Genomic DNA, 230,686 nt, shown 5'->3' on the forward strand with positions numbered 1-230,686 from the left:
ATTGCCCTAAAATCCTTTTGATTTGATGTTTCAACTACGAGCGCCCTTTAAACCCACAGGAGACCAACCCACCGCCATCAAATCCATCATCGAAGCCTTGGAAAATGGCGATCGCTTCCATACCCTTTTAGGGGCAACGGGTACAGGCAAAACTTATACGGTGGCAAATGCGATCGCCCATCACCAAAAACCCACCTTAGTTTTAGCCCATAATAAAACCCTCGCTGCCCAATTATGTGAAGAATTAAGGCAGTTTTTCCCCCACAATGCCGTGGAATATTTCGTTAGTTATTACGACTATTATCAACCAGAAGCCTACATCCCCGTTACCGATACCTACATCGAAAAAACCTCATCCATCAATGATGAAATCGATATGTTGCGCCACTCCGCTACCCGTTCATTATTTGAGCGTCAAGATGTAATTGTGGTGGCTTCTATCAGTTGCATTTATGGTTTGGGTATCCCCTCAGAATATTTAAAAGCCTCGGTGAAACTGACCGTTGGGCAAGAATATGACACCCGCCAACTATTACGAGATTTAGTAACCATTCAATATACCCGTAATGACATCGAACTAGCACGGGGTAGTTTTCGACTCAAAGGGGATGTTTTAGAAATCGTTCCCGCCTACGAAGATCGAGTAATTCGCCTTGATTTTTTTGGAGATGAAATCGACTCAATTTCCCTTTTAGACCCCGTAGATGGCTCATTTATCCAGCAATTAGAAAGGATTAATATCTACCCCGCAAGACACTTTGTTACCCCCCAAGATCAGTTAGAAAGTGCGATCGCCTCTATCAAAACAGAATTAGAAATTAGACTAATAGAACTAGAAAAACAAGGAAAATTAGTAGAAGCCCAACGACTAAAACAAAAAACTCGCTACGACTTAGAAATGTTGCAAGAAGTCGGCTACTGCAACGGCGTAGAAAACTATTCTCGTCACCTAGCAGGAAGACAACCGGGAGAATCTCCCGAATGCTTAGTAGATTATTTCCCCAAAGACTGGTTATTAGTGGTAGATGAATCCCATGTTACCGTACCACAAATTAGGGGAATGTATAACGGAGATCAAGCTAGAAAAAGAGTCTTAATTGATCACGGTTTTCGACTCCCTAGCGCGGCAGATAATCGCCCCCTCAAAGCAGAGGAATTTTGGCATAAAGTTCATCAATGTATTTTTGTTTCGGCTACCCCTAGCCAGTGGGAAATTGAACAATCAGAAAGTAATATTTCCCAACAAATAATTCGTCCTACAGGTATTTTAGACCCAGAAATATTTATTAGACCTACCGAAAATCAAATTGATGATTTATTAGGAGAAGTCAAGAAAAGAATAGCTAAAAAAGAGCGGGTATTGATTACTACCCTTACTAAAAGAATGGCAGAAGATTTAACCAATTATCTTCAAGAAAGAGATATAAAAGTTCGATATTTACACTCCGAAATCCAGTCTATTGAAAGAATAGAAATCATACAAGGTTTGAGGGCAGGAGAATTTGATATTCTCATCGGGGTGAACCTACTCAGAGAAGGTTTAGACTTGCCTGAAGTATCTTTAGTAGTCATTATGGATGCTGATAAGGAAGGTTTTTTACGATCAGAAAAATCTTTAATTCAAACCATCGGACGTGCCGCCCGTCATGTTAATGGGGAAGCCATTTTGTATGCAGATAACTTAACCGATAGCATGGAAAGAGCTTTAAATGAGACAGAAAGAAGAAGAAAATTACAGTTAGCTTATAATAAAAACAATAATATTATTCCTCGGTCAATTAGTAAAAAATCTAGTAGTTCTATTTTAGAATTTTTAGATATAACCCGTCGTTTGAATAGTGAACAATTAGAAACGGTTTATAATCATATTGAAGAAGTAACCCTAGATAAAATTCCCGATTTAATTAAACAATTTGAAGAGCAAATGAAAACTTATGCTAAGGAATTAGAATTTGAAAAAGCGGCAGAAATGAGAGATAAAATTAAAAATTTAAGGGCAAAATTAAGAACTAATTAACTGGAGTGAGGGATAACATTTATATTGTTTTTAAAGTCCGAAATTTAAAAGGGCTAGAAAACTAGCCCTTTATTTTTGATAAAAAATCGAGTGACGTTCCAATCATCAAAGATGAAGGATTTTTGGGCTGAACTGGCTCCTTTCACTAACGCTACTCACGAGTCTTACGGGTTCATGGCTAGGCTTTGCAACCTACTCCTCAAGCGTTAAATTCCCGTCCGCCCGACGGTATGTATCTAAGATAACATATTGGATCTTGCATAAACAAGGAGAGTTTTTTGTTGAGTTTTTTAAGTTCAACTTGCCTCGTAAATCAGTCTCTCTATTCTTCTAAATATAATTAGAAATATCTTCGTTGCAATCATCGGCAAGATAGGAAAGGGAGCGAAATCTTAAGCCCACCAATTGTTCGTAGAGGGGATTTAGCTTACACATGGGGGGAATATGGACTATTTTCTTGCCAAATAGTTTAATATCTCTTTCAAAGGGGCATTGGGGAGGGATCATTTTACAAAGGAAACGAGCTACTCTAGGATCATCTATATCCATGCCATCCAGCCATTTTTTGACGGGATTGAGAACATCGATCGCACCTTCGCCTTTTCCTTGGGCAATGGTGTTATCATCTTTGTTTGTGGGATTCCAAAGGGTGGCTTCTAAGGACTTAAGGGCTTCTATGTCCAAGTCTAGGGCTTTGTGAAAACTATGGACAGCATCGGCTTCGGCTTGGGAATATACCCCATTGGCGATCGCCATCATTACCGCTGTACGCAAAAAGTTTTCTCTGATATCTGTATCTTCTCCCAATTCTGTAGCTAAATCTTGGGGAGAAATAGGTTCTAAATCACCTAGATTGGTGTTGGGCATCAATTCATATTGGGTTAAACTAGCTATTAAATCCTGCTCTTCGGGGTCAAAATGACCATCTGCATAGGCAACCGTTAACAACCCCCTTAGCCAAGCGGTTATGGTGCGATCGTCTAATTTTTGTATCTCACTAGTGACAACCGCCGAACTATTGTTATTTGTATTCATGATGACAGATAGAAAATCTAAACTACCTCTAATTCTATACAATGAATCCTAATTTCAAAATACGGAAATCAGTAACAATTGGGGTGGACTTTATAACGTGTTGTAATTAGGGAAGGATAGTTTTTTTTATTTTTTTTATATCGATTCGTTAGAGTCTCATCCGTCATGAGATGAATTTTAGTCAAGAACAAGTTAGAAATAAAAAATTAAAGATAAAATCCAAAGAGAATAAAACCTCATAGTTATCAATTTTGAACGTCCCTAGGGTATAATATTCAATCACATTCGATCTGTAAATATTAGGTGATGTCTGAGAAATTTTCCCGCCGTACTAAAATTGTAGCAACCGTCGGTCCTGGTTGTGCGAATCCCGAAACATTGCGCAAAATGATCCTTGCTGGCGCCAATACTTTTCGTCTCAACTTTTCCCATGGTACCCACGAAGTCCATCAAAGTAGTATTCGGATGATTCGCCAAGTGGAAAATGAGCTTAATCGTCCCATTGGTATTTTACAAGATTTACAAGGCCCTAAAATTCGGTTAGGTAAATATGAATGTGGTTCTATTGAATTACATGAGGGCGATCGCTATGTACTCACCAGTAGGGATGTAAAATGTGATGATAAAATTGCCTGTATTAGTTACGAACATCTAGCAGAAGAAGTTCCCCTCAATGCCAGAATCCTTCTTGATGATGGTAGGGTGGAAATGGTAGTAAAAGAAATTGATAAAGAAAATAGAGATCTTCATTGTCAGGTAGTGGTAGGGGGTGTACTCTCCAGCAACAAAGGAGTTAACTTCCCCAACGTTTATTTATCCGTCAAAGCCCTAACGGAAAAAGATAAAAAAGATTTAATGTTTGGGTTAGATCAAAGGGTGGACTGGGTAGCCCTTAGTTTCGTGAGAAATCCCCAAGATGTCTTAGAAATCAAAGATTTAATTGCCAGTGCCGGAAAATCTACCCCCGTCATTGCCAAAATAGAAAAACACGAAGCCATTGAACAAATGGAGGAAATTCTTTCTCTGTGTGATGGGGTTATGGTCGCAAGGGGAGATTTAGGGGTTGAATTACCCGCTGAGGACGTTCCCATTTTACAAAAACGCTTGATTCGTACCGCTAATCGTTTGGGTATTCCCATCATTACCGCCACTCAAATGTTAGACAGTATGGCAAATAGTCCTAGCCCCACTAGGGCAGAGGTTTCTGATGTTGCTAATGCCATTTTGGATGGTACCGATGCAGTAATGCTTTCCAATGAAACGGCGGTGGGTAAATATCCTGTTCAAGCGGTGGCTACCATGGCAAAAATTGCTAGACGCACCGAGGAAGAAAGGGATTCCATTGCCCCCCATATGCTCACCCAAATGGATAGTCAAAATATTCCCAATGCCATTTCTGGGGCAGTCGGGCAAATTGCTAAACAGCTTAAGGCTAGTGCCATCATGACTCTTACAAAAACGGGTGCAACGGCTCGTAACGTGTCCAAATTTCGCCCGAAAACACCAATTTTGGCGATCACCCCCCACGTGAGCATTTCCCGTCAACTACAGCTTGTCTGGGGAGTAAAACCTTTATTATTGTTGGATATGCCAGGTTTAAAACAGGTTTTCAGTTCGGCTATTGAGTTGGCAAGGGAAGAGGAGTTGTTAGAAGATGGTAATTTGGTGGTAATGACCGCAGGGACTTTACAGGGGGTAGCAGGTTCCACGGATTTGATTAAGGTGGAGATTGTAAAGGGTTTACTTAGCGAGGGCCTTGGTATCGGGCAAGGGGTCATTACTGGGCGCACCAAGGTAATCCATGATGTTAATAACCTTACTAATTTTAATCAGGGGGATATTTTGGTGGCGAAAGGCACGGATAATAATTATGTAGATGCCATGCGTTTGGCTAGTGGTATTATTACCGAGGAGGGTGGAGTGCGATCGCACGCTGCCCAGATAGGAATGCGCCTTGGTATTCCCGTTATTGTAGGAGTTAAAGATGCAACTACTGTTATCCGTGATGCTAGTTTTGTAACCATGAAAATTGAACAGGGCTTAGTTTATCTTGGTACTGATGGCAGTCAAGATGGGGTAGATTAATGGATAATTGAGAATGGATAATAAATAAAAACTCAAGTAAGTTGATTATCTATTCTCACTTGATAATCTTCTGAGCTTAAAAATGTCTCAATAACCTCAAAGTTATCTGACTCATGATCAACCATGAGAATAGAACAGTTTTTCATGGATGTCAGAAGACTAAATCAATTTTACTTTAATCCATAAATTACTTTTGATAATATAATAATATAATCAGCATTTCAAATTAATTACCAAGGTAAAATAGAACCATCCCAAGAGAAAAACTTTCCGTGATCATCCTTGTTTAAAGCATTAATTATTGATAGTAATTGGGAAGTGCAACGCTCCACAGAAAATAACTTTTCAGGGACAACATTTCCTTGAAACGGTTTTGATAATTTTGTATCAGTCGTTCCGGGATGCAAAGCCACCACAATAGTTTTTTTACTCACTCTATTGTATTCGATCGCAATATTTTTGAGAAACATATTAAGAGCAGATTTGGAAGCACGATAACCATACCAGCCCCCCAAATAATTGTCCTCTATGCTTCCCACTTTCGCCGATATGGTGGTAAAAATGCTAATTTCTGAATGTTTTAACAAAATCAATAAATGTTTAGCTAACAAGACAGTGGGAATAGAGTTGACCTGAAAATAACGTAATAAGTTGTCGTTATTGATATGTTTTAAACTTTTTTCTGGTTCAATTTCTTCTTCATGGAGGATGCCGACACAGTTTATAACTAGGTGTAGTTTATTAGCTGTCGATTTTATTTTTTCTACTATGTTAACAATGTCTTTTTCTTGGGTAATATCTCCTTGTAAACAGACAATATTATGAGGATACTCTTTTTGTAAATTAAATAATTCTTGTGCAGTATTTTGATTTCGATATACCGTATATATTGTTGTGTAATTTTGTTCTTTAATTAATTGTTTTACAAAGCCTAAACCGATACCCTGACTCGCTCCTAGTATTAAACAATATTTATCAGACATACTATTGTCAAATTATTTTTATGGCTATGATAGCATTTACTTTTGTAAAGTGATCAGCAACTTTAGTTGATAAAACAATAAAAAAAGGTGAACAGTTGTCCACCCATAATAAATGTCATTGTCGGCGGTTTACAATACAGTATTATTGGAATTTAAACTAACCTTGACAACTTTATTTTTTACTTCTTCTACTTTAGGTAAATTTAAGGTTAAAATACCATCATTATAATCCGCTGTAACCTCATTATTTTTGATGGCTATAGGTAAGGTTATTGTGCGTTCAAACTTACCATAATTAAATTCAGAAATATAATAATTGTTTTCTTTTTCTTCGGCTTTTTGATTAAATTCTCCCATAATTTTTATGCTCTGACGAGTAGCACTGATATCAATATCGTCTTTGTTTATGCCAGGAATCACTGCTTTTAAGGTAAGATTATCGCCATTATCAAATAATTCTAAAGGAATATTACCAATGGTTGGCACTTGCTCCCAATTATTACTTAACTCATCAAATAAGCGGTTCATTTGACGGTGTAAAATATTTACATCTGAAAGGGGATAAAAACGAACTAAAGACATGAACTTAATCCTCCAGCAATCGTTATTTATAAATTATTCTTTACTTTATATATTGCCAGTTATTATGTAAAAGTAGGGTAGTGAAAACCGATATTTGTTGAGGACAGTTTACCGAATATTTCTTGTTAGTTTATTGAGTAGGCATCGCTTAATTTTGTTATCAAATCTTATTAAATTACAATGAACATTCAATATTTTAAATATTATGACCATTACTCATTGCCCATTCCCTACTCTCATCTAAACTAAAAATAATATATAAATTCAGCAACGCCGAAATGAGAATGTAAGTAAAAATAGAAGCAAGATAAAGCTGGTTAATACTTCGTGGTAGGTTCATCGATTCATCATAGAAGGGCAGTCTTTTACTATCAAAAAATAAATTATGCTAATATCAAAGTATTCTAAATAGTTAATCATTAAAGATAGAAAAGTATAAAATGAATTATCTTTAACAAGGCTAAAAAAAAGAAAAACTTATTTTCATCACACTAACTCGACAATATGAATATCACTAAGAATGGACTAATTTTAGGGGCGGCTGCTTTAACTGCTGGTAGTGTAGCAATCACAGGCTTTGGACTCCATTATTCCCAAACTCAGGCTTTTGTGCAACAAAGCCCTAAAGAAATAGTCGATGAAGTATGGCAAGTAATCAATAGCCGTTATGTCGATGCAACTTTTAACGGTCAAGATTGGCGTAGCATCAGAAATGAGTACCTAGAAAGGGAATACGCTAATGAGGAAGAGGCCTATGAGGCGGTGAGAGAAATGTTGAAAACATTGGATGACCCTTATACTCGCTTTATGAACCCTGAAGAGTTTAGAAGTATGCAGATTGATACTTCTGGGGAGTTGACGGGGGTAGGTATTCAAATTACCAAGGAGGAGGAGACAGATAATATTGTGGTGGTGGCACCCATCGAAGACACCCCCGCTTCGGATGCTGGACTTATGGCAAAGGATATTATTACTAAAATTGATGGTCAAAGTACCGAAGGTATGGAGCTTAATGATGCGGTTAATTTAATTAGAGGTGTCCCTGGAAGTAATGTGGTGTTGACTATACAAAGGGACAGTCGGGAAATAGATTTTGATCTTACCCGTGCCAAAATTGAAATTAAGCCTGTTAGGGCAAGAATTGAGGAAGACCCTAATATTGGTAAGGTTGCTTATATTCGTTTGGTTCAATTTAGTAATAATGCTTCTGCAGAGATGCGCAATGCGATCGCACAGGCGGAATCAGAAAATGTTAATGGTTATATATTAGATCTACGTTCTAATCCTGGGGGTTTGTTATACTCTAGTGTAGAAATTTCTCGAATGTTTATTGATCAAGGGGGCATTGTCACCACCGTTGACAGGGTAGGGGAAGTGGATAGCCACCAAGCTAATGGTAGAGCTTTGACAGATAAGCCTCTGGTGGTATTAGTAGATGGTGGTTCCGCTAGTGCTAGTGAAATTGTGTCAGGGGCGCTACAGGACAACGAAAGAGCAACCATTGTGGGAACTCAAACTTTTGGAAAAGGTTTGGTGCAATCGGTGCGGGGCTTGAGCGATGGTTCTGGATTAGCGGTTACTATTTCTAAGTATCTTACCCCCGATGGTCGAGATATTAACAAGGAAGGTATTACCCCTGATATTGTATCGGAACTTAGCGAGGAAGAACAAGAACTTTTAGCGGGCGATCGCCAAAAAGTCGGAACCTTAGAAGATGGGCAATTCAAAAAAGCCTTTGAGACTCTTCGTAATCAAATTACCAAAACTGCCCAAAATTAATCATTATTTCCATAACAAGGGGTTTAAACCCCTTGGTTGCTATTACGATTTATAGTCAAAAAAAAGAGACGTAATCTATAACGCCCCCACAATAACGATTTAATTAAATGAGCAAACTTTAACCAAATTTACCAGTTACATAGTCTCTGGTTAATTCCTCAGCAGGATCATTAAATATCTTGTCGGTTTGATCAAACTCGACCAAATAACCCACCTTATTACCCTTATTACCCACCGCTTCAGCATTAAAAAAAGCAGTTTTATCCGCAACCCTCGTGGCCTGTTGCATATTATGGGTAACAATCACAATGGTATAGTTTTGTTTTAACTCGTGCATCAACTCCTCTATTTTGAGGGTAGAAATAGGATCTAATGCCGAACAAGGTTCATCCATTAACAACACTTCTGGCTCAGCGGCAATGGTTCTGGCGATACATAACCTTTGTTGTTGCCCCCCAGATAAAGAAAAACCACTTTCTTGCAACTTATCCTTGACTTCATCCCACAATACCGAGCGACGTAAACAAGTTTCGACCAATTCATCTAAATCTCCCTTATAACCGTTGATTCTCGCCCCATAGGCAACATTATCATAAATGGTTTTTGGGAAGGGGTTAGGGCGCTGGAATACCATGCCAATGTGTTTCCGTAGTCTTACGGGGTCAATATCTTTGGCATATAGGTTTTGTCCATGATAACTTATTCTGCCTGTGAGATGGAAGATTTTGATCAGATCGTTAAGACGGTTGAGGGATCTAAGAATGGTACTTTTACCGCATCCCGAAGGGCCAATAAAAGCAGTGATTTTATTTTGCTCAATATCTAAATTTACGCCCCTAACGGCTTTAAACTTACCATAATAAATATCAACGTTCTCTAATGCCATTACCCTTGAGCCACCGCTGTTTATGTTTGGAGAGTCCATGTAACTATTCTCGGAGTACATTGTTTTATGTGAGTTAGTGATAAATAATAAGTAATAGATTTACTTTGTAGATAAAACAATCCTGTTTTTGTGGCGATAATTGTTGATTTCACACTCCCCCATGGGGAAAAAGTTAAACCGAGTATCTTTTCACAATTTATTTAGGAATGTTATGGAACAATTCTGAATTAACTAAAAAAAATGAGATGTTATATCTGTAATAATTTTAAGGTTAAAAGTATTAATTTATTTTTGAATCTTTACTCAATTAATACACTTGTTTACGGGTAGCTAGACGAGCAAGAATGCTGGTTAATAATACTAATGATACCAAGATTAAAGCCCCTGCCCAAGCTAATTCGTTCTGGGCTGGAAAAGGTACGATCGCAAAGTTGTACACCAATACCGCTAAGGTGGCGATGGGTTCTAAGAAACCTTGAGCAGAAACATTGGGCCAGAAGTTGGAATATAAAGCCGTAAACAATAGGGGAGCAGTTTCCCCCGCTGCTCGGGCGATCGCCAAAGTAACCCCAGTGATGATACCGGGCAAGGCCGCAGGTAGAACGATTTTGATCACCGTTTGATAATTATAAGCACCAACCCCCAAAGCAGCCCAGCGAACATCTTGGGGAACAATTTTTAGAGCCTCATCAGTAGTACGAATGATCGTTGGTAGCATCAACACCGCCAAAGCAACGCCCCCAGCCACCGCAGAAAAGCCGATAATACCGCTAGATACCAATAAACCGTAAGCAAATACCCCCGCAATAATAGAAGGCACACCACTCAAAACGTTAGTGGCAAAGCGAATGGTCAGAGCTGTTTTATTGTTAGCGCTAAATTCTGATAAATAAATAGCCGCCATCACCCCAAAAGGCACAGCAATGACTGTGGCAATGCCTACCACCACCAAAGTCCCGATAATGGCATTAGCTAATCCCCCATCCGTTAAACCAGGAGGAGGGGGTAACTTGGTAAACAAATCTGTATTTAAACGACTAAAACCTTGGATCAAGACAAAGTAGATTACCGCCACCAAAGGAATGACGGTGATGATAACACACAAGGCAGAAATGGCTGTCATGATATTACCCAAAATAGTCCTTGGGCTACTACCTTGCTTTTTTAAATTTAAACCCTTAACGGTGGAGGAAGTCATAATAAAATTAGGATAAAACTATACTGAAACTAATAATTAGAGCGGCTAAATTGCTCATCAAAAATATTTTTTTAACAATCAAATTAGTCGTATTTTGCCTTAATCTTATTAACAATAATTTCCGCAAAAATATTCACAATAAAAGTTAAAATCATCAATACTAAACCAGCATACATCAGAGCCGAAACCTGTAAACCACTTGCCTCAGCGAACTGGTTAGCGATTAAAGAGGCGATCGTATTGGCAGGATCTAAAATGGAAATATTAAGACGGTTAGAGTTACCAATAATCATCGTGGCAGCCATGGTTTCTCCCATGGCACGACCTAAAGCCAACATAGTTCCCCCCACAATGCCAGAAATAGCTGCAGGAATTAACACACGAAAAATAGTTTCCCAACGGGTTGCCCCCAATCCCAAAGATGCTTGACGCAAATCAGGGGGTAAAGATGCCAAAGAATCACGGGAAATGGCAATAATAATTGGTAAAATCATAATGGATAAAATGATCCCGGCGGGTAGCATACCCGGACCAGGTGGCACAGTACTAAAAATGGGAATCCAGCCAAAGTTAGTATTCAACCAAGTACCAAAAACTTTTGTGATGGGGATTAATACGAAAATACCCCACAATCCATAAACCACACTGGGGATGGCTGCCAAAATTTCTACTAAAAAGACTAAGATTGTACGAATTTGCTCAGGAATAAAATCTTCACTCAAAAAGATCGCAGCACCAACTCCTAAAGGAACAGCTATTAATAAAGCAATAAAAGAACTTACCAAAGTTCCGTAAATTACCATCAAAGTTCCATAGTTATCAATAACAGGATTCCAATTGCTTCCCGCAAAGAAACTAAAATTGATCTCAACAATAGCTGGCCAAGCCCCAATAATAATAATCAGAGCAATACTTACTAAAATTAAACCAATGCCGATGGCAAAAGCATAAGTAAGCCAACGAAAACCCAGATCAATATTTTTTTCGGCCACAGACCTTGAATCGGTAACGGCACCAGATCGACTGGAATAACCAGAAGCACTCATTTTTTACACCAAATTAGATGAACTGTAAATATATCGGTTTGTACCATTTTCTCGTCATAATTAACGAGAAAATGGTGAAAAAAGTCCTAACGACTAAATTAAATCTTAGTCAACAGTGATGGTAAACTCATCAGTTAGCTGATCCGCAGCTTCTGCTACTCTGGCGGCTACATTAGGAGGTAAAGGAATATAACCTAATTCGGTGGCTACATTTTGACCTTCTGTCAAAGCGTATTGAATGGCCGCTTCTAAAGCTACAGCCTTTTGAGGATCATCATATTGTTGATAAGCCATAATCCAAGTGTAGGTAACTATAGGGTAAGAGTCAGCACCTTCAGGATCTAGGATAAACGCTCTGAGGTTGTCAGGTAGTTCCACGTTACCCAAGGTTGCGGAAGTAGTCTCTTCGGTAGGGAAGACAAATTCACCAGAAGCATTTTCTAAAGATGCCATGGGAATATTGTTATTAAGAGCATAACCATACTCAATATAACCAACGCCTCCTTCGGTTTGCATAATACTTGCAGTTACCCCTTCATTACCTCTACTACCAATAAAACTACCACCAGCAGATCCCCACTCCACAGTGGTTCCTGAGCCGACTTCATTGGCCCAGTCTTCGCTAATAGCTTCTAAATGTTTGGTGAATACCCCAGTGGTACCACTACCATCAGAACGATGTACGAAGGTAATGGCTAAATCTGGTAACTCAGCATCGGGGTTATCAGCGGCAATGCGAGGGTCATTCCAACGGGTAATTCTGCCCAAAGCCATATCCACATAAACTTCTCTACTGAGGTTTAATTCTTCGACTCCAGGGACGTTAAACGCAAATACAATACCACCAGCGGTTACAGGTAAAAGTAAAACTCCTCGATCAATTTCTGCAATTTGCTCGTCAGTCATGGCAACGTCACTAGCACCAAAATCCACAGTACCAGCAGTAAATTGTTCGATACCAGCACCACTACCTACGGACTGATAGTTAACTTGTAGTTGAGGTACTTGTTCATTCAAACTTACAAACCAGTTTTGATAAATAGCTGCGGGGAAACTAGCTCCCGCCCCTGTCAAAGCAACACTATCTTCAAAAGGAAGTTCAATACTGCTGGTTTGACCAGTGGTAGTTTCGCCTCCTCCTTCTCCTTCTGTGGGGGTAGTGGTGGTGGACTCACCGCCACAGGCTGCTAAAACAAAAGCTAAGGTAAGACTAGAAAACCCACCCAAAACTCTATTTTTTAAAGTTTTACTGTTTAATTTGGTCAACATATAATTGTGAATATAAAATTAATTACTTGTTCAGGTTCTAATGATAGAACAGGGATGCTTATTTGTTGGTAAAGGTTAGGTTAAGAAATTTATTTTTTATCTATCTTTTTTTTTTGTTGATTTTAAGCCTTAATTTTATTGACAAAAAAAGCCAATTAGCTCTACTTTTATTAACCTTTTTAAGTTAATTTATCTTTTTTGTTACAAAAGGTACAAAACAAGTTTTCTTGAAATAAAATCAAAAGTAATATGTCACTATTGCTTTTATTCAAGAGGTTAAGTATATGTTTACAAAATACTACCGTAGATCAATTCAAGTTATTTTATTATTTATGGGGTTAGGATTGTTAACTCAGGCCTGTGGAAATACCGTTGCCGAGGAAACGAAATCAATATCTATTGATGGTTCTAGTACGGTTTTTCCCATCACCGATTCCATCACCAAAAATTTCAATGCTGAAAATGAAGAAGGCATTAATGTTGATGTTGGTTTTTCTGGTTCGGTGGGTGGTTTCCGCAAGTTTTGTAATGGGGAAACAGATATAAACAACGCTTCTGTGCCTATTCCCCAGGAAGCGATGGCTGAATGCAAAAAAAATGGTGTTGCTTATATTGAATTACCTGTGGCTTTTGATGCCCTTACGGTGGTGGTTAATCCGAGTAATGATTGGATTGATTCTATTACGGTAGAGGAGTTAAAAACCATGTGGGAACCGAGTGCGGAAAATCAAATTCTTCGATGGAGTCAAGTTAATTCTAGTTGGGCTGATAATACTTTAAATTTATTTGGACCTGGGCGTGACTCTGGGACTTTTGAGTATTTTACAGGGGCAGTCATGGGGGAAACCCAAGCTAGTCGTAATGATTATGTATTTAGTGAGGATGACGAGGCTTTGGTTAATGGAGTAGCACAGGATACTAATGCCCTTGGTTATTTTGGCTATGCTTATTATGAGCAAAATCAGGATAAATTAAAGGCGATCGCCATTGATAATGGGGAAGGAGCAATTTCGCCTTCTGATGAAACCATTAGTAATAATACTTATCGCCCTCTAACTCGTCCTCTGTTCATTTATGTTAATGCTAAGAGCGCCCAAGATAACCCAGCCCTAAAAACTTTTGTGGAGTATTACCTACAGTCAGCTTCGGCGGTGGTAAGGGAAGTGGGTTATTTGCCTTTGCCTGATACGGCCTATGATGTGGGACTAATTCATTTTAATACCCATCAGGTGGGTACGGTGTTTAATGGTGAGGCAGTATTTAATGTCAGTATAAACGAGTTGTTAAGTAAAACCTATGCTCAAGATGGGGAGAGTGGCTATGTTTTTTAGGATAGGCTAGTTTAACGACCGTTGGTCTTTTTTCTCTAGGGTCGATGGGGGTTTAGAATAAAGGTAGATAAATGTTTTGTTTATAGCTTTATTTTAATTTAAACAGTTTTAACCTATGGATTTAGTTGCTTTACAGAGTACCTTAGATAATATATCGTTTGCTGTGCTATTTGCTACAATGCTTTTGTATTGGGTTGGTACAGCTTTTCCTACTTTTACTTGGTTGCCCAAATTAGGTACCACTGGCATGATTATCGCTAACTTGGCGATCGCCACTTTGCTGGGGGCAAGATGGATTGAGGGGGGATATTTCCCCTTGAGTAACCTTTATGAGTCTTTATTTTTCCTCACTTGGGGCATTACCGTAGTTCACCTCATCGCTGAAAAAATGAGCGATAGTAGATTGGTAGGGGTTTTTACTGCTCCCGTTGCCATGGGTATTACCGCCTTTGCTGCCCTTTCCTTACCTTCAGAGATGCAACATAGCGAACCCCTTGTACCTGCTCTCAAGTCTAATTGGTTGATGATGCACGTTAGCGTGATGATGTTTAGTTATTCTGCCCTCATGGTAGGTTCTTTAATTGCGATCGCCTTTTTGATTTTTACCCGAGGAAAAGAAATCCAATTAAGGGGAAGTTCCGTTGGCACAGGCGCTTATCGTAACGTCAAGAAATTTAACCTAAAATATAATACCGAGTCAGTACAACCCGACTTAACCCAGAATCAAGGTGGTACAGCAGTATTAACAAAACCCGTAGAAACGGCAATTACCCTTTCCCCCGAACGTTTGAGCCTAATAGATACCCTCGATAATATTAGTTATCGCATTATTGGTTTAGGATTTCCCCTCCTCACCATCGGCATTATATCAGGTGGTGTGTGGGCAAACGAAGCATGGGGATCTTACTGGAGTTGGGATCCCAAAGAAACATGGGCATTAATTACTTGGCTTGTATTTGCCGCCTATCTTCACGCTCGAATTACCAAAGGTTGGCAGGGTAGAAAACCAGCTATTTTGGCCGCTGGTGGCTTTTTTGTAGTGTGGATTTGCTACCTTGGAGTTAATATTCTTGGTAAAGGATTACATTCTTACGGTTGGTTTTTTTAGATATATCATTAAATCCCTCGCATTGACCAGGGGTGATTCATTCTCCAAAATCTTAACTTCTAAAATTCATTACCAGTATCAAACAAAGAGTTTTTTTAACTACTAATCAGTCAGTTAATAGTAAATAATTCTCCCCTCGCCTTTTGGGAGAGGGGTTGGGGGTGAGGGGAAATCAATTTTGATACCTACTTTGAATCACCCCTGCCTTAATAAGGGGGGAATGAATATATTTAATAAAAATAAATATTATCCTGCCAATTTAGCTTTAACTAACTCCTGAATTTTTTTCCCATCAGCCTTACCCTTCAAATCCTTCATCGCTACACCCATCACTTTACCCATATCCTTGGCACTAGAAGCCCCTACCGTCGCAATAATTTGATCCACAATCTGCCCTAACTCCTCATCGGAAATTTGTTCAGGTAAATAAGTCTCTATGATTGCTAACTCTGCTTGTTCTTTTTCAGCTAAATCAGGACGATTTGCACCGATATATTGCTCGATTGAATCCCGTCTTTGCTTTGCCTGTTGTACTAAAATTTGCACCTCATCATCAGGGCTAAGACTATCCTTACCCTTACCTCTCAAATCCACTTCCTTTTCTAATAATACTTTTTTAATGCTTCTGACGGTTTCTAGGCGAATCTTATCCTTTGCTCTCATGGCTGTTTTAATATCTTCGCCAATTTTATCTTTTAAACTCATTTTTTAATAACACTCAAAATAAACACAACTTTTATTGTAACCTGTGGGGTTTTGTGGTAGTCAAATTCCTATATAATAAAGAGTTTGAGAACTAAATAAGATAAATTGTAAACTAAATGATTCACGATATATTTATGCCCGCCCTCAGCTCTACTATGACCGAGGGAAAAATAGTTTCATGGGAAAAAGCTCCGGGAGATAAGGTTGAGAAGGGAGAAACCGTCGTTGTGGTCGAATCAGACAAGGCGGATATGGATGTAGAATCTTTTTATTCTGGTTATTTAGCCACTATTTTAGTGGATGCTGGAGAAGAAGCCCCCGTAGGTGCTGCCATTGCATACATTGCCGAAACTGAGGCGGAAATTGAGGAAGCGAAGAAAAAAGCAAGTAGCGCCCCTAGTTCATCCAATGGTGCATCGGCTCCGAAGGTAGAGGAAACGGTTGAACCTACAGCCCCTGAACCTGTAGCAACTACGACGATTAATGCACCTAGTGGCAGGTTAATTGCTTCTCCCCGTGCCAAAAAATTAGCTAAGGAATTTAAGGTTGATTTAACTACCGTTGCAGGTACTGGTTTAAATGGACGCATCACTGCTGAGGATGTGGAAAAAGTTGCAGGAAAAGCACCTAGTCGGCCCACTGCAGCCCCTGTTTCTGCGGTTACAACTCCCCCCGTTGCTCAGGCGATCGCCCCTGCTCCTGTAAACAACCATGCTGGGGAAACTGTTCCTCTCAATACTCTACAACAGGCGGTAGTCAGAAACATGATGGCGAGTTTACAAGTGCCTACCTTCCATGTGAGTTACGACATTACCACCGATGCCCTCGATGCCCTTTACCGTCAAATTAAGCCCAAGGGTGTCACCATGACTGCTTTACTCGCTAAGGCGGTGGCTGTTACTTTACAAAAACACTCCATCGTTAACTCTAGTTACACCGATGCTGGTATCAAATACAATGAAGGAATCAACATTGCGATCGCCGTTGCCATACCCGATGGCGGTTTGATTACCCCCGTGTTAAAAAATGCTGACCAAGTAGATATTTATTCCCTTGCCCGTAGCTGGAAAGATTTGGTATCCAGAGCCAGAGCAAAACAACTACAACCCGATGAGTATAGCACGGGTACTTTTACCATTTCCAACCTCGGTATGTTTGGTGTCAGTAGTTTTGACGCTATTTTACCTCCCGGACAGGGTTCTATCCTCGCAGTAGGGGGCGCTCGTCCTACGGTGGTATCCGATGGACAGGGTTTCTTTGGGGTAAAAAATCAGATGACTGTTAATATTACCTGTGATCATCGTAATATTTATGGAGCGGATGCGGCTTCTTTCCTCAAGGATTTAGCCCAGTTGATTGAGTCTGAAACCCATTCTTTAACTCTCTAATTTTTTAGGTGGTAGGGTTTAGGTGTTAGGTATTAGGTTATTAATTTGTGCTTGGGCATTACGGCGCCACATGGCAGGTTTTATCCTTCTGAGGGCGGAGGCGGTAAATCTTTTATCCCATTCTTCGTCCGATAGTTGGGCTAATTCGGTTAGTTTTGGGTTCAGGTTTTCGGGGTAAGGATTAAAGTCTTCGATGTCGGTGGGTTGAGCAAATCTTTGATTCCATGGACACACATCTTGGCATATATCACACCCTGCTACCCAATTATTTAGGTTAGGGGCGATCGCACTGGGCAAACTTTCCGCACGATTTTCGATGGTATGATAAGCTATGCACCGATTCGCATCCACCACAAAAGGCTCGGTAATGGCGTCGGTGGGACAAGCAGAAATACAACGGGTACAAGTACCACAATGATTAGTGTGGGGTTTATCCACATCCAAAGGAATATTAACCAAAACTTCCCCAAAAAAAACCCAACTTCCATAATTTCGGGTAATCACATTACCATTTTTGGCAATCCAACCAATACCAGCTTTTTGCGCCCATACCTTATCCTGAATCGGGCCCGTATCTACATAATACCTCGCCTCGATGCCCATATCATTAAACCATTGAGCAAAAACTTTTAACCTCTTTTGAATAATGCGATGATAATCCCTACCCCAACCATAACGGGAAATTTTAGCATCCTCTGGATTCCCCGAACGCTCATGGGGAGTATAATAATTTAAAGCAACGGAAATCACCGATTGCACCCCCTCCATACACTCATTTATATTCTGCCTTTTGGGGTTACCCATCCACTTCATGTCTGCCTGATAACCCTTATCTAACCATTTTTGTAAATTGTTAACCGCCCGTTGATGATAATCCCCTACCTCCTCCACCGAAGCAATGCCCACTTCATGGAAACCAATTTCCTTCGCCTTTTGTTTAACTTCTTGTGCTGTTAGCTTCATCATCAGTGGGTATTAGTAAACTGCTGAATTCTTACAAAAAATGATATTATAAGACAATTGTAAACAAATATTAAGGTAGAAAGGTTTATATTAATGTCTCTATATTACATTTTAGGTGCGATCGCCCTGCTAACAGTAGTAGGAATCGTTATTTATTTAGTAACCCCCCGCAGTTTTGAATCCCCCGACACCGTAGCCAACTCCTACGACGAATGGACTGATGACGGTATATTAGAATTTTATTGGGGAGAACATATTCACCTCGGACATTATGGCTCACCACCAAGAAAAAAAGACTTTTTAGAAGCAAAAGCCGACTTTGTCCATGAGATGGTTAAATGGGGTGGTTTAGACAAATTACCCGAAGGTACAAAAGTTTTGGACGTAGGTTGTGGCATTGGTGGCAGTACCCGCATTTTAGCAAAAAGCTATAATTTTGATGCCACAGGTATCACCATCAGCCCTAAACAGGTACAACGAGCCACCGAATTGACTCCCGAAGGCGTGAGTGCCAAATTTCAGGTAGATAATGCCCTTAACTTATCCTTTCCTGACAATAGCTTTGACGTAGTATGGTCCATCGAAGCAGGCCCCCACATGCCCGATAAAGCAAAATATGCCCAAGAAATGATGCGGGTGCTTAAGCCAGGTGGTACATTAGTAGTAGCCGACTGGAACCAAAGAGACGATCGCCAAATCCCCCTCAACGGATGGGAAAAAGTAGTAATGCGTCAATTATTAGATCAATGGTCCCACCCTTCCTTCTCTAGTATTGAAGGCTTTTCTGAGCAAATCGCCGAAACAGGCATGGTAGAAGGGGAAGTAGTTAATGCTGATTGGACACAGGAAACCCTACCCTCTTGGTTAGAGTCCATCTGGCAGGGGATTGTAAGACCTGAAGGTATCATCCGTTTTGGTGTTTCTGGTTTTATTAAATCCTTGCGCGAAGTACCTACCATGTTGCTAATGCGCGTCGGTTTTGGTGCCGGTTTATGTCGTTTTGGGATGTTCAAAGCCACAAAAGCTCAAACTGCCACCACCGCCCAAGCTGGTACTACTTCCGAAACCGTCAACGCTTAGATAAAATTTTCTTTTCCTCCCCTTTCCTTTTCACAGGAGATACCCTAGACAAAGGGTTTGAAGACTAGAAAAACGAAACAAAACAAAGACGGCAAGGGGCTTTAGCCCCTTGTTATTCCTTACCTACATCAATTTAATTATGCCTACTTACTCAAAGAAAATAGCCATCATTGGTGCTGGAATCGGAGGTTTAACCCTTGCCCTCGCTTTAGAAAAAAAAGGAATCGACTTTCATCTACACGAACAGGCAAATTCCTTTGAGGCTTTGGGTTATGGTTTGCAATTAAGCCCGAATGTGGTGAGGGTATTACAAGATTTAGGCATTGGTGAAGAATTAGAAGCTATATCCCATCGTTGTTTGGGTTTTGAATTAAAATCATTTAAAAGTAATAATACCTTAGCCCAGTGGAAGCTAAAAAGTGACACTCCCTACTATCAATGTCGCCGTGCAGACTTACATCAGTTATTATACAATTCCCTCAAAAATAAAGATAAAATCAGTTTCGCCCAGAAATTACAATCCTATGAAGTAGAAGGAGAGCAGATTTTTCTAAACTTTGAAAATAAAAATTCCATTACTACCCATGCCCTTGTGGGAGCCGATGGAGTGCGATCGCCCATTAGACAAAGCCTTTTCCCCACAGAGAAACCCCAATATGCAGGATATGCAGCCTATCGAGCCATATTACCCTTCACACCAGAATATAATTCCCTCATGGACAAAGCCACCGTATGGATGGGAGAAAATCATCATGTCGTCGCCTACCCCAACGGCAACCAAAATAAAACCCAACCATGGTTAAACCTGGTTTTAGTCGTCAAAGATGCCCAATGGCACGAGCAAGGGTGGACAATTCCCGCTGATAAACAAGAAATTGCCGAAAACTTCCAAAATCAATCCCCCCTCCTCAACACCATTTTAAAAGACTTGGTATCCAACCCCGAACCTTGTTTCAAATGGGGACTATTTGACCATAAACCCCTTCCTTTTTGGACTCAGGGCAAAATTACCCTTTTAGGAGACTCCGCCCACCCTCTGTTACCCTTCCAAGCCCAAGGGGCAGCCATGGCCATAGAGGATGCCTACATTTTAGCCCTATGTATTGACCAAGAAACTACCATCGAAAAAGCATTTATCAAGTATCAAGACTTAAGACTAAAACGCACCACCAAAGTCCAACAAACCTCCCGCAACAACGCCGATATTTTCCACGCTACGGGTATTAAAGCCATGGTAAGAGATACGGGCTTAAAACTAATATCCTCCATTAACGGAGAATTACTCAATCAAAAAACCGCTTGGATTTACAATTACGATCCCCTGACCCTTCCTTTATAATTATTAATATAACTTAACAAAACTAAATATAAAAAATGGAAGTTTTAAGCAAATCAATCCATGATGTACCCTCATTGCCCGGGGAATATTGGCAGTGGCGAGGAGAGCAGGTTTATTATGTCAAAGCAGGGGTAGAAAACCCGACTAAACCTCCCCTATTATTAGTCCATGGTTTTGGAGCATCCACCGATCATTGGCGTAAAAATATCCATATACTAAAAGAAAACTACCAAGTATGGGCGATCGATCTCATGGGTTTTGGACGCTCAGGAAAGCCCCCATGGGAATATAACGGTATCCTTTGGCGACAACAGTTAAACGACTTCATCCAAGAAAAAATAGGAAAACCCACCATCCTAGCAGGAAACTCCCTCGGTGGTTATGCCTCCCTTTGCACCGCTGCCGAGTATCTGGATAATGTTGCAGGATTAATCCTAATCAACAGTGCTGGCCCGTTTTCCGATACCAAGAAAAAAAACCCTACCATCGCTCAAAAAATAACAGGGCTAGTGTTGCGTCAATCATGGGTGACATATATCCTGTTTCAACGTCTCAGAAATAAAAAAAATATTCGCAAAACCCTCGAAAAAGTTTATTTAGATAATACCGCCATCAACGATCAACTAATCGAAGATATTTATCGTCCCTCTTGTGATGAGGGTGCATTGCAAGTATTTGCATCGGTGTTCAAAAATCCCGAAGGAGACAAAATTGATCAACTCCTAGAGCAACTAGAATGCCCTCTGATGACCATTTGGGGAGAAGCAGACCCCTGGATGAGAACCAAGGAAAGGGGAGCTAAATTTAAAGAATTTTGCCCAAGTCTAACGGAACACTACCTCAATGCAGGACATTGTCCCCATGACGAAGCCCCCGAACAGGTTAGTCAGATTATCAGTGATTGGATGGAAAAATGTCTGTAAAATGTAACAAATAAACAAAAACTAATTACAAGATACCCACAGGGGCTTTACAATAGAAAGGATAGAGATCATTGCCGATGAAATAAAAAAACTTATATGGTAGCTTCTAACTTTTCCCCTGTAAAACTGTCCCCCGATGTAGCTTCAGTAAAACAAACTGGAGCTTTCGCACTCATGGATAGCCTTTGCCGTCATGGTGTGGAACATATTTTCGGTTATCCGGGGGGAGCTATTTTACCTATCTATGATGAATTATATCGCTTTGAAGCCAGAGGACAATTAAAACATATCCTCGTACGCCATGAACAAGGGGCATCCCACGCTGCCGATGGTTATGCAAGGGCCACAGGAAAAGTGGGGGTATGTTTTGGTACTTCAGGGCCTGGGGCAACCAACCTTGTAACGGGCATCGCTACGGCCCACATGGACTCTATTCCCATGGTCATTATTACAGGTCAAGTACCCCGTGCGGCTATTGGTTCTGATGCTTTCCAAGAAACTGATATTTTTGGCATCACTTTACCCATTGTTAAACATTCCTATGTGGCTCGTCATGCCCGTGATATTGCTTGGATTATCGCTGAAGCTTTTCATATTGCTAGTACAGGGCGCCCCGGTCCTGTTTTGGTCGATATTCCTAAGGATGTAGGCTTAGAAGAATGTGATTATGTGCCTGTGAATCCAGGGGATGTAAAGTTAGCTAGTTATCGCCCCACAGTCAAGGGGAATCCTCGTCAGATTAATGCAGCCATTGAGTTGATGGGTGAGGCGAAAAAACCTTTGTTATATGTGGGTGGTGGTGCTATTTTGGCCAATGCCCATGAGGAAGTTAAGGCTTTAGCTCATCGTTTCCAAATCCCCGTGACCACTACTCTGATGGGATTGGGAGCTTTTGATGAACATGATCCTCTTTCTGTGAGTATGTTAGGGATGCACGGCACAGCCTATGCTAACTTTGCGGTAACGGGTTGTGATTTGTTGATTGCGGTGGGTGCAAGGTTTGATGATCGGGTAACGGGTAAATTGGATGAGTTTGCTTCCCGTGCAAAGGTTATCCACATTGACATTGATCCTGCGGAGGTGGGTAAAAATCGCCGTCCTGATGTGCCGATTGTGGGGGATGTGCGTCAAGTTTTAACTCAAATTTTGGATCGCCTGAAGGAGCTAAATTTACCAGAGCAAACTGTTACCCAAGATTGGTTGGCTCAAATTGATGAATGGAAAAGGGATTATCCTTTAGAAGTACCTCAGCCTGAAGGTAGTTTGTCTCCCCAAGAGGTAATTGTAGAAGTGAATCGTCAGGCTCCCCATGCTTGTTATACTACGGATGTAGGACAACATCAGATGTGGTCTGCTCAATTTCTTAAAACTGGCCCTCGTCGTTGGATTTCGAGTGCTGGTTTAGGTACGATGGGTTACGGACTGCCTGCGGCAATGGGTGCTAAGGTGGCACTGCCTGATGAGGACGTTATCTGCATCAGTGGGGATGCTAGTTTCCAAATGAATCTCCAAGAGTTGGCTACTTTGGCTCAATATAATATTAAGGCGAAAATTGTCATCATTAATAATGGTTGGCAAGGTATGGTGCGTCAGTGGCAGGAAACTTTTTATGGGGAGCGCTATTCTTCTTCTAATATGTCCACGGGGATGCCTAATTTTAAATTACTGGCTGAGGCTTTTGGAGTCAAAGGTATGGTGGTTAGTAGTCGTGATGAGTTATCAGGTGCGATCGCACAGATGCTTGACCATAATGGCCCTGTGTTAATGGATGTTCAGGTAACATCTAATGAAAACTGTTATCCCATGGTAGCCCCGGGTAAGTGTAATTCAGAAATGTTGGGCTTACCAAAAGAGCCTCCCATTTTTAAATAATTAGTTTTTGATTAAAAGTCCAAGTCTCCCTTTCATGGGGGACTTTTTTATTATCCATTCCCCTTGTGCCTTATCCTTAACAAAATGTTCAAATCAAGAGGATCATTGTTAAACTAAAAAGAAGGGCTAAAAACCAATACCTCTCCACGTCCGTTGTGCAAAATCAGTAACAATCATGAATCTACTTAACCAAGCATATCAATTTTTTATTGATGAAGTTCCCCAACTATTGCAAGAAATAGAAGAAGGCTTAAATAATCTAAACCAAAGTCATCGCAATACCGCTGAAGTTCACCAAATTATCAAAGCTGTCAATGCTCTGGAAACAGGGGCTTCAGGGGTAAGTTTACAGGTTATTAGTAATATTGCGAAGAAATTAGAATACTATCTAAAAACTTTATATCATCAAGACTTGACCGTTGATCAAGATTTAAAAAGCCTTTTTTTAGCAGGTTATGATTGTCTGGCACAACCCCTCACACAACAGATGGAAACAGGGAGTTTTGATACTCAACAAGCCCAAGAAAATGAAGTATGGCAACAATTAGAGGAAAAATTAGGGGATTATCTTCATGATATGGAGGATTATCAGCCCTCTTCTCAAGAGTCGGGTATTGATATTATTTCTTCTATTTTTGAGGTGGATATTGCCCAAGAAATTCGTCGCTTAAAGGGTTTGGTTGCTTCTCCTAGTAGTTTTAATCCCCTAGAAGAGTTGTCTGATTGTTTGGATGTGTTAATTGGTTTTAGTGAGTTATTAAATTTATCTGGTTTTTCTTCTTTGGTTACCACTACACAAAAAGCCCTAGAATTGCACCCTGATAAGGTCATTTTAATAGCTAATTTGTTACTTCAAGACTTAGAAACAAGTCGTGATTTAGTATTGCAAGGAGATAACAATGAGGGGGGAAATTCATGCCCAGAAATTGTTACTTTAGCCCAAGATATTAATGCTAAAATTGAACTAGAAAATGTTGAGATTAAGCCTGTATTAGAGGGCAATAACGTAGATATTAATGACTCTAGCTATCAATTTTTTGTGGCAGAAGTGCCTGATATTTTGGCAGAAATTGAAGCTAATTTATTAGTTTTGAAAGAAGATAAAACCGTAGGCAAAATAAATGACATTATGCGGGGTTTGCACACTCTAAAAGGTGGCTCCGCTAGTGTGGGTTTGAATACCATTAAAAACATTTCCCACAAAATGGAAGACTATATCAAAGCTCTTTTTGATGAAGAGGTAATAGTTGATACTGAATTAGAAGGTTATTTGTTAGATGGTTTTGATTGTCTTAAAGGTGCTTTAACGGAGCAAATAGACACAGGAAGCCATGGGGAACAATGGGAAGCGAAAAGCCATGGTATTTGGGTTAGTTTAGATGAAAAATTAGGACATATTGCCCCTAATGATTATTTACCTTCTTCTAGTGATTTGGGTGTGGATATGGTTGCCTCTATGTTTGAATCTGATGTGGGAGATGCCATTGAACATTTACAAGAAATTGTGGAAAGTTTGCCTGAAGAAAATCTTACGGAAGAGGTATTGTTACAGGCGGAAGTTTTCCTTGGTTTTAGCGAAATGTTTCAACTTTCAGGATTTCGTCAAATTGCTGAGGCTACCACTATGGCGATCGCCAATCATCCCGAAAATATAAAAGAAATTACCTATTTACTCATAGAAGATGTAACCCGTGCGCAAGAAGAAGTATTACGGGGCGATCGCACTTATGGCGGTAATCCTTCCATGGAGTTAAGAAAACTATCAGGACAACTAGATACTAATGATCCTGAATATAGTTTAGAGGAATCCCTCGCCATAAGTCAAAAATCTGACATTAACCATGGTTTACCCCTTGATGAAGTTGATTACCCTGAATTGGATACCGAAGAAGAAATTTTTGATTTCGCAGACTTTGCCGAGGAAGTAGTCCATCAGGAGGAAGAAGCCCTCGATTTTGCGTCTTTAGTAGAAGAAGGTGAAGCCGAAGAAGAGGAAACCATTGATTTTGCAAACTTTGCTGAGGAGGTAATCAATCAAGAGGAAATTATTGACTTTGAAAACTTTGAGGAAGATAACTTCAACTTCGCTAACTTGATGGAAAATTTAACAGAAATGGGAGAAGAAGAAACCCCTGCCTATCAACAAACTACCTCAGAGGAATTTGATAGCTTAGAAGATGCCTTTGCCCAGTATGCTGATGAAAATAATGATGAGTTAGCACAACAACGGGAGTTACAACAACAATCCTATCAATTTTTTATTGAGGAAGTTCCAGAATTAATCGGGCTTATCGATACAGGATTTGAACAAGTAGTTATTGAACCTGATAATATCAACGAAATTAACGAAATAGCAAGGGCTGCCCATTCCCTCAAAGGGGGTGCAAGAAGTGCTGGTTTAGAGGATATTGGTAATATTGCCCTACGGGTAGAGAAAAGTTTTAAAGCCCTTTTCAACGAGAATATCAACCTTGATGAGGAATTAACCGCCTATATGCGGGATATATACCAACTATTACGACAACCCCTCATGGCACGATTAGAAAATCAGGATTTTGATGAAAAATTTAATCTCGATTTGGCTAATGAAATGTGGGCAGGTTTTGAAGAAAAATATGGGGAGGAGTTAGCCAAGGCAGAGGAGTTTTTGCCTTCTTCTAGTGATTTGGGTATTGACATTGCTACTTCTATTTTTGAGGTGGATGTGGCAGAGGGCATTAGTGCGGTGGAAAGTGCAACCGAAGCCGATGATAGTACTCTCCAAGAAACCCTTAGCTTACAAACAGAAATATTTACAGGGTTTGGGGAGATGTTGAATTTACCCGGATTTGTGGAAATTTGTCAGATTACAGGGGATATACTACAACAAAAACCAGAAGAATTAAGGGCGATCGCCTCTATCTTTTTAGATAACATAAAAGAAGCCCATGAATTAGTCATGGCAGGGGATAGGGAAACAGGAGGAAGCCCCAGTGAGGAATTGTTAACCCTTGCAGGCATTAATCAAGAAGACACTACCCCCATAGAAGAATATCAAGAAGCTCCCATCGACATCAACGAGCCTAGTTATGGATTCTTCATCGAAGAAGCCCCCGAATTACTCGCCATGATGGAAGAAGGTTTATTAACCCTCAAACAAGAGCGCAGCACAGGAAAAATTCACGAAATTATGCGTGCCGCCCACTCCATCAAAGGAGGTGCCGCCAGTGTCGGCTTAGAAGCGGTGAAAACTATTTCCCACCGTCTCGAAGACATTATCAAAGTATTTTATGATGAAACCATCATCATTGACGACGAATTAGAAACCCTTTTACTCAATGGGTTTGACTGTCTCAAAGAAGCCTTAACCGAACAATTGGAAACAGGTACCTATCAACCCGCCGTAGCCCTTGCCAACGCCCAAGAGGTATGGAAAGCCCTCGAAAACAGGTTAGGGGATGCCCTCAACCGTCCTGATGACTTTATTCCCTCCTCCGAAGATTTAGGTGTGGACATAGTAGAATCGATGTTTGAGGTGGATGTGGCTCAAGAATTAGAGCGATTACGGGCGGTGTTATCTACCCCTACATCCCAACCCCTAGCAGGGGAATTACGGGCTACCTTAGAGGTATTTGCCGGGTTTGGGGAGATGTTAAATCTGAGCGGTTTTGCATCCATTGCCCACTTGGGTTTAACGGCGCTCGAAAATAACCCCCATGAAGTGGTTGCTATTATTGAAACCGTTATTCAAGATGCTGATCAAGCTCGTGATTTGGTGCTAGGGGGCGATCGCAGTACAGGAGGCTCTCCGAGTCAAAAATTGATTGATTTCGCCCATAACAGCCCCACAGCCACCTCTGTGAGAGAAAAAGATACCGACCATGAAGAAGAAATTTTCTATCTCGAAGAAGAAAACGAACAACCTCCCATCGAAGACGTATTAAGTGATGTTGTCACCGATGCTGATGAATTAATTAACTTTGCCCTCGAAGACAAGGAAACCCATACCAATTCCCCTTCCCTTGATGAAGTATTTGGCAATCAAGAAGATGAATTTGCCATGATAGAATCCTTGGATGACACCGAAGAAAATCAAGATGAGTCAGAAATTCCTTCCCTCGAAGACATTTTCACCAGCGAAATCAGCCAAGAAGAAATTAACCTTCTCTCCAAAGCCTCAGACATGGCCTTAGAAGAAGACAAAAATATCACCATACCTTCCCTCGAAGACGTATTTACCGCTCCCGAATTTGATAACATCGACATATCTCCCCAAGAAGAGGAAGAAGAATCCCCCAGTTTAGATGATGTTTTTGGGGAAAAAATTACTTTTAGCACCATCGAAAATGACAATTCCCCAGAAAATGAGGATACCTCATCCATTCCTACCATTGAGGAATTAATTGGTGATGTGGTAAAAGATTCTAAAAAAACTATTACCCCAGAATCCTTCATTCCTGTGGAGAGGGAAGAAAAAACCTCCGAAGATAATGAGGAAACTCCCGCCACAGGTGCAAATATTGAACAACAAATAGAGTCTTTACAAAACGTCTTTGATAAATTGCCAGGATTGAAAGAAGAAGCTGATATAAACCAGTTTGTCCGTGGTAAAAAATCTCAACCAAAGCAAAAAAAACAACCCATAACCCCTCAAGTTACTCCCTCTGTCCCTAAACCTAAAAGTAATCTTACCGTAAGGGTAGATTTAGAACGCCTTGAAAGGATGAATAACCTTATTGGGGAATTGTCCATTAACCGTAATGGTTTATCCTTGCAGAATGATAGACTACAAACCTCCGTAAAAGATCTTTTAGAGCGTTTTAGTCGTTTCCAATCCACCGCCAATGCCCTCAGGGAGTTGTCTGATAAAATGCTCACCTCCCCCGAAAAATTTAACGTGCCTCAGGGTAATTCTTCTTTCCCTCTCAGTATTTCTGAGGATGGGGGTATGGACTTAATTTCTGCTTTCGACTCGTTGGAAATGGATCGTTATGATAACCTTTACTATGTGGTACAGGGGTTAATTGAGCAGATGATTCAGTTAGAAGAATCTGTAGATGACATCGCCCTTTATGCCGCCCAGTCGGGACAAACCATGGAAAATCAACGTCAAATGCTCAATCGCATGCGAGATGAGTTGATGTGGGCAAGGATGTTACCGTTAGGGGAGGTGTTAAACCGTTTCCCCAGAGTGTTACGGGATTTGTCAGTTAAATACAGTAAGAAGGTTAACCTCAAATTAAGCGGTACAAACGTATTAGTAGATAAAGCAGCCTTAGAAAAATTGTATGATCCTCTGGTACACTTAATTCGTAATGGTTTTGACCATGGTATCGAGACACCTTCGGTGCGTCGTCAGAAAGGAAAGTCAGAGACGGGAATAATTGAAGTAAAAGCCTATCATCAGGGTAACCAAACCATTATTGAAGTGAAAGATGATGGGGGTGGTTTAAATCTTGATAAAATCGGCAATAAGGCCGTAGAGCGTGGTATTCTAACCCCTGAGCAGTTGGCGGTAGCTTCCAAGGATAATTTGCTCGATTTGATTTTTCAACCCGGTTTTTCCACCGCCGCTTCGGTGACGGAAATTTCAGGCCGTGGGGTGGGTTTGGATATTGTGCGATCGCAATTACGCTCTTTGAAAGGTTCTATCTCGGTGGACTCAAACCCAAGCCAGGGAACAACTTTCACCCTCAAATTACCTTTAACCCTTACCATCGATAAGCTATTAGTATTATCCGCCGAATCCCAATTTTATGCCCTACCTTCGGATAACATCGAAGAAATTGTCGTACCAGATGCGGGACAAATCAAAACCTCTGGCAACAAACGCTTCCTCCACTTTGAAAACCGTATTATTCCTATCTACGGCTTAGATAACTTACTCCATTATCGTTGTCATATGCCCGATATTAGCAATAGTACCACCCAAGCCCTAGAGGTATTACCCACCCCCAAAGATTGGGGCAAACCATTACTTTTAATCCGTCAGGGGCAAGAATTATTCGCCATCGAAGTGGATAACCTAGTCAGTGAGCAAGAATTGGTAATCAAGCCTTTTGGTGGTGCCTTAAGCGCCCCTAGTTATACCTATGGTTGTACTATCCTTGGGGATGGTACTTTGATTCCTGTGGTTAACAGCGCCATTCTCTTAGAAAACTATTTCCAAGCCACTCAGCCCGGTAGTAGTTTGAATACGACTCTATCAAGTACAGGGGAATCATCCCGTAAGTCCTCATCAGGGGTGTTTAAAGTTACTTCTGTCTTAGTGGTTGATGATAGCGCCGCCATGAGACGAACCCTTGCCTTATCCCTTGAAAAGTCTGGTTATCGGGTATTACAGGCAAAGGATGGTAAGGAAGCCCTTGATCAATTACAACAAACCTCTAATATTAATTTAGTAATCTGTGATATTGAGATGCCTAATATGAATGGGTTTGAATTTTTGGGGCAACGTCGTCGTTTCCCTGAAATTAGTAAAATTCCTGTGGCAATGCTGACTTCCCGTAGCAATGAAAAACACCAAAAATTGGCTACCCATCTGGGGGCAGATGCTTATTTTACTAAGCCTTATATTGAGCAAAAGTTCTTACAAGCTATTAAAAATTTGGTGGGAGAAAGTGTTTTAGTCAATGGATAATGGATAATTGAGAATGGATAATTATCGTCTCTTGCCTATTTATTCATGAAACCTTAAGTAAACTATTAATTTTTTATGACACAAGCCCCAGATTTAACCGTTGAAAGTGCGATTGTTAATTTAACCCAAACAGAAGATTTAGGACTCCGTTACTATGCTGCTTGGTGGTTGGGCAAATTTCGGGTAAATGATGCCCAAGCCGTAGAAGCCCTCATTAACGTCCTAGAAGATACCAAGGATATTGCCCCCGATGGGGGTTTTCCTCTCCGTCGTAATGCTGCTAAAGCCCTCGGTAAACTTGGGGACGAAAGTGCTGTTATGCCCTTGATAAAGTGCCTTGAATGTGAGGATTACTATGTTAGAGAGTCGGCGGCGCAGTCGTTGGAAATGTTGGGGGATAAAAGGGCGATCGCACCTTTACAAAATTTACTAAAAAAAGCAGTTTCCGAAGGTGCATTGACTGATTATGCCATAGATACAGTACCCGAAAAACCTCACCTCTATCAACCCTATGAAGCAATATTGGAGGCTTTAGGGGGTTTGGAGGCTAAAAATGACCTGAGTTTAGTTAAACCCTTCTTAAAACATCCTTTTCCTAAAGTGAAATATGCTGCCCAAAGAGCCATGTATCAACTGACGGGGGATAAGAGTTATGGAGAGATGTTAGTAGAAGCCCTCAAGGGTAAAGAGTTACAGTTAAGACGCTCGGCTTTGATGGATTTAGGAGCCATTGGTTATGTGGATTCGGCAAGTGCGATCGCCTCTGTCTATGCTGAAAATAGCCTCAAACTCATTGCTATGAAAGGATTACTGGAACATCAAGTAAAAATAGATCAACAAAATCAGCAGGAATTGTCTGATGATACTATGATGGTGATGAATCTCATGGATTCACTACTATAAATTGATCATAGTGCGACCTGATAAGTTGCATTCTTTGAGTCTTGAGAAAATCAAGCAGGGGAGTCATCCCCCTCGTTACCGCCCGAAGGTGCGTCCTGAGTAATTAGGAGGTATCACAGCTAGAGGGTTAAATGTCAAGATGGAGAAAAATCTAACAATCAAAATTTTGGCTAGGTAAAGATGGACATGAAGTCGAATAATGCGTTTGAAGCTCCGTTAATCTATACTTCTTCGTTAAGGTTAGGTTAGGAGAAGAACGAGGGTTTGATACACTATTTTTGTATTAGTGTATAAAAGTGATACATTTTATGAATATGAATCATAGATGACCATAAAGAGTGCTGACTTCTAACAGGTGTTTACCGCTCTATTTACAATCGGAGACAGTTTTGAATTATTATGGAAAAGATAGATAAAGGGCAACCTTATCAGTAAAACGGAATCGTGGACAGAGAAAACTGCCATCACCTACTAAGGAGCAACTTATTAAAGCCAAGTCCTTAAAAAGAAAAATCGGAAACCTTCAAAAGTTATTAACTCGTAGCCTCTCAAATATACTGGTATCAGTTAGAAAGGTTACTCAGATTAATAATGGCAAGAATACGGCAGGGGTAGATAGAATTCTAATCACGACTCCAAAAAATAGGGAGGAATTAATCAAAATAATTCAAGAAAACTTGAGAAAAGGTTACACCCCCAAAGCCATACTTCGTAAGTTTATACCCAAGAAGAATGGGAAGGTCAGACCACTAGGGATACCCACAGTATATGACCGCTGCATTCAAAACATGGTGAGAAACTCTTTAGAACCCTATTGGGAAGCTCACTTCGAGGGAATCAGTTACGGTTTTAGACCATGTAGGAGTACCCATGATGCTATTGCCAAGATTTATTCTTTAGCAAGACCCAACAAGACAAAAAAATGGATTGTTGATGCGGACATAGAGAAGTGTTTCGACAATATCACACACGAAGCACTACTAGAGATATTAGGTAATTTCCCTTACAGGAAATATATCGAACAATGGCTCAAATGCGGAGTTATGAATAATAACACGCTCGAAATGTCTCAATCAGGTACACCACAAGGGGGTGTTATTAGTCCCCTTTTGGCAAATATAGCACTACATGGTATGGAAGAAGCACTCGGTGTCAAATACACTTGCCGAGGTGAGATAACAGGCAAGAGGGCTTTAGTCCGATATGCCGATGACTTTGTAATCTTCTGCGAAAACAGGTTGGATGCCAAACAAGCTATTAAGGATTTAGAACCCTTTTTAAGTAAGAGAGGATTAAACTTGTCAGAAGCAAAGACAAAGATTGTTCACATAACAGAAGGATTTGATTTCTTAGGTTATAACATCAGACAACACAAAGTCAGTAACACGAAGACGGGTTACAAATGTCTCATAAAACCTTCCAAAGAGTCAATCAAAAACGTAAAATATAAAATCAAACAGATATTCAAAGAGTATCTAAGTAAACCATTAGACCTACTAATTGGTAAAATCAACGAGTTAGTGAGAGGTTGGGGAAACTATTACCGAAATGCAGTAAGTAAGAAAATCTTTTCACATCTTGATAATTATTTATTTAAAAGATGTGTCCGATATGTTAAAAGGATGCACCCCACCAAATCTAAGAAGTTTACGATACTTAAATACTGGGGGAGATTCTAACCCAGTAGGGATGATAAATAGGTCTTTGGTAATAAATCCAATGGTAACTACATAACTAAGTTCACATGGATTAAAATAAAACGCCATGAACTCATTGAGAAAACCAACTCACTAGATAACCCAGAATTAAGGGAGTATTTTTCCAAAAGGAAAAAGAAACTAGACAAACTGGAATCTGAAAAATTCAACGCAAGATGGAGAAACATTGCAAAGCAACAAAACTTCACTTGTCCACACTGTCAACAGTCGTTGTTTAACGGTGAGTCAACGGAAATACATCACATCATTCCAAGAGCTTTAGGAGGAAGTGACAACACTAAAAACCTAGTAATAAATACTGCATTATTACTGCCACAAAGCTCAACACAAAGTCGCTGTGAGAGCAACACAGAGACATGAAACGGACACACCAAAAGGACAATACTCTAAGGAGAACGTAACAGAGGAATTGTCAACCAACATTCAACTTAGTTTATTCTAATATCCATTAGAATATATAGTAGATGTGAATGCTTGAGCCGTATGCTTGGAAACTTGCACGTACGGTTCTTAGGGGAGAAAAGGGGAGTAATCCCCTCTACTTACCCGACAAATATATTCTTTGCCATATTAATAAAGCGTTCTTTAAATATATAGTATTTATTAGCTTCTTCTAAAGAGAGTAATAAATTATTAAGTAAGTTTTTTGATCCCAGTCCCGCTTTTACAGTTTTTCCATTATGTAAAATAAGATTTTTACCTTTTCTTTCACCTAAATAATCTTCAACACCTAATAAATAAAACAAAGCCGTTTTTTCAAATGAGCCTAGATTAATTTCTTTGTTTGATTGAATTAGTGTCTTGACCGATAATTCATAATTATTTTCAAAAATTATATTAGCTTTTTCTCGTCTATTAGATAATACAAAATTAGTAATAAACTGATTTTCAACAAAAATATTACTCGACTGTAAATTTTGATTGCTTCGACCTATTTCATCGGTTACTTTTCCATTAAATATAATAAATAGTCTTCAAAGTCTCTTGCCGTTGTTTTTCTTTTTGCAACTTCTTTATGAGAAATATTTTTGTAAAGATAGTTTAAAAGATATGCAGTATTATAGTCACTTTACTTAAGTATGAACCAATCAAGGGTAAAATAATGGATGAAGTAATTATTTTTATATTTAAGTATAATGCCCCATCATATAGAATTAAGACAAAAAGTAATTGACTATGTAGAAAATAGAGGTAACGTAACAAAAGCATCGAGAATATTTGGAATATCAAGAGCATCAATATATAGATGGTTGAATAGAAAAGATTTAAGACCAACAGTGGTCAAAACTCGTCAAAGAAAATTAGATAAATCAGCACTATATGAAGATGTAGTGAAAAATCCAGATGATAAATTAATAGATAGAGCGAAAAAATTTGGAGTAACAATGTCAGCAATATCTCATGCATTCAAAAAAATGAACATAACAAGAAAAAAAACAGTTACGTTATAGAGAAAGAAATAGAAAACAAAGAATAGAATACTTACAAAAATTAAGAGAATTAGTCAAAAAATACGGAAGTAAGAGTATGGTATTTATTGATGAGTAAGGATTTGAGGAAATAAGTACTTGCATTTATGGGTGGTCAAAAAAAGGAAAAAAAATTTATGATGAGAAACAAGGAAAACGAGGAAAAAGAGAAAATTTAGTAGCAGGAAGAAGAAAGAAAGAAAAAGATTTTATTGCTCCAATGATCTTTACAGGAAGTTTAAATGCAGAAAGTGTTGAATCATGGCTAAAAATGTATTTATTACCATCACTAAAACAATTTTCAATACTAATAATGGATAATGCACCAATCCACCGAAAAAATATGATAAAAGAATTAGTAGAAGAAGCAGGTCATCTAGTAATGTTTTTACCAACTTATTCACCAGATTTAAATGATATTGAACACGATTTTAGTGCTTTAAAAAGAGCAAAAATGTATAGCGATAGTACTAGCTAAATGTCTCAGTCTTATTTTGATTGACTATAAATCTATTGTTATGGCTCACTAAATAAGAAAAAAAAGACTGTATATCATCTAAATCAATGTTATTTAATTTAATTTCTGGTTGATTTTTTAAATATTCCCTAATAACTTCTATTATTTTATAATTATTCACCATTATTAATTTTCTAAGTATTGATTATTTATTGGAAACACTAACTCTAATAATACAATTAAAAAAGGTGGGCAATGCCCACCCTACAGTTAATTAATGATAATCAAAAATTTACTCAATACCTTCGATGCGATCTTCCGCTTCTTGGTAAAGTTGTTGTAACTTCTCAATATTCTCATCAGAAGTTTCCCAATAACCACGGCCGTTAACTTCCAATAAAGTGCTAACCATACGACGGAAAGAATTGGGGTTCAAATCCATCAACCGTTTACACATCTCCTCATCTTGGATAAAGGTAGTGTTAGTGTCCTCATATACCCAGTTGTCCACAGCGTCGGCGGTGGCACTCCAACCCATGGTATTTACAAGGCGTTTGGATAATTCCCTTACCCCTTCATAACCGTGGGATAACATACCTTCATACCATTTGGGGTTTAATAATTTGGTACGGGCATCTAGGCGCACAGTTTCCGAGAGGGTACGCACTTGAGCGTTAGCGGTGGTGGTGTCTGCGATGTATGCAGAGGGTTTTTTACCATCATCGCGCAAGGATGCTACTACCTTGGTAGGATCAGAGTCGAAGTAGTGGGATACATCGGTTAAGCTAATCTCGGAGGAGTCTAAGTTTTGGAAGGTGGCATCAGCAGTTTTCAAGGATTTCTCAAAAATGTCTCTGCCTTCATCCATTACCCCCGGATTGTCGGAGTTGAAAGCGAAGGATTTACGGTTTAAGTACATATCCCGCAATTCTTGCTCTTCTTCCCAGCTACTATTTTCTACGGCTAAGTTAACGTTGGAAGAATAGGAACCAGAGGCGTTAGAGAATACACGGGTTGCCGCCTGACGGAGGTTGATACCCATTTCTTCTGCTTGATCTAAGGCGTGTTTGCGCACAAAGTTCATCTCGATGGGTTCATCGGCTTCCGCTGCTTTTTTCACCGCTTGATCTAATAAGTTCATTTGGTTTATGAATAGATCACGGAATACCCCAGAACAGTTTACCACTACGTCAATGCGGGGTCTGCCTAATTCTTCTAGGGGAATTAATTCGAGTTTGTTAACCCTTCCCAAAGCATCAGGTACAGGTTTTACCCCAATCATCCACATGATTTGAGCGAGGGATTCACCGTAGGTTTTGATGTTGTCGGTTCCCCATAATACACAGGCGATGGTTTCGGGATATTTACCACCGTTGTCGATCTTTTGACGCTCTAGGAGTCTGTCCACCACGATTTTAGCTGATTGTACGGCGGCTAGGGTGGGGATTTTTTGAGGGTCTAGGGCGTGAATGTTTTTCCCTGTGGGTAATACATTGGGATTACGGATGGGATCTCCCCCAGGGCCGGGTAGTACATATTCCCCCTCAAGGGCTTTGAGTAAACCGCCTAATTCGTTATCGGCACAAACTTGCTCAAGGCAAAATTCGAGGAATTCAAATAGGGGTTTGATGGCTTTTTCATCCACGTTGGTATAACCAAATTCATGGAGTTTGGCAACCCAAGGTTCTTTTTTACCCATGTTGAAGAAGTTTAACTTGGAAACAAGGGAGACTCTTCCTTCGGCGTTAATTTGTTCTTCTACTAAGGCTCTGACGGCGGCTCTGGTGGCTTCGGTGATGTGTTGTAATAGTTCTACATCGGCGAGTACCCCTCTATCGGCGTTACGATAAATTTCTTCCATATTACGCCCGATACTTCTGGCGATGATGGTGGGTAAGCTCCAGATTCCGTCGTCTTCACGATCTAAGCTACCAATGTTGACTAAAGTTGCGATCGCCTCTTCAGCGGTAGGAGGTTTACCGATGACGTGTAACCCACAGGGTAAAAGACGAGATTCGATTTCCATCAACTTACGATATACCGCCCCAACGATAGTATCCCTTTGCTCTTCGGTGAGGGTGCTAGAGTCAAATAATTGAGGCTCTTGCCCTTCGGGGGTAGCAATTTCAGGAATATCTTTATCAAGGTTACAGATACGGGCTTGATCAACGATGGTATTAACGATTTGCACCGCACGACCACCTTCTTTTAACCCTTGGTAAGAACCGATTAACTCACTCAATTCTTCCAAACCTTTGTAGAGTCCAGCATTTTCAGCGGGGGGGGTAAGGTAAGAAATGGTATTGGCATAACTACGACGTTTGGCGATGGTTGCCTCACTGGGGTTGTTGGCAGCGTAGTAATAGATGTTAGGAATATTACCGATGAGACTATCGGGGTAACAATCTCCAGACATCCCCATCTGTTTACCAGGCATAAATTCGAGGGAGCCATGGGTTCCGAAATGGAGTACCGCATCCACGCCCCAAACTTTTTCAAGGTAGGTGTAGTAAGCGGCAAAACCATGATGAGGGGAAGCCGAGCGAGAAAATAACAATCTCATGGGATCTCCTTCATAACCGAAGGTAGGTTGTACCCCAATAAAGACGTTACCGAAGTGTTTACCGTAAATTAAGAGGTTTTGACCGTCACTGTTAAGATGTCCAGGTGGTGGTCCCCAGTTTTCTTCTAGTTTTTGGGAGTAAGGGGTTAAACGCTCATATTCTTCCACACTCATGCGGTAAGCCACGTTTAACTCAGGGCTAGAGTATTGTGCCTGAGCGTCATGGATGACCATTTCCATTAGTTCTTTGGGGGTTTCGGGTACGTCTTGGATGTCGTAGCCGTTGTGTTGCATTCCCTTCAAGACTTCATGGATAGAGCCGAATACGTCTAAATAAGCCGCTGTACCGACGTTTCCTTTATCGGGGGGGAAACTGAAGACGGTAATGGCAAGTTTTTTCTCTAATTTGGGTTTTTTGCGTAGGTTTGTCCATTTTAAAGCCCTGGAGGCGATCGCCTCTACCCTATCTTGTAAAGTAATAGAGCGTCCAGTATTACCATCTCTACCAGAGAGAATAATAGGCTCAATAGCACCGTCTAACTCAGGAATAGCAATTTGCAACGCTACTTGGATAGGGTGTAAACCAAGATCACTTTCTTCCCATTCTTCCGTGGTTTGGAATACCAAAGGTAAAGCCACCATGTAGGGACGATTGAGACGCTTGAGCGAATCTACCGCCTTGGGATGATCCTGTCTAGCAGGGCCACCCACGAGGGCAAAACCAGTCAAAGAAACCACCGCATCTACAATGGGTAAAGGCTCCACCCCTTGTACAGGCTTATCCCAGAAATACTCATTTACAGGCTTAGAAAAATCCAAACCACCCGCAAATACAGGAATTACCCTTGCACCACGATATTCAAACTCCTGTAACATCGCCACATAGTGGGCATCGTCTCCAGTTACTAAGTGAGTCCGTTGTAATACTAACCCAACGGTAGGAGCAAGAGGATCTTTTAAATCATCACTAATATCATCACGGCTGTTATACCAGTTGAGATACCCTTTGATGTCCTCAAACATAGTGGGGGCAAGGGGATGCCATATACCCATATCAGGATAAACGATAGGCTCAGCATACTTAGCGTTACGGTTAAGTAGAGATTTTTCCCCAGTGAAGACATATTTGTCAGCCAACATCAAGAAGAAGTTTTCGAGGTTGTCAGCAGAACCACCCAACCAATACTGGAAACTTAACATAAAGTTACGAGCATCTTGAGCTTTTTCCACAGGTAAATATTTCAATACCGTGGGAAGGGTGCGTAAAAGTTTGAGCATAGCATCTTCAAAACCAGCCCCCGACTTTTGCTTACGCTTCTTCATAAAGTCGCCGATGACGCTCTTACTTTGTCCGAGTTGTGCCATGCTGAAGCTACCCATTTTGTTGAGGCGCATTACTTCGGGCATGGAGGGGAAGACTACTGCCGCATCTAGGGTGTCACGGTGGGGAGTCACAGCTTCCACCACTTTTTGAGCCAATTCTTCGATGAAAATTAAAGATGCAATGAAAATATTTGCTTCTGAGACATCTTTTTTGAACTCTTCATAGTTTTCAGGGCTTCTCAATTCTTCGATGAGATAACCGCTAATTTCAATGGCGAGATTGGGGTTATGGGCGTTAATCGATTTGATGGCCGCAGAAATAGAACTTTGATACTGAGGTTCTAAAACAACATAAACCACCTTCATTAAAGCACGATCTCCTAGGTTTTCTGGTGCTATGTGTCTGATGGCGGATTTTACGTTTGTAAACATTAATGTTTTTTCTCCTATTTAGGTGAATTTAAACGGGATATGTTAAGAATTATTACAGAGCTTAATATACGCTCTTTATTGTTTGTACCACGAAAATAAGCTCTTTTACCTATATTTTTGGGAATCTTTACGGTAATCCGTAGTATTTTGTTACAAATTGTTACAAGTATGCGGTTTTTGAGAATGAAAATTAAGAAATCAAGGGAAAACCATGGTTTTTCCATAAAAATCAAGTTGTGAAGCAAGGATAATATTCTCGGTTTTTCGCCTTCCCTAGACCATTTTTTCGGTAACGTCTAATTGATGAGGTGATTCTGGGCAGAAGGCTAAAATATGGTACAGTCAATACAAATTTAAGAAAACGTTTTTATATTAATTTGCCTTTTTTGTTTATTAATGATTTAAATCATTGTCATGGAATTAGGTAATTTTTGATTGAGCTAAAGTTGCAGATAAGAAAAATTCAAGGTGATGACAGAATTTCTGGTTAGATATGTATGGTTAGTACCTTTTTATAGTTTACTTGGGGCATTATTTACCCTTCCTTGGGCTTTAGGGTTTGTGCGTCGTACAGGGCCACGGCCGGCGGCTTATATAAATATTTTGATGACTTTACTATCATTTATTCATGGTAGTGTGGCTTTTAGTTATGTTTTGAACCATGATTCTTTTAATTTAAATTTTCCCTGGTTTACCATCGCTGATTTAGATTTATCTTTTGCGGTGGAAGTCTCTCAGATTAGCATGACGGCCCTAAGTTTGGTTACATTAATCAGCTTATTGGCACAGGTATTTGCGATCGGTTATATGGAGAAAGATTGGTCTTTGGCTAGATTTTTCGGTATCATGAGTTTCTTTGAGGCAGCTATCGGCGGTATAGCCCTAAGTGATTCTTTACTCCTCAGCTATGGCTTATTAGAACTATTAACCCTTTCTACCTATTTATTAGTGGGTTTTTGGTATGCTCAACCCCTCGTCGTTACAGCGGCCAGAGATGCTTTTCTTACTAAAAGAGTGGGAGATATTATTCTTTTAATGGGCTTAGTGGCTCTTTCTAGCTATGGGGCAGGGTTGACTTTTTCTGAGTTAACCACTTGGGCGGCTGATCATCCTCTATCTGATTTTACCGCCGCTTTGTTGGGTTTATCCCTTATTGCTGGGCCTACTGGTAAGTGCGCTCAATTTCCCCTTAACCTATGGTTAGATGAAGGAATGGAAGGGCCTAGCCCTGCTAGTATTCTGCGAAATTCCGTGGTAGTTTCGGCGGGGGCTTATGTATTGATTAAATTAGAGCCTGTATTTACTCTCTCTCCTGTATCGGCGGATGCTTTAATTATTATTGGTGCTATTACTGCCATTGGTGGTTCATTAATTGCCTTGGCACAGGTCGATTTAAAGCGAACTTTATCCCATTCTACCAGTGCCTATTTAGGTTTAGCATTTATTGCAGTGGGTTTGGGTCATGTAGATATTGCTTTTCTGATTGTCTTAACCCATGGCATTGCCAAGGCTTTATTGTTCATGAGTGCGGCTTCGGTGATTCTTACTACCACAGCTCAAAATATTACCGAGTTGGGGGGATTATGGTCAAAAATGCCCGCAACAACGATCGCCTTTATGACTGGTAGTGCAGGAATTGTGGGCTTATTACCCCTAGGAATGTTTTTCACCCTTTCTCGTTGGTTTGACGGCAAATTAGATGTCCCTTGGTGGTTATTGGGGATTTTGTTAACGGTAAATCTAATTAATGCCCTTAACTTCACCCGTGTATTTCGTCTTGTTTTCCTAGGACAAACCCAACCGAAAACAAAAAGAGCGCCAGAGGTTATTTGGTCCATGGCTTTACCCATGGTGACATTAACAATTTTCACCTTACTAAGCCCTTTAATTCCTATTAAATACTCTCTATGGTTAAGCCCCATATCACCCCTAACTAATAATAATAGTCAGATATTGACTTTTGCCGTACCCGCATTAATTATTTCTGGGGCGGTGGGAGTCATTGTTGGTTTTACTTTACCACTACATCGATTATGGGATCGTCCTTTAAACAAGTTTGTCCGTTTTACCCAAGATTTACTGGCCTACGACTTCTATTTAGACAAAATTTATCAATATACCGTGGTGGCTTTTGTCACTGCCTTATCTCGTCTAACGACATGGTTTGATCGTTATGTGGTTGATGGGGCGGTAAACTTGGTGAGTTTATTCGCTATTTTTAGCGGTAACGCATTAAAGTACAACACTTCTGGACAATCTCAGTTTTATGTCCTTACCATCTTAGTGGGGGTAAGTCTTTTGATGTGGTCAATTGTGAGTGGTCAATGGGGTAATATTCTTAGTTATTGGAATTTTTAGTTGGTGAGCAATGCCCACCGTACTTGTTGATCTGGCGTTGGTTTTGGGCAAGGGGCTTAAGCTCCTTGTAAGAAAAAATTTATGATTATTTACTTTTAAAAAAATGCTGAGTTTGTTAATTTGGATTTCAGTATTAGGGGGCTTAGTGGTGGGCTTTTTACCCAAAAATAAAAACCCTAATATCTATCGTAATATCGCTTTAGTGTTTGCGATAATTACCCTTGTGGTTAATTTATATATTGCTTTTAATTTTAGAACTGATACTTTCAGTTTACAGTTTACAGAGCATTATCAGTGGTTGGATTGGCTAGGACTTAGCTATGATTTAGGTTTAGATGGTCTATCTTTTCCTCTTATTTGTCTGAATAGTTTTTTAACTTTAACAGCAATTTATATCACTCCCAAAGATTTACCACGTCCTAGACTTTATTATTCTTTAGTTTTATTGCTTAGTGCTGGGGTAATGGGTGCATTTCTCGCACAAAATTTACTACTATTCTTCCTTTTCTATGAGGTGGAAGTAGCTCCTCTGTATTTCTTAATTGCCATTTGGGGAGGACAAAGAAAGGGTTATGCGGCAATGAAGTTTTTACTTTACACCGTATTGTCTGGATTTTTAGTGTTAGTTTCTTTCCTTGGTTTAGTGTGGTTGAGTGGAGAATCAACTTTTGCTTTTGAGCCTTTAAAATCTCATTCTATTCCCGTGGCTAGTCAGGTATTACTTTTAATTCCTTTGTTGATTGGTTTATTTATCAAAATTCCTATTTTCCCTTTCCATACTTGGTTGCCCGATGCCCACGTGGAAGCTAGTACACCCGTATCAGTGTTGTTGGCAGGGGTATTGTTGAAGTTAGGAACATATGGTTTACTCAGGTTTGGGGTTGGTTTATTTCGTGATGGTTGGTTGGTATTAGCTCCCTATCTAGCCTTTTTGGCGGCCATTAGCGCCCTTTATGGGGCATCCTGTGCGATCGCCCAGAAGGACATGAAAAAGGTGGTTGCTTATTCATCTATCGCCCATATGGCATATATTTTACTGGGGGCGGCTGCCACTACCCGCCTAAGTTTGGAGGCTTGTATTTTACAGATGGTAAGCCATGGTTTAATTTCCGCCATGTTATTTATCTTGGTGGGTATTGTGTACAAAAAAACGGGTAGCCGTGATGTAAACTACCTCAGTGGTTTGTTAAATCCTGAAAGGGGATTGCCTGTAACGGGTAGTTTGATGATTTTGGCGGTGATGGCTAGTTCCGGAATTCCAGGAATGATTGGTTTTATCGCTGAATTTTTAGTATTTCGGGGTAGTTTTCCCATTTTTCCCATACCGACTCTATTATGTTTAGTGGGAACGGGTTTAACGGCTGTTTACTTCCTATTAATGGTTAATCGAGTCTTTTTTGGTCGTTTAACTGTTGAGTTGGCTAGTTTGCCTCGAGTAATGTGGTCTGAGCGAATACCTGCGATCGCCCTTGCCATACTTATCATCATCTTTGGCTTACAACCAGATTGGATGCTGAGATGGTGTAAAACCGAAGCCTCGGTGATTCTTTACGGTAATCAAATTGTTGTTGAGCAACAAATCAATAGTTAAAACCATTGATAATTAAGAATGGATAATTGAGAATGGATAATTGAAGTACCCCAATTCCTCATCAACAACATTAACAAAAACCCAAAATATGACGACTACAACCCACTGGACAAAAAAACATATTATTTCCCTAGAAGACTTTAGCAAAGAAGAGTACGACACCGTCTTAACCACCGCTGCTAGTTTTCGGGATGTCTTGAAAAGTAGAACTAAAAAAGTTCCAGCCTTGCAAGGGCAAGTGGTAGCGAATATGTTTTTTGAGCCTTCCACCCGTACCCGTAGCAGTTTTGAGTTGGCAGCCAAGAGGCTATCGGCGGATATTCTTAACTTCGCCCCTAGCTCATCATCCCTCACCAAAGGGGAAACCATCCTTGATACTGCCAAAACCTATTTGGCCATGGGAGCGAATATCATGGTAATTCGTCACAGTCAATCGGGAGTACCTTTAAACATTGCCCAAGAGATGGATCGACTAAAAACGGGGGTAAGTATTTTTAATGCGGGGGATGGCTTACACCAACATCCCTCCCAAGGGTTATTAGACTTATTTACTATCTCTAATTTATTAGATCCCAAAAATCCTCGCACCGCCCTGTTAGAAGGAAAAAAAATTGCCATTGTGGGGGATATAATCCATTCTCGTGTAGCTCGTTCCAATATTAACAGTCTGTTGGCTTCTGGGGTGCATTTGCATCTTTGCGCTCCTCCTACCCTTTTACCCCATCTATTTGCTCACACGGTTAAACCTGAATATAGGGACCGTTTATTTATCCATTGGCACATTAAACCAGCCCTTGAAAATGCTGATTTTGTGATGACTTTAAGGCTACAAAAAGAGCGTATGGCAGATTATTTATTACCTAGTTTAAGGGAATATCATCAATTATTTGGGATTACGCGCGATCGCCTCTTATGGTGCAATCCAGAAGTTAAAGTATTACACCCAGGCCCTGTAAACCGAGGGGTAGAAATAAGTTCAGACTTAATGGACGATGAAAGACTCAGTTTGATTTCTGACCAAGTTACTAGCGGAGTAGCCGTGAGAATGGCTTTACTATATCTCATTGGTAACTTAAAACAAGAAATTAGCCCCCAAATATTATCTACCAATTAAAGTTATCGAGAAAGTTCCTCGACAATTTTATCGCCACGTCGATTATTATATTTGCTATTATCCAAAACATCGGATTTTTCTTCGATAGATAAGGCGCTGGTGATAGATGTACGGAGATGATAACTTGTCTTACTCAACGGCTCAGGTAAAAATTGATCTCCAAAAGCGATAAAAACGATCAATAATAAAGGGCTAGTTCTGAGCAAAAAAAGCATATTTTGAAAACAAAAACTGGTTATATTACTAATAAATTTTTTCATTGCTTTTACTACGATGGGAACATTATAAAAAACTCTCTAACTATTATGATGCCCAAAACAACGCCTTAAGTTATCGGGTAGTGTCAATTACAAATTTCCCTCCATTAACCATTCGGGCGAATAGTGAGAAAAATGTTAAGATATTGTTACAATGACTAACAACCCCAGATACTAAATAATATAGTACGGATCTCATGACTCAAACTACTTCCCCCCAACCATTATCTAATCAAGAAGAAAAGATAATTGATGTCCCGTCAGAAATTGTTGCCACTCCTAAGACACATCAGGAAAATTTAGGCCCAATTCCAGACATCTCCCCCGAAGATTGGGAATATAATCCGGATACTATTATCAAGTATTATCGGGGCAAACCTTTACAAGTATTAGGTCGATTAATCAATATTTCTTTTCCCTTTGCATCATTCATGCTCACTAACTGGTGGCATTCCCTTTTAGGTACATCGAAAAAAAACCAGAAAAAACAGGCAGAAAAACTAAGAAAAATCTTAACCAGACTAGGCCCTGCTTATATCAAAATTGGTCAAGCCCTCTCCACTCGTCCTGATTTAGTTTCCCCTGCTTACTTAGAAGAATTAACCAGTTTACAAGATCAACTTCCCCCTTTTCCTAATGAAATCGCTTATCAATTTATAGAAGAAGAATTAGGCTCTAAACCAGAAGAAGTATATCAAGAAATAACTCCAAATCCCATTGCGGCAGCTTCCTTGGGGCAGGTATATCGTGGCAGATTGAAAACAGGGGAAGAAGTTGCCATAAAGGTACAGCGTCCTGATTTGGTTAGAAGAATTACCCTTGATATATACATCATGCGTAGCATTGCTACATGGGTAAAAGAAAATGTGAAGCGCATTCGCTCGGATTTAGTCGCTATTACTGACGAACTGGCGGCAAGAATTTTTGAAGAAATGAATTATATGAAGGAGGGGGAAAACGCCTCTAAATTTAAAGATTTATATGGTCATTTAGAGGAGATTTATGTGCCAAAAATCTATTGGGAATATACTGGCAGAAGGGTATTGACCATGGAATGGATTGAGGGTACTAAGTTAACGGATATTGAGAAAATCCAAGCTCAAGGTATTGATGCTACCCATTTGGTAGAGGTGGGAGTGCAATGCTCTTTGAGACAATTACTAGAACATGGGTTCTTCCATGCAGATCCTCACCCTGGTAACCTTTTGGCCATGGGGGATGGTAGATTGGCATATCTAGATTTTGGGATGATGAGTAATATTAAGCCTTACCAAAGATATGGGTTAATTGAAGCGGTGGTTCACCTTGTCAATCGTGATTTTGATGGGTTAGCCCAAGATTATGTTAATTTAGACTTTTTGACCCCAGAAACGGACTTAACGCCAATTATACCTGCCTTAGCGGAAGTTTTTAATAATGCTTTGGGGGCTAGTGTAGCGGAGTTGAATTTCAAAAAGATTACCGATGAAATGTCGGCGATGATGTATGAGTTTCCTTTTCGTGTTCCTGCCTATTATGCTTTGATTATTCGTTCTATGGTGACATTGGAAGGGATTGCTATTAATATTGACCCTGAGTTTAAGGTATTGAGTAAGGCTTATCCCTATGTGGCCAAAAGGTTGTTAACGGATCAATCTGAGCAATTACAGGCTAGTTTAAGGGATTTACTATTTAAAGATGGTAATTTCCGTTGGAATCGTTTAGAAAATTTGTTGCGTAATGCCAAAGATTCTCCTGATTATGACTTTGATAGGGTGATGAATCAGGGCATGGAATATTTACTTTCTGAAAGGGGTAAGTTTATCAGAGAAAGATTAGCCACTGAAATTGTTAATTATCTGGATAAGATGGGGCAAAAAACATGGTTTAATATTTCTAGCTCTGTGAGTCGGGTTGTGGGTTGGGATTCTCCTCAACGTCCTGCGGTAATGAATAATGGTTCGGTGGAGAGTCAATCTATGGAACATTTACAGAATATTATCGAAATTTTACAGGAAACCGATGGTTATGATCCTATGAAATTGGTACCGATTATCACGAAGATTTTACAGAATTCTGAGACTCAAAAGTTGGGTCAACAAATTGCTGGGGGTTTGGCTCAAAAGGCTACGGCAAGGTTGATTCGTAATTTATTATTAGATAATAATTCTAATAATAATGGTAATGGTAAAAGTCCTAGTAAAAAAGATCAGTTGTCTTTACCTGTGGCGGCGATGAGATAGTTGTTCGTTGCACTAATTTATATGATTATATGTGTTGGGGTGAGGAGGAATAGGGTATGGTTTTTATGATTGTAAATTAAGAATCTAAATGTTGTTTACTCTTTCTCTAACTAGAATTTAATGAAACGCTATATTCTTTATTGGACAAAGGTTATGGCGTTTTCATCTTTTTAGATTAAATACACCCTAGTTCATAAAGGGGAACTATTTTTTTATTTATACAAAATATTATTTTATGGCAATTTTACCTTCAAAGTTAATTTTAGAACCTTTGTTACGGGGTTGGTTATTAGAGGATATTGGTAGGGGCGATCGCACTACAAACGCAATTTTTACCGAGGAAAATAAATACCAAAAAGCCCATTGGCTATTGAAAGAAAATGGAGTAATTGCAGGTTTACCCATAGCCAAACAAGTATTTCAACTATTAGATGAAAAGGTTATTTTTTCCGAAAAAGTGAGGGAAGGGGAATATTATTCTTCTGGTACTATTTTGGTAGAAATGGAAGGAGAAATGGATGGTTTATTGACGGGAGAAAGGGTAGCATTAAATTTGGTAATGCACCTTAGCGGTGTTGCGACGATGACAAGGAAATATGTGGAGGCTATTGCCGATTTTCCTACTCAGTTGGTGGATACCCGTAAAACTACTCCGGGCTTAAGAATTTTGGAAAAATATGCCACTCAAGTGGGAGGGGCTTTAAATCATCGTATGGGTTTGGATGATGCGGTGATGATCAAAGATAATCACATTGAAGCGGCGGGGAGTATTGCTAAGGCGATCGCCCTTATTCGTGGTAATATACCTTATCCTCTGACCATTGAAGTGGAAACCAATACCCTAGAGCAAGTCCAAGAGGCGATCGATCATCAAGCAGATATTATCATGTTAGATAATATGGCTATTCCTGAAATGATAGAAGCAGTAAAAATTATCAGACAGGCTAATGAGAGAATAAAAATAGAAGCATCGGGTAACATTACCCTCGATACCATTGCCCAAGTGGCTCAGACAGGAATTGATTTTATCTCCACCAGTGCCACTATTACCAAAGCACCATGGCTAGATTTAAGCATGAAATTCTAAACATTCAATAAATATTTAAAATATTGTTATCACTCCTCACCCAAACTAAAAAACAGATCTAAACTTAACAATGCCCCTAGTAAAGATTTAGACCTTGTCACTATTTATTTTAATTCCCATGTTAAAATATCTTCATAAAAGTATTTTTTATATCAATTGAATTTTAAGGACGATGCTCTCAAGGCGAATGATCCCCAATATATTTTACATATAGAAAAAAAGTTAATCTTGACCTGATAAGGGTAAATTTTAATACACTATTTCAATTATTAATCTAGTCAAACTATGACGACAAAAACTGATAACAAAAACAATTTGTTTTCCTGGCAAATAATATCTGTCTTCTTGGTACTTTTTTTTGGAGGGGTAGGTTTTGCGGCTACCGCCATGTTACTAAGACTACCAACTAATAACAGTTGTAATAATTTGTCTTTGTTATTTAGTTCAGCGACTAATCGCTTGTATTGCGCTCAGCTACGAGCAGAAGAAGATACGGTGGAAGGTTTTTTGGCAGCCATTGATTTAATTTCTAACTTACCAGAAGATCATCCTCTCATTAGTGAGGTAGATCGCTACATTACCACCTGGTCCGATCGCATTTTAGCCATTGCACAGGAAAAATATCATCAAGGAGAGTTGGAAGAGGCGATCGCCATTGCTGAAAAAATCCCCACCCGTGAAGCCAACGAAGCATTAATCTCCCAGAAAATAGAAGAATGGCAAAGTGTTTGGGAAGAAGGAGAAAGTATCGTGGCGGACATCGAAGAAAAATTGCGCCGTGGGCAGTGGAATCAAGCCTTTTTAGCCACCGTCCAACTATTAGAACTAGACAACGCCTATTGGAGTAGCACCCAATATGATGAAATGGTACAAACCATTACCCTTGCCCAAGAAGAAAGTAGCGAGTTAGACGAAGCCTTTGCTTCTATCAATAGGGGGGGAATAGATAACTTGATCAAAACCATTGAAATTGCCTCTCGAATTTCTAAATCTAGTTTTTCCTATGATCGTGCCACCGAGTTAGCAAGGGATGCAGAAGGACAAATTATCGATATTGTTAAGGATTTGATCGATGATCGTAACTGGGCAGAAGTTAGCACTATCGCCCGTCAAATACCTCGGAGTAGCCCCATACGAGACAAAGCCGATGATTGGTCAAATTTAGCTAGTGCTGGAAGAAACGCCAACCTAAACACTGTATCAGGTCTAAATCTAGCCATCTCTCAACTAGATAAAATCTCCTCTAGCAGTGGGGTTTATGCCGAAACCAGAAAATTAAAAAATCGTTGGACTTTACAAAAAGAGGATCTGATTTACCTTACCGAAGCCAAAGATTTGGCAAAACCTGGTAATGTTGATAGTTTGCAACAGGCCATCGCCCGAGCCGAATTTATCAGTAATGAAAACCCCTTACACTCCGAAGCCCAACAGGAAATTAGAAAATGGAGAAGGGAAATTCAAGTTAAAGAAGATCAACCCTACCTCAATCGAGCAAGGGAATTGGCTTCTCGTAATACCGTCAGTGGGTGGCAAGAGGCGATCGCCCAAGCCCAGATGATTGAAGCCAACCGAGCCTTGCACAGTGAAGCCCGAAACCTCATAGCCCAGTGGAGAGGAAATATTCAAAGGGTAGAAGATCAACCCACCCTAGATCGAGCCATTTCCCTCGGTAGCCAAAATAGGTACCAAGAAGCCATTAACGTAGCCAGTGCCATCGGGAGCAATCGCTCCTTACACTCCGACGCTCAGTCAAGGATTCGCACATGGCGTCGAGAAATTACCGCCCGACAAAACTTTAACGAAGCCTCTCAAATCGCCCAAAATAGAGATGCTCAATCCCTCTCCCGTGCCATTACCATCGCCCGTCGCATACCCTCCTCCACCGATGTTTCTGCCCAAGGACGAAATGCGGTTAATAGTTGGTCTGAGCAACTTTTGGCCATCGCTAGACGCACTAACTCTTTACAAGAAGCTATCAATATCGCCGACATGATTCCTTCGGGCACCTCAGCCTACAATGCCGCCCGTCGAGATATTCAGCAGTGGCGCGCCCGTTTAGCCCCTCCTCCTGCCCCCCGTAGAACTCCCACCAATCCCCCTAATAATAATGTTGACCCCCGTAATATAACTCCCCCTAATAATGATTCTGACCAAGAATCAACGCCCATTACCCCAGATACAGAAATTTCTCCAGAGCCAACTTTAGAGCAAACAAGTTTTTAAGATGACAAGGGGGGAGAAAAATTTTATGATAATTTTGTCTCTTATTTCTTTTTTGTTATGAGTATTTCCATTAAAAAACCAATTTTAATTTCTGGTGTTGGGCTTTCTTTCCTTATTTTTTTCTGGCAAAAAATTTCTCTCTCTTTTCCCCATCTAGGGGAGTACAGTTTTTGGGGCTTAATTTTAGTTAGTGGTTTTTTTTGGTTATTCAATCCTCGGGGCGAAGAAGATAATCCTCCAGTGGTTTTTAATCCTGTTACCCCAGAAATTTTTGCTCGGAGTTTAGCTCAGGTAAAAAAATTAATTACTATTTTTGCTCAGGAATCGGAATCTTCTGAAACTCCTTTTGCTCAAAGGCTTAATGAGATTATCGAAACTAATCGTACCATAGTCCAAGCGGCGATCGTTAGTAACCATAAATTAAATAGCGAATGCCTGAAAAATATTCTCGAAAAGGAGATAAAAAATAATAACTGTCAATTGGAAACCTTTACTCCATCCTCCCTCAATGCTCAAAAATTTGATCATCTACTTTTTAATCATGACCTCGTTTTATTTGTAGTTCAAGGGGATTTGACGGAATCAGAAAAAGAAATAATCCAAAAATTAATCATAAAGCAACAAAAAACTATCCTAGTATTTAATCAATCTGACTATAATTTACCCGAAGAAAAAGAAATAATTCAAAAGCAACTAGAAACCAGATTAAAAGGAATAATTGACCCCACAGAAATTCTTATTATCTCCACAAAAAGCGAAGTAATTAAAGTTAAAAAATATCAAGATAAAGACAATTATCAAGAATGGCAAGAAAGCATCAAACCTCAATGCGATAATCTTATTAATTCTCTCTCACAAACCCTAGAAAATCATCAAAAAGATTTATTTTTAGCCACTACCTATAGACAATTATTCGGATTAAAAAAAGAAATACATCAACAACTCAACATCATCAGAAAACAAAAGGCTTTACCCATCGTTGAAAAGTATCAGTGGATAGCCGCATCAGCCACCTTTGCCAATCCTGTTGCTAGTTTAGATCTTCTTGCCGTGGGTGCCATTAACACTCAAATGATTATCGATTTAGGCAGTATTTATCAACAAAAAATAACCCTCAATCAAGGTAAACAAATATCTTTAGAATTAGCTAAATTAATGATGAAATTAGGCATTGTGGAATTGTCATCTCAGGCGATCGCCACTATCCTTAAAACCAATACTATCACCTACATTGCAGGGGGAGTAATTCAAGGCATCAGTGCCGCTTATTTGACTAGAATCTGTAGTCTTAGCCTAATCGAATATTTAGAACAACAGGATATTACCATAGAAGAAAACAGTTCTAAATTTAACTTAAATATTATTAAAAATAAGATAGAAAAAGTATTTAAGGAGAATCAAAAACAAGCATTTTTAAACAACTTTATCAAACAAACTACCCAAAAACTAGGGTGGCAAAAAGCATAACTTAAAATGTCAGAAAAAACATTAATTATTTTTACTCGCTATCCAGAAAAAGGGAAAACAAAAACTAGATTAATCCCTGCCATTGGTGCTGAAAAAGCTGCTAAAATCCAAAAATTGATGACAGAAAACACCCTTAAAAAAGCAGAAAAACTTGACCCTAATATTAGGGTAAAAATATATTATGCAGGGGGAAATCAAACTTTAATGGAAGAATGGTTAGGCGACAAATGGGAGTTTATTCCCCAAGCCGAAGGAGATTTGGGAGAAAGGATGTTTTCGGCAATAGAATCAAACTTTAACATAACAGGAATGCCCGTAATTGTCATTGGCATCGACTGTCAATCATTAACTGTAGATTTTTTAGAAAAAGCATTTTTAGCTATGGACAATCATGATTTAGTAATCGGAGAAGCTAAAGACGGAGGTTATTATTTAATAGGTTTAAAAGAGCCTGTAAAATATTTATTTAAAAATATGAAATGGGGAACTAATACCGTTTATCAAGATACTCTAAATATTGCCAAAAACTATAACTTATCTATATTTAATTTACCCATCTTAGCTGACATAGATAGACCAGAAGATTTAGTTAATTTACCCGAAAATATTGAAAATATACTTAGAATGTAACTTTTAGTAAAGCACACTTGAGGTTTTATGGTTTAATTTAACTTACAACATAGAATTATTCAAAAAGTCTTACATAATCTAGTAATATTTTGTGGTGAATATCTCCTAAAGGTTGAATTTGATTGGCTTTATGGGAATAAATTTTTCCTTTTCTTATGTCATCAGCAGAAACTAAGGCAAAATCCCATCCGTCCTTAAGGGTTAATTGACTAATATCAACATTGAGGGGAAATTGGAAAACATGGCGAATTACTTTATTATCTTCATAGTTGCCAAATTTAGAAAAGTTGACCACATCATAATCAATTTCTTCCTTTATCTCTCTTACTAAAGCTTTTTCTGGAGTTTTTCCTTCTTCAATATGCCCCCCAAATAACCCCCAGCACCTAGGATAAACTATAGTAGGAATATTGTTTCTCAATTGCAGTAAATATTTATTGTTTTGGTAAATAATTGCGATCGCAAAGGGATCTGCTGCACGGCACGCTACTTGAACCATATTTGATGACATAATTCTAAAATAGAATATAAGAAATGTAAGTCTTGCAAAAAAAGGAAGGGAAGAATATTAGCTCTCAGGGCGAAGAATGTATAATAACAACTATCATGGCATTATTACCGTAGAAAATCTACAGAAAAAAAGCTAATAATGAGTAACTCAAAAAACGTACTAGGAAAATCCCTAGAAATTTGTTGTCAATCTCCCGTGACAGGATTTTATCGTAACGGTTGCTGTGATACAGGGGCAGAAGACTTTGGTTTACACGTCGTCTGTGCGCAGGTGACAGCGGAATTTTTGAAATATAGCAAAGATAAAGGCAATGATTTAATTACCCCCATGCCCATGTACAACTTTCCAGGGCTAAAACCAGGGGATAAATGGTGTTTATGTGTATCCCGTTGGCAAGAAGCCTTAGAAGCAGGAGTTGCCCCGCCTATTGTTTTGGCTTCTACCCATGAAAAAGCCTTAAAATTTGTACCTTTAGAAGTGTTACAAGAACATTCTATTTAATAATAAGAGAAAGTTTATTTTCTCCTCCCAAAAAACTATTTTATGAATACCATTGACTATTTGAGAATTAGTTTAATTGATAAGTGTAATTTTCGCTGTCAATATTGTATGCCAGAAGAACAAGAATTAAACTATCTTTTGTCGGAGGACATCTTAACAAAAAAAGAGTTATTAACTTTACTGAAAAAGGTTTTTATTCCTCTTGGTTTTACTAAATTTAGACTGACGGGGGGAGAGCCTTTATTACGTCCTGATTTGGTAGATATTATTGCCGAAATCAATAATTTGTCTGCTACTCAGGATCTATCTTTGACTACCAATGGATATTTATTAGTGAATCAAGCTCAATCTTTATATGATGCTGGTTTAAAGAGAATAAATATTAGTTTAGATTCTCTCAATCAAGATACATTTGATCAAATTATTGGTAATCATGGCAAAAGTCGATGGCATCAAACATGGTTAGGAATACAAAGGGCTTATGATGTGGGTTTTAATCCTCTTAAGTTAAATGTGGTGATAATTCCAGGGGTAAATGATAGCGAAGTGTTGGATTTAGCTCAGTTGACTATTAATAAAAATTGGCACGTTAGATTTATTGAATTTATGCCCATTGGAAACGGTCAATTATTTACTGAAAAAGCATGGATTCCCTCGGAGGAAATTAGACAAAAAATTAGGGCAAAATGGGGTTTGGAGGAAAGTAATATTAGGGGAAATGGGCCTGCGGATGTGTTCAAAATACCCAATGCAAAGGGAACTTTAGGCTTTATTTCGCAGATGTCGGAGTGTTTTTGCGATCGCTGTAATCGGCTAAGATTATCCGCTGATGGTTGGCTACGTCCTTGTTTGTTAAATGAGACTGGACAGGTAAACTTAAAGGAGGCTTTAAGAACGGGAAAAAATATTAATTTTATTCAAAAAAAAGTACAGGATTTATTATTATTAAAACCTGAGATTAATTTTAAGGAAAGAGAATCGGGGACTGATAATATTTATAGTCGTACTATGTCTCAAATAGGGGGTTAGTTATTTTTTATCAATGTTTTTTAGGTTGACGTTATTTAGGGAGTCGTTGGTATTAGAAGACATTATTTTAGGTAATTGACCATTGGTAACATTAAAAGTTCTTGTGGGAGAATTTTGAGACTGATTTTGATTTAATTCTTCTATTTGATTAAGTAGTTGTGCTAGTTCGATTTGTTTTTCTAACACATCAGTATAGGATACAAGATTGCTTAAACCATCAATAAGACGACGCATATTAAGCCTAAATTGGGGATCTCCTGTTAATTCGTCAATGTCTGAGGTGATTTTGGCAGTATTGGCAAAGGTAACTCTGGCAGAGTCGAGGGTTTGTTGGAGGGCGACAAGGTTTGTGGGGTTATTTAATTCTTGAGAAAGGGCGGTTAAATTAGTGGTAACTTGTTCGAGGTTGGCGATAGTTGTTTCTATATCTTGTCCAAATTTAACAACATCGATACTATCAACGGTTTGATCTACTTTGGTGACTACGGCGTTGGCGTTTCTGACGAGGGTAGCAACTTCTTGGGTTGTGTCGGTGAGGGTAGCAATGGTGCTATTGAGATTTGATTCGTTACTTTCGATAAGTTGGTTTGTGTTGCGGACGAGTTGGTTTATTTCTCTGTTGGTTTGACTAAAATCGTTGGCTAGTCTATTGATTTGAGAGGTGGCACTGTTGGCGGCGGTGTTAAAAGATTCTGAGGTAGTCATGATGCTATCAGCAACGGAGGAGAGTTTGTTGATGTCATCCCCTGCATTTCTGGTAAATTCTGACAACTCACTACTTAATTCGGCTACGTTTTCAGAGGCGATCGCAATGTTAACTATAGCATCATTAAGTTGATTAATAAAAACAGGTTCGGCAAACACGGTACTAAGCCTTGTCATATTAGCAATCAAATCACCGCTATACTCTCCAGGAATAGAATCCCCACTGCATAAAAGTTCTTGCTGTTGTTGGCATTCAGGGCTGGTGGGATCAATTTCTAAAGCCGTGGCGCTCAATTGCTCTTCGGGTACGATGGTGACAATAACTTCCCCTAACAAACCAGATTGGGTAGTTTGAGCCACAACATTTTTCGGTATTCTTAAATCCTGATCTACTTGAGTAATGACTTCTACCCCTTGGGTACTGGGGGTGATAGACTCAATGGTACCCACTTCTACCCCTCTATATAAAACTCTACCGCCCTCCCTTAAGCCACCCGCATTGTCAAACTGTAGTTTAACCTCATATTTCTGTTGACGAAACTGGGTTCCCCTCAAGAAAAAAATAGCACCACCAAATACCACAAATCCTAAAATTATAAATAAACCGAGAGAGCCTTCCCTTACTAACCTTGAACTTGCCATTTTAATCTAACCTCATTAAACTACTTGAATTGGACCTTCTCTTTTTGCACTAAAAAATTGTCTGACTAATTCATTCTCAGTAGTATCAATTTCCCCAACTTTACCTTGCCATTGAACTTTACCATTATATAAGAATACGAGGCGATCGCCCGTTCTCCGAATTGTACTCTCCTGATGACTTACCATAACATAGGTTTTACAAGCCTCACTAGATACCCTTAAATCTGTCACCAAATCTTCAATTACCGTGGAAGCGATGGGATCTAACCCCGCTGTAGGTTCATCATATAAAATAACCTCGGGACATTGCAACGGATTATCTGGGTTAAAAGTAACCGCCCGGGCAAAACTGACCCTTTTTCGCATTCCCCCCGAAAGTTCCGCTGGATATAAATCTCCCCTACCTGGTAAACCCACCATGTCCAGACTTTGATCCACAATACTGCTAATTTTATCCTCTGATAAATGGGAATGTTGATAAAGGAAAAAACCGACATTCTCCCTCACCGTCAAAGAGTCGAACAACGCCGCCTGTTGAAACACCATACTAATGGCCATAGAATCATCATGATCATCAATTAACCCCTCTCGCTTTTCCCCATGGATATATATATCCCCCTCATCAGGAAGCATTAACCCTGCAATTATTCGTAAAACCGTTGATTTTCCCGTACCACTAGGTCCTATAATCACCAGAGCATCTCCCTGATAAATATCTAGATCGATTCCATCTAAAATTGTATTTTTACCAAAGGATTTTTTGATTCCTCGCAGTTTAATAATAGGTTCTTTTTCTGTCATAAGGGGTAAAAAATGAGGAGAAATTATGAATTATAAAAGGTGGTTTTGTTTCGTGGACAAGAAAATATTGATTGATCCTAATTGTCCATGGTTAATTCTTGATTGTCAATTGCTCTGGCATTCTGCTTCAATGTTGGCACGAATTTCCTTCCATGCTTTCATTTCCTCCTCATTTTTAGAGTCAATGGATTTAACTTGTCCTCTACTACTATAAAACTCTTGGTTCGCTCTCATGGTAATATCTGAGCTACTACACTGGGCAATGGGAGATAAACTTCTAGGACTATCGGAATTATCCACCGCATTAGTATTATTAGAAGTAGGAGGATTAGAATTGGTGCTAGTGTTGGTATTGGATGGGGAGTTGGCGGAATTATTGTTATCAGAAGAGTTTTCTATGGTTTGGGTTTGTTCATCATAATCTGACCGAATATCCGCATTAATTTTTAAGTTTAAGCCATCGAGGGCAGCGCGATCGCACCCTACAAGGAAAAAGCTAAGGGTAGACAAGATTAAAATAGTTTTTTTCATACATTTACAGATTGATTAAGTTTTGGTTTAAAATTGAGCCAAATTACTTAACAATCTTAAAGCATCATTTAACAATTTGGGGTTAGAAAATGCAGGGATAACATTTGGTTAAAACAGAAAAATATTATTAGGTTCTTGATAGGCTTGAAAGTATCTTCCCTTAGTTTTATCGTGCAATAAGCTAAAGAAAAATAATTTCCTCTCTAATAATTCTATTCTATTAATATGTTTTTAGAAAAGAAGAGAATTGTTCCCCCTAACTTATTACAGCGCTTCCCGTACCCTGAAACATAAGCCAAGAGAGAATAAAATTTAACATAAAAATGGTAATCAAAGAAATAACCACGGCGGCGGTGGTAGATTGCCCCACTCCTTTGGCACCTCCACTGGTGGTTAAACCCCAGTTACAGCCGATAATGGCTACGGAAGCCCCAAAAATAGCGGACTTTATCATACAAGCAATTACATCCCAAGTACCTAAAAAGTTGCGAATGGAATCAAGAAAAACCCTACTAGGAATATCGTACAAAGACTCCGCAATAATCAATCCTCCCGTAATACCCACCACCAAAGAACACATCGTTAATATAGGGAGCATAAAAAAGCAGGATAAAACTCTGGGAGTCACTAAATAGTCAACAGGATCTGTTTTTAAGATCTGGAGCGCGTCAATTTGTTCAGAAACTTTCATAGTGCCGATTTCGGCGGCGAAGGCACTGCCTACCCTCCCCGCCAAGACCACAGCGGTAAGTACGGGGGCTAGTTCACGGGTAAGGGCGATCGCCAATACTCCCCCCACGGCGCTAGTGGCTCCAAAATAAATAAACTCCCGTGCCACTTGAATAGTAAATACCATCCCCACAAAGGCCGCCGTTATCAGGGCAATGGGTAAAGAAGCAGGCCCGACGAAGGACATTTGCTCGATGGTATTGAGACGATATACTTTCAATTGGATAAGATGAATTACAATCTGTCCCGTTAAAAAAATTGCAGAGGAGATACGTTGAAAAAGTTTATTCATTATGAAGATGCAATGGGGGTAGTTGTTGATTATAAGACGAATGACCCCTTGTATTCTACAAAATTGTCTTTAGTTAGAAACTGATGTTACGCAAAAATATAATTAGTTTAAGATGGTAAAAACGTTGGATGTTCATATTGTGTTTGTACACGTGCTGGTTAGGGGGCTAGGAGTTAGGCAAGGGGCTTAAGCCCCTTGTTAAAACTTAACTTATAAATGAGTGCGTAACGTCAGTTAGAAACGAAAAGAAACATTTACATAGGGCCCATTTTGGTTAACATCCACATCAAAATCCGTTGATCTGGTTAAATTAGAAGTATAACTGGTATAGCCAAAGCGATAACCCAAACCTAAAGAAGTCTTGCCTTCAGAAAACTTCCAATCAACCCCCGTACCAAGATTCCATTGGGTTAAGCCACTAATACCAAAACCAGACACAGAGCCTCCCGTAACCCATGCCCACTGAGGAGAAAGATTAACCCTTGCTCGTCCGCCAATAATAGGCGATACCACCGTTGTATCACCATTAAAACTGGCCCTACCCAAACCAGGGCTACTAAAGTTTAATCCTAGGTCAACCCCAGTGATATTCAGTCCCCCAAACACATCAAAAACCGATCGCCCCAGGTCAAATTCCGTTTCTACCCCATCTGGATTAACCTTCGATGGATCATAAAAACGGTAAGCCCCTCCCAAAGATAAAGACCATAATGTGCTGTCAACCTCACCATTTAAGGTGATGGGAATACCGCCAAAGGAAGGGGGCAAAGTACGAGTTACCGAAGCACTGTTATCGGAAGACAGGTAATCAAAGTCCGCAAAAAATCCCCAACGATAATCAGGATTCCAAGCCTTTACTCTGCCAAAAAAAGCAAAATTGAGGTCATCTTTGATGCTTTTTCTGATCTGACTAGCATCTAGGGAAAAATCACCATTCACACTACCAGCGGCGGCATCACCGTAAATCGTAAAAGGAACATAAATAGAAGGTTGCACGAGAAAATGCCAAGAATTTGCAGAGCTAGTTTCTTCGGTTTCCAAATCCGATGCACTCTGGCTAACGAGTCCATTTTCTTTCATGGTTGCATCCCAAAAAAAGTCTATGTCTGCGTTGATTTGTGTAAATTCAAATCCAGCGTCAATTCCTTTTTGAGTCACTTTAATGTCTTCCGTTTCCCTCTCAGAATCAGTGATGATTTCCTCATTACCGTCAACGATGATGGGATTTATCGGTACTCCAGAGGCTTGAGCATAAGGGGCGATCGCCATTAACCCACCAACCATAACCCAAGGACATAGCAACAAACTTTTTTTGCACATTGAAACTGACCTCAACACCAAATTTTAAATAGATAATCGTAAGTGTAAAAGACAAAAAAGAAAAAAGTCAAAATTTATTACAAAAATGAGAAAAATTTTTTTAGTATCGATACTATCTAATTATGGTATAAAACCTAATTGAATAACGTTAGAAATTTAGACATCAAAATATTATCACCATTCCCCGTTGCCTGTTCCCCGTTCCCTAAAAACGAGCAAGTATAAAATTCATGTAACAAAATCCATACTCATAGTCAAAAAAAATGTAGGCTTAAAATGTAACCCAAAAAGGAGAACCAGATCCCATGCGATCGCCTTATAAAATAATCATAGGATTATTGTTAACAGTTGTATTAGCATTTACAGCCCAACAAACCCTAGCCCAGAGCCAATCAACCATCATGGCTCAAAATTCAGGGCAAAACAGTAGCATTCTCTTTGAAAATGTACGTATTTTTAACGGTCAATCAGAACAACTTTCTGCCCCCTCCAATGTTTTAGTGATTGACAACAAAATTCAAGAAATTAACACCAACCGAATCAACCCACCATCAGGGGCAAACCTCACCAGAATTAATGGCAACGGTCGGATTTTGATGCCAGGATTGATTGACAACCACGTTCACCTAATCTTTACATCTAGCACCCTCCCCGAACTTTTATCCCCCAACGTCACCGAAGAAACCATTTTCGCCAGAGCAGAAGTACAAGCCGAGGAGATGTTATTAAGAGGTTTTACCACAGTTCGAGACTTAGGTGGCCCAGTTTTTCCATTGAAAAGAAAGATTGACCAAGGACAAGTCCCAGGGCCTCGCATTTATCCCAGTGGTGCCATGATTTCCCAGACATCAGGCCATGGTGATTTTCGTACCCTCAACGAACGCTCTCGCCGCTTTGGAGGCACCATATCCCGTGGAGAAGAGATGGGAGCCACATTTATTGCTGATGGACGGGATGACGTACTGACCGCCACCAGAGAGAACTTACGCCAAGGAGCATCACAAATCAAAGTGATGGCAGGGGGAGGAGTTTCTTCCATTTATGATCCCATTGACGTAACCCAATATACCCTCGATGAGATGAAAGCCGCCGTTGAGGCCGCCGCTGATTGGGGAACATACGTCACCGTCCATGCCTACACCCCCAGAGCCGTCCGACGAGCCATTGAGGCGGGAGTAAAATGTATCGAACATGGGCAACTGTTGGACGAAGACACCATGAAAATTTTAGCCGAAAAAGATATTTGGCTTAGTGCGCAGGTATTTGAGGAAAGAGAAACCCCCGGTTTTACCGAAGAACAAAAAGCTAAAAGGACTTTGGTGGTACAGGGGGTAACCAATGCTTTTAACTGGGCAAAAAAATATAATATCAAGTTGGCGTGGGGTACGGATTATTTATTTGTACCAGAACGTAATCAAAGACAAAATCAAGATATTGTCAACCTAACAGAGTGGTTTACTCCTTTTGAAGCCCTAAAACTTATTACCCATGATAATGCTCAACTATTGAAACTATCAGGGGAGCGTAATCCTTATAAGGAAGGTGCTTTAGGGGTAATCGAAAAAGATGCTTATGCTGACCTAATTTTAGTAGATGGTAATCCTTTAGAAGATCTTTCTATTATGGGAGACTATGCCAACAAATTTAGGGTTATCGTTAAAGACGGCAAAATTTATAAAAATACCCTTAGTTAATTAGGTGGTGTTAGGTATTGAAAACCATCGTCCGCCCTATCGAAAAATTCCTTGGGGGCGGAATAATAACACCACAATCATCACCACCAAAGCAACCCCTAACTTATACTCTGAGCCCACTAGAGGAACACTCATTTCCTGAGCCACACCAATAATTAAGCCCCCGGCGATCGCACCATAAGGATTACCAATCCCCCCCAAAATTACCGCCGCAAACATGGGCAAAATCAAAAACCACCCCATCATCGGACGTACCACCGTCACCAAGCCATATAAACCGCCCCCAAAAGCCGTTAACACCGCCGTTAACACCCAAGTGAATAAAATTACCTGCTCCACATTAATTCCCGAAACCCTCGCTAAATCGATGTTATCGGCCACCGCTCTCATGCCCTTACCAATCTTGGTATTTTGTAAAATAAAATGTAACGCCACAATGGCTAGTACCGTTAAAATAATCACAATGACACGATAATAAGCAACCCTTACTCCCCCCACATTAAGAGCCTCCACCAACGGCAAAGCATAGTTTTGGTTACTACCACCCCAAATAAACAAAATGCCATTACGCAAAAATAACGCTAAACCAATGGATATGATAATCAAACTGGTACTACTCGCCCGTTGATTGCGCATCGGTTTCCACAACAGTTGTTCAGTGAGTAACATTAACCCCGTGATTACTACCACCGCCACCCCCATAGACAGCCAAACATTTACCCCATTGGTATTAACTAGCCAAGTGACATAAGCCCCCGCCGTTAAAAAATCTCCATGGGCAAAATTAGATAACTTTAAAATTCCCATGGTTAGGGTTAAGCCCACCGCCGCCAAAGCGATGATGCTTCCCACCGTCAAGCCGTTAAAAAGATTTTGAATTGTTTCCATTTATTAATTAAATCTTAAATCTTTATTAAAAAAATATTGCATTCTGTATCAGGTTTAAATCTTAGCAGTAGAATAGACAAAAAATGACCTACTTTGACAAGGACACATTATAATAATCAGTATGTCCGCTAAAATGTAATCATTCACAAGTAAACCCTTAGTAAGTATAAAAGTTGTATTCGCATATTGGAGAAATTAATCAAAGCCTGTGACCTATAGCAACAATAAAAGAAATCAAAGAGATTTACCAAAAATTAACGATAATATTCGCTTCCCTCAAGTTCGTGTCATCGATACCGATGGAGAACAATTGGGCATCCTCGACACTAGAGATGCCAATCGGATTGCGGATGAGAAAGAGTTGGATTTAGTATTGGTTAGTGAAACCTCTGATCCCCCTGTCTGCCGAATTATGGATTATGGTAAATACAAGTTTGAGCAAGAGAAAAAGGCAAGGGCAATCAAGAAAAAGCAACACACTGCCGATGTGAAGGAAGTAAAAATGCGCTACAAAATTGATGAGCATGATTATCAGGTGCGAGTCAGTCAGGCGAAACGCTTTCTCAATTCGGGAGATAAGGTTAAGGCCACCATCAACTTTAGAGGTAGGGAAGCTCAACACGTTCATCTTGGACAGGAATTGTTAGAGCGCATGGCCCTAGATTTAGGGGAAATGGCTGAAATTCAGCAAAGACCAAAAAAAGAAGGTCGTAATATGATTATGCTCCTTTCTCCGAAAAAATAATGTTTAAAGATTAAAACCCCGGGCAGATTGATGAATTAAGAGAAAGTCAACTGTCCATTTCTTTTAATTATCAATTATCCATTTTAAATTATCCATTATCTTATGACTGATTGGCAAGAAATAGAGGGGGGGATCACTGCCCCCAAAGGCTTTAAAGCGTCAGGGATTACCGCAGGTCTAAAACCTTCTAAAGCCCCTGATTTAGCCCTAATATGGTCGGAAACCGATGCGATCGCCTCAGGGGTGTTTACCACTTCTCAGGTAAGGGCTGCCTGTGTGGATTATTGTCGTCAAAACTTGCAAAAAAAAGCCAGTGCGAGGGCAATTTTATGTAATGCAGGACAAGCAAACGCCGCCACAGGAGAACAAGGGTGGCAAGATGCGATCGCCTCCGCCCAAGCCCTCGGGGAAAAATTAAATATTTCTTCTGACTCTATTCTTCTCGCCTCTACAGGGGTAATCGGACAAAGAATTAAAATGGATGTGATGATGGGGGCAATCCCTCAATTAGTAGATCAACTCTCCGAAGATGGGGGAGCATCAGCAGCCCAAGCCATTATCACCACGGATTTAGTGACCAAGTCCATCGCCCTCGAAACCACCATAGATGGTCGTCCTGTGCGCATAGGGGGCATTGCCAAGGGTTCGGGCATGATTCACCCTAACATGGCAACCATGCTCAGTTTTGTTACCTGTGATGCGGCGGTATCGACTCAGTTATGGCAACAAATGCTCAAACGAGCAGCTGATAAAAGTTTTAATCAGATTACCGTGGATGGTGACACCAGTACCAATGATAGTTTAATCGCCCTTGCCAATGGGCAGTCTCGCACCCCTGCCATTACCACCATGGACAAAAATGGGCAGAAACTCGAGGCAATGTTAACCGCTGTTTGTCAGCATCTCGCCAAAGCCATCGCCCGTGACGGGGAAGGAGCTACCTGTTTGATCGAAGTTCAGGTACAAGGGGCGATCGATGATTCCTCCGCCAATAAGATTGCTAAAACCATTGTGGGCTCATCCCTCGTCAAGTCCGCCATTTTCGGCCGAGATCCCAACTGGGGCAGAATTGCCGCCGCCGCAGGTAGGGCAGGGGTACAGTTTAACCAAGAAGATTTGATCATTAAATTGGGAGATTTCCTACTCATGGAAGGAGGGCAACCCCAAACCTTTGATCGTCAGGCAGCCAGTAACTACCTCAAACAAGCCTCCCAAGGGGAATATTTGAAAGGAGATACGGTTTTAATCTCTGTATCCGTGGGCGGTGGCTCGGGCAGTGGCATCGCTTGGGGATGTGATCTCAGTTATGACTATGTCAAAATTAATGCTGAATATACTACTTAATGGTTTTGGTTTGATTAGACGAAAATTAATACATGAAAGGGGTTCCAAGCCCCTTTCTTAATGACAGCAATAATAAATGAGTCGTAATGTCCTAAGATTAATCATTAGTAGTGGTATTAAAATAGATTTTTCAATGGATAGTTCAATGGTGACTCAAATAGAGAAGATTAAGAAAACAATACCTTCAGATATTCGTCTCATTGCGGTGAGTAAAACTATGCCAGTGGAGAGTATTCGCACAGCTTATAGTGTGGGAATTCGTGACTTTGCAGAGAATCGGTTACAGGAGGCTTTGGACAAAAAAGAGCAGTTGCAAGATTTATCAGATATTTGTTGGCATTTTATCGGGCATTTACAGAGTAATAAAGCAAAAAGGGCGGTAGAAAATTTTCCTTGGATTCATTCCATTGATAGCTTAAAAATTGCCAAAAGAGTCAATCGTTTAGCCGAAGAGGCACTATCGGCAGGGGTGATTACACAGTTACCGCAGGTATGTTTACAAGTAAAAATATTACCAGATGAATCGAAGTATGGTTGGGATGTCGATGCTTTGTGGCAAGATGTGCCGGAGATTAAAGAGCTTAATTCATTAAACTTACGGGGTTTAATGGCTATTTTACCCTTGGGCTTATCGAAACATGAAACTCTGGGGGCTTTTAAGAATGTTAAGGTTTTGGGTGATAAATTGAGGACTAATTTTGGTTCTGATTTTAATCAATTGTCCATGGGAATGTCAGGGGATTATCCTTTAGCTATTGAGGCGGGGGCTACAATGATTCGTTTGGGTACGATTATTTTTGGAAGAAGGAGAAATAATTAGTAATTGGCTATGAATCTTTGATATTTAGGTTCATCATAGAAACATCTTTTCCACATATTAAATAAAAAAGTCTCTTATACCAAATCCTAAACTAAAAGTAAACTAATAACTACTATAAACCCCAGTGATTTCGAGTAAATAGACATACTATCTAAACAGGATTTGGTATTATGTATAAATGGAAAGTAAGTAGGCATAATTAAATCGATTTAGGCAAGGGGTTTAAACCCCTTGTTCATAAGAGTCTTAATAAAATAAGAGCTATAATTAATTTCGCCCAACCTACTTATAGCGTTTTTTATAAGTATGAGGTACATTTATTATTCTCAAGTCCCCCTTATTAAGGGGGATTTAGGGGAATCGTTTTGTACCCCGTAATCATGATAATTGCTATATATCAAAACTTGTTTAATATTATTTCTTTTTTATTTTTTAAGAAGACTTTATATGACAATCTTTTATGTTTATTAAAGTGAGTAATTATGTTTTTTATAATGAGTATTAATTACTACTATTAAATCAAATCAGCCTGATGACAAATAACCGCACATACAGCTGAAAATATAGTAATAGCGGTGGCTACTAATGGATTTTGACCATGACTTACAGCATAAGAGGTAATGATTCCTGCACCCACGGCAGCGGTTAGTCCAGCACTTAATAGATCTTTTTCTTGAGGTCTTTGCATAGCTTTTAAAAAAAGTTTTTAATCATTAAGTATCTAAGATAACATTGTCTCTTAATTAATACTTTTTTTTGTCAAGAAGGTTTATATTTTGCTATATTTCTTTACAATTGACAATTACTCTATTAATTGTTAACAATTATTAATTATTTTGTTTTTATTTTTGTCAATATGTTGTTGCCTCCTCCTTTGAAAGTAAATGATCGATTAATGGCGATCGCCCCTTGTGGTACATTAAGAGAAAAAGAAAAGGAAAAATTTTTAGCAGGGTTAAAAGTCTGGGAAGATAGGGGCTACCATATCGATTTAGAGGAAAACTATCTGGCCCAAGATGGTTATTTAGCAGGGAGTGATGAGATACGCAGACAAGCGCTCCAGAAAGCATGGACAAATCCAGAATACAAGGGCATAATTTGCGTCAGGGGAGGTTATGGAGGAGCAAGACTTTTAGAAAATTGGCAGTGGATGCCCATAGATAGCCCCAAATGGTTGATCGGTTTTTCCGATGTCACCACCCTATTATGGAGTCTTTATCAAGAAAATATTACAACGCTTCATGGTCCAGTTATTACCACCATTAGCCAAGAATCTCCCTCCTCACTACAAAGACTATTTGACTACTTAGAAGGGAAAGCCGTGGCACCTTTAAGGGGAAAAGGATGGGGCGGTGGAAAACAAAAAGGAAGGTTGTTGGGGGGTAATTTAACCGTAGCCACTAATATTTTAGGTACTCCTCTATGTCCTAGTTTTGATGGGGTTATCCTTGCCCTAGAAGATGTGGGCGAAGCCCCCTATCGCCTCGATAGAATGCTGACTCAGTGGCGGTTGATGGGAGTATTAGAAAAAGTAAAAGGTATCGCCCTTGGGCGTTTTAGTGGTTGTGATGTGCCTGAAAATATCCCTAGTTGGACGGTAAAAGAGGTTTTAAAAGAAAGATTAGGGGGGTTAAATATTCCCATTGTTAGTGATTTACCTTTTGGTCATGATGGAGAAAATGCTTGTTTACCCTTGGGGCAAATGGCTTACATTGATGGGGATAAAGGACTTTTGGAAGTAGGATAACAGCATAGATAGTTATTTATTTTAAATCCGAGGTAATCTATGTTTAAAACCACATAATATTTCCCATGAAATTGTCCCGATAGTATTTGCCCAGTCATCGGCACTTACTGCTATATCTTCATCTCTGCCGATTAAAGTTACTATATCTCCTACCTTACACTCAGGAAAATCCGTAATATCTAACATAATTTGATCCATGGTAATATTGCCTATTTGTTGTACATATTTACCGTTAATTATTACTTTCATTTTATTAGATAAAAGTCGAGGAACTCCATCGGCGTACCCGATTCCGATGACGGCAATGGTGGAGGGGCGATCGCACTTAAAACTATGCCCATAACTAACTCCCGTACCCATGGGAACTTTTTTGATGTGGGTAATACGGGTTTTTACTTCCATCACAGGCTTGAGAGAAACTTTATCTCGAAGATGGGGTGCAGGATATAACCCATACAACGCCAAACCAACCCTAACCATATCATAGTGCAACTCTTGACCCACCATTGTTCCCGCCGAATTAGCTAGATGCACCATGGGAATGTTGATATTATTCGCTTTTAGGTCGTTAATAGCCTCTTTAAAACGCTCATGTTGTAAGTTCATTACCGTGGGGTCAAGGTCATCAGCGGTAGCCAAGTGAGAATAAAGACTCTTAATGTGTACATGGGGAGATTTTTTTATTTCCTTGACAAAAGTAACGGTTTCATGCCACAGCGTACCTAGTCTGGACATCCCTGTATCAATTTTTAAATGTACAGGTAAACTTACCCCCAAATCAGAGAGAGTTTTCGCAAAAATAGCTCCCTGTTCAGGGTTACAAATAGTAGGCTCTAACTTCCATTGGATAATCTCCTTTATTTCATCGGGAGTATTGATAGCACCTAAAATCATCATGGGATGGTTAATTCCCCCTTGCCTGAGTTCTATGCCCTCGGATAAAGTTGCGATCGCCAAGTAGTCTGCCCCAGACTCCAAAACTGTTTTGGCCACAGTAATGGCTCCATGACCATAGGCATCAGCTTTAATGACAGTCATTAATTTAGTTTCAGGGGCAAGGATACCTTTAAGGGTGCGTACATTATGAGCTAGGGCTTGATGGTCAATTTTTACCCAAGCTCTTCGGGTTTGAAAGTTGAAATCTTGATTACTCACTATTTAGATGGACGATAAAAAAACAATGAATTTTGAACAATTACAATGTGAGGAATTAATCTCTGATCATAAATGATGGAAAATTATTTTTAGCCGTCTTCTTAATTTTCTTCGATACCTTAAAACTAGCAATGGATTCTACGATACCAAAGGCGAGAAAGTTGGTAAGTAAAGACGAGCGCCCATAGCTGATAAAAGGTAGAGGAATCCCCGTAATGGGGGCGAGTCCCACCGTCATGGCAATGTTGATAATAGCCTGAAAAGCAATCATCGCTAAAACCCCAATGGCAATTAAAGAGCCAAAATTATCTTTTGCTCTGGTGGCAATGTACACCAAACGCCAACATACCAGCCAGATTAACACTAATACTACCGCAGAACCGACAAAACCGAACTGATCGGCGATCGCACTGAAAATGAAGTCCGTATGTTGTTCGGGAACAAAATCAAGTTGAGTTTGACTGCCATTCATAAAACCGTTGCCCCATAGCCCCCCAGAGCCGATGGCAATGCGGGATTGAATTAGATGGTACCCCCCCCCTAAAGGGTCTTGTTCGGGGTCAAGGAAGAGCGTAATTCGGGCTTTCTGATAATCTTTGAGCAGATTCCACAAAAAACCGCCCAATTTTCCAGCGCTGTAATTAATAAATAATACTAAAATACTCCATAAGGCGCGATCAGGTAAAGTAAACCAAGCAATTAAGACCATTAGAGCCGTAAAAACCACCCAACCAGGCAAAAACAAGTTAAACAAAAAGGCACAAAATAAAGGTGAAATCATCAACAGAATCCAACCAAAGTTGGCATTAGCCCAATAAAGCATTGCCAAAGTTACCACCCCAAAAACTAAGGATGTACCTAAATCTGGTTGAATAAAAATTAATGCCCAAGGCACAATTACCACCGCCAATGCTTTAAAAATACTAGATAACTTCGAGGCATCTTGATGATGGAGGATAGCGGCAAGGGTGATAATAAGACCTAATTTTGCAAATTCGGAAGGTTGCACATTAAAACCAGCAATGTTAATCCAACGAGGGGCGCCATTGACGGTTATTCCCGCAAAAATAACCACTAGCAATGATATATTAGTCAGTGCATATAATAGCCAATGGAATTTTAAGAGGGAGTCATATCGCCAACGACTTAAACCAATGAGACAGCCTAAGCCAATGATGCCCATGATTAACTGCTGTTGCCAGTTATCCCCTTGTTCATAAACTTGGGTGGTGTAGATAGTGACACAGCTAATGGCGGTTAAAATTACTGTCAGGATGATTAAAAACCAATCTTTTGATCTTTGAGAAGTTATCATTTTATGATTAATGTGTGGGGAATAGCCCATGGAAATTTAGTTTTTACAAGGTCAATTTAAACCTGATGTTTTGTAGTTCAATACTAATTAGCTAGATGGTAGCGAATAATTAGAGTTATTGTGGTGTTTTCTAATTATTATTCTGGGCAGAATGTTTGTTATATCGGAGATATAAGGGGTTTTAACCCCTTGTAATACATTAGGTTTTGTTTTTTTTATCTAATGTACAGTTTTAGATAATTATGCTAACGCCATTATGGATACTTTAGCGGCTATTTGTTGAGAAATTTTGACAAGGGCTTTGGCTGATTCTGACTCAGGATGGGCGACGGTGACGGGAATACCATTATCTCCTCCTTCCCTCACGGACATTTCGATGGGGATACAGCCGAGTAAGGGTACTTGTAATTCTTTGGAGGCTTTTTCTCCTCCCCCAGAGCCAAAAATATCATAACTACGGTTTTCCATATCGGGGGGAATAAAATAACTCATATTCTCAACGATACCGAGGATATTAGTTCCTAATTGCTCAAACATTTTCAAACCACGACGGGCATCTTGTAAGGAAACAGTTTGCGGAGTCGTGACAATGACGGCGCCTGCGAGGGGTACTGCTTGGGCGAGGGTTAGTTGGGCATCCCCTGTGCCGGGGGGCATATCCACGATTAAATAATCTAATTCCCCCCAGTTGACTTGATAAAGGAATTGACGGATAATACCGTTTAACATGGGGCCACGCCACATGACGGGTTGATCTGGATCGATTAAAAAGCCCATGGATACCATCTTAATGCCATGGTTGAAGAGAGGTTCTAAAATGTCTCCTGCGGGGGATTTGGTGACGTTGATGGGGGCATTTACTAACCCTAACATGGTGGGGGCATTGGGCCCGTATATATCTGCGTCCAATAGACCAACTTTTGATCCTGCTTGGGCAAGGGCGATCGCCACGTTAACGGCTACGGTACTTTTACCTACTCCCCCTTTACCGCTGGAAATGGCAATAATATTCTTTACTTTATCAACGGAGGTGCGATCGGGCAAAGGTTTTTGGGAAGGGGTTTCGGCGGTTACTTCTACCGATACTTTTTCCACCCCCGACAAGGTTTTAACGGCTTTTTCACAATCTTCTACAATAAACTCTCTTAAAGGGCAAGAAGGGGTAGTTAATACTAGGGTAAAACTGACATCTCCCCCCTCTACTTTTACGTTGCGAATCATGTTCAATTCCACTAAACTTTTTTGTAGTTCTGGATCTTGAACTGGTTTTAAAACTTCTAAAACAGATTGGGTATCAACCATGGTTTAATAAATATTCTCTTATAGTTCTGAAATGTTAAATCATTCCCCTATAAGTAAATATATCATCGTTGAGAATTGATAATTGAGAATTGATAATGAATTTTCATATCATCAGGGTTGAACACTATTCAACCCCTACGGACTAATTAACTGTCAAAGTTGCTGATAATGGCATCGGCAAATTCAGAACATTTCAAAGGAGGTTCGACAGGGGGAGTCATCATCCTTGCTAAATCATAGGTTACTTGCCTAGAGGCGATCGCACGGCTAATGCCATCACGAATCAAATCAGCAGCTTCCTGCCACCCCATAAACTCCAGCATCATTACCCCCGAAAGAATTACCGAACCGGGATTAATTCTATCTAATCCAGCGTGTTTAGGGGCTGTGCCATGGGTAGCTTCAAAAATAGCACAATTATCCCCAATATTGGCACCAGGACCCATACCCAAACCACCCACAATGGCCGCTGCCGCATCAGAAAGATAATCTCCGTTGAGGTTCATGGTAGCTAAGATAGAATACTCATCAGGACGGGTTTGGATTTGTTGAAAAATACTGTCGGCGATGCGATCGTTTACCATTACCTTATCCTGCCACTTACCATCCCCATGGGTATCCCAGATAGAAGCCAAAACTCCCTCCACCTCAGCACATATCGCCTCTTTTTTCTCGGGGGTTAAGCCATCATACCCGGGGTCAATTTTACGAGCATTATCTTCGATGGAAATATCAGAATTAGCCTCCTTATTACCCAAAATCCAAGACTCTCTTTCGGTTACACACACATCACGAAATTCCGTCACCGCAAGTTCATAACCCCAATCACGGAAAGCCCCTTCAGTGTATTTCATAATATTACCCTTATGCACCAAAGTAACCATTTGTTTCTCCTTGGGCAGACGGAGAGCGTTTTCCATGGCACGACGCACCAAACGCTGAGAGCCAGTTTTACTAATGGGTTTAATCCCAATCCCTGCATCGAGGGGAATTTTTTTATTTTTATGCTCAGGGGTAGCAGGAATCAAGTCATCATTGAGTATGCCAATCAACTTTAGACCAATTTCCGAACCTTCCTTCCATTCAATCCCTAAATAAATATCCTCTGTGTTTTCCCGATATACAATTACATCTAATTTTTCAGGGCTTTTGTGGGGGGAAGGAGTACCCTGATAGTAACGACAAGGGCGTACACAGGCATATAAATCAAAAATTTGTCGTAGAGCAACGTTTAAAGAGCGAATACCACCTCCTACGGGGGTTGTAAGGGGTCCTTTGATGGCGATACCATACTCCCGAATAGCCGTTAAAGTGTCCTCTGGTAAATATTGAAAAGTACCGTACTTTTCACAGGCTTCATCCCCTGCATAGATTTTAAACCAGTTGATTTTACGTTTACCGCCGTAAGCCTTAGCCACAGCGGCATCAATAACTTTCTCTGAAGCAGGCCAAATATCTACCCCTGTACCATCTCCACGGATAAAGGGAATAATGGGATCATCAGGAACAATGGGTTTACCATTTTCAAACTTAACTTTAGTACCTTCTTGAGGGGGGGTCAATTTTTCAAACATATTCGGTTGCCTTATCAAAAGTTATAAATTGCGTGATTACAAGATCATAATATATCAAGGGTTTGTCATTTAAATGTCAAAATTAAACTTCTTTTTTTTGATCTTGTGAAATTGCAAAGGTATTTTCTCAATTCATCATTCCCTAATATTATCAACTAAATGGAAGCATCAAATTTTCACCATTCCCCATTGCCTATTCCCCATTCCCTACTAAATAATTGACAATGGACAATAGACAATGGACAATGGACAATTAATTTCTAATCCATATTGTTTGCTTGCTTCTTGTATCGGTAGCAATTATTGATTATTTCTTTCTATTATTCTTTTTGTTATGTCCATTAAAAATGTCGGTTTAATTATTGAAATTCCTTTGGCTATTTCTTCTTTTATTTTTGCGAAAGTAAATAAATTTTTGATCGGCAATCTTTACACTATTTATTTAAAGGTTAATCAAAAAAAAGCTAATCAATGGCGGGTAATTGATAATCAATTGGTGTCTTCTGCTATTAATATGGGGGTACTGATGACTAAAGCACCCCGTTGGAATACCCATGCTATTATCGGAACTTTGGGCCCTTTTATGGTGGAAAATGACCTTAGTTTAGAGGTAGCTTCGGCGAACAATTCCGCTAAATCTTGGTTTGCGATTTTTTATAGTTTTCCCAATTACGATACCATCGACACTATTGCTTCAAAGGTTGATAATCAGGAGCAGTGGCAATCAATTAAACTAAAAAAAGGAAAATATACCATCGGCTTAAGGTATTACAATTATGGAGAAAAATTAACCTTACCTGCGGTAAGAATAGACGGTAAAGAATTTACTCCTACCAAGAAAATACCTAATGATAGTAATGGTTTTTATAAAACTATAATTCAGAAAAAAAACTGGTATTTTTTAGCTATTCATTATTACATTTATACTGTTTTAAAACTGAAAATATATTTGCCTGATTCCTTTGTTAAGTATGAATTTTTACCCGTAGGGGCGATCGATACCAAATTTTATTATGATGCTTTAGATAAAGGGGAAATCCTGACTATTGAAGTTGATCAAAATACCCTTAATAAATATGATATTTATATTACCATCTACGATCGCACTAGCCTTCCCATACAATGGTTTCAATTAAAAGATTTGACAGAAAAAACTAAACCAGTAACAAACAAAGGCTACTATCTAATTAGGGTGAGAAATCAAGGAAAACCACCCCAAGAATTTACCGATTTGCACATTACTTTAAATACATCTTTTAACAAATAAATCCATGCAAATATTAACTCAAAATAATTTTCCTGATGTTGCTTTTATTGCTGATAACGCCTCTGTCATGGGGGATGTCACCCTCGGAGAAGGAGTTAGTATCTGGTATTCTGCCGTAGTCAGGGCGGATGTGGAGAAAATAATAATTGGTGATTATACTAACATTCAAGATGGAGCCGTATTGCATGGAGACCCAGGCAAAGTTACTATCTTAGAAGAATATGTCACCGTAGGGCATCGGGCGGTAATTCATTCTGCCCACATTGGGAAGGGATGTTTAATCGGCATTGGGGCGGTGGTTTTAGATGGAGTCACCGTGGGAGAAGGTAGTATTATTGGTGCTGGTTGTATCGTCACCAAAGATGTACCACCCTATTCTTTAATGGTAGGTATTCCTGCCAAAAAAGCGAAGGATGTGACTTCTACTCAACAAAAAGAATTAATTGAACACGCTATGAAGTATTATCAATTAGGGTTATATCATCGAGGTAGAAGTAACCATAAGGGTTTTGAGTAAGGATTATTAGTTGTCATTGGTGATTTTTTCCAGCGCACCTTAACCGTTAAGTAAAAAATAAACACTAATATAAATAGCTGAAACCATTAATTGAGCAATGGTAATGGGTAAACCATAACGCAAAAAAGTACCATAAGAAATCGTTTTCCCGTGCAACTCAGCCACCCCAGCCCCCACAATATTAGCAGAAGCCCCTACTAGGGTGGCATTTCCCCCCAAAGTAGCCCCAAACATCATCGCAAAAAATAAAGGCAACACCACCGAAGGATAATTGCCACTAAAATCATTTTGTAGCACCTCTGCCCCTACTAATCCTGCACTAAATAAATATTCTTTTAACAGAGGTATCATCCCTACCACCAGAGGAATATTAGGTATAACCGCCGATAAAGCACCCACTACAAAGATTAAAACAATAGAAGCCATAAAAATATTTTGCCCCAACAAAAAACCAAAAATATTGGAAATGTTACTAATAACCCCTGTTTTTTCCAATCCCCCAATTAAGACAAATACGGACATGAAAAAAAGTAAGGTACTCCAATCTACATCCTTTAAGATATTTTGTACCGTGTCAATTTTACTTTGATGGGCTAACAATAAAGCTAAAGTTGCCCCCATTAAAGCAACAGCTGCGGGGGAAAGGGGTATGGGTAATAAATCTCCAAATATAAAAAATAGCAGTACAAAAACCATGATTAAAGTACCTGCTACTAAAACACGAGGGTGATTAATTTCAGGCATGGGTAATTGGTCAAAATTGGTAAATTTACTATGCCATATTTCTTTAAACAGAAAAGGAGTCATGATAATCACGGTGCCGACAGCTAAAACTCCAGCAAAACTCATGGAAGTGAGGTAATCAAAAAAACTCATATTAATAGAATCTCCTACTATAAAAGTAGCAGGATCTCCCACGATGGTTAATAATCCCGCACTATTAGACACAATGACCATCAAAATAATTAAAGGAACAAAATTAATACCTATTTCCTCTGCCAAAGGAGGAATTAAAGGGGCAAGAAGGGTTACGGTGGTAGCATTGGGAAGTACTGCACAAATAGGGGCAGTAATACCGATAATACCTAATAGTAAATAATTACCCCTACCCTTTGACCATAAAACAATTTTGGTTGCTAAATAAGCAAAAATATTGGTAGGTTCAAATGCCCTAACTAAAACCATTACACCAAAAAATAAGCCTAGGGTAGCGTGACTTCTACTAATATATTCTACCGCTTCCCCTAGGGTCATAATATGGGCAAATACCAAAACCAAAGAACCCAATAAAGCTGCCACGGTAAGATGTACCTTTTCCGACATGATAAGGGCAATAACAGCGACGAAAACGCCTCCTGCCACTAAGCTAGACAAATTGATCATTATTTTTTTTAAGATTGAATAAGGTTTAATGTGATGAAGAGATGCGTCTTATTCGGATACCTAAATTGATTATAGTTTTCTCACAGAACACTACTTTTTTGGTCTCCTCCCAATGCTTACGAGGTTAGCTGACGGGCTAGGACTGAGAGATGTCCTTCTTTAAATTACCTTTAAAGATAAGCCCCAAAATTGGTTCCCCCGCTCCTCTTTTTTTAATAAAATTAATACAAACTTTATTTGAGGACTAAGCTGACTTTCTCTACAAGAAATATTAACAGATTCAATTTTATTTTGTGGTGTTTTGCGTAACAAAAATTATTCAATTTTTTAGTTGTCCATTTGCCTTAATGCTCTAGTTTCGTCAAGGAGAGCTTCAATTTCTTCGTCGGAGGGTTGTCTGACGTAGTTAATTTTTATTTCTTCGAGTAGATCATATAACAGAGATTCTACAACTTCAAGGTTATGTTTTGCACCTACGGAAAGGGTTAGAGTGGAGCCTGATTTTGTAATAATTTTTTCCACATGGTCATCAAATACGGGATCTTCTTTTAACATTTGTTGAATAGTTTTTAATAGTATTGAATATACTTGGGTAGATGTTCTTTGACTAATATTTTGAGGAAATTTTGCTAAACCAGGAAGATGAGCGACACTTTGATAAGCGGGAGATTCGGTAATACTTTTTTCGATAAGGTAGTTTAGTAAGTCTTCTACTTCGGGGCGGATTTCTGGTAATACTTGATTGGCTACTAATTCAATAACTAATTTGAAAATTTCTCCAATTTCGTTAGTATCGTTTATGTCGATATATTCTTTTTGAGTATTTTCAGGAGATAAAGAATTTTCTATGTAACCATCTTTGATAACGTTTTGTAATTGATTGAGAATTCTTAAAATAATTACTTCGGTAATATCCCCTGCAATACTGGCAACAAATCCTTGACTGGCTTGTCTTTTAATAGATTTTAAGGAAATTAATTTACTTTCATCAAGTCTGACTGCTACGGGGATTATTCTTAACCATCGTAGGGTTGGTAAAAAGAATATTAGATCATACCAACGCCAAAAAATTGCGTCTTGGATTTTGATTCCGTGATAGCGTAGGCTAATGACAAATGACCTTAGCAAGAAGTCAGCAAATATTATGACAATAAAGGGAAAATCTATTAAGCCGAAATAATCTACAAATTGACCATTTTCACCGATGGGACGATAATAATTAGTGTTAATTAAGGGGGCAATTTCTCTTTCAAAAAAGGTTAATTCTTCGTCTATTTGTCCTTCTAAGTGATCCGAGTTCCAAAAGTTTTCAAAGGCTACGGTGGCAGAGTCACGAGGATTTGAGATGGGATCTGCCATGCGATCGCGCATTATATTTTTAATCTTTTCTAAGTTACCACTTTTATTGGCTAACTGAAAAGGGTCTTGAGAAATCATTTCGGCACTCATTTCCCGTAACATTGCCAATACTTCCCTTGTTTGAGGAGAATCTAAACCAGAGGCATCAATGGTATTTTGCAATTCAACAACGGTATCTAAATATTGTTGGGTATCTCGATAAGGCTCAATTCCTTTGACAGCATCATACTCAATTACCGTTTCTCGCACTGATTTTGGCACAATGGTAAGTCTGTAACCGTCGTACTCGTAAGGGCCAACTTTGAAATTGCCTACTGTAATCACTCCATTTAGCCATATATCACGGAAGGGAATATAGGTTAAATCAAAGGCAACTACTCCCAAGTTAGCAAGGGAAACGAGCGCCATTAGTTTAGCCACATAGATATTATCAAACCAGAAATTATAAATCCAAGATACTGGTTTGGTGGTTTTTTTGATATTTTTAACAATGGGACTTTTCATTGGTTTTGATAATTGTTGTTGATAAATAATAATTTATTCAAAATAAATATTATCCTATAACCCTTAATAAACAAGTATTTCAACCTAATACCTGCACGGATTTAGCATTCTGGCTCATCCACCACTTGCCCCATTAAAGCACTTTTTCACCAAATCCCATTTGATACCTTTAAAGATTTCACTACTGACATAGCAATGTTTTATTACACTTTATAAAGTTTTTAAAGAAAATACTCTATAGTAGATAATAAAATAATATACTTTAATCAATAGTTGTCTCCTGTTAGGGCTGAGAAATAACAATCTAAATACTAGCCATAGCAAGGAATAAAGAAAAAAAATTGAGCAATATACTTATGACATCAGATTTATTGATTAGACAAGCTGAAATATTTTTACCTGATGGGGATATTTTACTAGGAGACGTACGGGTAAAACAAGGTAAAATTGCAGAAATCGGCACAGATTTAGAAGTGGGAGACGAAAGAATAATCGATGCTCAGGGGTTAACTCTTTTACCTGGAGTAATTGATCCTCAAGTACATTTCAGAGAGCCTGGTTTGGAGTATAAAGAAGACTTGTTTACCGCTTCTTGTGCCTGTGTCATGGGGGGAGTTACCTCTTTTCTGGAAATGCCTAATACTCGCCCCCTAACCACTACCCAAGAGGCTTTGAATGATAAGTTATACAGGGCTTCTCAAAAGTCTTTGGTCAATTACGGCTTTTTTATGGGTGCCACGGCGGATAATTTGGATGATTTGCGAGATGCTAACCCCAGTTGTGGTATTAAAATATTTATGGGTTCATCCCATGGGGCTTTGTTGGTGAGTACGGAAGAACAAATTGAGCCGATTTTTGCCAAAGGAAGCCGTTTAATTGCGGTTCATGCGGAGGATCAGGGTAGAATTGTAGAAAGAAAAAAAGAGTTTCATGGTATTACAAAACCTGCTATCCATTCCACCATTCAGGATGAGACGGCGGCGTTAAATGCCACTAAGTTGGCTTTGAAGTTGTCCAAGAAGTATCAGCGTCGGTTACATATTCTCCATTTGAGTACGGGCATTGAGGCGGAATATTTACGGGAGCATAAGCCTAGTTGGGTTTCTACGGAAGTAACCCCCCAACATTTATTGTTAAATACCGATGCCTATGAAACCATTGGCACTTTTGCCCAGATGAATCCCCCGTTGCGATCGCCCGAAAACAATGATATATTATGGAAGGCGTTAATGGATGGTGTGATCGATTGCATTGCTACTGACCATGCACCCCACACTTTGGAGGAAAAAGCGAAGGAATATCCTAATAGTCCTTCGGGAATGCCGGGGGTAGAAACTTCTTTGCCTTTGATGTTGACGGAGCATAAAAAAGGACGGTGTACCCTTGCCCATGTGGTCAAATGGATGTGTAGCGCCCCTGCTAAATTATATAATATACCGAATAAAGGTGCGATCGCCCTTGATTATGATGCCGATATAATCTTGGTGGATTTAAAAAATCATCGTCCTGTGTTACGTGAAAACCTGCAAACTAAATGCGGTTGGAGTCCTTTTGAGGGTTGGAGTTTAACAGGCTTTCCAGTTTATACCATCGTTGGTGGTCAAGTCGCCATGGAAAAAGGTATTATTAACACTGAGGTAAGAGGTAAAGCCCTTTCTTTTGATGCTTAGATGTTGGGAATTAAGTGTTATTAAGTTCGGATAAATCTTTACCATGAGAAATCCCCCAGAATTGGGGGATGTTTTGCGGACGAAAAACCGATCCTCTTCATAACTGATTACTCAAACATGATATTAGGTTGTGGGAAAATACAAGAATGTAAGTAAACTTTAATTATCCATTCTCAATTATCCATTATCCATTAAGATTATGATTTCTGTAAAAGTTCCCTCCATTGCCTGTGAAGTATGTGCTGAAACTATTACCAAGGCTATCATCAATAGTGAGCCAAAAGCTCAAGTTACGGTGGATATACCTAATAAAATAGTTAATGTGGAAACTCTAGCTAGTGTAGATATTATTAAAGGTGCGATCGCCCAGGCTGGTCATGAGTGCGCTGATTAGCTAAATCTTTTTTACCCCTCTACTTCACTGGAGGGGATTTTTTGTGTATCGATTTGTAACAAAATTACCTTTCCTTCTTGTTTTGGGGCTTTTTTTGAGCTAATATAAGACTATGTTTAATATAGTAGAAATCTGACTGTTTGTACTTAAAAAACTTTAGCTTTCTATTGTTTTACAGGATAACATAAAAGTACCCCCCGAACAATAAAGAATCTATTTTTCGAGAAAAAATTAATACTTCGACACAAAAAAACAGAAAAAAGGGAAGGAACATTTTAAGATAAAATCAAATTCGGGCAAAAGTAGATAATTGCCTAAATTATTTGATTAATTTCCCCGAAGCAAAATAGAATGAAGCAGTTTTTAGAATCAGAAGTTATATCTAATTACCAAGAATCAGAAGTAGTTATTTTACCGATTCCCTATGAAGTAACCACCACCTATCGTAAAGGTTGTGAATATGGTCCAGATGCGGTGTTGGAAGCCTCTGATCAATTAGAATGCTATGATGAGGAGCTAGGTATTGAAACTTGTTTTTGTACTAAAATTTTTACGGGCGATCGCATTGCAGACACAAGAAAAAATCCTGAACTAACCGCAGAGCAAATGTTAGAAGCGACCAAAGAAGCGGTAAAAAAAATGGTGGCAGACGGTAAATTTGTAATCGGTATTGGGGGAGAACACGCCATCACCACAGGATTAGTACAAGGTTATTTAGAAAGTATTAATGAACCTTTTACAGTAGTACAAATAGATGCCCATGGAGATATGCGCCATGAGTTTGAGGGTTCTATTCATAATCACGCCTGTGTGATGAGGAGAGTATTAGAACTAGGATTACCAACCCTTCCCGTGGGCATTCGGGCTATCTGTCAGGAAGAAGCAGATTTAATCAAAGAAAAAAACATTCCTGTCATCTGGGCAAGGGATATTTATTACAACCCCCACTGGATAAACCAAGCCTTAGAAAAAATCACCACCAAAAAAGTATTTATAACCATGGATTTAGATGGTTTAGATCCTAATTTTATGCCAGGAGTTGGTACCCCTGAACCGGGGGGGCTTGACTGGTATCAAATTTTGGCATTTATGAAGGCGATTTTTAATGGTTTTGAGGTGATTGGTTGCGATGTGATGGAATTAGCTCCCACTAAAGATTCAGTGGTATCAGAGTTTACCGCCGCTAAGTTAATTTATAAGTTAATAGGTTATTGGTACGTTAGTAAGTGAGGAAATAGGGCATAAGGAATGCTCAGGTAATCAGGAGTTGTTAACAAAAGATCAAGTAATAGGCAGACACAATATAAATAACAAAGAAAAAGCCCCTCGCCTGTGGGGGAGGGGTTAGGTGGAAAATAAAATAAATTAGATTTAACGGCCAGGTAAAGTGTATTTAAAATCGGTGTTGCCTGTGTATCCCGTTAACTGGGCTAAACGCTCAAGGGTTTGAGTACCCTCATAAACTTCCCCATCAATTAACCAAGTGGGAAATGCTCTCACAACTCCTTCGCATTTTTGAGGTTCACCATTTAAACCATCGGGGGTACATTCCACATGGGGTACGATATTATAGGCTTCTTCCCCAAATAGTTGTTTTTGGTCATAACAGTGGGGACACCAGTAGGCAGTGTATTTTGTAGCACCTACGGAAGCCAAATGTTCGGCCAGTTCAATTTCCGCTGGCCCTGAGGTGGTGGTAATATCCCATCCTGTGGGGGGTTGAGGGGCGCTGTTGGGGCGAGAAATGGGAATTTTTTCTCCTGGGGCAACGGGGGTTTCTTGATTGGCAATGGGGGCATTAACGTTGGAATATACTCCGATCGCCCCTACAATGGTTACAAGAACGACAATGGCACCAACAAATAAAATTTGTCCTAAATCATCCCAATCATGACCCACAAAAGTCATGATAAGAAAACTGAGGGAGAATATTGCTGAACCAATACAATAATAACAAGCGGTTTGTAACTCAAAGGCGAGAACATACATTAAATAACCGCTAAAGGTAGCCATGGCGAAACTTAGGGCAAGAATTAGTAACCAGCTATTGGCTTCTAGCTTTTGTCTTAATTTTTTCTTGTTTTCTGAAGAAATGCCGAGGGGAGCAAGGGATAAAACACCCATGGTAAGATACCCTAGCATACCAAATACGCTGAGGGGAGGCCCTGTTTTCCCAGCCGGATCGAGGGGATAGGCATAGGCACTGTCTAGAACGCTACCACAAGCCCCCGCTTCTTCTCCTGTGCAAACCACTTCACCGCCACCAAGGGAGGTTATTGTTAAGTATGAAGTTAATATAAGACCTATAAGGGCGATCGCACCTATAATTAAACGTGAATTTTTTTGTATCCACGGTACATTGCGACGACGACGAATCATAATATTTTCTCTATATTTATTTAGATCTGAATTTTAGCAATTATTTTTTATTTCAGGTATCAAGGGGCAAAAGACAAAAAAGCCATTGTCCATTATTAACTCCTCATCTCCTTAACTTTTTCGGGCTTTTTTTCTACAACTTCTCCTGCCGCCTCCACAAACTGAGATACCCTAGTAGGGTCAATGGTTTCATTTATATCACCTTTTCTTTTGATTGAACTTGCCACAATCACTCCATCGGCAGACCCCATCAATTCACTAATGTTATCTATGTCTGCACCACTACCTATTAATACAGGAGTGCCGTTAGCCGCCTGTTGAGCCAGTTCCAAATCTTCGAGATTGGGGGGTAAACCAGTGGCCCAACCTGAAAGAATTACCGCATCAGCAAGACCTCTTTCAATGGTATCCTTAACAGCGTTGGTTAAATTAGGACTACCTAAAGGACGGGCGTGTTTTACCAACACATCAGCAAAAATGGCTATATCCTGCCCCAATTCTCGGCGGTAGCGTTGAATGTCGTGGGCTTTACCCTCTATCAACCCTTGGTCTGTAGCCATTACTCCTGTATAGACATTGACTCGGATAAATTTTGCTCCCACACAAGAGGCGATCGCCAATGCGGTCATGGCATCATTACGCAAAACATTCAACCCGATGGGCAACATAACCAAATTCATAATGCGGTCAACTATAAGCGTCATGGCGCTTACCACCGCAGGATCTACTTTATCTTTAGTAAAAGGAGCATCAAAAAAATTTTCAATAATAATACCATCAACACCCCCAGCAGCCAAAGCCGTGGCCTCTTGCTCTGCCCTTTCCATGACGGCTTCTAAGTCTCCCCCCCATCGGGCAGAAGTAGGCAAAGGTAATAGATGTACTACTCCGATGATGGGATTTTTTTTGCCAAATATTTGTTCAGTGATCATAAAAATTTAATATATAGTCTGTCCTTGGTGAGCCGAAGTAGAGTCAGATTAATTTATATTCTTAGCAAGTTATTATTTTAATGGTGCGTGGTAACTTAGCCAAATATTTCTCTGTTTGGTGCCATACAAATCACAACCATCCTGATAGAATAAAGCAAATTATATTTACATGATCTATAGCTAATAATCTATCAATGAATCAAGTTTTTTTTACCCATAAATGGTTCTCTTTTCGTCCATTAAAACTATTATCTTTGTTTTTTGCCTCTTATTTCACAATTCTTGTGATCGGTGGTTGGAGTATTCCTGTATTTTCTCAAAATACATCGGAAATTAGGGCAGTATGGTTAACCACGAGCGATACGGATACGATATTTGATCGTCCAAAAATGAAAGAGGCGATCGCCAATTTAGCCTCCATGAATTTTAATACTATTTATCCTGTGGTGTGGAATTCAGGCTACGCTCTCTATCCTAGCCCTGTGGCACAAAGAGCAGGAATACAACCTTTTGTCCATAGGGGATTTCAAGGACAAGAGCCTTTAGCAGAATTAGTACAAGAAGCCCATCGTCATCGATTACTGGTGTTACCATGGTTTGAGTTTGGTTTTATGGCGCCTCCTACCTCGGAATTAGCCCTAAATCACCCCCATTGGCTAACTCAAGCCCAAGATGGTAGTCAAACCACTTCTAGTGCTGCGGGGGAGGTTGTGTGGCTCAATCCATTCCATCCAGAGGTACAAAAATTGATCACTGATTTGGTGATGGAGGTGATGAATCGTTATGATATTGATGGCATTCAATTTGATGACCATTTAGCTTTACCTGTTGCTCTGGGTTATGACACTTATACTCGTAATCTTTATCGCCAAGAAACCAACGAAAATCCCCCTACTGATTTTCGGGATGCGGCTTGGGTGCGCTGGCGGGCGGATAAAATAACCAATTTTGTAGAACAACTGAACCGGCAAATTAAGGCAAGAAAACCCAATGCCATTTTTTCTGTGTCTCCCAATCCTTACAGTACGGCGTATAATTCCTTTTTGCAAGATTGGTTAGACTGGGTAAGAAAAGACTTAATCAATGAGTTGGTGGTGCAAGTCTATCGGGCAGATTCTTCCGCTTTTCTTCGAGAAATTACCACCCCCGAAATTCGTGAAGCAAGACAAAAAATTCCTGTGGGAATTGGTATTTTAACGGGGTTAGGCAATCGTATTAAACCCATTGAATTTATCAGAGAAAAAGCCTTGGCAGCTAGACGGGAAAGGTTAGGAATTGCTTTCTTTTTCTACGGTAGTATGTGGAATAGAACTCCTGAACTAAAAGCCGAGAGAAAATCCCATTTCCGTGCGCTATTTCCCCGTCAATCCCATCGCACTGCTACTAATATAAATCCTTTGCCCCGTCACGGGATTTAATTGTTTTCTTGGCTAATGGCTTGGATAACGGTGTCATGGATTTCTCCATTGGTTACTACAACCCCACGGTTATCATTCATTTTGGAGGCGGTGGCAAAGTCTAGGGGTTTACCATACATATCCGTTACTTTGCCCCCTGCTTCTTCCACCACGATCGCCCCGGCGGCATGATCCCAAATATTTTCTCTATAATTAGGATATTTTGGAGAAGGTAGGCGTAAATAAAGGGCAGCTTCCCCAGAGGAGACGATGCCATATTTGGCTTGGGAGTCCACCCGCACTGATTCGGTGGTAATGCCTACGGATTGGGCGATGGTATTTTGCAGAGATTGGTTTCCATGACTGGCTTCGACACTTTCAACGAAACGAAAACGACTAACGTCTTCTTTGGTGACTACCTGTTGTTTGGTCATTTCACCCCCTGCTATGGGCATTCTATAAGCCCCTTTGCCTCTCTGGGCGATAAATAACCATCCCATATCCCCTTGGCTTAATTGAAGGGCAGGGCAACCCAATAAGCCTAATTTTACCTCTCCTTCCACAATGAGGGCAAGGGCGATCGCATATTGATCTTGACGTAAAAACCCTTTTGTGCCATCAATGGGATCTAGTGTCCAGAAACAATCTCCTACAGTACCATTACCGTAGTCTATCCAGTTCAAAACTTCCTCGGTGGTAGCAGAGGGAATAATATTTTTTACATATCCTGTAATTTTGTTAATGGTATCTTTGGATTCGGATTTTCTTAATTCCGTGGCATCTTCTTCGCCGACGATGGGAATATCGGGAAAAGCCTCTTTCAATGCTTTACAAATCAGGGCTTGAGAGCCAAAATCAGCAACAGTTACGGGGCTTTTATCTTCCTTTTCTATGGCTTTGGGAATATTTTTTCTGACTTCCTCGCACAATGTCGCTGATTGTTGGATAGATGCGATCGCTACTTCTGTAAGTCGATTATAGTTCATTGAATGTAGTAAATTATTAATATGTGCCTAATAATTATTAACTATAATTGTTCAATATAGTAGTCTTAAATCATTTATGACAAAATAAAACCCCTAACTATTCGCAGACGAGCAGTTTAATCCCCTTGCTCAATAATATATTAATGATTAATTATGTATCAATAAATTACCATCAATAGTTTTAGGATAAGAGATTTCAATATTCTGTTAGATATTATTATTGAATTTATTTAGTATTTTATAACCCTGCATAAATAAAAAATTTATTACTTATTTTGAGTATTCTTTTTACAAGAAATACTTATAATTTATTTATCCACAAAAAAAGTATATTTTTTACTGGCAAAGGGTTCTAAAATTATCATCTATATCGACTTCATTCTTGAACAATAAAACTGGGTAAGTAGGTTGGCGAAATTAATCATAGCTCTTATTTTATTAAGACTCTTATGAATAAGGGGTTTAAACCCCTTGCCTAAATCGATTTAATTATGCCTACTTACTTAATATAGTTCTAAAAATCTAAAATCAATGAAAAATATACCTTATCCGATAGATTATTATTTTATTCTTTTAGCTATCAAAATCTTTTTTTAGTTTTATGTATTTCTTTTGGTCATTAATTTTATCGTTAGTCGTTATTAATTTCTTTTTAACTTACTTTTTAGTAAAACAAAAAAGAGAAGGTACAACCCTAAAACATAAACTAGATTTAAAATCCTATGAAGTTTTATCTTTTCAGGAGAAAAATAATTTACTAGATAAAAAATATCAATATCAACAAATAGTTGTCAAAGAGTCAAAAAATCTTGCCCTCATCAAAAGTCCTTATTATTATGGTCATCTAATCAAAGTTATTAATGATGTCCTAAATATTTCCCATAGTTATTATTTCAAATATAATCCGAAAGATAATGTATTCAAATTAAAGCATCTCACGGGTTGGAGTCAAAAAAAATATAAAAATTTGACGGTAAATAATAATGATAATGAGTTGGCTTATCTATGGCAATCTGATTGTAATTATTTGTTTATTGATAATCTAAAAAAAGACAATAAATTTAAATTAAGTTTTCCTTTAGAACAAGACCATTTAGTATCGGGAATTATCTTTTCTGTAGCTCATCCCGATAACCAAGAAAGAATTGGTATATTAGGATTTTATAGTCCAAGACAAGATTCGTTTAATGAAGATGAAATAGATTTAATTCAAAATTTAATCATTCTTCTACAGCAAAATATTAGCTTTCTTAGTGAAAATAAAACTTTATATTTATTAGAGCAAGGAATTAATTTTAACTCCCATGGTATCGTTATTATGGATGCTCAAAAAATAGACTATCCTATTGTTTATGTTAATGATTGTTTTTTGAAGTTAACTGGCTATAGTCAAAGTGCTATTTTAGGTAAAAATTATCTTTCTTTTTTTAATCAAAAATTTCAACAATATGGTTTACAAAATTTACAAAATGCGATCGCCCTTGCACAAGAAACAAGAATTATTGTTGAAAAAAACCGTAAAAATGACGGAAATTATTGGGGTGAAATTAATTTACATCCTATTTATAATCAAGGAATTTTAACTAATTTTATTATCATTGAAAAAGATGTTACTGACCAATATCATGATCAAATATCTTTTAACATTGAAACAGGACACTCTAATTTATTTGAAGAAAAACTACAAAAAATTAATACTATTAGTTATGATTTAAACCAAGATCTTAGTTACAATTTAAGGGAATGTTTAATCAATGCTTGTGATATATTGGGAATGCAAATAGGCGTAGTAATGGAAGTATCAGAATATAGATCTTTTATTACTAGTCAATATTTTTCTTTTTCAGATACTTTATTTTTTGACCAAGATAATTCCTTGATTAATATTCTTTCCCGAGAAATATGTTATGCCAGAGATACTATTTATAATGGTTTATCAATTCATTTTAATTCCCTTACAGAAAACAATTTTATTAACAATTTTACTGTCACTAATTATTTAGCTACTCCTATTTGGATTAATGGCGTAATATATGGCACAATACATCTTTTTGATACAGAAAATAATGTACATTATTTGAGAGAACAAAAGTATCTATTAGAGGCGATCGCCCATAACATTGGAAAAGTAATTATTGCCGAAGAAAAAGAGCTAGAAAAAGAACATATTAGAATAGCCTTAGAAGAAAGTCAAGAAAGATTAAAAGGGGTATTATTTTCCCTAGAAGACGTAATTTGGTCTATACATCCTAAGACATTACAGCTAATTTATATTAACACCGCCGCCACTATTTTATATGAGTGTGAATTGTCATTATTTTTTCAAAAAAGATGTTTTTGGTTAGACTTAGTACACCCCGAAGATAAAGAAAGAGTCAAAGATTATTATAGTAAAATTTTGAATATTGCCATCCTAGATAATGATGCTAATAGCCATGATATAGAATATCGCATTATTTCTTATAATGGAGAGGAAAAATATGTAAGAGATAGAGCCTATTTAGTTTTTGATAATCAAAATAATCTTATTAGAATTGACGGCATAATAACTGATATAACCAAAAAATATTTAACTCAAAAAGCCCTTAAAAAAAGTCAGCAAGAATTGCAACTAATCTTTGAATTAGCACCTATTGGTATGATGATTACCAATAAAAAAGGTATCATTCAAAAAACTAATAATTCTCTATGTAAACTACTTAATTATTCCGCCTTAGAATTAATTGATAAAGACGAAAAAATACTTCATCATCCCGATGATGTTTCTACAAATTATTTTTTTCTACAAAATATTCTCAAAAATAATCAAAAACAATACACCCAAGAAAGAAGATATATCAGTAAAAACGGTACTGTAATTCATAGTATTGTTGACACTACTATTTTACGCAACAGTCATGGAGAGATTTTACAATTAATTCAACAAATTGTTGATATTTCCGAAATTAAAAATATGCAGGAACAAATCTTGCATAATAGTATGTATGATGACCTAACAGGATTGGCAAATCGTTTTCTATTGATGGATAGATTAGCTCAAACTCTCAAAAGGTGCCATCGTAATCCGAGCGAATTATGTGCCATACTATTGGTGGATATTGATAATTTTAAAAAAGTAAATGATACCATAGGACATCATATTGGGGATCAACTTTTAGCAACTATCGGCAGTAAAATCGCATCCTCCGTCACCGAAAAAGATACCGTTGCCCGAATTAGTGGTGATGAGTTTGCCATTCTTTTAGAAGACTTAGACTCACCTAATCAAGCACAGAAAATAGCAGAAAATATCATCAATATTTGTAATACCAATTATCATTTAGAAAATAACTACATAGCTTCATCTGTAAGTATAGGTATTACCCTAAGTTCTATTGGTTATAAACACGCCGAAGAAATGATAAGGGATGCTGATTTAACCATGCACGAAGCCAAAACCATGGGCAAAAATTGCTATCAATTATTTAAGCCTATTATGCACACAGAATTGGTGCAAAAATTAAAGTTAGAATCCTATCTTAGACAGGCATTAGAAAATGATGAATTAGAATTATTTTATCAACCAATTATTGACTTAAAAACAGATAAGATAGCTGGTTTTGAGGCCTTAATTCGTTGGTTTAATCCCGAATTAGGATTTATTTCTCCCGTCACATTTATTCCTATCGCCGAAGAAAATGGTTTGATTGTATCCCTTGGGGATTGGATATTTTGTACCGCTGCCCGTCAGGCAAAAGTGTGGCAAAATAAGTATCCTCATCTTAATTTATCCATTGCTATTAATGTTTCTAGTAAGCAGTTATTAGAGTCTGATTTTCTTGCTAAAATAGACCGTTTTTTGACGGAAATAGAAGTAAATCCGAATAGGCTTAAGTTAGAAATTACGGAAAGTGTTTTAATGGATAATTTCCACACTGCTAAATATATTCTTGATAATATTCAAGCACGAAATCTTAAAATTTCTTTAGATGATTTTGGTACAGGTTATTCCTCTTTGAGTTATTTACACACTTTACCTTTTAATACCTTGAAAATTGATAGAGCTTTTATCGAGTCAATTAATGTAACGACTCCTCGAAATGCTATTGTGGAGGCGATTATATCTCTTGCTCATAATCTCTCCCTTGATGTGGTAGCAGAAGGTATTGAGTTACCTATTCAGGAGGAAATTTTGAAGGAAATTGGTTGTGATTATGGTCAAGGATACTATTATTCTAAGCCTATGGGGGCTTCTTTGGCGGATGCTTTTATTGGAAAATGGAATCAATAAACTAGGGTGTCATGAAAAAGTAGAGTTATGAAGGCGAAAAATATAGGTAAGGGTAAAAAGCATTGTAACCTAAAAAAATATGAGGACTTAGCCATGCTAAATCCTCTACCATCTAACTCTCAATACCTTAACTCTGTAAGGACTGCAAACGGGCAAATTCTTGATCAAATATTTGTAAGTCAATATTATCATCTTCTTGTTCAAAGAGCGATCGCCTTAATTGTCCCAAATAAATAGGATAAGTAAAACCATCTCCATGATATTGCGCCCTAGCCCTAACAGTTAAGTTGGCATCTCCATCGGTGGCACTTCTACCATAGGAAAATAAATCGATGGCGGCTTGTTGGAGGGTAGCTTCCAATTGCTCTTTAGTAATATCAGTGGATACCGCAATCACCGCTTGATTTGCTCCATTATCATAAACAACGTTAAATCTGACGGCATTGGGGATGCTAGGGCGCCCAAATAAGCCCAAACTTAGACCAAATAAACCAATGGTTAGGACTATCATAAAACCCGTTGCGCCGATAAAGCGAAAGCGAAAACCCCATTTAAAAATAAATCCGACGATGGCTAAAACAAAAAATGCGATGGTGCCATAGGCAGACCATAATGTATAAGTGGCAAAATCTAATGTAGATTCCATAAATATAATTGATGATTAAGGGAATGGGGAATAATTATTAATCAAAGGCAAGGGGTTTAAACCCCTTGTTAAATAATGGTGAATATCGAAAACTAATTACTGTTTATTTAATTAATTAGGCTTCATTTAAAGCAGCAATACCAGGTAATACTTTACCTTCTAATAGTTCTAAACTTGCACCACCACCTGTGGAAATGTGGCTCATTTTTTCAGCTACACCGACTTTTTCTACCGCCGCTACAGAGTCTCCACCGCCGATGATAGTAATTGTACCACCTTCAGTTAATCCTGCGAGGGTATGGGCGATCGCCTCTGTACCTTGAGCAAATTTATCAAACTCAAATACACCCATAGGCCCATTCCATATAACACTACCACAATCAGCGAGCGCATCTTGGAAAGTTTTGATAGAATCAGGCCCAATATCTAAGCCCATCCAACCATCAGGAATGCTATCAATGGCAACGGTTTTCGCATTAGCATCAGGGGCAAAATTATCAGCTACAACCACATCGGTAGGTAATAAAAATTCCACACCTCTTTCTTTCGCCTTAGCTTCTAAAGCCTTAGCTAAATCTAACTTATCTTCCTCAACCAAAGACTTACCCACAGCCAAACCACGGGCTTTATAGAAAGTGAAAATCATTCCACCACCCACAATGAGTTTGTCGCATTTTTCCAGTAAAGTTTCAATTACCCCAATTTTACTAGAAACCTTAGAACCACCAATAATGGCTACTAGAGGACGTTTGGGGGCTTCAATAGCTTTTTGTAAAAATTCTAATTCTTTCTCTATTAATAAACCAGCTACAGAAGTAGAAAGATGGTGAGTAACCCCCTCAGTGGAAGCATGGGCGCGGTGGGCAGTACCAAAAGCATCGTTTACATATAAATCAGCATTACTAGCTAATTTTTTGGCAAATTCAGCGTCATTGGCTTCCTCTTCTTTGTAGAAACGGAGATTTTCGAGTAATGCCACATCACCATTATTTAAACCATTAACAGCAGTGGTTACAGCATCACCGATACAATCATCACATTTAACAACATTTTTACCCAGTAACTCAGATAAACGTACACCCACAGCGGTTAAACGTAAACTGTCTTTAACTTCACCCTTGGGGCGCCCCATGTGACTACATAATACAACTTTTGCACCTTTGGAGGTTAATTCGTTGATGGTGGGTAAAGCCGCTCTAATGCGGGTATCATCGGTGATTTTTCCACCGTCCATGGGTACATTAAAATCAACCCTAACTAATACTCTTTTTCCTTCTAAATCTGATGCGGTTAAATTCGCAATAGTTTTTTTTGCCATGGATATATGTCCTTTTGTTTATCAGAAATTTAATATATTTAAAGTAAAAAATCTTACTCTTTGCAAATTTTACAATGACACTGGACAATACACAATTGATACCTGTGCTTGAATGACAATTTTAAGGTTGATTAGCGATGAAGCATCGGTAAAAAAAATAGACAGGAAAATTATATCTCCTGCCCTATTATTATTCAATTTTGCTTTTACTTGTTTGCGTCTCTATTTTGAAAAAGAGAATATCTATGAATTAGATACTGAAAGTAAAAAATTAATTCTCAATTTTCAATTCTTAATTACTCTAGTATCCTTTGTTTAAGGCAAATTCTACCTGCTTAAACTCTTGAGTTAAGCGTTTTTGTAATTTATCAGGAATGGGGCGATTTCCGTAAGAGGTGTAATAACCAGCAAGGGAATTGAGGGCAGTTTGCATTGTCGTAAAAGATTTTAAACCACCATAATTACTATTTTTGCGGTAGCGGGAAATGTAATCGTTAATTTGCGCTCTGGTTTCATTTTGGATTTCCTTCTTTTCTTCGATGCTGATTTCAGTGGGAAGGGCGATCGCAACTTGGACTTTTTCTAGTACAGTCATCGTATCTTGGGTATAATTACCAGTCAAACCAGTGGTACTACCACAACCAACTAAACCTACAACTACAACGAGGATAAGAGCTAGTAGCTTAGAAAAATAAGATTTTATAATCATAAAATTATCTAATATTGTTTTATTATTTACACTATCCGATTTTACCAGCATTAAACCCATTTTCCAATTAGATCAAACCTTCAAAAAATTAAGATAATAGAAAATAAGATGATAAATAAACAAGACAATATCAATTTAATTTTTATTATCCGTTAGCAATTTTGTATAGTTCATTAAAAAAGCCCATCATTAATGGTCAATTGCTAAAATTATCGATGCCCATTCGTTCCGAGATATTGATATGATATTAAAAGCACTAATAAACATCATATATTTTAGTTATAAATACTCATGTCAACCACTATTACAACAGGATGGACAAAAGCAGAAATACAAATAACTGAACAAGTTTTAAAAAAAGCCTACGAGCGAGAAACAAAAACTCTAGTTCAACAAGTTAAAGATAAAATAAACAATCTCGAAGATATGGAAGAACTTTGGCAAGTCCATGATCTTCTTAGCTCAAAACGCTATGATCTTGATGGTAAATACGATAACAGAGAACCCATGTTAGTATTTACTTTTGCCGAACTTCTTAAAGAGGGTTGGATAAAACTAGAAGAATTAGCTGGGTTGGATAAAGGCAAATTAGCACAAATATCTTCTCTATCCAGAATGTAGATTAACGGGGATGGGCTTTGCCCACCCTACACAGAATCCTTTTATCGTAGTCAAAGGGATACCAATGGTTTTTTTACAAAATTTTTAATCTCCTCATTAAATTCAAATATATGTTCAACTTACGTATATTTCTGGTACTTTTACTTATTAGTAATGAACGTTATATAATTGCTTGAGAGTTAACTTTGAATGAATGTGGAGCAAAGTTTGATCGAATTACCTTCTGATTTAGTTCCCGAAAAAATGCCCCGTCATGTGGCAGTAATTATGGACGGTAACGGGCGATGGGCAAAAAAACGTGCCTTACCCCGTGTAGTGGGACATCAAAAGGGTGTTGATGCTCTCAAAAATTTGCTTAGGTGTTGTGATGATTGGGGTGTGGATGTTTTAACAGCCTATGCTTTTTCTACGGAAAACTGGGGAAGACCTCGTTTAGAGGTAGATTTTTTAATGACTTTGTTTGAGGGGGTTTTGCGCCGAGAGTTGGCGGAAATGATGACGGAAAAAATAAAAATTCGATTTGTAGGAGATTTGAGCGTTTTACCAACTTCTTTACAACGGGAAATTGCTCACGCGATGGATACCACGGCTAATAATACGGGTATTCAGTTTAATGTAGCCACTAATTATGGTGGTCGTCAAGAAATTATCCATGCTTGTCGTCATATTGCCCGTCAGGTACAAGAAGGTAAGTTGGAGGTGGAGGATATTGATGAGGAAATTTTTGAGAGTCATCTTTATACTAAGGGAATTATTAATCCTGATTTGCTGATTCGCACGAGCGGAGAAATGCGTCTAAGCAATTTTTTGTTGTGGCAAATGGCCTATGGGGAAATGTATGTTACGCCTACTCTTTGGCCTGATTTTAACCGTCAAGAGTTTTATCAAGCTCTTCTGGACTATCAAAAGCGCGATCGCCGTTTTGGCAAAGTAAAAGAGGAGTAGAATTATCTTGTGAAAATTGTCAATCAACTTTTGCTGACAATATAACTATTGAGGAAAGCTATTGTTCATTGCTAATTGAACAAGGATATTTGATAATTAAGATAAATAAATATAGTAATGTGATATGGCAGAAGAAAGAATCTTACCAAAATTTGATCATTCTACGGTAGAAATATCTAAAGAAGAAAGTTTAGTTTATTACGAAGATATGGTTTTAGGACGCTTATTTGAGGATAAGTGTGCTGAGATGTATTACAGGGGCAAAATGTTCGGTTTTGTTCACCTCTACAATGGACAAGAGGCGGTTTCGAGCGGTATTGTTAAGTCTTTGAGAGCCAATGAGGATTATGTCTGTAGTACCTACAGAGATCATGTTCACGCCCTCAGTAGCAATGTCCCTGCTAGGGAAGTAATGGCGGAGCTATTTGGTAAATCCACGGGTTGTAGTAAAGGACGTGGTGGCTCTATGCACATGTTTTCTGCGGAGCATAAATTGTTGGGTGGATATGCCTTTGTGGCTGAAGGAATTCCTGTGGCAACGGGCGCGGCTTATCAAAGTATGTATCGCCGTAGGGCTTTGGGTGATGAAAGTTCTGATCAGGTGACGGTATGTTTCTTTGGTGATGGGGCTAGTAATAATGGACAGTTTTTTGAATGTCTCAATATGGCTGCTTTATGGAAGTTGCCTGTGATTTATGTGGTAGAAAACAATAAATGGGCTATTGGTATGGCTCATGAGCGTGCTACTTCTCAACCTGAAATTTATAAAAAAGCCAGTGTCTTTAATATGGAAGGTTATGAGGTAGATGGCATGGATGTTTTGGCGGTACGTGATGTGGCTCAAAAGGCGATCGCCCGTGCTAGAGCAGGAGAAGGTCCCACCCTTATCGAAGCGCTAACCTACCGTTTCCGTGGTCACTCCTTGGCAGATCCTGACGAATTAAGGGATGCGAAGGAAAAAGAATTCTGGAATGCTAGGGATCCTATCAAAAAATTTGCCCAGTATCTAACGGAAAATAACATTGTTACTCAAGCAGAATTAGATGCGATCGACAAAAAAGTGATGGAAACCATCGATGATGCTGTTAAATTCGCCGAAGAAAGCCCAGAACCAGATCCCAGCGAATTATATGACTACATTTTCGCTTAATTAATTATCGATCTAAGAGACCTAAAATGGTCTCTTTTTTTATTAAAAGTAAAATATATTGTTAAAGGTTTTAGGCTAAAAACAATCTTAGAGATAAATTAAAATGGAAATAAAAAGACTGTGGGAAACAATAAATTATTTCGAGATATTTCCGTGGTTAAACTGTTTAACAAATATTTTTAATCTTTCAGAAAAAAGCAATACTAAACCTAATGTACCCATGAATTTAATTTTAATTACTCCTTCACAAAGCAATTTAGCACAACACACTATTAACTATCTCAGAGAGAAAAACTTAAACTTTACGACTATAAATAATATAGAGAAAATAGAAATATCAGACCTAGAAAGAGTTACTAATATAATCTGTTTTTCCGAAAATAATAATCAATCATTATTTGACCTAATTAATAATAACTTAAAGCCAGAAGAAACACTCCTTTTTGACTTTCATAACCCTACCCCAGAAATAAAAAACCTATGGGGAGCAGTGGATGATGTGGTTATGGGGGGAGTGAGTCAAAGTAGCGTAAAAATGGGCGATCGCAACATACTCTTTACTGGCATGGTATCCACAGCCAATAATGGCGGCTTTGCCTCGGTACGCACCAAAAATTTCTCCCAACCTTGGGATTTATCAAACTATCAAGGTATTCGCCTAAAAGTACGAGGAGATGGCAAACGCTATAAATTTATTACCCGTTGTGAAGGAAAATGGGATGGTTTGAGTTATTGTTACTCTTTTGATACCGATGGAAATGACAATATAATTGAGATTAAATTTGATGATTTAATTCCAGTATTCAGAGCCAAAACTGTGCCAGAAGCCGATAAATTTGACTCTAAACAAATGTACTCTATGCAATTAATGCTTAGTAAATTTGAATATGACGGAGGTTATAACCCCACCTTTGAAGATGGTAATTTTGCGTTAGAAATCGAATCTATCACCGCCTATGGAGCGGAAAATGTACCCCAAATTATTCTGATGGGAAATTCTAATGAGTGGGAAAATATTAATCTTCATAGCTCATTTTTGAGAACTTATGCCGAAATGCCTGAAGATTTAAATCTGTAGCTCTGATCATTAAGTCATAAACTATCAATAATATATCTAGTTAATTTAAAGCTAAAAAAATAATTAAATCAATAATGGAAAGAAAAAAATTAGTAGCCGTAATCACAGGAATTATGTCGGTACTGCTAGGGGTTGTTTACCTAGTTTTAGTCCAGTTGTTGGACTCACGGGGGGCGATGATACCAGCACCCATAGAAGATTTATCCGTTTTAACTCAAACAATAATTGGCTTTTTAGGGTAAACTAAATAGAAGAAAGGGCGATCGCCTCGCCCTACAAAAATTATCTGAATCGAGGTTGATGTTGAATCAAGTTCAAGAATTCCTCACGGGTTTTATCTTCATCTTGGAAAACCCCAACCATGGCACTGGTAACAGTCCAAGAGCCTGGTTTTTGTACCCCACGCATAGACATACACATATGACTAGCTTCCATGACCACAGCCACTCCACGGGGGTCAAGGATAGTTTGTACTGCTTCGGCAATTTGACGGGTAAGCCTTTCTTGTACCTGTAAGCGACGAGAATACATTTCCACAATACGAGCAAGTTTACTCAATCCCACTACTTTTTGATTAGGAATATAAGCAACATGAGCTCGTCCCATAAAAGGTAACATATGATGCTCACAAAGGCTAAAAAAGTCAATGTCTCTGACTAAGACCATTTCATTGTGTCCTTCGTCAAAAATAGCTCCATTAACAAGCTGTTCTAAGGATTGACTATAACCTTGGGTGAGAAACTGCATAGCTTCAGCTACCCTTTTAGGAGTTTTGAGCAATCCTTCCCGTTCTGGATCTTCTCCCAGACACTCTAACATTTGGTGTACCGAATCCATCATTTTCTGTTTGTTTTCTTCTTTGATGGCCTGAACTTGAGCTTCTTTGCCGTCGTGGGTGTTGCGATCTGGACGACTGCCAACATTGTTGAATACTTCAGTGACGATGGATTGAGAGTTTAGAGAATTTTCTTTAAGAGAGTCAGAACCGTTGGAAAATACTGTCATGATTAAAGTTTTAAGATTACTGTATGGTTTTATTTGGGTTAACTATCGACAAAATAGTTAAACAAAGTTAGATTTTGATTTAAAGATGGGTTTTGATTTTTATAAATAATTCTTTAAATCTACAGGGGTTTACAACGCGCCCAAACTGGGGGTAACAGTCAGGTTTTCGATTACTGCTGACTGAGGTAGTAAGGCGGCGTGAAGGATGGTTTCGGCAACGATTTCGGGGGTTAACATGGCAGAACGGTTAAGATCTGCGTTAACGGTGTCAGTATCCCAAATGGGAGTGTTTACGGCTCCAGGGGAAACTGTGGTTACTCTAATACCGTTACTTCTTTCTTCCATGGCTAAAGATTGCCCTAGGGTTACCATGGCTGCTTTGCTGACGGCATAGGTTCCCCATTCGGGAAAAGGACTATTGGCGGCGATGGATGCCACATTAATAATTGTTCCTTGTTGTTGTTTTCTCATGGTTGGTAATACTCCCATGATACATTGAAAGACGCTGGTTAGGTTTAGATTGATTACTCTTTGCCAATCTTCTAGGGGGGTTTCCCTTAATAAATTGGTGTAAGCAATACCAGCATTGTTGACTAAAATATCGATCCCACCCCATTGGGTTACAATATTGGCGATCGCCCCTTGAACCTGTGACACCTCCTCCAGGTCAAAGGGATGAGTTTTTACTTGTACCCCATAATCGGCAACTATTTTGGCTACTTCGTCTAGTTTTTGGGTAGAACGAGCTATTAAACATACATCAATCCCCGCTTGGGCAAATTTGATGGCTACTGCTTTTCCTATCCCGCTACTAGCACCCGTAATGATAGCTCGTTTTTGATTGGGGGAATTTTCCATGATATTATTTAATCTTTGTACAACATTTGGGTTGAATGATGATCCTTCAGGTGGGCTGATATTACTTTCCCTGATTGCTTCATCTTCTTTTAACCCTATCCACAGCAACGGTTACACCGAAACTGCTTTTATGAAGTTTTGTAACAAAATTCACAATTAAAATTATAACAGTTTCTGATCCCAGAAAACACGGATTCAATGACAATGGACAATGGATAATTAATTTTTGGTTTGGGTGGGGAATGGGGAACAGGGAATGGGCAATGGTAGTAATATGGGATATTTATTATAATTTGATAATATTTCATACCATGATTAAGGAACGCTTAATTTTTATGGTGTTGTGAGCAATTTTGCAAATTCTCATGGCATATGAAAAATAAATTGTGGGATTAAGAATAGTTCAAAACCATTCCCTATTCCCCTACAGTTTAATGTTCTAGGAATACGCCGATTTTGCGGAATTTATCATAACGGAGATTTTTTCGTTGCTCTGCACTAAGGCTAGAAAGATATTCTAAGTTATCTAAAATGGCTTTTTTAAGAATATCCGCTGCCCCAAGGGGATCTGAATGGGCGCAGTTGGGGGGTTCTGGTAAAATTTGATCGACAATGCCCAATTCCAACAAATCCTTGGCGGTAATCTTGAGGGCGAGGGCGGCTTGTTCAGATTTTTTGGCATCTTTCCACAAAATAGCGGCACAGGCTTCGGGACTAGCGACGGTATAAACAGAGTGTTCAAAGATCATTAACTTCTCGGCTACCCCAATGCCCAAAGCTCCTCCAGAGCCTCCTTCACCGATGACGGTGGTAATAATAGGTACATCGAGACTAAACATTTCTCGCAGGTTATAGGCGATCGCCTCTCCTTGCCCTAATTTTTCTGCATCCAGTCCAGCATAAGCCCCTGGGGTATCGATAAAGGTAATAATGGGCAAAGAAAAACGGTTAGCGTGTTCCATCAACCGCATCGCCTTACGGTATCCCCCGGGGGAAGCCATACCAAAATTACGGGCTACATTATCCTTGGTATCCCTTCCTTTTTGATGCCCAATGATCATTACCCCCCGTCCATCGAGTCGGGCAATACCTCCGATAAGGGCTGGATCATCGTTCCCGCGGCGATCGCCATGGAGTTCAAACCAATCATCGGTCATGGCTTGAACATAATCTAGGGTAGAAGGACGGCGAGGGTGACGCGCTATCTGTAACTTTTGAGAAGGGGTTAAACTACTAAAAATTTCTAACCTTAGTTGCTCTGCCTTGGACTCCAACTCATTTACCTGTCCAGAGACATCAACATTGGTTTCCTCTGCTAACTCCCTAATTTGGTCAATTCTTGCCTGTAATTCCACTAAGGGCTTTTCAAACTCTAACAGGAAAGTACGTTTTTTTTCGGTTTTTACCATATCAGTATCTTAAATTTTCTATCCTTCGATCTTAGAATATTCGGTATTTATTTATAAATGATTAATTATTGACTAATTAAATTGTCCATTGTTCATTGTTCATTGTCAATTTTCCTGAAACATCCCATAAATCAGAAACACAATGCCGATATTGATACAAACATCAGCAATGTTAAACACAGGAAAATTAATCCAACGAAAATCTAAAAAATCTACCACATAGCCAAAAATAAAACGATCTACACCATTGCCAAAAGCCCCCGCTAGTATCAAGCCATAGCCCCACTGTTCGGGATTGGGCAACTTTTCCCATAATCCATAAACAATCAATACCAAACTAACAAACAAAGACAACCACCTTAACCAAAATGCTCCACCACTAAAAAAACTGAAAGCTGCCCCTGTATTTTGTATATAGGTAAAGTGAAATACTCCTTCCCAAATAGGGATAGTATCATTAACATTTTCAAAGGTTAAAATAGTCCAAACTTTAGTGAGTTGATCAATTATTAAACCAACGATTGCCACTGACCAAAAATAAAAGTTTTTCCTCATAGTTTAGGCGGTTTTATGAACCATTAATAGATAAAATATTGTTGTTTATAAATTATATAAAAACGTGCTTTAAATTATTTTTAATGCTTTTAACATTGTTTATGAAAACTTTTAGATACTTTTTTCCCTTGTGCAAGTTAATAATAAAAAAATGCTAGAGATTAATAAAATAAGATAACTCTAATAATAAAAGCAATTATGGCAATAAGGGGGATAAGAAGCATTTGAGACAGAAAAGGAGTGATGGTATAAAGATTAATGGCATCAGTAAGGTAATTTGGGTCTAAATCATTGCCAAATATAGGAGTAATGAAAGTATAGCCCACCAGATAGAGAATGCCACAGAGATGAACTACCAACAAACCAAAAAAGATGGCATAGACAAATATTTCTAATTTTCTTTTACCTGGAATAGCTAGATAACCACATAACCAAGCCCCTGGAATGAACCCAAGGATATACCCAAAACTGGGTTGATCTAAATACTCAAAAGTACCCCCTTGATAAAATACAGGTAACTTAAATAAACCTAGAACCAAGTAAGCAATTTGGGCATAAGCTCCAGCATTTTTTCCAGCGAGGCAACCCGTTAAAAAAACCCCCACTAATTGATAAGTAACACCAAGGGAAGTGGGGTTAAAATCTTCTAGGGCGGTGCCTTGGGGAATGACGAAAAAAACTTCTACAAACGTACCAAATATTGTGAGCATTAAACCTGTCAATGCCCACACAAACTCATATATAGGATTAATTTTGAGTTCTTCTTGGTCGTCTTTAGCCAATGGATTCATCTTGGTAGGGAACAGGGGCTTCTCCCCCCTCTAAGCCTAAAGATTTTAACATGGCTTGGTCTTCTTGGGGGGATTGTCCGAGGGTAGTTAAATAGTTACCGATTAACATAGCATTAATTCCCGAAATTAAACCTTGTTTTTGCCATTCTCCCATGACAGTTTCTCTGCCCCCTGCATAGCGGAGGATTTGTTGGGGTAGAATAAAACGGAAAAGGGCGATCGCCTTCAGGGCTTGTAAAGGAGTAAGTTTGTTCTGCTCTCCTAGGGGAGTACCTTCTCTGGGGTTGAGGAGATTAATAGGCACTGATTCTACTTCTAACTCTCGCAAAGAAAGGGCTAAATCGACCCTATCTTCCCAACTTTCACCCATACCCATGATACCTCCTGTACAGGCTTGGATACCTACAGCCTTAAGGTTTCTGACTGTATCTACTCGATCTTGCCAAGTGTGGGTAGTGACGATTTTTTCGTAAAAATTGGCTGATGCCTCAAGGTTATGATTATAACGGGTTACTCCAGCCTCTTTTAGTTCCTGAGCTTGTTCTTGGGTAATTTCCCCTAGGGCGCAACAGGGCTTAACGTTTGTTTCGGTGATGATGCGACGAACTGTAGAGATAATTTCGGCAAACTCGTTATTTTTAGGACTATTATATTTTACGCCCCGTCCTTGGGACACTAAACAAAATCTTTTTGCCCCCGCCGCTTCCGCTGCTTTAGCATATTCTAAAATTTCATCTTCACTTTTGAGACCATAAACGGGGGAATCTTTACCCTGATGGTGTACCGACTGTGAGCAAAAACTACAGTTTTCTGAACAATTACCCGATTTTACATTAACGATGCTACATAGATCGACCACATTACCACAACAGGCCTGACGAATACGATCCGCATTTTCACATAGAAGGAGAATATTTTCCTCCCCCTCAATGGTGGTAATTTGTAGGGCTTCCTCTTTGGTAATTTTATCTCCCCCTATGATGCGATCGCCCAATTCCCTTAACCATACAGCAAGAGAATTATTATTATCGGTGGAAATATTCTTAATGTTTTGTTCTGGCTTACTGATGGTGTTTACCACAAATACCGTCCCCTCATAAATATGTATATTCTTTGACAATCTCACCCAACCCAATGGTTGAAAATGATGAAATAACCCCCTAAATTATACCCTAAAAACCCATGGACAATGGATAATAAACATTCAAAAATTGACCTTCATAGGCTTCTTTTTACGAGGTTGCCACCTTAGCCGTGATTTTGCCCTAACTGTGTGTGAAAATACCTAAAAAAATCTAAATTTAAAGAAAAAACGAACAAAACAGAAATTATCAGGTAGAATCATAACGAAATATTATGATTAAACTTTATTTTTAAATAAAATCGGGAGGTCAAGGCTATCACTACTTCTATTCAGACAAATTCATCAGCGACATTTACCCAAGACTACAATCATGTTGCCCTAGAAATCATCGGTAGAAAACCCCTCAAAGGGGAAGTAAGAATCAGTGGAGCAAAAAATTCTGCCCTCGCTATCTTGGCAGGTACTCTTTTATGCAGTGAAGAATGTCGTTTAACCAACGTTCCCACCCTCAAAGATGTGCAATTTATGGGTCAGGTATTAAATGCTCTTGGGGTAAAAATCGAACAAAATCAAGATGTGTGGGATATTGATGCCCGTCAACTAAAAGACGCTCAAGCCCCTTACGAATTAGTGTCTCAACTACGAGCTAGTTTCTTTGTAATAGGACCTATTCTTACCCGTTTAGGGGTTGCCCATGTGCCTTTACCAGGGGGATGTGCGATCGGTTCTCGTCCCGTAGATCTTCACGTCAGAGGACTTCAAGCCATGGGTGCTGACGTAATTATCGATCACGGCATTGTTAACGCCTCCGTAAAAGGCAACAAAAAAAGACTTCAAGGAGCAAATATATTTCTTGACTATCCCAGCGTCGGTGCCACCGAAACCATCATGATGGCAGCCACCCTCGCCGAAGGAGAAACCATCATCAAAAATGCTGCCCAAGAACCCGAAATCGTTGACCTTGCCAACTTCTGCAATAGCATGGGAGCAAAAATAAAAGGAGCAGGAACTAATACCATTACCATCGAAGGGGTAAAAAGTCTTCATAGTACCGATTATGCCATTATTCCCGATCGCATCGAAGCAGGTACATTTTTAGTAGCCGGGGCCATTACTCACTCTCCCATTACCCTTACCGCTGTTAACCGTGAGCATCTAATTCCCGTCATCGCTAAATTAGAAGAAATTGGCGTAAAAGTAAAACAAGAATCCCCCACCAGCCTTACCGTAGTGCCAGGAGAACTTCGTGCCACCGACATAGAAACCTCCCCTCACCCTGGTTTTCCTACGGATATGCAAGCCCAATTTATGGCACTACTTACCGTTAGCCAAGGTAATAGCTTGATTACCGAAACAGTATTTGAAAATCGTTTACGTCATGTAGCCGAACTAAAACGCATGGGGGCAGACATCAAAGTAAAAGGTAACTGTGCCATGGTAAAAGGTATTTATCGTTTATCTGGCGCCCCTGTTATGGCAACGGATTTGAGAGCATCCGCAGCTCTTGTTATTGCGGCTCTTGCGGCCGACGGTACCAGCTTAATTCAAGGATTACAACACCTTGATCGAGGTTACGAAAATATTGAACAAAAACTACAAAGTCTAGGCACCCAAATTAAGCGCATTCAGTATCTTAGCTAGATTTTTTTTCCTACACATTACAATTTTTTTTGAGCGTTGAGCCTACAGAGTGATACTGAAAGCAAAACGCTTTAATTTTTTTTGATTCAATGACAACGATCCAATAAACTCGACAAAGTGATGAATAATGGATAGTGAGTAATTAAAAAAAATATAAAAAATTAATTATCAATTATCACGTTCCTATGAAAAAAATTTTACTCGTAGAAGACAGTAAAACCACCAGAGAAATAATTAGTAATTTACTCACCAAACAAGGATTGTTAGTACAAAGCGTCACTAACGGTGAGGATGCTCTAACGATCATGAAAAGTACCATTCCTGATTTAGTAATTTTAGATATAATCTTGCCTAAAATGAATGGTTATGAAGTTTGTCGTCATATTAAATCTGAACAAAAAACTCAAAATGTTCCCGTAATTCTTTGTTCCTCAAAAAAAGAAGAATTTGATCGTTACTGGGGTATGAAACAAGGTGCCGACGCTTACATTAGTAAACCATTTCAAGCTAGTGAACTAATGAAAATGATTAAGCAACTACTCAGAAAATAATTGTTTATAATTTATTTTCTAATGGGAATAATACACTATAATTAATGGTTAGTTATACTTCTCCTAATTTTTATTGTTTAATTCCCATAATATTTACAGAAGTTATACTCTAATTTCATCTCAACAGCATCGAAAATGGTAGATAATCAAAACAAATCCCCATCTATTGACGAATCGCCTTATTCCCTCGCCCTTGATACAGAATTTACCGAAGATGTAGAGGCCTTAGAAGGAGAATCCCATCTTCGTTTTTTTCTTCCATCTGGAAATGAATTTGCCCTCTCTGCCATGGGAATTAGAGAAATTATGCAACAGGAACCAGGGAATATTACCCCTGTACCGAATGCCTCTCCTTTACTGCTCGGCACAATCAACCTTCGAGGAGAAATTATCTGGGTAGCCGATCTCGGACAATTCCTTGGCTATCCCAATATGTTAAACACTGATCGGGGAGAGGTGCCCGTGATTGCGGTGGAAGAGCAAGACATAATCTTAGGATTGGCAGTAAAATCCCTAGGAGCAATTCATTGGCTTGAGGTGGATAAATTGCAAATACCCCAAAATATTCCGGACCACATTGCGCCTTATGTTCAAGGGGAATGGGTAGAAGGAAGAAATCATCATATTAGGGTATTAGATCACATTGCGATTTTACGCTCGGCTCGTTGGGTAGCTTAATCTGAGAGTCGTTATATGATAGACACATTGAGTTTAAACTTAGAATGCAACTGACGGAGAAGTAAAGATGGCATCAGAAACTGATTATCAAAAAAGATACGCTCAAGCACAAAACGCATATTTAGAGGGAAATTTGCCAGAGGCTCGTGATATTACCGATATTCTTGTTAATGATTACCCTAAAGATCCTGCTGTCTTATTACTTCAAGGTCATATTTGCTTACAACAAGATGAGCATGATAGTGCCAAAGCCAGTTATGAGAAGGTGTTGAAACTGAGCGATCGCCCCGACATCATCAATTTAGCCCATCAAGGTTTAGAACAAATCAACGAGCAAGAAAATAGCATTTATCCCATGGAACTAGAAGATCCCAACTTCGGAGATGAGGTAGAAGAGTTTGAAGAAGATGAAAGCGAAAACTGGACCAATAGTCTTTCCTTAGATAACCTAGACTGGGATCCCTCCGACTTAGAAGACGAAGAAATCGAAGATCCAACCTTACAACAAAACCCCTCCTTTACCAATAGTCGAGACAAAGTATCTAGTCACGAAAATAATCCCTTTGAAATCAGTGAAGATGATGATTTTGACGAGGAGGAGTTAACCGCCACCAACTTTGACTCCCTTTCTCAACCCTTTGATTTTGACCCCACCAACAGTACCGATGACGATGACTTTGAATTTGGAGTAACCAATCTCAAAGATTTAGACGTTAATCTAAGCAGTTCGGACATTGATTATGACGACTTACCCCCTCTTAATCTCGATGAGGATGACGAATCAGATGATATAACAGGTAGCCCTACCTTTGTGGTATCTTCCGAAAATCAAGGAAACTCCCAAGAATCTGACCTAGTAGATTTAGAAGAAATGCTCACCAGCACGGGAGGAGACTTTCTCGATGATTTGAGTGATGATGATTATGGAGACTATAGTTCTGCCCTAGAACCTTTAACCACCCCGTCAGGTTCCTTTGCCACCAAAAATCAAACCAACTCCATGGATGAGGATGATGAGGATCAACCCTTAGCATTTGGAGATGACGAGAAATTTTTCCTTGCTCCCGATGATCTTGACGATATTCCTGACATTTCATCCGATAGTATCCCTTCCTCCATCTTTCCCCAACCTCAACAAGCCCAAGCCAATGATGGTTTTGATGAGGAAGACGAAAGCAGTAGTTTTACCTTTAACACCTCCGATCTCAATAGCATCGATTTAGGCGGCGAAGACGGCATCGGCACCAGTGCTTCTTTCTCTCCTTACACAACCCCTGCTTACCAAGCTATGCCCTCGGAATTGGAGATTCATTCCAGCAAATTTGGTAAATATTACAACCTCTCAACTTTTAATAAGCAACTGTTCCACGGTTTACTCACGGGGGCAGTCTCTTTTATTGCGGTAATATTGATTACCTCTTTTCAGGGGGGGGCTGTGGAAGGAGAAAGACAAGGCTTGGGATGGGGAAATAAATTCATCCTTGGTTTATTAACAGGAGTAGCCGCCGGGGGGACTACGGCGGGGGCGGGTTTGGTGATGGCAAAACACGTGGAACGTTATACCAACGATCTTCAAAACCAGTTTGATTCTATTTATCAGGGTAATTATGATGTGAAAACTAGCGTCTATTCCCAAGATGAATTCGGTACCCTCGCTTCTAGTTTTAATCACATGGCGAAAATGATTAAAATGACCACCACGGAAGCGAAAAAAAGAGCAGAGGATACGGAAAAGGCTAGGGAAGATTTCCAAAAACAAGTGGTTAAGTTCCTTGATGACGTAGAAGGTGCGGCACGGGGTGATTTGACGGTTCAAGCGGAGGTTACTTCTGATGTACTAGGGGCGGTGGCAGATGCTTTTAACTTAATCATCAAAAATGTTCGTACCATCGTAACTCAGGTAAAACAAGCAGCAATTCAGGTAAACAAGGGAAGTACCGATAGTGAAGTGTTTGCTCGTAGTCAGTCTAGTGACGCTTTGAGAATGGCGGAGGAGTTGGCGGTAACTCTTAACTCGGTACAGATGATGACCGACTCTATCCAAAGGGTGGCAGAAAATGCTCGAGAAGCCGAAGAGGTGGCCCGTTCTTCTAGTGTTACCGCCCTCAAGGGGGGGGATGCGGTAGAGCGCACCGTAGCTGGTATTTTACAGATTAGGGAGACGGTATCGGAAACCACTCGGAAGGTAAAAAGGTTGGCTGAGGCCTCCCAAAAGATCTCTACCATTGTGGCGGTAATCTCTAACATCGCTTCTCGTACTAACCTTTTGGCGCTTAATGCCTCGGTACAGGCGGCACGGGCAGGGGAAGCGGGTAGAGGTTTCTCCATCGTAGCGGCGGAGGTACGACAGTTGGCGGATAGATCAGCTAAATCTTTGCAGGAAATTGAGCAGATTGTATTACAAATTCAAACGGAAACTGGCTCGGTAATGACGGCTATGGAGGAGGGGATACAACAGGTAATGGATGTTACCCGCCGTTCGGAAGATGCAAAACGTTCTCTTGAGGATATTATTCAGGTTGCTAACCGTATTGATGCTTTGGTGCGATCGATTACGGCGGATACCGATGAGCAACGGGAAAATTCTAAAGGGGTGGCAAAGGTTATGCAGAATGTGGAGTTAACGGCGCAGGAAACCTCTCAAGAGTCTCAACGGGTGGCGGGTTCTTTACAGAATTTAGTTACCATTGCTAGGGATTTAATTGCCTCTGTGGATATGTTTAAGGTTGAGTAGTAAGGGAGCATGGATAAAAAGCAAAGATCAGCTTATTCTCAAGGAGGTTTTTTTGCTCAGACCTATTATGGTTTATTGGGTTTACATCCTTCTGCTTCGGTGGTGGAAATTCGTCGTGCTTATCGGGAGTTGAGTAAGTTTTATCATCCTGATACCACTTCTTTACCCCTTGAGGAGGCTAAAACAAAATTTCAATGTTTAAATGAAGCCTATGGAGTATTAGCTAGTCCTGAGAGGCGATCGCTCTATGACCTACAAATAGGTTACTCCCGTTGGAATGTAATTCAATCCCCCCTTAATTTTTATCAAGATGATCAAGAGGAAGATTATAAAAGTTCCGCCTACCTAGATCCTACCGATAGACCTTTATCATCAGGGGAATTATTTGCCCTCTTACTTATGGGTATCACTCTTCTTGCTTGTCTTATCCTCGCATTATCCCTCGCTTGGCTAAGGGGCTGACTTTTTTTTGGTAAAATTGTGGTGCAATAAATTCTAATTATATCGATAAACATGGCTTCACTATCACCCACTAGCCCCCTTTATAGTTACCCCCTACCTGCGATCGAAGACTGGTTAAAATCCATGGGATGTCAACAAAATACTCAACAACTAAATTGCTGGTATCTAAGCAAAGAACACTGGGAAGCAGAAATAACCCTTGAAACCGAAGACATTAACATTAACTACCTCCAAGCAGGAGCCGATGGCACAGACATCAAAAGAGCATTTCGTTACTCCCTTTCCCGACAAGATATAGAAGACGCTATTTTTTCAGGACCCTAGTTAGGTTTTAGGATAATATTTATTCAAAATAAATAATATCTTAATTTTCTGTTTGCCTTATTGTGTGGGGTAGGGAAGCAATATATTTTGTATAAAAACAATACATATACCACATCCCTACGGTATTTTGTAATAGGATTTTTCAACTATTGAGAGAGTTGATTAGGCCTCTGCTTCAATTTGTAAAAATAATAGTGCCATAACCACTGCAGGCATAACTAAACCAACAGCAGGAACTAAAATAGATGGTAAGAAAGAAGCTGCGTATTCTCCAAGCATGATTGTTATTATCCTTATGCTAAACAATAAAATTAACTACCATGGATATTACAGCGAACCTAAGCAAAAAGGGGCGAAATATAAAGATTCTTAACAAAAAAACTTTGAGAATCAAATCTCAAGTTAGAGTAAGCTACAAACAACAATTTTTGTAAAAAAAATATAAGGAGCTTGAATAAAAGTCCATGAGTACTAACGTAGTTCATTCTGGTGGCGATCCTCAAGTAGGAAATCTTAGCACTCCTATCAACGGATCTGGTTTTACAAAAGCATTTATTAACGGTTTACCTGCTTATCGCAAAGGTTTATCCCCCAATCGTCGTGGCTTAGAAATTGGCATGGCCCATGGTTATTTTCTTTATGGACCTTTTGCATTACTAGGACCCTTAAGAGATACAGATTTTGGAGCTCAGGCAGGTTTACTCGCAACCATTGGCTTAGTTGCCATCTTAACAATTTGTTTATCTATTTATAGTGCAGTGGGTGTTGGTAAACCTACTGAAACCTTGACCACTCCTCAAGTTCCCGCCGAATTGGCTACTAAGGAAGGTTGGAGCGAGTTTGCTTCTGGATTCCTTCTTGGTGCTTCTGGTGGTGCTTTCTTTGCTTTCTTCCTTTGCCAAACCTCTTACTTACAGCCTTTAATTGAAGCGGCCAAAAATGTTTGGTAATTTTTAAGTTTCTCTTAATTGTCAGGAAGAAATTAAAATTCATCAGGCAAGGGGATACATTTCCTCTTGCTTTTTTGGTGGCTTACAACTGATACTGGATTTCTAAAAAGTATATTAATAAAACGAACAATGAGCTTAAGCCCATTGTCAATAAAAAATTAACTAAAACAACAAAAATGTTGTTTAAATGTCCTAAAATAGACTTTAGCAACAAAAATGTTGTTAAACTATATAAGTAGTCAGTCTATAAAAACTAATTAACATGAGTGCCACTGTAAAAACTTTAGTCAATCAACCTTATAAATACGGATTTATCACTGATATTGAATCTGATAGTATTCCCAAAGGATTAAGTGAAGAAGTCGTTAGGTTAATTTCTGCCAAGAAAAACGAACCTGAATTCATGTTGGAATTTCGCCTCAAAGCCTATCGCCAATGGTTGAAAATGACTGAACCACAGTGGGCTCATGTGGGCTATCCTAAAATTGACTATCAAAATATTATTTACTATTCTGCTCCAAAACAGGGTAAAGAAAAGCTTAAAAGTTTGGATGATGTCGATCCTACTTTGCTAGATACCTTTGAAAAATTAGGTATTCCCCTATCAGAGCAAAAAAGATTGAGCAATGTTGCCGTTGATGCTATTTTTGATAGCGTTTCTATTGGTACTACCTTCAAGGAAAAATTAGCAGAAGATGGGGTTATTTTTTGTTCTATATCTGAAGCACTACAAGACCATCCTGATTTAGTTCAAAAATACTTGGGTACTGTTGTACCTACCGCTGATAACTTTTTCGCGGCTCTCAATTCCGCTGTATTTAGTGATGGTTCTTTTGTTTTTATTCCTAAAGGGGTAAAATGTCCCATGGAATTATCTACCTATTTCCGCATCAATAACGGAGATACAGGACAATTCGAGCGCACCTTAATTGTAGCAGAAAAGGGGGCATCAGTAAGTTATTTAGAAGGGTGTACCGCCCCCATGTACGACAGTAACCAACTCCATGCCGCCGTAGTAGAATTAGTCGCCCTTGACAATGCAGACATCAAATATTCCACCGTCCAAAACTGGTTTGCCGGGGATGAAAAAGGCAAAGGGGGTATTTATAACTTTGTAACCAAACGGGGATTATGTAAAGGAGTTAACTCCAAAATCTCTTGGACTCAAGTAGAAACTGGCTCGGCGATTACTTGGAAATATCCCAGTTGTGTATTAGTAGGCGATAACTCCGTTGGCGAATTTTACTCCATTGCCCTTACCAACAATATGCAACAGGCAGATACAGGTACAAAAATGGTTCATATCGGCAAAAATACCCGTAGCACCATCATCTCTAAAGGTATCTCCGCGGGAAACTCCAAAAATAGTTACCGTGGCTTAGTAAAAATGGGTAACAAAGCCAAAGGTGCAAGAAACTACTCTCAATGTGATTCCATGCTTATTGGTGACAATGCCGAAGCCAATACTTTCCCTTACATTCAGGTAGATAATAATACCGCAAGATTAGAGCATGAAGCCTCTACCTCCAAAATTGGAGAAGATCAACTGTTCTATTTTGCTCAAAGGGGTATTTCCGAAGAAGATGCTATCTCGATGTTGGTGAGTGGTTTTTGTAAAGATGTACTCAATGAATTACCCATGGAATTTGCCGCTGAAGCTGATAAATTATTAAGCCTCAAATTAGAAGGCACAGTGGGTTAATCTTTCCACAAATCATAATGGTGGGCAATGCCCACCCTACAAAATAATTGAGAATGAATAGTTAAGAATAAAACTTTCAAATTTGAAAGTAAAGTCTTATTTATCATTTATTGGCAATGGGCTTAAGCCCATTGTTTCTTTTATTCGTATATTTTTCTTTACTATTCAACCCTTACCCTTTGGGTAATCATAGTTGTGCCATCTTCACGGATAAAAATAGCAGAGTACCAATGATCTCCTTCCCTGATGGTAACTCGTTTGAAGATTCCCCCGGCGGATAGGGCATCTAATTCCATGGGTTGTGGATTCGTAAATAAAGCGGGATTTACTCGTTCTTCTTTTACCCCTCCTAATATTAAACCATTACCGATGGGATCTTCTACGATCGCATCTAAATCGAATGCTTGACCTGATCTAACTGTTTGAGGTAATCTGAAAGTAATTTCAGGGGGATTTTCTCCTGTAGTAACACGGGTTTTTTCCGTTAGAATTTCTTGGGAAATTAGTTGTTGATTTTCAAAAGTTTGAAGGGCTGTAATTTCGGAAACCATATTGACAGTCTCCCCATTTTCTTGTTTGCTACCTTCTACAGTGGTGGTAGTGTTGAGAATTAACTGTGTTTGATTTTGTTCGCTGGAGTTGATGGTGGTAGTGTATTTCAGATTCGGATAGGTATTCCAAAGCTGTGCAAGGGAACTTAAAAAAGTCTCATTATCTAAGCCATCTTCGTTGCTGAATTGAGGAGAAATATACTGCTGTAAAGTTTCTATGTCTTGATTATTACTAGCAACATCAATTCTGGTAATAAGTTCGATGATTTCTGTATTAGTGTTATTTTGTGCCGTAGCGGGGTTATGTTTCTGTAGGGAAAAATAAAAACTAACAATAAATAACAAGGAAAAGTTTAATATTCTTTTTATTTTTTTCTTTCTTTTAATCATTATCTGATTTTATTTGATTGATACTTCATAGTGATGACAATAATTATAACAATCAAAACCTTGACTATTTAAGATGAGTTGAAAAAATGCTTTTTTTGGAAGTGTTGGTGATAATCAGGGATTCAAAATATTATCACCATTCCCTATTACCCACTTAAACTAAAAATAATATCTAAATTTAGTAATGAACTTTCGTCAAATATCTGTAATTTTACGTGTTTAACTGTTTTTTTACTCAGGAAAAATCTCTTTGGTATTCTAAGTAAGTAGGCATAATTAAATCGATTTAGGCAAGGGGTTTAAACCCCTTGTTCATAAGAGTCTTAATAAAATAAGAGCTATAATTAATTTCGCCAACCTACTTATCTATTATTTGTAGTATGTATAATTATTTTATATTATTTTAATGTTTTAATAATTGCTAATTATTTCTAAAATATGAGCCAATACAGTGAGTACTTTTACTTAATAATAAAGGAGAAATATTACATTTAATAAACAAAGGTGTTTTTACTAAAAAAGTTTTGATAATTTAGATAAAGAGTGAATGAACAAAGACGATTAAAAATGATCAAACATTTTTCAGAAGATTGGATTAAAGAATGGTGTAACGAAAATGGTTGGACGGACTTATTTTTAAATCGCCGAGATTACTGGGCTTTTCCTCCTAATGGGGTAATGCCTTTACCTATTCCGAGGGAGATATTATTAGATATTAAGGCAGAAAAAGGATTTTCTGATCAAGAAAAAATTTGGGTATCTGCTACTTTAATTGTTAGTCTTCTGGGGGTTATATTTAGCTATTGGTTAAATTCTCCGATGCCTTTAGTTTTTGCTTTTGCTTTTTGTGCCATGGTAGTGGGAAATTTTGACATTGATTAGATAATTATTTTTTACATTGTTGAGTTTAGAGATAATTTTTCGGGGGTTGCTTAATACTCAAATATTATTAAACTATCATAAACATTCAATATCTTATGATATTGTTACGATCGCCCCTTATCCACCTAAACTAAAAATAAGATCTAAATTCAGCAATACCATTTTTCTTTTAGAATGACTGACCAAACCATTAACCTAAGTCCTGAGCTATATAGTTATTTGTTGTCTGTATCTTTGAGGGAAAATCCCGTTTTAGGGGAGTTGCGAAAGGAAATGAAAAGTCATCCTGTGGGTAGGATGCAAATTTGCCCCGAACAAGGGCAGTTTATGGCTTTATTATTAAAGTTGATGGGTGCAAGGAAGGTATTAGAAATAGGGGTTTTTACGGGTTATAGTTCAACCATTATGGCTTTGGCTTTGCCTGACGATGGTAAGTTGATTGGTTGTGATAGTTGTAAGGCGGATACGGACATTGCTAGGAAGTATTGGCGTAAGGCAGGAGTGGAGGATAAAATTGAGCTTTTTTTGGCTCCTGCGCTAGATACCCTTAATGATTTAATAGAGCAGGGGGAAAAGGAAACTTTTGATTTTTGTTTTATTGATGCAGATAAGAGTAATTATCTTAATTATTATGAAAAGTGTCTGTGGTTGGTGCGTAGAGGGGGGCTAATGGCGATCGATAATGTGCTTTGGTATGGTAGGGTTGCAGACAAAAATATTGATGATAAAAGGACAAACAAAATTAGGGAATTTAATCAATTTTTAAAGGAAGATGATCGTATTGATCTTAGTTTAATTCCCATCGGAGATGGTTTAACATTGGCTCGTAAAAAATAATTGGGCGTTGCTGATTTTAGATATAGTTTCTCATTTAAGCAGAGAATAGGGAACAAAAAATGCCAATAATTTTATATTTTTCAAGATAAATAAAAATAGAAAGTTGCTCCCTGATTAACTTGGGCATCATACCAAATTTCGCCGTTATGTCGTTGAATGATTCGCTTCACGGTGGACAAACCAACCCCAGTACCTCTAAATTCTTTCTCGGTATGTAGGCGATGAAAGGGAGTAAAAAGTTTTTCAGCTGTTTGGGGATCAAATCCGGCTCCATTATCTTTGATAAAGTAGATGTTTTTGATACCTTTTTTTATAATTCCAAATTCGATGCGGGATTTTTTTACTTTGGCAGTGTACTTATAAGCATTTTCCAAGAGATTTTCTAAAACAATTCTCATCAAATTCAGATCTCCTCGACAGTAAAGGTTTGGAGTAATGATAAAATCAACGGTGCGATCGCAATTTTTGACTTTAAACTTATCGCTAATTTCGGAAACTACCTCGCTGATGTTGAAATTAGAGTATTCTATATCGATATTTTGTACTTGAGATAAACGCAATAAATCTCGAATTACCTCCGCCATTCTTTTTCCTTCATCTTGGATATATTGAAAATATTCTTTAACATCGGGATCAAATTTATGGGCAAACTCTTGAGCTATTAGTTGACTAAAACCATTGATGACATGAATTTTGTTCTTTAAATCATGGGATACTCGATGACTGAATGCTTCTAAATCTTGGTTTAATAGCATTAGTTCCTTGTTTTTGCGTTCAATTTCCCTTTGCATATTGAGTAAACGCAATTGATTTTCGACTCGGATAACTACTTCTTCAATTTGAAACGGCTTCGTGATGTAATCAACACCGCCCACATTAAAAGCGTGTACTTTGTCAAAGGTATCGTTAAGGGCGCTCAGAAAGATGACGGGGATATGTTTGCTCTTTTCTTGGGATTTGAGAATTTTACATACTTCATAACCATCTAATTTGGGCATTTTGATGTCTAGCAAAATTAAATCAGGGGCTTCGATGTCAACAACCTGCAAAGCCTGTCGCCCACTTAAAACTCTTCGTACATCATAATCATGATCTGTGAGCATGGTAAATAATAATTGCAAGTTTTCGGGGACATCATCGACGATGAGAATGTCTCCTTTTTTAGAGGTTAAATTATTCATTAGTATCACCTTGGGTTAGGTTGATTATTTGATCAAAAAATAAGTTGTTGAGCATATGATTAAGATGATGGGCAAGGAAATTATATTCTGGGGGAATCTCAGCTATTAATGTTTTAATTTTTGCTTCTCTGGCACTCAATGCCGCTTGATGGAGTTGATTTATCCATAGGGAGGGCATTTTTTGTAACTGTGTTTGTGTTTGTTGTGTGTCTGGGGTGGGAGGTTGGATTTTATTTTGGTTTTTATCTCGCTTTTCTTGATAGATGTATTTAACGCCCAGATATTTTTCCATCATTTCAAAGATGACTTTTTCTTGGAAGGGTTTGCTCACAAAATCATTACATCCTACTTGAAGAATGGCTTCTCTTTCTTCGTCGAAGACGGTGGCGGTGAGGGCGAGAATGGGTACTGGTGGTTTGTCTTCCATGGTTTCTAGGTTACGGATATGACGACTGGCTTGATAGCCGTCCATGATTGGCATTCTCATGTCCATCCAAATTAGGTTGGGTTGCCATGTTTGCCAAAGTGCGATCGCCTCTTTTCCATTACAAGCAGTTTGCACATCAAAACCCATGGACTGCAACATTTTTTCCATCAACAGGCGATTATCCTCCACATCTTCTACTACCAAAATACGATAAACAGGTTGTGACTGTTGTAAACCAATTATCTGACGAGAATTACTTTGGGATTTTTGCTCAATCTTTTCGGGAAGAGTCATGGCAATACGACAAGTAAAAATAGAACCTTCTCCCCACCTACTTCTAACCGTTATATCACCATCCATCAACCGGGCAAATTGACGACTAATAGACAATCCTAACCCTGTACCCTCCCGAGAATGAACATTATTATCAGTTTGCTTAAAAGGCTCAAAAATACTCTCTAAATTATCTTCCTCAATGCCTATTCCCGTATCCTTAACCTCAATCAACAATTGCACCTGTCTGCCCACCAAATTATCCGACGATAATAAAGATAAAAATAAATCCACATGACCTTCATCGGTAAATTTAATGGCATTACCCACTAAATTAACAATAACCTGGCGTAACTTACTCTCATCTCCCTCCAAAAATTGCGGTAAATCATCATCCTGATACACACGAAAAGATAAACCCTTAGAATTAGATTTTATAGTTAACAACTCCTGCACCGATTTAATCAAATCATGAAGATTAAAACAAGTTTGGTGGAGAGTAATCTGCCCCGCCTCAATGCGAGACATTTCCAAAACATCATTAATCAAAGACAGCAAATGCTCCCCACTACGATTTATAATGCCCAAATATTCCTGTTGTGCTTCCGAAAGAGAGCAATCCCTGTTCATCATTTGAGTAAAGCCCAAAATTGCATTAAGGGGAGTGCGCAATTCATGACTCATTTTTGCCAGAAACTGACTTTTTGCCAAGTTAGCTGCATTGGCTTGTTTTGTTGTCTCCTCCAAAATATGTTGAGAATATTGAGAAAACTCTAGGGCTGTTAGTAGTAATACTTTCCTTAACTCCTGCGCCGCTTCAATTTCCACAGACTCCCAAGGAAAAGATTTATTTCTCACCGTCTCTTTCCACATCGCAAAAGAATGACGGGGAGTAAGCTGGGAAATATTATCAATCTTTTCAATACTCACATCATAAGGATTACCACCCCAAGGCACTTCGTAAGATTGCTCAGGTCGAAACCAAATTAAATGATAGGTATGATTAGTTAAAAACAAAGATATGCTTAAAATTCCGCACCCTGTATCTTTAAACTCTCTCCCTAGTGGATAAATCATAGACAAAGAGTCTGTAAAAAATATCTCTTGTTGACTTTGATTAAGAAATTCTTTGATTAAATTATTTACCTGACATTGGCTAGGGGTATTTCCCATCAGGTGAACATCATTATCTAAACAAACCGCTAAACCTTGGGACTTAGTAAGGTTGATTAAACTATTTTTATTTCGCATAAAAACTTCTTTTATCAAGTCTGGACTCCTTAATAAACCATGCCTGAGTCGATTTTGAATTCCCTGTATTTGCAAACGATAATTTTTAAATTTTTGTTCTTGTTTACAGAATAGGTGCGCTGATAAAAATTGCCCTAAAAATTCCCCCGCCTTTCTGGTTTCGTAATTAATATACTTCGGAGAATAGTGATGACAGGCGATTAACCCCCAAAGTTTATTTTGATTGAGGAGAGATATGGACATAGAAGCCTTTACTCCCATATTTTTTAGATATTCGATATGACAGGGAAAAACACTTCTTAGGATAGAGTGACTTAAATCTAACTCTTGGTTTTTGAGGGGATGTTGACAGGGAATAATATCAACAGGGGGGGCAGACACATCACAAATAATCCTTAACCAACTTCGTTCATAAAATTCACGGGCAGGGGAGGGAATGTCATAGGAGGGATAATGTAAACCTAGATAGCTTTCAATACCTTCTTTTTTATCCTCGGCAATTACCACTCCGCTATTGTCAAAGTTGAAACGATAAATTAAAACCCGATCAAATTGAGTGATTTTTCTGATTTCTTTGGTAATAACTTGATAGGTTTCTTCTAAGCTATAACTATAGCTAGTATTAAGAATGGCATTATTTAAAAGACTATATAAATCTGGTAAATATTTCTGTTCAGCAAAGTGTAGAGGTTCAAGTTCTAAGATAATACTATCTTGGATCGTGTGAATAGTACCTTGAAATTTAATTTTATCCTTAGATTTTTTGGTTTTAATAATCTCAAAAAAATCATGATTGTTATCTTTTAAAGATGCTAAAATATTTTCTATTTGCTTAGGATAAAGCAACTCTTTTAAGGGCTTTTCTAATAGGTCTAAAGGCGCTACATCTAGGAAATTTTGGACATTATTACTGATTTGAATAATTTTCAGGGTTTCAAGGTCAATAACTATCAAGATTCCGTGGGCTTGAATCGAACCAGGATACCTAATTTCATATTGTTCGTGGTATTGTTGTTCGCCAGTCGTTAGATTAATCATGACAGTTTATTTAATGAAAAGAGGGGGATTTTGAGGTAGCTATTTTTTATTTTTAATCAATGTAAACTGACTTTTTTTCATAATTGAAGTAAGTTTATTTTAGCTATTTTTCTCAAAATCTAGTGATGATTATTTAACAATTATTCATGAATGTTTAGAAAAGTTAAATATCCCAGTCTTCTTCTTCAAAATCATCAAATTCTTGATCTTGTTCATAGGCTGGGGTAATAACTCGATAGGTGGCGTCATAAATTCCCCCTTCCATGGTACGAGAAGGCTGACGGGGAGGTATTTTGGCACTTTTAGGTAATATTTCTGTCCTCTCTCTGGATTGGTATGAGTAAGGGGCTGCTTGACGGGGTTTTTGATTAGTTTCTAATTCTGGTTCTGGTTTATCGGCAGGATCTATTTTTATTTCTGGTTCCGGTTTTTCTATAATTTCTGGTTCGGGAGTTATATCTATGGTTTTATCTTCTTCTTTATATTCTAAAATATCTTGATTTTTTTCTAATATAATTGGTTCTTGAGGAGTATTATTATTAATATCTTCTATTTCTTTATTTTCAATTTTTTCTGATTCAGTAGTTTCTGGATAAGGTACTGGCTCTCTATCTAAATCATCGGGATAAATTGGATCTTCTTTGTATTTTGGTTGATAGTATGGGTGATATTTTTCTTCTATCTTTTTTGAATATTGGCTTTCTCCAGAGGGTTGTGGATTGTTGGGGTTATTAGGATTATAGTTGGAATATTTAGGAGTTTTGGGTGTAGATAATTTGATAAAAAAGTTAATCATTAGGGTAGAAATTATTCCTCCAAAAAAGCCACTAAAAATAATAATTGATAGGGGAATATTAATAGGTGAGCTTCCTAATATGATAATAGGAATAGCTTGAGAATTTTGTATTAATAATAAAATTAAAACTAGAAAAAAGATAATTAATATTAAACTTTTGAAGTTCATGGTCAGGTAAATGTGGCAGGGATATGGTTGGTATTTTTAGTGGTAGTAATATTTAATGATTTATGGCATATTCAAGGGTATTACATATAACTTGAGTTCGGGATAAAATTTATAGTATTGTAAAGGTGTCAGGTATTGGGTATGAGGGGGGCAAGGGGTTTAAACCCCTTGTTAAAAATTCACAAAAACTATGTGTTAATTAATTTTTATATGGTGGGCGATGCCCACCGTTAATTATTTGTGTTTTTTCGGAGATATAGCAATTATAATAGTTACGGGGTACAAAATGATCCCCCTAAATCCCCCTTAATAAGGGGGACTTGAAAATCATAAATATATCTCATAATTATAAAAAACGCTATAAAATTAATAATAAATATTATTTTTCTAGGGGGAAATAAACGAGGGGAAACCAACTACGATGGAGGATTTCTTGGGCAAAACTTTTCACTGTCCAGTTTAGCAGAATATTATCACGATCATCAGCAATGGCGATCGCACTTACATCATAATTAAGGGCAATATCAAGGATTTCCATAATGGGATCACCTTTTTTCACTATAGATTGAACCTCTAAACCCAAATCTTTTAATTCTTGTTCCACTTTTGCTAAATCTTTTTGGGCGTTTTCAAGCCTATTTTCTAATAATAAAGAAGAACGAGAAACCTCTTCTACTACAGTTAATAATAATATTTGATGTTGAGTTTTCAGAGACTCTTTTTGACAATATTCTTTGACTTTATTAATAAGATAACGAGAAGACTTACCACCTTTGTAAGGTACTAGCCAAAAACGATTGAGATGCTTACATCTTAGGGCTAATTCCTCATCTCGATAAACAGAGATTAATTGAGGGCGTAAAATCATAAAAGGGACTTTTAATTTTTTGGTTAATTTGGTAGCGGTTGAGCCAAATATACCTTCTTGAATAGCAGTTTTTACCGTGGTACCAAGAATTACAAAATCTATATTATATTTTTCTACAGTTTCAATTATGTTGGCGGTAGGTTCTCCTGATACCACTTCTAAATTGACTTTAATGGAGTCTGGAACATTCTCGAATTGAGAAGATAGAAAACTTTTAACCTCATCAATTCTATCTTGATCGATGCGAGGAATTTCCCCTTCTGTCCAGAGAGGAACACTATGTAAAAAGGTAATTTCCTTTAGACCACTATGTTCAAAACTACTTACAAAACGGGCTAGTTTTTGTAATCCGTCTTTTAAGTCTGTACAAATCAGGCAACGCTGGAGCATATATTTTTCTTTAGTAATATTTTATTTTAGGGTAACATTTAATCATATTAATTATTGATTAAACTTTAGATGATAGTGATAAATATTATTTATTAATATTATTTTAAATCTTTTCCCCACTGAGGATAAATACAGGGGCGATCGCCGCAAAAACTTGACTGATACCCCTTGTTTCTAGGCGATTAATAGATGATTGTACTACCTCGATATTTCGAGCGTGTAATTGGGCTAGACCTTCGGAGAGTTGGTAAAGATTTTCAAGGTTAGATGCGATCGCCACTACCCGACCACCCCCTTGTAAATTATCCCAAACTTCTGTCAAAACAGCCTTCACCGACTTACTACCCCCAATAAAAACTCGATCAGGTTTAGATTTGATCTCCCCAAGACAATCAGGGGCGCAACCCTCCATTACTGTAACATTAGTTACTTTAAACTTTTTACTATTTTTTTTAATTAAAGAAACAATTTCGGGATCCCTTTCAATGGCAAGAATTTCGCTCTGGGGGCATAACAAACCCATTTCAATGGACACTGTACCAGTACCGGCACCTATATCCCAAATTACTGATTTATCCTCCAACCGTAAAGCCGACAAAATCAATAATCTGACCTCTCTTTTCGTCAGGGGAATTCCCGGTAAACGCTCAAAAAGTTCATCGGGGATGCCTGAAGTTTTATATTTCCACACCATAATTTAAAAATTTATTATATTTACAATCAAAATAATGTCTTTAGGGAGTAGGGGGCAAAACCAAACTATATATATAAAAAGAATAAACATTGACAAAATCAGCAAAATATTGTCTTTTTTCTTCTTTATGCTCTAATCCCCATATTACATGACAAGCTGTCAAGACAACTTACCTCTTAATCCTTTCAAGAAAAAAAACATAATATTCCTTCTTGCCTACTCCATTGATGCCACCCTTTAAGAATTGAAACGTATTCAAACAAATCATACACCCTGACCACAAAAGAAACATGATTTCCACCATGGAGATGTGAGAGTAAGACAAATGCCAAAACTAAATAAATTTATAGAAGGATACTTATGTTGTTACAGAACAAAAGAACAAGAAACTTAGTAGAAGTCATAGATCTTCAATCATTACTGACCCCAATGACAGTACGATTTTAATCCAAATACAAGCGGGGGAAGACTTGCCCATCTGTTGGTTAGATGTCAATTACACAAAATCATAATTTTTTTGAGGTAAAGAAAATGATTTCATTTCGACACATTCGTAGATTTTTTATGATTATGAGTTTAGCTGTAACAGTGGCAGTTACAGGAACCTTGGCTCTTGGCTCTTCCAATAGTTGGGCTAACGCACTCGAGCCTAACCAAATTGTAGGACAATTGCCGAATTTGTCGCCTCTTTTCTAGCCGTAAAACTGAGTCTATGAGTCAGCGAGAAGATTTGAGCGAAGAACAAGTCAATCAAGCCATCGACCAGATACAATCTGCCGTTCGTAATGTAGTCAAAGCTCCCCGTCGTTTGGCAAACCGTGTCCAAAAAGAGGCGGTTGATTTTAAAACGAATTTAGAAGAGTATCTGCAAAACACTGATAAAGAAGAATTAAATCCTGATGGCATTAAGCGTGATTTACAACTTCTGTTGCAACATCCTCGTGCAGGGTTAAGTAGTCTGGGCGATCGCACTTCTGAATTCGATCGTCAAACCTTTGTCGCCCTTTTGGCTCAACGGGAAGATTTGAGTGAGGAGGAAGCCAATCAAATTGCTGATCAGGTGGAATCTAACTTTAAGGCCATCATTGAACAAGTCCAGCAAGTACAACAGGCCATCCAGTCAAAGATTGATAAAGGATTTGATAATGTTCGCAACTATCTCAATGGTTTGGAACTCCCTGAACTCAACTATGAAGGCATCAAGCAAGACTTTGGCACACTGTTTAATGATCCTCAGATGGGTTTGGAGGCTCTGCGCGATCGCTTGACTCAGTTCGACAGAGAAACCCTCGTGGCGATTCTGAGTTCCCGTGATGACATCTCTGAAGCAGATGTTCACCGAGTTATCGAGCAGGTAGAAAGCGCACGGGATAACGTTTTACACAAAGTTGAAAAGATTCAGCAGGAAACACAAAAACGCCTTGAGTCTGTCAAACACGAAGCACAAAAACAAGTACGAGAAACTCGAAAAATGGCGGCCGGTGCTGCTTGGTGGGTATTTAGCTCGGCTTTATCATCCTTGGCAGCCTCGGCGATCGCTGGTTATCTAGCGGTTACTCGGTTCGCCATTTTATAAACCATAAACATTACAAGGAAATAAAAATGAATACAAATAACAACACAAAAAAACGGGCGATCGGTACATTCCCGACTCGCAAAGCGGCTGAACAGAGTCTTCATGAATTAAAAAATTCAGGTTTTGCTATGGATCAGGTGTCTGTAGTGGCTCAAGACTCAAAGCAAAATGAAACCATTGTTGAGGGAATCAATGTCAGCGATCACGCTGGGAACAAAGCCGACGATGGAGCAAAAATGGGTGCCTTGTCTGGTGGTGCTTTAGGTACTCTGACGGGATTACTGGTCGGTCTTGGTGTTTTAGCCATTCCAGGTGTGGGCCCTATTTTGATGGCTGGAGCCGTTGCCACCAGTTTGGCGACCACAGTGACAGGAGGTGCGATCGGAGCCGCGGCAGGGAGCTTGGTAGGGGCATTAATTGGGCTGGGTATTCCTGAAGAAAGAGCTAAAGTCTATAATGATCGGGTTTCTGCAGGGGAATATCTAGTGATGGTTGATGGAACCGATGCTGAAATTGCCAAGGCCGAAGCCATCTTAAACCATAGCGGTATTGAAGAATGGGGGGTATATGACGTTCCTGCAAAGGAATCTGCTACCACAAACCACACTGCTGATACGGCCCCTTCCCATGAAATGAATGATCAAGTCACTCCAAGACCCTCCGAATCTGTTACTCATACACCAAAAAGCAATCAGCCCACTTCATCCAATGATGTCAAAAAAGTGAAACTGCACGAAGAACGTATGGTTATGAATAAAGACCGCCAAAAAATAGGTGAGGTAGAAATTGGTAAGCGCGTGGAAGTAGAAACGGCTAACGTTGCGGTACCACTCACAAAAGAGCGTCTTGTGATTGTCACAGTTCCCCCAAGCAGTGAGAAGGTTTCCACCGATAATATTGATGCGTTTCATAACAGTGATACCGTTCGGGTGGAGGTTTACGAAGATACTCCTACTATTCATAAGGAGACTTTTGTTCGTGAGGAGGTCACCATCGGAAAAGAAGTAACTCAAGAAACGGTTAACGCAGAAGAAAATTTACGTAGAGAAGAACTAGATGTGGATACTCAGGGCAATCCTTTCATGGATAACAGTTCTAATGGCAGTGATAACCCTCGCCGTTAACCCCCTAAATTAAAGAAAAACTCAAATTAAAAGGGAGTTCAGTGCCTAAGTGCTGGACTTCCTATTTTTATGACTGTAACCCCCTAAAAAGTTAAGAGTTGAAACTTATTGATACAAGATATACATTCTCATAACATATCAAACACGATTTAACCCGCCCGAATGTCATGGTGTAGAAAGTCAGAAGACTAAACAGAATAATATATTTTGAAGTAACAATGATGAAAAATAACGCACCAAAGATTAAAAAACCCCTTGATCCTAACGAAGTTAGGACACAACCCGTTTCACTAGCTGATGCTGAAACAGTGAAGTTGTACGAAGAGCGCATGATTGCCGATAAAGAACGCATCAAAACAGGGGAGGTGGTCATTGATAAGCACACGGAATCAGAAACTGCCCGTGTTTCCATGCCCATTGAAAAGGAGCATATTGTGATTGAAAGGGTTCCTATGAATGGCGACACGGTTGCTACGGATAATGTTGATGCCTTTCATGATGATGATACTGTTCCCATGGAAGTTTATGAAGATACCCCAGATATTCGTAAAGAAGTTTTTGTTCATGAGGAAGTCACCATCGGAAAAGAGGTGAACCAAGAAACCATTAACGCCGAAGAAAATCTACGTCGGGAAGAACTAGATGTGGATACTCAGGGAAATCCTGCTATTGACAACCGTTCTAATCGCGCTGAAAACCGCCCCATTTAAAGACTTTCCCACTGACTGCATTATCATTTTTATTTTGCAATCAGTATGGCTCAGCACTTCGCCCATCATGAAATTAAGGAGATTTATCCATGGAAACAATCAATATCGGACTGACAGATAAACAACGTCAAGGGGTGATCAATTTGCTCAATCAAAGTTTGGCAGACACCTATGTACTGTTGGTGAAAACGAAAAAATATCATTGGGATATTGTGGGACCGCAGTTTATGACTCTGCATAAGCTATGGCACGCTCATTACGAAGCTCTCACTATCAATGTAGATGTTATTGCCGAACGCATCAGAACCTTGGCAGGGTATCCCGTAGGAACCATGAAAGGATTTCTCAAAATTTGTTCTCTCAAAGAGCATCCTGGTGATGTCCCTAGTGCGACGGAGATGGTATCGCAACTGCTAGAAGACCATGAAAAGGTTGTGCGAAATTTGCGTGAACAGGTTAAGAAATGTAGCAAGGAGTTTAAGGATGAAGGAACTGCTGATTTTCTCACTGGGTTGATGGAGCAACATGAGGAAATAGCTTGGATGTTACGTTCTTTTATTGAGGGAGAAGCTCTCCAAGGGAATGGCTTGAAACCAAAGGGAGACAAAAAGGTGGTAGGGGTTTAGCAAATCGTTTGTCTTGAAGGAGTTTCGGTAAATATTAAACCACGAAATTATGGAGGGAAATAATTCATGATATTAACTGTCCATTTATTGGCAATGCTCAGAACAAGAATTGTTGAACTTGATCGAAAACTAGCTTTACGCCATGGCGATCGCTACGACAAAATCAAGCATCAATTGGACGAGGCAAAAAAGTGGTATCAAACCACAAAATCGGAAGCCCAAAGCAGTAACACCATCCCCCTGGAGCAAAAGCAGGAGGAAACAACGGATCAATTTGCCAAAGCTGGATCAGGTGCTGCCCGTCAAGAAGATGTTATCAAGCAGAAGTTAAAAAAACTTTTGAACAATCGAATCAAGGCTAAATAACAATTTATCTATTTCTTTTCTTATTCATTTAATAAAATTTACATTAAAAACCATGAAATTACTATATATCGTTCTCGGCATTCTGCTTCCCCCTGTGGCTGTTTTCCTAAAGTTTGGGGTTGGCTCAACACTATTCATCAATATTGGGCTAACCATACTCGGTTGGATTCCAGGCAGTATTCATGCAGTATGGGCGATCGCAAAAGAAGACCAAGAACTGAACGGAACTGTTTAAAAAGAAGCAGTTAATCCATCTAAAAGCTCTAATGGGTGAGCGCTTAACATCAAAATTGCTCAAGCAAAACTCATTGTTACCACGTCGTTTATTGGATTAAAAATATGAATAATATCATCGGATATCTAGTTACTACTTTAGCAACAGCATTAGGTTTACTGATCGTTGATTTAGTTGTGCCAGGGGTAAACATTGCCAACTTTCCTAGCGCATTAGTGGCAGGGGTTGTCATCGGATTCGTCAATTCTGTCATTCGACCAGTGCTTTCTACCCTATCACTACCCATTAATTTTGTGACCCTAGGGCTATTTTCCTTAGTCGTCAACGGCTTTTGTTTTTGGTTAGCCTCTTTATTTGCCCCCGGTTTTATGGTAAGTGGTTTATTGGCATTCATCCTAGGGCCAGTTATCTTATCATTTGCTAGTACCTTCTTAAATACTTATTTTGCGGAAAAGAATATTGGTCAATTCTCTTCTTCACCCACCATTGAAAACTCCCCCCATTAAATTTTCCTGATTTCCTATGGTTGAGTTAAGAGCCTTTACAAAAGGAAAGTCCTTTCCTAAAGTAGTATATGTATAATCTTAGCTTTACCAAAGTTTTGAGGGTATATTCCATCATGAAGACATTTATTGCGATGCCCTCATCAATGGCTTGAAACCCAAATTTTTGGTAAAAGATGGTTTCTTTATCTTATCAATTTATCAAAAAAAATATGGCGATCGCAACTTTGATCAAAAGTATCCAAGACATTATGCGCAAAGATGTGGGGGTTGACGGCGACGCGCAGCGCATTAGTCAATTAGTATGGATGCTATTTTTAAAAATATTTGATGATAAAGAACAAGAATGGGAATTTACCATAGACCATTACCAATCCCCATTACCAGAGCGTTTTCGTTGGTCATCTTGGGCAAAAAATGACGAAGGCATCACAGGTGATGAGTTAATCGATTTTGTCAATAACGAGTTATTTCCTACCCTCAAAGCATTGGCCACCGCTTCGGGAGTTTCTGAGCAGGGCCGGGTAATCGGTTCGGTGTTTGAAGATGCCTATAACTATAGAACCCATTTGGTATCTCAGGAAGCAGTGAGTCTTTTTAAAAGTAATCGAATAAAACATAAGTTAACTTTTTGGGTGGAGTTGAATAAGGTTCTTTCAAAGTTTTTGACCAAATTTTTACATCTTTCCATCCAAGCATTAGATCTTTCAATGATCCATCTTGCTTTGACTACCACAAATCCTTTTTTTCCTTCTGATTTTTTTTGTTCAGAAGAGATTTTGCCTGATTTTTCCATACGAATTTTCTTTCCAATTTGTGGATAAACTTTTTCTAATTCCCTCATGATAAAATCAGGATGATAACCCGAATCCACGAGGATCGTAATTTTATGAACATTCATGGGTTTGGCACGAAAATAATCTATGTTCTCACTCAACATCATGATTAATCCTCGATCATCGGAAACACTTGCCTTTGTGCAACAAGTGAAAAAAGGAAATCCCAGACTATCCACTGCTAAATGTCTTTTAATACCATTGGTGAGTTTATACCTACAAAATCCTTTACTCTCTACTCCTGCACTACAAGTATTTTGTACTGCTTGAGAATCAATGATTATTAATCGAGTCCAAGTGGATTTTTTTTTACTTTTTCCCTTAGTTGCTTATGAAGCTCACACATCACCATTTCAAAGATACCCTCTTTTTTCCAGTTTTTATAATGCCAGTAAACTGTAGAATAAGGCGGTAAATCCTTGGGTAAATCAGACCAATTACAGCCATTTTTGAGTTGATAAAAAATACCATCCCAAATTTGTCTTTTAGACCACTTTGGTGGACAAGTTCGTTTCTTTTTTGGTAACAGAGGTTTGATTACTTCCCATTCTTCATCACTTAGACTGCTAGAATATGCCATCCTTCTATTTCTCTATGTTTTCATCTCAATATTCTACTAGATACCAAATGGGTTCTATATGAAATCGGGTACTTTATTACGTCAAGTCATCAACACCATCCAAGAAGACTTAGATTTTAACTCCTCAGACGATCGCCACTTATTCAATGACATCTACGAAAAAATCCTTGCGGACTTACAATCAGCGGGGAATGCAGGGGAATATTACACCCCCCGTGCTGTGACTCGATTTATGGTGGATATTCTTAACCCTCAGTTGGGGGAAACAATTCTCGATCCTGCCTGTGGTACTGGTGGTTTCTTGACCTGCACCATCGATCATTTACAAAAACAAGTCAAAAACCCCGATGATCAAAAAACCATCGAAAATACCATCCAAGGGGTAGAGAAAAAACCCTTACCCCATATGTTGGCAATGACCAATATCATGTTGCATGGTATTGATATACCTACCAAAATTCGCCACGATAACACCCTCTCTCGTCCTCTCAGGGATTATACAACCGAAGATAAGGTGGATATCATCCTCACTAATCCGCCCTTTGGAGGGGTAGAAGAAGACGGCATCGAGAACAATTTTCCCAAGAAATACCAAACCAGAGAAACCGCCGATTTATTTATGGCGTTGATTATGCACCTATTAAAAAAAGATACGGGGCGAGGTGCGATCGTTTTGCCAGACGGGTTTTTATTTGGGGAAGGGGTGAAAACAGCTATCAAACAAGAACTTTTAACCAATTTTAATCTCCATACCATCATCCGTTTACCCAAGGGGGTATTTAGTCCTTATACCAGCATTTCTACCAACATTTTATTTTTTGATCGCACCCAACCCACCGAAAAAATTTGGTTTTTTGAACATCCCTATCCTCAAGGTTATAAATCCTATTCTCGCTCAAAACCCCTGACCATTAAAGAATTTGACAGGGAAAAGGCATGGTGGCAGAAACGGGAAGAAAACGAATTTGCTTGGGCGGTATCTGTGGAGGAAATTATCGCTAAAAATTATAATCTTGATTCTAAAAATCCTTATCAAGAGTCTATTAATCATGGTAAACCCGAAGATTTGATGGAAGAATTTACCCAGTTATCCCAACAGGTTAAAAAAATTCAGGATGAGTTAAAAACAGAATTAACAGAATCTTTAAAAAATTAAAATTTATTATATTTGATCCCCCCTAATCCCCTTATTACACAGGTTTTTTTCATTCTCAAAATTTGGTTTAATTGAAAAGTATAATTGATAAAAAATCTAGCTATTTTTACTGATTAAAAAATCAATTTTTATGAAAAACCATGATATTTTTCAAGCAAATTCAGTTCAATTTATTGAACGGTATCTATTAGACGTGTAATTCATTACACGTTGAGATAATGGTTATGAATCCTCATCTCGCTTTGCAATAAATTGACAAAGCTAACAGTTTTAGTTCAATGAATTGAACTTACGAAATACAATTTTACCCCGACTTTGAAAAACCTTGTTTACTAAAGGGGGGAAAAGACAATGGGTGAAGGTCTGGTATAGTTACAGAATCAATCGTTATGGGGTACAAAAATTTCTATGACAATCTCTAAAAGTAAAACTGCCACGATCAAACTTTTAGATCAATATTTTACTACCGCTTTTTCTGCACCCGAAGGGATACCCAAGTTACGGGAGTTGATTCTTTCTTTGGCAATGCGAGGGCAACTTGTACCCCAAAACCCTGATGATATACCTGCACGGGATTTGTTAAAGGACATTGAAACGGAAAAACAACGGTTAATTGATGAGAAAAAGCTCAAAAAATCAAAACCCCTCCCAGAAATTACCGCTGATGAAATTCCCTATGATATTCCTGATAGTTGGCAGTGGGTGAGACTGGGAGATATTTTTCAACTAAAAAGTGGGTATTCTTTTTCCAAACAAGATGAGATTGAAACTGGAGATTTTATATATTTAAAAGTAGGAGAAATGAACTTAGTTGAAAATGAGATTTATATTAAAACATCGTCAATTTATTTAAAGGAATCAGAAAAAGTCTTAAGTTCATTAATTCCAGCTAACAGTATCATATTTCCAAAAAGAGGAGGGGCTATTGCAACAAATAAAAAACGTTTAGTAACTCAGCCTATTTGCGTTGATACAAATATCATGTCAATGATTTGTCCTCGTCTAATAGATTTACAATTTGCTTATCATTGGATTTTGTCAATAGATCTTGCTAGATTAAATTCAGGAACAAGTGTTCCACAAATCAATAATAAAGATCTCAATCCACTACTATTCCCCTTACCTCCATTAGAAGAACAAGAGAGAATAGTAGAGAAAATAGAGACATTGATGGAAAAGTGCGATCGCCTCGAAAAACTCCATCAAGAAAAAGAAGCAAAAAGATTAAAAATCCAAATAGCAGTAGGTGACAAACTCTTAAAGGCAACTGATAAAAAGGGTTTTGATGATGCTTGGCAATTTATGCGAGACAACTTCGAGACAATTTACAGCGTCAAAGAAAACGTTAAACAATTACGGCAAATCATTCTACAATTAGCCGTCATGGGTAAATTAGCGCCCCAAGATGACAATGATAAACCCGCCCAACAATTATTAAAAGACATTGAAGCCGAAAAGCAACAGTTAATCAAGGAAGGAAAGATTAAAAAGCAAAAACCCTTACCAGAAATTACTCCTGATGAAATTCCCTATGATATTCCCGATAGTTGGGAGTGGGTGAGATTAGGTGATTCTATGCTCAAAGTTACTGATGGTACTCATAAGTCACCCATTAATATTCAAAAAGGTGATTTTTTATATATTTCAGCAAAAAACATTAAAAATGAGGGAATATCATTAGATAATGTGACATACGTTACCAAAGAAATTCATGAAACAATTTATTCCCGATGTAATCCAGAATTTGGAGATATTTTATATATAAAAGATGGTGCAACTACTGGGATAGCGACTATAAATAATTTAAAAGAGCAATTTTCAATGTTGTCTAGTGTCGCATTAATTAAACAGCCGAGACAAATTTATAATAAGTTTTTATTACTTAGTTTAAAGTCACCTTTTTTTTATAAAGAAATACGAGCAGATATGTCAGGAGTCGCTATTACTCGTGTGACATTAAAAAAAATAAAAGCTTTCATTGTTCCTTTACCACCATTAGAAGAACAAAGGAGAATAGTAGAAAAAGTAGATAAAATGATGAAACTATGTGATGAATTAGAGGAAAAAATAACCAACCAAACAGAAAAACAAACCAGCCTTTTAAACGCCCTTATTGCTCAAATTTAAGGTTAATTTTTGTTTTATTAAGAAGGTTTAAGGGTGATTTTATCCCACCGTGTAATAAATTACACGGCTAATAGAATTACGTTCAATGAATTGAACTAAGATGTTATTTTTTAAGGTTAAGTTTATTGTATGGCGATATTAGGAGATAATCATTTAATATTTGCATGGGGTTAAGGGCGCTGGTTTTTACGATGATTAATGATGAAAAAGTTTAATTTATTAAACGAAATTGCGGTAGCCGTGAAATTTATTGCATGGGGATATTAGGAGATAATCATTTAATATTTGTATGGGGTTAAGGGCGCTGGTTTTTAGGATGATTAATGATGAGCAAGTTTAATTTATTAAACGAAATTGCGATAGCCGTGAAATTTATTGCACGGCGATATTAAGGGTTAATCATTTAATATTTGTATGGGGTTAAGGGCGCTGGTTTTTAGGATGATTAATGATGAGCAAGTTTAATTTATTAAACGAAATTGCGGTAGCCGTGAAATTTATTGTACGGCGATATTAAGGGATAATCATTTAATATTTGTATGGGGTTAAGGGCGCTGGGTTTTTTACAGTTTTATAGCATTTTCCCACCGTGTAATGAATTACACGGCTAATAAGATTACGTTCAATGAATTGAACTAAGATATTATTCTTAAGGGCTAAATTTTTCTAATTCAGTAATGGTAGTTTTATTTTGATGATGCTGTTTTTGATTTTTTACATAGTTAATAGCAATGGGTAAATTTTGAACTCCGACGCTAAATATCCCATAACCATCTTGCCAATAAAAGCTGTTATTGTAATTTTTACCAATAAAATTAGAACTACTAGCTTTAATTTTTCTAACATATTCAGAAATAATAATGGTGGGCGGAATTGATACTATTACATGAATATGGTCTGGCATACCATTAATTATATGTATCTTACATTTTAGTGCCTTGGATTTGTCAATAATGTATTTATATAGTCTTTCTTCTATAGATGTTGAAATTAAAGGCATTCTTTCTTTTGTTGCCCAAACAATATGATAGTATAAGTGCCAGTATGCCATTTGACTGTTAGCTTTTTAAATAACAATAATTTTAACAAGGAAAATTTATCGTTTCATTAATAATCAATAACAAAAAAGTTTAATTTATTAAACGAAATTGTGGTAGCCGTGAAATTTATTGCACGGCGATATTAAAGGTTAATCATTTAATATTTGTATGGAGTTAAGGGCGCTGGTTTTTACTATGATTGATGATGAGCAAGTTTAATTTATTAAACGAAATTGCGGTAGCCATGAAATTTATTGAATGGCGATATTAAGGGATAATCATTTAATATTTGCATAGTTTGAGGTGCAATGATTCAAATAGAATTTGTCGTTTTACTATTAATATAAAAGAAGATATTGTTTTAGGATTACAACCTCTTTTTCAATGTTTTTATACTAATTATGGAGTGGCTGAGATTTGAATAAAAAAGAGTTGTCGGAAAGAGATATTTGTACAAAATTTATCACCCCAGCGCTCATCAAAGCAGGATGGAATCTGCAAACCCAAGTCAGAGAAGAATTTAGTCTCACCAAAGGACGTGTCGTTGTGCGGGGCAAACTTCATACCCGTGGGCAACAAAAACGAGCGGACTATGTATTATTTTATCAACCTAATATTCCCCTTGCGGTCATCGAAGCCAAGGATAATAAACATATTGTGGGAGATGGAATGCAACAGGCTTTGGAGTATGCTGATTTATTGCAAGTACCCTTTGTTTTTAGTAGTAATGGCGATCGCCTCTTATTTCACAACAAACTTAATCGAGATGGCAAAATAGAACAGGAAATCGAATTTGAGCAAATGCCTAGCCCTGATATGTTGTGGGGTTGGTGGTCAAAATCTCAGGGATTAAACGAACAACAACAAAAACTCATCACCCAAGACTATTACAACGATGGAAGCGGAAAAACCCCCCGCTATTACCAACTTTTAGCCATCAACAAAACCATCGAAGCCATCTCCCAAGGGCAACAAAGAATATTATTAGTAATGGCCACAGGCACAGGTAAAACCTTCACCGCCTTTCAGATTATTTGGCGCCTATGGAAATCAAAACATAAAAAAAGAATCCTCTTTTTAGCAGATCGCAATATCCTTGTAGATCAAACCATGAGTAATGATTTTAAACCCTTTGGGTCAGCCATGACCAAAATTCAAAAACGCCAAGCCAACAAATCCTATGAAATTTACCTCTGTCTATACCAAGCCATCACGGGAAAAGAAGAAAGCCAAAATATTTATAAACAATTTAGCCCCAACTTTTTTGATTTAATCGTCATCGATGAATGTCATCGAGGTAGCGCCGCCGAAGATTCTGCATGGCGAGAAATCTTAGAATATTTCTCCGAAGCCACCCAAATCGGCTTGACTGCCACCCCCAAAGAAACCAAAAATGTCTCCAATATTGACTATTTTGGCGAACCCATTTACACCTATTCCCTACGCCAAGGCATCGATGATGGCTTCCTTGCCCCCTACAAAGTAGTGAGAATTGATATAGATAAAGACTTATCAGGATGGCGCCCCCAAAAAGGACAAATCGATAAATATGGCAACCCCATCGAAGATAGAATTTATAACCAAAAAGACTTCGATAAAACCTTAATCCTCGAAAAACGTACCGAATTAGTCGCCCACAAAATTACTGAATTTCTCAAAAGCACTGATAGGTATCAAAAGGCGATCGTTTTTTGTGAAAACATAGATCATGCAGAAAGAATGCGCCAAGCCCTAGCCAACGCCAATAGCGATTTGGTTGCCCAAAACTCCAAATACATCATGCGCATCACAGGAGACAACCCAGAAGGTAAAGCAGAATTAGATAACTTCATCTTTCCCGAAAGCACTTACCCCGTCATCGCCATCACCTCCAAACTAATGACCACAGGAGTAGATGCCCAAACCTGTAAGCTAATCGTACTCGATCAACGCATCCAATCCATAACCGAATTTAAACAAATCATCGGTAGAGGTACAAGGATAAACGAAGAATACGATAAATTTTACTTTACCATCATCGACTTCAAAAAAGCCACCGAACTCTTTGCAGATCCAGATTTTGACGGCGATCCAGTGCAGATATATGAGCCGAAAACCCTCGAAGACTCCTCCGTACCTCCCGACGATTTTGATAACCAAGATGAGCCGAACAAGTACCCAGAAACCCATAAAAAGAAGGGTAACTATAAAGCCTCCGAACCATCCGCCCACTGGGGAACATGGACAAACGAAGATGAAATTAAGCGATATGTGGTCAATGATGTAGAAGTAAAAGTTTCCTCCGAAAGAGTGCAATATTACGATGCAGAAGGAAAATTAATCACCGAATCGTTAAAAGACTATACCCGCAAAACCGTTAATCAAAAATATCAATCTCTCAATGAATTTTTGCGTCAATGGAGTAAAGCAGAAAAGAAAGAAATCATCATCCAAGAATTAGCCCAAGCAGGAGTATTTTTTCCCGCCTTAACCCAAGAAGTGGGTAAAAATTATGATCCCTTTGACCTAATCTGTCATATCGTCTGGGATGTACCCCCCCTAACCCGTCAAGAAAGAGCAAGGGAAGTTAAAAAACGGGATTACTTTAGCAAATATGGCAAACAAGCACGACAAGTATTAGATGGGTTATTAGATAAATATGCCGATGAAGGCATAGAAGCGGTAATTGAGCCACAAATCTTAAAAATTGATCCTTTTTCCCAAATGGGTACACCCATGGAAATAGCCCAGTTATTTGGCAGTACAAAAGGTTATTCTCAAGCAGTTCGTGAGTTACAAACACAGTTATATAGTATCAATTAGATTAGCAACTATTGCCATTCTCGATCCTCTAATTCCTTTTGAGGTAACAACAATGTAGCTTCAATCTCTTGTCGAATAGCCGTGGTAATTTCGCAGTTACTATTCAAGCAATCGATCAGCAGTTGATTTGCATCATAATAGCGTTGCAACACTTGCTGTTGCTCGGGGCTAAACTGCCAAGGATGATTAATATTTCGATATTTGATAATCATTTTCCTCAACTGTTCTACCCAAGCCGAGTAGTGCCTTTCCCACCACTTCTGGAGCATTTCTTGGTTTTGGCTCGAAGGTGGCAATTGTTCTTTTAATTGTTGCACAGACTTATAAAATCCAGCATCCAAAACCATTGTCAGAATATTGTTGAGAGCCTCACTACAAGCATTAACATAGGCAAAATCTTGACTATGATCGATCGCAACTTCTAGCAACAAGTTATCTAAGGCTGCATCCAAAAACATTCCTTGGTCGAGGGTAGTAGCTAGGGCAAAGTTAGCGGCGGTATGAGGTGAGTTGGCAAGGGCAAGATAAAACGCCCGTGAGGTAGCAAATTTAGGTTGGGTGGGAATAGTTTGAGATTTTTCGCTTGCCCACATCAAAAATTCTTGTAAATATGGGTCTTGTGCCACCAAAGCATCGATTTCTTGCTTCATCAACTGGACCATCGAATCGGCACTTCGTAACATCGCGGCGGTTAACAAAAAAACTTCTCGCCAGTGAGGATCACTAATATGGCTCACCAGTCCTCCTAGGGCTTGTTCTAATGCCCGCAAATTATAACTAGCAACAATTTTTCGAGCTGTGAGATATTCTTGAAACACAAGATAGGAGAAGGAAAAGATTCCTCTGGCTCGTTCTGTGAGTAACCCATGTTGAGCCTCAATGGATTTTAAGATTGCCTCGCTTTCGAGTTGAAACTCTTCTGGCTCTAGGGTTGCACTAGGTAAATTTCGTAGATAATCCTCAATATATTGTTCAATCACCCGTTGCTCGAAAAAATACTGCCCCTGCTCAAAAGTTACCGCTGCAAGTTGACTCAACAGTTTAAGTTTTTGTGGCAACAAAAATCCTCTATAAACCTCATCTCTTTCAACTCCTCTGGTTTCATCCCATTTACTCAATAGTAAGTCTAGCCCTTGCTTATAAAAATCAGAGCGTTTGGCAGGAAATTTTTCCTGCCCATGAAATACCCAACAGGCGAGATGAAGAAACAGAGGGGTAGTCACCAATTGACGAAACTGCCAGTTTTCGGGCAAGTTCAACTTCTCCATAAACTGAGCAGAGGGATCTTCTTGTCCAGAGGTAAGAGTCTTGGGAGTGAATGCGGCAAACCACTTTTGGGCGAAGATGATGATTTGAGCTTGGGTAAAGGGGGCAATTTCTACATCAGTAAAGCCTTGTAGTTGCAGTTTTTGGGCGGCAGTACGGCAGGTGGCTACAAACTGATTTTTGTGATATTTTTTCGAGAACCTCCGAATCTCCCTAGTAACTTGTGTCATGTTCTTTTTTAGAACCTCGTCCATGCCATCTAATAATAGTAAAACTCGTCCCTCTTTGACTAAAGTTTCGGGTACAGATGGATTTGAAATTCCTGAAATGATAAATTCTTGATGAATGTAATTTAAGAGGCTAAATTTCGCATCTTCCCGACTAGATTCTTCGGCAAAGTCTTTGAGAGTAATAAAAATCGGCACTTGATGGGGGGCGAATTCTCCCCGATCGCACTGAATGGCAAGATGTTTCAAAAAGGTGGTTTTGCCCACCCCTGATTTACCTAGTAACCTAACTTTGGAGTAGGTTTGCACTGCCTCCATTCCCGATATTTGTTTCTGCTCTACCTCTCCCAAACCAAAGCGATTAAATTCGGTGGGTTCCAATTTTTGTAAATCAGAAATCTCAAACCATTGTTGACTGGCAATTTCTTCCAAAATATTAACATCGACGTAGATTTCGTCAATGCTGACGGGATGATTAATATCTAATAACTGCAAGATGCCACACTGGTTTTGTATGGTTTCTTTACGTTGCGATCGCACCTGTGTTACCAGATTATCAATATTTATAGGGGCGGTTTCTCCTGGTTCGAGAAACTTTGCTGGGGGACTATCTGCAATTTCTCGCCACTCTAAATCGAGTATTCCGCAAATTTCTGTAAAAGTACAGCGATCAACGGGTCGTCCAGAAAAAAATCGCCAAATTGGTTGACGAGTCTTTAAGTTCACCTCCGCTGCCAAATTTTCCTGTGTCCAACCTTTTAGAGCAAATGCTCGTTTAGCTTTTTGAATTCCTGAAGGGGATGCCTGGAGCGATCGTTTGACCATAATAAAGATACAACTTTTATATTGAGACTCAGAATACAAAGTTTTATATTTTATAAAATCAAAAATTTGTCTGACCGCTCGATGTTAACACTTTTACTTAAGTATATTAATGTTTAGTCTAAATTTTTGTAACAAATTAGAACATAGCCATTAGTGGCAAGTATTGAGTTAAAAGCATTGCTTAACAAAGATTTAAGGATATAAACATGGATAAATATAGGATCTTTTTAGTTTTTATTCAGTCTGTAATCAAGGTTTTTTTGCTGTCTTCAATACATAACACTTAAGTGCAATACGTAAGTACCTTGTTCTATTTCAAAACCATTGCGGGGAGTTTCCACCAAGGTATATCAGGATATATATGATGTTCTTTGTGGTAGCCAAAATGATAGCAGGTGAGAAATGACCAAAGAAAAGGGCGATAAATACTTTGGGTGCGATACGAATCTTGATAACCGTCTATGGGTTTGCGATGGGGAAGAAAAGTTCCAAAATAGAAAAGCTGAAACGAACTTAAAAGGGTGGGAACTGCCCAAAATAAGATTAAATTAGTATAGTTGATCTTGAAAAAAATATGCACACTTACAGCAGTGACAATTAAACCCACAAAACGCCACCAGCTCCAATACCCTTGCATAAAGCAGATATACCAGATAAACGCATTGTCCGCTTGACCTTTGCTGTCATGAAAATCAGGATCGGATTCGCTAGCAGGGGAATGATGGTGCTGTAGATGATTTTTTCGCAACCAATCATAAGAGAAAAAACCGTAGAGTAAGAGTGTTAGGGAGCCGAAAAAGTAATTAATTTGAGGATGCTTGGGAAAAATTGATCCATGGATGGCATCATGGGCAGTGATGAAAAGCCCCGTGCAGAGGAATGTTTGCCACAATATTGCTATCAATGTCCACCAGATTAATGTTTGTTCTACAGTTACGGCACTCAAAAGAAACCCGAAACTGAACCCCCAGAGGGAAATAATCAAAAGGGCGATCGCCACTCCCCTTATGGCAATTCCTGAAGAAATCAAAGGATTGGAGTTGTCTAAAGATGAATTAAATCGTGTTTCATCTGTCATAAAAAAGTAGAACTTGTCTCAATAAATTTTAAATATTAACCCCAATTTACAAGGCAGTCATTATCTTAATTAATTCTGTAGATAAATCCGCTTTTAAATTATGGCACTTTTTGAAGAGAACACCAGCAAGAATATAAATATTTGGCGAATAAAAGGCTTTGTAGTGCTTCTGAAGTTCCGCTATTCTTTTGGTCACCTTGGGTTCTGAACTATAATAACCAAAGCTCATGGGTGAAGCGATAAAATCATCTAAACTCTTTCTTTAGTAAACAATTGATCACGGGTGTACCATACTAGCACCGCCCAAAATACGAGAAAGACGACTTGCTTCTACTAATCCATCCAAAGAGGCGATCGCCAATAGTACCCGATAGCCCTCTAAGTCCATGTCTTCTCGTAGATAACGTTTTGCCACTGATAATGGTGGATTTAGGTCGAGATTTACTCGTTCTTGGAGAGCATTTTGAACGTTTAATTGCTTGATGGTGTTTAGGTTAATTTGGGTATATTCCCATGTTTGCCACACAGACTCGATGCGATCGCACAGATTTTTAATATAGTTATAATGCTCATTGTTATAAGACTCTAAAGCATCATACCAAAAGAACTTGAGCCGATTGATTTGATAGAGCAACCGCTGTAAAAAACGGTTTGCTTGTTCTGTGTTTGGGTTTACGGTATATGCTTCTATTAAGGCTAAAGAAACAAATTCTTCAAAGTCTTTACTCAGAGAAAGTTGTTGTTTTACCCGTTGGCTTAAATCATCCAGTGTCAAAAGCCAACAAAATTGTTGCTCGGCCTCCTGATAACTAGATATGTTCACCACAGGTAATGGTGTATCGACTTTTGTCTTAATTAGCATGTTAGGGAATGGGGAATAGGGTAAGCAAAATTATAAAAGTTTCCCAGCCATCAAAGCCGTTAGTACCACCAAACCTAATGCTCGACGAAAGTAATTTACTCCTTGAAATAATTCTTGCCAAGCCCAAGTAAACAACGAACCGAAAGCGATTAAATCTAGTGCGATATTAACTCTACCCGTGGTCAGAATCAGCCTTAATAAACTGGCGACAATCCCCACAATGAGGGGTAAATTTGGTGGTTGGGCGATGACAATGTTGCCTTGGTCATCGTGAAAAATTTGATTGAGTAAGGTATTTCCCATGAATTTATCCTTTGCTGTAATAAAGTTTATAGGATTGAGAAAAACAGAAAGTTTACCCTTCGTCAAGTATTTTTTCCAAGTCTTTTACCGCAGGGCCTTGGATTAGCTTGCCGTCGCAGCCAAACCGAGAACCGTGACAAGCACAATCCCAACTCTTTTCGGCATTGTTCCAACTCACAATACAAGCAAGGTGCGGACACACAGCAGAAACAGCATGAACTTTTCCCTCTTCATCTCGATAAGCGGCTACCTTCTCATCGTCAATAGTTATTAGTTTCCCTTCACCCTTGGTAACCTCAGCAAAAGAAGAGTGCTGAATACCTTTAAGGCGATCGCCTACCCACCGAGAGGCAACCTCAATATTACTTTTAATCAATTTTGGGTCTAAAAATGGGGTGGCACGAGTGGCATCATACAAGTCTGCGTAGGGATTATCTTTTCCTAGAACCAAGTCTGAAAGTAGCATCCCAGCCATCGCACCCTTCGACATTCCCCATAGGCTAAATCCTGTGGCGACATAAATATGATTATTGAAGGGGGTCAGTTTGCCAATAAAGGGTAGTTTATCAAAGGACACCATATCTTGATTTGACCAACGATAGGCAAACGAATCAATGCCGAACTGATTTCGGGCGTAGGTTTCTAGGTTTTGGTAAAGTTCTTTGGTGTCATTCACAGTACCGACTTTATGTCCTTCTCCGCCCACTAACAGGAGTAATCCTCCCTCATGGGGTGTCGTGCGAATGGAATGGGAATTTTTGCCACTGCCGATATACATCCCTTGGGGTGCTTTTGCAGGATCAATCATCGCCCCAATGATATAGGAGCGTTTGGGATAGGTTTTGGCGAAGAAAAACAGTCCTTGATCGAGGATCGGTAGATTTGTGGCAACAATGACATCTTGAGCGTCTATTATTCCCCGATTAGTAACAACTTGGCAAAGATTATCTTTTTCGTCAACCTTTTGAACCCTCGTATTTTCAAATATATGACTTCCGTTACCAAGAATACTTTTGGCAAGATGGAGTAGATATTTACGAACATGAAACTGAGCCTGATAGTCTAGTTTTATGGCTCCTGAGATCGCAAATGGTAGTGATGTTTCTTGAACAAGGGTAGCAGAAAGTCCTAGTTTAAGAGCCGCATTCACTTCGTCTTTTATTTTATCTAGCTCTCCGTCTGGCTCTGCAAAAGTGTAGGCACTTTGACGGCTAAAATCACAATCAATTTTTTCTTGCTCTACCAATTGAGCGATGTACTCAATTCCAGCTTGATTTGACTCGGCATAGAGTTGTGCTTTTTGTTCTCCGATTTCTTTGATTAAGTCAGCATAAATCAACTGATGTAGTGATGTGATTTTGGCAGTGGTATTACCAGTTACACCCGTGACAATTTCTCTTGACTCAATCACTGCCACTGTTTTTCCAGCACGTTTTAATTGTGTGGCAGCGCTCAGTCCGACAATGCCCGCCCCCACAATAGCAACATCAACAGAAATGCTATTTTCTAGGACAGGATAGGATGTTTTGGGGGTAGAATCAATCCAAAAAGAAGTCTGTTTGCCAGTTAAAGTACTCATGGGTATTTTGGTAGTTGTGGAATAAATGATTGGTGACAAAAGCTAGGGCGAAAATTGTTCGCCCCGGCCAATCTTAATTTCATAAATGATTTAGGATTGGGCTTGATATTCTTCATTAGACTCCCGTCTCTGAGTATGGGCATTGCGAGCGCCTACATTGGCACCGATCACCGCGGCGGCTAATCCTAAAAAGGCTCCAAAGGTATAAGTCCAACCAGCTTTTGCCGCACCACCAGCAACATCTCGTGTTTGGTCTGCGCTTAAAGTTGGTATAGAACCTTGTGTTCCAGATGGAGAATTCGGATCTATATTCGTTCCAGGGGAATCATCTGGATTTCCACTCTCACCAGGCATAATTATCCCGCTTTGTGGAGCTTGGTTAGCGATGATAGTATCGGCATTATTTGCAAGTAAACCAAAAGCACCCGACACCCCACTTGCCAGTAACCAAGAGCTTATAACAAGGGTTGTTGCCCAAAGGACGGCTCCATTAAGCATGGCAGTGTTGTTATTGACAGAGCCATAAGCTCGTGCTGTTATCCAACCCCCTAAAAATAAAGAAATAAATAGACTAATAATTGTCCAGATCCCCACAGCTTGAGCCACTCCATCGGCATTGGAACGAGGTGCGTCTGAACCTGAAATGGTGGTTAGTCCTATGGCAGCACCTATGGCACTCAGCAACAATTGAGTACTTATTGCGATAACTAAGCCAGCAATTATTGCACCCCAATTAATGCGATCGCCAAATTGCTTGATATTGTTAATTCGTCTGTCTGAACCAGTGTCTGAAGGTCGATTTGTATAAACCATAATATATACTCCTGTAATTAAGAATTGAGTTGATGGAACTTATGGTAGTGTAAGTTCCTAGAAAATTTAGCGAGAAGCAGCTACGAGTCGCTGATCTTGAATTTGGCTTTTTGCAGTTTTGAAGTCTGTGGCTAGTTGTTTTTGTTGTTCGTCACCCAGATTATTTTGAATAAGAGGAAACATATCTTTTTCTTCCTCTGACACATGAGCCTTTACTGCAACCATTAAACGTTTTATGGCATCTTTAAATGCCACTGTATCTTCACAATTCATGGCTTTTATCTGTTCAAGCATTTGTTTCATTTGAGCTTGTTCATCATATAGTTGTTGAATATCTTCATAATGAGGACGCACTATGGGATAAACTACTTCTTCCTCCGCTTGGGAGTGAGCAGATAAATCTTGGTAAACCTGTGCAAAATATTCTTTTAGTTTTTGAGGATTATTAGTACCTTTAATTTCATCGAATAGGGTACTAACTTTGATATGATCCAAACGAATGAGTTCACAGATACCTATCTCATCATCACTATGACTTATGATGCCCCCAGCCATACCACTCAGGGCGGCTAGGCTATCTTGTACCCTTGACCATAATCCGTTGTCCGAAGGCTTGCCCGTTAGTTCTAGGGTGCTTAAACATTCCATCATGCCTTTTAGTTGCTCTTCATGACCACGATTTTCAAAGTTGACAGCATTTAAAGGGGCGATCGCCACGGCAATATCTGCACCAACTACTTGACCTGCTTTATGAACGAGAAGTCCTGATATGGCTTGGGTATGCTTGAGCAGTTCATGCTTTGCTACCTTTTCAAACAAGGGAATCTCAGAATCTTGCATCATCATCTCGATTTCTTTGATTTCTTCTAGCATCGAGGGTTTAGGTTCAGCCTTAATGCCATACTGAATGATTACGGTATCAATAATACCTAAGTTCTTTTGATCGTCTGTGAGAAAGCCCTGTAAACGGTCAGAAATTTCTCCATCTTCACAAGCTTTGATTAAAGTTTGCTCGTTAGCAATCAGCAGATTTTGAGTCGCTTTCATGTCTGCTAATTTGACTGCGATAGCCTTGCGTTTGTTATCTTCTAGTGTTATCGACATTGGCGATTGCTCCTTTATAGTTAAGAGATAGTGTTCTCTATACGGGATTCTTACACTGGTATGTTTTATTTCCTGAATGATTTGATTAATTTGATTAACTTTGAAACAAAGTGTAATAAGGAGCATCCCAATTAATTTCTTGGTAAGATCATTTTTAATTCAGATGGGCAATGGAATAATAGTTAAAATGTTAAGTAAGTAGGCATAATTAAATCGATTTAGGTAAGGGGTTTAAACCCCTTGTTCATAAGAGTCTTAATAAAATAAGAGCTATAATTAATTTCGCCAACCTACTTAGATATTAATTGTAATTTACATAATATTTCACACCATAATTAAGTAACATTTTGTTTTTATCTCATGAAAAAAACCTCCCCCATTCTTGCCCAAAGGGCAGAGTGAAAAAGGTTGAATTTTTTACGTTTTCGAAGTGACTCTAAAACTAGATAATCCCGACTCCTTTATCTCCGTCTTCACTATTTATTTCCTTTAATTCTTGCGCTCTTTCTTGTTTTTCAGCCTCTTGTTTTTCCCTTAAGTCTCCGCGCTCTTCCACATACATTTCAGGCTCAACTGCATAATTATTGACTAACCCTTCTCGGCTGACAGTATAACCTCCTGTATTATCGTCATCAGATTCAGGAACATTTTTAAAGTCTCCTCCTTCTCTCTCCATTCGGGCTGCAGTTTCTGCAGAGATGATGTTACGATCATAGTTAGCAGACTTGTCTTTCTTTTCTTGGGGAGAATCGTTAACAGATTGAGTATTTGTCGAGCTCGTGTTGTCTGTGGACTCCTTGGATTTAGACCAAGTAAAAGAGGCTACACCGATAACAGCAATAAATCCCACGATTAGCACTGACACCGCTGTGACGGGAAAGTGGCTAGTTTCTGCGGTAATTTGTAATAAAAGTTCCATAAGAATTCCTCATGTGTCTTCGTTTCTGAGCATACCATTTTCCTTTAACAAAGCTATAGGAGTACATTCCGAATACTACATTACGGAAATTTACACTTTTTGATTTAATTACCTTCTTGAATTTTTGTTTCTACCGGGCTTACTTTGGCACGATATAGCAATTTGTCTTTTTGACGATAGCCTACATAACGAATTTCTACTTTTTCAATTTCTTCTTGGGTTGTTGCCATTAATTCGTGTTGTTGAGGATCATACTTTACTATAGCACCCACTGGGGCGATCGCCTTTATATCCCAACCAGATAGCAAATTATTCAAAGGTTTAAGTAAAGGAATCAAACGAGAAGCAGGTAAATCAGGTTTTTTTTCTACCACCTTAACCAAAGTCGGCAACTGCAATAATAACGACTCTAAGGTGTCCATAACCCCCTGTTGCACCTCTTGGGTTATCTGAGCCCGTAAATTATCATCTCCATTTGTGGAAGTCTGCGTAGTAGATGTATCCGAGAATTTCCCGTCTATGTGGTTTAAAAAATCTTCCAACGATAAATTTAACTCCCTCGCTATAGTTTTTATATATTTGAGAGGAATTTGATCTATCAATCCACAATCAATACGATGTAAAGTTAACTCAGAAATCCCCGTCTTACGGCTAAAATCCAGATAATGGGAAAATTTAGCATCCTGTATCAATTTGGATAGAGTCGTTATTTGCTCTGTTTTTTGTGAATTTATCATAGCCGTTGTTTTTGTGTATATGTTAGCAATATTTTTGGCAAATACCTTACATTAAAACCTGTTTGAATTATTTTTATTTTATTCATTTGCAAATGTCAATAAGTAGGTTGGCGCAATTAATTATAGCTCTTATTTTATTAAGACTCTTATGAACAAGGGGTTTAAACCCCTTGCCTAAATCGATTTAATTATGTCTACTTACTCATATCTCCTCAACGGTAATCAAAATATCATTAGAGATAAGGGCAACTTCTTCTCTTAAACTACCGTACAACTTTCGGGCTAAAATCATTTGGTTAGAAATAGCTATATTACGATTACGAGTTATGAGAGGAGATTTTTGAGACAAGTTTCTCACATCATCTCCGTGACTTTGATGTGACACTGCCCCCATAGATTTTATGGCATATCCCAAAATATTAGCCCTAATCAATAAATCTTGATCTTCCCATCCCCATTCTTTGAGTTGTTCATTATAACCCCCAAGAAACAGTAAATTATTTTTGGTCGCACAAATCAATCCACACCCCGGACGTTTTGATGGTGATGATTCTTTTATTATATTTATGTGAATCTTATTACCCACTTTTGTCACGGTAGGCTTAAGACGAGGACGCTTGAGGGCGTTGTTATCTGTGTCGGTTTCTTTTACTTCTTGAATATAAACAATAAGGGATTTGTGAAGGTTATTATTTATAGTTGTATAAATACTTGTAATCGTATTTTGGTTCCAAATTATATCGGCATCGGACATAAGCAAGATGTCACCGACACTATTTTTGATACCATAATTTAAATAGGTTGTTTTACTAAAGGGATACTGGGAATAATTAATAATTCTTAGTTTTGAATTGTTTTTTATCTTGTCATCAATATTTGATTTTATATCCCCTGATAAAATAGTTATTAGACTTATTTCTTTGATTTCTAGTAAACTAAGAATAGTTTTATTAATACTTACTCGTTGTTTAAGGGGTATTAATACCTCAAGACTATTATTCATTATCCTTATATTTACGGTAGTAATATTCCCTATTTTTATTAATAATTTCTGGAGAATACCAATCTTGATTATGGTTGTGATGAAGATGTAGATATAGTAAGTCTGGCACTCGACAAAGGGTATAACCTAAATTACAGTATCTTTGGATAATATCTTGATCTTCTCCTCCCCAACCCACAAAGTTTTCGTCCCAACCACCAATTTTTTTTAATTCTTCGGTACGGAACAGGGGAAGCACTCCAAATTTTTCATGGCTAGTAAGGTGTTTTTTTAGGGCGCTAGATTCATCTTCAGCGGCGATCGCACTTCGCACTATAATAGAATCTAAATCACTTTTATTATCGATAAATGGCTGTGGTGCCATCAAACGATAACCCGTTACTAAAAATGAAGAAGATTTTTTGGCTATTTCTAAATGGCGTAAAAGACTATTTCTATAAGGAATTAAATCAATATCAAAAGCCATCAAAAATTTAGTATCAACTAAATTAAGTCCATGATTTAACAGTGAAGTTTTGTGAAATACACTATTATTTTGGACATAAAAATACTTTATTCCTATTTTTTCTAGCTTTTCTTGGATAGCTAAATTAGGTTTTTTATCACTCTCAATAAAGATTACTTCTGGTAAATCTTCTAATTCACAATCAAGAGAAGTAAACCAACTATAAAAGGAATAAAATGCTAATTGTCTTTGTCTATAGGATATGACTAAGGTAAGTTCATTTTTCATTAGCCACTAGTCCAGTGGTTTAGGACTTCCCAATTATACAAAAAAATTAATCTTCGTATCATTAATTTCCCCAACGGAAGATAGAAGCCCCCCAACTCAATCCGGCCCCAAAACCTGACACTGCAACCACATCTCCTGATTTAATTTTACCTTCTTTCAAGGCTTCATCAAGGGCAAGGGGAATGGACGCAGCGGAGGTGTTGCCGTAATTTTGAAGGTTACTAATAACTCTATTTTCGGGAATTTTTAAACGACTAGCTACCGCATCAATGATTCTTTTGTTGGCTTGGTGAAGAATTAGCCAATCAACATCATCGGTGGTTAAATTTGCTCTGAAGAGAGCTTTTTCAATCACTTCAGGTACTTTATTCACGGCAAAGCGATATACTTCTCTACCATTCATGGTGATGTTACTAAAACTACCGTGGTTAATTTTTTTGTCTTCGCCAATGTCTTGTAAGTTGCCCTGATAGGAAAGATTGAGGGTATTATTCAATGCCCCATTACTGCACATTTCAAAGCCAAGAAGGTTGTCTTTTTCTGGGCTACCCTGACACACTACCGCCCCAGCACCATCTCCAAATAGTACGCAGGTAGTACGATCGCCCCAGTCCACCCAACGGGAAAGACAATCGGCGCCGATAACGAGGACATTTTGATATACCCCATTACGGATAAACTGAGAAGCTGTAACTAATGAAAAAACAAATCCTGAACAGGCTGCCGTTAAATCGAAAGCCACCGCACGAGTTGCACCGATGAGATTTTGCACCTGCCCTGCACTACCAAATAAATCATCGGGGGTGGAGGTAGCCAGAATAATTAAATCAATGTCGAGGGGTGTTAGGTGGGCATTGGCGATCGCCTTTTGTCCTGCTTGGGCTGCCAACTCACTCAGGGTAGTAGAGGTGGCAATATGACGTTGTTTAATACCCGTACGAGAGCTAATCCAATCATCGGAAGTATCGACTATCTGACTCAAATCCTCATTACTAATCACCTGAGTAGCAATGGCTGAACCACTACCAATAATTGTGATGCCATTTTTGGCGTTAATAGCCGACTCCTTAACCGATTGCAATGACTTATCTCCTTATAAATGCTTTACTACTCTTTAACTTCTGATACCAAACTATCACCTTTTCCTAACGAGCCACCTGTTTGATAGTGCTGAATGCGATCGACAATTTCATGGTCAATGGCTTCTTTAGCTACCCGAATGGCGTTAAAAATAGAAGGAGCTTGGGAGCTACCATGGCTGATAATACACACTGCAGGAACTCCTAACAATAGCGCTCCCCCATGCTCGGCATGGTCAATTCTTTGTTTAATTCGTTTTAAATTGGGCTTGAGAACAGCTGAACCAACCTTACCCCTAACCCCAAAAGGTAATTCCTCTTTGATAATTTGTAGCATAATCTCCCCCACGGCTTCCGCAAACTTGAGCAAAACATTACCTACAAATCCATCACAAACAATTACATCAAAATCTCCCGATAAAACATCTCTGCCTTCGGCATTACCCGCAAAAGGAATGGCAGGATTACTACTCAATAACTTATAGGTTTCCTTCGCCAACTCATTGCCCTTTTTGGCTTCTTCTCCGATGTTGACTAATCCCACCTTGGGTTCTTCTACTTCCAATACATACTTACTATAAATAGTACCCATCACGGCAAACTGTTCCAAATATTTGGGTTTACAATCCACATTGGCACCCACATCCAAAACAATTACCGACTTATTGGCATACATAGTGGGGAATACGGCCCCAATGGCTGGACGATCAATACCTTTGATTCTTCCCAAAGAAAGGGAAGCTGCCGCCATAGCTGCCCCTGAATGTCCTGCGGAAACAACCCCCTGAGCGCGTTTTTCTTTTACCAGTTTCATGGCGATATTAATAGACGCTTTCGGCTTACGACGAACCCCCGTTAAGGCACCCTCATCCATAGAAACAAGTCCTTCTGAGGGTACTATTTCAATATTGGAAATATTAGCTCCATCATGGTTTGCCAGTTCGGTTTCGATGATTTGCGGATCTCCTACCAGGAGAACGTCTATGTCCAATTCTGCGGCCGCTCTGATAGCCCCAGCAACAATTACTCCCGGGCCTCTATCTCCGCCCATTGCGTCCACCGCTATTTTTGCTCGTGTTGATGCCATTGCTCAGTTTATTGGGTTAAAATCTTCAAAATTATATCATGTTTACCCTAGATTCCTGTTTGGGGATTGTAAGGGTAACTTTTGTTTTTTATATTTAACAGCATCATATATCATTTTTGTCTTTCTTGCTTGATCTAATCCATTTGTTTGCGGATTACGGTGGTTTGGAGGGAAAAGAATGCGACATGGTTGTTATTCTTGGTGGTTGATTCTTTTCCCTTGATTTGTGCAAGTTGATACAAAATCTCATTAGAATAGGATTAAGAATAATCAGGAAAAAAAAGCTGTTGTGACCACAGAAAATATTACCTTTAATACCGTAGAAGAGGCGATCGCAGACATCAAAGCAGGACGTTGTATTGTTGTTGTTGATGATGAGAATAGAGAAAATGAAGGGGATTTAATCTGTGCGGCTCAGTTTGCTACCCCAGATATGATTAATTTTATGGCTGTAGAGGCTAGGGGATTAATCTGTTTAGCCATGACAGGGGAGCGTTTAGACGAGTTGGATTTACCCCTGATGGTGACAAAAAACACCGACAGCAATCAAACGGCTTTTACGGTGAGTATTGATGGGGCAAAACATTTGGGGGTTACTACGGGCATCTCGGCAGAAGATCGAGCTAAAACCATTCAAATTGCCATTAATCCTACCACTAGCCCCGAAGATTTGGGACGACCTGGGCATATTTTCCCGTTGCGATCGCGCCAAGGTGGTGTTCTCAAAAGGGCAGGACATACAGAAGCAGCGGTGGATTTATCCCGTTTAGGTGGTTTATACCCTGCGGGGGTAATTTGTGAAATTCAAAACCCTGATGGTAGTATGTCTCGTTTACCAGAGTTATATAAATATGCCCAAAAACATGATTTAAAACTGATTAGCATTGCAGACTTAATTAGTTATCGCCTCAAACATGACCGTTTTGTGTATCGAGAAACCGTTTGTAATTTCCCCAGTCAGTTTGGGGATTTTCAAATTTACGCCTATGGTAATGCCCTTGATAAAACAGAGCATATCGCCATTGTGAAGGGAAATATTGAGGAGTTTAAGGATCAACCTGTGATGGTGCGGATGCACTCAGAATGTTTAACAGGGGATGCTTTAGGCTCTTTGCGTTGTGATTGTCGGATGCAACTACAAGCGGCCTTGAAGATGATCGAAAATGCGGGTTTAGGGGTGGTGGTATATCTGCGTCAGGAGGGCAGGGGCATCGGTTTGGTGAATAAGTTAAAAGCCTACACCCTTCAAGATATGGGCTTTGATACGGTGGAAGCCAACGAAAAATTAGGTTTTCCCCCAGATTTAAGGGATTACGGTATGGGGGCTCAAATTCTCAATGATTTGGGCATTAAAAATATTCGTCTGATTACTAACAATCCCCGAAAAATTGCAGGGTTGAAAGGCTATGGCATCGATATTGTGGAGCGTCTGCCTTTGTTTATTGAAGCCAATGATTATAACTTTAATTATCTCAACACCAAGGCGGAGAAGTTGGGGCATATGTTGTTACAAACTTTCCTCTGCACCATCGCCATTACGTGGGAAAATAGCCAATCTCCCACCGCCCGTTATGAAAAGTTAGAAAAACTTCGTCATGTGATTCGTAGTAATAATTTCGTAACACAGGAAGAAACAAGACCCGTGGCGATCGCCCTTTTTAGCCAACCTACCATGATTTTACACCTCGGTTTTGATAAACCTGCCATGGTAGAACATGGATGGTACAAAAATTATAACCATCCCTACCTAAAAAGCATCCTCAGCATCATTGAAACCCTCAGTAAAGGTGAAGATCTGGTAAAAATGCAATTTTTGATAGCAGAAGGAGAAGACCCCATGTTAGGCTTACAGGTGCGTTTAGAAAGAGAACAAATATCTCCTGAAACATCCATCACCAAACTAGCCCCCACACTACAACCACAAACCATTTATCAATGGAACAAGGTTTGATCAAGGGAATATTGACAGGAAAACAATACCGTAACAGTTGCCTCCTGTCTTAATCTTTATTCTACTAATAAGCGCAAATGGTAAAGTCACTACCAACCCAACAGGCACGGTCAGATTGCGATCGCCTTGCGGTACCCCAACGGGAGCTAATTCCACCAGTGGTTAAACCAGAAACTTCTGCTACCCCCGGACTGGTGATATAAACACTAATGGACTCTCTTCCGTAAATTAATCCAGACTTAGCCTCGATCCAAAAACTGCCATTACCACCATACTGATTAAAGTTGCACTTATCACGAAAAACCACTTGATTATTTTCTCCTCTAATAACACAGGTAGCCTCTTTAGCTTGTGCCATTTGTGGTGACAATGAAACCGATAAAATTGCAGTTAAAGATCCTATGGATAATAGTTTTTTAATCATGACTGTTACTCGATTATTTTGTTAATGAAAAGGATATTTCAAAGAGGTTAAACTCACTGTAGTAATGGAAAATAAGAGGAAACTTTCGTTAACTTCAAAAAAATTAAGCCTTTATTGAATAATACCCTTAAAAGACTAATAACATTACTGAATTTAGATAAGTAAGTAGGCATAATTAAATCGATTTAGGCAAGGGGTTTAAACCCCTTGTTCATCAGAGTCTTAATCAAATAAGAGCTATAATTAATTTCGCCAACTTACTAATAGCGTTTTTTATAATTATGAGATACAGTTATTATTCTCAATTCCTCCGAATTTGCGGGGGATTTAGGGGGATAATTTTTGACCCCGTAACCATGATAATTGCTATATTCTTTTTAAGAAATAGACAATAGTGACAATATTTTAAACATTGAATACTTTTTATTATTGAAAAATTTTTCCTATCATCATTAAATAACTGACATCACGCACTCATTCATAATTATTTTTAACAAGGGGCTTAAGCCCCTTGCCTAATTCAGAAAGAACCCTGTTGCCCAATTCGGAACCCCTTTGCCCAAAACATCTACGGACATAGCATGAACATCCAACATCTTTACTACCTCAAACTAATTATATTTTTGCGTATCATCATTAAATAACAGCAAACTCGCAAGAAAAATTCAATTTATCTTACTTGTTTTATTTTTTCACCTATTACCAATTACCTCCATCCATCCCAGTCTTCATTAAAAATGGACGTATTAGGAAAAGCCGTGGGATTACCATTACTATCCAATATCGTTTTTAGTGTTTGTAAATGGGGGTTACGGAAAGCAAAACCTTCGGTAAACTCATAGGGCAAAATATTTTTATCCAAAGCCATGGCGGCCGTAGTACCTGCCGCTGCCCCCGATGACCATTCAAAAGAATGTACTCGATAAGCCGCTGCCGCAATGTGACTGGTGGCAATACTTTTTCCAGCGACAATCATATTGTCTATTTTTTGGGGAATCATGGCAGAAAGGGGCATTTGAAAGGGATAAGCCTGTCCTTGACCCCTTCTTTCTCCTTCTCTTTCGGTATTACCCGGTTTTTCGTGGGGGCTTTCACTCATACAGGGGTGAAAATCAATGGCATAATGTCCAATCCCCACTGAATCGGCGTAAATGGTGGAACGGCTCCTTTTGGGGGCTTGATCAGGGGAAATTTCACCGCTAATAACTCCAAAACCTTCTAATCCTGCCAAAATTGCCCTTAATTGACGATATTCTTGGGGTGTAAGGGTTTCTTTGTAATAATCATCGTCATAGTTTACCCGGGAAATATCCACTTCATTGACGGTAAAACCATCGGGGTGGGCATAGTTGGGGCGACCAATAATTCTTCTTCCTTCTCTAATGTAGGGATACTTGGAAAGTCCGTGGGCTGTCCCCATGGGGGAATCGAATCCTGTGAGAAAAATATGATCAGGGTGAGGTTTTTTAACCCCATCTCCCAGTTGAGAATCTGTTGTACCTGCCACCAACCAATGGTAAAAACCGATCGCATTTTGTTCGCCTTTCGAGAGGGTTTCGGTGCGTAAGCCCCCCATCCAGCCGTGGGGTTGTAGTTGTCCCATCGCCTCTAGTTGCTCTCTGCTATAAATCAGGTTATCTACGGATGTGCCTGGGCGGTAGTCGTTACCCCAAGTCCAGTTTTGCATGGCAATATCCCCAGGGGTAGGGGTGGTGAAGCCAATGCCCCCAAAGGTTACTCTCTCGCTGGGTTGAGCCTTGTAGATACGACGGTAGGTAAAGACGAGGTCAAAATCCGCTAGTCTTTCTAATTCGTAGCTGTAATAGGGAGCATATTGTTGATAAAATTCTGGCTCTGGTTGCGGTTGGGGGGTTTCGGTTTTTTCCATGGCGAAGGTATAGGTAAAACCTTGGGTACAGTAGGGATCAGGTGTTCTACTGGATGAGGATGGTTCGTAGGCAGAAAGAGGATCTATACCAAGACGATAGGGGATGTCGGTTAAACCGATGATTTCCCCTGTTTCTGTGGCTTCTATGACCATCCAATGGGCTTTTGCTTCTAAATTGTCGTTTTGGGGAGGAACAAATTTAATGACCGTTTTCTTCAGCCTGGAGGAATCTTCGTAGGTGTAGGCATCCTCGATAATTTGGGAAAGGGGTTCGCTATTGAGGGGAGGGGTGTTGGGTTGTGGTTTATGGCTAATGGCGATCGCACTTACTATCTGTTCCCCTGTGCCACCATTTTCTACCCTTTCTATCTGCACATCCTTAATAACAGTATTGGGAAACCATTTGAGAGTACCATTTCCCTTTCTAGCAGCATCTTGCAATTGACGCTCAAGAATATAATCCGCATCCTTGGGCAAAAAACAAGAAGCACTTACCCAACACTCTCCTAAATTTAACTTGCCATAAAAATCACCAATACGATCTCGAAATTCTAAATAACCCTTGGGAAAAAATAACTCCTGTCTTTGGGTGCTACGCTCATCTAAAGCCGATGTACCTTGGGAAGAAATTTGACCCCCTACCCAGTCGGTAATCTCTGTTAAACACACAGTTTTACCCATCAATAACGCTTCATAGGCTGCCCCTGCCCCCGCCAATCCTCCGCCGATAACGAGGATGTCACATTCTTCTATTTGTTCAGGATTTCGAGGGAAGTTATTCATTGCGATCGCAGGAATGGTAAAAAAGAGGACTAAAGGGATTGAGAGTATTTTTTGCCAAGGTTTACGCTTCATAATCGCTGCTCATCATATGGATTTTTATTAATCATACTATAAGAAAAAAATTGATAATTACTAATGGATAATTGATAATAAAAACTAAGGGAATTAAGAAGATGTAAAAGGCAATTAATCTAAACTCTTTATTTTATAGGCTTCTGACATTTTTTGTTGCCAACCTTACATATTTTATTCATATCCCTTCCCTTTGTTAGTTTAATTAGTCACCCATGAAACCATCCATTACACCCAGAAAATTTCGCTCTGAACACATCAATCAGGCTTCTAATGTCAATTTAGAAGAGATAATGACCATCGCATCTCAACAGCGCCCCTGTGTATTTGGAATTACCATCGATGACGCTACCACCGTTGACAGAGACGATGCTATTTGGATGATTGAGTTGGATAATGGACAGTTTGAGTTACAAGTAAGTATTACGGATGTTGGTGCTTTAATTACCAAAGATTCTCCCATTGACAAAGAAGCCTTAAAAAGGGTGGTGACGCTATATCATACCAAGCCCCCTACCCCCATGTTACCCATTAATATTAGTACCAATTTAGGTTCATTAGAAGAAGACGAAGAAAGATTAGCTATTACATTTTTTTTTACTATTGATAATAAAGGAAATATAGTTAGCTTTGAGATAAAAGAAACTATTTTCAAAAATTTACGAGCTTTTAGTTACGAAGAAGTAGAAAATATTTTAAAAAACCCTTCCCAAGAAAATCATGATGGACTATTAGTTAAAATCCAAACTATTGCTCAAATATTAGCTAGTAAAAGAAAAGGAAAATCAGGTATTTTAACTAAAGATGGTTACATTGATGAAGATGGCAATCTCATCGCAGATAATGTTAATACCCATCAATTAATTGCCGAGGTAATGATTTTAACTAACACTACCATTGCTAATTTGTTGGCACAACAAAAAATCCCTGCTCTTTTTCGTACTCAGGATGTGGGTATTAAGGATTTAAACAAAGCTATCAAGGAAATGGGGCATTGTTTAGTACCTGCTATTTATAGCCCTTGCCCTTTACAACACGTTGGTTTAGCCCTAGACACCTATTCCCATTTTACTAGCCCTCTTAGACGTTTTGTCGATTTAGTAAATCATCGCATTATTAAAGCAATTATTAGGGGTGTTTCTTCTCCTTATCATCGAGATGAATTGCAAGATATTGCTGACTATATTAATGATTTTCATTGTCAGTATAAAGAAGATAAATCTCATCATCTAAGAATGAGGAGAAAAGAAGATATTGCTAAAAAGTATAATCAGATTAGTGGTAATGAAATTAAAGAATTATCTACTGAAGATTTTTCAGAATTATTAGAATATTTTGCTTATAGAAATCGCTTACCAGAAATTTTAGGGCATATCAAAGAGAGAGTTAATGATTTATCTTTAAAAGATTTTTATTTTATTTGGTTTGTCGCCAAAATAAATGATTTATTTTATTTAGAAAATATTGACGGAATATCGATACTGTTAATAGCTTCTCAAATTGAAAATATAACCGTTGACTATGACATTAAATATAACCGTAAAAATAAAACTTATCAGGCAAAATGTTCTTTAAATGGTTTAACTACCCCTGATTTTGCGGAAAATGTCAAAAAAATGGTAGCAAAACAAACCTCGGCAGTTATGGCTATTCGGGGTTATGTTACTCATGGGTTGGTGAAAAAAGGTAACTCTGATGTTTCCGATGATTCTTCTTCTCAAGATATTAATAACAACACTATCAAAGAGGAAAATTTTTCTGCTTTGTTACATCAAGCCATAGAGGAAAATTCCTTAACCGATGATTTTTTGAAGGAAGTGGAAAAGAGAATTGATTCTTTACAACCAAAAGACTTTTATAAGTTATGGTTTTTGGCTAGGGTAAATGGTTTTTTTGAGCCATCCATTGACGCTGTATCAGTGTTGCTCGTGCGATCGCAATTAGATCATGTAGAGGTAAAATATGTCATAGAAAGTTATCCTAATAATAGTGGCTATATTAGCCTTTGTTATGTAGATAGTTTTACTACCCCACAACCTGCCTTTAGTCAAAAAAAGAGTAAAGCCAAACAACAATCAGCCCTAGAATATATTAAGGCTTTTTTGAATGATGAATTAACCAAAAATCCCACGGTAATTACTTCGGAAGAAAATAGTCCCATAAATCCTCCCATAATTCCCATATCCGCTGATACCAAAACAACAGAAGAAACCAATTATGTCTCCTTAATCCATGATTTCTGTCAAATTAATCAGATAGATTACCCCGAATATAAATATTTAAAAATAGATAGCTTTTTTCAGTGTTTTATTAGTCTTTATTATCAGGATAAAATGATTCAATCCGTGGGCTATGGAAGAAGTAAAAAAGATGCCAAACAATGTGCTTCCCATATCATGGTTATTCAGCACCATCTCGATATTACTGTTTAATTATTGTTACAATTTATTGCAGAAGCTATTATTTATTTTAAAAATATATTATGCAATTAACTTGGTTTGATAGTAATTCATGGTTAATCGAGATTGCGGATAAAAGAATTTTACTAGATCCTTGGTTCGTGGGATCTTTGACTTTTGGTAATTTGGACTGGTTATTTGAAGGCAAAAAACGTAACCCTCAGCCTATCCCTGAGAATATAGATTTTATTTTACTCTCCCAAGGGTTAGAAGATCATGCCCACCCTCCTACTTTAAAGGAATTAGATCATAGTATTCCTGTGATTGGTTCGGAAAATGCGGGTAAGGTTTGTAAAGAATTTGGCTATGAAAAAATTACGACCCTCCGCCATGGGGAGAGTTATGTTATCGATGACAAAATCGAAATCAAGGCGGTAAAAGGCTCTCCTGTGGGCCCTACTTTGGTGGAAAATGGCTATATTGTCAAGGATTTAACGAACGGTGATTCCCTTTATTATGAGCCCCACGGCTTCCACAGTCAAAATCTGCAAACAGAGGACCGTATCAAAGCCATTATCACCCCTTTAACCAATGTCAAGATACCCTTGATTGGCCCTGTAATTAAAGGGCAAAAAAGTGCCTTAGAAGTTTGTCAGTGGCTCAAACCTGAATATATTTTACCCACGGCGGCAGGGGGAGATATTGAGTTTAAGGGATTTTTAATCAATTTACTTAAGGAAGAGGGTAGTTTAGATAGTTTTCGCTCGATGTTGAAGGAGGCAAATTTATCTACTCAAGTGATTGAGCCAAAGCCCTATGAGGCGGTAAGTTTTGCTGTCAATGTTTAGCCATTATTTCTTCGGTTTTTTAGGACTTTAACTAATTTTTCCATTTCTGGGGGGATAGGTGCGATCGCACTTACTTCTTCTCCTGAGATGGGGTGAGTCAGGGTAAGACGAAAGGCGTGTAATGCTTGTCCTGTGAGGTTTACCCCTACCGAATGCCCGGAGCCGTACAATTGATCACCGATGATAGGATGCCCCATTTGGGTAGTGTGTACCCGAATTTGGTGGGTACGCCCCGTTTCTAGCTGAAAATGTAACCAAGAATAATTACCCAATCTTTCTTTTACCTGCCAATGGGTGATAGCATTTTTACCCCCTTTTTCGATAGGTACTACCGCCATTTTTTTTCGTTGGGTAGGATGACGACCAATAGGCAGATCAATTGTACCACTATCCTCATGGGTAGAACCATATACCACCGCTAAATATTCCCTACGGGCAGTTTTTGCCTTAATTTGAGCCTGTAAATCATTTAACACCAGTTCCGTTTTTGCCACCACGATCGCCCCTGTGGTATCCTTATCAAGACGATGGACAATGCCAGGGCGTTCTACCCCCCCAATGCCTTGTAAATCGGGGCAGTGAGCCAACAGCGCATTAACGAGGGTACCATCACCATGGCCGGGGGCAGGATGTACTACAAAGTTCGCAGGTTTATTGATAATTACTAAAAACTCATCCTCATAGAGAATATCAAGGGGAATGTCTTGGGCTTCAATGTGAGAAGGCACAACGGCGGGAATATGGACATGGATTGAATCTCCCTGTTTTAGTACTTCCTTTTTTTGGGTACAAATGCGATCGTTTAAATATACTTGCCCATCCTCAATCAACTTTTGCACCCGTGAGCGCGATAAATTTACTAAATTCTCTGCCAACCAAACATCAATCCTTACTTTGCCCCTATCCACCACAAAATCTCGAAATGCTTGGCTTATCTCTAACTCATTAGTCACTAAAATATTACCTCATTACAGTGGGTTGGGCTTAAAAATAAAACCCAACGAGAAGAATTGATTGTTTCATTATCAACTCTCAATGATCCATTATCAATTAATTTAATACCTAAAATTAATTAACTCAGAAATCGCCTTCACCCTTTCCAAATGACTAGGGCAATTTTGACGAGAATCCGTAATTAACCAATCCAAAGCCGCCTCCTTAACATCAATAGAACTTCCTGTTTTATCAACACAATAGCGACCAAATACAAGTTTATCCACCAGACGAACTCCCCTACCTAAACGGGAATATTCAAAGATAACACTATTATCCACCGTCGCCCCCTCACAAATCCAACAATTAGGCCCAATCATAGCAGGGCCAACAATTTTTGCTCCATCCTCAATGTGAGTCATGCCACCGATATACACAGGGCCAGTAATATCTACCTTATCCCAATTAATAGACACATTAACCCCCGTATAAACCCCTGGCTTAACCTCTTTACCCGGGATTTCAACATTTTTGATTTCCCCTGATAATACCGAGCGAATCGCTTGCCAATAGTCTGGTACTTTACCAATGTCCACCCACTCAAACTCCATATTCACTGCATAAAAAGGCAAACCCAACTCCACCAAATGGGGAAATAAATCACCACCAATGTCATATTCCTGATTCGGGGGAATATAATCAATTACCTCCGGTTCAAAAATATAAATCCCAGTGTTAATCTCTGTGCTGAGGGCTTCCTCTACCAATGGCTTTTCTTGGAAAGTTAAAATTTTGCCATCATCATCCGTTACCACCACCCCATAACTCGGTACCGCTTCCCTAGGGACTGATTTTGTGACCACCGTGGCGATCGCCCCTTTCTCCTTATGCTGTCGCACCACCTCAGTCAAATCAAGATCAATTAAAGCATCTCCACACAAAACCACAAAAGTATCATCAAAAAAAGGATTAAACTCTTGAATACGCTTAATTCCTCCCGCCGAACCCAAAGCATTACCCACCAACTCTCCATCCACAATGCTTCCCTCAAAAGAATAACCGATTTGAACCCCAAACCGTTGCCCATCACGGAAATAACTCTCAATTTGCTCCGCCAAATGGCTCACATTTACCATCACCTCATCAAAACCATGTTGCCTCAACAACTCCAACAAAAACTCCATCACAGGCTTTTGTAAAATAGGAATCAAAGGTTTAGGGATAGTGTGAGTAATAGGACGAATACGAGTTCCCTTTCCCGCCGCCAAAATCATTGCTTTCATAGGAGAATATTAATTAAAAACTAATAAATAAAGAGATCATAAGAAAAATATAGCCTTAAAATCAAATGTTATCATTTTTAACTAAGGATTCCCGATTAAACGCGCCATAATAAAACTTTTTATTAACCACAAAGTCTCGATTATCAAAAATTAAGATACACTGAAATTGAACTTCCTGATGAATAATCAAAATTAGCTCAAAAGAGAACCAGAGTGAATGAGTGTTATTTATTGCCTTAATCCCCATTGTGAAAATCCCCAAAATGATACCAAAACGAGAAAATGCAGGAGTTGTGGCTCTAATTTAATTCTCCATAAAAGGTACGTCGCCATCAAAAAAATTGGCAAAGGAGGATTCGGCACCACTTATCTTGCCGTGGACATGGGCAATAAAAATCAATACTGTGTCATCAAACAACTAGATCCCGCTTCCGCCAATCCCGACTCCTACAGCACCGCCCTCGACTTGTTCAATCGGGAAGCAAAAACCATGGCAAAGCTAGAACACGCCCAAATTCCCAAGTTAATTGATTATTTTGAAGAAAAAGAACAATTTTATTTAATTCAAGACTTTATCCTCGGACGGGATTTAGAAAGAGAAGTAAAAAAAGGCAGAATCTATCAAGAATCATCCGCCAAAAACTTCCTGCGTAGTATGCTTCCCGTGCTGCAATATATACACTCTCGCAAAGTAATTCACCGAGACATCAAACCAGGCAACATATTAAGGGAAAAAGAAAGCAAAAAACTATTTCTCATTGACTTTGGTGCCGTAAAAGAAGAAGTCAACACCAAACTCATGAACGCCAATCCCCAGAGCGCCTTTACCAAAATCTCTGTGGGCACCATGGGCTTTGCCCCCCCCGAACAACTCGCCATGCGTCCTGTTTATTCTAGTGATATATATGCCCTTGGGGCAACTTGTATCTTTTTACTCACAGGGAAAGCACCCAAAGACTTGTGCGATCCAGAAACAGGGGAATTAGCATGGGAAAATCACACCACTGTTAGTGCAACCTTTGCCAAAGTGTTGAATAAAATGCTAGAAATAGACGTGAAAAAAAGATTTAACTCCGCGGGGGATGTCATTCAAGCCCTAGATTTAGTCCCCTATGAGCAGGAGTTGGCAGAAAGTATGTTTTTTACCACCACCGCCCCTAAAGAAGAAAGTAAATCCGATGATCAAGATAGCGATTCTAGTTCTAATTTAACTACTCAAAACCTCGCTGATGCCATCCGTCGTCGAAGAGAAAAACAAAATCAACCTCAAAATATCCCCAAGGTAGCCACTCCCCGTGTACAAGTTCAAAAACTACAAATAAATTCCCCAGAAATGATTATCCAAGAATATCAACGGGGTAATCGTAACTTTAGTCAACAAACCCTGAGTGGTTTCGATTTAGAAGGTTTAAAATTACCAGGTTGTAGTTTTTCTCAAAGTAAATTAATTGGGGTAAACTTACAAAAAGCAAATCTGTATCGTAGTAATTTGATGGGGGCAAACTTTGCCCAAGCCAACCTACGGGAAGCTATTTTAAAACGAGCGGAGTTATACAAAGCTAACCTAAAAAATGCTGACTTACAAGGCGCCGATTTACAAAAAGCCAATCTTACAGAAGCTACCCTCAAGGATGCGAACCTCTGCGGTGCAAATCTTACGGAAGCTAAAGTTGACGATGAACAGTTACGCCTTGCCAAAACCAATTGGAGAACAATTTTGCCCAATGGTAAAAGGAAATGGTGGTAGTATATATGTTCTTGATTTTTTTATTTTACTCGTAAAAATTTTCCCTAAATGAACCAAAGCAGATGATTATTAGTTATTGCGTTAACCCAGAATGTCCTAGCCCCAAAAACCATCCTAAGCTCAAAAATTGCAATGCCTGTGGTTCTAATTTAATTCTGAATAGACGTTATCGAGTTATAAAAAGATTGGGTAAAGGGGGATTTGGTGCTACTTTCGTTGGGGTAGATTTAATAAATAAGGATGATCCTCTTTGTGTGGTGAAACAGTTACGCCCCATTGTAGATGATCCTCAAGCCTTCAAAATGGCTCTTAGTTTGTTTAAGAGGGAAGCGAAAACCCTAGCTAAAATTAATCATCCTCAAATACCTAAGTTACTTAATCATTTTGTGGATGATGAGAAGTTTTATGTCATTCAAGAGTTGATTAATGGGGATAATCTGCAAAAGGAAGTGAAGGAAAAAGGGGTATATGGGGAGTTGGGGGTAAAAAGATTTTTGGCGGAAATTACCCCTATTTTGCAATATTTACACTCTCAAAAGGTAATTCATAGAGATATAAAACCGGCTAATATTCTGCGACGCAAAAAAGATGGTAAATTAATTCTCATTGATTTTGGGGCGGTAAAAGATCAAGTCAATACTCAGTTAGCCCAAACCTATGGACAAACTGCCCTGACTCAGTTTGCGGTGGGTACTATGGGTTATGCCCCCCCTGAACAAATGGCTATGCGTCCTATATATGCCAGTGATATATATGCCCTTGGGGCTACTTGTCTTTATTTGTTAACGGGTAAATCACCTAAAAAGTTTGAACGGGATTCTGATACGGGGGATATTATTTGGGAAAGTGAGGTTAATATTAGCCCTAGTTTCAAAAAGGTGTTGAGTAAAATGTTAATGCCTAATGTGAAAGAGCGTTATAAGACGGCGGATGAGCTATTAAAGGCTTTGGATGTTGCACCTTTTGAGCAGAGTTTAAACCAAAGTTTTGTGACGGTTATTCAGTCTACGGATAAGAGTTCGGATGATATTTCGACAACAGATTTATCGACTACTCAGACGGGGGATATGACAATGTCTCCCACCCAACAGTTACGACAGGCGATTCAAAAGAGAAAGAAAAAAACTAATACGATTACGATTAAGTGGGATGATGAGAGTTTTCGGGCTGCTTATAATGGGGGAAAAAAGGATTTTAGTGAGCAGGAGTTGAATAATATTAATTTGACGGGGGTTAAGTTAAGTAAGTTTATTTTTCGTTATGCTCAGTTGGAGGGGGCTATTTTTATTGAGAGTAATTTAGCTCAAAGTAATTTTTATAGTTCTAATGTGCAGGGAGCTAATTTTTCCAATGCTAATTTGGCTCAGGCTTATTTTGCTAAAAGTGAGTTGAGGGATGCTGATTTTCGGGGGGCTAATTTACAGGGGGCTGATTTTACTAATGCTAATTTGGCGGATACTAATTTTTGTGGGGCTAATTTGAAAAATAGTAAAATTACTCAAAATCAGTTGAAGGATGCGAAGGTAAATTGGGCAACGGTGTTTCCTGATGGGGGGCGCCGTTGGTGGAAGTTGTTTTAGTTTTTGATTTTTTTGCCGATTCCTTGTAATATTCCTTTGCCGATTAAGCCTATTCCTCTACCGATAATTTCCGTGAGAATAAAGACTACTGCTTTTCCGAGTATGTCGGCGATCGCCTGTAATCCCCTTGTAACACTATCTACAAATTCGATCATAATGGTGATAAACCAAGGGATGCCTGTGAGGGAGTTTAATTCTTGGTGTCGTGAATGGCTAATTTTGCCGATAATAATGCCTTGATAACCTAGTTTTAAGATTTGATACTCGTCTTCAAAAATGTTACGGGGAATTTGCCAATATTTTTCCCTTTTATATTTCCATGCTAAATTGTTCCGAAACATGGCTATCTTACGGGATGATTTCCATTCTTGTTTGAAAAGATTATGCTTGATCGGTTGGGATTCTGATAAATTATTTAAGGTAAATTGCATGGTACTACAGGCGATCGTAATTAAAACATTTTCTGTTAATATCTGTTCTATTTCTGAGGCTGATTTACTTTGATAAGGATAAATTTGATCGTCAATAAAAAACTCTTTTTCTAGCACTAAATAACATAATAATTCTTCAAATAAAGGAAGATTAATAAAATTATTTTCGACTAAAAATTGTCCTTGTTTAAAAATATTTTCTTTAAAATTAATCAACCTATCTCCACTGTCCAAAGAAACATAACGTCCTAAAAACTTGGTTGCGACATTTTGCCACAATTCTCTGACGATAGATGTCTTTCTTTCTATGAGCTGGTCTTCATTTAATTTAAGGAATTTTAACTCTGAAACTAACTGCTTAAGTTCTTTTAATACTAATAATAATAAGTCTCTTTTTTTATCTTCTTTGAGAATATCTAATTCCAAAATTATATCCGTCGTATTTTTTAGAGAACCTTGGATTTTTTTAGGAATAATATCTTCATAATCTAAACTATTATCAGAAGCTAGAATAATATTAGGATTTACCTCAGAGGGGGGCAGTTTAACCATAGAATCAGGATCTTCTTGAGAGTTGTCTTCTTCATCCATGGAACTGTTTAACATCCCGTTAGGGGTTGCCACAAATTGATTGACTAACCACCTTACAACCTTTAACTCTCTTCTTCTACCCTGCCAAAAAAGAATATCAAGGGGAGATAAATTACTATTTTTTAAATAAGAATTAACCTGTCTAATGCTTCTTTCTATTTCTCTTAATCCTAGCTCACATTGACGATAGAGCCAACCACCAATTAGCGTACGATTTTTATTTTTAATGTTGACATAGTAAGTTTTACCATTAGCACATAGTTTGATTCCCTTAATTAAGTCTGAAATTTTAATATTTCGAGGACAACAGCCCTTAATATTCTCGATAGTTTTGATGTTTTCATCACTACCCCAAGGGGTAATTAAAAGTATAGGTAAATCTGGATATTTAGTAGTAAGTTTGCGGCTTAGTTTTACCAAATTTGTTAACTTATTCGGCTCTACTGCTAAATCTAAAGATATTAATAATAAATCTACTGAATTTTCCTTTAATAAAGGCAAAGTTTCCGTCATTGTACCCTGTGCCAAAATTCTGATGTTAGAATTACTTTGTTCTTGTATGAGGGCAATTAAACCAAGACGAAAAACAGGATCATCATCTATCAATAAAATATTAACATTAGCATCATTTTTCATGATTAATTTTGATTGCGATAGCCAAAAAAGTCTACACGATAATTTACTACTTTTACCCCTGTTTGCTGTTCTATTTGTTCAATCAATTCTGGGGGTAATTCTACATTGACATTAATAATTTTATTTGTATCAATGATGTTGACATGACTGTGTCCATCTGTAACATTACCGTATAACCTGCCATCGTGTCTATCTACACATTCAATGATGCCATGGAGAGAAAGGGCTTCTAGGTTTTGATATACGGAGGCTAGAGCAATATGTTTACCTTGTTGGCTCAAAAAATCATAAACTTGTTTGGCAGTTAAATGTTCTTTTTGTGACCACAATAATTCTAGGATAAATCTTCTTTGCCGAGATACTCTCATGCCCAATTCTTGGCAACGATTCAGGGCATCTTTGAGGGAGTGTACAGTTTTTTCGGTTGCCCCTTCTAGCTGCATTGTTTTTTATTGTCCTTTTTTTGACTAAAGTAAATTCACTTATACTTTAACTAAGTTTTCCCCATTCCTACATTTTTTTATACTATGAAGAATAAAAATTTAAGTAAATAGGGTGCGCTGAAGAAATCAGAAAGTATGGTTAGGGATAAATAGCTATTAGCTTTTGCCTTTTGTCAGAAAAAATCTCTACATATCCCCGTGTCTAATTTTTTTGTTGTTATGCTAGAAACAATATTGCTATTTTAATTTTTTTTAAATTTTATGACTATTACTAATTATTCTATGCAATCCTTTGTGGATGAGCAGAGGAAATTTTTTGCCAGTGGGGCAACCAAATCCTATGATTTTCGTTTACAACAGTTGAAAAAATTAAAAGAGGCGATCGCCCTTAGACAAGATAAGATATTAGAAGCATTACATGAGGACTTAGGTAAACCAAACCTAGAAGGCTGTTTTGAATTAGCTGTCATCTCAGAAATCAGCTACGCTATCAAAAACCTCAAAAAATGGATGAAACCTAAACGGGTGAGTGCAGGAATTGAAAACTTCCCCGCCTGTGCCAAGATTCATTCCGAGCCATTGGGGGTAGTATTAATCATAGGACCATGGAATTATCCCTTTACCCTGATGATTTCTCCCCTCGTAGGGGCGATCGCCTCGGGAAACTGTGCTATGCTCAAACCATCAGAATTAGCACCCCACACCTCCGCCCTCATCACCGAATTAATCAAAGACATCTTTCCCCCCGAATATATCTGCATTCAAGAAGGAGGAGTAGAAGTAGCCCAAGAATTACTCGCTACCAAATTTGATCATATTTTCTTTACAGGAGGCACGAAAATTGGTCAAATTGTCATGGAATCCGCCGCCAAGCAACTAACCCCCGTTACCCTCGAATTAGGAGGAAAAAGCCCCTGTATCGTTGACAAAGAAACTAACCTCAAAATTACCGCCCAAAGAATCACTTGGGGTAAATTTATCAACGCCGGGCAAACCTGCATCGCCCCCGATTACATCCTCGTAGATAAAGCCATCAAACAAGAATTTATCCAAGAAATCAAACAATGTGTCCATGATTTTTTTGGAGATAACCCTGCCCAAAGCCCCGATTTTGCCCGTATTATTAATCAAAAGCAGTTTGATAGACTAGAGCAATTATTAGATAGTGGCGATATTATCGTCGGCGGAGAAACCAATCGAGAAAATAAATATATTGCCCCCACAATTATTGATAACGTGCCCCTCAATTCCCCCATCATGGCAGAGGAAATTTTTGGGCCTATCATGCCTATTCTTGAATACAATCATCTTGATGAAGCCATCAACATCATCAACAGTAAACCCAAACCCCTCGCCCTTTACTTTTTCTCTAACAACTCAGAAAACAAGAAACGTATCCTCCATGAAACCTCATCAGGGGGATTATGCTTCAACGAAACCATCATGCAAGTGGGCGTAAAAGACTTACCCTTTGGGGGGGTAGGAGATAGCGGCATCGGTGCATACCATGGCAAAACTAGCTTTGATACCTTCTCTCATAAAAAAGCCGTCTTATCTCGTTATTTTTGGGGTGATTTGAAATGGCGTTATGCTCCCTACAGTGACAAAATTGTGAATACTTTTAAGAATTTTTATACTAAGTAGTTACAATTTTTTTATAGTTTTATAAAAGGGGTTTTATCCCCTTTTTATATGTTTTTTGATTAAAATTTCACACGTATTTGTTGGACAAATAATTATCGTAAATCCAATGACAATAATTAATTTTAACAGTATCATCTTTACAATTATGTATCTTTTGCTAATATTTTAAGCTAAAAAATAATCTACACAATCTAATTATTATAGCTTTTGGAAAATAATTTGAGCATACACCTTTGTTATAATAGTTAAATCTTCTTTTGACAATATAGAGAATGAATTTACGCACTAAAAATAACGATTGGGGATTAGTTCTAAAAATACTACCCTACGCAAAACGAAAATCACCTGTTTTAATATTATCTTTTATTTTATTGATACCCCTGTCCGTGGCGGGGGCGATTCAACCCTTAATTGTAGGACAAGGTATTTCCTTATTACAAGGAGAAGACACTTGGAGCTTTTTAGAGTCTTATTCCATTGCTGAGGGTTTAAATTTACTATCTTTTATTTTACTCGGAACAATTATTTTTCGGACAATTTTTCTGGCTTGGCAGGGCTTTTTAGTCCAAAAAGTTGGGCAAGAAATTACTGCTTTTATCCGTCAAGATTTATTTAATCATGTTACTTCTTTATCCTCTAACTTTTTCCACAAAACTCCTGTAGGAAAATTAGTTACTAGATTAATCAACGATGTGGAAGCGTTGGGGGATGTTTTTGCCACGGGTGCCATCGGTATTGTTAGTGATGTAATTTATATTCTCGCCATTATTATTACCATGTTTTCCCTTCAGTGGCAGTTAGCCCTACTGTTGGTATTCATGTTGATTCCTGTATCTGCATTGATTATTTACTTTCAAAAGCAGTATCGTAAAGCTAACTATGTGGCGAGGGAAGAATTGTCGGTATTAAATGCCATGTTGCAAGAAAACGTGGTAGGTATTAATATTGTGCAGTTATTTCGTCGTGAAAGACATAATAGCGAGTTATTTCGCACCGTCAATGAGCGTTATCGGGTAGCGGTGGATAAGACTATTTTCCATGATTCTGCGGTGTCAGCTACCCTTGAATGGGTGTCTTTAGTGGCGATCGCCGTTGTGCTGTGGATCGGGGGAGTGCTAATATTAGGAGATAACCTCAACTATGGTACATTATCCGCCTTTATTCTTTACTCCCAAAGATTGTTCGATCCTCTCAGACAATTTGCTGATAAGTTTACCATGTTCCAAGCAGGATTTACGGCGATCGAACGTATCTCTGAATTGATGAATATTCCCCTGGAAATCGAAGACAGAGATAATGATATAAGTCTTCATGATAACGAAGCAAATCAAGATGCCGTGGGTGAAATTCGTTTTGAAAACGTCTGGTTTGGTTATAAACCTGATGAATACGTCCTCAAAAATCTTAACTTTACCATTCGCCCCGGAGAAAAGGTTGCCCTAGTAGGTCCCACAGGAGCAGGTAAAAGCTCCATAATCCGCCTTCTATGTCGTTTGTACGAACCCACCCAAGGACGAATTTTAGTGGACGGTATCGACATCAGAGACATCGATCAGGCAGAATTAAGAAGCCATATCGGAGTCATATTACAAGAGAGCTTTATTTTTGCGGGGGATGTGAAAAGAAATATAACCCTAGGGGAAACCTATGATTTTGATGAAATAGAAAACGCCGTCAAACTCACCAACATTAAGCCTCTCATCGAAGAATTACCCCAAGGTTACAAGACCCAATTACGAGAAAGGGGGGCAAACCTATCCGCAGGGCAAAAACAATTACTCGCTTTTGCAAGGGTAGCTATTCGTAATCCTAATATTTTGGTATTGGATGAAGCCACCTCCAGCCTTGATGTTTTCACCGAAGCAGATACCCAAAAGGCTTTGGATGAATTATTGATTAATAAAACTGCCATTATCATTGCCCACAGACTTTCTACCATTCGGAATGTGGATAAAATTTTGGTTCTCAAACAAGGGGAATTAATTGAGTCGGGTAATCACGATGAGTTGTTGAAAGAGGATGGTTTATACGCCAGTTTATATAAATTGCAAATGTTGGCAACGGTTTAATATTGGGTGGTAGATGACGTAACATGATGCGTCCTTATAGGTGTTAGGTTTCCGATCATGATGGTATGGGGAGATAAGATGATGAAGGGATAAAATTAATTATCAATTATACGTTGCTTAAAAATCCCTTGTTATAATAATTTTCATACCCCTTTACAGATTCAGATTAAACCCATGAAAAAACTCTTTTTGTTCTTAGCATTTTTGGTAGGACTGTGGTTAGCAGTTTTCACCTTCAAAATATTTAATATGGGAGGGGAATATCAATCAATTATTGTCAACTTCAAAGATGATATTGCCGTTACCCAATTAGAAGAAGGTTTAAATAACATTTCCCTCAAGGTTAATCAGACTCCTACTCTCAATAGTCCATTTTCTACTGATAGAAACGTCTATATTTTGGAAGGAAACAAAGAAACCTTAAAAACATTGAGAAGATCTGAACTTCGGGAAAAAATAGAATATATAGAACCAAACTATATCTATCACACCCTCGAAATTCCTAATGATCCAGATTATAGTAAGCAATGGAATTTAAGAGCGATTAATGTTGAGAGAGCATGGGCAGACAGTAAAGGGGAAGGTGTTACCGTGGCGGTTATCGATACAGGGGTAAGTCGTGTACCTGATTTAGAGCAAACGGAATTTGTAGAAGGATATGACTTTATAAACGATCGCACCGAAGCCCTTGATGATGTGGGGCATGGCACCCATGTGGCTGGTACTATCGCTCAATCTACCAACAATAAGTATGGGGTAGCAGGAATCGCCTACAAAGCCAAAATAATGCCCCTGAAGGTATTGGGTTTGGGGGGTGGTACCGTGGCAGACATTGCCGAAGCCATCCGTTTTGCCGCCGATAATGGCGCGGATGTTATCAACATGAGTTTGGGTGGTGGGGGAGATAGTCACCTCATGAGAGAAGCCATTGATTATGCCCATAACAAAGGTGTGGTAATCATTGCCGCCGCCGGTAACGAAAACGAAAACTCCGCTAGTTATCCCGCCCGTTACCCCAAAGTAATTAGTGTATCCGCCATAGATGCGATCGGCGAAAAAGCCCCCTATTCCAACTTTGGAGCAGGTATTGACATCAGCGCCCCAGGGGGTAGCGATAAAGGTTTAATCATCCAAGAAACCATCACAGGGAGCAATCAACAACCCTCCTTTGAAGGGTATCAGGGTACCAGTATGGCATCCCCCCACGTGGCAGGGGTAGCCGCCCTCATCAAAGCCACAGGAATAAAAGATCCTGAAGAGGTGCGACAAATTTTGATCGAGTCCGCCCGTGAAGTAGCCGAAGATCCCTTTAACCATTACGGTGCAGGACGTTTGGATGCAGGTGGTGCGGTGCAACTCGCCCTCAAGGGTAAAATTACCGTCAAAGACTTTCTCCGCTGGTTACGGGATAGCGGTTACCTAAACCCTGGTTTCTGGATTGATGGTGGCACCATTTTACTATTACCTAAATTAGGCATGGTAATCGGTTCATATCTCCTTGCTTGGTTTATCCGTAATTACCTTGTATTTAACATGAGTCTTGCGGGTGGCATGGTGTTTGGTAGTTCAGGATTATTTGTTTTACAAGGATTATATATCTTTGATTTACCCCAATGGCCTCTGCGTTTAATAGGAAGTTCTCTCCCTGAATTGGGTAATGTGGTAGTGGGTACCAGTAGCCTTAATCCTATCTTTGCCAGTGCCTTAATTCCCTTTATCTTAATTGTTCTATTTTTGGGACATAACACTTTAAAGTGGGTTGCCATTGGCTCTTGTTTGGGGGTTGCTTCCTGCCTCGGTATTTCTGCTTTTTATAACCCTAATGTGTGGGGTTTAGGTATGGGTATCACCGCGCAAGGCTTTTTAGTTGTTAATGCCCTTATCTGTTTCGGTTTGGCATATCTTGCAAGTAAAAATGATCAGGCGATAACTTAATTGATAATTGAGAATGGATAATTGATAATAATTAATTGTCCATTCCCAATGCCAAATAAAACACTTTATGAATAAATATAATATTGATCTTTATCTTGAAGATAATTTTTTTGCTCCTCAAAATGAATCTTTGCCTATTATGGAGGAACAATGGCGATCGTGGTTTTCTATTTGGTTAGCCATGACAGATAATGACCTTGAAGAAGATAAAAACTATGAAGTTAGTTTGGTGTTAACCAATGATGAAGATATAAAAGAATTAAATAGTCAATTCAGACAAAAAGATCAAGCCACGGACGTTTTAGCCTTCGCTAGTCTGGATGATGAATTTTCACCCCCCGACATGGTGAATACGATTCCCCTCGGTGATGTGATTATTTCCATAGAAACAGCCCAAAAACAGGCAAAAGAACAAAATCACTCTCTCAAGAATGAATTAGCATGGTTAGCTTCCCACGGTTTTTTACATCTTTTAGGTTGGGATCATCCTAACAATGATTCTCTGAGGGAAATGTTGGCAGAGCAACAAAAACTCCTTGATGGGGTAGGAATTGATAAAATTAGTCTTGATTTTCTGAAGATTTCTTGATGGTGGGCTGTGCATCGCCCACCCGAATATAAATTTAAGTTTGCCCGTCAAGATTAATAAAACTTTCGAGGGCTTTTATCATGCTAGGGGGCCATCTTCTGACTTCCTTTAACCAATCTAAGTCTTTGTAACGGCTATCCATACCCACGGTGGCAACCCAGTTACTTTCGGCTTCTCCTTGTTTACCATTTTCCCAGAGGGCAGCGGTGAGGGCGGCACGCATATCAGGAAACATAGGATATTTACGAACGATGTTGCGCATCTTTCTAAGGGCATCGTCTTTTCTACCTAATTCGTAGAGGGCAAGGGATTCATTAGCCCCTGCAAAGGCAAAATTTGGGGCGATTTCGGTGGCTTTGTGGTACAATTCCACGGCGGTTTCCCAATTTTTTAATCCTGCGTTGGCATTGCCTAGGTTATTATATGCCATGGCATCGTTAGGATCTAATTCTAATACTTTATTGTAATCTGCGATCGCCCTTTGATACTCTCCTAAACCTTCATAGGCAGCACCTCTATTGAGGTAAGGATCAGGTGCATCAGGTGCTAAAATTATAGACTGGTCATAATCTGCGATCGCCTCTTGTAACTTATTCTGACTAACAAGGGCATTACCACGATTACTCCATACCGCAGGATTAGTAGGAAAAGCCTCAATTAACTGCGTCCAGTATTCTTGAGCCGTGACAAAATCACCTTTCTGAGTAGCTTCTATGGCTTTTTGAGCAATGGCTTCACCTTCTGCCAACTGCTCTTCGGTGATAGTGATTTGCTCTTGGGCAAAGGCTGGAGGAGGAGAAATCCAGAGAAAACACAAGACAAGGATAGTGACAATAATTGACTTAAACATATTAAATTGAAATTGCGGATTTATACCCACTATATCCGATCCACCCACCGTAATTGATTCTTTTCGCCCCGAAATTTTCTATAATTTAACCATGGAAAAAATAAGTCTTCATCCCGACACCATCAACGAAGTCAAGGAAAAAATTGACCTTGTGGAAATAGTTTCTGACTATGTAGTTTTACAGAAAAAAGGGCGAGAGTTTAGCGGTTTATGTCCTTTCCATGACGAAAAAAGCCCTAGTTTTACCGTTAGCCCCACCAAACAACTTTACTACTGTTTCGGTTGTGGGGCTGGAGGAGGCGCCATCAAATTTTTGATGGATATAAATAAACAATCTTTTAAGGAAGTTGTATTAAATCTTGCCCACCGTTATCAAATACCCGTTAAAAGTTTAGCTCCCGAACAACAAAAAGAAATTCAAAAACAGATTTCTTTGAGGGAACAATTATACGAAATTTTGGCAGTGGCTTCTAGTTTTTATCAACATAGTTTACGACAAAAAGAAGGAGAAGAAGCCCTTAAATATTTAACCGAAAAAAGAGCCTTAGATGAAGAAACTATCCAAGGTTTTCAATTAGGATATGCTCCGAATAATTGGGAAACTCTTTATAATTATTTAGTGGAAATCAAAAATTATCCTGTGATGTTAGTTGCCCAAGCGGGATTAATTAAAGAAAGAAATAAGGGAGATGGATATATTGATTATTTTCGCAATCGTTTAATGATTCCTATTATTGATAAAGAGGGAAGGGTAATTGCTTTTGGGGCAAGAAGTCTCGATGGTAATGAGCCAAAATATTTAAACTCCCCTGAGACGGAATTATTTTCTAAAAGTAAAACTTTATTCGCCCTTGATAAGGCAAAAAAAACCATTGTTAAAGAGGATAAAGCCATAGTTGTTGAGGGATATTTTGATGCGATCGCCCTTCATCGTTATAATATAAAAAATGCTGTAGCTGTGTTAGGCACTGCTTTAACTCAAAGCCATGTCAAACTCCTTTCTCGTTACACTGAATCTAAGGAAATTATTATCAATTTTGATGCGGATAAAGCTGGTTTAAAAGCAACAGAAAGAGCCATAAAAGAGGTAGAAACTCTGATTTATTCAGGGCAAATGAAGTTAAAAGTTGTTAATATTCCTGATGGTAAAGATGCTGATGAATTTTTAGCTATGGATATGGAAGCCAAGGAAAAGTACCTGACTTTGATGGAAAATGCTCCGTTATGGTTAGATTGGCAAATACAGCAAATCTTAGTTAGTAGGAATTTACGGAAAAGTGGTGATTTTGAGTTAGCTTTTCAAGGGATTGTCAGATTAATAAAAAAAATTAGTAAAGATTCCACCAAAGATTATTATTTATCCAGTTGTGCAGAGTTATTATGTCGGGGTAGAAGTGAATCTAAGAGTCTTAATTCCCAAGAGTTTAAAAGAATTTATCAGAGTTTACAAACGGCAACAAAAACTTATAATCAGAAAAAAAATTACCGTAAGACAAGTACTTTTTTGGGCAAAAGTTCAGAGAATATAAAAATAGAGGAAGCAGAGTTTTTAATTTTATTAATTTACCTTCATTGTCCTAAGTGGAGAGATGATATAATTGAGCAATTAGACCAAAAAGATTTAGTTTTTACTTTCAAACCCTATCGTTTTTTGTGGCAACAAATTCATAGTTTAAATATCGAACAACTAGATAATACTGATAATAATTTATTGTTAATGTTGCAAGAAAATATGAATATTCCCCCAGAAATGTCCCCTATATTAAACCCTGTTTTGTATCCTACCGAAAATGTAAGTCAACGACTTTTTGCACCAGAAGCTAATTTTTTAAGTGCGATCGCCTCTCTCCAATCCATTAAACTAGAAAAGTATAAACAATATTGTCAGCAACAAATTCCTGAACTAGAAAAAGAAAATAATTTAGACAAAATGCAACACTTTTACCAAGAAATACTTATTACAGAAAAACAATTACAAGAGTTAAAAAATATGAGATTTCAAACCTCAGAAATTTAGTAAAATAAACTTAATTAAAACTATAACAATCCTAAATTATTCGTGACATCTTTAAATTGAACTCCACCTTGTTAATGGGGGTTAAAAGTGATCATATTTTCCCATAATCAAACAAAAGCAAAATGAAGTTATATATTATTTATTAGTCTAATTTATTAAACGTCAACTATTAGCTATAAAATTTATTACATAAAAAAATTATAGGTAATTAACTACCTTGTAAAACACGATATTTTATTGTAAAAATATAAAACTGAGAAAACTAAATTAACTTTATTATTAAATGAAAAAATATTCCCTTATTGTTGTGTGTGGCGCTACCGCTAGCGGAAAATCATCCCTTGCCCTCAAACTAGCCCAAAAATTAAACAGTATCATCATCAGCGCCGACTCTCGCCAAATATACCAAGAATTTGACATCGGCACAGCCAAACCCAGTATCCAAGAGCAAAAAACCGTCCCCCATCACCTCATCGATATTTGTCACCCCACCGAAACCCTTACCCTTGCCGATTACCAAGAAAAAGCCCAAGCCCTTATCCAACAAAATCATCATCTTCCTCCCCTTTTAGTTGGTGGCACAGGATTGTATATCAAATCCATTACCAAAGGGCTAAAAATTCCCCGTGTAGCCCCTCAACCGCAACTCAGACAACAATTGATGACTTATGATCAAAAACAGCGGTATGCTATGTTAAAACAAGTTGATGACGAAGCTACTAAAAAAATTCACCCTAACGATGAAACTAGAACCATTAGAGCCTTAGAGGTTTATTATGTCACAGGACAGCCCATTTCTGAACAACAGGGAGAATGCCCCCCTTCTTATCCCATTTTACAAATAGGTTTACATTGTGATGGGGAAATGAGTCGCACCAGAATTAGTAAACGCACCGCCATGATGTTGGAGGATGGATTGGTGAGGGAGGTAGAAACTTTGATGGCAAAATATGGGGCTGATTTACCGTTACTAAATACCCTTGGTTATGGGGAAATTAAGCAATATTTATTGGGTGATATATCTTTGGATGAGGCACGGGATTTGATTGTTACCCATACTTGTCAGTTTGCGAAAAGACAGAGGACATGGTTTAATGCCTATCCTGAGATTAATTGGTTTGATGCTGATGCCTCTGATTTGTTTAGGCAGGTTACGGATTTAATTGAGGGGTAAATTTTTTCTTGTAAGGGGAAGGGAAGTAAGGTGCGCTGAAGAGGTTGAAATATGAAACCCCAACAAACACCAATGAATTTTTCCACGGACAAACTTTGCCTAATTTCCCCATCAACAATTCACCCTGTTTTAAGTCAATTTAGATAATTTGGTATGACTAGGATTAATAATCTTTCTGCCCACTTCAAAGTTAACCACAATGGTATTTTTTTTGCCTAATCCTAAAATATGGGTGACTACACCATTACCGAAAGTGGGGTGGTACAGGCGATCGCCCTCTTGCCAATTTTCAGAGCATTTAGGCTTTTCCTCCTTCTCCTCGGTAATAATATTTCCCGTGGCATAACTAGGGGTTAAATTAGTAGAAATCAAATCTTGGGGCAACTCAGCCAAAAACTGAGAAGGCGCACAAAAATCCACATTACCCCAAGAATAACGCTCCCGTGCATGGGTAAGGAATAATTGTTCCTTCGCTCGTGTAATCCCTACATAACACAAACGTCTTTCTTCCTCCAAATCCAAAGGATCATTTAAACTACGGTTATGGGGTAATAAACCTTGCTCAAAACCAACCAAAAACACCACAGGAAACTCTAAACCCTTCGCCGAATGGAGAGTCATCAAAGAAACCGCCGAATCTCCCTCATCCAAATTATCCAAATCCGAAGCCAAAGAAGCATTGCTCAAAAATCCTTCCAAACTAGCATCCTCATTATCCTCCTGAAACTGCATCATGGCATTTAACAACTCATTCAAGTTTTCCTGCCTATTTTCCGCCTCATCAGTGCCTTGTTGCTTCAAATCATCCAAATAACCAGATACTTCTAGCACTTCCTCCAAAATTTGTGTCCCCGGAATATCCTTTACTTTTTCCTGACAATTACTAATAAGACTAGCAAATTGACTAATTCTTTTAGCTGCCCTTCCCGCAATGGTATTTACTGAAGTTTGGTCGCTTATTATTTCCCAAAGAGGTATATTTAACTCTTGAGAAGCCGTAATTAAATTTTCTGTGGTAGTTTTTCCAATACCCCTTTTTGGAGTATTAATTACCCTCAATAAACTCACCGTATCCGCAGGGTTTATAATCAACTTTAGATATGCAAGAGCATCTTTAATTTCTTTTCTTTCATAAAACTTAAAACCCCCCACAATATTATAAGGAATACTACGTCTAATTAACTCATCTTCAAAAGCCCTTGATTGAGAGTTAATACGATATAAAATAGCAAACTTACCCCAATCTAAACTAGGGTTTTGTTTTACCATACTTTCAATTTTTCGTATAACAAAAGAAGCCTCTTCCCTCTCATTATTGCCCCGATAACAATAAATAGCCTCTCCCTCCGCACGGGTTGCCCGTAATACCTTATCAATCCTCTGACTATTATTTTCAATTAAATAATTAGCCGCTTGTAAAATGTTTTCTCGAGAGCGATAATTTTCCTCCAACTTAACCATAGTGCGAGTATCATCATCTGCCAAACCATCCCCAAAATCCTGCTGAAAATTAAGCAAAATTGTGAAATCTGCCATCCGAAAAGAATAGATAGATTGATCAGCATCTCCTACCACAAAAATAGATCTATTTTGCCAATTCCAGTGTTTTTTATCAGGCTCATTATTAGTAGCTAAAAGTTGAATTAATTGATACTGAATTTGGTTTGTATCTTGATATTCATCTACTAATATATGTCTAAATTGTTGATGCCAATAACCTAAAACAGATTCATTTTGCTGAAAAATTCGTACAGGAATTAACAATAAATCATCGAAATCTAAGGCATTATTTTTTGCTAATTCATTTTGATATTCTTCATAAATTTCTGCTAAAACTCTACCTCGATAATCCGGTCTTTCGATAGCATATTGAGAAGGAGAAAAACCCAAGTTTTTGGCATTACTAATGCCATAACGCATCTTTTTAGGGTCAAACTTTTTATCATCTAAATTGAGCTTTTTAACAACAATTTGTTTGACAATACTTTGAACATCAGACTCATCTAAAATAGTAAAATTCCTTTCCCACTTTCTCCCTTTCTCATCCTGATATTTATTCAAATCAAATCGTAAAATTTTGGCACAAAGACTATGAAAAGTCCCAATCCAAAGGGGTTTTATGGTGCCACGATATACCTTTGACCTAATATTTTTCTGCTCCAATTCTGGTAGAGATTCTAACTTTTGTTGATGCTTTCTGTCTGCCATCTCTTGGGCAAAAATTAACTCAATTCTTTCCTTCATTTCCTTCGCTGCTTTGTTGGTAAAGGTTACAGCAAAGATATTTTCTGGGGATACTTGGTGGGTTTTTATTAAATTTGCGATACGATATGTCAAAGCTCTAGTTTTTCCTGAACCAGCCCCTGCAACCACTAATAAAGGTCCATTGAAGTGTTCTACAGCGGTACGTTGGGCGGAGTTTAGATGGTCGAGAAAGTCAGAGTTAGAAGTCATCGAGCAGTTAAGTTGTAAAATGGACACAATCTCATTATAACAGTCGGTACGTTCCATTAAACGCAGTCTAATAATTGACCATGGATGATAAAGATATATAAATACTTTTTTCTTGGTGATTTTTTATTTCAATTCATCGGAGGTATTAAGTATATTATTTTCCCATAATTTATTTAACTAAACATTAGTCACCATTTTTCTTTACTCTATTTAACCATCAAAAACACTAACACAAAATATTGCTATGAATAAACTTATTCTTATTTTTACTTTGATAATAAGCACTTTTTTCGGGCAAGAAAGTTATGGGAGGAATAATATTTCTTCAGAAAATCAATGTAGAGCAGATATTAATCATTTGGGAGATAAGTTAGTAAATGAAATTGGTGATTATGGTAATAGAATTATCCAAAAAACTCGACGAGGGGGAGCAAATTCTCCAATTATGCCTATATATATTGTTACGGTGGGGCAGGTGGAGTTTGAGGAGTTACCTTTATCAGAAAAAAGTTATGGGGCAAATAATTCATCTCATATCGAGCAAATTTTTTTTACTACCCGTGAAAGACAGTATCTGAGTGATACAAGATTGGAGGAAACCAATAATTATCATTGGTTGTTATTAACCTCCACGGATAGGGGTTGGGATATGGTGATGTTGCTAACAAGATTTGGGGAGGTAGGAGATAATGGCTTAGTTTCTCCCATAGTTGATACTACCTCGGGGGTAGTTGGTGAGGCAGTAAGGTTATGGCTAAGGGATTGTCAATATTTATAATAAATTGATGGTTAAAACAAGAGACAATGATTAGGTAGCAATGGAAAATAAAACTTTTAAAAAGTTGACGTATGATTAATAAATAAGTAGGTTTGCGAAATTAATTATAGCTCTTATTTTATTAAGACTCTTATGAACAAGGGGTTTAAACCCCTTGCCTAAATCGATTTAATTATGCCCACTTACTTAAAATAATTTTTTTCAAAAATTTTAAATCTATGTGGAAATCTTTGATTGCTTCCTCGTTGTTGATAACAACCGCTAACTTAACTTTATTTCTTTCTGAGGTAGATGCCCAAACTGAAACCAATAACAATCCTCCTGCACAAACTTATCAACCTGGTTTCTGGCAACCAGTGGCAAGGGTAGATACAGAAAAACCTATTAGTTTAAATATTATTAATCAAACAGGTATTTTTCTTGACTATTCTTTCACCAATGAAAATCTTACCCCTACGGTTTTAAGGCCTGATGATAATGCTACTATTAGAAGTTTAAATCCTGAAAGCTCAATTTACTTAGTTATATATCCTGATTTGAATACTCCTAATGCTTCTCGTATGAATCTTAAATATTCGGTGGAGGTTAGTGAGGATAATGTGATTAATTTAACTGTCAGTGTTATCGAGGAAATTAGTAGGGGAAATCGTACTTTTAATTTACAACCTACGGGAGCTATTTTTCTTTATTAGTAAAAACTAATTTAGCGATACTGTAATTGAATTTAATTAGAAAATCATTCCCTATTTCCCATTTTCCAGCTCAACTAAGGCACTTTTTCATCAATTCCTAATTATCCATTGTTAACTCCTTCTGACCACCAGTTATGATGTTTAATTAGGGTATGACATTGCCAATTTTCTTTGGTTTCTGGGTAGTCAAGACGATAATGCCCTCCTCTGCTTTCGGTGCGGAATTGTGCAGATTTGACAATTAAGTATCCGACTTCTAAAAGGTTGAGGGTTTCTGCGGTTAGTTTTAGCTGTTGTTCTAAAATAGGAGATTGTAGGCTGTATGAGTGCTGAGGATTTAAGTTTTTGAGAAATTGACCGATTTTTAGATTGTCTATGTCATTATGCCATTGTTCCACAAGAGCGATCGCCCTTAGCAACATATCATCACGACGACAAATCCCCGCCACCTCCCAAATCAAAAGAGGTAACTCTGTGCGAATCTTATTAACTACTGCCATATCATCCTGCCAGTGATTATCCCCCAAAGGAATATTATCAGTATTCAAAAAAGGATAAACTAGGGAATCAAAATCCAAATCCTTGAGAGTTTCTCCAAACACCAAACACTCCAAAAGAGAATTACTAGCCAAACGATTCGCCCCATGTACCCCCGTATTTGCCGTTTCTCCGATGGCGTATAACCCATCAATGGAAGTTTTATTGTGCAAATCCACCGCAATACCCCCCATCCAATAATGGGCAGCAGGGGAAACAGGAATCGGCTGGGAAAATAAATCAATGCCCCACTCCTGACAACGTCTGATGATATTAGGAAAACGATACTCTAAGCGAGGACGAGGAATCGGGCGTAAATCGAGAAATACGTTATCTAAAGCTGGATTAGGGCTAATTTTCTGTAAATGGTTGTAAATAGCACGGCTAACCACATCACGGGGTGCCAATTCCCCCTTGGGGTGATAATCAAAAGCGAATCTGTAACCCTCCCTATCAATTAGGTGGGCGCCTTCCCCCCTCACCGCTTCACTGATGAGAAAACGAGGGGCATTTTCCTTCTTCAAAGCCGTAGGATGAAACTGCACAAATTCGAGGTTACGCAACAGCGCACCGCTGCGCCATGCCAGGGCAACCCCATCCCCTGTGCTTACCTTGGGGTTAGTGGTTTGGGCGAATACCTGCCCTCCTCCCCCTGTAGCAAGAATAACGGCTTTTGCTCCCAACCAAGTAATTTTATTATCATGCAATAAACAAAGCCCCTGACATTTTTCCCTTTTTTCATCTAGCCATAAGTCAAGGGCGTAGGCTTGTTCATAAATGGAAATATGTTCACTTTCGATTACCCTTTGTCTTAAAATAGAAACAATCGCCCTCCCCGTGGTATCCGCTGCATGGAGTACCCTCGGAAAAGAATGGGCAGCTTCCAATGTCATCGCTAATTCATCATTGTGACGATCAAATTCTACCCCCATTTCCAACAATGAGCGAATGGAAGTCACCGCATTTTCTACTAAATATTGTACCGCTGTGCGATCGCACAGTCCAGCCCCTGCTTTTAAAGTATCTTCTAAATGTAGTACAGGTGAATCATTAGGGGCGATCGCTGCTGCAATGCCCCCCTGCGCCCAATCACTGGCCCCCTTTTTCAGCTTATCCTTAGTAATTAGACAAATACGTAACTCAGCAGGAAGTTTGAGGGCAGCATATAAACCAGCAGCCCCAGAGCCCACAATAATAACATCGAAATGATCAGGCAAAGGAGGAGTAAAGTTCAAAGTTTTATAGTATCAGTTAGTGGCGAAAAAGTTATTTTTGCTCATTTTATCCAATCAAGGTAACCTTTGCCATCGTTTTTTTGATTTACCCTTACAATAAAAAAAGAACCATTGAAGATTTGAGATAAAACAATTTATGGCTGAATCAGAAAATATTTTTCAAAAAGCCCTTTATCTAGGTATCGGTATCGCAGGATATGCCGCCGAAAAAGCAGGAGATACTCTCCAAGAATTGAAACAACAAACCGACAAAATAATTAATAATCCCAACTTTCCCCAAGAGTTGCAAAAAATGGCCGATGAAATGGTGAGCAAAGGTAAAATCACCGCCGAAGAAGCCAGAAAATTTGTGGATGAAACCATCCAACAAGCCAAAGATAAACAAAAAATGAATGGTAATCCTCCCGATTCATCATCAAATCAACCTCGCACCATTGAAATTATTACCGATGATGACGACAATGATAATTAATAGCTCAAAAACTAACCATTACCAAAAATAATTCATGGACAATTGGGAAAAACAGTTAATTAATTGGTTAAATCAGGCAGAAAACAATTTTAATAACTTCTGTGAAGAAGTGACTCAAGAATTAGAAAAAACTGCCCACAACACCGAGTTATTTATTGATAATCTAACCCAAGAAATAGATAATAAAATCCCCCAAGAAATAGACGATTTTTTGTTACAAGTCGATTACTTTTTAGAAGAATGTGCCGTATTTCTTGCCGATGAAATACTTCCCCATATCCTAGAGGATTTTCCTCCTAACCCACCATCAGAAGAAGATTCAGACTTCGACAGTAACATTGTCTGGTTTGACGAAGAAAAAATCACCCCCGACGCACAATTTCACCCTGCTTGTATCGGCTGTAAAAATTATCACGGACGAAGATATAACGGTAATTTTTTAGTTTGTGGTATTCATCCCTATGGATGGAATGATGAAAATTGCCCCGATTGGCAAGATCAAGAATCCCATTCAAATTAAAAAATTCCTTCCCAAAACCTTAAGGTGTCTTCAAAACTACGTAGAAAGTTGACAAAAACCATGTATAATGACTCTAAATCTTAAGCTATGTAGCAACACTTAGTCATCACTTTTTTGATAAGAAAATAATTTGTTTTTATATTTATCTATCTATTGTCTGTTAATAAAATCGGCAATTAGTTAATAAATTATAATCCATAATTTCCCTATAACTTCCTTTATTTTTAATAAAAAATATTAATGAGTCATACCTTTTTATTGCAACCAAGTAGCTGGATTATTAAAGGGAATCTAACTGAAAAAAATCACATTTCTATTCCTTTTAAAGGAGCAACTATCATTACTTGGGATCAAAGTAGTTGGTTCATTATGAAAACAAAGTTAGTATTTGATAACAATCAATCCTCCCCAGAAATAGCCAAAGATTTAGAGTTTGAATATAAAGGTTTTTTACCTAATAATAAATATAGTTACAGCTATGTCTTAAAAAGAAGTGATTTCGATAAAATAGAAGGAGAAGGATGGATTACAAAAAACTCCATCATTCAGCGTTATTGGATTTTGGGTGATAGTCGTCGTCGTAGCGTACTCGAAACAATGTTTCAGTTAGATGAAGACCATTATCATTTCTCTAGCACCATGGTAGCAGGTAATAATATCGTTAATGTGACAGAAGGTATTTTAGAACGTCATGGATAAAACTAGATAGTATAAGTCAGAATATAAATATAACAAGATTTGATGGGCAATTAAATCATGAGTTTAGGGAAAGGCAAACAAAATCAACAAAATCAGCGTATATTAGCAGATCGCTATCAGTTAATTGAATTAATCGGTAGTGGTGCTATGGGGCAGGTATATCGAGGAGAAGATAAACTGCTCGGTGGCGTGGTGGTTGCGGTGAAGTTTTTGTCTCAAACCTTGCTCAATGATAAGATGCGTCATCGCTTTGAGCGGGAAGCGACCATCAGCGCCCTTTTGGGGGAAAAAAGTATCCATATCATCAGGGTAAGGGATTATGGTGTTGATGAAAATGAAGTTCCTTACTATGTGATGGAGTTTTTAGAGGGGGAGAGTTTAAGTCAGGTAATTAAGTTTCAGCCTTTGCCCCTTAAACGTTTTCTCTACCTCAGTCGTCAAATATGTGTGGGAATGGATGCTGCCCACAGTGGTATTATGCTCAAAGGGGAATTGTGTCAGGTGGTTCACCGAGATATAAAACCGAGTAATGTATTGGTGATGCAAGATCCTACCTTGGGGGAATTGGTCAAAATTCTTGATTTTGGGATTGCCAAGTTGGTACAGGCAAACGCTACTCAAACCCATTCTTTTATGGGTACTTTGGCTTATTGTTCCCCTGAACAAATGGAAGGTAAAGAGTTGGACAATCGCTCTGATATTTACAGTTTGGGGGTAATGATGTATGAAATGCTTACCCTTGAAATGCCCATTTTACCTGAAACTTCTTCTTTTGGGGCTTGGTACAAAGCCCACCATGACTTTAAACCTCGTCCTTTTGATGCCCATCTCAAAATTCCCCAAGAATTGAAGGATGTCATCATGAAGTGTATGGAAAAGTCTCGGGATAATCGTCCTCAAACGGTAGCGGAAATTTTACGGGTAATTGAGGTTTTGGAGAAGGATAATAAATCTAATCATCATACCCCTGATCGTATGACGGCTTTTAGTGGTCAAAAAACCATTGTGGCGGATACCTATGATTCCGATGATATAGGTTCTCAGGGCGATCGCACCGAAGTCGCTCCCAAAATGGATCTCAGTGCCACAATGATTTCTAAAAATCTCACTTGGCCCAATAATAAACCAATCCAAAAAATTGTTTTTCCCAAGGTGGTCATTAGTTCTGGGCAAACCTTTCCCAGTCTTTGGGTGATGATTGAAAGAGATGATATTCTCAGTCGTATCAAGGATATGAGATACAATCAGTTTCTTTTTCTCAACTCTCCCCATCCCATGATTCTCTGGATTACGGTGATTTACAATCCCCATCGAGGCCCCCGTTGGTTGCCTTGTTACCTTGATCTCAAATCTCAAACTTCCCGTCAGGTAACAGCTGCCCTTGCCAAAACTGGTAGTTATAAAATCCTCTTTTTTGCGGTAGAAGAGCCGGGAAGGTGTCAACACGTCACAGGTTCAACCATTGCTTCTAATCAATGTAAAATCATGGCAGAGTGGCTGGAGAATAGTAAAAATACGCCCAATCAGGGAGATGCAAAAATGAGTAAGCAAAGATTGAGGGATGAATTTAATAAGTTAAAGCCCGTGATTCTTTCTAAGCTGAAAAATAGCTATAAATCTTAGGTAGGGAATAAGGAATGGTTTTTAAGCATCATTCATTTTTCTGAATCATCCAACCCTAAATACAAGGGTAGAGGTTGAGTTTTTCTGGTTTGGGGGTTGATACAGACATGGCGAGTTTTGGCAGTGGCCACTTTTTCATCTTCTTTCTCGATGGTATATTCAATTTCAAAAGCCTTTGGGTTAAGGGAAATGGGCTTTAAATATACTTGAATAATATCCCCACAAAAAAGAGGGCTAAAAAAATCAATTTCCCCATGGACAACGGGAATAGCCATGGTGGGATTTTGAAAAAAACTGCGTAAATCTACCCCCAAATTTTCTAAATAATGTTCATAGGCTTCATGGCAAATAGAAAGAAGTCTAGCAAAATAAACCACTCCTGCGCTGTCGGTATCAGCAAAGTGAATTTTTCTGTCATAGGCAAATGTCATAATTTCTTAACCTCAAAAATGGTTACAATGGAATTATTAATCAAAATCTCAACATATGACTAATTCCTTATTTGCCGATGCCAATATCAGGCTAGAAAGGGCTTTAAAGTATATTCAAATTTCTCCCTCCACAGAAGAAAAACTAAAATACCCTAAATCTAGTTTGGCTGTATCTATTCCCCTGAGAATGGATGATGGCTCGTTAAAAGTTTATCAGGGTTATCGAGTAATTTACAATGATAGCCGAGGCCCGGGTAAAGGGGGTGTCCGTTATCATCCTTCTGTAAACCTCGATGAGGTGAAGTCTCTTGCCTTTTGGATGATGTTTAAATGTGCGGTGTTAAATCTTCCTTTTGGGGGGGCTAAGGGGGGTATTCAGGTAAATCCAAGGGAGTTGTCGAAGGGAGAATTAGAAAGACTCTCTAAAAATTATATCAGTGCGATCGCCGATTATATCGGGCCAGATAGGGATATTTTAGCTCCCGATGTTTACACCAACGAAACAGTTATGGGGTGGATGGTAGAAGAATATAGCAACATCACCCGACAAATTTCCTGGGGAGTAGTTACAGGAAAACCTTTAACCATGGGGGGAAGTGAGGGCAGAAGTACCGCCACAGCCACAGGGGCTTTTCATGTCATCCAAACTATCTTACCCAAATTTGAGAAAAAACCAGAGCAAACCACCATTGCCGTCCAAGGATTTGGTAATGCGGGGGCGCAAATAGCCCAATTACTATATCAAGCAGGGTATAAAGTAGTGGCAGTAAGTGACTCCAGGGGAGGGATTTATTGTGAAGATGGTTTAGATATTCCTAGTATTCGTGAATATAAAGAAAGTAATAGCACTGTTAAGGATGTTTACTGTCAAGAAACTGTTTGTGACTTGAGGGAAAATGATCTAATTACCAATGAGGAGTTATTAACCCTTGATGTAGATGTCTTAATTCCTGCGGCCCTAGAAAACCAAATTACCGAGGAAAATGCTCACCAAATTAAAGCCCCATTTATTTTTGAGGTTGCCAATGGCCCTGTTACTTCTTCAGCTGACTTGATTTTAGAAGAAAAGGGGATTCGAGTAATTCCTGATATTTTGGTTAATGCTGGGGGCGTTACCGTTAGTCACTTAGAATGGGTACAAAATCGTAATGGGATGTATTGGGATTTAGAAAAAGTACAACAACACCTCCAGGAAGGAATGGAGAGGGAAACAGAAGTAATCTGGAAAGTTGCCCTAGAGTATGAAGTTTCCATGCGTACCGCCGCTTATATTCATTCCCTCAAACGTCTTGATGATGCCATGGGGTTTGATGTTTAATTATCCACACTACCACTGAGAGACTTTAATTCAGGGTTATCGGCGATCGCCTCTACGGTATTATAACAAATGTAGGGTAAACCAGAAGCCTTTAATCCCTTTAAAATCCGAGCATTAGTATGGGGAAATACCACAAAAATAGGGTGAATCTTTTCCGCCCTATCACTAAACATATGATCATCCATCTCAGGCATAATCCACTCATACTCATTGGCCAAAGCAGTTTGAGCATTGCGCCAGCGCAGTAGTAAATCAGAAAAATCTTCTTGAGGGCGATGAATAAAAACTAAAATTTCTACCCCCATCTTAATCTTCCACTCAGGATCGCACATTAACACCGCAATATCACAGGGAATTGATACCATTTCATCCATAGACATCTGATTCATTCCCGAAGGAGCATAAGAGCGAGAACCCATGGAAGATATATTATTAACATGACGTACCTTGGCCAAAGGTAAAGGAATTGTAATTAAACTGTCACTAGGGCGCCTCATACTCGGTACCATGGCTAAATATTCCCGATACTGACTCAATAAAGCCACAATTCTTTCTTTATCAGTATAGTCAGCCAACGCCGTTTCATAATCGGATTGATTTATAGACATTAATTAAAATTCACTTTCAACAGTGGACAAAGATTATTATTTTTTATTTAAGCAATTTGATCGAAAATAGAGAACATAGGTAAATACATCGATAACAAAATTGTACCAACCATTCCCGCAATTCCCACCATCATTATGGGTTCAATTACGCTGGTAAGGGCTTTAATGGCTTGTTCAACCTCATCCTCATAAAAGTCGGCTACTTTCATCATCATCGCATCCAATTCTCCCGTTTCCTCCCCAATGCTCATCATTTGAACCGCCATGGCAGGAAATACGTTTTTCTCTTCAATGGCAAGACTTAACATACCCCCTTCCAATACAGAGTTTTTTGCAGCCCCGATGGCATTCCCAATTACCCTATTACCAATAGTTTCTTCTACGATTTCTAAACACTGTAAAATAGGTACTCCCGAGCGAGTAAGGGTACCAAAAACTCGACAAAAACGAGCCACGGCACTTTTTTGGTTCAAATCTCCAAAAATAGGAAGTTTAAGAGCAATACTATCAATTTGTAACCTTCCTGCGGGAGTTTTATAATACTGCCTAAAACCAAACACAAGACCAATTATTACCAATACAGGAATCACCGCAGCGGGGCTACGTAAAAACGCACTAAGAGTTACCATAAACTGAGTTAAGGCAGGTAACTCTGCTCCTAGTTGGTCAAAAATGCCTGAAAATACGGGAATTAAGAAAATTGTCATACCCAAAAAAGCTACTACCGCAAATAAGCCTACGGTAACAGGATAAGCCATGGCGGATTTAACTTGGTTTTGTAGCCTTGACACATCCTCTAATAGTTTTGCTAGACGATTCATTACTTCGTCTAAAACCCCCCCAATTTCTCCCGCTTCTACCATGGAGACATATAATTGATCAAAACAATCAGGGTGTTTAGCAAGAGCTTCGGATAAATTTGTTCCCTGTTGTACGTCTTCATTAATAGCACTTAATGCTTTTTTAAACTTAGGATTGGAAGATTGTTCCGCCAAAACTGATAACGCCCTAACAATTGCTACCCCTGCGTTAACTAATACAGCGAATTGACGAGAAAAAATAGCCTTATCTTTAATGGTAACTTTACTTAAGGCGGCTTCGATACTCGCCAAATCAAAATCCATCCCCGCTTTTTTGACTTTACCAATGGCGGCGAATCTTTTTCTTAAAATTCTTCTTGCTTCATCGGCTGATTCGGCGGTAACTCTTTCTTGTAGTATGTTTCCTGATTTGTCTTTTACTTGAGCGATAAAAGTAGCCATGATTTCACCCTCTATTTACTCAATAATAATCGCTATTTATATATTTTGACATTATTTCATGGCTTAGTTGTCATGAAGATTGATTGGATACAATTTGTTAACATCATTCAAATTCTATAAATAGTTCTGTTAAAACGGAGTTGGAATATAAGAACCCTTCTGGATCTGATAATCTTAAATTTTTGCTATTGTTGGAAAAAATCACTAATTTTTGTTCTATGGGTGCTTGAAGGGTTTTAATTATCTGAGAAACGGTGTCTGTACCAAATTTTTTTTCTATGGATAGTAAATTTACTCCTTCTTTTAGTCTTAATCCCAACATGAGAGTATCTAATAATTCTTCGGTGGGGGTTGTGCTTTCATGGTCTATTTTTCCTTTGTTGATGATTAATTGATTAACAAATTCAAAGTATTCTTTGCGGGTGCGAGGGCGACTAAATCTTTGTTTTTGGGTATAACTAGCCGCGCCCATGCCGAAGCCGTAGTAGGGTTGGTTATGCCAATAAACTAGGTTATGCTTACAGTGATAACCTTCTTGGGCATAGTTACATATTTCGTAGTGGTTATAGCCATTTTCCTGAAGGATAGTAGAGCCTAAACGATACATTTGGGCGGTGGTGTAATCTTGGGGGAGAGGTTTATCTCCTGCTTGGTATTTTTTGCCAAATACTGTACCTGATTCTATGACTAAATCATAGCAGGATAAATGTTTGGGCTTGAGATCGATCGCCTTTAAAAGAGAATCTTCCCAGTGGGTAATGGTTTGATGGGGTAGTCCAGAAATTAAGTCTAAACTCCAATTATCAATACCTACTTGGTGGATATATTCTACTGATTGATATGTATCTTTTGTACAGTGCGATCGCCCACATTCTTGTAATAAATAATCATCAAATGATTGTCCCCCCAAACTAATGCGATTTACCCCTAATGTTTGATAAGTCCTAAGCTGTTCTAAACTAAAAGTAGCAGGATCAATTTCCATGGAAATTTCAATGTTTTGAGCAAAAGAAAAATGATTTTCCAAAGTCACTAAAATTTTTTCTAACCCTTCTACTGCCAATAGAGAAGGAGTACCACCCCCAAAAAAAACTGTCTCTAAAGGCACAGATTTTATATTATTTATTGTGAGAATTTCCTGACATAAAAAATCTACATATTCCCGTTGCCAAGGGGAATATTTTCCCCCTGCATTATTACCCAAAACCGTGATGGGAAAATCACAATAAAAGCACCGACGACGACAGAAAGGAATATGAATGTAAGCAGAAGTAATGGACATTTTAATGTTGATATAATACCCTTATTTTAATTGTTAAAGTTAGTGGAACTTTTCATCGGTTTGTCAATTCTGTAAAATAGCCCTTATCATAGGGCAGAATAAAAATAATTTTTAGCTATTCCTTATTTTTAATTATCACCATTATTACTATGATTCCATCTCGATTATTGCAGAAAAATATAACCCTACTCTTTCCCCTTTGTACGCTCCTGTTCTTAAGCATTTACCACCAAAAGGCGATCGCCCAGCAAATCCAAGTAATTGGGGTATCTCCGTTCGATGAAACCCCCAATCAGAGCGATTCTAACCCCATCACTTCCATTCCTCCCTTGCCTGATAAAACTCCCCCCACAGACACCATTGTTATCAATGGAAATCCAACCCCTGCTAGAATGCCTGTACCTACTAATATAAAAGGCATCGGCTCTAGTCAAAATCTACCATCTCCTCCCAGTCTTTCCGAGCCTTATCGCGCCCCTGACAATTCAGGAAATATTTCCCCCTACAATCAAACACCCACATCTACCAATAGGGTAACTTCCCCCAATAATAACACTCCCCGTAATACTGATTCAAACCCCAATAATTCCCCTGTTACCATAACGATTACGCCCAACAGTGGTTCTAATAATACGACTACCACAAATAATTCTCCCTCCACAAGTAATGAGAATATTCCTATTCAAAGGAGAAGAAGTATGAGGGAAATTTTAGTTTTTGATCGTCCCATATCCCCCTCAAATAATAGCACCAACACCACCACAGCCGTTAATATTCCTTCTAATAATACTCCTGTAAATACCCATAGCGGAGCATTCCGAGTGTTTGTGAGGGCAACTAATCCCAACGAAGAAAATAGGGTAAAAGATATTTACCCCGAGGCTTTTCGTGCTAATTATCAAGGTAATACCGTCTGGCAAGTGGGGCTTTTTAGTACCCGCAAAAATGCCGAACAGGCGGCACAACCCTTACGAAATGTCGGTTTAAGTCCGATTCTTAGTCCTGTTAATTAGTTTCCGTAGAAAAAGAAACACCACAATTACAATGGCTCTTGGCTTGGGGGTTTTGATATTGGAAAGAACCCCCCATCAAATCTTCGGCATAGTCGATAACTAAGTCTTGGACATAATTGTAACTTTGTTCATCCACAACGATCGCAATTTCTTTATGGTGGTTAAAAGTGCGGTCAAGCAATGCCATTTCATCTTGACTTTTTGATACCTGCTCATCAAAACTAAGTTGATACAGAAGTTCTGCACAACCACCCTGTTCTACTTTGATACGTAAATATGAATTAGGTTGAGAATTATAATTTTTTAGCCTTGCAATTTCTGCAATCGCACTTTCAGTTAAATTAATCATGTAAATTATTTTCTGGCGTAATCATCTTGAAAACGAATAATATCATCTTCTCCTAAATATTCGCCATTTTGAACCTCAATTAAAACTAACTTAATAACTCCAGGATTTTCCAGACGATGGCTAGTACACTGAGGCACATAGGTAGATTGATTGGCAGCCAAAATTTTAACCTCATCCCCACATTCCACCTTCGCAGTACCAGACACCACAATCCAATGCTCACTACGATGATGGTGCATCTGTAAACTTAAACGATGACCTGGATTAACTTCAATTCTTTTTATCTTATAACCAGGTCCTTCTTCTAGGGTGGTAAATGTACCCCAAGGGCGACTTTCTGTTTCGTGGGAATGATTGGTGGTCGAAAAAGAAATGATCGAAGTTTTGGGCTGATGTCCAACAGTTTCCATGATGATTTTTACCTTATCCTTCTTTTGTATTTATCAACCATAGCACAGGAAAATTGATAATGAACCATGGGTAATGGACAATTAAGTTATTCTTGAATTGATGCTCATTATCTCCATTACCTTATCTAATATCCGAGGCGACACACCGCTAATAAAGTACCTTGGATTTCGACATTTTCTGGACTGACTTTGATAGGTTCATATTTTGGGTTAGATGCTTTTAAAATGATTTCCTCGGGGTTAAAATAAACTCTTTTTAAGGTAGTACCATAACCATCCACTCGGGCTGCCACTATTTCTCCTTCCTTAGCTTCCTTGGTTGATTTCATAATCACATAGTCTCCCTCGGTGATAAAGTCTTCAATCATACTATCTCCTACCACCTTCAGGGCGAAGCAATTAGGCTGATTGAACATGGAGACAACATCTAATTTTTCGTGGTCATCGGTAAAGGGTTCGACTAATCCTCCCGCTGTGATGGTGCCTAAAATGGGTAAGCCGTCATGGGGTTTAAGGATTTTCATGGTTCTTGCTTGTCCCTCTATCCAGTCAATATAACCCTTGGCTTTGATTCTTTCTAAACGGCTTTGGATGGGTGCGGGCGATCGCAAATTCATCGCTTTCATCATCTCTCGAATGGAAGGAGAATACTTGTTAACATTAATATATTCCACCAACCAATCATATAATTCTTTTTGTGCGGGAGTTAAATTTTCCATCTCTGTAATTTTATATAGACTAGATGACATTTTTTATTTTAATGTATTAAAGAACACTCGTACTAAAAACAATTGATAATTAGTCATTAATAATGGTTTCCCTCTCATCACCTCTACCCCTCATCATCCAATAACTCAATAATCGGCAATAATAGATAGATAGTAAATAAAAAAATCCTGTAAAAAATTTAGTGAAATGGACGTAAAGCCTTTACTTTATATAGAAATTCCCCATCCCAAAACCCAAGAAGTTCTCGAGTGGTTACAAAAATCTTGGCAACCAAGCATCGGTAAAAAAACTCTTACCCAAGATGGACTAAAGATTGAACTGGGCGAAAATAGCGAACTATCTATTTTTCTTTGGTCATTGCAACGGACAACTTATCTAAAAATATACCGTTGGGGCAAAAAACTATCAAGTAAAGAAAACAAAATAAAAAAAGAATTAAAAAAAGCGATTTATCAAAAATTCCCTCAAAATTATCCCCAATTACCAGACATTGATTTAACGAATCAATCCATTTTTGAAGCCCTCAAACCCCATTATCCTGAAACTGTTAAATATTTTCAGAAAATGCCCCAAGGGGAATATGATCTCAATAGAGTTTATTGGTGGGAAAAAAAATGGCGAGAAAGTGTAGAAAATAATGCTGAAAATTCTAGTAATTATCAAGTTAAACCTGTATTATTTAAAGACCAAAGCAAGGGAAAAGCTGATTATGATATCATCTACGTAGGAGGTGCTTTAGGAGCAATTCATGCGGCTTTAATAGCAAAAATAGGCTATAACGTCTTGGTAATTGAGCGTTTAAAATTTGGAAGAATGAACCGAGAATGGAATATTTCTAGGGATGAATTTCAAGTATTAATCGATCTAGGACTATTTACCAAAAAAGAATTTGAATACTGTATTGCTGCCGAATATAAAGACGGTTTTAGTAAGTTTTTTGACGCTAATAACCCTGATAAATTAAAGGCTAATGTTTTACACACTCCCACCGTTTTAAATATTGCCCTTGATACTAATAAATTATTAGAAGTATGTCAGAAAAAATTAATTAAATATGGTGCTGATATATGGGATGAAACAGATTTTGAAAAAGCTACCGTCGGCAAAGACATCGTCACCGTTAAAGGTACCCATTTAGTCACAGAAGATGAAAGAGAAGCCACAGGAAGACTTTTAATAGATGCCATGGGTACTGCTTCCCCCATTGCTTGGCAAATCGCAGGTAAAAGAACTTTTGATAGTGTCTGTCCTACGGTGGGAGCTATTCTAGAGGGTTTTGATCCCGAAGTGTGGGATAAAACCTACGGGGATGTTTTATTTTCCCATGGAGATATTTCTAGGGGTAGGCAGTTGATTTGGGAGTTGTTTCCTGCTGAGCGAGATGAGTTGACCATTTATTTATTCCATTATCACCAAGTGCATCCTGATAACCCAGGCTCTTTGTTAGAAATGTATGAGGATTTCTTTAATATTCTTCCTGAATATCGCCGTTGCGATATGGACAAACTGGTGTGGAAAAAACCTACTTTTGGTTACATTCCTGGACGTTTTACCGTGGGGGAAAATGACCGTGAAATCGCTACGGATAGGGTAATGGCGATCGGTGATGCGGCTTCTTTACAGTCTCCTTTGGTATTTACAGGTTTTGGCTCTTTGGTACGTAATTTGGGTCGTTTAACCAGTCTCCTTGACAAGGCATTAAAAAATGATCTTTTGGATGGGGAATCATTAAACCGCATTAAAGCCTATCAAAGTAATATTGCGGTAACATGGCTATTTTCTAAAGGAATGATGGTACCTACCCACAAAACTTTACCCCCAGAAAGGGTGAATGCGATGTTAAATACCTTTTTTGGTTTATTAGCCGATGAACCTGATACCGCTGAGATTTTTATTAAAGATCGCACAGATTGGTTTACTTTTAACCGATTAGCGCTTAAGGCGGCTCGTAAAAATCCAGCCTTATTGTTGTGGATATGGGAAATGGCTGGAACTAGAGATATATTTCGCTGGATGGGTTCTTATGCTAAATTCACCTTTGATGCTCTCAAAAATCTTCTCTTTAGCCGTTGGTTTAATCCTTGGTTGGAAAACCAGAGTAAGTGGTTAAGGGAAAGTAATCCTAAGTTGTGGTTTAAGTTGCTTACTTTTGGTTCTCGTTTTGTTTCTCAGAAGTAATTCTGTTGCTGATCAAAATAGATGTTAGGCAAGGGGTTTAAACCCCTTGTTAAAAAATAACGATTAAGCCGTTACTAACTCTTTTTCAGGGCGTTTGCTGTTACGGATACCTTTGATCGCCTCTGCGTAGTTAGGGGCTTTAAACACGGCAGATCCAGCAACGATCGCATTTGCACCTGCTTCTAAAACTTGCCAAGTATTATTGGGTTTCAAGCCACCATCAACCTCAATCCAAGGATCTAAACCTCTCTCATCACACATTTGACGAAGGGCTTTGATTTTGGGAACTACCCCTGGAATGAAACTTTGACCACCAAAACCGGGGTTAACACTCATGATGAGAACTAAATCACATACATCGATGACATATTCGATTAACTCAAGGGGAGTGGAAGGGTTTAACACAACTCCAGATTTCTTACCCAATTCACGGATTTGGCAGAGGGTGCGGTGTAAATGGGGAGAAGCATTATGCTCGGCATGGACGGAAATAATATCAGCACCTGCTTTAGCGAAATCAGCCACATACTTCTCAGGTTCAACGATCATTAAGTGAACGTCTAAGGGTTTTTTGGTATGGGGGCGAATGGCATCAACAATTAAAGGACCAATGGTAATATTGGGTACGAAACGACCATCCATTACATCTACATGAATCCAATCTGCTCCTGCTTCGTCAACGGCTCTGATTTCTTCTCCTAGGCGACCGAAATCGGCGGACAAAATGGAAGGGGAAATAACTATATCTTTTTTACTCATAAGTAGTTTATTTTAAATTTGCTTGGACTTGTGTAGATTGTAACAAAATATTGCCATTTTCTTTATTTTTAAGTTCATTAGGATATTGATTTATCTATAACTTTTCTACTGGGGGATATTCAAGGGAAACTTTACCTAAATAACCTTTGCGAAAATCTTGTAAAATTTGACGTGCTACCCTTTCTTGATCATTTTTATACTTAATTTCTGCTAACTTAATAATAAATTCCTCACCCGTCAAATCTAAGGCATCTAAACCATAACGCTCTTTTAAAACATTTTCGGTACCAAGATTTACTAATAAATCGACAAATTGTTGGGCTACTTCTTGATTATTGTAAGCAGCTTCTCCAATATCTTCGCAAATAGCCAATTTTAGAGCATCTTCTTGATTTTCTAGTTTAAGCGGAATAATTCCAGGGGCATCTAACAATTCTATATCCTTAGAAATTCTTACCCATTGCAACTGTCTCGTAACCCCTGCTTTTCTGGCACTAGCGACAATTTTACGATTAAGAAGACGATTGATAAGCGCAGACTTACCAACATTAGGAAAACCAATCACCACTGCGCGCACAGGACGGGGTAGCATTCCCCTACTTTTACGCCTTTCATTTACCGTTGAGCTACAACTTTGAGAAGCCTTGTTAATAGCTTTTACTCCTTTCCCATCTTTAGCATTAGTGAAAAAAGGAGTTTCTCCCGTCGCTTTGAACCAATCTTGCCACTCTTGTTTTAGAGCGTTACTAATCATATCTTCTCGATTCAAGATCAAAATACGAGGTTTTTCGCCAATCCATTCTGCTACTTGGGGGTGATGGGACGCGAGGGGAATACGGGCATCTCGTACTTCTAGCACAACGTCAACTCGTTTTAATTGTTCTTTGAGTTGTCTTTCTGCTTTGCTGATGTGTCCAGGGTACCATTGAATTAGTGCCATAACAAATAGTTTTGTTAACTGAAGTTGTTGTCTAGCTGCGATTGATTGTTATTAAATGAAGTGATTATATTGTTATTTTATAAACTTAAGAACTTTTAAATCTTTACTGATAAACAATTATAGCTTATGTGACTATATAATAATTTTTTTGCCAATACTTAATCGGTTTTTAGCGGCAATATTTTGCACCAATGAGTTTTAAGAGCTGAAAAATACGGAAAGGGTGGGATTTGAACCCACGGACTGTTGCCAGTCACTCGATTTCAAGTCGAGCGCGATCGACCACTCTGCCACCTTTCCTGACAATAAGCACCTTACATTATAGCGTAATTATTTTTATGCTGCTGGAAAAATTCGAGCGCATTCAGGGGAAATATTTAATTTAACTTTTGTACCCACGGGCAACTGGGTAGAGGCATTAGTTCGGGCATGGACTCTTTTGCCAGAGGGAGTTTGTAAGCAGTAGCGATATTCTCTACCTAAAAATTCCCTTTCTTGTACTATGGTGGGGCTTTTATCATCGGGCGATAAGATAACATCTTCTTGGCGAAACATCAATTCTCCGATGTCGTAGGTGCTTGTTATATCTAACTCTAGTTCTCCTAATTCTGTACTCCAGATATTATCTTTTCCTCTTTTAGCCTCTACAAAATTGGCTTGGGTAACAAATTCGGCGACAAATCTTGACTGGGGTTTAACATAAAGGTTTTCTGGGGTGTCTAGTTGTTCTAAGTTACCGTTATGCATTACACCGATGGTATCAGCGATCGCCATTGCTTCTTCTTGATCATGGGTGACAAAAATAGCAGCAGTGTTGGTACTCTTGAGAATCGTTCTAATTTCATGGCGTAACCTTTCTCTTACTTGCACATCAAGATTACTCAACGGCTCATCTAAAAGGATTAATTCGGGTTCAGGGGCGATCGCCCGTGCCAGAGCAATGCGCTGTTGTTGCCCCCCAGATAGTTGATGAGGATAACGTTTTTCTAGCCCTCCCAAACCGACTAAATTCAAAATTTCCGTGACCCTTTGTTTAATATCTACACGGCTAAAACGAGGCTTTTTACTTTTTAAGCCAAAAGCAATATTATCAGCCACCGTGAGATGGGGAAAAAGAGCATAATCTTGGAAGACCATACCAGTTTGCCGTTTTTCTGGAACTACCCAAAAACCATCACCACTGACAACCTGCTGGGCTAAATCAATCTGACCCCTATTCGGCTTTTCAAAACCCGCAATCATTCTCAATAAAGTGGTTTTACCGCAACCAGAAGGCCCCAACAATCCTAACAATTCTCCCTTGCGTAACTCAAAACTCACTTGGTTAACCGCAGGGGCTTGGTTTTGATTAAACTGTTTGCTGACTTCACTGACTCGAAGAATGACTGACTCGGACATGATCTTATTAATAAAAACTTTAACTAAACTGTGAGGACTTAGATAAGAATACTTCTCAACAGTTATCAATATAACTTAAATGTATCATTTATTGCTAAATTTTCTAATGTATTTTGATTAAGCAACCGACGTGAAGCCCTGAAATGATCGAAAATACATGATGCAAAACTCATTGATCAATATTTACAAAAATGTGGCCTTGAGAAGTAGTATCTACATTAAAGCTGTTCAAAAAGCTATTAATGAGTTACAACGACTCAAGGCCGAATAACATTAGTTAATTAGTTTATTATTAAACGAAATTATAAAGAAGAGCCAACACCAGCATAAGCACCATAGAAAAATAGTGCCAATACGGCTAAAGCACCCATTCCAGCGACGGTGCCAACAATCCATAAAGGAATTCTTGCGTCTCCCATAATCCGAACCTCCTAAAAAATAAAGTAATTGATATTAGTTGAAAAAGTAACTAGAAAATAGAACGCCAAGGGTGGCAATCATCAACAAACCTAAGAATAAAGAAGTACGGTTTAATTCGACTCTTTGTTTATTGGGGTTTTGATTTCTTTCCATGGATAACTCCTATCTTTGAATAAACTGCATGGCGGTAATAGCACCCACAAAGAAGACAGAAGGCACACCAAGGGTATGTACTGCCAACCATCTAACAGTGAAAATGGGGTAAGATACGGGCTGATTAGGGTTGTTGCTGCTAGTCATAATTATTTTTTATCTTGTAAATATTAACTACTTGTTAAACTGTTCAATCTGTTGGTTTGCACCGTAACGATCATCTACGATGGGTAATTCCTCACGGGTTTGAGTAAAATATTCATCAGGGCGAGGGGTGCCAAATGCGTCATAAGCTAACCCGGTGCTGACAAATAACCAACCAGCGATGAATAGCATGGGGATGGTAATACTATGGATTACCCAGTAGCGCACGCTGGTTACAATATCAGAAAATGGACGTTCTCCAGTATCTCCTGCCATAGGAAATTGTTTCCTCCTAAAATAATTTTTTAGTTAAATGTATTTATCTAATTTACTATATCCAAGTACCTTTGCTCAGAATAACTCTCGCAAATAAAACAATGATTTTCTTGTTTATTTTCTGCTGAGTTTATATTTGAACTCTTTCGACTCGATGATTAAGTACTGTTAAGTGAATTATATCATAATCCTAAGAAAAAGATTTTATCATTAAAATTATGTTTCTACAGTTGTTAGTCTCTATGGTCTTTTGTTTTATCTGGATTTTGTCCTTGGCGTAACAATTCTTTATATATTACAGTGTTAAAAAAGTTAAACTTTTTTTCTCATAATTTACATATTTCTAGTATTTTTTCAATCTATCTAAAATAGTTTATGGCACTAGCAGAAACCATTGCCCAAGTTAGAATAACTAATCAATCATGGCAAAGTGGCAAAATATTCGGAGAAATAGAAGCAGGTAGCTATCAATGGCAGTTTGAATGGCAGTTTTTGCAAGGTAAGCTATCGGTTAAGCCTACCCTTGGACGTAGTTTGATTCAAGAGCCTTTAGCTCGTTTTCTTGAACATTGTGATTATCAGTTGGAGGTAGGGGGCGATTATCATTTTGCGGTTAGGGCAAAACTTTGATAATTAACGATGGATAATTATAGTAATTTAATTTATTATTTTGGCAAGAAATACTACTCAGGAATATCAAATAATACTTTGTTCATATAGATTTCTGCCCAATCAATTCCAAAGGCTTTTTCGAGTATTTTACGGGTTTTATCGTTTTTTTGTTGCTGTTGGCAATAATGTTTTTGCCCTTGTAAATAGGTTGATTTTTCTATGTCGTCAACTTCATTAGAGGCGATCGCAATTTGACAATGGATAGTTAAAAAGTTGATAACTCTATGTAAAAATTTTTGTTCTTCTTGGGCATCAGAGGGGCGAATGAAAAGACAGTAGGGGGAAAAAATGTCTCCCCATGGGGGTAATTCTCGAACATCTTGGAAGTTGGGATTTTCCAGATTTGATAGTTTTTCTTGGTAGGAAGGAGAGAGGGTTTTATCGGCACTGGTGGGGGATAAATCCACAATGGCGGCGCTGATGCCTCTTTTACCAGCCACGATGTCACAACCAAACATGGGGAGGGGGTATTCTGATTTGGGAAACATTACACAGTGTAGAATGTCGAGGTTTTCTCCTACCTTTGCCAACTCAAGGTGCATTTTGCGAAATTCTCGGCTCTGAAAACAGCAGTTTTGAATAGTTAGTCTTTCTCCTTCTAGTTTCCCTTCTACATAGCCTAATTCTTCTGGTAGTTGGAAGGGGGATAGTTCTAAGTGCGATCGCCACGTATCCACAATGCCATCACCTAGTTGATTAATAAGGGGGTGTAACCTTTGTTTAAGGTCAGATTTAAAAACTTGAGTCATCTTAAATTTGTACTTTTATAATAGTTTTCCGTTATCATGCAGTTATCAGTGTACAAAAAAACTGATCTCCCAACCTTTTCGTTATGTAACAAATAGGAGAATTAATCTATGTTTGGCTTAGGCATTCCCGAATTAGTGGTCATTTTGGTAGTGGCAATCTTAATCTTTGGGCCGAAAAAACTACCAGAATTGGGCAATGCTTTAGGTAAAAGTTTGCGAGGATTTAAAGAAGAAATCAGCAACAAGCCAGAAGATGATGACAACGGGGATAAAGACTATTAACCATGGATAAAGATACCCGTTTCGCTTTTTTAGTCATCGGTTTACCCTTTTTAGGACTAATTTATTGCTTCCTCATTTTAGGGGTGATGATGACATCTAATGTTGCCCAAGATAATCCCGTCACCACGGGGATTATTTTCGGTGTAATTCCCCTCGGCACTGCAATGTTTATTTGGATTAGGGCTTCAGCTAAGGCTTATAAAAAGAAAAAATAATTCTTGTTTAAGGAGGGAAAATTGCTAAAATTTTCCGCCCCTCACTAGATCATAATAAGCCAACAAAATGTAAAGGACCATGACCACTCATTAATTCAAATAATAATGCCACAAAGCCTAACATGGCTAAACGTCCATTCCACACTTCCGCTGCGGTAGTTAAACCCCATTCCCATTTTTCTTGGGGATACATTTTCATATTTTTCTTGGGATGAGTAACTTGGTCAAACCGAAGGGGATTTTTATCCAAAGCCTCGGTGGTTAGGTTATAAAGGGCATCAATGAATTCGGGGTGAGTGTTGGGCGCTGGTACTCTTTTAAAGTTGCTGATTCCTGCCTCTTCGGCGATTTCCCGATATTCGAGATCTATTTCTTGTAATGTCTCGATATGCTCGGATACAAAGCTAATGGGGACCACCAATAAATCTTTTATTTTTTGTTCTCCTAAAAGGATTAGAGCATCTTCGGTGTATGGTTTTAGCCATTCCACAGGACCCACTTTACTTTGATAAGCTAGGGTGTAGGGGTTTTGGGTGTTAAGATTTTTCATTATTAACTCTGTACACCGCTCAATCTCTTCCTGATAAGGATCTCCTGCTTCGGTTACATAACTTTTTGGCACACCATGGGCGCTAAAAAAGATATGGACTTGATCCTGATTTTCAAATTGTTCTAGTTCCTGTCTGATTAAGTCAGTCATGGAGGCTAGATAGTTTTGGTGATCATACCATGATGGTACTAGGGTATATTCAATGTTTTGTAATTCGGGGTCTTTTGCCCACATTTCTTCTAATACCCGAAAACTAGAACCGCTGGTACTGATGGAAAAATGGGGATAGAGGGGCAGGATAACTAATTTTTGCACATTATCGGCTTTTATCTGGGCGATCGCCTCTTCGGTGAAAGGATGCCAATATCGCATGCCCACATACACTTTAATGTCCCCTTCATGCTCTTTTAATCTACTTTGCAAAGCCTCGGCCTGAGCTTCTGTAATTTGCAACAATGGTGAGCCTCCCCCAATTTCCTTGTAATTTTCCTCAGATTTTTTACTTCTGAGGGTGGAGATTAACCACGCAAGGGGTTTTTGTAACAAGGGGGAAGGTAGGCGGATAATTTCAGGGTCAGAAAATAAGTTATAGAGAAAAGGACGTACATCCTCTAACTTTTCTGGTCCACCTAAATTTAACAATAATACTCCTGTCCGAGCCATAATATTAATATTGATTTTTTTTAAGTTTCTTTACTAAGTGTAACAATATCTTATTGTTGCTTTTAATTTGTGAATGAAATGATACTTATTTTGTCTTAATTTTAGGAATTATTATGATAATGATAACTTTTTTTGACAAAAAACTTCATAGAAGTTAATTCATAATTTAATTTAGTAATCACCGACACTTTACACAGCAACAGGTATTGATAAATAAATAGGTGATGCTTAATATATAATTATTAGCAATAAAGCATAGGTTCCCTTAATTTTATTACCCCACGGGGTAACTAGGTAACTTATCAAAAAAAGTAATATGGATTAATCGTCCATATCAATGGATAGACGGTAAATTTCACGGCGAGATAGGTTTGTTAGTTTTGCTAATTGCTGACTTGCTTCGCTTTTGCTCATGCCCTCTTGTAATAATGCACTCAATCTTTCTTTAATTTCTTCATGGGATAATTGTTCCCATTGTTGATCACTATTTCCCGCCACAATAATAGTATATTCCCCCCTCGGTTCTTTTTTTTGGTAAAGGGCGATCGCTCCTTCCACCGTACCCCGCCAAAAATCTTCATGTAGCTTAGTCAACTCCCGTGCAAGGGTAATCTGTCGAGAAGCACCAAACACCCCCAAAAAATCCCCTAAAGTCTTCCTAAGACGATGGGGAGACTCATAAAAAATTATCGTACGTCTTTCGTCCTTTAATTCAGACAACAAAGCATCCCGTAACTTCTTCTTAGTGGCTAAAAAACCCTCAAAAACAAATCTTTCCGTTGATAAACCAGAAGCAATCAAACCATTTATAGCCGCATTAGCCCCCGGAATCGGTATCACCTGTATATTTCCTTCAACACAAGCCCTAACTAAATTGTATCCTGGATCAGAAATGGCAGGAGTCCCCGCATCTGTCACCAGAGCAATATTTTCTCCTTCTCTCAATCGAGGAATAAACTCAGCAATTCTACTCTGATAATTATGGAGATGATAACTAACCATAGGAGTCTTCACCTGAAAATGATGTAGCAACTTACCTGTATGGCGAGTATCCTCCGCCCCAATCAAATCAGCCGATTCTAAAACCTTTAACCCCCGAAAAGTCATATCCTCAAGATTGCCGATGGGGGTTGCCACTAGATAAAGTATGCCTGTCAATGTAAAATCCTAGAAGTAACACAAAAAATCTTTATGAACCAGTTTACCATTAACCTCAACCAAGGCTCCGTCTCCTTTAACTTTAGCCAAGAAGCAGCCCAAAAACTCAGACAAGAAATAAACCTACTAATACAAAGCCTAAAAGATAACGCCCAAACAGGTGCAAAACCTAGTGCTAAAAAAGCCATGGAATATCAACACACAGGAGAGGTATTTTTAGAAGTTTTTTGCAACCCTAATATTTATCCTAGTCCTTTCGCTGCCAAAGTTTTAATTACCATCAGAGATGAGCGTTTAAGGGTAACATCTGAAGCTGAATTAACCCGATTAATCGAAGATCTAGAACAATATTTACAATAGTAATCAAAAAGTGGTTTAGTGCTGGCAATTTTTAGATAAAGGACGTAGCATGATGCTACTTTTGTCAAGTTTATAAGGTGAAATATAAGTACTTTAATAAAGTTATTTTCTCCTCCAGATAAACCAACTTTCTAACAAACTAAATTTGCGAGAATATTTTTTCTTAGCAAACATTATCTCTAATTCATTAACAATACCTCGAACAAAATCATCACTAATAGCTATAGTGAATAAATACTTAATATTATTATTTGTCTTTATCATCACTCCGATAATATTCATTAATAATTCTCTCTTATATCCCCAACAATGACATCCTAAAATCTCATTTGTTTTGCTAACTATTAGCTTAATATAAAAGTGTTTTTGTTCTAAATCAAAAGGAGATAGAAAAGTATCTTTAATAACAAAACTTTCCCAACTATCTCCATACAAACTTTTAACTTGAGATTCACTATAACCAATCCGAGAGACTCCAGAAATTATATTAATATCATAGGGAATTTCATCATAGTTAATTTTATTAAAATTCAAAAACAAAATATTATTAATAGCAACCCTTATCTCTTCTTTTGCAATATTTAAATGATTATATCCCCCTAACAAACCTCCCACACAATATATAAGACTATGATGTGTTTGCAACTTTTTATTAACAATAAGATTAGTCTCATTAAAGTTAAATATAGACTGTTTTTGTTCTTCTAAACCATCAAAATTAAAATTAACTTGTTTTTTTAAAAAACCATCACTAATAATAATTTGCTCACATTCAATGGCTTTATCTTCTGCCTGAATCCATTTACTATTATCAATAGATTTCACCTGAGTAACTTGATAATTAGTTAATACATTAATGCTCATACTTTCCAATTGACATTGAATCAAAAAAGCAATATCAGCATCCTCCCAAGGCAAAATATGCTCCTGTGTGGTTAACAAAGTTACCTTTTTTTGATGACGAATCAATAAACTACTGATGTTAATCGCCATTTCATCATCACCAATCACCACCAAATTATTGGGTAATGAATCTATATCCCATGATGTAAAAACGTCATAACCAGTTAAATAATTAATATCCTCAATACCAACCCAATCAGGATACTGATAATTATATAAAGGAGTGGTAATAACATAACCATTAGCCATTAAAATATCGTTTTTAGTTTTAATAGCTGTTTTATTACTCTCTAAAGTAAATTGAAAATCAGAAAAAATAACATCAACTTCCAAACTGTCTAATTCAGGTAATAATACATCTTCAATTAATCTCTTTTTTTCCTCCAAAATATCTTCCCGATTATGAAAACTATTAGGAGATAAAAGTTCAGTTTGTAACTGTTGAAATAAATATTTTCTACCTTCTTCCGCCCCAAAATTAACATCAATAATCAAGGCAACCCTAGCCCCAAAATTAGCGGCATATTTAGCTCCCCAAATGGCTTCTAAACTACCACCAAGAATAATTAAATCATAGGTTAACTTCATGGGAAATAATACTAAACCTGAGTTAGTAAAGAGTCAACCATCGTTAAAGCCCTTTCACCATAGGCTTGATAACGTTCTCGTTTATTTTTGATTTTTGTCTCGAAGGTAGGCAAAATCCCGAAGTTAGGGGGCATGGGTTGAAAATGCTTGGCATCAGCAGAGCTAATAAAATCAAATAATGCTCCCATCATAGTAACAGGGGATAAGACCAATGGCTCTTGATTTTTATATACCCTAGCGGCGTTTGTACCTGCTAACCAACCCCCTGCAGAGGCTGCGGTATAGCCTTCTGTGCCTATTAGTTGCCCCGCCGCCAAAAGGTTAGGATTTGTTTTAAATTGTAGGGTAGCATGGAGTAGTTGAGGAGCATTGAGAAAGGTGTTTTTGTGCATTACTCCCATTCTCACAAATTCGGCATTTTCTAAACCTGGGATAAGACGAAATACTCTTTTTTGTTCACCCCAACGAAGGTTAGTCTGAAAACCGACCATATTCCAAAGTTGCCCGGCTTTGTCCTCTTGTCGCAGTTGTACCACGGCATAGGGACGTTTATCTTTGTTTTCCCGAAAGTCACCAAGACGAGAATCAAATAAGCCAATGGGTTTGAGGGGGCCATATCTCATGGTTTCTTCTCCCCTTTGGGCTAATTCTTCGATGGGTAAACAACCTTCAAAAAAGTTAGAGGTTTCCCTGTCAAAGTCTTTTAATTCTGCTTGTTCGGCTTTTGATAATTCTTGCCAAAAATTAATATACTGCTCTTTATTCATGGGGCAGTTGAGATAGGCAGCTTCTCCTTTGTCGTAACGGGAAGCAAAAAAGGCGATATCTTGGTTGATGGATTCACCGACAATGATAGGGCTAGCGGCATCAAAAAAGCTCATATATTCCATGCCTGTTAAGCCTTGTAATTCGGTGGCTAAACTTTCGGTGGTGAGAGGACCTGTGGCTAAAACGACGATGGTATCGGGGGGAATTGATTTGATTTCTTCCCGTTTAAGGGTGATTAGGGGGTGATTATCTAGGGTTTGGGTCAAATCTTGACTAAATACCCCTCTATCCACTGCTAATGCCCCTCCTGCGGGGACTTTGTGTTTGTCGGCAGTTTGAATAATTATGGAGTTGAGACGGCGTAATTCTTCGTGAAGTAATCCTGCGGCTCTATCGGTGGCATCAGCTCCAAAGGAGTTGCTACATACTAATTCGGCTAGGTGTTCGCTATGGTGCGCTGGGCTATGTCTGACAGGGCGCATTTCGTAGAGTGTGACGGGAATCCCTGCTTGGGCTATTTGCCATGTGGCTTCTGTTCCTGCTAAACCACCACCAATTACGATAATACCTTTTTGGCTCATTATGCTTGTTGTAACCTTGTCTGTAGAGTTTGTTTGTTTCTATTTTACTTGTTTTAGCAAGTATTTGATTGTTTTGAGGAGTTGCATTCTGTCTTTGATAAATTCTTCTTTGACGATGTAGGCATCTCCTCCTTGTTTTTGGGCCCAGTGAATGTCAAAGTCTTGGTTTTTTGTGGAGCAGAAGATGACGGGAACTTTTTTGGTGCTAGGATTTTCTTTGATCCATCTACAAAGTTCATAGCCATTCATTTCGGGCATGACTACGTCGGTGATAACAAGGTTAAATTTTTCGGCTTTTAATACTTCGATCGCCTCTACCCCGTTAGTTGCTTCTGCTACCTGAATATTAAATTGTTTGAGTGTATCACAAATCACCTCTCGGGGAGCATGACTGTCATCAACTACTAAGATTTTAATCATGATTTGATCGATGATAAATAGTTAAGAAGAGTAGATCAATTAAAGAATCTGAGCCTTACGGTTTATTATACCTAAAAATGGTTAAATATTTCGTTAACGTCTAATAAGACTTCGGAATCCGGCTTATTATTGTCTATCAAAATTACTTTTTTTTCGTCGGTAATTTCACCTATTATTTTTATTTTGCCGTGAGCTTCGTTTACTAAGTGCTGAGCGTTTTTTGGAGATAAACATAATACTAATTCAAAATCTTCTCCCCCAAATAATGTCCATTTTAAAGCTGTTTTACTGTCAGTAATTTTGAGGACTTCTGGAGCAACGGGAATTTTGTCTAAGTATATTCTCGCACCTTTATTACTTTGTTGACAAATTTGTATGATGGCATCGGCTAATCCATCGCTACTGTCCATCCCTGTGATACTTCCACTATTATGGAGTTGGGGTAATAAATCGAGGCGAGGTTGGGGTTTTTGGTGGGCAAGAATTAATTTTTCTTTGCTTTGTTCGTCTAAATTCTGATATTTTTCAGGGGATAAAAGGATTTCTAGCCCCCCCCGTGATAACCCATGGATGCCAGTAATAACTATGACATCTCCTGTTTTAGCAGTATTTCTAAGGATCTTTTGGTTTGGTTTTACCTCTCCTAGGGCCGTAATGGCGATCGCCCTTACTTTTCCCCTTGTCAAATCACCCCCCACAATAGTTGTATCAAACTGGGTTAAACAATCCCTCATGCCCTGATAAAGGGACTCTACCCAATGCCAAGGAGTATTAGGAGAAAGAGAAAGAGCAACCGTAATCCCCAAAGGATAAGCCCCCATGGCAGCTAAATCAGACAAATTCGCCGCTACACTGCGCCAACCTACCATATAAGGGGGTGTAGTGCGATCGCTAAAATGCACATCATCCACCAACATATCACTCGTTACCACCAACTGCATCCCTTCAGACACATCCAAAACCGCTCCATCATCCCCCACCAAACTAGGATGACAATAGTTTTTTAACCGTCTTAATAACTCATGTTCCCCCAAATCTTTTATTAACTCCATCCCCAAAAATTTCTATAATAGAAGTAGAAAACCCTTATTAATTGTCAGTTGACAAAGATCAATTGTCAATCCACGACCTATGACAGAAGGCTTAATCCATTCCCTCGAAAGTTGTGGCACCGTCGATGGCCCCGGTATCCGATTCGTTATATTTACCCAAGGTTGCCCCCTGCGTTGCTTATACTGCCACAACCCCGACTGCCGACATATCGAAGAAGGTAAAAGTAAAAAAGTAACCACCGAAGAATTAATCAAAGAAATCAAAAAATATCGCTCCTACTTTCAATACTCTGGCGGAGGCGTAACCGTGACAGGAGGAGAACCATTAATGCAACCAGAATTTGTAAAGTCAATCTTTGAAAGTTGCCATAAACTCGGCATTCATACCACCCTAGACACCTCTGGCTATGTCACCCTCAATGCCGCCAAACCCGTTCTTGAACACACCGATCTAGTATTATTAGATATAAAATCTTTTAACCCTGACATTTATCGCACCGTAACCAGTGTATCCCTAGAACCTACCCTAAATTTTGCTCGATATTTAGCCGAAATTAAAAAACCCACTTGGATTAGATTTGTACTGGTTCCAGGATTAACAGATGTAGAAGATAATGTTTTAGGATTAGCCAAGTTTGTATCCCAACTAGATAACGTAGAGAAAGTAGAGATACTGCCCTTCCATAAAATGGGAGAATATAAATGGGAACAACTAGGCTTTGACTATAAACTAAAAAATACTGAACCTCCGAGTCAAGAGCTAATGGAGAAAGTTATAAAAATCTTTCAAAGTTATGACTTAGTAGTTCAGTAGGAACTTATTTTGCATATAAAAAAGCTCCGAAGGAAGTAAAAATTACTTCCCAAAAAAGCAGTTAATTACTTAAATTTAGATGTAGCTTCTTCAAAGGCAGTGCCTAATTCTTCCCATGCCCCTTGAAAGCCCTTCACAACGCTTTCCCAAGCATCATCACTAGAGGCTTTTAACTTTTGTAAATTAGCCTCCATATCCGCTTTTTTACCTTCTAAATATTTTATTTTACTCTGTAAATCAGCCTGAGCATCTTCCCCTACTTTATCGGCTTCCGCCTTCAGAGAATCAATTTTGGCTCCCCACTCTTTAAGGGTGTTTTCCATTTGTCCTTGTTTAACTTCTCTATTTTCCATAATTGTGAATTACTCCAAAAATATGTTTCATTTTCATCATAGATAAAACATATTTTTTTTGCCATCGTATAAAATTACGGTAATCCGCATTAATGTACTTTCTTTTGTCACTTTATGGAAAGAATAAATATTACAAAAAATGATTTATCTACGGTTAAAATTGAGCTTATAATGTTGCATATAATATATAGAATGGCATAATCATAACATTAAATTAGGTTTAACATTTAAGTAAAACCATATTATGTATAGAATCACCCTTGCTTGGCAGGAAAATAGGCAAATTCGCAGTCGAACTATCGCTGATGATGATTACACCCTCTATCCTCAAAAGATCATTATTGGTAGAGGAGATGAAAAACAATGTGATATAACTTTAACACACTCCGATCCTATGATCATTCGGACAGTTTCCCAAGCTCACCTAGAAATTTTTTATGACCAAGGAAAAAATAAATTTCTAGCCAAAAACTTAACTCAAAATCGTCAAACACAAAAAAAACCCAATCCCCTCATCATTGACAGGAAAAAAGTTATTAGTGACACTGTAGAAATAAATGAAAATACTGTCATAAAATTAGGCAAAATTACCATGGTGGTCAGAAATATAGAACTACCTGATCATTGCGGAGAATACATAATCAAATGTTCAGGCCCCAAAGAACATATCCTCAGTAAAGAACATGAAGGTTTAAATTGCCCCTATTGTGGCTATGTCGTTTTTACAGGAACAACCCTTAAATAAAAAATAACAGACCTAAAAGCCATGGAAATTCAACTAATTACTCAAAATGCCGTCACCGAAGAACAAGAAGAAGAAACATTTTCCCTTCCTATTGTATTCGGTAGGGATCGTAGTCAGTTACCAACTACAATCGACAATCAAGAATCTAGTTCTATTGTACTATTAGACTCCCAAAACCTAATTTCTCGTTTCCATGCCATCATCAAAGAATCTGAAAATCAAGTCATCTTAGAAGATAAAAGCAGTAATGGCACTTTTATTAATAACCAAAGGGTTTATCAGGAATCAACAACAGTCCATAATGGAGATGTTATCACCATTGGTAACTATAGCATTACCATTGCTTGGGGAATGCCCCCCACTGTCATAACTTCTAGTCCATCTACTATTTTAAGCTCTCCCCCCGAAATTTATTCCCCCACAAACAAAGATTATCGAGCCTCAACCATTATCTTTGATCCAGAAACAGATTTAGTTCAACCCCAAGGAAATATTACCCCAACACCTAGCCCTGCCATTTCTAGTAATTCTTTCCCCCCTGCCGACATTTTTGCTGAGGAAAAAATATCTGTTTCTGCCCTTCAAAAAACCAATTTACCCATCAAAGAAACTACTTATCTTTCTATTGGTGGGGGATTAGGTAGCTTCGTATATACTGACCATCTTCGCATAGCAGGAGTACCGACGGAAAATATAGCTGTGGTGGGTTTAAACCCTATTCCCTATGGCAGATATGAAAGACTATTGCGTAATTGCCAGATATTCCGTTACAAAAGAATTAGATCTGGTTCCGACTCATGCCCTGATAACTTGTGGGGTTGGCCGGGTTATGCTTTACGGGAAGCATGGAGAGAATTATTTTTAGGACATATAAATGAAGCATTTACCTGTTTATGGCAAGTATTTGCTGAGCCTGTGTTTGCGGATACTTACACGCCCATTGCTGATAATGTTTTTAATTCTATCGATAGAGAAACAAAGCGTATCGGTTGGGAACAAATGTTTTACCAAGGTAGTGCGAGGGCAATTCGGAAGACGGAAGACGGACGTTATTGTGTTGCTTATTCTGCTAGTAAACCAGGGCAAACGGATCACCGCTTTATAATTGCAGATTTTTTACATATTTGTACGGGTTATCCTGCCCTTAAACTCCTTCCTGATTTGCAACGTTATCGAGATACTACGGGGGATTTAAAATCCGTTGTACAAGGATACGAACCCCATGATCATGTTTATGAGAAACTGGAAAGAAAAGGGGGTACGGTCATTATTAGAGGTTCTGGTATTGTTGCTTCACAAATTATGGATCGATTATATCTAGTGCATAAAACAGGTTCTAAACTAAAAATTATCCACATGAATAGGGAACCTAGAAAGGGTTTTCAGTTTGAACAAGCTCAAAGAGAGGTGGAAAATGATTGGGAATTTCAACCTTATAACTGGCCCAAGGCTACTTGGGGGGGGGATATGCGTAAAAGGTTAGAGGAAGCTAGTCCTCCTTTGAGGCGAGAGTTATTGCAAAGCTGGGGCGGCACTACTACCAGTAGTCGTAAGCCTTGGCGTAGGATTGTGCAACAGGGTTTGCGGGAGGGATGGTATGAAATTAGATATGGCTTAGTGAAGGAAGTGAAATCTGATTCTCAGGGGGGAGTGATTAGCACTTTGTTAACTAATCGGGGAGAAGATATTGTTCATGCTGATTTTATTATTGATTGTACTGGATTGGTTTCTGATCCACGGCACAATCCTTTGTTGGATGATTTTATTACCCATTATGAACTTCCGTTGAATATTCAGGGGCGGCTTCATGTGGAGAATGATTTTGAAATCAAGAAAATGCGTAATGGTAATGGAAAGGTTTATGCTAATGGCATTATAACTTTGGGTGGCCCTTATGCGGCGGTGGATACTTTTTTGGGTTTACAGTATTCGGCTCATCGTATCATTGAAAGTTTGGCGTTGTTGAATGCCCCTGATGTAAATTATATTTCTGGGGTTTATTCTTTGGCTCAGTGGTTTCGGTGGGCTAATAATCAAAAGCCATAAACTATTTACGTTTTTTATATGCGATCGCCTATTACCATAATACTTTAATTATTATTGTACTTAACATGACACCTACACTGCTCGGACGTTGGCAAACTAGATTATTCCTTTTAGCTACCATGGGAATCCTTTTTAGTCTTCCTTTTTACTTTGGTTTGGGAGGACATGGGGGAGCGTTGGTTTATTTCTTGGTGGTGCTATATGTGGCCATTTTCGGAATTTTTTGGGATATTCTTTATAACTACTTACAAAGGTTTTTATGGGATCATGATTGGCCTGGGGCTTTACAATTAATTGCGGGGGTTGTGGAAGGAATATTTTTAGTTTTCTTGATCAAGGTGGTGGGACTACCAGGCATTGATGGTTATAGTTTCGATGTACCTGTGTTTATTGCTCACTATGGTTTGGTGTGGCTCAGTAATTATATTTCTGCTTGGGTGCTGATGCGTCTGTTGTTTACTAGCTGGAGATTTCGGGGCGGAGAATGGCTTGGGAAATGGCCCTATAAAAATGGTTAATTGGAGGATAATGCTTCAATTTCGGCGATCGCATTTTGATAACTATTTTCATTACCCTGTTGTTGATACAGTAAAGCAGCACGGTTAAAATCCACCAAGGCATTTTGATTTTCTGCCAATTGACTATAACATAAACCCCGATTATAGTAGGCGTTGGGATACTCACTATCGATTTCAATGGCTTTCGTATAATCAGCAATCGCTTGGGCGCAGGAGTTCAAGTTGTAATAAGAAATCCCTCTGTTATTGTAAGCCAGAATATTATCACCCTTGATTTCAATGGCTTTGGTGTAGTCATCAATGGCTTCTTGATACTGCCCTAAACTATTACGTGCATTTCCTCGGTCATAATAGGCATCAGCATTATCGGGTTGAATACTAAGGACTTTGGTATAGTCACTGATGGCATTTTCATAACTTTCGAGACTATTATAAGAAATACCCCGATTAGCATAGGCCAAAACGTAGTCTGGATTTAGCTCAATGGCTTTGGTATAACTGGCGATCGCATCTTGAAATCGTCCCAAACTATTATAAGCCACCCCTAAATTATTATGAGCCAAAACATAACTAGGATCAGAATCAATTACTTTAATATAATCAGCGATCGCTCGATCAAAATCCTGTAAACTAGCATAAATGATACCTCGATTATTGTAAGCATCTAAATACTCAGGATCAATGGCGATAGTCCTAGTATAATCGGCGATCGCCTCTTGATAGCGTTCCAAATCAGCATAGGTTAAACCACGATTATAATAAGCATCGGTATAATTAGGATTTATCTCAATAGCCCGAGTATATTCTTCTATGGCCTGATCATATTCTTCCCTCTCACGAAGTAAATTACCCTGATTATAATAATTTTCCGCATCCGTCAAATCCACCGACTCATTCTCACTCATTTCGATAACGGCATTTTCCGAATTTCCCCCTCCTTCCAATGTCGCCGCACTTTCCACACCATTGGTTTCAGTATTAGCAGAATTTAACGAACCAAAACGAAGAAAATTAAAATCCCCCACCAACCATACAACCGTCAATACCACAACTCCGCCCCCAAGAATTAATTTATTGCGATGACGAACTAATCCTCCCCCCGCAACTCCCTTGCTAAAATTGACATTACCTAACTGTCTGGTGGGATCTGCTGATGCTGGTGCAACCTTTTTAGTTATAATTCCCTGAGTAGAAGTCAAGATTTTTTGTACCAAACTGACCTTCTCGGAATTAGTTTGTAGTCTTTGATGGAGATTTTCCAAATTCTGAATAATAGAATCAGTATTATTCGGTCTATCTTGGGGAAATTTTGCCATTAAATGGTCAATAAAATCTAAAAGGGGCTTATCAACATTTTCCGTTTCCTGCCTCCAACTTAAAACATCCTTATAAGGATCATACATAGAAGAAGGATGTTGTCCTGTCAACAAATAAACAAAAGTCCGCCCTAGGGCGAAAAAATCCGATTGCACCACCGACTGCCCATTTTGTTGCTCATTGGGGGTATAGCCAGTGGATACGATACCCGTTAACTGTTGCCCCTGCATTTTTTGATAATAAGTTTGGGTTTCTTCCCTCGCCGTTCCAAAGTCAATGAGTACTAATTCACCGCTATTACGCATCATAATATTAGCGGGTTTTATATCTCGATGAAACCAATTATGTTGATGTATTTTTTGTAAAATTAAAGTAACTTCTTTTAACCACTTTATTGCCTGTTTTTGGGTAATTTTATCGTTTTTTTGTACCCATTTTTCCAAATCCATCCCATCTACTTTTTCCATCACCAAACAATATAAATTGTTCTCGTCCCTGGGTTGATACTCGAAAAAATCTTTTGCTTGAGGTATTCCTTTAATATTTTCTTGGGTGAGGGTAAGTAAAACTTCATACTCCCTTTTAAACAATTCCACTGCCTTGGGTTGCTTATTCCATCTTCTTTGTAAAACTTTGAGAATTTTTGGCTCGAACCCCTCAAATATTTCATACACAATACCGAAACCACTATCATCGCTGAGTAAACGACTAACTCTATATTTGCCGTGTAAAAGTAATTCTGAGCCACAACTATAACAATAACGGCTAGTGGGATTATTATTATCAGGATGATCAGGTTGACGACAACGGGGATTGATGCAATAACAGGGTTTCATCTTCTTTTTATATGTTTTTTTCAGAAGGGGAAAAAAGGACTGGGGATGTCATTAATTATGATAACAATTGCTTTTCAATCTATTAATTTTTTTGATGAAATATTTTTAATTTTTAACAAATAACTCTCAATGATGCACTTATTAAGCCATGCTTCGATAAATTTTCAATGTTCTATTGTTTATCGATTGAGCAAAATAAAGGTTAAAATAATTTACTAGACATAAAGCTCTTTATATAATCATCCATGGCAACTAAAGAATCAGCAACTGTCAATGTAGAAGAAAATCAAGACTATTGGGAGCAAATTCCTCAACCAGCGGAGATGTCATTTTTTGACCATCTCGAAGAATTAAGGACTCGTCTTTTTATTGGTCTTATTTCTGTGTTGGTAAGTGCGATCGCCTGTTTTGCCTTCGTTCGTCCCATTGTCGGTTGGCTAGAGATTCCCGCCCAAGGGGTCAAATTTTTACAACTAGCCCCCGGAGAATTTTTCTTTGTTTCTTTCCAAGTGGCAGGATATACGGGCATTTTACTAGCTAGTCCCATCCTCATATATCAGGTAGTGCAATTTGTGGTGCCAGGATTAACCAGAAAAGAAAGAAAACTCCTTGCCCCTGTGGTATTTGGTTCTAGTATTCTCTTTTTCGCTGGATTAGCTTTTGCCTATTATTTATTAATTCCCGCCGCTCTCAACTTCTTCATCAGCTACGGCGGAGACGTGGTAGAACAATCATGGTCTATTGATAATTATTTTAAATTTGTCTTATTATTAATGTTCTGTACAGGGATAACCTTTCAAATTCCTGTCATTCAGTTATTGCTAGGGCAGTTAAATTTAGTGTCATCCCAGCAGATGCTATCAGGGTGGCGCATCGTCATATTAGGTGCCGTAATTATAGGGGCGATCGTCACCCCATCCACCGACCCCCTCACCCAATCCCTACTAGGGGGAGCCGTTCTAGCCCTTTATTTTGGTGGCATTGCCGCCGTAAAATTAATTGGAAAATAAACTATTGCGGTATTGTCCGTTAATGGTTTATAATGTTTGTTTGTGACGAAAAAGATAAACTAGCCTCCTAAAGATACTGAAAATTTTTTGTAAAATTTTTAAGTCTGTTAGGGAAACAAAGGCTCTTTACTACACCTTAAAGCAGGTTAGTAAGTTTAAAGAATGTCTGTTCATCATGGAAAGAAGAACGAATTTAATGATAGTTGCTCTGCAGCCTAATTAAATTAACTTTTACCCTGCAGACAGTTACTCATCAGCAAGAAAGAACATCTTTCACTGAAAATAACCCTGTTGTTTAGTAATTTAGAGGGATACATCCCGTGAGCTTAGGCATACTAGGTACAAAACTAGGCATGACCACCATTTTTGACAAGGAAACAGGAGTTGCAATTCCTGTAACCGCAGTTCAAGTAGGTCCATGTCGAGTTACTCAAATCAAAACTAAAGAAAAAGATGGTTATGTAGCACTTCAACTCGGTTATGACGAGTTGCCAGATCGCAAACGTAGCCTAAATACTAAAGAAGCAAAAGAAGTTAATAAATACTTGACCAGTGCCGAAGATGGACACTTAACCAGTAAAGGACTTCCTGCTTTACGTCAACTCAAAGAATACCGTCTTGATGATGTTGCTTCCTACGAACTAGGACAAACCATCGGAGCAGACTTGTTCAATGAAGGAGACTTAGTAGATGTTGGTGGTAAAACCATCGGTAGAGGTTTTTCCGGTTATCAGAAACGCCATAACTTCAAAAGAGGTAATATGACCCACGGTTCTAAGAACCACCGTTTACCCGGTTCTACTGGAGCAGGTACAACCCCCGGTCGTGTATATCCTGGTAAGAAAATGGCAGGACGTTACGGTAACACCAACGTCAAAATTCGTAAACTGACTGTAGTCAAAATTGACGCAGAACGTAATTTACTCCTCATAAAAGGAGCAATCCCTGGTAAAACAGGAAATTTAGTTAGTATTACTCCCGCCACCATCGTGGGGCAACAGTAAATTAACACACAGTTACAAAAAATATCAAATTAAAAATTATGGTTAATTGTGTAGTAAAAAATTGGCAAGGAGAGCAAAGCGGCGAAGCCACCTTAGAAATGAAAATTGCTAAGGAAGAAAACGCCGAACATATTGTTCACCGCGCCCTAGTCCGTCAACTACATAATCAGCGTCAAGGAACAGCATCCACCAAAACCAGAGCCGAAGTGCGTGGTGGTGGTCGTAAGCCCTGGCGACAAAAAGGAACAGGTAGAGCAAGAGCCGGATCCATCCGTTCACCCTTATGGCGTGGCGGTGGTGTCATCTTTGGGCCTAAACCCAAGGACTACAACATAAAAATGAACCGTAAGGAAAGACGGTTAGCCCTTCGTACTGCCTTCATCAGCAGAGCAGAGGATATTGTAGTAGTAGAAAACTTTAACCAACAATTTGAAGCTCCTAGAACCAAAACTATTTTAGAAGCCTTCACCCGTTGGGAAGTGGATCAAAACTGCAAAATTTTATTAGTAGTAACCGAGCCCACCTCCGATAACGTTTATTTGTCCGTCAGAAACCTTCCCAATGTCAAAATGATTAACCACGACGGTTTAAATATCTATGACATTCTTAACGCTGACAAAATAGTTGTTACCTCTGACGCATTAGTAAAACTACAGGAGGTTTACAATGCCGAATAAAAGATACGGAAAAACGACCGCAGTAAGAAAAAGCGAAGCTGAACTCGCCGATTTGATTATTCGCCCCATCGTTACTGAAAAAGCTACTTATATGATGGAAGATAATAAGTATGTTTTTGAGTGCGTAAAACAAGCGACAAAACCTCAAATCAGAGCAGCCATCGAAAGCTTATTTGAAGTCAAAGTGGTAAAAGTAAACACCATGAACCAACCTCGCAAAAAACGCAGGGTAGGTCAAAATGTTGGCTACAAACCACAGTACAAAAAAGCAATAGTCACCCTCGCAGAAGGTGATTCATTACAAAGTACATTCTTCCCTGATCTCTAAGGGAATTGTTCACCAAAAACTGATAAATATAACAGAACTATGGGTGTTCGCACATACAGACCATATACCCCCGGAAGAAGACAAGCAGTAACCTCAGACTTTTCCGAAATTACTAAAAGTACGCCAGAAAAGTCCCTAACGAAATACGTTCATAGAAAAAAAGGACGTAATAACCGTGGGGTTATCACCAGTCGCCACCGTGGAGGCGGTCACAAAAAACTATATCGTATTATCGATTTCAAAAGAGACAAGCGTGACATTAATGCCGAAGTCTTAGCCATTGAGTACGATCCAAACCGTAACGCTCGTATTGCCCTTGTGCAGTATGAAGATGGCGAAAAAAGATATATCTTAGCCCCTGCGGGAATTCAAATCGGAGCAACCATTGTTGCTAGCGAAGAAGCTCCCTACGAAATTGGCAACGCCTTACCCCTAGGGAAAATTCCCCTCGGTACCGAAATTCATAACATTGAAATGCGTGCTGGTAAAGGTGGTCAAATCGTTCGCGCCGCTGGTGGTTTTGCTCAGTTAATGGCAAAAGAAGGTGATTATGTCACCATCAAGCTACCTTCAAAAGAAGTACGTATGATTCGTAAAGAATGCTACGCTACTATCGGTCGAGTCGGAAATATCGAAGCCAGAAACCTCAAACTCGGAAAAGCTGGTAAAACAAGACACTTGGGTATTAGACCCCATGTAAGAGGAAGTGCGATGAACCCTGTTGATCACCCCCATGGTGGTGGTGAAGGACGCGCCCCCATTGGTCGTTCCGGTCCTGTTTCTCCTTGGGGTCAACCTGCTTTGGGTAAGAAAACTCGTAAGAAGAAAAAACTCAGCAACAAATACATCGTCCGTCGTCGTAACTCCAATAAAGGAAAATAAGACGTTTAGGAAGATACAAATAGATATTTTCACTATTAGAGTAAAACAAGTTTATGAGTCGTTCATTAAAAAAAGGACCATTTATAGCCGATAGTCTGCTCTCCAAAATCGAAAAATTAAACGAAAAAGGAGAAAAGCAAGTAGTTAAAACTTGGTCAAGGGCTTCCACCATTCTCCCTCAAATGATTGGTCACACCATCGCTGTACATAACGGTCGTACCCACGTACCCGTATTTGTTTCAGAGCAAATGGTTGGTCATAAATTGGGAGAATTTGCTCCGACTCGCACCTTTAGAGGTCACGCTAAAAGTGACAAAAAGGCAAGAAGATAAAGCAGTCGGTTCAGGATTTTAGTTGATGAGCTATCATCAATTTTCCTACTAGCAATATTAATTATTGAACAAATTATCATGCCGAAAACACAGGAAAAAATCGAGGTTGATACCAGCCAAGAAGTAAAAGCGATCGCCCGTTACATTAGAATGTCTCCCTCCAAGGTGAGAAGGGTATTAGATCAAATTCGTGGGCGTAGCTACCGAGAAGCATTAATTATTCTCGAATTCATGCCCTACAGAGCTTGTGAACCTATCATTAAAGTTCTTCGTTCTGCGGTTGCTAATGCCGAGCATAACCAAGGATTAGATCCCACCACCTTAGTAGTAAGCTCTGCTTACGCCGATGGCGGACCTACTCTAAAACGTTACCGCCCCCGCGCCCAAGGTCGTGCATATCAAATTCGTAAACGCACCTGCCACATTACCGTAGCAGTAGCACCTCAGGCATAGTAAACCACAAGAAAAGAACTAAAAAAATAATATGGGACAAAAAGTACATCCAGTGGGTTTTCGTCTCGGTATTACCAAAGATCATTTATCTTGTTGGTATGCAGATCCGAAAGAATATCCCCAACTTCTTCAAGAAGACCACCTAATTCGTAAGTACATTGACAAAAACCTCAGTAATGCTTCCATTGCTGAAGTCAAAATTGATCGCAAAGCAGATCAAATCGACCTTTCCATTCACACTGCCCGTCCAGGGGTGGTAGTCGGAAAAGGAGGAGCAGGAATTGAAAAACTTCGTACTGATTTACAAAATTTACTTAAAAATCAACGTCAATTTCGTGTTAATGTCATCGAAGTAGCTAACGTTGATGCTAATGCCGCCCTCATGGCAGAATTTATCGGCTCTCAGTTAGAGAGAAGGGTATCTTTCCGTCGTGTGGTCAGACAAGCTCTCCAAAGGGCTGAGAAAGCAGAAGTAAAAGGAATCAAAATCCAAGTCAGTGGACGTTTAAACGGTGCAGAAATTGCCCGTAGTGAGTGGATCAGGGAAGGACGTGTTCCTCTTCATACCCTCCGTGCTGACATTGACTATTGTTATCGTACCGCTTCTACCATTTATGGAATCTTAGGCGTAAAAGTCTGGATTTTTAAAGGTGAAGTTATCCCCGGTGAAGAAAATTTAGAAACCCCTGCCCCACGAGGTAATCGTGAGCGTAGACAACCTCGTCGCCAAAAATTTGAAGACAGATCTGAATAATTGATAGTTAAGAATGGATAATTAATAATTGTCTTTTTTCTTTCATCAATCACTGAATGTCTTGATTTTAAGCCCAAGCTCTTTCATAGAGCAATTCTGAACTATTAACTGAAAACTATGTTAAGTCCAAGAAGAACGAAATTTCGTAAACAACATCGGGGCAGAATGACGGGGAACGCTTATAGAGGTAATTCCATTAACTTTGGGGATTACGCTCTACAAGCTATCGAACCCTGTTGGATCACCTCTCGCCAAATTGAGGCCGCTCGTCGGGCAATTACCCGTTATGTACGCCGTGGTGGTAAAATATGGATCCGCATTTTCCCCGATAAGCCCGTTACTATGCGCCCTGCTGAAACCCGTATGGGTTCTGGTAAGGGTAATCCAGAATACTGGGTAGCAGTAGTAAAACCCGGTCGTATTATGTTTGAAATAGCTGGTATCCCTGAAGCTACCGCTAGAGAAGCGATGCGCCTAGCTGCTGCAAAACTTCCTATCAAAACTAAGTTTATTACCAGATCGGAGGAATACTAGAAAATTATGGCTTTTCCTAAAGTCGCAGATGCAAGAAAACTCAATGATGAAGAACTAGGACAAGAGATTGTTAATGCCAAGAAAAAGCTCTTTCAACTTAGATTGGAGCAGACTACTGGTCGCCTAGAAACCCCTCATCAATTTAAGCACACTAAACGTTGGATTGCTCAATTAATGACTGTTCAAGGTGAACGTCAAAGAGGAGCTGCCAACACTACTCAAGCATAAGGAGTGAGTAAATAACCCATGGCACAAAAAGAAAGAGTAGGGGTAGTCGTAAGCAACAAAATGGATAAAACCGCCGTTGTTGCCGTTGAAAACCGTTCTCCCCATCCCAAGTACGGCAAAATTGTCGTCAAAACTACCAAGTACAAAGCACACGATCCCGAAAATAAATGCCAAGAGGGCGATCGCGTGAGAATTAGAGAAACCCGCCCCCTCAGTAAAACCAAACGCTGGGAATTGGCGGACATTATCAGCACTAAAGCAATTTAATGTTGGTTTTCGACCCTTTGCAATCAATTCACTAATAAAAATGATTCAACAACAAAGTTACCTAAACGTAGCCGATAACAGTGGCGCTCGTAAGATTATGTGCTTAAGAGTGTTATCCACCGGTAACTGTACTTACGGTGGCATCGGTGACGTAATTATTGCCGTTGTCAAAGATGCAATTCCTAACATGGCAGTGAAAAAATCTGACATTGTTCGAGCGGTAATCGTACGCACCAAACACTCCTTACGTCGTGAAAGCGGTATGAGCATTCGTTTTGACGACAATGCTGCTGTAATTATCAACAAGGACAACAACCCCAGAGGTACTCGTGTATTTGGCCCAGTGGCTAGGGAATTGCGCGATCGCAACTTCACCAAGATCATTTCTTTAGCTCCGGAGGTACTCTAAACCATGAGATCAGCAAATCAAAGCAAAACAGCCCCTGTCAGACAAAAAATGCACGTCAAAAAAGGTGATACCGTGCAGGTAATTTCTGGCAAAGATAAAGGTAAAGTAGGAGAAATCCTTAAAGCTATTCCTAAAGATAGCACCGTTATCATAAAAGGCGTTAACATCAGAACCAAGCACGTAAAACCCCGTCAACAAGGGGAATCCGGTCAAATCACCACCTATGAAGCACCCATTCATAGCTCCAAAGTAATGGTTTACTCTGAAAAAGAAAAAGTAGCTAGTCGCATTAGCTATGTCATTACTGAAGAAGGTAAAAAGGTGAGAAAACTGAAAAAAACTGGCGAAATCATTGATTAATTCGATGATCATAACGGTACTATTTCACAACCATCAGTAACCAAAGCAATGTCAAGACTTAAAACTTATTATCAAGAAACGATCACTCCTAAACTTAAGGAGCAATTTGGTTATACTAATATCCACCAAGTTCCTAAGATCGATAAAATCGTCGTTAACAGAGGTTTAGGAGAGGCTTCTCAGAACGCTAAAGCACTAGAGTCCTCACTTAGTGAACTAGCGATTATTACTGGACAAAAGCCCGTCGTTACCCGCGCTAAAAAGGCGATCGCAGGGTTTAAAATCCGTCAAGGAATGCCTGTGGGAGCCATGGTGACACTAAGATCTGATAAAATGTACGCTTTCTTAGATCGTCTCATCAGCCTAGCATTACCTCGTATTCGTGACTTCCGTGGCATCAGCCCCAAAAGTTTCGACGGTCGAGGAAACTACAGTCTAGGGGTGCGTGAACAATTGATATTCCCCGAAATCGAATACGACAGTATCGATCAAATTCGAGGTTTTGATATTTCCATCATCACCACCGCCAACACCGACGAAGAAGGGCGCGCATTACTCAAAGAGATGGGAATGCCCTTCCGTGACAAATAATATAAGGTAATAGAGGAAAAGAAGAAAGAATGCCAGCACACGACACTATATCAGACATGCTGACTCGTATTCGTAACGCCTGTGCCGTCCGCCACCCGACCGTGGCAATCCCTAGCACTCGCATGACTCGCAGTATCGCTGACGTACTAAGAACCGAAGGCTTTATTGGCAGTTACGAAGAAGTCGGTGAAGGAGTAAAAAAAGACATCGTTGTCTCCTTAAAATACAAAGGCAGAAATCGCCAACCCATTATCCATAACATCCGTAGAGTAAGTACCCCTGGTTTAAGAGTCTATAGCAAGAAAAAAGACCTTCCCAGAGTACTCGGCGGTATTGGGGTGGCAGTCATTTCCACTTCTCACGGCATCATGACCGACAGAGAAGCAAGAAAACAAGGTATCGGTGGAGAAATTCTCTGCTACATCTGGTAATAACCATTGACAATGAACAATTAAAAATTACCAACAAAATGTTTTTGACCTTGATGGTTTTGTAAACAGAAAACTGAGAATTATTGATTGTTTATTGGCTACATAAACTAATAATTTAGAACTTAAAATCAAATTATGTCTCGTATTGGAAAACGTCCTATAGCGATACCTCCCAAAGTCAACGTCGAGATTAGCGGTCAACACGTCAACGTCTCCGGTCCCAAAGGCAACCTCGCCAGAGAATTACCTTCTCTTGTGTCCGTAGCCCACGAAGGCGAAAACCTCCAAGTTAACCGCGATAACGACAGTCGTAAAGCTAGAGAAAGACACGGTTTATGCCGTACTCTCGTAGCAAATATGATTGACGGAGTCAGTCAAGGATTCGAGAAAAAACTTGAAATCCGAGGGGTAGGTTATCGTGCCCAAGCCCAAGGCTCAAAATTAACCCTTAACGTCGGTTACAGTAAACCCGTAGAAATGCAAATGCCCGATGGCATCTCCGTTGCCGTTAACAGCAACACTGAGGTAGTCATCAGCGGTATTGATAAAGAATTAGTAGGCAACATGGCGGCGAAAATCCGTGCTGTTCGTCCTCCTGAAGTTTATAAAGGAAAAGGTATTCGCTACGCTGGTGAATATGTAAGACGTAAAGTAGGTAAAGCAGGTAAGAAATAATTATGACTATTAACCGTAAAAATCTAGTCCAACGTCGCCATCTTCGGATTCGCAAAAAAGTCACAGGTACTGCTGAGCGCCCTCGTTTAGCCGTATTCCGTTCCAATCAACATATTTATGCTCAATTAATTGACGATGTGGCCCAACATACTTTAGCAAGTGCATCTACCTTAGATAAAGAATTACAAGAAAAACTTGGTTCTACTTCTAACCGTGATGCTTCCGCTGAAGTTGGTAAATTAGTCGCTCAAAGAGCATTATCCAAAGGCATTGAAAAAGTAGTTTTTGACCGTGGTGGTAATCTATACCATGGACGTGTCAAAGCCTTAGCTGATGCCGCCCGTGAAACAGGTCTTAACTTTTAAGAGGAAATCATCATGGCAAAAGAGCGCGAACAAAAAGATCAACGCAAAGGCAAACAAAGAAAACAACGTAGAGAAAAAGACAACACTTGGCAAGAGCGGGTTGTACAAATCCGTCGTGTTAGTAAAGTTGTTAAAGGTGGTAAAAAACTTAGTTTCCGCGCCATCGTTGTCGTTGGAAATGAAAAAGGTCAAGTAGGTGTAGGTGTAGGTAAAGCCGGAGACGTAATCAATGCGGTTCGTAAAGCTGTTACCGACGGTAAAAAGCACCTTGTCACCGTTAAAATTAACAAAGCTAGTTCTATTACCCACGTTAGTAACGGTATCGCTGGAGGAGCAAAAGTATTTATGCGTCCCGCAGCACCGGGTACTGGGGTAATTGCAGGGGGTGCCGTGCGTACCGTCTTAGAATTAGCAGGAATTAAAAATATTTTAGCTAAACAACAAGGATCTAACAATCCTCTTAATAATGCTCGTGCGGCGGTTAATGCCCTTGAGCAAATCCGCAGCTTCTCTGAAGTAGCAAGAGAAAGAGAGATTCCCTTAGAACAAATTTATTCATAAGCCCATTGCTAATTAGTAATAACTATGAGACTTCATAACATTGGACCCAAACCTTCATCTAAAAAGCGTCGTCGCCGTATCGGTAGAGGTATCTCTGCTGGACAAGGTGCTAGTGGCGGTTTTGGGATGAGAGGTCAAAAATCTCGTTCTGGTACTGGTACTAAGCCAGGTTTTGAAGGGGGACAAATGCCCCTTTATAGAAGAGTACCTAAGTTAAAACACTTTACTGTACTAAATCGTAAAGAATACACCATTATCAATGTGGAGAAATTAGCTGGTATTGCTGCTAATTCTGATGTAACCATCGAATCCTTAATGGATGCGGGTATTATCACCACTAATGATGGTCCTTTAAAAGTTTTAGGAAATGGCGATTTAGGAGTTGCTTTGAATGTAAAAGCGGCTGCATGGTCTAAATCGGCTCAGGAAAAAATTGAAGCCGCTGGTGGTTCAATTTCTGCTCCTGATCATGGTAATACTGATCAATAAATGTCAAGATACTAAGGGGAGAGGTCAAATCATTGATAGGAAGTAATTGACAATTGACGGTTAATTACTTTTACTTAAAGTTAGGGGTTTAACGTCTTTATCTTTATTTATCAGTTTTTTGACCCTTAATTTTAATTTATTCACCATTATTGTATTGATATTTTAGATCATGGTTGTCAGCAGAGAAAAAACTCCAACTGCTCAAGAAACCTTTATGCAAATGGCACAGGCTGCAGGGCTTCGTGGTCGTTTGCTTATTACTATAGGTTTATTAATTTTAATTCGATTAGGAATTTACATTCCTGTACCAGGTATTGATCGTGATGCTTTTGAGGCGGCGGTTCAAAATTTACCTTTTCTAGGGTTCTTAGATCTTTTCACAGGAGGCGGTTTAGCTACTGTGGGAATTTTTGCGTTAGGAATTTTGCCCTATATTAATGCTTCTATTATTATCCAACTTTTGACTTCTGCCATTCCTGCCCTAGAGGATTTACAGAAAAATGAAGGGGAAGCAGGTCGTCGTAAAATTGCTCAAATTACCCGTTATGTGGCTTTTGGTTGGGCGGTAATTCAATCTACTGGTATTACTATCGGTTTATTGCGTCCCTATGCCCTTAATGATAGTCCTATTTTCATCATTGAAACGGTTATCGCCATTTCGGCGGGATCTATGTTCGTGATGTGGGTATCAGAGTTGATTACGGAGAGAGGCTTAGGAAATGGTGCTTCTCTGTTGATTTTTGTCAACATTGTGGCGGTGTTACCCCGTACCCTTGGTAATACCATCGATTATGCTCAGTCTGGGGGCAGAGAGGCGATCGCACAGGTCGTTTTACTTGTCCTTGTATTCTTAGTAATGATTGTGGGTATCGTGTTTGTCCAAGAAGGTACTCGCCGTATTCCCATTATTTCTGCCCGTCGTCAAGTAGGACGCCGCTTATACCGTGAACGCACCAGTTACTTACCCCTAAGACTTAACCAAGGTGGGGTAATGCCGATCATTTTTGCTTCGGCAGTGTTAGTATTACCATCTTCTGTAGCCGGTTTTGCCGATGGTACTCCTTTTAATACCTTATTAAATAATGTTGCTTTGGCACTGCGCCCTGGTTCCATCTGGTATGTTGTAGTTTACTCCTTACTCATTGTTTTCTTTAGTTATTTCTATGCTTCTTTGATTTCTAATCCAGAAGACATTGCCCAAAACTTGAAGAAAATGGGATCTAGTATTCCAGGGATTCGTCCTGGTAAAGCAACAGTAGCTTATATTGAAGGGGTTTTGAATCGCTTAACCCTATTGGGAGCAGTTTTCTTAACCATCGTAGCAACGGTTCCTACTTTTGTTGAAAGTGCTACTGGGGTAACAACTTTCCAAGGTTTTGGTGCGACTTCCCTCTTAATTCTTGTGGGTGTAGCCATCGATACTGCGAAACAAGTTCAAACCTATGTTATCTCTCAACGTTATGAAGGAATGGTGAAAGATTAGGTTTTTATCCCTCCTGTGGGGGGAAATTTCCACATCACTTTTTACCATGTCTTGGTGTGAGTTAACACCATCTGATATTTGATTCTGATAAGTAAATATTTCATTATCAATTATCAATTATCAATTATCAACCACGAAAACATGACCAGATTAATTTTTTTAGGCGCCCCTGGCGCTGGGAAAGGTACTCAAGCCGAAATCTTGGCAGCTCATTTGAGTATCCCCCACATCTCCACTGGAGAAATTTTAAGAAGTGCGATCGCCAAGCAAACCCCTTTAGGGATTAAAGCAAAATCTTTTGTAGATAACGGCGACTTGGTACCCGATGAGTTAATCCTTGATTTGATCAAAGATAGACTAGGTCAGGAAGACGCTCAAAAAGGTTGGATTTTAGACGGTTTCCCCCGTAATGTTCCCCAAGCGGAATTTCTTTCTACTCTGTTAACAGAATTGGATCAAAACTGTACCGCAGCTATTAACCTCGAAGTACCTGATTCTACCTTGATGAAAAGGCTTTTAGGTCGTGGCAGAAAAGACGACAACGAGGAAACCATCGCCAATCGTTTAGACGTTTATCGTCAAAAAACGGCTCCCCTGATTGATTTTTATCAAAGTACAGGGTTGTTAAAAACAGTCAATGGCGATCGCACCCTAGAAGAAATCAGTACCGAATTGCAAACAATAGTAAAATCCTAACCGTAACCGTAATTTCTTAAAACAAAGACATTTGGTATGATCAACAAGGATTAAAAATATAAAGAGGACTATTGTATGTCAAAAAAAGATCTGATTGAAATGGAAGGCACAGTGACTGAATCCCTACCTAACGCCATGTTCCGCGTGGACTTAGATAACGGTTTCAACGTCCTTGCCCACATCGCAGGAAAAATTAGACGTAATTACATCAAAATTTTACCAGGCGATCGTGTCAAAGTAGAACTTACCCCCTATGACCTAAGTAAAGGAAGAATTACTTATCGTCTCAAAGGAAAAAAGAACTAATTGCCATTTTACAGTGTCATTTCAACCCATCAAGAGGAAAATTGCCAAAATTATCTTTTCTTTTTCCATAAAAACGTCAAGAATTGATAACAAAAATATCCCTATCCAAACCGTTGAAAAGTGCTGAAAATAAGCAAATTAGGATATTTGACACAAAAATAAAATATTGTTATAATTAAAGGCTTGCAGTGTAAACTAATACTATGAAAGTTAGAGCATCAGTCAAAAAAATCTGTGACAAATGCCGTGTAATCCGTCGTAAAGGTCGGGTTATGGTAATTTGTGAAAACCCAAAACATAAACAACGTCAAGGATAAACTTTAACCATAAGTTTAACCTAAGAAACGCAAAAGTTGACCAAATTGGGAAAAAATAAAGAAACAAAAGGAAACTATTAGACATGGCACGGATATCCGGTATTGACTTACCTCGTGATAAACGAGTAGAAATAGGACTAACCTATCTATACGGCATTGGTTTAGTAACTTCTCAAAAAATCTTAGCCGCCACAGGAGTAAATCCTGACACCAGAGTTAAAGATTTAAGTGACGAAGACATTGCTAAACTAAGAGCCAACATCGAAGAAAACTACCAAATCGAAGGGGATTTGCGTCGTTTAGAAGCGATGAATATCAAGCGTTTAGGGGACATTGGCACCTATCGTGGTCGCCGTCATCGTCAAGGCTTACCCGTAAGAGGGCAAAGAACCAAAACCAACGGTAGAACTCGCAGAGGACGCAAAGTTGCCATTGCTGGGAAGAAAAAAGCACCTAAGAAATAAAAACTTAGTTAGGTGGAAGCAAAAACAACTAGGCGGAAAAACGTTGCATCCAAATATTGTTATTCTTCCCTTAGCAACACTTCCTAGCTCACAAAAATTAACTGCCTAAAAGTAGAAATTAGATTAATTAACAACCAAAACTAAATTAAACAAATTCAGTAAAAGAGGTAAAAAAACCATGGCAAAACCCACAAAACGGGGAGGTCCAAAAAAACAGAAGAAAAATATCCCCAGTGGTACAGCTTATATTAAATCCACATTTAATAATACCATTGTCACCATCACCGACACCACTGGCAACGTAATCTCTTGGGCCACGGCTGGTTCTAGCGGTTTCAAAGGTGCTAAAAAAGGTACTCCCTTCGCCGCTCAAACCGCAGCGGATAGTGCAGCTCGTACCGCTATGGATAACGGAATGAAACAAGTTGAAGTAATGGTAAGTGGTCCTGGGGCAGGAAGAGAAACCGCCATCAGAGCATTACAAGGAGCAGGATTAGAAATTACTTTAATTCGTGACATCACCCCCATTCCTCACAATGGTTGTCGTCCTCCAAAAAGAAGAAGAGTATAGTTTTGCTCATCTGTGCTTCTCGTGGGAAATAAATTAATGTTAGTTACTTTTTCGTCCATAAACCAAGCACATTACATCTTGACAAAACTTTTGCTGATCAAGAATCAAATCAAACCTGACTTCATACATTGAGGAAATAATCACTGTGGCTGTGTTTAAAATAGACTGTTTAGAAAATAAAACTCAAAAAAATCAAGGGCAATACGGTAAGTTTGTACTAGAACCTTTAGAAAGAGGTCAGGGCATCACCGTGGGAAACTCCTTGAGAAGGGTTCTTTTATCTAACTTAGAGGGTGCAGCAGTGACTGCCGTACGAATTGCGGGGGTTAACCACGAGTTTGCTGTGATTGACGGGGTGAGGGAAGATGTGTTGGAAATTATGCTAAACATGAAAGAGCTCGTGTTTAAAAGCTACAGTGACACACCCCAAATCGGTCGTTTGGTGGCAACAGGACCTGACACGGTGACTGCCGCTCAGTTTAGTTTACCATCAGAGATTGAGATAATTGAACCTAACCATTACATTTGTACCTTGGGTAAGGGTGCAAAATTGGAAATGGAATTTAAAGTGGAAAAAGGTAGAGGTTATCGCGCCATTGAAAAAGGTAATGATGAAAACTCTTCTTTGGACTTTTTGCAAATAGATTCAGTGTTCATGCCTGTTTCTAAGGTTAATTTCACGGTGGAAGAAGTACGCCATGAAGGAAAATTAGCAGATCGCTTGACTTTAGAAATTTGGACTAATGGCAGTATGAAACCAGAGGAGGCTCTTTCTGAGGCGGCCTCTATTTTAGTAGGTTTATTTACTCCTTTAGAAGATGTGGATAATATCAGAGGAAAAACTGAGGTTCAACCCGTTGAGGAAGATCCTACCAGTCAAATTCCTATTGAGGAGTTAAATCTATCTGTAAGGGCTTACAACTGTCTCAAACGGGCTCAGATCAATACCGTGGCGGATTTATTGGAGTATTCCCAAGATGATTTACTAGAAATCAAAAACTTTGGTCAAAAGTCTGCGGAGGAAGTTATTGAGGCTCTACAGCAGCGCCTTGGCATTACCCTAGCGGAAGGAAAGGCTAAAGATGTGGCAGGAGATTTGATTGATAGTCAAGAACCCGTTGCCACTCCCTAACGTTATAACGGTTGTCGTTGGACAATAATTTTAAGGATCACTAAAGATCTCTATCTATAATTTATCAAGGAGGAAATTTATGAGACATCGTCGTAAGGTAGCCCAACTAGGCTTGCCTGCTGATCAAAGAAAGGCTCTTTTAAGAGCTTTGACTACTCAGTTATTAAAAGAAGGGGAGATTGTTACCACCAAAGCCCGTGCTAAGGCTGTACGTTCCACTGCGGATAAAATGATCACTTTGGCTAAAAATGGCTCTGTGGCATCCCGTAGAAGAGCTTTAGGTTATATCTATGACAAGGATTTAGTTAACGATATTTTTGCTAAAGCGGCGGAACGTTATGGCAACCGTAATGGTGGTTATACCCGTCTAGTTCGTACTAAAAACCGTCGTGGAGATAATGCTGAAATGGCTATTCTTCAGTTAGTGTAGTTATTTCTTTGGCGACTAATCTGATGACTTCCTCTAACCTTAATGTGAAAAGAATTGCTTTGGTTATTCAGTATGTAGGTACTAATTTTCACGGTTGGCAGAGGCAACCTCATCATCGTAGCGTACAAGAAGATATTGAAACGGCGATCGCCCTTACCGTTGGTCATGATGTGACCATTCATGGGGCAGGTAGAACAGACAGTGGAGTTCACGGAGCAGCTCAGGTAGCCCATTTTGATGTGGCATCTAGCATTCCTCCCGAACGTTGGGCAAAAGTGTTAAACACTCGCCTTGGGGATGATGTTTTTATCAGAGCATCCGCCGAAGTTGCCCCCCATTGGCACGCTTGTTTTTCCGCCTTAGCTCGTCGTTATCGTTATACTATATATACTGGGAAAGTTCCCAATTTATTCTTAAAACCCTTTACTTGGCATTACTATCATCACCCTTTAAATGCGGAAATCATGGCAGAGGCATTACAACCTTTGTTAGGGACTCATGATTTTAGTGCTTTTCGCCGTGCTGGTTCTCCCCGTCCCCATTCTTTTTTAGAAATGCAAGAGGTATCCTGCCACAGAGCCGAAGATTTGATTCATATTGAGGTTCAAGCCAGTGGTTTTTTGTACGGTATGGTACGCCTGTTAGTGGGATTATTGGTAGAAGTAGGCGCCGAGGTGCGATCGCCCTTAGAATTTAACGATATATGGGCAAATAAACGTCGAGATCTCGTCAAATACTCAGCACCAGCCAAGGGACTATGCTTTTTAAGAGTTCATTATCCAGAGTTTCCCATTCCCAAAGCAGTGTGGTATAACAGTCAACCTATTTTTACTTTTAGTTAAAATTGACCATCAAATAAAATGAATAAAACAACAGTACCCAAAATAGAAGACATCGAACAAAAGTGGTTCGTTGTCGATGCCGAAAATCAACGTCTAGGTCGTTTAGCCACCGAAATCGCTAACGTTTTAAGAGGCAAAAACAACCCCAACTTTACCCCTCACCTAGACACTGGAGACTTCGTTATTGTAGTTAACGCCGAGAAAATCGTTGTCACAGGTAACAAAAGCTCTCAGAAATTATACCGTCGTCACTCCGGCCGCCCCGGTGGTATGAAAACCGAAACCTTTGAAAAACTACAGAACCGTATTCCTGAAAGAATTATCGAAGTTGCTGTAAAAGGGATGCTCCCTAAAAATAGCTTAGGACGTAGCCTCTTTACCAAACTAAAAGTTTATACTGGTCCTAATCATCCCCATCAGGCACAACAGCCCGAAGTATTAAATATCCAAACCATTCCCGCAGGAGGTAAATAAAAATGTCTGATAAAGTAGTTTACTTAGGAACTGGTCGCCGTAAGGCTTCTGTTGCCCGTGTTCGCTTAATTCCAGGCTCTGGAGCCGTTACCGTTAATGGTCAAGATGCCACCAACTATTTCCAACAAATTCAAGGTTATATTCAGGCAGTTAAAGCTCCCCTCGAAACCCTTGGTTTAGAAAATGAATATGATGTTTTGGTTAATGCCCATGGTGGTGGTTTAACAGGTCAATCCGACGCCGTTAAACTAGGGGTAGCTAGAGCACTGTGTGAACTTGACCCTGAAAATCGTCAGCCTCTCAAGGCCGAAGGTTATTTAACCAGAGATCCCCGTGCTAAAGAGCGTAAAAAATACGGTTTACGTAAAGCTCGTAAAGCTCCTCAATTCTCTAAACGTTAATATTATTTACGGAGGTTTTAGGTACTGGTGTATTAACAGTTTAGTTAATCGAATTGTACTTAAACCCCATTTTAATATTTGTATCCATTTTAATTATTCACTTGTCAACCTAATAGTTAGGAGAAAATAATGCCTAAAGCTGGAATTCATCCCGAATGGTACCCCGATGCCAAAGTAATTTGTAACGGTGAAGTGGTTATGCACATCGGTTCTACTAAGCCTGAAATTAACGTTGAGGTTTGGTCTGGAAACCATCCTTTTTATACTGGAACCCAAAAAATTATTGACGCGGAAGGACGTGTGGATCGTTTCTTACGTAAATATGGTATGCTCTCTGGCAACCAAGCTCAAGAGACTAAAACCGAAGAAACTAAATAGTTTTGACTTTTTTTTCGATTAAACCCCTTCTCTTAATGGAAAAGGGGTATTTTTTTATTATTTTTTGGTATTAATAGGAGCAATTAATTCATCGGGATCTAAAATAAAGATCGTCTTTTGTTGTTCCTCTTCGGTCACCATTGTCACATGGGAAGCTATTTTAAAAGTGTCAACCTGACGATAGGATGGGGGTAATGCTCGTATATCCTTAATGGCAATATCATATAAACTAGGGGTATTAGTAACAATGATGCCGAATCTTTCCCCTGTACTATTTTCGGCAAGGAGTAAATATTTCTTGTCCTCTCCTTCAAAGATACTTGGGGTATTAAAAAACTTTTTGTGTAAATCAATTACGGTTATTTCTTCTCCCTCTATGGTTGCTATGCCATAGTGATTCAATCCACTACCATAGACAGTGGCGAAATTAACTACCTTCTGCACTACATCTATGTGAAGGGCTGCGTTTAGTTTGCCGATGGGAAAACTGAGCAGTTTGATTTTGTTAACAACAACAGTATTAGATTCGGGAGAAGATAAGTTGGCAAGATTCATGGAGTTATTTTTGAGTTAGATGTTTTTGTAAACTACTGCACCATCACTGTGTCTATTGTACCCACAAATTAACTGCTCTGTTTCTAGTTGTAATAATGTTTCTTTAACGATAGCTGGGCTTAATTCGGTGGCAATCACCACATCAGAAACGGTCATTTCTCCCTGCTCTTTAATAGCCTTGAGGATGAGAATTTCTAAATTTTGGGGTTGATTTGCTTTTGGGAGGTAGGCTGGTTGTTGATTTTGTACGGGGCTTGCTATGGGTTGGAAGGGTAGAGTTCCATTTTCGTTACGAGAGGCGATCGCCAATTTATCCCGAGCATGACGCACAGCGATAATATTTTCGATGGTACCACCCACCGCAATGACTCCCCAAACCTCTTCAAAGTCCGGCTCTTCTACCATGGCGAAGAAGATGAAAAAAGTGATAGCGGCTCCCCAATAACGATTAGTGTAAAGGTAGCCAATGGGGGAGAAGAAAAAAGTTAGTAGTCCTGTAATAAAAAGATTTTTGTTTGCCTTTTTTTCGAGGTTATATAGTTTTTCGATTTTTTTTTCGCCCATATCACTAACCTCAATTTACTATACTTTGATTTTAACATTTATCCTTTTTTTTCAAAGAGGTTTTATGTAAAGTTTTATTTTGGTTTTTAACAATAGTTATTATGAAATAATAAGCAATAATAGATAAAGTTAAACCAACGCAAAAAGAGCCTATCAAAAGAGTAATAGTTATTTCTGCCCCTGAATCA

At 38.7% G+C, this 230,686-nt stretch carries 216 protein-coding genes, 1 tRNA gene, 2 pseudogenes and 1 riboswitch (1 of these 220 running past the window's edge); of the genes and pseudogenes, 122 read left to right on the forward strand and 97 right to left on the reverse strand.

Translation table 11 applies throughout. The features are described 5' to 3' along the window. The first annotated feature begins 25 nt into the window (after positions 1–25). A complete protein-coding gene (gene uvrB / locus AA637_RS00260) occupies positions 26–2,017 on the forward strand; it encodes an excinuclease ABC subunit UvrB (protein WP_446683415.1) in 1,992 nt (663 codons plus the stop codon). A 330-nt stretch (positions 2,018–2,347) separates the two neighbouring features. Here the strand turns inward: uvrB and AA637_RS00265 are convergent, their stop codons facing one another. Then, positions 2,348–3,052, reverse strand: coding sequence for a Mo-dependent nitrogenase C-terminal domain-containing protein (locus AA637_RS00265; RefSeq protein WP_446683416.1), 705 nt, complete (start codon positions 3,050–3,052; stop codon positions 2,348–2,350). 303 nt (positions 3,053–3,355) lie between these two features. Here AA637_RS00265 and pyk point away from each other — a divergent pair, with 303 nt between their 5' ends. After that, positions 3,356–5,137 (forward strand): pyruvate kinase, encoded by a 1,782-nt coding sequence (pyk, locus tag AA637_RS00270; RefSeq protein WP_446683417.1) that lies wholly within the window; start codon positions 3,356–3,358, stop codon positions 5,135–5,137. Positions 5,138–5,367: 230 nt separating this feature from the next. Here pyk and AA637_RS00275 read toward each other — a convergent pair whose 3' ends face one another. Beyond that, positions 5,368–6,120, reverse strand: coding sequence for an SDR family NAD(P)-dependent oxidoreductase (locus AA637_RS00275; protein WP_446683418.1), 753 nt, complete (start codon positions 6,118–6,120; stop codon positions 5,368–5,370). 129 nt (positions 6,121–6,249) lie between these two features. After that, a complete protein-coding gene (locus AA637_RS00280) occupies positions 6,250–6,702 on the reverse strand; it encodes an Hsp20/alpha crystallin family protein (protein WP_446683419.1) in 453 nt (150 codons plus the stop codon). Between the two features lie 504 nt (positions 6,703–7,206). Here AA637_RS00280 and ctpC point away from each other — a divergent pair. Beyond that, the gene (ctpC, locus tag AA637_RS00285) at positions 7,207–8,481 is read left to right on the forward strand and encodes a carboxyl-terminal processing protease CtpC (protein ID WP_069789768.1); all 1,275 of its coding nucleotides are present in this window, start codon (positions 7,207–7,209) and stop codon (positions 8,479–8,481) included. A gap of 118 nt (positions 8,482–8,599) precedes the next feature. Here the strand turns inward: ctpC and pstB are convergent, their stop codons facing one another. From pstB to pstS, 4 genes are all read right to left on the reverse strand, one after another. Further along, entirely contained in the window at positions 8,600–9,406 is an 807-nt protein-coding gene (gene pstB / locus AA637_RS00290; RefSeq protein WP_446683420.1) for a phosphate ABC transporter ATP-binding protein PstB, read from the reverse strand. A 268-nt stretch (positions 9,407–9,674) separates the two neighbouring features. Beyond that, positions 9,675–10,565, reverse strand: a complete 891-nt coding sequence (gene pstA, locus AA637_RS00295; RefSeq protein ID WP_446683421.1) for a phosphate ABC transporter permease PstA — start codon at positions 10,563–10,565, stop codon at positions 9,675–9,677. Between the two features lie 83 nt (positions 10,566–10,648). Then, the gene (pstC, locus tag AA637_RS00300; RefSeq protein WP_446683422.1) at positions 10,649–11,611 is read right to left on the reverse strand and encodes a phosphate ABC transporter permease subunit PstC; all 963 of its coding nucleotides are present in this window, start codon (positions 11,609–11,611) and stop codon (positions 10,649–10,651) included. Between the two features lie 105 nt (positions 11,612–11,716). Further along, positions 11,717–12,880: a phosphate ABC transporter substrate-binding protein PstS gene (pstS, locus tag AA637_RS00305; protein WP_446683423.1), complete on the reverse strand. Its 1,164-nt coding sequence runs from the start codon at positions 12,878–12,880 to the stop codon at positions 11,717–11,719. A gap of 284 nt (positions 12,881–13,164) precedes the next feature. Between pstS and AA637_RS00310 the strand changes: the two genes are divergently transcribed. Continuing rightward, positions 13,165–14,211, forward strand: coding sequence for a PstS family phosphate ABC transporter substrate-binding protein (locus AA637_RS00310; protein ID WP_446683424.1), 1,047 nt, complete (start codon positions 13,165–13,167; stop codon positions 14,209–14,211). A gap of 115 nt (positions 14,212–14,326) precedes the next feature. Then, on the forward strand, positions 14,327–15,319 hold the full coding sequence (gene ccsB / locus AA637_RS00315; RefSeq protein WP_446683425.1) for a c-type cytochrome biogenesis protein CcsB: 993 nt from the start codon (positions 14,327–14,329) through the stop codon (positions 15,317–15,319). A 246-nt stretch (positions 15,320–15,565) separates the two neighbouring features. On the opposite strand, the gene AA637_RS00320 is transcribed toward ccsB, so the two are convergent. After that, positions 15,566–16,024, reverse strand: coding sequence for a GatB/YqeY domain-containing protein (locus tag AA637_RS00320; protein ID WP_446683426.1), 459 nt, complete (start codon positions 16,022–16,024; stop codon positions 15,566–15,568). 116 nt (positions 16,025–16,140) lie between these two features. Between AA637_RS00320 and AA637_RS00325 the strand changes: the two genes are divergently transcribed. Further along, positions 16,141–17,412, forward strand: coding sequence for a dihydrolipoamide acetyltransferase family protein (locus AA637_RS00325; RefSeq protein WP_446683427.1), 1,272 nt, complete (start codon positions 16,141–16,143; stop codon positions 17,410–17,412). Between the two features lie 18 nt (positions 17,413–17,430). On the opposite strand, the gene queG is transcribed toward AA637_RS00325, so the two are convergent. Continuing rightward, positions 17,431–18,375 carry a tRNA epoxyqueuosine(34) reductase QueG gene (queG, locus tag AA637_RS00330; RefSeq protein WP_446684499.1) on the reverse strand — a complete coding sequence of 315 codons (945 nt, stop codon included), beginning with the start codon at positions 18,373–18,375 and terminating at the stop codon, positions 17,431–17,433. A gap of 93 nt (positions 18,376–18,468) precedes the next feature. Here queG and AA637_RS00335 point away from each other — a divergent pair, with 93 nt between their 5' ends. From AA637_RS00335 to AA637_RS00370, 8 genes are all read left to right on the forward strand, one after another. Beyond that, the gene (locus AA637_RS00335) at positions 18,469–19,455 is read left to right on the forward strand and encodes a methyltransferase domain-containing protein (protein WP_446683428.1); all 987 of its coding nucleotides are present in this window, start codon (positions 18,469–18,471) and stop codon (positions 19,453–19,455) included. A gap of 139 nt (positions 19,456–19,594) precedes the next feature. Beyond that, positions 19,595–20,794, forward strand: a complete 1,200-nt coding sequence (locus tag AA637_RS00340; RefSeq protein ID WP_446683429.1) for an FAD-dependent monooxygenase — start codon at positions 19,595–19,597, stop codon at positions 20,792–20,794. A gap of 35 nt (positions 20,795–20,829) precedes the next feature. Then, positions 20,830–21,717, forward strand: coding sequence for an alpha/beta fold hydrolase (locus tag AA637_RS00345; protein WP_446683430.1), 888 nt, complete (start codon positions 20,830–20,832; stop codon positions 21,715–21,717). Between the two features lie 174 nt (positions 21,718–21,891). Further along, positions 21,892–23,589 (forward strand): biosynthetic-type acetolactate synthase large subunit, encoded by a 1,698-nt coding sequence (gene ilvB / locus AA637_RS00350; RefSeq protein WP_446684500.1) that lies wholly within the window; start codon positions 21,892–21,894, stop codon positions 23,587–23,589. 175 nt (positions 23,590–23,764) lie between these two features. After that, entirely contained in the window at positions 23,765–30,208 is a 6,444-nt protein-coding gene (locus AA637_RS00355; RefSeq protein ID WP_446683431.1) for an Hpt domain-containing protein, read from the forward strand. Positions 30,209–30,283: 75 nt separating this feature from the next. Then, a complete protein-coding gene (locus AA637_RS00360; RefSeq protein WP_446683432.1) occupies positions 30,284–31,111 on the forward strand; it encodes a HEAT repeat domain-containing protein in 828 nt (275 codons plus the stop codon). 485 nt (positions 31,112–31,596) lie between these two features. After that, a complete protein-coding gene (gene ltrA, locus AA637_RS00365; RefSeq protein ID WP_446684501.1) occupies positions 31,597–32,790 on the forward strand; it encodes a group II intron reverse transcriptase/maturase in 1,194 nt (397 codons plus the stop codon). A 204-nt stretch (positions 32,791–32,994) separates the two neighbouring features. Continuing rightward, complete coding sequence (locus AA637_RS00370) at positions 32,995–33,189, forward strand: HNH endonuclease (RefSeq protein ID WP_446684502.1); 195 nt, start codon at positions 32,995–32,997, stop codon at positions 33,187–33,189. Between the two features lie 182 nt (positions 33,190–33,371). Here the strand turns inward: AA637_RS00370 and AA637_RS00375 are convergent, their stop codons facing one another. Beyond that, positions 33,372–33,575 carry a hypothetical protein gene (locus tag AA637_RS00375; protein WP_446683433.1) on the reverse strand — a complete coding sequence of 68 codons (204 nt, stop codon included), beginning with the start codon at positions 33,573–33,575 and terminating at the stop codon, positions 33,372–33,374. A 390-nt stretch (positions 33,576–33,965) separates the two neighbouring features. On the opposite strand from AA637_RS00375, the pseudogene AA637_RS00380 reads away from it, so the two are divergent. Continuing rightward, positions 33,966–34,776, forward strand: a pseudogene (locus tag AA637_RS00380) (IS630 family transposase). Between the two features lie 271 nt (positions 34,777–35,047). Here AA637_RS00380 and AA637_RS00385 read toward each other — a convergent pair. Further along, positions 35,048–39,073 (reverse strand): magnesium chelatase subunit H, encoded by a 4,026-nt coding sequence (locus AA637_RS00385; RefSeq protein ID WP_446683434.1) that lies wholly within the window; start codon positions 39,071–39,073, stop codon positions 35,048–35,050. 471 nt (positions 39,074–39,544) lie between these two features. Between AA637_RS00385 and AA637_RS00390 the strand changes: the two genes are divergently transcribed. The 3 genes from AA637_RS00390 to AA637_RS00400 all read left to right on the forward strand — a co-directional run bounded on the left by AA637_RS00390 (position 39,545) and on the right by AA637_RS00400 (position 44,136). Continuing rightward, a complete protein-coding gene (locus AA637_RS00390; protein ID WP_446683435.1) occupies positions 39,545–41,431 on the forward strand; it encodes an NAD(P)H-quinone oxidoreductase subunit F in 1,887 nt (628 codons plus the stop codon). 103 nt (positions 41,432–41,534) lie between these two features. Then, complete coding sequence (locus AA637_RS00395) at positions 41,535–43,022, forward strand: NADH-quinone oxidoreductase subunit M (RefSeq protein WP_446683436.1); 1,488 nt, start codon at positions 41,535–41,537, stop codon at positions 43,020–43,022. Positions 43,023–43,110: 88 nt separating this feature from the next. After that, positions 43,111–44,136 (forward strand): aspartate carbamoyltransferase catalytic subunit, encoded by a 1,026-nt coding sequence (locus AA637_RS00400; RefSeq protein ID WP_446683437.1) that lies wholly within the window; start codon positions 43,111–43,113, stop codon positions 44,134–44,136. 2 nt (positions 44,137–44,138) lie between these two features. On the opposite strand, the gene AA637_RS00405 is transcribed toward AA637_RS00400, so the two are convergent. Next, positions 44,139–44,342: a hypothetical protein gene (locus tag AA637_RS00405; RefSeq protein WP_446683438.1), complete on the reverse strand. Its 204-nt coding sequence runs from the start codon at positions 44,340–44,342 to the stop codon at positions 44,139–44,141. A 248-nt stretch (positions 44,343–44,590) separates the two neighbouring features. Here AA637_RS00405 and AA637_RS00410 point away from each other — a divergent pair, with 248 nt between their 5' ends. The 5 genes from AA637_RS00410 (at position 44,591) to AA637_RS00430 (ending at position 52,022) form a co-directional block, all read left to right on the forward strand. Further along, entirely contained in the window at positions 44,591–46,615 is a 2,025-nt protein-coding gene (locus tag AA637_RS00410) for an ABC1 kinase family protein (RefSeq protein ID WP_446683439.1), read from the forward strand. Positions 46,616–46,856: 241 nt separating this feature from the next. Continuing rightward, positions 46,857–47,702 carry a carboxylating nicotinate-nucleotide diphosphorylase gene (gene nadC, locus AA637_RS00415; protein WP_446684503.1) on the forward strand — a complete coding sequence of 282 codons (846 nt, stop codon included), beginning with the start codon at positions 46,857–46,859 and terminating at the stop codon, positions 47,700–47,702. A gap of 345 nt (positions 47,703–48,047) precedes the next feature. Next, positions 48,048–49,925 carry a hypothetical protein gene (locus tag AA637_RS00420; protein ID WP_446683440.1) on the forward strand — a complete coding sequence of 626 codons (1,878 nt, stop codon included), beginning with the start codon at positions 48,048–48,050 and terminating at the stop codon, positions 49,923–49,925. A 57-nt stretch (positions 49,926–49,982) separates the two neighbouring features. Continuing rightward, positions 49,983–51,392, forward strand: coding sequence for a DUF697 domain-containing protein (locus AA637_RS00425; RefSeq protein WP_446683441.1), 1,410 nt, complete (start codon positions 49,983–49,985; stop codon positions 51,390–51,392). Positions 51,393–51,398: 6 nt separating this feature from the next. Continuing rightward, complete coding sequence (locus AA637_RS00430; protein WP_446683442.1) at positions 51,399–52,022, forward strand: TIGR04282 family arsenosugar biosynthesis glycosyltransferase; 624 nt, start codon at positions 51,399–51,401, stop codon at positions 52,020–52,022. A gap of 55 nt (positions 52,023–52,077) precedes the next feature. Here the strand turns inward: AA637_RS00430 and AA637_RS00435 are convergent, their stop codons facing one another. Continuing rightward, positions 52,078–52,521: an NUDIX hydrolase gene (locus AA637_RS00435; RefSeq protein ID WP_446683443.1), complete on the reverse strand. Its 444-nt coding sequence runs from the start codon at positions 52,519–52,521 to the stop codon at positions 52,078–52,080. A gap of 150 nt (positions 52,522–52,671) precedes the next feature. On the opposite strand from AA637_RS00435, the gene AA637_RS00440 reads away from it, so the two are divergent. Continuing rightward, positions 52,672–53,034: a DUF2237 family protein gene (locus AA637_RS00440; protein ID WP_446683444.1), complete on the forward strand. Its 363-nt coding sequence runs from the start codon at positions 52,672–52,674 to the stop codon at positions 53,032–53,034. Positions 53,035–53,076: 42 nt separating this feature from the next. Continuing rightward, positions 53,077–54,063, forward strand: a complete 987-nt coding sequence (gene moaA, locus AA637_RS00445) for a GTP 3',8-cyclase MoaA (protein ID WP_446683445.1) — start codon at positions 53,077–53,079, stop codon at positions 54,061–54,063. Here moaA and AA637_RS00450 read toward each other — a convergent pair whose 3' ends face one another. The 5 genes from AA637_RS00450 to AA637_RS00470 form a co-directional block, all read right to left on the reverse strand. Then, complete coding sequence (locus AA637_RS00450; protein ID WP_446683446.1) at positions 54,064–55,410, reverse strand: MlaD family protein; 1,347 nt, start codon at positions 55,408–55,410, stop codon at positions 54,064–54,066. It lies immediately after the preceding gene. A gap of 15 nt (positions 55,411–55,425) precedes the next feature. Further along, the gene (locus AA637_RS00455; RefSeq protein ID WP_446683447.1) at positions 55,426–56,211 is read right to left on the reverse strand and encodes an ABC transporter ATP-binding protein; all 786 of its coding nucleotides are present in this window, start codon (positions 56,209–56,211) and stop codon (positions 55,426–55,428) included. A gap of 105 nt (positions 56,212–56,316) precedes the next feature. Continuing rightward, positions 56,317–56,742 carry a hypothetical protein gene (locus tag AA637_RS00460; RefSeq protein ID WP_446683448.1) on the reverse strand — a complete coding sequence of 142 codons (426 nt, stop codon included), beginning with the start codon at positions 56,740–56,742 and terminating at the stop codon, positions 56,317–56,319. Positions 56,743–56,998: 256 nt separating this feature from the next. Further along, positions 56,999–57,763 (reverse strand): MlaE family lipid ABC transporter permease subunit, encoded by a 765-nt coding sequence (locus AA637_RS00465; RefSeq protein ID WP_069789674.1) that lies wholly within the window; start codon positions 57,761–57,763, stop codon positions 56,999–57,001. A 234-nt stretch (positions 57,764–57,997) separates the two neighbouring features. Continuing rightward, complete coding sequence (locus AA637_RS00470) at positions 57,998–59,083, reverse strand: outer membrane protein (protein ID WP_446683449.1); 1,086 nt, start codon at positions 59,081–59,083, stop codon at positions 57,998–58,000. A 305-nt stretch (positions 59,084–59,388) separates the two neighbouring features. Here AA637_RS00470 and AA637_RS00475 point away from each other — a divergent pair, with 305 nt between their 5' ends. Then, the gene (locus AA637_RS00475; RefSeq protein WP_446683450.1) at positions 59,389–60,777 is read left to right on the forward strand and encodes an amidohydrolase family protein; all 1,389 of its coding nucleotides are present in this window, start codon (positions 59,389–59,391) and stop codon (positions 60,775–60,777) included. Between the two features lie 36 nt (positions 60,778–60,813). On the opposite strand, the gene AA637_RS00480 is transcribed toward AA637_RS00475, so the two are convergent. Then, entirely contained in the window at positions 60,814–61,665 is an 852-nt protein-coding gene (locus tag AA637_RS00480) for a branched-chain amino acid ABC transporter permease (protein ID WP_446683451.1), read from the reverse strand. 208 nt (positions 61,666–61,873) lie between these two features. Here AA637_RS00480 and infC point away from each other — a divergent pair, with 208 nt between their 5' ends. The 3 genes from infC to AA637_RS00495 all read left to right on the forward strand — a co-directional run bounded on the left by infC (position 61,874) and on the right by AA637_RS00495 (position 64,574). Continuing rightward, positions 61,874–62,410 (forward strand): translation initiation factor IF-3, encoded by a 537-nt coding sequence (infC, locus tag AA637_RS00485; RefSeq protein ID WP_069789677.1) that lies wholly within the window; start codon positions 61,874–61,876, stop codon positions 62,408–62,410. A gap of 102 nt (positions 62,411–62,512) precedes the next feature. After that, a complete protein-coding gene (argJ, locus tag AA637_RS00490) occupies positions 62,513–63,754 on the forward strand; it encodes a bifunctional ornithine acetyltransferase/N-acetylglutamate synthase (RefSeq protein ID WP_446683452.1) in 1,242 nt (413 codons plus the stop codon). A gap of 133 nt (positions 63,755–63,887) precedes the next feature. Then, positions 63,888–64,574, forward strand: a complete 687-nt coding sequence (locus AA637_RS00495; RefSeq protein WP_446684504.1) for a YggS family pyridoxal phosphate-dependent enzyme — start codon at positions 63,888–63,890, stop codon at positions 64,572–64,574. A 514-nt stretch (positions 64,575–65,088) separates the two neighbouring features. Here the strand turns inward: AA637_RS00495 and AA637_RS00500 are convergent. Continuing rightward, a complete protein-coding gene (locus AA637_RS00500; RefSeq protein WP_446683453.1) occupies positions 65,089–65,262 on the reverse strand; it encodes a hypothetical protein in 174 nt (57 codons plus the stop codon). A 168-nt stretch (positions 65,263–65,430) separates the two neighbouring features. Between AA637_RS00500 and AA637_RS00505 the strand changes: the two genes are divergently transcribed. Continuing rightward, complete coding sequence (locus AA637_RS00505; RefSeq protein WP_446684505.1) at positions 65,431–66,321, forward strand: S66 peptidase family protein; 891 nt, start codon at positions 65,431–65,433, stop codon at positions 66,319–66,321. A gap of 21 nt (positions 66,322–66,342) precedes the next feature. Here AA637_RS00505 and alr read toward each other — a convergent pair whose 3' ends face one another. From alr to AA637_RS00525, 4 genes are all read right to left on the reverse strand, one after another. Continuing rightward, complete coding sequence (gene alr / locus AA637_RS00510; RefSeq protein ID WP_446683454.1) at positions 66,343–67,476, reverse strand: alanine racemase; 1,134 nt, start codon at positions 67,474–67,476, stop codon at positions 66,343–66,345. A gap of 55 nt (positions 67,477–67,531) precedes the next feature. Continuing rightward, positions 67,532–68,791: a rod shape-determining protein RodA gene (gene rodA / locus AA637_RS00515; RefSeq protein WP_446683455.1), complete on the reverse strand. Its 1,260-nt coding sequence runs from the start codon at positions 68,789–68,791 to the stop codon at positions 67,532–67,534. Between the two features lie 240 nt (positions 68,792–69,031). Further along, a complete protein-coding gene (locus AA637_RS00520; RefSeq protein ID WP_446683456.1) occupies positions 69,032–70,093 on the reverse strand; it encodes an Mrp/NBP35 family ATP-binding protein in 1,062 nt (353 codons plus the stop codon). 146 nt (positions 70,094–70,239) lie between these two features. After that, positions 70,240–71,667, reverse strand: a complete 1,428-nt coding sequence (locus AA637_RS00525; protein WP_446683457.1) for an NADP-dependent isocitrate dehydrogenase — start codon at positions 71,665–71,667, stop codon at positions 70,240–70,242. 334 nt (positions 71,668–72,001) lie between these two features. Between AA637_RS00525 and AA637_RS00530 the strand changes: the two genes are divergently transcribed. After that, positions 72,002–72,934: a DUF6208 family protein gene (locus AA637_RS00530; RefSeq protein WP_446683458.1), complete on the forward strand. Its 933-nt coding sequence runs from the start codon at positions 72,002–72,004 to the stop codon at positions 72,932–72,934. A gap of 4 nt (positions 72,935–72,938) precedes the next feature. Continuing rightward, positions 72,939–73,451 (forward strand): gamma carbonic anhydrase family protein, encoded by a 513-nt coding sequence (locus AA637_RS00535; protein WP_446683459.1) that lies wholly within the window; start codon positions 72,939–72,941, stop codon positions 73,449–73,451. 39 nt (positions 73,452–73,490) lie between these two features. Here AA637_RS00535 and AA637_RS00540 read toward each other — a convergent pair whose 3' ends face one another. Beyond that, on the reverse strand, positions 73,491–74,834 hold the full coding sequence (locus AA637_RS00540) for an ArsB/NhaD family transporter (RefSeq protein ID WP_446683460.1): 1,344 nt from the start codon (positions 74,832–74,834) through the stop codon (positions 73,491–73,493). A 98-nt stretch (positions 74,835–74,932) separates the two neighbouring features. Continuing rightward, positions 74,933–75,071: riboswitch (cyclic di-AMP (ydaO/yuaA leader) on the reverse strand. Positions 75,072–75,161: 90 nt separating this feature from the next. Next, on the reverse strand, positions 75,162–76,697 hold the full coding sequence (locus AA637_RS00545; RefSeq protein ID WP_446683461.1) for a hypothetical protein: 1,536 nt from the start codon (positions 76,695–76,697) through the stop codon (positions 75,162–75,164). 356 nt (positions 76,698–77,053) lie between these two features. Here AA637_RS00545 and AA637_RS00550 point away from each other — a divergent pair, with 356 nt between their 5' ends. The 3 genes from AA637_RS00550 to speB all read left to right on the forward strand — a co-directional run bounded on the left by AA637_RS00550 (position 77,054) and on the right by speB (position 79,991). Continuing rightward, a complete protein-coding gene (locus AA637_RS00550) occupies positions 77,054–78,367 on the forward strand; it encodes a dihydroorotase (protein ID WP_446683462.1) in 1,314 nt (437 codons plus the stop codon). A gap of 199 nt (positions 78,368–78,566) precedes the next feature. After that, positions 78,567–78,761, forward strand: coding sequence for a heavy-metal-associated domain-containing protein (locus tag AA637_RS00555; protein WP_446683463.1), 195 nt, complete (start codon positions 78,567–78,569; stop codon positions 78,759–78,761). Between the two features lie 351 nt (positions 78,762–79,112). Further along, the gene (gene speB / locus AA637_RS00560; protein ID WP_446683464.1) at positions 79,113–79,991 is read left to right on the forward strand and encodes an agmatinase; all 879 of its coding nucleotides are present in this window, start codon (positions 79,113–79,115) and stop codon (positions 79,989–79,991) included. Between the two features lie 141 nt (positions 79,992–80,132). Here the strand turns inward: speB and AA637_RS00565 are convergent, their stop codons facing one another. Together AA637_RS00565 and btpA are read right to left on the reverse strand one after the other, a co-directional pair. Continuing rightward, complete coding sequence (locus AA637_RS00565; protein ID WP_446683465.1) at positions 80,133–81,140, reverse strand: vitamin K epoxide reductase family protein; 1,008 nt, start codon at positions 81,138–81,140, stop codon at positions 80,133–80,135. Between the two features lie 95 nt (positions 81,141–81,235). Continuing rightward, on the reverse strand, positions 81,236–82,072 hold the full coding sequence (gene btpA, locus AA637_RS00570) for a photosystem I biogenesis protein BtpA (protein WP_446683466.1): 837 nt from the start codon (positions 82,070–82,072) through the stop codon (positions 81,236–81,238). A 194-nt stretch (positions 82,073–82,266) separates the two neighbouring features. Between btpA and AA637_RS00575 the strand changes: the two genes are divergently transcribed. Next, positions 82,267–83,490, forward strand: coding sequence for a family 10 glycosylhydrolase (locus tag AA637_RS00575; protein ID WP_446683467.1), 1,224 nt, complete (start codon positions 82,267–82,269; stop codon positions 83,488–83,490). Here the strand turns inward: AA637_RS00575 and AA637_RS00580 are convergent. After that, positions 83,487–84,455 (reverse strand): 3'(2'),5'-bisphosphate nucleotidase, encoded by a 969-nt coding sequence (locus AA637_RS00580; RefSeq protein WP_446683468.1) that lies wholly within the window; start codon positions 84,453–84,455, stop codon positions 83,487–83,489. The two genes, AA637_RS00575 and AA637_RS00580, sit on opposite strands and share 4 nt — an antisense overlap. A 601-nt stretch (positions 84,456–85,056) precedes the next feature. On the opposite strand from AA637_RS00580, the gene AA637_RS00585 reads away from it, so the two are divergent. Next, positions 85,057–88,725 (forward strand): EAL domain-containing protein, encoded by a 3,669-nt coding sequence (locus AA637_RS00585; RefSeq protein ID WP_446683469.1) that lies wholly within the window; start codon positions 85,057–85,059, stop codon positions 88,723–88,725. A gap of 127 nt (positions 88,726–88,852) precedes the next feature. Here the strand turns inward: AA637_RS00585 and AA637_RS00590 are convergent, their stop codons facing one another. The 3 genes from AA637_RS00590 to psb27 all read right to left on the reverse strand — a co-directional run bounded on the left by AA637_RS00590 (position 88,853) and on the right by psb27 (position 91,398). Beyond that, the gene (locus tag AA637_RS00590; protein ID WP_446683470.1) at positions 88,853–89,371 is read right to left on the reverse strand and encodes a DUF2518 family protein; all 519 of its coding nucleotides are present in this window, start codon (positions 89,369–89,371) and stop codon (positions 88,853–88,855) included. Between the two features lie 115 nt (positions 89,372–89,486). Next, positions 89,487–90,689, reverse strand: a complete 1,203-nt coding sequence (locus tag AA637_RS00595) for a phosphoglycerate kinase (protein ID WP_446683471.1) — start codon at positions 90,687–90,689, stop codon at positions 89,487–89,489. Positions 90,690–90,990: 301 nt separating this feature from the next. Beyond that, complete coding sequence (psb27, locus tag AA637_RS00600; RefSeq protein ID WP_069789703.1) at positions 90,991–91,398, reverse strand: photosystem II protein Psb27; 408 nt, start codon at positions 91,396–91,398, stop codon at positions 90,991–90,993. A 291-nt stretch (positions 91,399–91,689) separates the two neighbouring features. Here psb27 and AA637_RS00605 point away from each other — a divergent pair, with 291 nt between their 5' ends. From AA637_RS00605 to AA637_RS00625, 5 genes are all read left to right on the forward strand, one after another. Further along, a complete protein-coding gene (locus tag AA637_RS00605) occupies positions 91,690–92,019 on the forward strand; it encodes a hypothetical protein (protein WP_083260369.1) in 330 nt (109 codons plus the stop codon). 189 nt (positions 92,020–92,208) lie between these two features. Further along, positions 92,209–92,964 carry an isoprenyl transferase gene (locus tag AA637_RS00610; protein WP_069789697.1) on the forward strand — a complete coding sequence of 252 codons (756 nt, stop codon included), beginning with the start codon at positions 92,209–92,211 and terminating at the stop codon, positions 92,962–92,964. Between the two features lie 124 nt (positions 92,965–93,088). After that, the gene (pdhA, locus tag AA637_RS00615; protein ID WP_446683472.1) at positions 93,089–94,114 is read left to right on the forward strand and encodes a pyruvate dehydrogenase (acetyl-transferring) E1 component subunit alpha; all 1,026 of its coding nucleotides are present in this window, start codon (positions 93,089–93,091) and stop codon (positions 94,112–94,114) included. Positions 94,115–94,217: 103 nt separating this feature from the next. After that, positions 94,218–95,192, forward strand: coding sequence for a CIA30 family protein (locus tag AA637_RS00620; protein WP_446683473.1), 975 nt, complete (start codon positions 94,218–94,220; stop codon positions 95,190–95,192). Between the two features lie 74 nt (positions 95,193–95,266). Next, positions 95,267–95,434: a hypothetical protein gene (locus tag AA637_RS00625; RefSeq protein WP_201150021.1), complete on the forward strand. Its 168-nt coding sequence runs from the start codon at positions 95,267–95,269 to the stop codon at positions 95,432–95,434. 40 nt (positions 95,435–95,474) lie between these two features. Here AA637_RS00625 and folE read toward each other — a convergent pair whose 3' ends face one another. The 6 genes from folE to bioB all read right to left on the reverse strand — a co-directional run bounded on the left by folE (position 95,475) and on the right by bioB (position 100,918). Next, positions 95,475–96,197 (reverse strand): GTP cyclohydrolase I FolE, encoded by a 723-nt coding sequence (folE, locus tag AA637_RS00630; protein ID WP_446683474.1) that lies wholly within the window; start codon positions 96,195–96,197, stop codon positions 95,475–95,477. Positions 96,198–96,326: 129 nt separating this feature from the next. After that, positions 96,327–97,055: an SDR family oxidoreductase gene (locus AA637_RS00635; protein WP_446683475.1), complete on the reverse strand. Its 729-nt coding sequence runs from the start codon at positions 97,053–97,055 to the stop codon at positions 96,327–96,329. 431 nt (positions 97,056–97,486) lie between these two features. Further along, a complete protein-coding gene (gene accA / locus AA637_RS00640; RefSeq protein ID WP_446683476.1) occupies positions 97,487–98,464 on the reverse strand; it encodes an acetyl-CoA carboxylase carboxyl transferase subunit alpha in 978 nt (325 codons plus the stop codon). Positions 98,465–98,569: 105 nt separating this feature from the next. After that, a complete protein-coding gene (gene lspA, locus AA637_RS00645; RefSeq protein ID WP_446683477.1) occupies positions 98,570–99,019 on the reverse strand; it encodes a signal peptidase II in 450 nt (149 codons plus the stop codon). Positions 99,020–99,180: 161 nt separating this feature from the next. Continuing rightward, on the reverse strand, positions 99,181–99,810 hold the full coding sequence (locus AA637_RS00650) for a biotin transporter BioY (RefSeq protein ID WP_446683478.1): 630 nt from the start codon (positions 99,808–99,810) through the stop codon (positions 99,181–99,183). Further along, positions 99,794–100,918: a biotin synthase BioB gene (bioB, locus tag AA637_RS00655; RefSeq protein ID WP_446684506.1), complete on the reverse strand. Its 1,125-nt coding sequence runs from the start codon at positions 100,916–100,918 to the stop codon at positions 99,794–99,796. The genes AA637_RS00650 and bioB overlap by 17 nt, the downstream gene beginning before the upstream one ends. 303 nt (positions 100,919–101,221) lie before the next feature. On the opposite strand from bioB, the gene murA reads away from it, so the two are divergent. The 6 genes from murA (at position 101,222) to AA637_RS00685 (ending at position 107,284) form a co-directional block, all read left to right on the forward strand. After that, on the forward strand, positions 101,222–102,535 hold the full coding sequence (gene murA / locus AA637_RS00660) for a UDP-N-acetylglucosamine 1-carboxyvinyltransferase (protein ID WP_446684507.1): 1,314 nt from the start codon (positions 101,222–101,224) through the stop codon (positions 102,533–102,535). Positions 102,536–102,720: 185 nt separating this feature from the next. Next, positions 102,721–103,086: a response regulator transcription factor gene (locus tag AA637_RS00665; RefSeq protein WP_069789512.1), complete on the forward strand. Its 366-nt coding sequence runs from the start codon at positions 102,721–102,723 to the stop codon at positions 103,084–103,086. A gap of 135 nt (positions 103,087–103,221) precedes the next feature. Beyond that, entirely contained in the window at positions 103,222–103,764 is a 543-nt protein-coding gene (locus AA637_RS00670; protein WP_242411874.1) for a chemotaxis protein CheW, read from the forward strand. Positions 103,765–103,831: 67 nt separating this feature from the next. Next, the gene (locus AA637_RS00675; protein WP_446683479.1) at positions 103,832–106,498 is read left to right on the forward strand and encodes a methyl-accepting chemotaxis protein; all 2,667 of its coding nucleotides are present in this window, start codon (positions 103,832–103,834) and stop codon (positions 106,496–106,498) included. Positions 106,499–106,507: 9 nt separating this feature from the next. Beyond that, positions 106,508–106,960 carry a J domain-containing protein gene (locus AA637_RS00680; RefSeq protein ID WP_446683480.1) on the forward strand — a complete coding sequence of 151 codons (453 nt, stop codon included), beginning with the start codon at positions 106,508–106,510 and terminating at the stop codon, positions 106,958–106,960. 51 nt (positions 106,961–107,011) lie between these two features. Then, positions 107,012–107,284 carry a DUF3143 domain-containing protein gene (locus AA637_RS00685; protein WP_069789509.1) on the forward strand — a complete coding sequence of 91 codons (273 nt, stop codon included), beginning with the start codon at positions 107,012–107,014 and terminating at the stop codon, positions 107,282–107,284. Positions 107,285–107,446: 162 nt separating this feature from the next. On the opposite strand, the gene AA637_RS00690 is transcribed toward AA637_RS00685, so the two are convergent. Beyond that, the gene (locus tag AA637_RS00690; RefSeq protein ID WP_069789508.1) at positions 107,447–107,563 is read right to left on the reverse strand and encodes a photosystem I reaction center subunit VIII; all 117 of its coding nucleotides are present in this window, start codon (positions 107,561–107,563) and stop codon (positions 107,447–107,449) included. A gap of 185 nt (positions 107,564–107,748) precedes the next feature. On the opposite strand from AA637_RS00690, the gene AA637_RS00695 reads away from it, so the two are divergent. Then, positions 107,749–108,234 (forward strand): photosystem I reaction center subunit XI, encoded by a 486-nt coding sequence (locus AA637_RS00695; protein ID WP_069789507.1) that lies wholly within the window; start codon positions 107,749–107,751, stop codon positions 108,232–108,234. 262 nt (positions 108,235–108,496) lie between these two features. Beyond that, entirely contained in the window at positions 108,497–109,936 is a 1,440-nt protein-coding gene (sufB, locus tag AA637_RS00700; RefSeq protein ID WP_446683481.1) for a Fe-S cluster assembly protein SufB, read from the forward strand. A 161-nt stretch (positions 109,937–110,097) separates the two neighbouring features. Here sufB and AA637_RS00705 read toward each other — a convergent pair whose 3' ends face one another. Further along, complete coding sequence (locus AA637_RS00705; RefSeq protein ID WP_069789505.1) at positions 110,098–110,877, reverse strand: hypothetical protein; 780 nt, start codon at positions 110,875–110,877, stop codon at positions 110,098–110,100. Positions 110,878–111,444: 567 nt separating this feature from the next. Here AA637_RS00705 and AA637_RS00710 point away from each other — a divergent pair. Continuing rightward, positions 111,445–111,759 (forward strand): slr1957 family protein, encoded by a 315-nt coding sequence (locus AA637_RS00710; protein ID WP_446684508.1) that lies wholly within the window; start codon positions 111,445–111,447, stop codon positions 111,757–111,759. Between the two features lie 174 nt (positions 111,760–111,933). Continuing rightward, positions 111,934–112,596, forward strand: coding sequence for a class I SAM-dependent methyltransferase (locus AA637_RS00715; protein WP_446683482.1), 663 nt, complete (start codon positions 111,934–111,936; stop codon positions 112,594–112,596). Positions 112,597–112,676: 80 nt separating this feature from the next. Here the strand turns inward: AA637_RS00715 and AA637_RS00720 are convergent, their stop codons facing one another. From AA637_RS00720 to cbiT, 5 genes are all read right to left on the reverse strand, one after another. Continuing rightward, complete coding sequence (locus AA637_RS00720) at positions 112,677–113,777, reverse strand: response regulator (RefSeq protein ID WP_446683483.1); 1,101 nt, start codon at positions 113,775–113,777, stop codon at positions 112,677–112,679. Further along, positions 113,770–116,766, reverse strand: a complete 2,997-nt coding sequence (locus AA637_RS00725) for an ATP-binding protein (RefSeq protein WP_446683484.1) — start codon at positions 116,764–116,766, stop codon at positions 113,770–113,772. Before AA637_RS00725 ends, AA637_RS00720 begins: the two co-directional genes overlap by 8 nt. Before the next feature lie 163 nt (positions 116,767–116,929). Then, entirely contained in the window at positions 116,930–117,562 is a 633-nt protein-coding gene (locus AA637_RS00730; RefSeq protein WP_446683485.1) for a hypothetical protein, read from the reverse strand. A 547-nt stretch (positions 117,563–118,109) separates the two neighbouring features. Then, positions 118,110–118,988, reverse strand: coding sequence for a universal stress protein (locus AA637_RS00735; protein ID WP_446683486.1), 879 nt, complete (start codon positions 118,986–118,988; stop codon positions 118,110–118,112). A 103-nt stretch (positions 118,989–119,091) separates the two neighbouring features. After that, complete coding sequence (gene cbiT / locus AA637_RS00740) at positions 119,092–119,682, reverse strand: precorrin-6Y C5,15-methyltransferase subunit CbiT (RefSeq protein ID WP_446683487.1); 591 nt, start codon at positions 119,680–119,682, stop codon at positions 119,092–119,094. Between the two features lie 712 nt (positions 119,683–120,394). Here cbiT and AA637_RS00745 point away from each other — a divergent pair. The 8 genes from AA637_RS00745 to AA637_RS00780 all read left to right on the forward strand — a co-directional run bounded on the left by AA637_RS00745 (position 120,395) and on the right by AA637_RS00780 (position 125,646). Then, on the forward strand, positions 120,395–121,258 hold the full coding sequence (locus tag AA637_RS00745) for a hypothetical protein (protein WP_446683488.1): 864 nt from the start codon (positions 120,395–120,397) through the stop codon (positions 121,256–121,258). 26 nt (positions 121,259–121,284) lie between these two features. Next, positions 121,285–122,382, forward strand: a complete 1,098-nt coding sequence (locus AA637_RS00750) for a DUF2382 domain-containing protein (RefSeq protein ID WP_446683489.1) — start codon at positions 121,285–121,287, stop codon at positions 122,380–122,382. Between the two features lie 218 nt (positions 122,383–122,600). Beyond that, positions 122,601–123,092 carry a YsnF/AvaK domain-containing protein gene (locus AA637_RS00755; RefSeq protein ID WP_446683490.1) on the forward strand — a complete coding sequence of 164 codons (492 nt, stop codon included), beginning with the start codon at positions 122,601–122,603 and terminating at the stop codon, positions 123,090–123,092. An 89-nt stretch (positions 123,093–123,181) separates the two neighbouring features. Then, positions 123,182–123,718: a Dps family protein gene (locus tag AA637_RS00760; protein ID WP_446683491.1), complete on the forward strand. Its 537-nt coding sequence runs from the start codon at positions 123,182–123,184 to the stop codon at positions 123,716–123,718. Between the two features lie 66 nt (positions 123,719–123,784). Further along, the gene (locus AA637_RS00765; protein ID WP_446683492.1) at positions 123,785–124,084 is read left to right on the forward strand and encodes a hypothetical protein; all 300 of its coding nucleotides are present in this window, start codon (positions 123,785–123,787) and stop codon (positions 124,082–124,084) included. Between the two features lie 52 nt (positions 124,085–124,136). Then, positions 124,137–124,319 (forward strand): YqaE/Pmp3 family membrane protein, encoded by a 183-nt coding sequence (locus tag AA637_RS00770; RefSeq protein ID WP_069789494.1) that lies wholly within the window; start codon positions 124,137–124,139, stop codon positions 124,317–124,319. 104 nt (positions 124,320–124,423) lie between these two features. Continuing rightward, entirely contained in the window at positions 124,424–124,825 is a 402-nt protein-coding gene (locus AA637_RS00775; protein WP_069789493.1) for a phage holin family protein, read from the forward strand. Positions 124,826–125,034: 209 nt separating this feature from the next. Further along, positions 125,035–125,646 carry a type I restriction-modification system subunit M N-terminal domain-containing protein gene (locus tag AA637_RS00780; protein WP_446684509.1) on the forward strand — a complete coding sequence of 204 codons (612 nt, stop codon included), beginning with the start codon at positions 125,035–125,037 and terminating at the stop codon, positions 125,644–125,646. On the opposite strand, the pseudogene AA637_RS00785 reads toward AA637_RS00780, so the two are convergent. Together AA637_RS00785 and AA637_RS00790 are read right to left on the reverse strand one after the other, a co-directional pair. Continuing rightward, positions 125,553–125,942, reverse strand: a pseudogene (locus tag AA637_RS00785) (transposase); the annotation flags it as partial. The gene AA637_RS00780 and the pseudogene AA637_RS00785 sit on opposite strands and share 94 nt — an antisense overlap. Further along, positions 125,942–126,238 carry a transposase gene (locus AA637_RS00790; RefSeq protein ID WP_446682652.1) on the reverse strand — a complete coding sequence of 99 codons (297 nt, stop codon included), beginning with the start codon at positions 126,236–126,238 and terminating at the stop codon, positions 125,942–125,944. The pseudogene AA637_RS00785 and the gene AA637_RS00790, both read right to left, overlap by 1 nt. 58 nt (positions 126,239–126,296) lie before the next feature. Here AA637_RS00790 and AA637_RS00795 point away from each other — a divergent pair, with 58 nt between their 5' ends. Together AA637_RS00795 and AA637_RS00800 are read left to right on the forward strand one after the other, a co-directional pair. Continuing rightward, the gene (locus tag AA637_RS00795; protein ID WP_446683493.1) at positions 126,297–127,394 is read left to right on the forward strand and encodes an N-6 DNA methylase; all 1,098 of its coding nucleotides are present in this window, start codon (positions 126,297–126,299) and stop codon (positions 127,392–127,394) included. Positions 127,395–127,802: 408 nt separating this feature from the next. Then, positions 127,803–129,521, forward strand: coding sequence for a restriction endonuclease subunit S (locus AA637_RS00800; protein WP_446683494.1), 1,719 nt, complete (start codon positions 127,803–127,805; stop codon positions 129,519–129,521). A 649-nt stretch (positions 129,522–130,170) separates the two neighbouring features. On the opposite strand, the gene tnpA is transcribed toward AA637_RS00800, so the two are convergent. Beyond that, positions 130,171–130,572 (reverse strand): IS200/IS605 family transposase, encoded by a 402-nt coding sequence (tnpA, locus tag AA637_RS00805; RefSeq protein WP_446683495.1) that lies wholly within the window; start codon positions 130,570–130,572, stop codon positions 130,171–130,173. A gap of 406 nt (positions 130,573–130,978) precedes the next feature. Between tnpA and hsdR the strand changes: the two genes are divergently transcribed. Further along, a complete protein-coding gene (hsdR, locus tag AA637_RS00810) occupies positions 130,979–133,363 on the forward strand; it encodes an EcoAI/FtnUII family type I restriction enzme subunit R (protein WP_446683496.1) in 2,385 nt (794 codons plus the stop codon). Between the two features lie 8 nt (positions 133,364–133,371). Here hsdR and AA637_RS00815 read toward each other — a convergent pair whose 3' ends face one another. From AA637_RS00815 to plsX, 13 genes are all read right to left on the reverse strand, one after another. Beyond that, positions 133,372–135,681 (reverse strand): NACHT domain-containing protein, encoded by a 2,310-nt coding sequence (locus AA637_RS00815; RefSeq protein WP_446683497.1) that lies wholly within the window; start codon positions 135,679–135,681, stop codon positions 133,372–133,374. A gap of 310 nt (positions 135,682–135,991) precedes the next feature. Further along, positions 135,992–136,759, reverse strand: a complete 768-nt coding sequence (locus AA637_RS00820) for a fatty acid desaturase (RefSeq protein WP_446683498.1) — start codon at positions 136,757–136,759, stop codon at positions 135,992–135,994. A gap of 277 nt (positions 136,760–137,036) precedes the next feature. Further along, positions 137,037–137,621 carry a hypothetical protein gene (locus tag AA637_RS00825; protein ID WP_446683499.1) on the reverse strand — a complete coding sequence of 195 codons (585 nt, stop codon included), beginning with the start codon at positions 137,619–137,621 and terminating at the stop codon, positions 137,037–137,039. Between the two features lie 30 nt (positions 137,622–137,651). Beyond that, on the reverse strand, positions 137,652–137,924 hold the full coding sequence (locus tag AA637_RS00830) for a hypothetical protein (protein WP_446683500.1): 273 nt from the start codon (positions 137,922–137,924) through the stop codon (positions 137,652–137,654). A gap of 52 nt (positions 137,925–137,976) precedes the next feature. After that, positions 137,977–139,503, reverse strand: a complete 1,527-nt coding sequence (locus AA637_RS00835) for an FAD-dependent oxidoreductase (protein ID WP_446683501.1) — start codon at positions 139,501–139,503, stop codon at positions 137,977–137,979. A gap of 90 nt (positions 139,504–139,593) precedes the next feature. Then, on the reverse strand, positions 139,594–140,316 hold the full coding sequence (locus AA637_RS00840; RefSeq protein ID WP_446683502.1) for a hypothetical protein: 723 nt from the start codon (positions 140,314–140,316) through the stop codon (positions 139,594–139,596). Positions 140,317–140,382: 66 nt separating this feature from the next. Then, positions 140,383–141,420 carry a hemerythrin domain-containing protein gene (locus AA637_RS00845; protein ID WP_446683503.1) on the reverse strand — a complete coding sequence of 346 codons (1,038 nt, stop codon included), beginning with the start codon at positions 141,418–141,420 and terminating at the stop codon, positions 140,383–140,385. Positions 141,421–141,862: 442 nt separating this feature from the next. Beyond that, positions 141,863–142,339 carry a photosystem II assembly protein Psb35 gene (locus AA637_RS00850; protein WP_446683504.1) on the reverse strand — a complete coding sequence of 159 codons (477 nt, stop codon included), beginning with the start codon at positions 142,337–142,339 and terminating at the stop codon, positions 141,863–141,865. A 104-nt stretch (positions 142,340–142,443) separates the two neighbouring features. Continuing rightward, complete coding sequence (locus AA637_RS00855) at positions 142,444–143,076, reverse strand: helix-turn-helix domain-containing protein (protein ID WP_446683505.1); 633 nt, start codon at positions 143,074–143,076, stop codon at positions 142,444–142,446. A 202-nt stretch (positions 143,077–143,278) separates the two neighbouring features. Then, complete coding sequence (locus AA637_RS00860) at positions 143,279–144,079, reverse strand: galactosyltransferase-related protein (protein WP_446683506.1); 801 nt, start codon at positions 144,077–144,079, stop codon at positions 143,279–143,281. Then, positions 144,072–144,812 (reverse strand): galactosyltransferase-related protein, encoded by a 741-nt coding sequence (locus AA637_RS00865; protein ID WP_446683507.1) that lies wholly within the window; start codon positions 144,810–144,812, stop codon positions 144,072–144,074. Before AA637_RS00865 ends, AA637_RS00860 begins: the two co-directional genes overlap by 8 nt. A gap of 61 nt (positions 144,813–144,873) precedes the next feature. Then, positions 144,874–145,893: a beta-ketoacyl-ACP synthase III gene (locus tag AA637_RS00870; RefSeq protein ID WP_446683508.1), complete on the reverse strand. Its 1,020-nt coding sequence runs from the start codon at positions 145,891–145,893 to the stop codon at positions 144,874–144,876. A 26-nt stretch (positions 145,894–145,919) separates the two neighbouring features. Then, complete coding sequence (plsX, locus tag AA637_RS00875; RefSeq protein WP_446683509.1) at positions 145,920–146,978, reverse strand: phosphate acyltransferase PlsX; 1,059 nt, start codon at positions 146,976–146,978, stop codon at positions 145,920–145,922. Positions 146,979–147,267: 289 nt separating this feature from the next. Between plsX and ribBA the strand changes: the two genes are divergently transcribed. Continuing rightward, the gene (gene ribBA, locus AA637_RS00880) at positions 147,268–148,929 is read left to right on the forward strand and encodes a bifunctional 3,4-dihydroxy-2-butanone-4-phosphate synthase/GTP cyclohydrolase II (RefSeq protein ID WP_446683510.1); all 1,662 of its coding nucleotides are present in this window, start codon (positions 147,268–147,270) and stop codon (positions 148,927–148,929) included. A gap of 64 nt (positions 148,930–148,993) precedes the next feature. On the opposite strand, the gene AA637_RS00885 is transcribed toward ribBA, so the two are convergent. Both AA637_RS00885 and AA637_RS00890 read right to left on the reverse strand, forming a co-directional pair. Beyond that, positions 148,994–149,287, reverse strand: coding sequence for a hypothetical protein (locus AA637_RS00885; protein ID WP_446683511.1), 294 nt, complete (start codon positions 149,285–149,287; stop codon positions 148,994–148,996). 772 nt (positions 149,288–150,059) lie between these two features. Continuing rightward, positions 150,060–152,096 (reverse strand): FAD-dependent oxidoreductase, encoded by a 2,037-nt coding sequence (locus tag AA637_RS00890; RefSeq protein WP_446683512.1) that lies wholly within the window; start codon positions 152,094–152,096, stop codon positions 150,060–150,062. A gap of 215 nt (positions 152,097–152,311) precedes the next feature. Here AA637_RS00890 and AA637_RS00895 point away from each other — a divergent pair, with 215 nt between their 5' ends. Then, entirely contained in the window at positions 152,312–154,528 is a 2,217-nt protein-coding gene (locus AA637_RS00895; RefSeq protein WP_446683513.1) for an RNB domain-containing ribonuclease, read from the forward strand. 50 nt (positions 154,529–154,578) lie between these two features. Beyond that, a complete protein-coding gene (locus tag AA637_RS00900) occupies positions 154,579–155,343 on the forward strand; it encodes an MBL fold metallo-hydrolase (RefSeq protein ID WP_446683514.1) in 765 nt (254 codons plus the stop codon). Here the strand turns inward: AA637_RS00900 and AA637_RS00905 are convergent. Further along, on the reverse strand, positions 155,340–156,296 hold the full coding sequence (locus tag AA637_RS00905) for an RluA family pseudouridine synthase (protein WP_446683515.1): 957 nt from the start codon (positions 156,294–156,296) through the stop codon (positions 155,340–155,342). The two genes, AA637_RS00900 and AA637_RS00905, sit on opposite strands and share 4 nt — an antisense overlap. A gap of 102 nt (positions 156,297–156,398) precedes the next feature. Further along, entirely contained in the window at positions 156,399–157,559 is a 1,161-nt protein-coding gene (locus AA637_RS00910; RefSeq protein ID WP_446683516.1) for a sugar phosphate nucleotidyltransferase, read from the reverse strand. 217 nt (positions 157,560–157,776) lie between these two features. Here AA637_RS00910 and AA637_RS00915 point away from each other — a divergent pair, with 217 nt between their 5' ends. Continuing rightward, on the forward strand, positions 157,777–159,306 hold the full coding sequence (locus AA637_RS00915) for a protein kinase domain-containing protein (RefSeq protein ID WP_446683517.1): 1,530 nt from the start codon (positions 157,777–157,779) through the stop codon (positions 159,304–159,306). A 62-nt stretch (positions 159,307–159,368) separates the two neighbouring features. After that, on the forward strand, positions 159,369–160,886 hold the full coding sequence (locus AA637_RS00920; RefSeq protein WP_446683518.1) for a protein kinase domain-containing protein: 1,518 nt from the start codon (positions 159,369–159,371) through the stop codon (positions 160,884–160,886). Here AA637_RS00920 and AA637_RS00925 read toward each other — a convergent pair. Next, positions 160,883–162,544, reverse strand: coding sequence for a DUF3685 domain-containing protein (locus tag AA637_RS00925; protein WP_446683519.1), 1,662 nt, complete (start codon positions 162,542–162,544; stop codon positions 160,883–160,885). The genes AA637_RS00920 and AA637_RS00925 overlap by 4 nt on opposite strands. 2 nt (positions 162,545–162,546) lie before the next feature. Continuing rightward, positions 162,547–162,987 carry a Fur family transcriptional regulator gene (locus tag AA637_RS00930; RefSeq protein ID WP_069789467.1) on the reverse strand — a complete coding sequence of 147 codons (441 nt, stop codon included), beginning with the start codon at positions 162,985–162,987 and terminating at the stop codon, positions 162,547–162,549. A gap of 261 nt (positions 162,988–163,248) precedes the next feature. On the opposite strand from AA637_RS00930, the gene AA637_RS00935 reads away from it, so the two are divergent. The 4 genes from AA637_RS00935 to ybeY all read left to right on the forward strand — a co-directional run bounded on the left by AA637_RS00935 (position 163,249) and on the right by ybeY (position 169,224). Beyond that, entirely contained in the window at positions 163,249–164,631 is a 1,383-nt protein-coding gene (locus AA637_RS00935; RefSeq protein ID WP_446683520.1) for an aldehyde dehydrogenase, read from the forward strand. A 272-nt stretch (positions 164,632–164,903) separates the two neighbouring features. Then, a complete protein-coding gene (locus AA637_RS00940; protein ID WP_446683521.1) occupies positions 164,904–166,700 on the forward strand; it encodes an ABC transporter ATP-binding protein in 1,797 nt (598 codons plus the stop codon). A 174-nt stretch (positions 166,701–166,874) separates the two neighbouring features. Then, positions 166,875–168,635 carry a S8 family peptidase gene (locus AA637_RS00945; protein ID WP_446683522.1) on the forward strand — a complete coding sequence of 587 codons (1,761 nt, stop codon included), beginning with the start codon at positions 166,875–166,877 and terminating at the stop codon, positions 168,633–168,635. A 67-nt stretch (positions 168,636–168,702) separates the two neighbouring features. Further along, positions 168,703–169,224: an rRNA maturation RNase YbeY gene (gene ybeY / locus AA637_RS00950; RefSeq protein WP_446683523.1), complete on the forward strand. Its 522-nt coding sequence runs from the start codon at positions 168,703–168,705 to the stop codon at positions 169,222–169,224. Between the two features lie 34 nt (positions 169,225–169,258). On the opposite strand, the gene AA637_RS00955 is transcribed toward ybeY, so the two are convergent. Continuing rightward, entirely contained in the window at positions 169,259–170,074 is an 816-nt protein-coding gene (locus AA637_RS00955; RefSeq protein WP_446683524.1) for a tetratricopeptide repeat protein, read from the reverse strand. A 91-nt stretch (positions 170,075–170,165) separates the two neighbouring features. On the opposite strand from AA637_RS00955, the gene dnaG reads away from it, so the two are divergent. Beyond that, positions 170,166–172,091, forward strand: a complete 1,926-nt coding sequence (dnaG, locus tag AA637_RS00960; RefSeq protein WP_446683525.1) for a DNA primase — start codon at positions 170,166–170,168, stop codon at positions 172,089–172,091. 283 nt (positions 172,092–172,374) lie between these two features. Beyond that, the gene (miaA, locus tag AA637_RS00965) at positions 172,375–173,265 is read left to right on the forward strand and encodes a tRNA (adenosine(37)-N6)-dimethylallyltransferase MiaA (protein ID WP_446683526.1); all 891 of its coding nucleotides are present in this window, start codon (positions 172,375–172,377) and stop codon (positions 173,263–173,265) included. A gap of 129 nt (positions 173,266–173,394) precedes the next feature. On the opposite strand, the gene pcrA is transcribed toward miaA, so the two are convergent. After that, the gene (gene pcrA, locus AA637_RS00970; RefSeq protein ID WP_446684510.1) at positions 173,395–175,719 is read right to left on the reverse strand and encodes a DNA helicase PcrA; all 2,325 of its coding nucleotides are present in this window, start codon (positions 175,717–175,719) and stop codon (positions 173,395–173,397) included. Between the two features lie 244 nt (positions 175,720–175,963). Here pcrA and AA637_RS00975 point away from each other — a divergent pair, with 244 nt between their 5' ends. Together AA637_RS00975 and AA637_RS00980 are read left to right on the forward strand one after the other, a co-directional pair. After that, positions 175,964–176,497, forward strand: coding sequence for a hypothetical protein (locus AA637_RS00975; protein WP_446683527.1), 534 nt, complete (start codon positions 175,964–175,966; stop codon positions 176,495–176,497). A 218-nt stretch (positions 176,498–176,715) separates the two neighbouring features. Then, positions 176,716–177,189 carry a hypothetical protein gene (locus tag AA637_RS00980; RefSeq protein ID WP_446683528.1) on the forward strand — a complete coding sequence of 158 codons (474 nt, stop codon included), beginning with the start codon at positions 176,716–176,718 and terminating at the stop codon, positions 177,187–177,189. Between the two features lie 101 nt (positions 177,190–177,290). On the opposite strand, the gene nadB is transcribed toward AA637_RS00980, so the two are convergent. Further along, positions 177,291–178,961, reverse strand: a complete 1,671-nt coding sequence (gene nadB / locus AA637_RS00985) for an L-aspartate oxidase (RefSeq protein ID WP_446683529.1) — start codon at positions 178,959–178,961, stop codon at positions 177,291–177,293. 136 nt (positions 178,962–179,097) lie between these two features. Between nadB and AA637_RS00990 the strand changes: the two genes are divergently transcribed. The 4 genes from AA637_RS00990 to AA637_RS01005 all read left to right on the forward strand — a co-directional run bounded on the left by AA637_RS00990 (position 179,098) and on the right by AA637_RS01005 (position 182,275). Then, complete coding sequence (locus AA637_RS00990; RefSeq protein WP_069790270.1) at positions 179,098–179,433, forward strand: phasin family protein; 336 nt, start codon at positions 179,098–179,100, stop codon at positions 179,431–179,433. Positions 179,434–179,467: 34 nt separating this feature from the next. Beyond that, on the forward strand, positions 179,468–179,953 hold the full coding sequence (locus AA637_RS00995; protein WP_446683530.1) for a hypothetical protein: 486 nt from the start codon (positions 179,468–179,470) through the stop codon (positions 179,951–179,953). Between the two features lie 240 nt (positions 179,954–180,193). Further along, positions 180,194–180,652, forward strand: a complete 459-nt coding sequence (locus tag AA637_RS01000) for a hypothetical protein (protein ID WP_069790268.1) — start codon at positions 180,194–180,196, stop codon at positions 180,650–180,652. A gap of 57 nt (positions 180,653–180,709) precedes the next feature. Beyond that, a complete protein-coding gene (locus AA637_RS01005) occupies positions 180,710–182,275 on the forward strand; it encodes a serine/threonine protein kinase (RefSeq protein WP_446683531.1) in 1,566 nt (521 codons plus the stop codon). A gap of 32 nt (positions 182,276–182,307) precedes the next feature. Here AA637_RS01005 and AA637_RS01010 read toward each other — a convergent pair whose 3' ends face one another. After that, positions 182,308–182,706, reverse strand: coding sequence for an acyl-CoA thioesterase (locus AA637_RS01010; protein ID WP_446683532.1), 399 nt, complete (start codon positions 182,704–182,706; stop codon positions 182,308–182,310). A 55-nt stretch (positions 182,707–182,761) separates the two neighbouring features. On the opposite strand from AA637_RS01010, the gene AA637_RS01015 reads away from it, so the two are divergent. After that, complete coding sequence (locus tag AA637_RS01015) at positions 182,762–184,024, forward strand: Glu/Leu/Phe/Val family dehydrogenase (protein ID WP_446683533.1); 1,263 nt, start codon at positions 182,762–182,764, stop codon at positions 184,022–184,024. On the opposite strand, the gene AA637_RS01020 is transcribed toward AA637_RS01015, so the two are convergent. The 3 genes from AA637_RS01020 to hemW all read right to left on the reverse strand — a co-directional run bounded on the left by AA637_RS01020 (position 184,021) and on the right by hemW (position 187,176). Beyond that, on the reverse strand, positions 184,021–184,632 hold the full coding sequence (locus AA637_RS01020) for a hypothetical protein (protein WP_446683534.1): 612 nt from the start codon (positions 184,630–184,632) through the stop codon (positions 184,021–184,023). The two genes, AA637_RS01015 and AA637_RS01020, sit on opposite strands and share 4 nt — an antisense overlap. A gap of 47 nt (positions 184,633–184,679) precedes the next feature. Further along, on the reverse strand, positions 184,680–185,894 hold the full coding sequence (locus AA637_RS01025) for a type II secretion system F family protein (protein ID WP_446683535.1): 1,215 nt from the start codon (positions 185,892–185,894) through the stop codon (positions 184,680–184,682). 103 nt (positions 185,895–185,997) lie between these two features. Continuing rightward, positions 185,998–187,176, reverse strand: a complete 1,179-nt coding sequence (hemW, locus tag AA637_RS01030) for a radical SAM family heme chaperone HemW (protein ID WP_446683536.1) — start codon at positions 187,174–187,176, stop codon at positions 185,998–186,000. A 149-nt stretch (positions 187,177–187,325) separates the two neighbouring features. Between hemW and AA637_RS01035 the strand changes: the two genes are divergently transcribed. After that, complete coding sequence (locus AA637_RS01035) at positions 187,326–188,189, forward strand: hypothetical protein (protein WP_446683537.1); 864 nt, start codon at positions 187,326–187,328, stop codon at positions 188,187–188,189. Here AA637_RS01035 and AA637_RS01040 read toward each other — a convergent pair. The 3 genes from AA637_RS01040 to lexA all read right to left on the reverse strand — a co-directional run bounded on the left by AA637_RS01040 (position 188,182) and on the right by lexA (position 189,667). Then, on the reverse strand, positions 188,182–188,538 hold the full coding sequence (locus tag AA637_RS01040; protein WP_446683538.1) for a HesB/IscA family protein: 357 nt from the start codon (positions 188,536–188,538) through the stop codon (positions 188,182–188,184). The two genes, AA637_RS01035 and AA637_RS01040, sit on opposite strands and share 8 nt — an antisense overlap. Positions 188,539–188,543: 5 nt before the next feature. Beyond that, positions 188,544–188,948 carry a cupin domain-containing protein gene (locus tag AA637_RS01045; RefSeq protein WP_141712661.1) on the reverse strand — a complete coding sequence of 135 codons (405 nt, stop codon included), beginning with the start codon at positions 188,946–188,948 and terminating at the stop codon, positions 188,544–188,546. Positions 188,949–189,073: 125 nt separating this feature from the next. Beyond that, positions 189,074–189,667, reverse strand: coding sequence for a transcriptional repressor LexA (gene lexA / locus AA637_RS01050; protein ID WP_069790259.1), 594 nt, complete (start codon positions 189,665–189,667; stop codon positions 189,074–189,076). 196 nt (positions 189,668–189,863) lie between these two features. Here lexA and AA637_RS01055 point away from each other — a divergent pair, with 196 nt between their 5' ends. Then, positions 189,864–191,855 (forward strand): flavin-dependent dehydrogenase, encoded by a 1,992-nt coding sequence (locus tag AA637_RS01055; RefSeq protein ID WP_446683539.1) that lies wholly within the window; start codon positions 189,864–189,866, stop codon positions 191,853–191,855. A gap of 63 nt (positions 191,856–191,918) precedes the next feature. Here the strand turns inward: AA637_RS01055 and rpe are convergent, their stop codons facing one another. The 8 genes from rpe to psbE all read right to left on the reverse strand — a co-directional run bounded on the left by rpe (position 191,919) and on the right by psbE (position 195,945). Then, positions 191,919–192,614, reverse strand: a complete 696-nt coding sequence (rpe, locus tag AA637_RS01060; RefSeq protein ID WP_446683540.1) for a ribulose-phosphate 3-epimerase — start codon at positions 192,612–192,614, stop codon at positions 191,919–191,921. 94 nt (positions 192,615–192,708) lie between these two features. After that, entirely contained in the window at positions 192,709–193,554 is an 846-nt protein-coding gene (gene ylqF, locus AA637_RS01065) for a ribosome biogenesis GTPase YlqF (RefSeq protein ID WP_069790256.1), read from the reverse strand. A 215-nt stretch (positions 193,555–193,769) separates the two neighbouring features. Next, positions 193,770–193,854, reverse strand: a tRNA-Ser gene (locus AA637_RS01070). A 36-nt stretch (positions 193,855–193,890) separates the two neighbouring features. Then, entirely contained in the window at positions 193,891–194,952 is a 1,062-nt protein-coding gene (locus AA637_RS01075) for an ABC transporter ATP-binding protein (protein ID WP_446683541.1), read from the reverse strand. A gap of 302 nt (positions 194,953–195,254) precedes the next feature. Beyond that, entirely contained in the window at positions 195,255–195,371 is a 117-nt protein-coding gene (locus AA637_RS01080) for a photosystem II reaction center protein J (protein WP_069790254.1), read from the reverse strand. Between the two features lie 34 nt (positions 195,372–195,405). Beyond that, complete coding sequence (locus AA637_RS01085) at positions 195,406–195,525, reverse strand: photosystem II reaction center protein L (RefSeq protein WP_069790253.1); 120 nt, start codon at positions 195,523–195,525, stop codon at positions 195,406–195,408. Positions 195,526–195,534: 9 nt separating this feature from the next. Beyond that, entirely contained in the window at positions 195,535–195,672 is a 138-nt protein-coding gene (psbF, locus tag AA637_RS01090) for a cytochrome b559 subunit beta (RefSeq protein ID WP_071891685.1), read from the reverse strand. Between the two features lie 27 nt (positions 195,673–195,699). Then, entirely contained in the window at positions 195,700–195,945 is a 246-nt protein-coding gene (gene psbE / locus AA637_RS01095) for a cytochrome b559 subunit alpha (RefSeq protein WP_069790252.1), read from the reverse strand. A gap of 375 nt (positions 195,946–196,320) precedes the next feature. On the opposite strand from psbE, the gene AA637_RS01100 reads away from it, so the two are divergent. Beyond that, complete coding sequence (locus AA637_RS01100) at positions 196,321–196,575, forward strand: DUF3146 family protein (protein WP_446683542.1); 255 nt, start codon at positions 196,321–196,323, stop codon at positions 196,573–196,575. A 53-nt stretch (positions 196,576–196,628) separates the two neighbouring features. On the opposite strand, the gene AA637_RS01105 is transcribed toward AA637_RS01100, so the two are convergent. Beyond that, a complete protein-coding gene (locus tag AA637_RS01105; RefSeq protein ID WP_446683543.1) occupies positions 196,629–197,366 on the reverse strand; it encodes a phycocyanobilin:ferredoxin oxidoreductase in 738 nt (245 codons plus the stop codon). 108 nt (positions 197,367–197,474) lie between these two features. On the opposite strand from AA637_RS01105, the gene tatA reads away from it, so the two are divergent. Next, a complete protein-coding gene (tatA, locus tag AA637_RS01110) occupies positions 197,475–197,648 on the forward strand; it encodes a twin-arginine translocase TatA/TatE family subunit (RefSeq protein ID WP_446683544.1) in 174 nt (57 codons plus the stop codon). A 2-nt stretch (positions 197,649–197,650) separates the two neighbouring features. Further along, positions 197,651–197,863 (forward strand): hypothetical protein, encoded by a 213-nt coding sequence (locus tag AA637_RS01115; protein WP_069790249.1) that lies wholly within the window; start codon positions 197,651–197,653, stop codon positions 197,861–197,863. Between the two features lie 49 nt (positions 197,864–197,912). Here AA637_RS01115 and hemH read toward each other — a convergent pair whose 3' ends face one another. Continuing rightward, a complete protein-coding gene (gene hemH / locus AA637_RS01120; protein WP_069790248.1) occupies positions 197,913–199,076 on the reverse strand; it encodes a ferrochelatase in 1,164 nt (387 codons plus the stop codon). Between the two features lie 321 nt (positions 199,077–199,397). After that, complete coding sequence (rsmI, locus tag AA637_RS01125) at positions 199,398–200,234, reverse strand: 16S rRNA (cytidine(1402)-2'-O)-methyltransferase (RefSeq protein WP_446683545.1); 837 nt, start codon at positions 200,232–200,234, stop codon at positions 199,398–199,400. Positions 200,235–200,267: 33 nt separating this feature from the next. Here rsmI and AA637_RS01130 point away from each other — a divergent pair, with 33 nt between their 5' ends. Further along, the gene (locus AA637_RS01130; protein ID WP_446683546.1) at positions 200,268–200,594 is read left to right on the forward strand and encodes a hypothetical protein; all 327 of its coding nucleotides are present in this window, start codon (positions 200,268–200,270) and stop codon (positions 200,592–200,594) included. A 102-nt stretch (positions 200,595–200,696) separates the two neighbouring features. Here AA637_RS01130 and AA637_RS01135 read toward each other — a convergent pair whose 3' ends face one another. The 4 genes from AA637_RS01135 to thiL form a co-directional block, all read right to left on the reverse strand. Further along, a complete protein-coding gene (locus AA637_RS01135) occupies positions 200,697–202,085 on the reverse strand; it encodes an FAD-dependent oxidoreductase (RefSeq protein WP_446683547.1) in 1,389 nt (462 codons plus the stop codon). Positions 202,086–202,096: 11 nt separating this feature from the next. Further along, positions 202,097–203,434, reverse strand: a complete 1,338-nt coding sequence (trmFO, locus tag AA637_RS01140; protein WP_446683548.1) for an FADH(2)-oxidizing methylenetetrahydrofolate--tRNA-(uracil(54)-C(5))-methyltransferase TrmFO — start codon at positions 203,432–203,434, stop codon at positions 202,097–202,099. Between the two features lie 39 nt (positions 203,435–203,473). Beyond that, complete coding sequence (locus AA637_RS01145; RefSeq protein ID WP_069790243.1) at positions 203,474–203,854, reverse strand: response regulator; 381 nt, start codon at positions 203,852–203,854, stop codon at positions 203,474–203,476. Positions 203,855–203,925: 71 nt separating this feature from the next. Continuing rightward, positions 203,926–204,906, reverse strand: a complete 981-nt coding sequence (gene thiL, locus AA637_RS01150) for a thiamine-phosphate kinase (protein ID WP_446683549.1) — start codon at positions 204,904–204,906, stop codon at positions 203,926–203,928. Between the two features lie 79 nt (positions 204,907–204,985). Between thiL and pflA the strand changes: the two genes are divergently transcribed. Then, a complete protein-coding gene (pflA, locus tag AA637_RS01155; protein ID WP_446683550.1) occupies positions 204,986–205,720 on the forward strand; it encodes a pyruvate formate-lyase-activating protein in 735 nt (244 codons plus the stop codon). A 65-nt stretch (positions 205,721–205,785) separates the two neighbouring features. Here the strand turns inward: pflA and AA637_RS01160 are convergent, their stop codons facing one another. After that, positions 205,786–206,073 (reverse strand): hypothetical protein, encoded by a 288-nt coding sequence (locus AA637_RS01160; RefSeq protein WP_069790240.1) that lies wholly within the window; start codon positions 206,071–206,073, stop codon positions 205,786–205,788. Positions 206,074–206,317: 244 nt separating this feature from the next. On the opposite strand from AA637_RS01160, the gene AA637_RS01165 reads away from it, so the two are divergent. From AA637_RS01165 to AA637_RS01175, 3 genes are all read left to right on the forward strand, one after another. Continuing rightward, on the forward strand, positions 206,318–206,818 hold the full coding sequence (locus AA637_RS01165) for an FHA domain-containing protein (RefSeq protein WP_446683551.1): 501 nt from the start codon (positions 206,318–206,320) through the stop codon (positions 206,816–206,818). A gap of 21 nt (positions 206,819–206,839) precedes the next feature. Beyond that, complete coding sequence (locus AA637_RS01170; protein ID WP_446683552.1) at positions 206,840–208,864, forward strand: FHA domain-containing protein; 2,025 nt, start codon at positions 206,840–206,842, stop codon at positions 208,862–208,864. Between the two features lie 65 nt (positions 208,865–208,929). Next, the gene (locus tag AA637_RS01175; protein ID WP_069790238.1) at positions 208,930–209,382 is read left to right on the forward strand and encodes a hypothetical protein; all 453 of its coding nucleotides are present in this window, start codon (positions 208,930–208,932) and stop codon (positions 209,380–209,382) included. Here AA637_RS01175 and AA637_RS01180 read toward each other — a convergent pair. Further along, a complete protein-coding gene (locus AA637_RS01180; protein ID WP_446683553.1) occupies positions 209,379–211,535 on the reverse strand; it encodes a tetratricopeptide repeat protein in 2,157 nt (718 codons plus the stop codon). The genes AA637_RS01175 and AA637_RS01180 overlap by 4 nt on opposite strands. Positions 211,536–211,780: 245 nt before the next feature. Here AA637_RS01180 and tatC point away from each other — a divergent pair, with 245 nt between their 5' ends. The 31 genes from tatC (at position 211,781) to rpmE (ending at position 229,379) form a co-directional block, all read left to right on the forward strand. Then, the gene (gene tatC / locus AA637_RS01185; RefSeq protein ID WP_446683554.1) at positions 211,781–212,545 is read left to right on the forward strand and encodes a twin-arginine translocase subunit TatC; all 765 of its coding nucleotides are present in this window, start codon (positions 211,781–211,783) and stop codon (positions 212,543–212,545) included. Between the two features lie 320 nt (positions 212,546–212,865). After that, the gene (gene rplC, locus AA637_RS01190; RefSeq protein ID WP_069790235.1) at positions 212,866–213,549 is read left to right on the forward strand and encodes a 50S ribosomal protein L3; all 684 of its coding nucleotides are present in this window, start codon (positions 212,866–212,868) and stop codon (positions 213,547–213,549) included. 38 nt (positions 213,550–213,587) lie between these two features. Next, on the forward strand, positions 213,588–214,226 hold the full coding sequence (rplD, locus tag AA637_RS01195; protein ID WP_446683555.1) for a 50S ribosomal protein L4: 639 nt from the start codon (positions 213,588–213,590) through the stop codon (positions 214,224–214,226). Next, positions 214,216–214,554 (forward strand): 50S ribosomal protein L23, encoded by a 339-nt coding sequence (locus AA637_RS01200; RefSeq protein WP_015223459.1) that lies wholly within the window; start codon positions 214,216–214,218, stop codon positions 214,552–214,554. The genes rplD and AA637_RS01200 overlap by 11 nt, the downstream gene beginning before the upstream one ends. Before the next feature lie 39 nt (positions 214,555–214,593). Continuing rightward, a complete protein-coding gene (gene rplB, locus AA637_RS01205) occupies positions 214,594–215,436 on the forward strand; it encodes a 50S ribosomal protein L2 (RefSeq protein ID WP_069790233.1) in 843 nt (280 codons plus the stop codon). A 53-nt stretch (positions 215,437–215,489) separates the two neighbouring features. Next, a complete protein-coding gene (rpsS, locus tag AA637_RS01210) occupies positions 215,490–215,768 on the forward strand; it encodes a 30S ribosomal protein S19 (protein ID WP_015223457.1) in 279 nt (92 codons plus the stop codon). Positions 215,769–215,867: 99 nt separating this feature from the next. After that, entirely contained in the window at positions 215,868–216,221 is a 354-nt protein-coding gene (gene rplV / locus AA637_RS01215) for a 50S ribosomal protein L22 (RefSeq protein WP_083260397.1), read from the forward strand. 31 nt (positions 216,222–216,252) lie between these two features. Next, the gene (gene rpsC, locus AA637_RS01220) at positions 216,253–216,975 is read left to right on the forward strand and encodes a 30S ribosomal protein S3 (RefSeq protein ID WP_069790231.1); all 723 of its coding nucleotides are present in this window, start codon (positions 216,253–216,255) and stop codon (positions 216,973–216,975) included. Between the two features lie 117 nt (positions 216,976–217,092). Beyond that, on the forward strand, positions 217,093–217,509 hold the full coding sequence (gene rplP, locus AA637_RS01225; RefSeq protein WP_015223454.1) for a 50S ribosomal protein L16: 417 nt from the start codon (positions 217,093–217,095) through the stop codon (positions 217,507–217,509). A 6-nt stretch (positions 217,510–217,515) separates the two neighbouring features. Continuing rightward, the gene (gene rpmC, locus AA637_RS01230) at positions 217,516–217,737 is read left to right on the forward strand and encodes a 50S ribosomal protein L29 (protein ID WP_446683556.1); all 222 of its coding nucleotides are present in this window, start codon (positions 217,516–217,518) and stop codon (positions 217,735–217,737) included. A gap of 18 nt (positions 217,738–217,755) precedes the next feature. After that, a complete protein-coding gene (gene rpsQ, locus AA637_RS01235) occupies positions 217,756–218,004 on the forward strand; it encodes a 30S ribosomal protein S17 (protein WP_069790228.1) in 249 nt (82 codons plus the stop codon). Between the two features lie 40 nt (positions 218,005–218,044). Next, positions 218,045–218,413 (forward strand): 50S ribosomal protein L14, encoded by a 369-nt coding sequence (gene rplN, locus AA637_RS01240; RefSeq protein WP_015223451.1) that lies wholly within the window; start codon positions 218,045–218,047, stop codon positions 218,411–218,413. Positions 218,414–218,416: 3 nt separating this feature from the next. Next, a complete protein-coding gene (rplX, locus tag AA637_RS01245) occupies positions 218,417–218,773 on the forward strand; it encodes a 50S ribosomal protein L24 (protein WP_446683557.1) in 357 nt (118 codons plus the stop codon). 48 nt (positions 218,774–218,821) lie between these two features. After that, on the forward strand, positions 218,822–219,364 hold the full coding sequence (gene rplE / locus AA637_RS01250; RefSeq protein WP_069790226.1) for a 50S ribosomal protein L5: 543 nt from the start codon (positions 218,822–218,824) through the stop codon (positions 219,362–219,364). A gap of 29 nt (positions 219,365–219,393) precedes the next feature. After that, positions 219,394–219,795, forward strand: a complete 402-nt coding sequence (gene rpsH, locus AA637_RS01255) for a 30S ribosomal protein S8 (RefSeq protein WP_069790225.1) — start codon at positions 219,394–219,396, stop codon at positions 219,793–219,795. A gap of 135 nt (positions 219,796–219,930) precedes the next feature. Then, on the forward strand, positions 219,931–220,470 hold the full coding sequence (gene rplF / locus AA637_RS01260; RefSeq protein ID WP_069790224.1) for a 50S ribosomal protein L6: 540 nt from the start codon (positions 219,931–219,933) through the stop codon (positions 220,468–220,470). A 2-nt stretch (positions 220,471–220,472) separates the two neighbouring features. Continuing rightward, the gene (gene rplR / locus AA637_RS01265) at positions 220,473–220,835 is read left to right on the forward strand and encodes a 50S ribosomal protein L18 (protein ID WP_446683558.1); all 363 of its coding nucleotides are present in this window, start codon (positions 220,473–220,475) and stop codon (positions 220,833–220,835) included. 12 nt (positions 220,836–220,847) lie between these two features. Beyond that, a complete protein-coding gene (rpsE, locus tag AA637_RS01270; RefSeq protein ID WP_446683559.1) occupies positions 220,848–221,396 on the forward strand; it encodes a 30S ribosomal protein S5 in 549 nt (182 codons plus the stop codon). A 24-nt stretch (positions 221,397–221,420) separates the two neighbouring features. Then, a complete protein-coding gene (rplO, locus tag AA637_RS01275; protein WP_069790221.1) occupies positions 221,421–221,885 on the forward strand; it encodes a 50S ribosomal protein L15 in 465 nt (154 codons plus the stop codon). 169 nt (positions 221,886–222,054) lie between these two features. Continuing rightward, entirely contained in the window at positions 222,055–223,368 is a 1,314-nt protein-coding gene (gene secY / locus AA637_RS01280; protein WP_069790220.1) for a preprotein translocase subunit SecY, read from the forward strand. A 141-nt stretch (positions 223,369–223,509) separates the two neighbouring features. Then, a complete protein-coding gene (locus AA637_RS01285) occupies positions 223,510–224,064 on the forward strand; it encodes an adenylate kinase (RefSeq protein WP_446683560.1) in 555 nt (184 codons plus the stop codon). 75 nt (positions 224,065–224,139) lie between these two features. Next, complete coding sequence (gene infA / locus AA637_RS01290; protein ID WP_069790218.1) at positions 224,140–224,370, forward strand: translation initiation factor IF-1; 231 nt, start codon at positions 224,140–224,142, stop codon at positions 224,368–224,370. Positions 224,371–224,573: 203 nt separating this feature from the next. Beyond that, on the forward strand, positions 224,574–224,687 hold the full coding sequence (gene rpmJ, locus AA637_RS01295; RefSeq protein ID WP_015223440.1) for a 50S ribosomal protein L36: 114 nt from the start codon (positions 224,574–224,576) through the stop codon (positions 224,685–224,687). Between the two features lie 83 nt (positions 224,688–224,770). Next, positions 224,771–225,151 (forward strand): 30S ribosomal protein S13, encoded by a 381-nt coding sequence (gene rpsM / locus AA637_RS01300; protein WP_069790217.1) that lies wholly within the window; start codon positions 224,771–224,773, stop codon positions 225,149–225,151. A gap of 178 nt (positions 225,152–225,329) precedes the next feature. Next, positions 225,330–225,722, forward strand: coding sequence for a 30S ribosomal protein S11 (gene rpsK, locus AA637_RS01305; protein WP_015223438.1), 393 nt, complete (start codon positions 225,330–225,332; stop codon positions 225,720–225,722). A 145-nt stretch (positions 225,723–225,867) separates the two neighbouring features. Then, positions 225,868–226,854 (forward strand): DNA-directed RNA polymerase subunit alpha, encoded by a 987-nt coding sequence (locus AA637_RS01310; RefSeq protein WP_069790216.1) that lies wholly within the window; start codon positions 225,868–225,870, stop codon positions 226,852–226,854. Between the two features lie 79 nt (positions 226,855–226,933). Continuing rightward, positions 226,934–227,284, forward strand: coding sequence for a 50S ribosomal protein L17 (gene rplQ / locus AA637_RS01315; RefSeq protein ID WP_069790215.1), 351 nt, complete (start codon positions 226,934–226,936; stop codon positions 227,282–227,284). Between the two features lie 23 nt (positions 227,285–227,307). Next, complete coding sequence (truA, locus tag AA637_RS01320) at positions 227,308–228,126, forward strand: tRNA pseudouridine(38-40) synthase TruA (protein WP_446683561.1); 819 nt, start codon at positions 227,308–227,310, stop codon at positions 228,124–228,126. Between the two features lie 18 nt (positions 228,127–228,144). Then, positions 228,145–228,600 carry a 50S ribosomal protein L13 gene (rplM, locus tag AA637_RS01325; protein ID WP_069790213.1) on the forward strand — a complete coding sequence of 152 codons (456 nt, stop codon included), beginning with the start codon at positions 228,145–228,147 and terminating at the stop codon, positions 228,598–228,600. Between the two features lie 2 nt (positions 228,601–228,602). Then, a complete protein-coding gene (gene rpsI, locus AA637_RS01330) occupies positions 228,603–229,001 on the forward strand; it encodes a 30S ribosomal protein S9 (protein ID WP_069790212.1) in 399 nt (132 codons plus the stop codon). 129 nt (positions 229,002–229,130) lie between these two features. Beyond that, positions 229,131–229,379, forward strand: coding sequence for a 50S ribosomal protein L31 (gene rpmE, locus AA637_RS01335; protein ID WP_069790211.1), 249 nt, complete (start codon positions 229,131–229,133; stop codon positions 229,377–229,379). 57 nt (positions 229,380–229,436) lie between these two features. On the opposite strand, the gene AA637_RS01340 is transcribed toward rpmE, so the two are convergent. The 3 genes in view from AA637_RS01340 to AA637_RS01350 are tightly spaced (at most 31 nt apart) and all read right to left on the reverse strand, a layout consistent with a single transcriptional unit that may run on beyond the window. Beyond that, a complete protein-coding gene (locus AA637_RS01340) occupies positions 229,437–229,934 on the reverse strand; it encodes a chemotaxis protein CheW (RefSeq protein ID WP_446683562.1) in 498 nt (165 codons plus the stop codon). 15 nt (positions 229,935–229,949) lie between these two features. Further along, positions 229,950–230,498: a hypothetical protein gene (locus tag AA637_RS01345; RefSeq protein WP_446683563.1), complete on the reverse strand. Its 549-nt coding sequence runs from the start codon at positions 230,496–230,498 to the stop codon at positions 229,950–229,952. Positions 230,499–230,529: 31 nt separating this feature from the next. Next, positions 230,530–230,686: the final stretch of a DUF2062 domain-containing protein gene (locus tag AA637_RS01350; protein WP_446683564.1), read on the reverse strand. It continues 410 nt past the right edge of the window; 157 of the gene's 567 nt are visible here — the last part of the coding sequence; its start codon lies off the right edge, out of view — the gene reads right to left on this strand; the stop codon is at positions 230,530–230,532.

Source organism: Cyanobacterium sp. HL-69, assembly GCA_002813895.1.
GTDB lineage: Bacteria > Cyanobacteriota > Cyanobacteriia > Cyanobacteriales > Cyanobacteriaceae > Cyanobacterium.

Coding starts and splice junctions, on each gene's coding strand:
- AA637_RS00450 (WP_446683446.1), bottom strand. CDS start 55,410: ATGGCAAGTTCAAGGTTAGTAAGGGAAGGCTCTCTCGGTTTATTTATA.
- AA637_RS01180 (WP_446683553.1), bottom strand. CDS start 211,535: ATGAAACCCTGTTATTGCATCAATCCCCGTTGTCGTCAACCTGATCAT.
- AA637_RS00460 (WP_446683448.1), bottom strand. CDS start 56,742: ATGAAAAAAACTATTTTAATCTTGTCTACCCTTAGCTTTTTCCTTGTA.
- AA637_RS01075 (WP_446683541.1), bottom strand. CDS start 194,952: ATGTCCGAGTCAGTCATTCTTCGAGTCAGTGAAGTCAGCAAACAGTTT.
- AA637_RS00850 (WP_446683504.1), bottom strand. CDS start 142,339: ATGGAACTTTTATTACAAATTACCGCAGAAACTAGCCACTTTCCCGTC.
- AA637_RS00455 (WP_446683447.1), bottom strand. CDS start 56,211: ATGACAGAAAAAGAACCTATTATTAAACTGCGAGGAATCAAAAAATCC.
- AA637_RS00935 (WP_446683520.1), top strand. CDS start 163,249: ATGACTATTACTAATTATTCTATGCAATCCTTTGTGGATGAGCAGAGG.
- AA637_RS00675 (WP_446683479.1), top strand. CDS start 103,832: ATGGCATCAGAAACTGATTATCAAAAAAGATACGCTCAAGCACAAAAC.
- AA637_RS00335 (WP_446683428.1), top strand. CDS start 18,469: ATGTCTCTATATTACATTTTAGGTGCGATCGCCCTGCTAACAGTAGTA.
- AA637_RS01130 (WP_446683546.1), top strand. CDS start 200,268: ATGAACCAGTTTACCATTAACCTCAACCAAGGCTCCGTCTCCTTTAAC.
- queG (WP_446684499.1), bottom strand. CDS start 18,375: ATGAAGCTAACAGCACAAGAAGTTAAACAAAAGGCGAAGGAAATTGGT.
- accA (WP_446683476.1), bottom strand. CDS start 98,464: ATGGTAAAAACCGAAAAAAAACGTACTTTCCTGTTAGAGTTTGAAAAG.
- AA637_RS00400 (WP_446683437.1), top strand. CDS start 43,111: ATGACGACTACAACCCACTGGACAAAAAAACATATTATTTCCCTAGAA.
- AA637_RS00665 (WP_069789512.1), top strand. CDS start 102,721: ATGAAAAAAATTTTACTCGTAGAAGACAGTAAAACCACCAGAGAAATA.
- AA637_RS00995 (WP_446683530.1), top strand. CDS start 179,468: ATGGACAATTGGGAAAAACAGTTAATTAATTGGTTAAATCAGGCAGAA.
- AA637_RS00610 (WP_069789697.1), top strand. CDS start 92,209: ATGAATGTGGAGCAAAGTTTGATCGAATTACCTTCTGATTTAGTTCCC.
- AA637_RS00670 (WP_242411874.1), top strand. CDS start 103,222: ATGGTAGATAATCAAAACAAATCCCCATCTATTGACGAATCGCCTTAT.
- AA637_RS00690 (WP_069789508.1), bottom strand. CDS start 107,563: ATGCTTGGAGAATACGCAGCTTCTTTCTTACCATCTATTTTAGTTCCT.
- rodA (WP_446683455.1), bottom strand. CDS start 68,791: ATGATAACTTCTCAAAGATCAAAAGATTGGTTTTTAATCATCCTGACA.
- AA637_RS00555 (WP_446683463.1), top strand. CDS start 78,567: ATGATTTCTGTAAAAGTTCCCTCCATTGCCTGTGAAGTATGTGCTGAA.
- ybeY (WP_446683523.1), top strand. CDS start 168,703: ATGAATAAATATAATATTGATCTTTATCTTGAAGATAATTTTTTTGCT.
- AA637_RS00565 (WP_446683465.1), bottom strand. CDS start 81,140: ATGATTCGTCGTCGTCGCAATGTACCGTGGATACAAAAAAATTCACGT.
- AA637_RS00725 (WP_446683484.1), bottom strand. CDS start 116,766: ATGATTAATCTAACGACTGGCGAACAACAATACCACGAACAATATGAA.
- psbF (WP_071891685.1), bottom strand. CDS start 195,672: ATGACTAGCAGCAACAACCCTAATCAGCCCGTATCTTACCCCATTTTC.
- AA637_RS00720 (WP_446683483.1), bottom strand. CDS start 113,777: ATGAATAATTTAACCTCTAAAAAAGGAGACATTCTCATCGTCGATGAT.
- AA637_RS00390 (WP_446683435.1), top strand. CDS start 39,545: ATGACAGAATTTCTGGTTAGATATGTATGGTTAGTACCTTTTTATAGT.
- AA637_RS00470 (WP_446683449.1), bottom strand. CDS start 59,083: ATGTGCAAAAAAAGTTTGTTGCTATGTCCTTGGGTTATGGTTGGTGGG.
- AA637_RS00605 (WP_083260369.1), top strand. CDS start 91,690: ATGTCAACCACTATTACAACAGGATGGACAAAAGCAGAAATACAAATA.
- AA637_RS00520 (WP_446683456.1), bottom strand. CDS start 70,093: ATGGTTGATACCCAATCTGTTTTAGAAGTTTTAAAACCAGTTCAAGAT.
- ctpC (WP_069789768.1), top strand. CDS start 7,207: ATGAATATCACTAAGAATGGACTAATTTTAGGGGCGGCTGCTTTAACT.
- AA637_RS00735 (WP_446683486.1), bottom strand. CDS start 118,988: ATGCTCCAGCGTTGCCTGATTTGTACAGACTTAAAAGACGGATTACAA.
- AA637_RS00915 (WP_446683517.1), top strand. CDS start 157,777: ATGAGTGTTATTTATTGCCTTAATCCCCATTGTGAAAATCCCCAAAAT.
- rplO (WP_069790221.1), top strand. CDS start 221,421: ATGAGACTTCATAACATTGGACCCAAACCTTCATCTAAAAAGCGTCGT.
- AA637_RS00425 (WP_446683441.1), top strand. CDS start 49,983: ATGAGTATTTCCATTAAAAAACCAATTTTAATTTCTGGTGTTGGGCTT.
- AA637_RS00825 (WP_446683499.1), bottom strand. CDS start 137,621: ATGCTAATTAAGACAAAAGTCGATACACCATTACCTGTGGTGAACATA.
- AA637_RS00595 (WP_446683471.1), bottom strand. CDS start 90,689: ATGGCAAAAAAAACTATTGCGAATTTAACCGCATCAGATTTAGAAGGA.
- AA637_RS00790 (WP_446682652.1), bottom strand. CDS start 126,238: ATGGCATATTCTAGCAGTCTAAGTGATGAAGAATGGGAAGTAATCAAA.
- plsX (WP_446683509.1), bottom strand. CDS start 146,978: ATGGCATCAACACGAGCAAAAATAGCGGTGGACGCAATGGGCGGAGAT.
- AA637_RS00585 (WP_446683469.1), top strand. CDS start 85,057: ATGTATTTCTTTTGGTCATTAATTTTATCGTTAGTCGTTATTAATTTC.
- AA637_RS01000 (WP_069790268.1), top strand. CDS start 180,194: ATGAGTCATACCTTTTTATTGCAACCAAGTAGCTGGATTATTAAAGGG.
- AA637_RS00385 (WP_446683434.1), bottom strand. CDS start 39,073: ATGTTTACAAACGTAAAATCCGCCATCAGACACATAGCACCAGAAAAC.
- AA637_RS01160 (WP_069790240.1), bottom strand. CDS start 206,073: ATGGAAAATAGAGAAGTTAAACAAGGACAAATGGAAAACACCCTTAAA.
- ilvB (WP_446684500.1), top strand. CDS start 21,892: ATGGATAGCCTTTGCCGTCATGGTGTGGAACATATTTTCGGTTATCCG.
- AA637_RS00320 (WP_446683426.1), bottom strand. CDS start 16,024: ATGAGTTTAAAAGATAAAATTGGCGAAGATATTAAAACAGCCATGAGA.
- AA637_RS01345 (WP_446683563.1), bottom strand. CDS start 230,498: ATGGGCGAAAAAAAAATCGAAAAACTATATAACCTCGAAAAAAAGGCA.
- pstC (WP_446683422.1), bottom strand. CDS start 11,611: ATGAGTGCTTCTGGTTATTCCAGTCGATCTGGTGCCGTTACCGATTCA.
- rplX (WP_446683557.1), top strand. CDS start 218,417: ATGAGATCAGCAAATCAAAGCAAAACAGCCCCTGTCAGACAAAAAATG.
- rplM (WP_069790213.1), top strand. CDS start 228,145: ATGAATAAAACAACAGTACCCAAAATAGAAGACATCGAACAAAAGTGG.
- AA637_RS00650 (WP_446683478.1), bottom strand. CDS start 99,810: ATGAATCCATTGGCTAAAGACGACCAAGAAGAACTCAAAATTAATCCT.
- rpsQ (WP_069790228.1), top strand. CDS start 217,756: ATGGCACAAAAAGAAAGAGTAGGGGTAGTCGTAAGCAACAAAATGGAT.
- AA637_RS00475 (WP_446683450.1), top strand. CDS start 59,389: ATGCGATCGCCTTATAAAATAATCATAGGATTATTGTTAACAGTTGTA.
- hemH (WP_069790248.1), bottom strand. CDS start 199,076: ATGGCTCGGACAGGAGTATTATTGTTAAATTTAGGTGGACCAGAAAAG.
- AA637_RS00920 (WP_446683518.1), top strand. CDS start 159,369: ATGATTATTAGTTATTGCGTTAACCCAGAATGTCCTAGCCCCAAAAAC.
- AA637_RS00280 (WP_446683419.1), bottom strand. CDS start 6,702: ATGTCTTTAGTTCGTTTTTATCCCCTTTCAGATGTAAATATTTTACAC.
- rpsM (WP_069790217.1), top strand. CDS start 224,771: ATGGCACGGATATCCGGTATTGACTTACCTCGTGATAAACGAGTAGAA.
- AA637_RS00345 (WP_446683430.1), top strand. CDS start 20,830: ATGGAAGTTTTAAGCAAATCAATCCATGATGTACCCTCATTGCCCGGG.
- AA637_RS01085 (WP_069790253.1), bottom strand. CDS start 195,525: ATGGAAAGAAATCAAAACCCCAATAAACAAAGAGTCGAATTAAACCGT.
- rpsC (WP_069790231.1), top strand. CDS start 216,253: ATGGGACAAAAAGTACATCCAGTGGGTTTTCGTCTCGGTATTACCAAA.
- AA637_RS01340 (WP_446683562.1), bottom strand. CDS start 229,934: ATGAATCTTGCCAACTTATCTTCTCCCGAATCTAATACTGTTGTTGTT.
- rpmC (WP_446683556.1), top strand. CDS start 217,516: ATGGCTTTTCCTAAAGTCGCAGATGCAAGAAAACTCAATGATGAAGAA.
- cbiT (WP_446683487.1), bottom strand. CDS start 119,682: ATGGTGTGGAAATATAAAACTTCAGGCATCCCCGATGAACTTTTTGAG.
- AA637_RS00430 (WP_446683442.1), top strand. CDS start 51,399: ATGTCAGAAAAAACATTAATTATTTTTACTCGCTATCCAGAAAAAGGG.
- AA637_RS00685 (WP_069789509.1), top strand. CDS start 107,012: ATGGCTTCACTATCACCCACTAGCCCCCTTTATAGTTACCCCCTACCT.
- AA637_RS00760 (WP_446683491.1), top strand. CDS start 123,182: ATGGAAACAATCAATATCGGACTGACAGATAAACAACGTCAAGGGGTG.
- AA637_RS00310 (WP_446683424.1), top strand. CDS start 13,165: ATGTTTACAAAATACTACCGTAGATCAATTCAAGTTATTTTATTATTT.
- AA637_RS00410 (WP_446683439.1), top strand. CDS start 44,591: ATGACTCAAACTACTTCCCCCCAACCATTATCTAATCAAGAAGAAAAG.
- AA637_RS00705 (WP_069789505.1), bottom strand. CDS start 110,877: ATGATTAAAAGAAAGAAAAAAATAAAAAGAATATTAAACTTTTCCTTG.
- pstB (WP_446683420.1), bottom strand. CDS start 9,406: ATGGACTCTCCAAACATAAACAGCGGTGGCTCAAGGGTAATGGCATTA.
- AA637_RS01165 (WP_446683551.1), top strand. CDS start 206,318: ATGTATAGAATCACCCTTGCTTGGCAGGAAAATAGGCAAATTCGCAGT.
- rplP (WP_015223454.1), top strand. CDS start 217,093: ATGTTAAGTCCAAGAAGAACGAAATTTCGTAAACAACATCGGGGCAGA.
- AA637_RS00800 (WP_446683494.1), top strand. CDS start 127,803: ATGACAATCTCTAAAAGTAAAACTGCCACGATCAAACTTTTAGATCAA.
- AA637_RS00815 (WP_446683497.1), bottom strand. CDS start 135,681: ATGGTCAAACGATCGCTCCAGGCATCCCCTTCAGGAATTCAAAAAGCT.
- AA637_RS00495 (WP_446684504.1), top strand. CDS start 63,888: ATGGATAGTTCAATGGTGACTCAAATAGAGAAGATTAAGAAAACAATA.
- AA637_RS00625 (WP_201150021.1), top strand. CDS start 95,267: ATGGAAAGAAAAAAATTAGTAGCCGTAATCACAGGAATTATGTCGGTA.
- AA637_RS01080 (WP_069790254.1), bottom strand. CDS start 195,371: ATGGGAGACGCAAGAATTCCTTTATGGATTGTTGGCACCGTCGCTGGA.
- AA637_RS00340 (WP_446683429.1), top strand. CDS start 19,595: ATGCCTACTTACTCAAAGAAAATAGCCATCATTGGTGCTGGAATCGGA.
- AA637_RS00835 (WP_446683501.1), bottom strand. CDS start 139,503: ATGAGTACTTTAACTGGCAAACAGACTTCTTTTTGGATTGATTCTACC.
- AA637_RS00910 (WP_446683516.1), bottom strand. CDS start 157,559: ATGAAAGCAATGATTTTGGCGGCGGGAAAGGGAACTCGTATTCGTCCT.
- AA637_RS00525 (WP_446683457.1), bottom strand. CDS start 71,667: ATGTTTGAAAAATTGACCCCCCCTCAAGAAGGTACTAAAGTTAAGTTT.
- pcrA (WP_446684510.1), bottom strand. CDS start 175,719: ATGACTTCTAACTCTGACTTTCTCGACCATCTAAACTCCGCCCAACGT.
- speB (WP_446683464.1), top strand. CDS start 79,113: ATGAAGCAGTTTTTAGAATCAGAAGTTATATCTAATTACCAAGAATCA.
- rplR (WP_446683558.1), top strand. CDS start 220,473: ATGACTATTAACCGTAAAAATCTAGTCCAACGTCGCCATCTTCGGATT.
- AA637_RS00575 (WP_446683467.1), top strand. CDS start 82,267: ATGAATCAAGTTTTTTTTACCCATAAATGGTTCTCTTTTCGTCCATTA.
- infA (WP_069790218.1), top strand. CDS start 224,140: ATGTCAAAAAAAGATCTGATTGAAATGGAAGGCACAGTGACTGAATCC.
- rpsS (WP_015223457.1), top strand. CDS start 215,490: ATGAGTCGTTCATTAAAAAAAGGACCATTTATAGCCGATAGTCTGCTC.
- AA637_RS00750 (WP_446683489.1), top strand. CDS start 121,285: ATGAATACAAATAACAACACAAAAAAACGGGCGATCGGTACATTCCCG.
- AA637_RS00480 (WP_446683451.1), bottom strand. CDS start 61,665: ATGGAAACAATTCAAAATCTTTTTAACGGCTTGACGGTGGGAAGCATC.
- rpmE (WP_069790211.1), top strand. CDS start 229,131: ATGCCTAAAGCTGGAATTCATCCCGAATGGTACCCCGATGCCAAAGTA.
- AA637_RS01020 (WP_446683534.1), bottom strand. CDS start 184,632: ATGTCTATAAATCAATCCGATTATGAAACGGCGTTGGCTGACTATACT.
- uvrB (WP_446683415.1), top strand. CDS start 26: ATGTTTCAACTACGAGCGCCCTTTAAACCCACAGGAGACCAACCCACC.
- AA637_RS01055 (WP_446683539.1), top strand. CDS start 189,864: ATGGACGTAAAGCCTTTACTTTATATAGAAATTCCCCATCCCAAAACC.
- rplN (WP_015223451.1), top strand. CDS start 218,045: ATGATTCAACAACAAAGTTACCTAAACGTAGCCGATAACAGTGGCGCT.
- AA637_RS00325 (WP_446683427.1), top strand. CDS start 16,141: ATGATTCACGATATATTTATGCCCGCCCTCAGCTCTACTATGACCGAG.
- psb27 (WP_069789703.1), bottom strand. CDS start 91,398: ATGATTATAAAATCTTATTTTTCTAAGCTACTAGCTCTTATCCTCGTT.
- AA637_RS00355 (WP_446683431.1), top strand. CDS start 23,765: ATGAATCTACTTAACCAAGCATATCAATTTTTTATTGATGAAGTTCCC.
- AA637_RS00535 (WP_446683459.1), top strand. CDS start 72,939: ATGCAAATATTAACTCAAAATAATTTTCCTGATGTTGCTTTTATTGCT.
- AA637_RS00820 (WP_446683498.1), bottom strand. CDS start 136,759: ATGACAGATGAAACACGATTTAATTCATCTTTAGACAACTCCAATCCT.
- tnpA (WP_446683495.1), bottom strand. CDS start 130,572: ATGGCATACTGGCACTTATACTATCATATTGTTTGGGCAACAAAAGAA.
- AA637_RS00505 (WP_446684505.1), top strand. CDS start 65,431: ATGTTGTTGCCTCCTCCTTTGAAAGTAAATGATCGATTAATGGCGATC.
- AA637_RS00635 (WP_446683475.1), bottom strand. CDS start 97,055: ATGGAAAATTCCCCCAATCAAAAACGAGCTATCATTACGGGTGCTAGT.
- rpsK (WP_015223438.1), top strand. CDS start 225,330: ATGGCAAAACCCACAAAACGGGGAGGTCCAAAAAAACAGAAGAAAAAT.
- AA637_RS00275 (WP_446683418.1), bottom strand. CDS start 6,120: ATGTCTGATAAATATTGTTTAATACTAGGAGCGAGTCAGGGTATCGGT.
- rplQ (WP_069790215.1), top strand. CDS start 226,934: ATGAGACATCGTCGTAAGGTAGCCCAACTAGGCTTGCCTGCTGATCAA.
- AA637_RS00550 (WP_446683462.1), top strand. CDS start 77,054: ATGACATCAGATTTATTGATTAGACAAGCTGAAATATTTTTACCTGAT.
- AA637_RS00775 (WP_069789493.1), top strand. CDS start 124,424: ATGAATAATATCATCGGATATCTAGTTACTACTTTAGCAACAGCATTA.
- AA637_RS00435 (WP_446683443.1), bottom strand. CDS start 52,521: ATGGTTCAAGTAGCGTGCCGTGCAGCAGATCCCTTTGCGATCGCAATT.
- AA637_RS00975 (WP_446683527.1), top strand. CDS start 175,964: ATGAATAAACTTATTCTTATTTTTACTTTGATAATAAGCACTTTTTTC.
- rplE (WP_069790226.1), top strand. CDS start 218,822: ATGTCAAGACTTAAAACTTATTATCAAGAAACGATCACTCCTAAACTT.
- AA637_RS01010 (WP_446683532.1), bottom strand. CDS start 182,706: ATGACATTTGCCTATGACAGAAAAATTCACTTTGCTGATACCGACAGC.
- AA637_RS01115 (WP_069790249.1), top strand. CDS start 197,651: ATGGATAAAGATACCCGTTTCGCTTTTTTAGTCATCGGTTTACCCTTT.
- rplF (WP_069790224.1), top strand. CDS start 219,931: ATGTCTCGTATTGGAAAACGTCCTATAGCGATACCTCCCAAAGTCAAC.
- AA637_RS01285 (WP_446683560.1), top strand. CDS start 223,510: ATGACCAGATTAATTTTTTTAGGCGCCCCTGGCGCTGGGAAAGGTACT.
- AA637_RS00745 (WP_446683488.1), top strand. CDS start 120,395: ATGAGTCAGCGAGAAGATTTGAGCGAAGAACAAGTCAATCAAGCCATC.
- AA637_RS01145 (WP_069790243.1), bottom strand. CDS start 203,854: ATGATTAAAATCTTAGTAGTTGATGACAGTCATGCTCCCCGAGAGGTG.
- ccsB (WP_446683425.1), top strand. CDS start 14,327: ATGGATTTAGTTGCTTTACAGAGTACCTTAGATAATATATCGTTTGCT.
- AA637_RS00580 (WP_446683468.1), bottom strand. CDS start 84,455: ATGAACTATAATCGACTTACAGAAGTAGCGATCGCATCTATCCAACAA.
- lexA (WP_069790259.1), bottom strand. CDS start 189,667: ATGGAAAATTTAACTCCCGCACAAAAAGAATTATATGATTGGTTGGTG.
- AA637_RS00900 (WP_446683514.1), top strand. CDS start 154,579: ATGCAATTAACTTGGTTTGATAGTAATTCATGGTTAATCGAGATTGCG.
- AA637_RS01045 (WP_141712661.1), bottom strand. CDS start 188,948: ATGGAAACTGTTGGACATCAGCCCAAAACTTCGATCATTTCTTTTTCG.
- AA637_RS00860 (WP_446683506.1), bottom strand. CDS start 144,079: ATGAATAATAGTCTTGAGGTATTAATACCCCTTAAACAACGAGTAAGT.
- AA637_RS00765 (WP_446683492.1), top strand. CDS start 123,785: ATGATATTAACTGTCCATTTATTGGCAATGCTCAGAACAAGAATTGTT.
- AA637_RS00730 (WP_446683485.1), bottom strand. CDS start 117,562: ATGATTAACTTTTTTATCAAATTATCTACACCCAAAACTCCTAAATAT.
- AA637_RS00710 (WP_446684508.1), top strand. CDS start 111,445: ATGATCAAACATTTTTCAGAAGATTGGATTAAAGAATGGTGTAACGAA.
- rpsI (WP_069790212.1), top strand. CDS start 228,603: ATGTCTGATAAAGTAGTTTACTTAGGAACTGGTCGCCGTAAGGCTTCT.
- AA637_RS00500 (WP_446683453.1), bottom strand. CDS start 65,262: ATGCAAAGACCTCAAGAAAAAGATCTATTAAGTGCTGGACTAACCGCT.
- rplD (WP_446683555.1), top strand. CDS start 213,588: ATGGTTAATTGTGTAGTAAAAAATTGGCAAGGAGAGCAAAGCGGCGAA.
- rpsH (WP_069790225.1), top strand. CDS start 219,394: ATGCCAGCACACGACACTATATCAGACATGCTGACTCGTATTCGTAAC.
- AA637_RS00890 (WP_446683512.1), bottom strand. CDS start 152,096: ATGAAGCGTAAACCTTGGCAAAAAATACTCTCAATCCCTTTAGTCCTC.
- AA637_RS00755 (WP_446683490.1), top strand. CDS start 122,601: ATGATGAAAAATAACGCACCAAAGATTAAAAAACCCCTTGATCCTAAC.
- AA637_RS00540 (WP_446683460.1), bottom strand. CDS start 74,834: ATGATCAATTTGTCTAGCTTAGTGGCAGGAGGCGTTTTCGTCGCTGTT.
- AA637_RS00980 (WP_446683528.1), top strand. CDS start 176,716: ATGTGGAAATCTTTGATTGCTTCCTCGTTGTTGATAACAACCGCTAAC.
- AA637_RS00865 (WP_446683507.1), bottom strand. CDS start 144,812: ATGAAAAATGAACTTACCTTAGTCATATCCTATAGACAAAGACAATTA.
- AA637_RS00990 (WP_069790270.1), top strand. CDS start 179,098: ATGGCTGAATCAGAAAATATTTTTCAAAAAGCCCTTTATCTAGGTATC.
- AA637_RS00265 (WP_446683416.1), bottom strand. CDS start 3,052: ATGAATACAAATAACAATAGTTCGGCGGTTGTCACTAGTGAGATACAA.
- AA637_RS00620 (WP_446683473.1), top strand. CDS start 94,218: ATGGAAATAAAAAGACTGTGGGAAACAATAAATTATTTCGAGATATTT.
- AA637_RS01170 (WP_446683552.1), top strand. CDS start 206,840: ATGGAAATTCAACTAATTACTCAAAATGCCGTCACCGAAGAACAAGAA.
- AA637_RS01135 (WP_446683547.1), bottom strand. CDS start 202,085: ATGAAGTTAACCTATGATTTAATTATTCTTGGTGGTAGTTTAGAAGCC.
- AA637_RS00770 (WP_069789494.1), top strand. CDS start 124,137: ATGAAATTACTATATATCGTTCTCGGCATTCTGCTTCCCCCTGTGGCT.
- AA637_RS00855 (WP_446683505.1), bottom strand. CDS start 143,076: ATGATAAATTCACAAAAAACAGAGCAAATAACGACTCTATCCAAATTG.
- trmFO (WP_446683548.1), bottom strand. CDS start 203,434: ATGAGCCAAAAAGGTATTATCGTAATTGGTGGTGGTTTAGCAGGAACA.
- hemW (WP_446683536.1), bottom strand. CDS start 187,176: ATGTCCATTACTTCTGCTTACATTCATATTCCTTTCTGTCGTCGTCGG.
- AA637_RS00830 (WP_446683500.1), bottom strand. CDS start 137,924: ATGGGAAATACCTTACTCAATCAAATTTTTCACGATGACCAAGGCAAC.
- AA637_RS00955 (WP_446683524.1), bottom strand. CDS start 170,074: ATGTTTAAGTCAATTATTGTCACTATCCTTGTCTTGTGTTTTCTCTGG.
- AA637_RS00845 (WP_446683503.1), bottom strand. CDS start 141,420: ATGTCGATAACACTAGAAGATAACAAACGCAAGGCTATCGCAGTCAAA.
- AA637_RS00680 (WP_446683480.1), top strand. CDS start 106,508: ATGGATAAAAAGCAAAGATCAGCTTATTCTCAAGGAGGTTTTTTTGCT.
- tatC (WP_446683554.1), top strand. CDS start 211,781: ATGGCAACTAAAGAATCAGCAACTGTCAATGTAGAAGAAAATCAAGAC.
- AA637_RS01035 (WP_446683537.1), top strand. CDS start 187,326: ATGATTCCATCTCGATTATTGCAGAAAAATATAACCCTACTCTTTCCC.
- pdhA (WP_446683472.1), top strand. CDS start 93,089: ATGGCAGAAGAAAGAATCTTACCAAAATTTGATCATTCTACGGTAGAA.
- lspA (WP_446683477.1), bottom strand. CDS start 99,019: ATGAGGAAAAACTTTTATTTTTGGTCAGTGGCAATCGTTGGTTTAATA.
- AA637_RS00395 (WP_446683436.1), top strand. CDS start 41,535: ATGCTGAGTTTGTTAATTTGGATTTCAGTATTAGGGGGCTTAGTGGTG.
- AA637_RS00465 (WP_069789674.1), bottom strand. CDS start 57,763: ATGAATAAACTTTTTCAACGTATCTCCTCTGCAATTTTTTTAACGGGA.
- AA637_RS00930 (WP_069789467.1), bottom strand. CDS start 162,987: ATGCAGCTAGAAGGGGCAACCGAAAAAACTGTACACTCCCTCAAAGAT.
- AA637_RS01025 (WP_446683535.1), bottom strand. CDS start 185,894: ATGGCTACTTTTATCGCTCAAGTAAAAGACAAATCAGGAAACATACTA.
- AA637_RS00840 (WP_446683502.1), bottom strand. CDS start 140,316: ATGGTTTATACAAATCGACCTTCAGACACTGGTTCAGACAGACGAATT.
- rplB (WP_069790233.1), top strand. CDS start 214,594: ATGGGTGTTCGCACATACAGACCATATACCCCCGGAAGAAGACAAGCA.
- AA637_RS00780 (WP_446684509.1), top strand. CDS start 125,035: ATGGCGATCGCAACTTTGATCAAAAGTATCCAAGACATTATGCGCAAA.
- folE (WP_446683474.1), bottom strand. CDS start 96,197: ATGACAGTATTTTCCAACGGTTCTGACTCTCTTAAAGAAAATTCTCTA.
- AA637_RS01200 (WP_015223459.1), top strand. CDS start 214,216: ATGCCGAATAAAAGATACGGAAAAACGACCGCAGTAAGAAAAAGCGAA.
- AA637_RS01175 (WP_069790238.1), top strand. CDS start 208,930: ATGACACCTACACTGCTCGGACGTTGGCAAACTAGATTATTCCTTTTA.
- psbE (WP_069790252.1), bottom strand. CDS start 195,945: ATGGCAGGAGATACTGGAGAACGTCCATTTTCTGATATTGTAACCAGC.
- rpe (WP_446683540.1), bottom strand. CDS start 192,614: ATGAGTAAAAAAGATATAGTTATTTCCCCTTCCATTTTGTCCGCCGAT.
- AA637_RS01015 (WP_446683533.1), top strand. CDS start 182,762: ATGACTAATTCCTTATTTGCCGATGCCAATATCAGGCTAGAAAGGGCT.
- AA637_RS01040 (WP_446683538.1), bottom strand. CDS start 188,538: ATGATTAATTTAACTGAAAGTGCGATTGCAGAAATTGCAAGGCTAAAA.
- truA (WP_446683561.1), top strand. CDS start 227,308: ATGACTTCCTCTAACCTTAATGTGAAAAGAATTGCTTTGGTTATTCAG.
- ylqF (WP_069790256.1), bottom strand. CDS start 193,554: ATGGCACTAATTCAATGGTACCCTGGACACATCAGCAAAGCAGAAAGA.
- argJ (WP_446683452.1), top strand. CDS start 62,513: ATGACTGATTGGCAAGAAATAGAGGGGGGGATCACTGCCCCCAAAGGC.
- AA637_RS01105 (WP_446683543.1), bottom strand. CDS start 197,366: ATGACTCAAGTTTTTAAATCTGACCTTAAACAAAGGTTACACCCCCTT.
- pstA (WP_446683421.1), bottom strand. CDS start 10,565: ATGACTTCCTCCACCGTTAAGGGTTTAAATTTAAAAAAGCAAGGTAGT.
- btpA (WP_446683466.1), bottom strand. CDS start 82,072: ATGATCACTGAACAAATATTTGGCAAAAAAAATCCCATCATCGGAGTA.
- AA637_RS00940 (WP_446683521.1), top strand. CDS start 164,904: ATGAATTTACGCACTAAAAATAACGATTGGGGATTAGTTCTAAAAATA.
- AA637_RS01100 (WP_446683542.1), top strand. CDS start 196,321: ATGGCACTAGCAGAAACCATTGCCCAAGTTAGAATAACTAATCAATCA.
- AA637_RS00895 (WP_446683513.1), top strand. CDS start 152,312: ATGAAACCATCCATTACACCCAGAAAATTTCGCTCTGAACACATCAAT.
- rpsE (WP_446683559.1), top strand. CDS start 220,848: ATGGCAAAAGAGCGCGAACAAAAAGATCAACGCAAAGGCAAACAAAGA.
- thiL (WP_446683549.1), bottom strand. CDS start 204,906: ATGGAGTTAATAAAAGATTTGGGGGAACATGAGTTATTAAGACGGTTA.
- dnaG (WP_446683525.1), top strand. CDS start 170,166: ATGGAAAAAATAAGTCTTCATCCCGACACCATCAACGAAGTCAAGGAA.
- tatA (WP_446683544.1), top strand. CDS start 197,475: ATGTTTGGCTTAGGCATTCCCGAATTAGTGGTCATTTTGGTAGTGGCA.
- AA637_RS01005 (WP_446683531.1), top strand. CDS start 180,710: ATGAGTTTAGGGAAAGGCAAACAAAATCAACAAAATCAGCGTATATTA.
- pflA (WP_446683550.1), top strand. CDS start 204,986: ATGACAGAAGGCTTAATCCATTCCCTCGAAAGTTGTGGCACCGTCGAT.
- AA637_RS00945 (WP_446683522.1), top strand. CDS start 166,875: ATGAAAAAACTCTTTTTGTTCTTAGCATTTTTGGTAGGACTGTGGTTA.
- AA637_RS00440 (WP_446683444.1), top strand. CDS start 52,672: ATGAGTAACTCAAAAAACGTACTAGGAAAATCCCTAGAAATTTGTTGT.
- secY (WP_069790220.1), top strand. CDS start 222,055: ATGGTTGTCAGCAGAGAAAAAACTCCAACTGCTCAAGAAACCTTTATG.
- AA637_RS00925 (WP_446683519.1), bottom strand. CDS start 162,544: ATGAAAAATGATGCTAATGTTAATATTTTATTGATAGATGATGATCCT.
- moaA (WP_446683445.1), top strand. CDS start 53,077: ATGAATACCATTGACTATTTGAGAATTAGTTTAATTGATAAGTGTAAT.
- pstS (WP_446683423.1), bottom strand. CDS start 12,880: ATGTTGACCAAATTAAACAGTAAAACTTTAAAAAATAGAGTTTTGGGT.
- AA637_RS00545 (WP_446683461.1), bottom strand. CDS start 76,697: ATGAAAAGTCCCATTGTTAAAAATATCAAAAAAACCACCAAACCAGTA.
- AA637_RS00715 (WP_446683482.1), top strand. CDS start 111,934: ATGACTGACCAAACCATTAACCTAAGTCCTGAGCTATATAGTTATTTG.
- AA637_RS00695 (WP_069789507.1), top strand. CDS start 107,749: ATGAGTACTAACGTAGTTCATTCTGGTGGCGATCCTCAAGTAGGAAAT.
- AA637_RS00360 (WP_446683432.1), top strand. CDS start 30,284: ATGACACAAGCCCCAGATTTAACCGTTGAAAGTGCGATTGTTAATTTA.
- AA637_RS00590 (WP_446683470.1), bottom strand. CDS start 89,371: ATGGAATCTACATTAGATTTTGCCACTTATACATTATGGTCTGCCTAT.
- sufB (WP_446683481.1), top strand. CDS start 108,497: ATGAGTGCCACTGTAAAAACTTTAGTCAATCAACCTTATAAATACGGA.
- AA637_RS00795 (WP_446683493.1), top strand. CDS start 126,297: ATGAAATCGGGTACTTTATTACGTCAAGTCATCAACACCATCCAAGAA.
- rpmJ (WP_015223440.1), top strand. CDS start 224,574: ATGAAAGTTAGAGCATCAGTCAAAAAAATCTGTGACAAATGCCGTGTA.
- AA637_RS00530 (WP_446683458.1), top strand. CDS start 72,002: ATGTCCATTAAAAATGTCGGTTTAATTATTGAAATTCCTTTGGCTATT.
- miaA (WP_446683526.1), top strand. CDS start 172,375: ATGAAAAAATATTCCCTTATTGTTGTGTGTGGCGCTACCGCTAGCGGA.
- AA637_RS00885 (WP_446683511.1), bottom strand. CDS start 149,287: ATGGCACAAGCTAAAGAGGCTACCTGTGTTATTAGAGGAGAAAATAAT.